The sequence below is a fragment of the Nocardia sp. NPDC059236 genome (assembly GCF_042754085.1).
In the GTDB taxonomy this organism is placed as follows: Bacteria; Actinomycetota; Actinomycetes; order Mycobacteriales; family Mycobacteriaceae; genus Nocardia.
In genome coordinates this window covers 1-229657 of record NZ_JBHZAF010000005.1, presented here as the reverse complement: position 1 = coordinate 229657, position 229657 = coordinate 1, and the positions used below count along the sequence as shown (strand labels likewise).

At 68.9% G+C, this 229657-nt stretch carries 209 protein-coding genes and 3 pseudogenes; 107 read left to right on the top strand and 105 right to left on the bottom strand.

Going from position 1 to position 229657, the window contains the following annotated elements:
• Positions 1–25: 25 nt before the first annotated feature.
• Positions 26–733, top strand: a complete 708-nt coding sequence (locus tag ACFXIV_RS15610) for a TetR/AcrR family transcriptional regulator (protein ID WP_379396821.1) — start codon at positions 26–28, stop codon at positions 731–733.
• Between the two features lie 117 nt (positions 734–850).
• On the opposite strand, the gene ACFXIV_RS15605 is transcribed toward ACFXIV_RS15610, so the two are convergent.
• On the bottom strand, positions 851–1165 hold the full coding sequence (locus tag ACFXIV_RS15605; protein WP_379396819.1) for an NADPH-dependent FMN reductase: 315 nt from the start codon (positions 1163–1165) through the stop codon (positions 851–853).
• Positions 1166–1620: 455 nt separating this feature from the next.
• On the opposite strand from ACFXIV_RS15605, the gene ACFXIV_RS15600 reads away from it, so the two are divergent.
• From ACFXIV_RS15600 to ACFXIV_RS15590, 3 genes are read left to right on the top strand one after another with little or no spacing between them, the layout of a single operon-like run.
• Positions 1621–2934: a hypothetical protein gene (locus ACFXIV_RS15600; RefSeq protein WP_379396817.1), complete on the top strand. Its 1314-nt coding sequence runs from the start codon at positions 1621–1623 to the stop codon at positions 2932–2934.
• Between the two features lie 18 nt (positions 2935–2952).
• Positions 2953–3147 (top strand): ferredoxin, encoded by a 195-nt coding sequence (locus tag ACFXIV_RS15595; RefSeq protein ID WP_354832567.1) that lies wholly within the window; start codon positions 2953–2955, stop codon positions 3145–3147.
• Positions 3143–4387: a cytochrome P450 gene (locus ACFXIV_RS15590; RefSeq protein ID WP_379397181.1), complete on the top strand. Its 1245-nt coding sequence runs from the start codon at positions 3143–3145 to the stop codon at positions 4385–4387. Before ACFXIV_RS15595 ends, ACFXIV_RS15590 begins: the two co-directional genes overlap by 5 nt.
• Before the next feature lie 22 nt (positions 4388–4409).
• Here ACFXIV_RS15590 and ACFXIV_RS15585 read toward each other — a convergent pair whose 3' ends face one another.
• Entirely contained in the window at positions 4410–5474 is a 1065-nt protein-coding gene (locus ACFXIV_RS15585) for a hypothetical protein (protein ID WP_379396815.1), read from the bottom strand.
• A gap of 140 nt (positions 5475–5614) precedes the next feature.
• Here ACFXIV_RS15585 and ACFXIV_RS15580 point away from each other — a divergent pair, with 140 nt between their 5' ends.
• Both ACFXIV_RS15580 and ACFXIV_RS15575 read left to right on the top strand, forming a co-directional pair.
• On the top strand, positions 5615–6847 hold the full coding sequence (locus ACFXIV_RS15580) for a lipase family protein (protein WP_379396813.1): 1233 nt from the start codon (positions 5615–5617) through the stop codon (positions 6845–6847).
• 152 nt (positions 6848–6999) lie between these two features.
• On the top strand, positions 7000–7683 hold the full coding sequence (locus ACFXIV_RS15575; protein WP_379396811.1) for an alpha/beta hydrolase: 684 nt from the start codon (positions 7000–7002) through the stop codon (positions 7681–7683).
• Positions 7684–7707: 24 nt separating this feature from the next.
• Here ACFXIV_RS15575 and ACFXIV_RS15570 read toward each other — a convergent pair whose 3' ends face one another.
• Positions 7708–9420 (bottom strand): PucR family transcriptional regulator, encoded by a 1713-nt coding sequence (locus ACFXIV_RS15570; protein WP_379396809.1) that lies wholly within the window; start codon positions 9418–9420, stop codon positions 7708–7710.
• A gap of 232 nt (positions 9421–9652) precedes the next feature.
• Here ACFXIV_RS15570 and pruA point away from each other — a divergent pair, with 232 nt between their 5' ends.
• From pruA to ACFXIV_RS15550, 4 genes are all read left to right on the top strand, one after another.
• Positions 9653–11311: an L-glutamate gamma-semialdehyde dehydrogenase gene (gene pruA / locus ACFXIV_RS15565; RefSeq protein ID WP_379396807.1), complete on the top strand. Its 1659-nt coding sequence runs from the start codon at positions 9653–9655 to the stop codon at positions 11309–11311.
• Positions 11308–12270 (top strand): proline dehydrogenase family protein, encoded by a 963-nt coding sequence (locus ACFXIV_RS15560; protein ID WP_379397179.1) that lies wholly within the window; start codon positions 11308–11310, stop codon positions 12268–12270. The genes pruA and ACFXIV_RS15560 overlap by 4 nt, the downstream gene beginning before the upstream one ends.
• 306 nt (positions 12271–12576) lie before the next feature.
• Positions 12577–13458: a class I SAM-dependent methyltransferase gene (locus tag ACFXIV_RS15555; RefSeq protein WP_379396805.1), complete on the top strand. Its 882-nt coding sequence runs from the start codon at positions 12577–12579 to the stop codon at positions 13456–13458.
• A 159-nt stretch (positions 13459–13617) separates the two neighbouring features.
• Positions 13618–14064 carry a GNAT family N-acetyltransferase gene (locus tag ACFXIV_RS15550; protein ID WP_379396803.1) on the top strand — a complete coding sequence of 149 codons (447 nt, stop codon included), beginning with the start codon at positions 13618–13620 and terminating at the stop codon, positions 14062–14064.
• A 55-nt stretch (positions 14065–14119) separates the two neighbouring features.
• Here ACFXIV_RS15550 and ACFXIV_RS15545 read toward each other — a convergent pair whose 3' ends face one another.
• Positions 14120–14260: an integrase core domain-containing protein gene (locus ACFXIV_RS15545; RefSeq protein ID WP_379396801.1), complete on the bottom strand. Its 141-nt coding sequence runs from the start codon at positions 14258–14260 to the stop codon at positions 14120–14122.
• Between the two features lie 289 nt (positions 14261–14549).
• Here ACFXIV_RS15545 and ACFXIV_RS15540 point away from each other — a divergent pair, with 289 nt between their 5' ends.
• The gene (locus tag ACFXIV_RS15540) at positions 14550–15977 is read left to right on the top strand and encodes an amino acid permease (protein ID WP_379396799.1); all 1428 of its coding nucleotides are present in this window, start codon (positions 14550–14552) and stop codon (positions 15975–15977) included.
• 357 nt (positions 15978–16334) lie between these two features.
• Complete coding sequence (locus tag ACFXIV_RS15535; RefSeq protein ID WP_379396797.1) at positions 16335–16658, top strand: hypothetical protein; 324 nt, start codon at positions 16335–16337, stop codon at positions 16656–16658.
• A 21-nt stretch (positions 16659–16679) separates the two neighbouring features.
• On the opposite strand, the gene ACFXIV_RS15530 is transcribed toward ACFXIV_RS15535, so the two are convergent.
• Positions 16680–17882: an IS110 family transposase gene (locus ACFXIV_RS15530; RefSeq protein WP_379396795.1), complete on the bottom strand. Its 1203-nt coding sequence runs from the start codon at positions 17880–17882 to the stop codon at positions 16680–16682.
• Between the two features lie 398 nt (positions 17883–18280).
• Here ACFXIV_RS15530 and ACFXIV_RS15525 point away from each other — a divergent pair, with 398 nt between their 5' ends.
• A complete protein-coding gene (locus ACFXIV_RS15525) occupies positions 18281–22648 on the top strand; it encodes a TIR domain-containing protein (RefSeq protein WP_379396793.1) in 4368 nt (1455 codons plus the stop codon).
• A 2-nt stretch (positions 22649–22650) separates the two neighbouring features.
• Here ACFXIV_RS15525 and ACFXIV_RS15520 read toward each other — a convergent pair whose 3' ends face one another.
• A complete protein-coding gene (locus ACFXIV_RS15520) occupies positions 22651–23328 on the bottom strand; it encodes an HAD-IA family hydrolase (RefSeq protein ID WP_379396791.1) in 678 nt (225 codons plus the stop codon).
• A 220-nt stretch (positions 23329–23548) separates the two neighbouring features.
• On the opposite strand from ACFXIV_RS15520, the gene ACFXIV_RS15515 reads away from it, so the two are divergent.
• The gene (locus ACFXIV_RS15515) at positions 23549–24376 is read left to right on the top strand and encodes an acyl-CoA thioesterase (protein ID WP_379396789.1); all 828 of its coding nucleotides are present in this window, start codon (positions 23549–23551) and stop codon (positions 24374–24376) included.
• A gap of 72 nt (positions 24377–24448) precedes the next feature.
• Here ACFXIV_RS15515 and ACFXIV_RS15510 read toward each other — a convergent pair whose 3' ends face one another.
• From ACFXIV_RS15510 to ACFXIV_RS15495, 4 genes are all read right to left on the bottom strand, one after another.
• Complete coding sequence (locus ACFXIV_RS15510; RefSeq protein WP_379396787.1) at positions 24449–25360, bottom strand: DMT family transporter; 912 nt, start codon at positions 25358–25360, stop codon at positions 24449–24451.
• A gap of 209 nt (positions 25361–25569) precedes the next feature.
• Positions 25570–26208 carry a class I SAM-dependent methyltransferase gene (locus tag ACFXIV_RS15505; RefSeq protein WP_379421270.1) on the bottom strand — a complete coding sequence of 213 codons (639 nt, stop codon included), beginning with the start codon at positions 26206–26208 and terminating at the stop codon, positions 25570–25572.
• Between the two features lie 137 nt (positions 26209–26345).
• The gene (locus ACFXIV_RS15500; RefSeq protein ID WP_379396783.1) at positions 26346–26555 is read right to left on the bottom strand and encodes a DUF397 domain-containing protein; all 210 of its coding nucleotides are present in this window, start codon (positions 26553–26555) and stop codon (positions 26346–26348) included.
• Entirely contained in the window at positions 26552–27427 is an 876-nt protein-coding gene (locus tag ACFXIV_RS15495; RefSeq protein ID WP_379396781.1) for a helix-turn-helix domain-containing protein, read from the bottom strand. Before ACFXIV_RS15495 ends, ACFXIV_RS15500 begins: the two co-directional genes overlap by 4 nt.
• Positions 27428–27743: 316 nt before the next feature.
• On the opposite strand from ACFXIV_RS15495, the gene ACFXIV_RS15490 reads away from it, so the two are divergent.
• Complete coding sequence (locus ACFXIV_RS15490) at positions 27744–27944, top strand: hypothetical protein (RefSeq protein WP_379396779.1); 201 nt, start codon at positions 27744–27746, stop codon at positions 27942–27944.
• A gap of 66 nt (positions 27945–28010) precedes the next feature.
• Complete coding sequence (locus ACFXIV_RS15485) at positions 28011–28511, top strand: Lrp/AsnC family transcriptional regulator (protein WP_379396777.1); 501 nt, start codon at positions 28011–28013, stop codon at positions 28509–28511.
• Between the two features lie 58 nt (positions 28512–28569).
• Here ACFXIV_RS15485 and ACFXIV_RS15480 read toward each other — a convergent pair whose 3' ends face one another.
• The 6 genes from ACFXIV_RS15480 to ACFXIV_RS15455 all read right to left on the bottom strand — a co-directional run bounded on the left by ACFXIV_RS15480 (position 28570) and on the right by ACFXIV_RS15455 (position 32275).
• Positions 28570–28791: a hypothetical protein gene (locus tag ACFXIV_RS15480; protein WP_379396775.1), complete on the bottom strand. Its 222-nt coding sequence runs from the start codon at positions 28789–28791 to the stop codon at positions 28570–28572.
• Between the two features lie 51 nt (positions 28792–28842).
• The gene (ald, locus tag ACFXIV_RS15475; protein ID WP_379396773.1) at positions 28843–29949 is read right to left on the bottom strand and encodes an alanine dehydrogenase; all 1107 of its coding nucleotides are present in this window, start codon (positions 29947–29949) and stop codon (positions 28843–28845) included.
• A gap of 186 nt (positions 29950–30135) precedes the next feature.
• Entirely contained in the window at positions 30136–30447 is a 312-nt protein-coding gene (locus tag ACFXIV_RS15470) for a DUF3349 domain-containing protein (RefSeq protein ID WP_379396771.1), read from the bottom strand.
• 32 nt (positions 30448–30479) lie between these two features.
• On the bottom strand, positions 30480–30782 hold the full coding sequence (locus ACFXIV_RS15465; protein ID WP_379396769.1) for a DUF3349 domain-containing protein: 303 nt from the start codon (positions 30780–30782) through the stop codon (positions 30480–30482).
• Between the two features lie 3 nt (positions 30783–30785).
• Positions 30786–31079: a hypothetical protein gene (locus tag ACFXIV_RS15460; RefSeq protein WP_379396767.1), complete on the bottom strand. Its 294-nt coding sequence runs from the start codon at positions 31077–31079 to the stop codon at positions 30786–30788.
• Between the two features lie 11 nt (positions 31080–31090).
• Entirely contained in the window at positions 31091–32275 is a 1185-nt protein-coding gene (locus ACFXIV_RS15455) for an anion permease (RefSeq protein ID WP_379396765.1), read from the bottom strand.
• Positions 32276–32522: 247 nt separating this feature from the next.
• On the opposite strand from ACFXIV_RS15455, the gene ACFXIV_RS15450 reads away from it, so the two are divergent.
• Positions 32523–33638: a hypothetical protein gene (locus ACFXIV_RS15450; protein WP_379396763.1), complete on the top strand. Its 1116-nt coding sequence runs from the start codon at positions 32523–32525 to the stop codon at positions 33636–33638.
• Positions 33639–33774: 136 nt separating this feature from the next.
• Here ACFXIV_RS15450 and ACFXIV_RS15445 read toward each other — a convergent pair whose 3' ends face one another.
• Entirely contained in the window at positions 33775–34905 is a 1131-nt protein-coding gene (locus ACFXIV_RS15445; RefSeq protein WP_379396761.1) for a glycosyltransferase, read from the bottom strand.
• A gap of 809 nt (positions 34906–35714) precedes the next feature.
• Positions 35715–36713 (bottom strand): hypothetical protein, encoded by a 999-nt coding sequence (locus ACFXIV_RS15440; RefSeq protein WP_379396759.1) that lies wholly within the window; start codon positions 36711–36713, stop codon positions 35715–35717.
• Positions 36714–36838: 125 nt separating this feature from the next.
• Between ACFXIV_RS15440 and ACFXIV_RS15435 the strand changes: the two genes are divergently transcribed.
• From ACFXIV_RS15435 to ACFXIV_RS15390, 10 genes are all read left to right on the top strand, one after another.
• Positions 36839–37138, top strand: a complete 300-nt coding sequence (locus ACFXIV_RS15435) for a PadR family transcriptional regulator (RefSeq protein WP_379396757.1) — start codon at positions 36839–36841, stop codon at positions 37136–37138.
• Positions 37139–37158: 20 nt separating this feature from the next.
• Positions 37159–37908 carry a hypothetical protein gene (locus tag ACFXIV_RS15430; protein WP_379421269.1) on the top strand — a complete coding sequence of 250 codons (750 nt, stop codon included), beginning with the start codon at positions 37159–37161 and terminating at the stop codon, positions 37906–37908.
• Between the two features lie 56 nt (positions 37909–37964).
• Entirely contained in the window at positions 37965–38741 is a 777-nt protein-coding gene (gene uppS, locus ACFXIV_RS15425; RefSeq protein WP_379396753.1) for a polyprenyl diphosphate synthase, read from the top strand.
• A complete protein-coding gene (locus ACFXIV_RS15420; protein WP_379396751.1) occupies positions 38731–39042 on the top strand; it encodes a hypothetical protein in 312 nt (103 codons plus the stop codon). The genes uppS and ACFXIV_RS15420 overlap by 11 nt, the downstream gene beginning before the upstream one ends.
• A gap of 159 nt (positions 39043–39201) precedes the next feature.
• Complete coding sequence (locus tag ACFXIV_RS15415; RefSeq protein ID WP_379396749.1) at positions 39202–39924, top strand: FadR/GntR family transcriptional regulator; 723 nt, start codon at positions 39202–39204, stop codon at positions 39922–39924.
• 253 nt (positions 39925–40177) lie between these two features.
• Complete coding sequence (locus ACFXIV_RS15410) at positions 40178–41701, top strand: aldehyde dehydrogenase family protein (RefSeq protein ID WP_379396747.1); 1524 nt, start codon at positions 40178–40180, stop codon at positions 41699–41701.
• A gap of 13 nt (positions 41702–41714) precedes the next feature.
• The gene (locus tag ACFXIV_RS15405; protein ID WP_379396745.1) at positions 41715–42743 is read left to right on the top strand and encodes a hypothetical protein; all 1029 of its coding nucleotides are present in this window, start codon (positions 41715–41717) and stop codon (positions 42741–42743) included.
• 11 nt (positions 42744–42754) lie between these two features.
• Positions 42755–45121 carry a GMC family oxidoreductase N-terminal domain-containing protein gene (locus ACFXIV_RS15400; RefSeq protein ID WP_379396743.1) on the top strand — a complete coding sequence of 789 codons (2367 nt, stop codon included), beginning with the start codon at positions 42755–42757 and terminating at the stop codon, positions 45119–45121.
• A gap of 108 nt (positions 45122–45229) precedes the next feature.
• A complete protein-coding gene (locus ACFXIV_RS15395) occupies positions 45230–45451 on the top strand; it encodes a hypothetical protein (protein WP_357005732.1) in 222 nt (73 codons plus the stop codon).
• A gap of 5 nt (positions 45452–45456) precedes the next feature.
• Positions 45457–46680 (top strand): hypothetical protein, encoded by a 1224-nt coding sequence (locus tag ACFXIV_RS15390; RefSeq protein WP_379396741.1) that lies wholly within the window; start codon positions 45457–45459, stop codon positions 46678–46680.
• A gap of 101 nt (positions 46681–46781) precedes the next feature.
• On the opposite strand, the gene ACFXIV_RS15385 is transcribed toward ACFXIV_RS15390, so the two are convergent.
• The 4 genes from ACFXIV_RS15385 to ACFXIV_RS15370 all read right to left on the bottom strand — a co-directional run bounded on the left by ACFXIV_RS15385 (position 46782) and on the right by ACFXIV_RS15370 (position 52157).
• Complete coding sequence (locus ACFXIV_RS15385; RefSeq protein WP_379396739.1) at positions 46782–47660, bottom strand: NAD(P)-dependent oxidoreductase; 879 nt, start codon at positions 47658–47660, stop codon at positions 46782–46784.
• A gap of 193 nt (positions 47661–47853) precedes the next feature.
• Complete coding sequence (locus tag ACFXIV_RS15380; RefSeq protein ID WP_379396737.1) at positions 47854–49305, bottom strand: FAD-dependent oxidoreductase; 1452 nt, start codon at positions 49303–49305, stop codon at positions 47854–47856.
• A gap of 169 nt (positions 49306–49474) precedes the next feature.
• Positions 49475–50992, bottom strand: coding sequence for an FAD-dependent monooxygenase (locus tag ACFXIV_RS15375; RefSeq protein WP_379396735.1), 1518 nt, complete (start codon positions 50990–50992; stop codon positions 49475–49477).
• Between the two features lie 64 nt (positions 50993–51056).
• Entirely contained in the window at positions 51057–52157 is a 1101-nt protein-coding gene (locus ACFXIV_RS15370; RefSeq protein WP_379396733.1) for a phospholipid scramblase-related protein, read from the bottom strand.
• A 180-nt stretch (positions 52158–52337) separates the two neighbouring features.
• Between ACFXIV_RS15370 and ACFXIV_RS15365 the strand changes: the two genes are divergently transcribed.
• The 3 genes from ACFXIV_RS15365 (at position 52338) to ACFXIV_RS15355 (ending at position 55630) form a co-directional block, all read left to right on the top strand.
• On the top strand, positions 52338–53555 hold the full coding sequence (locus tag ACFXIV_RS15365) for a hypothetical protein (protein WP_379396732.1): 1218 nt from the start codon (positions 52338–52340) through the stop codon (positions 53553–53555).
• Positions 53556–53724: 169 nt separating this feature from the next.
• Entirely contained in the window at positions 53725–55074 is a 1350-nt protein-coding gene (locus tag ACFXIV_RS15360; RefSeq protein ID WP_379396730.1) for a M20/M25/M40 family metallo-hydrolase, read from the top strand.
• 19 nt (positions 55075–55093) lie between these two features.
• A complete protein-coding gene (locus ACFXIV_RS15355) occupies positions 55094–55630 on the top strand; it encodes a YbhB/YbcL family Raf kinase inhibitor-like protein (RefSeq protein WP_379396728.1) in 537 nt (178 codons plus the stop codon).
• Positions 55631–55854: 224 nt separating this feature from the next.
• On the opposite strand, the gene ACFXIV_RS15350 is transcribed toward ACFXIV_RS15355, so the two are convergent.
• Complete coding sequence (locus ACFXIV_RS15350) at positions 55855–56406, bottom strand: TetR/AcrR family transcriptional regulator (protein WP_379380818.1); 552 nt, start codon at positions 56404–56406, stop codon at positions 55855–55857.
• A 133-nt stretch (positions 56407–56539) separates the two neighbouring features.
• Here ACFXIV_RS15350 and ACFXIV_RS15345 point away from each other — a divergent pair, with 133 nt between their 5' ends.
• A complete protein-coding gene (locus ACFXIV_RS15345) occupies positions 56540–57847 on the top strand; it encodes a hypothetical protein (protein WP_379396726.1) in 1308 nt (435 codons plus the stop codon).
• Between the two features lie 114 nt (positions 57848–57961).
• Here ACFXIV_RS15345 and ACFXIV_RS15340 read toward each other — a convergent pair whose 3' ends face one another.
• From ACFXIV_RS15340 to ACFXIV_RS15325, 4 genes are all read right to left on the bottom strand, one after another.
• Positions 57962–59791 carry an AMP-dependent synthetase/ligase gene (locus ACFXIV_RS15340; protein ID WP_379396724.1) on the bottom strand — a complete coding sequence of 610 codons (1830 nt, stop codon included), beginning with the start codon at positions 59789–59791 and terminating at the stop codon, positions 57962–57964.
• 187 nt (positions 59792–59978) lie between these two features.
• Positions 59979–60644 (bottom strand): GTP cyclohydrolase, encoded by a 666-nt coding sequence (locus ACFXIV_RS15335; protein ID WP_379396722.1) that lies wholly within the window; start codon positions 60642–60644, stop codon positions 59979–59981.
• 77 nt (positions 60645–60721) lie between these two features.
• Positions 60722–61567 (bottom strand): GTP cyclohydrolase II, encoded by an 846-nt coding sequence (locus ACFXIV_RS15330; protein ID WP_379396720.1) that lies wholly within the window; start codon positions 61565–61567, stop codon positions 60722–60724.
• A 119-nt stretch (positions 61568–61686) separates the two neighbouring features.
• Entirely contained in the window at positions 61687–63216 is a 1530-nt protein-coding gene (locus tag ACFXIV_RS15325) for a carbohydrate kinase family protein (RefSeq protein WP_379396718.1), read from the bottom strand.
• Between the two features lie 442 nt (positions 63217–63658).
• Between ACFXIV_RS15325 and ACFXIV_RS15320 the strand changes: the two genes are divergently transcribed.
• The 3 genes from ACFXIV_RS15320 to ACFXIV_RS15310 all read left to right on the top strand — a co-directional run bounded on the left by ACFXIV_RS15320 (position 63659) and on the right by ACFXIV_RS15310 (position 64896).
• On the top strand, positions 63659–63952 hold the full coding sequence (locus ACFXIV_RS15320; RefSeq protein ID WP_379396716.1) for a hypothetical protein: 294 nt from the start codon (positions 63659–63661) through the stop codon (positions 63950–63952).
• Complete coding sequence (locus tag ACFXIV_RS15315; protein ID WP_379380806.1) at positions 63949–64233, top strand: hypothetical protein; 285 nt, start codon at positions 63949–63951, stop codon at positions 64231–64233. The genes ACFXIV_RS15320 and ACFXIV_RS15315 overlap by 4 nt, the downstream gene beginning before the upstream one ends.
• A 249-nt stretch (positions 64234–64482) precedes the next feature.
• On the top strand, positions 64483–64896 hold the full coding sequence (locus ACFXIV_RS15310; protein ID WP_379396714.1) for a hypothetical protein: 414 nt from the start codon (positions 64483–64485) through the stop codon (positions 64894–64896).
• Positions 64897–64989: 93 nt separating this feature from the next.
• On the opposite strand, the gene ACFXIV_RS15305 is transcribed toward ACFXIV_RS15310, so the two are convergent.
• Genes ACFXIV_RS15305 through ACFXIV_RS15295 form a run of 3 tightly spaced genes read right to left on the bottom strand, consistent with a single transcriptional unit; the run spans position 64990 to position 67379 of the window.
• On the bottom strand, positions 64990–66069 hold the full coding sequence (locus ACFXIV_RS15305) for a quinone-dependent dihydroorotate dehydrogenase (RefSeq protein WP_379397177.1): 1080 nt from the start codon (positions 66067–66069) through the stop codon (positions 64990–64992).
• An 18-nt stretch (positions 66070–66087) separates the two neighbouring features.
• Positions 66088–66354, bottom strand: coding sequence for a DUF5703 family protein (locus ACFXIV_RS15300; RefSeq protein ID WP_040857817.1), 267 nt, complete (start codon positions 66352–66354; stop codon positions 66088–66090).
• Positions 66354–67379 (bottom strand): hypothetical protein, encoded by a 1026-nt coding sequence (locus tag ACFXIV_RS15295; protein ID WP_379396712.1) that lies wholly within the window; start codon positions 67377–67379, stop codon positions 66354–66356. Before ACFXIV_RS15295 ends, ACFXIV_RS15300 begins: the two co-directional genes overlap by 1 nt.
• Before the next feature lie 217 nt (positions 67380–67596).
• Here ACFXIV_RS15295 and ACFXIV_RS15290 point away from each other — a divergent pair, with 217 nt between their 5' ends.
• The 4 genes from ACFXIV_RS15290 to ACFXIV_RS15275 all read left to right on the top strand — a co-directional run bounded on the left by ACFXIV_RS15290 (position 67597) and on the right by ACFXIV_RS15275 (position 71044).
• On the top strand, positions 67597–67953 hold the full coding sequence (locus ACFXIV_RS15290; protein ID WP_379421268.1) for a hypothetical protein: 357 nt from the start codon (positions 67597–67599) through the stop codon (positions 67951–67953).
• 105 nt (positions 67954–68058) lie between these two features.
• Positions 68059–68595, top strand: a complete 537-nt coding sequence (locus tag ACFXIV_RS15285) for a hypothetical protein (RefSeq protein ID WP_379396709.1) — start codon at positions 68059–68061, stop codon at positions 68593–68595.
• The gene (locus ACFXIV_RS15280; RefSeq protein ID WP_379396707.1) at positions 68595–70697 is read left to right on the top strand and encodes an MMPL family transporter; all 2103 of its coding nucleotides are present in this window, start codon (positions 68595–68597) and stop codon (positions 70695–70697) included. The genes ACFXIV_RS15285 and ACFXIV_RS15280 overlap by 1 nt, the downstream gene beginning before the upstream one ends.
• Positions 70694–71044 carry a YrdB family protein gene (locus tag ACFXIV_RS15275; RefSeq protein ID WP_379396705.1) on the top strand — a complete coding sequence of 117 codons (351 nt, stop codon included), beginning with the start codon at positions 70694–70696 and terminating at the stop codon, positions 71042–71044. Before ACFXIV_RS15280 ends, ACFXIV_RS15275 begins: the two co-directional genes overlap by 4 nt.
• A gap of 60 nt (positions 71045–71104) precedes the next feature.
• Here the strand turns inward: ACFXIV_RS15275 and ACFXIV_RS15270 are convergent, their stop codons facing one another.
• The 4 genes from ACFXIV_RS15270 to ACFXIV_RS15255 all read right to left on the bottom strand — a co-directional run bounded on the left by ACFXIV_RS15270 (position 71105) and on the right by ACFXIV_RS15255 (position 75307).
• The gene (locus ACFXIV_RS15270; protein ID WP_379396703.1) at positions 71105–71947 is read right to left on the bottom strand and encodes a heme ABC transporter ATP-binding protein; all 843 of its coding nucleotides are present in this window, start codon (positions 71945–71947) and stop codon (positions 71105–71107) included.
• Positions 71944–72963 carry a FecCD family ABC transporter permease gene (locus tag ACFXIV_RS15265; RefSeq protein WP_379397175.1) on the bottom strand — a complete coding sequence of 340 codons (1020 nt, stop codon included), beginning with the start codon at positions 72961–72963 and terminating at the stop codon, positions 71944–71946. The genes ACFXIV_RS15270 and ACFXIV_RS15265 overlap by 4 nt, the downstream gene beginning before the upstream one ends.
• 326 nt (positions 72964–73289) lie before the next feature.
• Positions 73290–74327: a hemin ABC transporter substrate-binding protein gene (locus ACFXIV_RS15260; protein ID WP_379380790.1), complete on the bottom strand. Its 1038-nt coding sequence runs from the start codon at positions 74325–74327 to the stop codon at positions 73290–73292.
• A gap of 20 nt (positions 74328–74347) precedes the next feature.
• Positions 74348–75307 carry an aldo/keto reductase gene (locus ACFXIV_RS15255; protein WP_354832450.1) on the bottom strand — a complete coding sequence of 320 codons (960 nt, stop codon included), beginning with the start codon at positions 75305–75307 and terminating at the stop codon, positions 74348–74350.
• A 127-nt stretch (positions 75308–75434) separates the two neighbouring features.
• Here ACFXIV_RS15255 and ACFXIV_RS15250 point away from each other — a divergent pair, with 127 nt between their 5' ends.
• The 6 genes from ACFXIV_RS15250 to ACFXIV_RS15225 all read left to right on the top strand — a co-directional run bounded on the left by ACFXIV_RS15250 (position 75435) and on the right by ACFXIV_RS15225 (position 81150).
• A complete protein-coding gene (locus tag ACFXIV_RS15250) occupies positions 75435–76532 on the top strand; it encodes an undecaprenyl-diphosphate phosphatase (protein ID WP_379396701.1) in 1098 nt (365 codons plus the stop codon).
• A gap of 16 nt (positions 76533–76548) precedes the next feature.
• Positions 76549–77283: a histidine phosphatase family protein gene (locus ACFXIV_RS15245; protein WP_354832446.1), complete on the top strand. Its 735-nt coding sequence runs from the start codon at positions 76549–76551 to the stop codon at positions 77281–77283.
• 26 nt (positions 77284–77309) lie between these two features.
• Positions 77310–77894: a DUF3090 domain-containing protein gene (locus ACFXIV_RS15240; protein ID WP_379380784.1), complete on the top strand. Its 585-nt coding sequence runs from the start codon at positions 77310–77312 to the stop codon at positions 77892–77894.
• Complete coding sequence (locus ACFXIV_RS15235) at positions 77878–78675, top strand: SCO1664 family protein (protein ID WP_379396699.1); 798 nt, start codon at positions 77878–77880, stop codon at positions 78673–78675. The genes ACFXIV_RS15240 and ACFXIV_RS15235 overlap by 17 nt, the downstream gene beginning before the upstream one ends.
• Before the next feature lie 158 nt (positions 78676–78833).
• Positions 78834–80072: a cysteine--1-D-myo-inosityl 2-amino-2-deoxy-alpha-D-glucopyranoside ligase gene (gene mshC / locus ACFXIV_RS15230; RefSeq protein WP_379396697.1), complete on the top strand. Its 1239-nt coding sequence runs from the start codon at positions 78834–78836 to the stop codon at positions 80070–80072.
• A gap of 196 nt (positions 80073–80268) precedes the next feature.
• Complete coding sequence (locus ACFXIV_RS15225) at positions 80269–81150, top strand: GNAT family N-acetyltransferase (RefSeq protein ID WP_379396695.1); 882 nt, start codon at positions 80269–80271, stop codon at positions 81148–81150.
• A 10-nt stretch (positions 81151–81160) separates the two neighbouring features.
• Here the strand turns inward: ACFXIV_RS15225 and ACFXIV_RS15220 are convergent, their stop codons facing one another.
• On the bottom strand, positions 81161–81634 hold the full coding sequence (locus ACFXIV_RS15220; protein ID WP_379396693.1) for an SRPBCC family protein: 474 nt from the start codon (positions 81632–81634) through the stop codon (positions 81161–81163).
• Complete coding sequence (locus tag ACFXIV_RS15215) at positions 81631–81966, bottom strand: ArsR/SmtB family transcription factor (protein WP_379396691.1); 336 nt, start codon at positions 81964–81966, stop codon at positions 81631–81633. Before ACFXIV_RS15215 ends, ACFXIV_RS15220 begins: the two co-directional genes overlap by 4 nt.
• A gap of 65 nt (positions 81967–82031) precedes the next feature.
• On the opposite strand from ACFXIV_RS15215, the pseudogene ACFXIV_RS15210 reads away from it, so the two are divergent.
• The 3 genes and pseudogenes from ACFXIV_RS15210 to ACFXIV_RS15200 form a co-directional block, all read left to right on the top strand.
• A pseudogene (locus ACFXIV_RS15210) lies at positions 82032–84296 on the top strand (SRPBCC family protein); the annotation flags it as partial.
• Positions 84297–84539: 243 nt separating this feature from the next.
• Positions 84540–85292, top strand: coding sequence for a crotonase/enoyl-CoA hydratase family protein (locus ACFXIV_RS15205; protein WP_379397173.1), 753 nt, complete (start codon positions 84540–84542; stop codon positions 85290–85292).
• Between the two features lie 127 nt (positions 85293–85419).
• Complete coding sequence (locus tag ACFXIV_RS15200; RefSeq protein WP_379396689.1) at positions 85420–86328, top strand: alpha/beta fold hydrolase; 909 nt, start codon at positions 85420–85422, stop codon at positions 86326–86328.
• 129 nt (positions 86329–86457) lie between these two features.
• On the opposite strand, the gene ACFXIV_RS15195 is transcribed toward ACFXIV_RS15200, so the two are convergent.
• From ACFXIV_RS15195 to ACFXIV_RS15175, 5 genes are all read right to left on the bottom strand, one after another.
• On the bottom strand, positions 86458–87111 hold the full coding sequence (locus tag ACFXIV_RS15195; RefSeq protein ID WP_379396687.1) for an enoyl-CoA hydratase-related protein: 654 nt from the start codon (positions 87109–87111) through the stop codon (positions 86458–86460).
• Positions 87112–87124: 13 nt separating this feature from the next.
• Positions 87125–87736 (bottom strand): TetR/AcrR family transcriptional regulator, encoded by a 612-nt coding sequence (locus ACFXIV_RS15190; RefSeq protein WP_379380766.1) that lies wholly within the window; start codon positions 87734–87736, stop codon positions 87125–87127.
• A gap of 138 nt (positions 87737–87874) precedes the next feature.
• Positions 87875–89674 (bottom strand): fatty acid--CoA ligase FadD11, encoded by a 1800-nt coding sequence (fadD11, locus tag ACFXIV_RS15185; RefSeq protein WP_379396685.1) that lies wholly within the window; start codon positions 89672–89674, stop codon positions 87875–87877.
• Positions 89675–89756: 82 nt separating this feature from the next.
• Positions 89757–91139: an SPFH domain-containing protein gene (locus ACFXIV_RS15180; protein ID WP_379396683.1), complete on the bottom strand. Its 1383-nt coding sequence runs from the start codon at positions 91137–91139 to the stop codon at positions 89757–89759.
• A 277-nt stretch (positions 91140–91416) separates the two neighbouring features.
• On the bottom strand, positions 91417–91998 hold the full coding sequence (locus ACFXIV_RS15175; protein WP_379380760.1) for a TetR/AcrR family transcriptional regulator: 582 nt from the start codon (positions 91996–91998) through the stop codon (positions 91417–91419).
• Positions 91999–92093: 95 nt separating this feature from the next.
• On the opposite strand from ACFXIV_RS15175, the gene ACFXIV_RS15170 reads away from it, so the two are divergent.
• The 5 genes from ACFXIV_RS15170 to ACFXIV_RS15150 all read left to right on the top strand — a co-directional run bounded on the left by ACFXIV_RS15170 (position 92094) and on the right by ACFXIV_RS15150 (position 97087).
• Positions 92094–92918, top strand: a complete 825-nt coding sequence (locus ACFXIV_RS15170; protein WP_379396681.1) for an SDR family oxidoreductase — start codon at positions 92094–92096, stop codon at positions 92916–92918.
• Positions 92915–94003 (top strand): dihydrodipicolinate reductase, encoded by a 1089-nt coding sequence (locus ACFXIV_RS15165; RefSeq protein ID WP_379396679.1) that lies wholly within the window; start codon positions 92915–92917, stop codon positions 94001–94003. Before ACFXIV_RS15170 ends, ACFXIV_RS15165 begins: the two co-directional genes overlap by 4 nt.
• Before the next feature lie 161 nt (positions 94004–94164).
• Positions 94165–94755 (top strand): TetR/AcrR family transcriptional regulator, encoded by a 591-nt coding sequence (locus tag ACFXIV_RS15160; RefSeq protein ID WP_379396677.1) that lies wholly within the window; start codon positions 94165–94167, stop codon positions 94753–94755.
• Positions 94756–94779: 24 nt separating this feature from the next.
• On the top strand, positions 94780–95373 hold the full coding sequence (locus ACFXIV_RS15155) for a TetR/AcrR family transcriptional regulator (protein ID WP_379396675.1): 594 nt from the start codon (positions 94780–94782) through the stop codon (positions 95371–95373).
• A 115-nt stretch (positions 95374–95488) separates the two neighbouring features.
• Positions 95489–97087, top strand: coding sequence for an FAD-binding oxidoreductase (locus ACFXIV_RS15150; protein ID WP_379396673.1), 1599 nt, complete (start codon positions 95489–95491; stop codon positions 97085–97087).
• Between the two features lie 78 nt (positions 97088–97165).
• Here ACFXIV_RS15150 and ACFXIV_RS15145 read toward each other — a convergent pair whose 3' ends face one another.
• A complete protein-coding gene (locus ACFXIV_RS15145; RefSeq protein ID WP_379396671.1) occupies positions 97166–97834 on the bottom strand; it encodes a hypothetical protein in 669 nt (222 codons plus the stop codon).
• 399 nt (positions 97835–98233) lie between these two features.
• On the opposite strand from ACFXIV_RS15145, the gene ACFXIV_RS15140 reads away from it, so the two are divergent.
• Positions 98234–98992, top strand: a complete 759-nt coding sequence (locus ACFXIV_RS15140; protein ID WP_379396669.1) for a class I SAM-dependent methyltransferase — start codon at positions 98234–98236, stop codon at positions 98990–98992.
• Between the two features lie 46 nt (positions 98993–99038).
• On the opposite strand, the gene ACFXIV_RS15135 is transcribed toward ACFXIV_RS15140, so the two are convergent.
• On the bottom strand, positions 99039–99716 hold the full coding sequence (locus ACFXIV_RS15135; protein WP_379396667.1) for a TetR/AcrR family transcriptional regulator: 678 nt from the start codon (positions 99714–99716) through the stop codon (positions 99039–99041).
• Positions 99717–99993: 277 nt separating this feature from the next.
• Here ACFXIV_RS15135 and ACFXIV_RS15130 point away from each other — a divergent pair, with 277 nt between their 5' ends.
• Both ACFXIV_RS15130 and ACFXIV_RS15125 read left to right on the top strand, forming a co-directional pair.
• Positions 99994–100512, top strand: a complete 519-nt coding sequence (locus ACFXIV_RS15130) for a hypothetical protein (protein WP_379396665.1) — start codon at positions 99994–99996, stop codon at positions 100510–100512.
• 431 nt (positions 100513–100943) lie between these two features.
• Positions 100944–102026 (top strand): NmrA family NAD(P)-binding protein, encoded by a 1083-nt coding sequence (locus ACFXIV_RS15125; protein ID WP_379396663.1) that lies wholly within the window; start codon positions 100944–100946, stop codon positions 102024–102026.
• Between the two features lie 421 nt (positions 102027–102447).
• Here ACFXIV_RS15125 and ACFXIV_RS15120 read toward each other — a convergent pair whose 3' ends face one another.
• The 7 genes from ACFXIV_RS15120 to ACFXIV_RS15090 form a co-directional block, all read right to left on the bottom strand.
• A complete protein-coding gene (locus ACFXIV_RS15120) occupies positions 102448–103812 on the bottom strand; it encodes a flavin monoamine oxidase family protein (protein ID WP_379396661.1) in 1365 nt (454 codons plus the stop codon).
• A 147-nt stretch (positions 103813–103959) separates the two neighbouring features.
• Positions 103960–104985: an agmatine/peptidylarginine deiminase gene (locus tag ACFXIV_RS15115; protein WP_379396659.1), complete on the bottom strand. Its 1026-nt coding sequence runs from the start codon at positions 104983–104985 to the stop codon at positions 103960–103962.
• On the bottom strand, positions 104985–105950 hold the full coding sequence (locus tag ACFXIV_RS15110) for a nitrilase-related carbon-nitrogen hydrolase (protein WP_379396657.1): 966 nt from the start codon (positions 105948–105950) through the stop codon (positions 104985–104987). Before ACFXIV_RS15110 ends, ACFXIV_RS15115 begins: the two co-directional genes overlap by 1 nt.
• Positions 105951–105995: 45 nt before the next feature.
• On the bottom strand, positions 105996–107549 hold the full coding sequence (locus tag ACFXIV_RS15105; RefSeq protein ID WP_379396655.1) for an APC family permease: 1554 nt from the start codon (positions 107547–107549) through the stop codon (positions 105996–105998).
• Between the two features lie 143 nt (positions 107550–107692).
• Entirely contained in the window at positions 107693–109150 is a 1458-nt protein-coding gene (locus ACFXIV_RS15100) for an NAD-dependent succinate-semialdehyde dehydrogenase (RefSeq protein WP_379396653.1), read from the bottom strand.
• A 20-nt stretch (positions 109151–109170) separates the two neighbouring features.
• Positions 109171–110511 carry a 4-aminobutyrate--2-oxoglutarate transaminase gene (gene gabT, locus ACFXIV_RS15095; RefSeq protein ID WP_379396651.1) on the bottom strand — a complete coding sequence of 447 codons (1341 nt, stop codon included), beginning with the start codon at positions 110509–110511 and terminating at the stop codon, positions 109171–109173.
• A 46-nt stretch (positions 110512–110557) separates the two neighbouring features.
• Positions 110558–111988: an aminobutyraldehyde dehydrogenase gene (locus ACFXIV_RS15090; protein WP_379396649.1), complete on the bottom strand. Its 1431-nt coding sequence runs from the start codon at positions 111986–111988 to the stop codon at positions 110558–110560.
• Between the two features lie 141 nt (positions 111989–112129).
• Here ACFXIV_RS15090 and ACFXIV_RS15085 point away from each other — a divergent pair, with 141 nt between their 5' ends.
• Complete coding sequence (locus ACFXIV_RS15085) at positions 112130–113656, top strand: PucR family transcriptional regulator (protein WP_379396647.1); 1527 nt, start codon at positions 112130–112132, stop codon at positions 113654–113656.
• Here ACFXIV_RS15085 and ACFXIV_RS15080 read toward each other — a convergent pair.
• Positions 113640–116744, bottom strand: a complete 3105-nt coding sequence (locus ACFXIV_RS15080) for an NAD-glutamate dehydrogenase domain-containing protein (protein WP_379396645.1) — start codon at positions 116742–116744, stop codon at positions 113640–113642. The two genes, ACFXIV_RS15085 and ACFXIV_RS15080, sit on opposite strands and share 17 nt — an antisense overlap.
• Positions 116745–117232: 488 nt before the next feature.
• Between ACFXIV_RS15080 and ACFXIV_RS15075 the strand changes: the two genes are divergently transcribed.
• Positions 117233–120478 carry a protein kinase gene (locus tag ACFXIV_RS15075; protein ID WP_379421267.1) on the top strand — a complete coding sequence of 1082 codons (3246 nt, stop codon included), beginning with the start codon at positions 117233–117235 and terminating at the stop codon, positions 120476–120478.
• Between the two features lie 73 nt (positions 120479–120551).
• On the opposite strand, the gene ACFXIV_RS15070 is transcribed toward ACFXIV_RS15075, so the two are convergent.
• The 12 genes from ACFXIV_RS15070 to ACFXIV_RS15015 all read right to left on the bottom strand — a co-directional run bounded on the left by ACFXIV_RS15070 (position 120552) and on the right by ACFXIV_RS15015 (position 132396).
• On the bottom strand, positions 120552–122054 hold the full coding sequence (locus tag ACFXIV_RS15070) for an aldehyde dehydrogenase family protein (protein ID WP_379396641.1): 1503 nt from the start codon (positions 122052–122054) through the stop codon (positions 120552–120554).
• Positions 122041–123540 carry a purine-cytosine permease family protein gene (locus tag ACFXIV_RS15065; RefSeq protein ID WP_379396639.1) on the bottom strand — a complete coding sequence of 500 codons (1500 nt, stop codon included), beginning with the start codon at positions 123538–123540 and terminating at the stop codon, positions 122041–122043. Before ACFXIV_RS15065 ends, ACFXIV_RS15070 begins: the two co-directional genes overlap by 14 nt.
• 66 nt (positions 123541–123606) lie before the next feature.
• Positions 123607–123999 (bottom strand): hypothetical protein, encoded by a 393-nt coding sequence (locus ACFXIV_RS15060; RefSeq protein ID WP_379396637.1) that lies wholly within the window; start codon positions 123997–123999, stop codon positions 123607–123609.
• 10 nt (positions 124000–124009) lie between these two features.
• A complete protein-coding gene (locus ACFXIV_RS15055; RefSeq protein WP_379396635.1) occupies positions 124010–125650 on the bottom strand; it encodes a GMC family oxidoreductase in 1641 nt (546 codons plus the stop codon).
• Between the two features lie 273 nt (positions 125651–125923).
• Positions 125924–127063 (bottom strand): lipase family protein, encoded by a 1140-nt coding sequence (locus tag ACFXIV_RS15050; RefSeq protein ID WP_379396633.1) that lies wholly within the window; start codon positions 127061–127063, stop codon positions 125924–125926.
• Positions 127064–127122: 59 nt separating this feature from the next.
• Positions 127123–128055: an alpha/beta fold hydrolase gene (locus ACFXIV_RS15045; protein ID WP_379396631.1), complete on the bottom strand. Its 933-nt coding sequence runs from the start codon at positions 128053–128055 to the stop codon at positions 127123–127125.
• A gap of 66 nt (positions 128056–128121) precedes the next feature.
• Positions 128122–128820 carry a DUF3159 domain-containing protein gene (locus ACFXIV_RS15040; protein WP_379396629.1) on the bottom strand — a complete coding sequence of 233 codons (699 nt, stop codon included), beginning with the start codon at positions 128818–128820 and terminating at the stop codon, positions 128122–128124.
• Between the two features lie 53 nt (positions 128821–128873).
• On the bottom strand, positions 128874–129125 hold the full coding sequence (locus ACFXIV_RS15035; RefSeq protein ID WP_379396627.1) for a hypothetical protein: 252 nt from the start codon (positions 129123–129125) through the stop codon (positions 128874–128876).
• A 49-nt stretch (positions 129126–129174) separates the two neighbouring features.
• Positions 129175–130623, bottom strand: coding sequence for a sulfatase-like hydrolase/transferase (locus ACFXIV_RS15030; protein WP_379396625.1), 1449 nt, complete (start codon positions 130621–130623; stop codon positions 129175–129177).
• 68 nt (positions 130624–130691) lie between these two features.
• The gene (locus ACFXIV_RS15025; protein WP_379396623.1) at positions 130692–131663 is read right to left on the bottom strand and encodes a formylglycine-generating enzyme family protein; all 972 of its coding nucleotides are present in this window, start codon (positions 131661–131663) and stop codon (positions 130692–130694) included.
• A 26-nt stretch (positions 131664–131689) separates the two neighbouring features.
• The gene (locus tag ACFXIV_RS15020; RefSeq protein WP_379396621.1) at positions 131690–132004 is read right to left on the bottom strand and encodes a DUF202 domain-containing protein; all 315 of its coding nucleotides are present in this window, start codon (positions 132002–132004) and stop codon (positions 131690–131692) included.
• Positions 132001–132396 (bottom strand): YidH family protein, encoded by a 396-nt coding sequence (locus tag ACFXIV_RS15015; RefSeq protein WP_379396619.1) that lies wholly within the window; start codon positions 132394–132396, stop codon positions 132001–132003. Before ACFXIV_RS15015 ends, ACFXIV_RS15020 begins: the two co-directional genes overlap by 4 nt.
• Positions 132397–132469: 73 nt before the next feature.
• Here ACFXIV_RS15015 and ACFXIV_RS15010 point away from each other — a divergent pair, with 73 nt between their 5' ends.
• On the top strand, positions 132470–132772 hold the full coding sequence (locus ACFXIV_RS15010; RefSeq protein ID WP_379396617.1) for a hypothetical protein: 303 nt from the start codon (positions 132470–132472) through the stop codon (positions 132770–132772).
• 174 nt (positions 132773–132946) lie between these two features.
• Here ACFXIV_RS15010 and ACFXIV_RS15005 read toward each other — a convergent pair whose 3' ends face one another.
• The 3 genes from ACFXIV_RS15005 to ACFXIV_RS14995 all read right to left on the bottom strand — a co-directional run bounded on the left by ACFXIV_RS15005 (position 132947) and on the right by ACFXIV_RS14995 (position 136034).
• On the bottom strand, positions 132947–133558 hold the full coding sequence (locus ACFXIV_RS15005) for a TetR/AcrR family transcriptional regulator (protein ID WP_379396615.1): 612 nt from the start codon (positions 133556–133558) through the stop codon (positions 132947–132949).
• A 175-nt stretch (positions 133559–133733) separates the two neighbouring features.
• Positions 133734–135263, bottom strand: coding sequence for a glycoside hydrolase family 30 beta sandwich domain-containing protein (locus ACFXIV_RS15000; protein WP_379396613.1), 1530 nt, complete (start codon positions 135261–135263; stop codon positions 133734–133736).
• Between the two features lie 159 nt (positions 135264–135422).
• Positions 135423–136034: a TetR/AcrR family transcriptional regulator gene (locus ACFXIV_RS14995; protein WP_379396611.1), complete on the bottom strand. Its 612-nt coding sequence runs from the start codon at positions 136032–136034 to the stop codon at positions 135423–135425.
• 445 nt (positions 136035–136479) lie between these two features.
• On the opposite strand from ACFXIV_RS14995, the gene ACFXIV_RS14990 reads away from it, so the two are divergent.
• From ACFXIV_RS14990 to ACFXIV_RS14975, 4 genes are all read left to right on the top strand, one after another.
• Positions 136480–137211, top strand: coding sequence for a hypothetical protein (locus ACFXIV_RS14990; RefSeq protein ID WP_379396609.1), 732 nt, complete (start codon positions 136480–136482; stop codon positions 137209–137211).
• A gap of 27 nt (positions 137212–137238) precedes the next feature.
• Positions 137239–137991 (top strand): hypothetical protein, encoded by a 753-nt coding sequence (locus tag ACFXIV_RS14985; protein ID WP_379396608.1) that lies wholly within the window; start codon positions 137239–137241, stop codon positions 137989–137991.
• Between the two features lie 106 nt (positions 137992–138097).
• Positions 138098–138349, top strand: coding sequence for a hypothetical protein (locus ACFXIV_RS14980; protein ID WP_379396606.1), 252 nt, complete (start codon positions 138098–138100; stop codon positions 138347–138349).
• Positions 138350–138583: 234 nt separating this feature from the next.
• Positions 138584–139624, top strand: coding sequence for an alpha/beta hydrolase (locus ACFXIV_RS14975; protein ID WP_379421266.1), 1041 nt, complete (start codon positions 138584–138586; stop codon positions 139622–139624).
• Here ACFXIV_RS14975 and ACFXIV_RS14970 read toward each other — a convergent pair.
• Positions 139621–140085, bottom strand: coding sequence for an SRPBCC family protein (locus tag ACFXIV_RS14970; protein ID WP_379396602.1), 465 nt, complete (start codon positions 140083–140085; stop codon positions 139621–139623). The genes ACFXIV_RS14975 and ACFXIV_RS14970 overlap by 4 nt on opposite strands.
• Positions 140082–140630 carry an RNA polymerase sigma factor gene (locus ACFXIV_RS14965; protein ID WP_379396600.1) on the bottom strand — a complete coding sequence of 183 codons (549 nt, stop codon included), beginning with the start codon at positions 140628–140630 and terminating at the stop codon, positions 140082–140084. Before ACFXIV_RS14965 ends, ACFXIV_RS14970 begins: the two co-directional genes overlap by 4 nt.
• Positions 140631–140912: 282 nt before the next feature.
• Here ACFXIV_RS14965 and ACFXIV_RS14960 point away from each other — a divergent pair, with 282 nt between their 5' ends.
• A complete protein-coding gene (locus tag ACFXIV_RS14960; RefSeq protein ID WP_379396599.1) occupies positions 140913–141884 on the top strand; it encodes an alpha/beta fold hydrolase in 972 nt (323 codons plus the stop codon).
• Positions 141885–141891: 7 nt separating this feature from the next.
• Here ACFXIV_RS14960 and ACFXIV_RS14955 read toward each other — a convergent pair whose 3' ends face one another.
• On the bottom strand, positions 141892–142419 hold the full coding sequence (locus ACFXIV_RS14955) for an RNA polymerase sigma factor (protein WP_379396597.1): 528 nt from the start codon (positions 142417–142419) through the stop codon (positions 141892–141894).
• Positions 142420–142791: 372 nt separating this feature from the next.
• Between ACFXIV_RS14955 and ACFXIV_RS14950 the strand changes: the two genes are divergently transcribed.
• From ACFXIV_RS14950 to ACFXIV_RS14890, 13 genes and pseudogenes are all read left to right on the top strand, one after another.
• Entirely contained in the window at positions 142792–143808 is a 1017-nt protein-coding gene (locus tag ACFXIV_RS14950) for a hypothetical protein (protein ID WP_379396595.1), read from the top strand.
• Entirely contained in the window at positions 143805–144044 is a 240-nt protein-coding gene (locus ACFXIV_RS14945; RefSeq protein WP_379396593.1) for an acyl carrier protein, read from the top strand. The genes ACFXIV_RS14950 and ACFXIV_RS14945 overlap by 4 nt, the downstream gene beginning before the upstream one ends.
• Positions 144032–145564: a class I adenylate-forming enzyme family protein gene (locus tag ACFXIV_RS14940; protein ID WP_379396591.1), complete on the top strand. Its 1533-nt coding sequence runs from the start codon at positions 144032–144034 to the stop codon at positions 145562–145564. Before ACFXIV_RS14945 ends, ACFXIV_RS14940 begins: the two co-directional genes overlap by 13 nt.
• Before the next feature lie 38 nt (positions 145565–145602).
• Complete coding sequence (locus tag ACFXIV_RS14935) at positions 145603–146472, top strand: alpha/beta fold hydrolase (protein ID WP_379396589.1); 870 nt, start codon at positions 145603–145605, stop codon at positions 146470–146472.
• On the top strand, positions 146469–146741 hold the full coding sequence (locus ACFXIV_RS14930) for a phosphopantetheine-binding protein (RefSeq protein WP_379396587.1): 273 nt from the start codon (positions 146469–146471) through the stop codon (positions 146739–146741). Before ACFXIV_RS14935 ends, ACFXIV_RS14930 begins: the two co-directional genes overlap by 4 nt.
• Positions 146738–147904, top strand: coding sequence for an SDR family oxidoreductase (locus ACFXIV_RS14925; RefSeq protein WP_379396586.1), 1167 nt, complete (start codon positions 146738–146740; stop codon positions 147902–147904). Before ACFXIV_RS14930 ends, ACFXIV_RS14925 begins: the two co-directional genes overlap by 4 nt.
• A gap of 25 nt (positions 147905–147929) precedes the next feature.
• A pseudogene (locus tag ACFXIV_RS14920) lies at positions 147930–149618 on the top strand (MMPL family transporter); the annotation flags it as partial.
• Positions 149563–150060: an MMPL family transporter gene (locus tag ACFXIV_RS14915; RefSeq protein ID WP_379397171.1), complete on the top strand. Its 498-nt coding sequence runs from the start codon at positions 149563–149565 to the stop codon at positions 150058–150060. The pseudogene ACFXIV_RS14920 and the gene ACFXIV_RS14915, both read left to right, overlap by 56 nt.
• Entirely contained in the window at positions 150057–151292 is a 1236-nt protein-coding gene (locus ACFXIV_RS14910; protein ID WP_379396585.1) for a 3-deoxy-7-phosphoheptulonate synthase, read from the top strand. The genes ACFXIV_RS14915 and ACFXIV_RS14910 overlap by 4 nt, the downstream gene beginning before the upstream one ends.
• A gap of 36 nt (positions 151293–151328) precedes the next feature.
• Positions 151329–152891 (top strand): AMP-binding protein, encoded by a 1563-nt coding sequence (locus ACFXIV_RS14905; RefSeq protein ID WP_379396583.1) that lies wholly within the window; start codon positions 151329–151331, stop codon positions 152889–152891.
• Between the two features lie 9 nt (positions 152892–152900).
• Entirely contained in the window at positions 152901–155105 is a 2205-nt protein-coding gene (locus tag ACFXIV_RS14900; protein WP_379396581.1) for an anthranilate synthase component I, read from the top strand.
• Between the two features lie 4 nt (positions 155106–155109).
• Positions 155110–156286: pseudogene (gene aroC / locus ACFXIV_RS14895) on the top strand (chorismate synthase); the annotation flags it as partial.
• Between the two features lie 15 nt (positions 156287–156301).
• Positions 156302–156829: a shikimate kinase gene (locus tag ACFXIV_RS14890; protein ID WP_379397169.1), complete on the top strand. Its 528-nt coding sequence runs from the start codon at positions 156302–156304 to the stop codon at positions 156827–156829.
• Positions 156830–158272: 1443 nt separating this feature from the next.
• Here ACFXIV_RS14890 and ACFXIV_RS14885 read toward each other — a convergent pair.
• Positions 158273–158497 carry a hypothetical protein gene (locus tag ACFXIV_RS14885; protein ID WP_379396579.1) on the bottom strand — a complete coding sequence of 75 codons (225 nt, stop codon included), beginning with the start codon at positions 158495–158497 and terminating at the stop codon, positions 158273–158275.
• 331 nt (positions 158498–158828) lie between these two features.
• Between ACFXIV_RS14885 and ACFXIV_RS14880 the strand changes: the two genes are divergently transcribed.
• Both ACFXIV_RS14880 and katG read left to right on the top strand, forming a co-directional pair.
• Positions 158829–159242: a Fur family transcriptional regulator gene (locus ACFXIV_RS14880; protein ID WP_379381392.1), complete on the top strand. Its 414-nt coding sequence runs from the start codon at positions 158829–158831 to the stop codon at positions 159240–159242.
• 64 nt (positions 159243–159306) lie between these two features.
• Positions 159307–161514 carry a catalase/peroxidase HPI gene (gene katG / locus ACFXIV_RS14875; protein WP_379396577.1) on the top strand — a complete coding sequence of 736 codons (2208 nt, stop codon included), beginning with the start codon at positions 159307–159309 and terminating at the stop codon, positions 161512–161514.
• Positions 161515–161586: 72 nt separating this feature from the next.
• Here katG and ACFXIV_RS14870 read toward each other — a convergent pair whose 3' ends face one another.
• From ACFXIV_RS14870 to mmuM, 7 genes are all read right to left on the bottom strand, one after another.
• Positions 161587–162114, bottom strand: coding sequence for a hypothetical protein (locus tag ACFXIV_RS14870; protein WP_379396575.1), 528 nt, complete (start codon positions 162112–162114; stop codon positions 161587–161589).
• A 32-nt stretch (positions 162115–162146) separates the two neighbouring features.
• Entirely contained in the window at positions 162147–162365 is a 219-nt protein-coding gene (locus ACFXIV_RS14865; RefSeq protein WP_379396573.1) for a ferredoxin, read from the bottom strand.
• Positions 162362–163594, bottom strand: a complete 1233-nt coding sequence (locus ACFXIV_RS14860) for an NADH-ubiquinone oxidoreductase-F iron-sulfur binding region domain-containing protein (protein WP_379396571.1) — start codon at positions 163592–163594, stop codon at positions 162362–162364. The genes ACFXIV_RS14865 and ACFXIV_RS14860 overlap by 4 nt, the downstream gene beginning before the upstream one ends.
• Complete coding sequence (locus tag ACFXIV_RS14855) at positions 163591–164160, bottom strand: ferric reductase-like transmembrane domain-containing protein (RefSeq protein ID WP_379396569.1); 570 nt, start codon at positions 164158–164160, stop codon at positions 163591–163593. The genes ACFXIV_RS14860 and ACFXIV_RS14855 overlap by 4 nt, the downstream gene beginning before the upstream one ends.
• 58 nt (positions 164161–164218) lie before the next feature.
• Positions 164219–165472: an FAD:protein FMN transferase gene (locus ACFXIV_RS14850; RefSeq protein WP_379396567.1), complete on the bottom strand. Its 1254-nt coding sequence runs from the start codon at positions 165470–165472 to the stop codon at positions 164219–164221.
• Positions 165469–165732, bottom strand: a complete 264-nt coding sequence (locus ACFXIV_RS14845) for a hypothetical protein (RefSeq protein ID WP_379396565.1) — start codon at positions 165730–165732, stop codon at positions 165469–165471. The genes ACFXIV_RS14850 and ACFXIV_RS14845 overlap by 4 nt, the downstream gene beginning before the upstream one ends.
• A 246-nt stretch (positions 165733–165978) precedes the next feature.
• Positions 165979–166878, bottom strand: coding sequence for a homocysteine S-methyltransferase (gene mmuM, locus ACFXIV_RS14840; protein ID WP_379396563.1), 900 nt, complete (start codon positions 166876–166878; stop codon positions 165979–165981).
• Between the two features lie 37 nt (positions 166879–166915).
• On the opposite strand from mmuM, the gene ACFXIV_RS14835 reads away from it, so the two are divergent.
• Complete coding sequence (locus ACFXIV_RS14835) at positions 166916–167767, top strand: alpha/beta fold hydrolase (protein ID WP_379396561.1); 852 nt, start codon at positions 166916–166918, stop codon at positions 167765–167767.
• A 43-nt stretch (positions 167768–167810) separates the two neighbouring features.
• On the opposite strand, the gene ACFXIV_RS14830 is transcribed toward ACFXIV_RS14835, so the two are convergent.
• Positions 167811–168557: a hypothetical protein gene (locus tag ACFXIV_RS14830; RefSeq protein WP_379396559.1), complete on the bottom strand. Its 747-nt coding sequence runs from the start codon at positions 168555–168557 to the stop codon at positions 167811–167813.
• 225 nt (positions 168558–168782) lie between these two features.
• Here ACFXIV_RS14830 and ACFXIV_RS14825 point away from each other — a divergent pair, with 225 nt between their 5' ends.
• Positions 168783–169493, top strand: coding sequence for a metal-dependent hydrolase (locus ACFXIV_RS14825; RefSeq protein ID WP_379396557.1), 711 nt, complete (start codon positions 168783–168785; stop codon positions 169491–169493).
• Positions 169494–169578: 85 nt separating this feature from the next.
• On the top strand, positions 169579–170073 hold the full coding sequence (locus ACFXIV_RS14820) for a phosphoribosyltransferase (protein WP_364610181.1): 495 nt from the start codon (positions 169579–169581) through the stop codon (positions 170071–170073).
• 81 nt (positions 170074–170154) lie between these two features.
• Here ACFXIV_RS14820 and ACFXIV_RS14815 read toward each other — a convergent pair whose 3' ends face one another.
• From ACFXIV_RS14815 to ACFXIV_RS14780, 8 genes are all read right to left on the bottom strand, one after another.
• Positions 170155–170646, bottom strand: coding sequence for a peptidylprolyl isomerase (locus tag ACFXIV_RS14815; protein WP_379396555.1), 492 nt, complete (start codon positions 170644–170646; stop codon positions 170155–170157).
• 210 nt (positions 170647–170856) lie between these two features.
• Positions 170857–171243 (bottom strand): VOC family protein, encoded by a 387-nt coding sequence (locus ACFXIV_RS14810; RefSeq protein WP_379396553.1) that lies wholly within the window; start codon positions 171241–171243, stop codon positions 170857–170859.
• Complete coding sequence (locus ACFXIV_RS14805; RefSeq protein ID WP_379397167.1) at positions 171150–171464, bottom strand: NUDIX hydrolase; 315 nt, start codon at positions 171462–171464, stop codon at positions 171150–171152. The genes ACFXIV_RS14810 and ACFXIV_RS14805 overlap by 94 nt, the downstream gene beginning before the upstream one ends.
• A 302-nt stretch (positions 171465–171766) precedes the next feature.
• Positions 171767–172246: a DUF5994 family protein gene (locus ACFXIV_RS14800; RefSeq protein WP_379396551.1), complete on the bottom strand. Its 480-nt coding sequence runs from the start codon at positions 172244–172246 to the stop codon at positions 171767–171769.
• A complete protein-coding gene (locus tag ACFXIV_RS14795) occupies positions 172243–172836 on the bottom strand; it encodes a DUF5994 family protein (protein WP_379396549.1) in 594 nt (197 codons plus the stop codon). The genes ACFXIV_RS14800 and ACFXIV_RS14795 overlap by 4 nt, the downstream gene beginning before the upstream one ends.
• A gap of 453 nt (positions 172837–173289) precedes the next feature.
• Positions 173290–173697, bottom strand: coding sequence for a VOC family protein (locus tag ACFXIV_RS14790; protein WP_379421265.1), 408 nt, complete (start codon positions 173695–173697; stop codon positions 173290–173292).
• A 525-nt stretch (positions 173698–174222) separates the two neighbouring features.
• Positions 174223–175074: a fructosamine kinase family protein gene (locus ACFXIV_RS14785; RefSeq protein ID WP_379396545.1), complete on the bottom strand. Its 852-nt coding sequence runs from the start codon at positions 175072–175074 to the stop codon at positions 174223–174225.
• A gap of 63 nt (positions 175075–175137) precedes the next feature.
• Positions 175138–175929, bottom strand: coding sequence for a helix-turn-helix domain-containing protein (locus ACFXIV_RS14780; RefSeq protein ID WP_379396543.1), 792 nt, complete (start codon positions 175927–175929; stop codon positions 175138–175140).
• A gap of 118 nt (positions 175930–176047) precedes the next feature.
• Here ACFXIV_RS14780 and ACFXIV_RS14775 point away from each other — a divergent pair, with 118 nt between their 5' ends.
• From ACFXIV_RS14775 to ACFXIV_RS14765, 3 genes are all read left to right on the top strand, one after another.
• Complete coding sequence (locus tag ACFXIV_RS14775; RefSeq protein ID WP_379396541.1) at positions 176048–176833, top strand: DeoR/GlpR family DNA-binding transcription regulator; 786 nt, start codon at positions 176048–176050, stop codon at positions 176831–176833.
• Positions 176834–176872: 39 nt separating this feature from the next.
• Complete coding sequence (locus ACFXIV_RS14770; RefSeq protein WP_379396540.1) at positions 176873–177241, top strand: hypothetical protein; 369 nt, start codon at positions 176873–176875, stop codon at positions 177239–177241.
• A gap of 117 nt (positions 177242–177358) precedes the next feature.
• Complete coding sequence (locus tag ACFXIV_RS14765; RefSeq protein WP_379396538.1) at positions 177359–178195, top strand: SDR family NAD(P)-dependent oxidoreductase; 837 nt, start codon at positions 177359–177361, stop codon at positions 178193–178195.
• 76 nt (positions 178196–178271) lie between these two features.
• On the opposite strand, the gene ACFXIV_RS14760 is transcribed toward ACFXIV_RS14765, so the two are convergent.
• Positions 178272–178829, bottom strand: coding sequence for a sugar O-acetyltransferase (locus tag ACFXIV_RS14760; RefSeq protein WP_379396536.1), 558 nt, complete (start codon positions 178827–178829; stop codon positions 178272–178274).
• A 42-nt stretch (positions 178830–178871) separates the two neighbouring features.
• Here ACFXIV_RS14760 and ACFXIV_RS14755 point away from each other — a divergent pair, with 42 nt between their 5' ends.
• Positions 178872–179792: a TIGR03619 family F420-dependent LLM class oxidoreductase gene (locus ACFXIV_RS14755; RefSeq protein ID WP_379421264.1), complete on the top strand. Its 921-nt coding sequence runs from the start codon at positions 178872–178874 to the stop codon at positions 179790–179792.
• Positions 179793–180078: 286 nt separating this feature from the next.
• On the top strand, positions 180079–181287 hold the full coding sequence (locus ACFXIV_RS14750) for a hypothetical protein (RefSeq protein WP_379396533.1): 1209 nt from the start codon (positions 180079–180081) through the stop codon (positions 181285–181287).
• On the opposite strand, the gene ACFXIV_RS14745 is transcribed toward ACFXIV_RS14750, so the two are convergent.
• The 3 genes from ACFXIV_RS14745 to ACFXIV_RS14735 form a co-directional block, all read right to left on the bottom strand.
• Positions 181288–182925, bottom strand: coding sequence for a DUF4153 domain-containing protein (locus ACFXIV_RS14745; RefSeq protein WP_379396531.1), 1638 nt, complete (start codon positions 182923–182925; stop codon positions 181288–181290). It lies immediately after the preceding gene.
• A gap of 546 nt (positions 182926–183471) precedes the next feature.
• Positions 183472–184500: an ATP-binding protein gene (locus tag ACFXIV_RS14740; protein WP_379396529.1), complete on the bottom strand. Its 1029-nt coding sequence runs from the start codon at positions 184498–184500 to the stop codon at positions 183472–183474.
• A 37-nt stretch (positions 184501–184537) separates the two neighbouring features.
• Positions 184538–185215 carry a response regulator gene (locus tag ACFXIV_RS14735; protein ID WP_379380639.1) on the bottom strand — a complete coding sequence of 226 codons (678 nt, stop codon included), beginning with the start codon at positions 185213–185215 and terminating at the stop codon, positions 184538–184540.
• Positions 185216–185334: 119 nt separating this feature from the next.
• Between ACFXIV_RS14735 and ACFXIV_RS14730 the strand changes: the two genes are divergently transcribed.
• The 4 genes from ACFXIV_RS14730 (at position 185335) to ACFXIV_RS14715 (ending at position 188211) form a co-directional block, all read left to right on the top strand.
• Complete coding sequence (locus ACFXIV_RS14730; protein WP_379396527.1) at positions 185335–185886, top strand: hypothetical protein; 552 nt, start codon at positions 185335–185337, stop codon at positions 185884–185886.
• 124 nt (positions 185887–186010) lie between these two features.
• A complete protein-coding gene (locus tag ACFXIV_RS14725) occupies positions 186011–186571 on the top strand; it encodes a copper chaperone PCu(A)C (RefSeq protein WP_379397165.1) in 561 nt (186 codons plus the stop codon).
• The gene (locus ACFXIV_RS14720) at positions 186564–187805 is read left to right on the top strand and encodes a Dyp-type peroxidase (RefSeq protein ID WP_379396525.1); all 1242 of its coding nucleotides are present in this window, start codon (positions 186564–186566) and stop codon (positions 187803–187805) included. The genes ACFXIV_RS14725 and ACFXIV_RS14720 overlap by 8 nt, the downstream gene beginning before the upstream one ends.
• A 70-nt stretch (positions 187806–187875) precedes the next feature.
• Complete coding sequence (locus ACFXIV_RS14715; RefSeq protein WP_356996771.1) at positions 187876–188211, top strand: YnfA family protein; 336 nt, start codon at positions 187876–187878, stop codon at positions 188209–188211.
• A gap of 159 nt (positions 188212–188370) precedes the next feature.
• Here the strand turns inward: ACFXIV_RS14715 and ACFXIV_RS14710 are convergent, their stop codons facing one another.
• On the bottom strand, positions 188371–189000 hold the full coding sequence (locus ACFXIV_RS14710) for a TetR/AcrR family transcriptional regulator (RefSeq protein ID WP_379396523.1): 630 nt from the start codon (positions 188998–189000) through the stop codon (positions 188371–188373).
• A 122-nt stretch (positions 189001–189122) separates the two neighbouring features.
• On the opposite strand from ACFXIV_RS14710, the gene ACFXIV_RS14705 reads away from it, so the two are divergent.
• Both ACFXIV_RS14705 and ACFXIV_RS14700 read left to right on the top strand, forming a co-directional pair.
• The gene (locus ACFXIV_RS14705) at positions 189123–190583 is read left to right on the top strand and encodes an MFS transporter (RefSeq protein ID WP_379396521.1); all 1461 of its coding nucleotides are present in this window, start codon (positions 189123–189125) and stop codon (positions 190581–190583) included.
• Positions 190580–191266: an SGNH/GDSL hydrolase family protein gene (locus ACFXIV_RS14700; RefSeq protein WP_379396519.1), complete on the top strand. Its 687-nt coding sequence runs from the start codon at positions 190580–190582 to the stop codon at positions 191264–191266. The genes ACFXIV_RS14705 and ACFXIV_RS14700 overlap by 4 nt, the downstream gene beginning before the upstream one ends.
• Before the next feature lie 114 nt (positions 191267–191380).
• On the opposite strand, the gene ACFXIV_RS14695 is transcribed toward ACFXIV_RS14700, so the two are convergent.
• Positions 191381–191731, bottom strand: a complete 351-nt coding sequence (locus ACFXIV_RS14695) for a hypothetical protein (protein WP_379380628.1) — start codon at positions 191729–191731, stop codon at positions 191381–191383.
• Between the two features lie 189 nt (positions 191732–191920).
• Here ACFXIV_RS14695 and ACFXIV_RS14690 point away from each other — a divergent pair, with 189 nt between their 5' ends.
• Positions 191921–192904: a glycosyltransferase family 9 protein gene (locus ACFXIV_RS14690; protein ID WP_379396517.1), complete on the top strand. Its 984-nt coding sequence runs from the start codon at positions 191921–191923 to the stop codon at positions 192902–192904.
• Positions 192905–192964: 60 nt separating this feature from the next.
• Here ACFXIV_RS14690 and ACFXIV_RS14685 read toward each other — a convergent pair whose 3' ends face one another.
• Together ACFXIV_RS14685 and ACFXIV_RS14680 are read right to left on the bottom strand one after the other, a co-directional pair.
• The gene (locus ACFXIV_RS14685) at positions 192965–193894 is read right to left on the bottom strand and encodes a DMT family transporter (RefSeq protein ID WP_379396515.1); all 930 of its coding nucleotides are present in this window, start codon (positions 193892–193894) and stop codon (positions 192965–192967) included.
• Between the two features lie 145 nt (positions 193895–194039).
• Positions 194040–194366, bottom strand: coding sequence for an ArsR/SmtB family transcription factor (locus tag ACFXIV_RS14680; protein ID WP_379396513.1), 327 nt, complete (start codon positions 194364–194366; stop codon positions 194040–194042).
• A gap of 183 nt (positions 194367–194549) precedes the next feature.
• Between ACFXIV_RS14680 and ACFXIV_RS14675 the strand changes: the two genes are divergently transcribed.
• Both ACFXIV_RS14675 and ACFXIV_RS14670 read left to right on the top strand, forming a co-directional pair.
• Positions 194550–195233: a M23 family metallopeptidase gene (locus tag ACFXIV_RS14675; protein ID WP_379396511.1), complete on the top strand. Its 684-nt coding sequence runs from the start codon at positions 194550–194552 to the stop codon at positions 195231–195233.
• A gap of 184 nt (positions 195234–195417) precedes the next feature.
• On the top strand, positions 195418–196476 hold the full coding sequence (locus ACFXIV_RS14670) for a hypothetical protein (RefSeq protein WP_379396509.1): 1059 nt from the start codon (positions 195418–195420) through the stop codon (positions 196474–196476).
• Here ACFXIV_RS14670 and ACFXIV_RS14665 read toward each other — a convergent pair.
• Positions 196427–196753 carry a hypothetical protein gene (locus ACFXIV_RS14665; protein ID WP_040857932.1) on the bottom strand — a complete coding sequence of 109 codons (327 nt, stop codon included), beginning with the start codon at positions 196751–196753 and terminating at the stop codon, positions 196427–196429. The two genes, ACFXIV_RS14670 and ACFXIV_RS14665, sit on opposite strands and share 50 nt — an antisense overlap.
• A gap of 195 nt (positions 196754–196948) precedes the next feature.
• Between ACFXIV_RS14665 and ACFXIV_RS14660 the strand changes: the two genes are divergently transcribed.
• Complete coding sequence (locus ACFXIV_RS14660; RefSeq protein ID WP_379396508.1) at positions 196949–197284, top strand: RNA polymerase-binding protein RbpA; 336 nt, start codon at positions 196949–196951, stop codon at positions 197282–197284.
• 163 nt (positions 197285–197447) lie between these two features.
• Here the strand turns inward: ACFXIV_RS14660 and ACFXIV_RS14655 are convergent, their stop codons facing one another.
• The 5 genes from ACFXIV_RS14655 to ACFXIV_RS14635 form a co-directional block, all read right to left on the bottom strand.
• On the bottom strand, positions 197448–198230 hold the full coding sequence (locus ACFXIV_RS14655; protein ID WP_379381389.1) for an ABC transporter permease: 783 nt from the start codon (positions 198228–198230) through the stop codon (positions 197448–197450).
• A 92-nt stretch (positions 198231–198322) separates the two neighbouring features.
• A complete protein-coding gene (locus tag ACFXIV_RS14650) occupies positions 198323–199315 on the bottom strand; it encodes an ATP-binding cassette domain-containing protein (RefSeq protein WP_379396506.1) in 993 nt (330 codons plus the stop codon).
• A complete protein-coding gene (locus tag ACFXIV_RS14645; protein ID WP_379396505.1) occupies positions 199312–212964 on the bottom strand; it encodes an amino acid adenylation domain-containing protein in 13653 nt (4550 codons plus the stop codon). Before ACFXIV_RS14645 ends, ACFXIV_RS14650 begins: the two co-directional genes overlap by 4 nt.
• 405 nt (positions 212965–213369) lie before the next feature.
• Entirely contained in the window at positions 213370–215316 is a 1947-nt protein-coding gene (gene lnt / locus ACFXIV_RS14640; protein ID WP_379396504.1) for an apolipoprotein N-acyltransferase, read from the bottom strand.
• Positions 215306–216901: an amidohydrolase gene (locus tag ACFXIV_RS14635; protein ID WP_379396503.1), complete on the bottom strand. Its 1596-nt coding sequence runs from the start codon at positions 216899–216901 to the stop codon at positions 215306–215308. Before ACFXIV_RS14635 ends, lnt begins: the two co-directional genes overlap by 11 nt.
• 96 nt (positions 216902–216997) lie before the next feature.
• On the opposite strand from ACFXIV_RS14635, the gene ACFXIV_RS14630 reads away from it, so the two are divergent.
• The 3 genes from ACFXIV_RS14630 to ACFXIV_RS14620 all read left to right on the top strand — a co-directional run bounded on the left by ACFXIV_RS14630 (position 216998) and on the right by ACFXIV_RS14620 (position 217798).
• Entirely contained in the window at positions 216998–217195 is a 198-nt protein-coding gene (locus ACFXIV_RS14630; protein WP_379396502.1) for a hypothetical protein, read from the top strand.
• Complete coding sequence (locus ACFXIV_RS14625; RefSeq protein ID WP_379396501.1) at positions 217188–217508, top strand: hypothetical protein; 321 nt, start codon at positions 217188–217190, stop codon at positions 217506–217508. The genes ACFXIV_RS14630 and ACFXIV_RS14625 overlap by 8 nt, the downstream gene beginning before the upstream one ends.
• A gap of 119 nt (positions 217509–217627) precedes the next feature.
• Positions 217628–217798 (top strand): hypothetical protein, encoded by a 171-nt coding sequence (locus ACFXIV_RS14620; RefSeq protein WP_379396500.1) that lies wholly within the window; start codon positions 217628–217630, stop codon positions 217796–217798.
• Between the two features lie 37 nt (positions 217799–217835).
• On the opposite strand, the gene ACFXIV_RS14615 is transcribed toward ACFXIV_RS14620, so the two are convergent.
• The 3 genes from ACFXIV_RS14615 to ACFXIV_RS14605 form a co-directional block, all read right to left on the bottom strand.
• Positions 217836–218330: an FxsA family protein gene (locus ACFXIV_RS14615; RefSeq protein ID WP_354832291.1), complete on the bottom strand. Its 495-nt coding sequence runs from the start codon at positions 218328–218330 to the stop codon at positions 217836–217838.
• 81 nt (positions 218331–218411) lie between these two features.
• A complete protein-coding gene (locus tag ACFXIV_RS14610; RefSeq protein ID WP_354832289.1) occupies positions 218412–219074 on the bottom strand; it encodes a response regulator transcription factor in 663 nt (220 codons plus the stop codon).
• Between the two features lie 89 nt (positions 219075–219163).
• A complete protein-coding gene (locus tag ACFXIV_RS14605) occupies positions 219164–220396 on the bottom strand; it encodes a sensor histidine kinase (RefSeq protein ID WP_379396498.1) in 1233 nt (410 codons plus the stop codon).
• Between the two features lie 100 nt (positions 220397–220496).
• Here ACFXIV_RS14605 and ACFXIV_RS14600 point away from each other — a divergent pair, with 100 nt between their 5' ends.
• Complete coding sequence (locus ACFXIV_RS14600; RefSeq protein WP_379396496.1) at positions 220497–221267, top strand: TSUP family transporter; 771 nt, start codon at positions 220497–220499, stop codon at positions 221265–221267.
• Between the two features lie 17 nt (positions 221268–221284).
• On the opposite strand, the gene ACFXIV_RS14595 is transcribed toward ACFXIV_RS14600, so the two are convergent.
• A complete protein-coding gene (locus tag ACFXIV_RS14595) occupies positions 221285–222109 on the bottom strand; it encodes a TetR/AcrR family transcriptional regulator (RefSeq protein ID WP_379396494.1) in 825 nt (274 codons plus the stop codon).
• A gap of 187 nt (positions 222110–222296) precedes the next feature.
• On the opposite strand from ACFXIV_RS14595, the gene ACFXIV_RS14590 reads away from it, so the two are divergent.
• The 4 genes from ACFXIV_RS14590 to ACFXIV_RS14575 all read left to right on the top strand — a co-directional run bounded on the left by ACFXIV_RS14590 (position 222297) and on the right by ACFXIV_RS14575 (position 227214).
• Positions 222297–223823 (top strand): TldD/PmbA family protein, encoded by a 1527-nt coding sequence (locus tag ACFXIV_RS14590; RefSeq protein WP_379396492.1) that lies wholly within the window; start codon positions 222297–222299, stop codon positions 223821–223823.
• A gap of 21 nt (positions 223824–223844) precedes the next feature.
• Positions 223845–225242: a metallopeptidase TldD-related protein gene (locus ACFXIV_RS14585; RefSeq protein ID WP_379397163.1), complete on the top strand. Its 1398-nt coding sequence runs from the start codon at positions 223845–223847 to the stop codon at positions 225240–225242.
• Positions 225243–225496: 254 nt separating this feature from the next.
• Positions 225497–226093: a dihydrofolate reductase family protein gene (locus ACFXIV_RS14580; RefSeq protein ID WP_379396490.1), complete on the top strand. Its 597-nt coding sequence runs from the start codon at positions 225497–225499 to the stop codon at positions 226091–226093.
• Positions 226094–226311: 218 nt separating this feature from the next.
• Positions 226312–227214, top strand: a complete 903-nt coding sequence (locus ACFXIV_RS14575) for a S1C family serine protease (protein WP_379397161.1) — start codon at positions 226312–226314, stop codon at positions 227212–227214.
• A gap of 40 nt (positions 227215–227254) precedes the next feature.
• Here ACFXIV_RS14575 and ACFXIV_RS14570 read toward each other — a convergent pair whose 3' ends face one another.
• Complete coding sequence (locus ACFXIV_RS14570; RefSeq protein ID WP_379396488.1) at positions 227255–227524, bottom strand: helix-turn-helix transcriptional regulator; 270 nt, start codon at positions 227522–227524, stop codon at positions 227255–227257.
• Positions 227525–227603: 79 nt separating this feature from the next.
• Here ACFXIV_RS14570 and map point away from each other — a divergent pair, with 79 nt between their 5' ends.
• From map to ACFXIV_RS14555, 3 genes are all read left to right on the top strand, one after another.
• Entirely contained in the window at positions 227604–228371 is a 768-nt protein-coding gene (gene map, locus ACFXIV_RS14565) for a type I methionyl aminopeptidase (RefSeq protein WP_379396486.1), read from the top strand.
• A 267-nt stretch (positions 228372–228638) separates the two neighbouring features.
• A complete protein-coding gene (locus ACFXIV_RS14560) occupies positions 228639–228857 on the top strand; it encodes a hypothetical protein (RefSeq protein ID WP_379396484.1) in 219 nt (72 codons plus the stop codon).
• 26 nt (positions 228858–228883) lie between these two features.
• Entirely contained in the window at positions 228884–229570 is a 687-nt protein-coding gene (locus ACFXIV_RS14555) for a TetR/AcrR family transcriptional regulator (protein ID WP_379396482.1), read from the top strand.
• Positions 229571–229657 lie beyond the last annotated feature (87 nt).

Below are 229657 nucleotides of genomic sequence, written 5' to 3'. Positions count from 1 at the left end.
GGGATCGGATCACTACGATGTCGGAGTGTCAGACGGCCCATCCACCAGGCAGATCCTGGCTTCGACCGCATTGCGCATGTTCGCCGAGCGCGGCATCGACGCGGTGTCGCTGCGTGAGCTCACCGCGGCCGCCGGTCAGCGCAACAAGACTGCCGCGCAATACCATTTCGGTACCAAGGAACAGCTGGTCCGGGAGATCTTCGAACAGCACACCGGGCAGGTGAATCTGCGCCGCTGGGAGCTGCTCGCCGAACTCGGCCACGACAGCCGCCGCCTCGGCGTCGCCGAACTCGCCGACGCTCTGATCCGCCCGCTCGCCGAGCAGGCCATCCGCCCGGACGGCCACTATCTGCGTTTTCTCGCCCAGGTCTCCACGCCCCCGTGGGTTTACGCTCTGACCCAGGCCGATCCCGCCGTCACCGACAGCGTCCGGGCCGTCCTGGCTGCCCTGGCCGAGCGGCTCACCCGCATTCCGGCCCCGGTGTTGCGCACCCGCCTGTCGTTCAGCATGATGCTCGCCGTCCGTGCCCTCGCCGGTCTCGAACACGCCGCCCCGGCCTCCGACGATCCGCGCACTGCGTTGTTCACCACCAACATCGTCGACGCCACCGTCGGCATGCTCACCGCCCCCGTCTCGGGCACCGCCGCCGACCTCCTCACCGAGCTGCCCGATAACCCGTCGGACCCGGCGTGGCCGTGGGAGATTCTGATCGGCGCGGCCAGCGGCGACTAGCTGATCGTGGTTCCGCGCCGGATCCACCGGATCCCGGTGGGGTAGCGCCCGCGGTTTATGACGCGGTCGGCCATCGGCTCCGAACATGCTGGGGCGCAGGATGTCTGCCCGCTCTGGTCAGGCGATGGTGGCGGGTTCGCGGAGTGGGGTCAGGGCGTGGGTCCAGGCCAGGAGTTCGCCGGTCACGAAGATGAAGGCGTCGCAGGAGCCGACGTGCTCGGCGAAGCGGCGGGTGTGCGGGTGCCGTCCGGGGGTGCGGGCCGCCGGGACGGGTTCGTCCAGCAGCGGGAGCTGGTGATCCTGCAGATCGATCAGCTCGAATTCGGCTGTCTCGCCTGCATGTTCGGTGGCGATGGCCTGCACCCAGCGGGCCACTTTCTCGCCGTTGCGGCCGGGCCGGGTGCTGCCGATGATGATGCCGATTCTGGTCATGTCGATTACTCCTCGGGTGGTGACGACTCGACGACCCAAGGTGCCGCCGAGCCCACGCGTTGTGACATCCCGGCGCAGTGATGTGCGTCACTCGCCTGGGGTGCGGGGCCGTGCGGGCTGCCGGACGGTTTCCCCGCGAGAGCGGTTCAGCTCACCCAGCCCTCGAATCGGCACGTGCCCTGGGATTTCGACGATCGAGCGGATGGCGATCGTTCCGAAAGATCTGCGCTTCAGTTCAGTGCCGCAACCCGAAAGCGCTGGCACTCTTGCCTTCAGCGCGCGGGCCGGTCATCTCGTCCGCCCGTAGCATCAGGGCAGGCCAGGCAACATTCTTGTGCCGGAAGGCATTCGGGCACTCGGAGCCGCAACCGGTTACTGACAACAGTCCTGACGATTGTCCCAGTCGTGTGTATGGTCGGAAGGGCATGTTTCACAATGGGGAGTGCCAGGGCTTCATGAGTAGTCAACGACCGCTATCGTCCTTCGAGTTCAAGCATTTCGACCCCGACGCCCGCTGGGGCGACGTGCCGAAAGCCGGTGTGCCGCTGTTCGTCGCGACCACGGTGCGCGGTGAGATCGATCCCGACGTCATGCGCAGGGTGCTGGCGGAATTGGCCGCCGACCACGCGCTGCTGCGCGCGGTAATGGTCAACGAGCCCGGCAGTGAGCCGGTCTTCCGGGTTCGCGAGGAGTACCAGCCCCCGCTCGAGGTCACCGAGTGGGGACCCGACGGCTACCAGCGGCTTGTCAACATCGAACAGGACTGGAGCACCGGCCTTTTCAAGGCTCACGTGCTGCGTGAGGGCGGTCTCGACCAGATCGTCCTGATCATGCACCACGGCATGTGCGATGGACGGTCGGCGCTGGCGCTGCGCGACGACATGTGGCAGCGCTACGGCACCCAGCTGGCGGGTTCGCCACTGCCGCCGTCGAATTCGGACAACGAGCTGGTCGACGGTATCGATACGTTGCTGGCGGGCAGTGTCACCGAGGCCGAGGTCGACGAGTTGGTCGCGATGCTGCGCGGTATCGCGGCTGCCGGTGACGCGGTGCCCGCGCCACTCGAGCTGCCCCGTGACGGCGACGGCGTCGGCGACCCGGTGGGCCGGTTCGCCACCCAGCGCATCGAGGTGGACCCCGAGCAGAGCGCGGCCTTCTTCGGTGTCGCACGCGCGCAGGGGGTTTCGGTCAACAGCCTGGTCACCGGCATGGCCATGGTCGCGGTGCGCAGCCAGCTCGAGGCGGATTCCGGGCCGGTACCGATGGTGTTCGGGCACGCGGTGGATCTGCGCGCCTCGCTCGCCGAGCCGATCCCGCAGTCGACGCTGCTCAATTGCGCGGGTGGGGTGGCCACCCCGGTCTTCGCCGCCGCCGACACCGATCCGATCGAGTTGGCCAAGGCGACGGAGGTGGCCATGCGCGCCGCCCTCGACGCCCGGTTCCCGGCCCTGTTCATGCGGGCCTCGCAGCGCGCGTTCGACCCGGAGACCGCCGCGATCTTCGGTGCGCAGCCCACGCTGGGTATGGCGAATCTCGGTGTGGAACAGACGCCTTCGATCCCCGGCGGGCTCGAATTCGTCTCCGATGAGGCGTTCGGCATGGCCAAGGGCATGCCGCCGAAGCTGACCGTGTGGACCGTCGCCGAGCGGCTCGTCATTCACGTCAACTACGACACCACCCGCAACAGTCACGCCCTGATGGGCCGCGTGACCGAGGCGATCCGGGACCAGGTCCGTCGCATCTGCGACGCCGACGCGGATCGTGGCTGACTCGCGGCCGGACGCGCCATGAGAGTTGCTGTCAGTCAAGAGAAGTGCATCGCAGCCGGTCACTGTGTGCTGCGTGCCGACCAAGTCTTCGACCAGCGCGACGACGACGGTGTCGTCGTGCTGCTCGACGAGAATCCGGCGCCGGAGCAGGCCCCGGCCGTGCGAACGGCCGCCGAATTCTGCCCAGCGCAAGCCATCCAGATCGAGGATTGACCCGAACATGCCTGAGTCCAGCACCGAGGCCCCCGCCGAGCCGACCTTCTATCCCGGTCGCCGCGCCGCGAGCTGCCCGTTCGCGCCCGCCGCGGAGATCCGCGAACTCGCCGCCGCCGGCCCGATCTCCAAGGTCCGGACCTGGGAGGGCAAGCAGCCGTGGCTGATCACGGGCTACACCGAGGCGCGCGAGCTGTTCGCCGACGCCCGCGTCAGCGCCGACAACCACCACCCCTCCTACCCGCACATCCACGAGGGGATGAAGACGGTCGCGGAGATGAGCCCGCGCACCATGTTCAACACCGACGGCCAGGAGCACGCCCGCTACCGGCGCATGCTGGCCAAGCCGTTCACCCCCAAGCGGCTCGAGGCCATGCGGCCCAATATCCAGAAGCACATCGACGAGACCATCGACGCCATGCTGGCGCAGGGCAACTCGGCGGACCTGATGAGGGCGCTGGCGCTGCCGGTGCCGTCGCTGATGATCTGCGAACTGCTCGGTGTCCCCTATGAGGACCATGCGTTCTTCCAGGAGGCCACCGAACTCGGCTTCGGCGGCAATGCCACCGCCGAGGAGCAGCAGCAGTCGACGCTGGAGATGCTCGGCTACCTCAACAAGCTGGTCGAGGCCAAGACCGAGAACCAGGCCGAGGATCTGCTCTCCGATGTCGCCGAACTGGTGCGCGACGGTGAGCTGCAGGTGTGGGAGGCCGCGCTGCAGACGGTCGGCATTCTGGTCGCCGGGCACGAGACCACCGCGAACATGATCTCGCTGGCCGTCATCGCACTGCTCGACCGGCCCGAGCAGCTGGCGATCATTCGCGACACCGACGACCCGCAGGTGCTCGGCAATGCGGTCGACGAGCTGATCCGCTACATGACCATTGTCGACACCGGGCTGCGGCGGGTCGCCATCGAGGACATCGAGGTCGGTGGTGAGGTGATCCGCGCGGGCGACCCGATCGTGTTCGACCTGGCCACCGCGAACTGGAACCCGGAGGTCTTCGCCGAGCCGGGCACCCTGGACCTGGCGCGCTCGAATGCCGCGCAGCACTTGGCCTTCGGCTCGGGCCGACACCAGTGCATCGGTCTGCAGCTGGCGCGCATCGAGCTCGGCATGGTGCTGCAGACGCTGTTCCGGCGGGTGCCGGGGCTGCGCCTGACCGTGCCGACCGAGGAGATCGATTTCAAGTACGACGCGATGGTGTACGGGGTGCGGTCGCTGCCCGTCGCATGGTGATGCGGTGACCAGTGCCCTGCCATCAGGGCAGGGCATGCAGCCAGAGTCTGCTGCGGTCGGCCTCGGTGGTGGCCAGCAGCAGGGCGGCGGGCAACGCGATCATGCGAGCCCCAGGGGCGCTCACCGGCAGGGAAATCTGGTGCCATTCAGTGCAATTCGGCGTCATCGACGCCAGCTGCACCACGTGGTCGAGCGCCACGAGACCCAGGACGCGCGACGCGGTCGGCAGGACCTGCAGCACGTCGACCGTTGACGCGCCCGGACCGGGCACGGCGTCGGCCTCGGCCGACGGCCAGCACAGCACGTGTGGTGTGGCGCCGATGGATTGGCCGAGCACCGTGCAGCCGGCACTGCCGCAGCCGACGCGCGCGGCGACGGCATTCGCCCCGGGCAGCTCGTGACGCTGCCATCCGAGGCCGTCGGGCGAGGTCCACACCAGTGGCCGAAGGATGTTGTCGCGCAAGGTCTCCCCGACGATGACGAAGCCCTGCGCGCCGGTGCCGACCCCGGCCGCGCCGGTCTGTTCGCCGGGTGCGGACGACAGCGCCGGATCGTCCGCGTGGCGTTGCCAGTCGGCGCCGTCGGCGGAGGTCCAGAACGCGGCGCCGTAGCGGCCGTTGTCGCCGTCCCAGCCGCCCACCAGCAGATCGGTGCCGCCGCGCGCGGCCGCCGCCGTCACCGCAATGGCGTGCGGACCGCCGAACATCTCCATGGCCTGGGTGTGTTCGGTGAGGCCCCGGCCGTCGCCGCTCCAGATGGTCATGCGCGGATTGCTGTGCGCGCCACCGAAAGCCTGACCCAGCACCACGGTGTGCGTGCCGGTGCCCGCCGAAATCAGTTCCGCCAGTGCGCCGTACGGGCTGTCGGGCCGGACGGGGACAGATGTCCAGCGCGTGCCGTCGGGGGAGGACCAGGCGGCCGGGGCGCGTCCGTCGCCGGCCGGGATCGAGCCCAGTGCCAGCACGCCGCCCGCGATCGGCGCGAACTCCAGCACCCGCGCCCCGTGCTGCGGCAGTGATACCTCGCGCCAGGGCGAATCCGATGGCCGCGCAGCACACCCGGCCGCCAGCACGAGAACAGCGACCAAGACGATTGACCACCTCATTGGGACAGGGTGTCAGACCGATCCGGCGATTTGTCGGTTGTGCGCGTTTCCCGCGGGACTCGAACCGCCGCGCCGAGGCAAATCCGGGCCGCACACCGGACGGCGTGTGACGATCTCTCCTCGTGGCTGCTGTCCGGTTCACACGGATATGGATGCTGGTGGCGCTGGTGACGGCGCTGCTCCCACTGCATGCGCACGCCGATCCCATCTCGGATCTGCTGAATCCGGCACACGATCCGGCCAGCGTGCTGCCGTCGCCACCGACCGACCCCTTCTTCACGCCCGGGCCCGGTTTCGAGGCCCGCCCGCCGGGCAGCGTGCTCTCGGCCCGTACCACCGACAGCCTGTTTCCCGCCGCCCGCGCCTACCAGCTGCTGGTGCGCTCCACCGACTCCCACAATCAGCCGGTCGCCATCGTGACCACCCTGCTGCTGCCGAACGAGGCGTGGAAGGGATCAGGCCCGAGACCGCTGGTGTCGTACAACCTTCCGATCTCCTCGCTGGGGCAGTCCTGTGCGCCTTCCACGGAACTCAAGCGGGCTGTGTCGGCCGATGTCGTGGCGATCCGGTTGATTCTGGCCAAGGGCTATTCGGTGGTCGTTCCCGACCACCAGGGCCCGCGGCAGGCATACGCGGCGGGTCTGATGGGCGGGCATGCCGTGCTCGATTCCATCCGGGGCGTGACCCGCGCGAACATGCCGGAGCTCGGGCCGGCGACGCCGGTGGTGATGACGAGTTATTCCGGCGGTTCGATCGCCACCAGCTGGGCGGCGCAGATCGCGCCGACCTACGCGCCGGAGATCCGGTTGGCGGGCGTGATAATCGGGGGGACTCCGGCGGATTATCAGATGCTGCTGCCCGCCATGAACGGCAACTGGAGTACCGGGGTCCTGCTGGCGGCCGTGCTCGGGCTGGCGCGCGAGTACCCGGAACTGATGGGCCTGTTCAACGACAACGGGTGGCGGTTGGCGCGGATGTTCCGCGATATCTGCATTTCGCAGGAGACGGCGCTCGGGCTGATCGCGCCGCTGCAGGTGGACCAGCTCTCGGTCGTGCAGGATCCGTTGAAACTGCCTGCGGTGCAGCGGATTCTGGAAGAGAACCGCCCCGGCCGCAGCGCGCCGGCCGCGCCGGTGTTCCTCTTCCACGGCGTCAATGAGATCTTCGTTCCCTTCGCGGGCGCGCAGCATCTGTTCGACGACTGGTGCGCGCGAGGCGCCCGGGTGCGGTTGCAGCCGTTCCCGGGAGAGCACTTCATCGTTGGCGCGCTGTCCATTCCACTGACCACCGGGTGGATCGAGGATCTGCTGGCCGGTCGGCTGGTGCCGCCGGGGTGCACCGGTCCGGGTCGCTGACCATCCGCGGAAATTTCGCTGACATCGAGCAAAATATCTTCGGTATCGCTGCCATTGAGTCATCGGCATTTAACTCAATATCCGAATTATCCACCACGGTGCTCGTTTCCACTCTTACTCGAACCGTCGCAACCTGATGAATGGATCATCGAATGACCGCCAACATAAGTACGGCCGTGACCGCGGCATTGACCATGGTGGTGCTGCTGATATCCGGCGCAGGTATGGTGCGCGCCGATTCGCAGACGGAATCTGCCATTTCCAGCGTGCGTGATATCGATCCGGCGCGGACGCGAATATCGGTGTATTCGGCCGCCATGGACCGCACCGTCACCGTCGATGTACTGTCCATGGGCGCGCTCTCGGCGGTCACGCAGACCATCCGGCATCCGGAGCTGTATCGCGGCGTGGTGGCCTTCAGTGGTTGTCTCGACACCGTGAGCGCGAGTGCCAGGCTCGTCATCCGGAATTCGGTGAGGTGGATGGGCGGCAATCCGGAGAATATGTGGGGAACCGATGCCGATCCGGCGTGGCGGGCGCACGATCCGCTCACCAATGCGCCCGCACTGCGCGGGAAGGCGGTGTATGTCTCGGCGGGAAGTGGGATTCCGGGACCGGAATCACTGACCGACCAGCTCATGCCGCAGGCGGTGACGTTCGGTGCGGTGCTGGAATATCTGGTGCACGGTTGTACCGAATCGTTCCAGCGGCGATTGCAGGACCTCGGTGTACCGGCCACCGTCGTATTCCATCCGCTGGGCACGCATTCCTGGCCGTATTGGCAAGAGGATCTCCATGAATCGTGGCCGATTCTGGATGCGGCGCTGACGGAATAGGCCGATACCACGCTGGGTGGCTGCTCAGCGCTGCGTCGGCCGGCGCCGAGTCCGGTCCACGCCGCGGCGGTGGTGAGCCAGTTGCAGTTCGAGCAGTAGGCGATCGGCCGGGTCGTCGAGGTCGATGCCGGTGATGTCCTGGGCGCGGCGCAGGCGGTAGCGCAGCGTGTTGGGGTGAATACGCAACGCGGTGGCCGCGGCCCGCACATCGCCGTGATGCCGCAGGTAGTGGTCGACGCTGGCCTCGAGTTGCGCGGCGTGGCCGCGATCGTAGTCGAACAGAGCGGTCAGGCGCGGGTCCTCGAGTTCGGGGCGGGCGGCGATGAGATCTAGGATCTCGCCCAGCAGGACGGCCGTACGGGATTCGGCGAGGGTGGTGACCCGATCCTTCGGGAAGCCCGCCGCGGTGCTGTCCAGGACGCGGTCCACCTCGAGGCGGGCACGGGCGACGTCGGTCAGCTCGGCGACAGGAACGGCGACGGCGGCGCGCAGGATCGGGGCTCCAGTGGATTCCAGCTGGTCGACCAGCTGCCGGGTCCAGGCGGTGACCGCGCGGGCCGAATGGTAGCGCGGGAGCAGGATGTAGGCGCGGTCACCGATGAGGGTCGCCAGCGAGTCGCGGCGGAAGGCGCTCGCGCGCAGGCGAAGTGTGCTGCCCAGCGCCGACAGTTCCGCGGCGGCGGGGGTCGCGCCGGTGGATGCGAAACCGATGAGCGCGGCCGGGCCGGTCACCGGGATACCCAGCGCACTCGCCACCGACGGCACATCGACACCCCCGCCGCGCGCGCCGAACAGGCGCTGGATCAGCAGGGCCTCGGTGGAGGGTGCGTCCAGGCTGCGCGAGATGATGCGCGCGGCAATGGCCGACGCGCCCCGCAGCACTTCGGCCGCATCGGACTTGAACGGCCGCTCGCCCTCCTGCAGCCAGATCGATCCGAGCACGGTGGCGGCGCTGCCCTCACCCGGCCGCCGAATCCCCACGGCCAGACGGTGTTTGATGTCGATCTCGGCGTGCGCGGGCAGGTCGACCACCTCGTCGGTGTGCCGCAGCCGGTCGAAGACACCCCACTGCTGCAGGATCCGCAGATACTCGCGCGGCCCCTCCCGGCCCAGGATGGATTGGATCCGCAGCCGGTCCGCGGCATCGTTGGAGGCCGAGTAGGCGAGCACGTGCGAGTGCGCATCCTCGATGGTGACCATGCCGCCCGCGTTCTGCGCGATGATCTGCGCCAGCCCGAAAAGGTCGGTGTCCGCGGCCAGCAGATCCTGGTCCGCGCTGTCGCGGGCCGGACCCGTGCGATCCAGCATCCGCCGGATCAGCGGGTACACGTGATCCCAGCGGGCCTGCGGGTGCACCCCGACCACCGCCACCCCCGCCCGCAGCGCGGCCCGCCGCAACCCGCCCGCCGCGGCCGCGGACTTCGACAGCACCGCGCGGGGTCGCTGCGCCGGTGCCCGCTGGGCGACCTCCTCGAGCCACCGCACGGCCTCGGCCTCGGCGATCCCCACGTGCAGGTACATGTCCGACATGGGTGCGTGCGCAACGGTTTCCGAGCTCAGGTCCGAACTGTCGACCAGTGCCACCGACCGGATGGCCACCTCGTCCCCGAGCGGTGCGCCGACCAGTTCGACGAGCGTCGTGCCCAGTGCTCCCAGCAGTTCCCGCAGCGCTACTCGGGTTCGATCGAGCTCGGCGGCCCGCAGACCGGTGGAGGTGTGGCGTTCATCTGCGGTCATGCTGTCTCCGGTGTTCAAAGCCTGGGTACTGCCGCGCCGACGCGCTCGGCCCTGCGGGTCGTGGCCGGAACAGCGCCATCGATCCGGGCACGAGCGCGTCAGCGATGTTCAGCCGAACGTACAACAGGTTCGGTGGTTCTTTGGCTGATCGGCTCAATATCCGTGGGGCGATTCGGGGTTGACTCGGCGTACTCGCCCGGTGACACGGGCCACAATCCGCCAGGAGGTTGTCATGGACGCCGTCACAGTCACTCCACCGCCGGTGAACGAACCGGTGGGGACCTTCGCGCCCGGCACCCCGGAGCGCGCGCGACTGCAGGCCGAGCTCACCGAACTCGCCGCGACGCCGCTCGAGATTCCGCATGTGATCGGTGGACGCGAGCGGCGGAGTGCGGGGGAGGTGGTGGATGTCGTGCAGCCGCACCGGCATTCGGCGGTGCTCGGGACCATCACGGTGGCCGAGGCGCGGGATGCGGCCGATGCGATCGAGGCGGCGGCTGCCGCGGCGCCGGGGTGGCGGGCGCTGTCGTTCGACGAGCGGGCGGCGGTCTTCCTGCGGGCCGCGGATCTGCTGGCGGGGCCGTGGCGGGAGACGGTGGCGGCGGCAACCATGCTGGGGCAGTCGAAGACCGCGTATCAGGCCGAGATCGACGCGCCATGTGAGCTGGTGGATTTCTGGCGGTTCAATGTGCACTTCGCGCGCGGGATCCTCGCCGGGCAGCCGATCTCCACGCCGGGGGTGTGGAATCGGGTGGAATACCGGCCGCTGGAAGGGTTCGTGTACGCGGTCACGCCGTTCAACTTCACCGCCATCGCGGCCAATCTGCCGACCGCGCCGGCACTGATGGGCAATACCGTGGTGTGGAAACCCTCACCCACACAGGCGTTTTCGGCCTATTGGACGATGCGGCTGCTGGAGGCGGCGGGGCTGCCGCCGGGCGTGATCAATCTGGTGCACGGCCACGGTCCCGAGGTGTCGGCCGTGGCGCTGGCCGATCGGCGGCTGGCGGGCATTCACTTCACGGGTTCGACGGGGACGTTCCAGCGGCTGTGGCGCACGGTCGGCGAGAACATCGCCGGCTACGACACCTATCCGCGGCTGGTCGGCGAGACCGGCGGCAAGGATTTCGTGGTCGCGCACAGTTCGGCGGATCCGGACGTGTTGAGCACGGCGCTGATTCGCGGGGCGTTCGATTACCAGGGGCAGAAGTGTTCGGCGGCGTCGCGGGCGTTCATTCCGAAATCGGTGTGGTCGCGCATGTCGGGGGACTTCCTGGGCAAGGTGTCGGAGCTGACCTACGGCGACGTCACCGATTTCACGAATTTCGGTGGGGCGCTGATCGATCGGCGCGCCTTCGACCGCAATGCCGACGCCCTCGCGCGGGCCAAGGCGACACCCGGTCTGACCGTGCTCACCGGCGGGCGCGCCGACGACAGTGTGGGTTACTTCGTCGAGCCGACCGTCCTGCTGGGCGAGGATCCCGGTGACGAGGCGTTCCGGACCGAGTACTTCGGGCCGATTCTGGCCGTGCACGTCTACGACGACGCGACGCCGGGCGGGTTCGACGCGGTGCTGGATCTGGTCGATCGCGGGTCGTCGTACGGGCTCACCGGCGCGGTGATCGCCGACGACCGGACGGCGGTCGCGACGGCGTCCGAGCGACTTCGGTACGCGGCGGGCAATTTCTACATCAATGACAAGCCGACCGGCGCGGTGGTCGGACAGCAGCCGTTCGGCGGATCGCGGGGCTCCGGCACCAACGACAAGGCCGGGTCGGCGCAGAACCTGCTGCGCTGGACCTCGGCGCGCACCATCAAGGAGACCTTCGTGCCGCCGACCGATCACCGGTATCCGCACCAGGCCGTCGCGACGGAAGCGGGGGAGCGCTGATGTTCACGACCGTGCTGCGTCCGGCGCTGCTGGCGGCCTCGCGGTCGTCGCGGGTGGAACGGATGGTGACCGGGCTGGCATCGACCCGGAAGATGGTGCGGCGCTTCGTCGCCGGGGAATCCGAGGCGGATGCCGCGGTGGCCACGGGGACGCTGCTCGACTCCTGGCGGTACGTCAGCCTCGACTATCTGGGCGAGGACACCACCGATCTCGCGCAGGCGCGCGCCACCGTCGCCCACTACCTCGCCCTGCTCGAAACTCTGGGTGATCTGCCCGGATCCACGAAGGAGGTGCGGCCACTGGAGGTTTCGCTCAAGCTCTCCGCGCTCGGCCAGGCGCTGCCCCGGGACGGCCACGCCATCGCACTGGAACACGCCCACAAGATCTGCACGGCCGCCGCGACGGCGGGGGTCTGGGTCACCGTGGACGCCGAGGACCACACCACCACCGATTCGACCCTGTCCATCGTGCACGCGCTGCGGACGGACTTCCCCTGGGTGGGCACGGTGTTGCAGGCGTACCTGCTGCGTACCGAGGGCGACTGCCGCGACCTGTCCGGTCCCGGATCGCGAATCCGCCTGTGCAAGGGCGCCTATCGCGAACCGGCCGGGGTCGCGTACCAGGGCCGCGACGAGGTGGACGCGTCCTATCTGCGCTGCCTCGACATCCTCATGCGCGGCCTGGGCTATCCCATGGTGGCCACCCATGACCCGGTGATGCTCGACGCCGCCGCCCACTACGTGCGGGCGGCGCGGCGGTCGCCGGACCGCTTCGAATTCCAGATGCTCTACGGCATCTGCGACGACGAGCAGCAGCGGCTGGTCGCCACGGGCGCGCACCTGCGCACCTATGTGCCCTACGGCGACCAGTGGTACGGCTACTTCATGCGCCGACTGGCCGAGCGCCCGGCCAATCTCGCGTTCTTCCTGCGCTCGTTCGGACCGGGCGCGAGCCGCTGAGGATTTGCAGCCGACCGGTTGGACAAGGATGTTCACCCTCGAAGTCGGCGACACCGACACCCCATCGGGTTGAGACCCCGCCCCGTCCGGGCTCCGCTGGGCCAAGCGCAGGGCACCGGCCGAGCCCAGGTGCGCACCGGCGCACGTTACCTGCGGGTGAACTCCTGCTCACAAGGCTTCAGTCCGGTATGTGAGGTCGCCTAGGCTCGGCAGGGTGCTCGACCTCCCAGATGGAGGTGACGAGGGGAGCGGGCTACCTCGGCTGCCGTCCACGGCAGTGCTCGATCGCACGAAGGATCCGCCATCATGACTGTCGATATACCCGTGCTTGGTGAGGTCCGATCTCGCGACGAACTCCCGGATGAATTCTTCGCCCTGTTCCTCGACCCGACCCGCACCTACAGTTGCGCGCTGTGGACTCGCCCGGACGACACCCTGGAACGAGCCCAGTCGGCGAAGATCGACCTCGCGTTGGCCAAGTGCGATCTGCAGGCGGGGATGACCTTGTTGGATGTCGGCTGCGGCTGGGGTTCGACCATGCTGCGGGCCATGGACGCCTATGGGGTGAACGCGATCGGGTTGACCGGCAACCGCCACCAGTACCGGTATGTGCGGGACCGGCTCGTCGACCGGCTGATCCGCGGCCGCCCCTACGGCGGGGTCCGGCGGCAGGATTGGGAGGAATTCGACCGCCGCGTGGACCGCATCGTGTGTATCGGGACGCTGGAACACCTCCACCCGCAGCGCTACGCCGATTTCTTCGATTTCGCCTACCGGATCCTGCCCGATAACGGGGTGCTGTTGGTGCAGACCGTCGTCGCACCGGGCCGCGACCCCTCCGATGCCCACCAGACGCGTTTCGCGAGTAACGATTCCGTGTTCACGCCCGGGACTATCCTGCCCTTCGACCGAGTTCCGCCACCGACCGGCCGCAACCCCAAGGGGGTCACCGAGTACGCGGAAGATGCCGGATTCACCATCGCCGGAATCGGGAAACTGGGACCGCACTACACCACCACACTGCAGAACTGGGCCACCGCGCTGCACGAGCACCGCGACCGGGCGATCGAACTGGCCGGGCGCGACACCTACAACGCCTACATCAGCCATATGACCGCGTGCGCCGACTACTTCCGTCACGGCCACCTCGACGTCATGCAGTTCACCTGCATCAAGATCGGGTTGTGAGGACGGTTCGGCGCCGTCGTGGCCGAGGCCGATGCGCGCCGCCGGGGCGCCGGGGGTGATGTTGGCCGACACCACCACCCCGGTCCAGTCTCGAGTAGCCGAATGCCGCGCATTCGGTCGGGCAGCCAGGGTCAGCCTCGTCGGATTAGCGTTCGGGCCATGGATCTGCTGTTTCGGCGTGCCGAGAACACCGATGCTGCCGACATCGCTGGTGTGTGGCTGCGATCGTATGCCGCAGCGCTGCCGATGGTCAGACGTGGGCACACCGATGCTGCCGTTCGGCGCTGGTTCTCCGATGTGGTTGTGCCCCAGCAGGAGACATGGGTTGCAGTTGCCGACGGTGTGGTCCGCGGGCTCTTGGTTCTCGATGCCGGCGAACTGGAACAGCTTTATCTGGAACCGTCATGGCGCGGTAGTGGCCTCGGGGACCGGTTTGTGGACTTGGCCAAGCGGTTGAGACCGAACGGGCTGGGATTGTGGACATTCCAGGTCAACGAACCCGCGCGGCGATTCTATGAGCGGCACGGATTCGTCGAGGTCGACCGAACGGACGGCTCGCGGAACGAGGAGCGCGAGCCGGATATCCGCTTCGTATGGCGGCCATGAACTACGTCGCGAACGCCCCCGCCGTCTTCGGGCTGCGAACACACTCATCTGCCGCTTATCGAGCGGTATTCCGCTGGTCACCGATGTAGGCCGTGCTGGGTGTCCGATCGTCGAGCGCCTGATGCGGCCTGATCGTGTTGTAGAGGATCCGGAACCGATGGACCTCCATGTCCAGAGCGTCGCCGTTGGAGATCACACCGCGGAACGTGTAGGTATGGGCCGATCAACTCGGCGACCTCGACTACCGAAACCCCCGAGCCACAGGGCGTTCCGCGCGATAGCGGCTCTGACGACGCGGCGGGTAGGCGCACTGCACAACACACACGCCGAACACGAGAGCTTTGGCCGATAAGACGACGATTCTGAACTTTATTTAACCAACCGCCCGATCACAGCATCGGCCATGGTCCGATTAGCTGAGCTAGCTCGAGTGTGACCTGCGTTACCGCAGAGTGGCGGTGCGCAGCGGAACGAAAGGATCCCGCATGTCTTTTGCGGAGTTGCGCGGCCAGATCCTGCGCCGCAAGCCGATCTCGGAGGTAGACGACGACACGCCTGCGGACGAGCGGCTGTCGAAACACCTCGGTCTGTGGCAGCTGACGGCCATCGGGGTGGGCGGCATCATCGGCGCGGGCATCTTCGCCCTGGCCGGGTCGGTCGCACACAATACGACCGGGCCCTCGGTCCTCATCTCGTTCCTGATCGCGGGTGTGGCCAGTGCGTGTGCGGCACTCTGCTACGCGGAATTCGCGGGCATGGTGCCCAGAGCGGGGTCTGCCTACACCTACGGGTATGTGTCGCTGGGTGAGCTGGCGGGCTGGTTCATCGGGTGGGATCTGCTGCTCGAGTACGTGGCGGTGGCGGCGGTGGTCGCCATCGGCGTGTCCGGGTACTTCAATTTCCTGCTCGATCAGATCGGAATCACCTTGCCGCACTGGATGCTCGGGGCCTCCGGCACCGGGGACGGGCATGTGGTGGATGTGTTCGCAATCCTGTTCTGTCTGGGCAGCGCGTGGGTGCTGTCGCGCGGTATCAAGAGCGTGGGACGGTTCGAGACCGTCGCGGTGGGGATCAAGGTGGCGATCGTGCTGCTGATCATCGTGCTCGGCCTGTTCAAGATCGACAGCGCGAACTACCACCCGTACTTCCCGTTCGGCACCGGCGCGGTGTGGACGGGCGCGGCCACGGTGTTCTTCGCCGTCTTCGGCTATGACGCCATGAGCACCGCGGCCGAGGAGTCCACCGAGGCGAAAAAGCATCTGCCCAAGGCGATCATCTACTCGCTGGCCATCGCCATGGTGCTGTACGTGCTGGCCACGCTGGTGCTCACCGGCATGCAAAAGTACACCGAGATCAGCCCGACCTCCGGGTTCTCCACCGCGTTCAAATCCGTGGGGATGCCGGGCATCGCGAACATCATCGCGATCGGCGCCATCGTCGGCATCATCACCGTGGTGCTCACCTTCATGCTGGGCGTGACCCGCGTCTGGTACGCCATGAGCCGCGACGGGTTGCTGCCGGAATGGTTCGCCAAAACCCATCCCACCCGCAAGGTTCCCACCCGGGTGACCTGGATCGTGGGCGCCGGCTCGGCGATCCTGGCCGGGCTGCTGCCCATCAATACCGTTGCGGAGCTGACCAATATCGGCATCCTGATGGCGTTCATCGTGGTCAGCGTGTCGGTGATCGTGCTCCGCTACACCCGCCCCGACGAGCCGCGCGAATTCCGGCTGCCGCTCATGCCGGTGGTGCCTGTGGTGGGCATCGGCTTCTCCATCTACCTGATCTGGTCGCTGCCGTGGGAAACCTGGGTGCGCTTCGTGGCCTGGCTGATCGTCGGCCTCATCGTGTACTTCGGCTACTCCCGCTTCAACTCCCGCTTGGGTCATCCGGCGATCGAAGGGCACCGATAAGGATCGGTCGGTGCGGAACGTTCCTGAATTGCCCAGGGCGTCAAATGGTTTGCGTACCTCGTTCACCATGGAGTCCGGTGGGCAGTCAGTCTGGACACTTTGGAACACCTCGGCGAGGCCGGTGATGATGTAGTCGCGAATGCCGTGCTTGCTACGCAATTCTATGCGCTGCTCGAGAGTCAGTTTGGGTTCGCGGCCATCAAGCTCGAACATCAGTAATGAGCACACCTTCACTCACGTACGCCGCGCTGATTTTTTTTGGGGGGGGGTGTCCCTATGTTCATTGTCAAGTCGCGGGCTCGGTGTTGTGGTTGATGGCTGTGTTGGATGAAGTCGGTTGTCGGTAGCGTGATTTGGGTGGCGACGAAGGCTGAACGGCAGGCTGCCCGTGGCGTGGTGTCCGCGTATCACGAGGCGCAGCTCGGTGTGCTGATTGAGCACGTCGGTGGGGCGGTGGACCGGTTCCGTGCAAGCGAACGGGATGCATTCGAGGTTGACGCCGTGATCCACCAGTTCCATCGGGCAGCCCGGCAGCTGTGGTCGTTCTGCGCCCAGTCCGGCGCGCAGGTGGAATACACCGCGCACTTGATTCAGCGCATGGCCGATGAAGGCGATGCCATCGACTGGTGGCAGCGCGGCGCGTCAGCCAGAGCCTCGAGGGTTGAGGATTCGGACGGCTGATCCGGACGGTGGTGTGGTAGCTCAGGCGGCTGCAGGGCCGTTGTAGGGCTGTTTGGTTTTCAGCATGGCGTAGAGGACGTCGCAGCGGCGTCTGGCCAGACAGATGAAGGCGGCGTTGTGTTTCTTGCCTTCGGCTCTGTTCCTGTCGTAGTAGCGGCGACTGGCCGGGTCGTGCAGCGCGGCGAAGGCCGACAGGAACAGGGCGCGTTCGAGTTTGTGGTTGCCTGATCGGGCCGGGTGTTCGCCGCGGATCGAGCTGCCGCAGCGGTGGGTGATCGGGGCGATGCCCGCGTAGGAGGCGAGGTGGCCGGCGGTGGCGAAGGCGGTGCCCTCGCCGACTTCGAGCAGGATGCGGGCTCCGGTCCTGACGCCGACGCCGGGCATCGAGGTCAGGACCTTGGCGAGAGGGTGATCATCGAACATCCTCTCGATGTCCTCGGCGATTTGTTTTCGTTGCAGCAGAACAGCTTTCAGCGAGTCGGCGAGTTTCGGCAGCACGGTCTCGGCGGCTTTCGTCCCGGGAACGGTGACCGTTTGCGTGGGCAACGCGGCCAGGATCTCCTCGACCAGGCGGGCGCCCATGCGGGGCGCGTGCTTGGTCGCGATGGCGGTGAGTTTGCGCCTGCCCGCGGCGCGGATTCCCTCGGGTCCGCCGCAACGCGAAAGGATTTCCAGGACCGCCGGGTGCGCGACGCGCGGCCCCAGAACGCGTTCGAGAGCGGGATGGACGCTGGTCAGCAGGCCGCGGATGCGGTTGCTGGTGCGGGTCGCTTCCCCGGCGAGGTCGTCATCGAATCCGACGAGAACGCCGAGCTCGGTGAGGGTTTCGTCGCCGACGTCGACCCGGCGCAGTGTGTGCGGCATGGTGTGGGCCGCGTCGGCGATGATGTGGGCGTCGCGAGCGTCGGTTTTGGCTTGGCCCGGATAGAGGTCGGCGATGCGGCGCATCGACAGCCCGGGCAGATAGGCCACATCATGGCCGCAGGCGCGAGCGACGGTGACCGGTAGCGCGCCGATGGTGTTGGGTTGATCGACCACGATCAGCAACGGCCCTCGGGCCGCGAGTTGGTCGAACACCGCCCGCAGCCGGGCCTCGTCATTGGGTAGCGCCTTGCCGAACAACCGATTGCCGCTCGGGTCGAGACCGACCGCGTGGTGCTCGCCTTTTCCCACATCAATGCCGCAGAACACGGCATACGCCTGTGTCACTTGCCATTTCCTCATCGCATCGGCACACTCCGGACGGCCGCCGATCCAGCGTCAACGCCCGGCACCCACGCTACGAAGAGACCTACCAGCGGCCCTGTCCCCATCAGCGGTCCGTCGACGCCACCAGGCCGCGGCGACACCACCCCCCCGGATCATGCGTGAGACAGGGGCAAGAAGTCATGCCGGGCCTGGCGACCGTAGCCCCGTTCAGGAGCCATGAATAAGGTAACGGGGCGGGTGGTAGCTTTAGACCTCGGCGATCTTGCTGTTCACGTCTAGCCGAAGCAGTGGTCTCGTTGTAGCAGGTGCGGGTTTCCAGCGGGCACTCGTGGTGGAGAATTCCGACGAAACCGGTTGGCGAGCTGCGATAAAGGCGCAGCACCAGTGACGATCGATATACGCGAGGCAGGCCTATGTATCGCGTCTTCTTGAGCCACTCCAGTGCAGACCGCGCTGCGGCCATTGCACTGCAACGATGGCTCATCGGCCAACTCCCGTCTCTGAGAGGCGACATATTCCTCGATGTGGATGTCGAAACGGGAATCGCAGCGGGCACCCGGTGGCGGGACGAACTGACGAAAGCTGTCGCACGCTGCGAGGCGGTGCTGTGCCTGATTTCGGTGTCGTGGGAGGGCTCACACGAGTGCCTCGCCGAATTGCGACACGCAGAGACGTTGAACAAGCGGATCTTCGGCGCGCGGCTGCACGCCGAAGCCAAGGGGCAAATAGCCCGCGAGTGGCAGTTGTGCGACCTATTCGACGACGGGCCGACGGTCTCTGTCCAAGCCGACGGTGCCGAGCCTGTCACCTTCGCCCGCGATGGCCTGCAACGGCTGCTCCGCGGCCTGCGCGAGGCAGGAATCGGCGCCGAGGTATCCCCGTGGCCACCGCCGGATGACCCGGACAGGATTCCCTACCGCGGCTGGCAACCGATGGAAGAGGTGGATGCCGCTGTGTTCTTCGGCCGTGACGGCCAGATCGTGCGTGCATTGGATGCGCTTCGGGGCATGCGCAATTCAGCTATAGGCGACATTTTCGTCGTGCTCGGTCCCTCCGGTGCTGGCAAGTCGTCCTTCCTGCGTGCCGGACTGCTGCCACGGTTGCGCCAAGACCGGCGAAACTACATTCTCAGCGACATCGTGCGACCGCAACGCGCCGCAGTTACCGGTGACCACGGTTTGGCTGTCGCCGTACACCGACTCAGAATCGCAGCCGGCTTCAGCCACCCGACGCTGGGTGAGATCAAGGCGATAGCAGCCGGCGACAGCGATCGACTGGCCGGACTGCTTCGAGATGTGTGCTGTGCCGACCATGACAACACAGATGATCAACCGACGCTCGTTCTGCCGATCGATCAGGCTGAAGAGCTATTCGTGAGCGACGGTGCAGAGGAGTCCGGCCGCTTCCGAGCCGTGCTCGGCGACGTGTTGCGTACCTCGGACCTGCCCATGATCGTTGTGGTCACGATCCGTGCCGACCGGTACGAGGTAATGCAGACTGCGGCCGAATTCGCCGAGTTGCGCAGCGTGGTATTCGACGAACTCAAGCCGATGCCGAGAACGCAGTTCCGGGAAGTCATTCTCGGGCCGATCGCCCGCGCTGCCGACGCCGGAACGCGCATCACGATCGAGTCGGCCCTGGTGGATCGGATGCTCGCCGATTGCGCCGAGGGTGCGGACACGCTTCCGCTGCTCGCATTGACCTTGTACCGGATGTACCTCGACTACGCCGGCGACGGCGACATGACACTCGCCGAATATGAGGCGATGGGCGGGATGCGCCACATCGTGCGCACCGAGGTCGACACGCTCCTCGCCACAGATCCCGCGGAACGACGAGCACAGCTCGAGCTGCTGCACACCGCTTTCATTCCGTGGCTCGCAACCGTCGATCAACACACAGATCAGCCGATCCGACGCGTTGCGCGGTGGAGCGAACTACCAGAAGCCTCCCATCGGTTGATTGACAGGTTCGTCGGGCGGAGGCTGCTCGTCAAGGGCGAACAGCACGGTGAGGCCGTCATCGAGGTCGCGTTGGAAAGTCTGTTCCGGCAGTGGGACGATCTCGAGCGCTGGCTCACCGACGAGCGCGACGAGCTGCGGACCATCGACACGGTCGATCGTGCAGCTTCTGGATGGGAACGCAGCGGCCGCGACGATTCATGGCTCTTGACCTCGACCCGGTTGGCGGACGCGGAAGCTGTTGCCGCCAAACCCCATTACGGGCGAAGGCTTGCCAGTGCCAATGAGTTTCTGGTGGCCTCACGGCGTCGCGAGGGCGAGATGGCCGACGCCGAAAACCGGCGGAAGGCGGCCGAACTGCGGACCGCGAAGTCGCATGCCAGGGTGCTGCGAGCCGTTGCGGCGATCACGTTCGTCGTGGCCCTCGTTGCGGTGTTCGGATTGGTCAAGTTCTACTTCGCGCAGCGCGAGGCCGACACGCAATTCCACGAGTCGACCGCGTCGCGGCTCCTGGCCGAATCGCAGGCGATGATCGCAGGAGTCCGTCCGCGAGACGATGAGCGCGCGATCCAGCAGCTGCTCGTTGCCCAGCGGATCGGAACGAGCGGCGACGACGGCGCACTTGTCGACGCAATCAACGGTCTCTCAGATACACGCAAGATCATCAGAGTCGGTGCGCCGACCCCCGGCACACTGCCGGATTCCGCGCAGGCGGTAGCCAACGGTGCCGCGTTAAGCATTGCGATCAGCCCGGACGCACGCACGATCGTCACAGGCGGTAGGCATTTGCGGCTCTGGAATGCCGACACTGGCGAACAGATCGACCCGAAGCGGTTCCCCGACTCGGTTCTGGCTCTCCGCGTGGCATTCAGTCCCGACGGCCATCGGATCGCCTCGATCGGTCCCGTTTTTCATGTCTGGGACGCGGACTCCGGAAGGAGCATCGCAGCATTCAAACCTGACGGCGACCTGACGAGCATCGCATTCAGCCCAGACGGTCACCGCATAGTCTCAGGGGGTTCCGATAAGAGTGTTCGACTGTGGGACGCCGATACGCTCGCTCCGATCGGCGCCCCGATGATGGGACACGGCGGCGCCGTCACCAGCGTGGCATTCAGCCCCGACGGGCGGTGGATCATTTCGGGCAGCGAAGACAAGACGGTCCGGCTGTGGGATGCGGATTCGCGACTGCAGATCGGCGAGCCGATCGCACAGACACAAAAGGTGGTATCGATCGCAGTGAGCCCCGACGGGCACCGGATCGTGGTCGGCAGCGCGGGAACCGCGCCCGCCCCCGGTGCCCCTCCGGATATGACCGACTCGCTCCGCATGTGGGACGTCGAGACCCATGTGCCGTTCGGAAACGCCATGCAAGGACACGAAGGCGTCGTCACGGGCGTTGCGTTCAGCCCCAACGGCGATCGCATCGTGTCATGTGGCACCGATGGGACCGTACGACTCTGGGACGGCAACACCGGGCAGCCAATCCGAACGCTTGCTGGGCACACAGGCTGGGTCGAGGCAGTGGCCTTCGCTGGCTATGACCGAATTGTGTCGACAAGCGTCGACGGGACTTTGCGTGTGTGGAATGGCAGGAATCAGCGGTCCGCCGGCCACATTCTTCGCGGGCAAGGAATTCTGCACGGTGCGAGCATCGATCCAGGAACATTCAGTTTCGCACCCGACAGCAAACAAATGGCGGTGGGCACTGACGACGGCAAGGTCGTGGTGTTCAACACGGACACCGGCGAACCTCTCGGCGAACTGACGACCGGTCACAACGCCGCGATCCATGCGCTCGCGTACAGCCCGGACGGGCACGGTCTCGTCTCCGGTGGCGACGACGGGACCTTGTACTTCTGGAATGCCGACACGCACGAACCGGCCGGAACGGCGACAGTCGACGGCACAGTGACCAACGTGACCTACAGCCCGAACGGACACAGCGTCATCACATCCAGCCTCCTCCACGGCCACCGAACGCTGCGGATATGGGACGCCGACACCGCACGTCCGCGGGGGCCAGTGCTGGACACCGGCTCGGGCGAGGCGCACTTCCTGTCGTTCAGTCCCGATTCCCGGCTTGTCGTCCTCGGTGATACCGACCAGACCGTCCGGGTCTTCGCCGTCGACACTGGATCCGCAATCGGTCCGACAATGGACGAGAAGGACGACATCGGCGCAGTCCACTTCAGCGCCGACGGACACCGCATTTTCGTGGTGGGAGGCTTCTCGTTGCGTGTGTGGGATGCTGATGATCACCATCCCATCGGCGGACCTCAACCGATTCTCTCGGACGACCACGAGAAGTTCCGCGCAGCATTTGTCGACGCGTTCTACAGTCTCGCCGTCAGTCCCACAGGCGGCTACATCGTGACTGGTGGCGCGACAGTCGTTCACCGCTGGAATGCCGCCACCGGCGAGCCGATCGGCGCGTCCATGGAAGGCCATCAGAACATTGTCCGCAGCGTTGCAGTCAGTCACGACGGCCGCTATATCGTCTCGGTCGGCGACGACCGAACCCTCCGATACTGGGATGGCGCCACTGGCCGACCGGTCGGCGCACCCCTCGCCGGGCCCGACGGCTGGATCCTGGAAATGACGCTGAGTGCGGACAATAAGCGGATCGTGACCCTCGACGTCACCTTCGACAAGCGAGCAGCCGTTTGGTTATGGCCCGGACCGGCGGCCTGGTCCGACGAACTGTGCGCAAAACTGACTGCGAACATGAGTCGCCAGGAGTGGAATCAGTGGATCTCACCGAAGATTCCCTACACCAAATCGTGTCCCGGTCTCCCGATTCATCCAGACCGCAACTGACGTCAATCTTTTGACTCGAGACCAGCGATGTGGACTGCGATCGAGCCGCCGGGGAGCGGCTCGATTCGAATATGAGTCAGGTCGGGGACGTGGGCGGTCGGGTTGAGGGTGGCGGCGCGGGGGCCGACGCCGATGACGCGCATGCCTGCTGCCTTGGCGGCGGTGATGCCTGCTTGTGAGTCCTCGAAGACCAGGCAGTCGTCGGCTGAAAGGCCCAGTTCGGCGGCGGCTTTCAGGAAGCCTTCCGGGTCGGGTTTGCTCACCGTCACCGATTCGGCGGTGATGCGGATCCGGGGGATGGGGAGGCCGGCGGCGGTCATCCGGGTTTCGGTGAGGACGTGGTTGGCGGAGGTGACCAGGGCGTGGGGGAGGTCGGCGAGGGCGGCCATGAACTCCGGGGCGCCGGCGATGGGTATGACGCCGTCGACGATGGTGGCTTCCTCGGCGAGCATGCGGTCGTTGTCGGCGCGGTTGAGCTCGGCGGGGCGGTCCGGAAGCAGTTCGGCCATGGTCGCCCAGCCCTGGCGGCCGTGGGCGACGGCCAGCACATCGGCTGCTGCCAGGCCGTGCTCGGTGGCCCAGCGTCGCCACAGCAACTCCACTACGGCTTCGGAATTCACGAGTGTGCTGTCCATGTCGAGCAGGAGGCCGCGGGCGGCAAGCGTGGCATCAACCGTCATAAGCTGGTTATAACCACAAGATACCGGGCATGCAATATGTCTCGAATCCGTGTCGCGGGCAACGAATCCTCGCTCATCGCACCTCGGAGCCACACAGCTGCAGGCCCGTGCCGGACCGGTCTATAACGGTCGTTATGGTCGACGGAGGCTAGTCTCCGACGAGACGGAGGGCCACGCGCTCGCGCGCACGAATCTGCACCTGTTCGAAGGAGAATTCGTCTTGGGGTCGACCACAACCCTCGAGCACCCGTTCGATACCGCCACGGCGCTGACGCCGGATGGGGAGGGCCGCTTTCTCGGCCACACCGCCGCCGAGTACTCGAACATGGTGGGTCCCTTCGGCGGGATCACGGCCGCCACCATGCTGCGGGCCGTCCTCGACGACCCGCGCTGCGCGGGTAGTCCACTGTCGCTCACGGTCAACTACGCCGGGCCCATCGCCACGGGAGCGTTCACCATCGACGCCGAGCCTGTGCGGACCAATCGCACCACCCAGCACTGGGTCGTGACCATGCGGCAGGACGACACCGTGGCCACCACCGCGACCGTGGTGTGCGCGCTGCGTCGCTCGACCTGGTCCGACACCGAGATCAGCCCGCCCGCCGCGCCCGCACCGTACTCCCTCGAGGTGGCGGAACTGCCCGAATCGCCTGCGTGGCTGCGGAATTACGAGATGCGGTTCGTGGCGGGCCGCGGGCCGTTCGCCGGGGGCGATGGCGGCGCACCGGCCCCGACGTCCACTTCCACCCTGTGGGTTCGGGACACACCTGCGCGCTCGCTGGACTTTCCGGCCGTGGCGGCGATGAGCGATATCTTCTTCCCGCGCGTCATGCTGCGCCTGGGCCGGATGGTCCCCGCGGGCACCGTCTCGCTCACCACCTACTTCCACGCCGAGCTCGACCCGCTCACGGATCCGGGACAGTTCGTTCTCGCGACCGCCCGGGCACAGCACTTCGGCAATGGCTTCTTCGATCAGTCGGCCCACCTGTGGACCGAAGAAGGCACCGCGCTGGCCACGAGTCACCAGCTCGTGTACTTCAAGGACTGACTCACCACACCGCGGGCAGCAGTCGGCGCGCCCCGACTACGGACAACGGAAGTGGTTGGGGAACAGCGGCGTTCACCGCTCGGCCGGGAATGTCAGGACGGCCAGACCCGCACCGAGGACGACCAGGCCGCACCAGGACAGCACGGGTAGGCGTTCGCCGACAACGGTGACGCCGAGCAGAGCGGCGACCGCAGGCTCGGCGAGCGTCAGGGTGGTGGCGGACGCCACCGTGGTGTGGCGCAGGCCGTAACCGAACAGGCGGTAGGCGAGAAAGGTCGTGAAGAACGCGAGGTGCAGGGCGACCGCCAGGCCCCGCGGCGTGGTCAGCCAGATCGGGCCGGAGGTTGCGACCACGGGCAGGACCAGGACGGCGGCGAGACCGAACATGATGCCCATGACCGAGCCGGAGGCGTGGCCGCGGGTAATGAGGGTGCCGCCGATCAGGGAGTAGACGGCGTAGGTGAGGCCCGCGCAGGCTGCGAGCAGAATGCCCAGCAGGTCGATCGGGGTCGCATTCCCGAATCGCGGCCCCATAACCAGTACGGCGCAACCGATTACGGCCAGCCCGGTGGCGGCACACCATCTCGCGGACGGTCGTCCCCGGCCGGTGAGCCAGGCCAGCAGGCCCGCGAAGACCGGTGCGCTTCCGAGGGCGATGACCGTGGCCACGGCCACGCCGGTGCGGGCCACGGCCGGATAGAAGGTGACCGGATACCCCGCCACGGCACACGCGCCGAGCAGCAGCAGCCACCGTTCCGACACGGCGGCGCGCATCCGATGCCCGCGGCCGGTGACGAACAGCAGCAGTCCGCCGAGGGCCAAGCCGGCCGAACCGATTGCGGCAGAGGATGTTCCGGCTGGAGCCAGCGTTGCCGCGGTACCGGTGCTGCCCCACAGCACCGACGCGGCGAGGATCGGCGCACTACCGCGCCAAGAGGTCGAAGGGGTCTGATCAGGGGTCAGCGTGGACGTGCGTTCGGACACTGTCGAGTACTCCGTCGTCGAATTCCGAAGGGGGAAGGAATCGGAACGGGCGCACGACGGATCCGGGCTGCCGTCGGAGGTCAGCCGGAACGCGAAACGAGAGTCTGCCGCTGCGCCCGATCAGGCGGCCGGCGGCGGCGTGACGGAATGCCAGAACGTACCCATGGGCCGAGACTACCCAACAGCCTCGCGCCCGGTCCGCCCGGTGGTCAGGTGGTGGCGGTTCCGGCGCGTTTCAGAATGATCAGCGGGGTGAGGTAGTGCTCGAGTACGTACCCGCCGAGGGCGTGTGCCGCGCCGGCGGCCTCGTCGACTTCGGCGGCCGTCCAGTCGCTGAAGGTGGTGAACAGATCGTGGATCTGGTCGGCGCTCAGTTCGATTGTCCAGGAGAACCGTTCGACATGGGCGGCGACAAAGTGCCCACTGCCGGTCAGGCGGCGCACCCATGCCTCGGTGTCGAAGTCCGCCGGTCTGCGCGACGGGGAATGGTCGCCGCGACGCGCGACGATCTCGGCTATTCGCTGCCGGAATGGGGTGGTGGCGGCCGACGGGTCGCCGAAGACGTGACGCCACACCGCGAAATGACCATCAGTGACCAGCGCGCGGTGAATTCTCGGCAGCACCACGTCGAGATCGAACCAGTGGACGGCAGTCGCCGCGACGGCCAGATCGAAGGCCGCGGACGGCAAGGGCGCTGCTTCGGCGCTGTCGATGAGCACGGACGCTGCCGGCCATCGACGGTACAGTCGGGCGGCGAGGCCCTGCCCCGGCTCGATAGCGGTGACAGCGGCACCGGCCTGCAGCATCGGCCCGGTCGCCAATCCGGTGCCGGCGCCGAGCTCGACCACCTGGACGCCGGACCGTAGTAACCCGAACTCCCGCAACCGTTTCCACAGTGCGGCCGGGTAATCAGGTCGAGCCCGATCGTAGATCTCTGCATGGGCATCGAAATGCCACGGACCAGGCCCTCGACCGTCCCCGGACATCAGCCGAGATCGAACTTCCCGGCCCGCACGGCAGCGTTGAACACGGCCCAGTCCGCCGGGGCGAACACGAGCACCGGGCTCGAGTCTCCCAGTTTCGAATCCCGTACTCCGACCCTGCCGCGGCTGAGGTGGGCGGCTTCCAGGCATTCTCCGCCCGAATGGCTGTAGCTGGATTTGAACCAATCGGCTTCGGACAGTTCGATGTTCATTCGCCGCACTCCTTGGCTCTCGACAACATGACCTGCCTGGTTGTGACCGGATCCAATGCTACTCGGCTGATCTCGCCGAACGCATGTCGATACCGCCGCACCTCTGGCTCTCGTTCCAGGTAGAGGTCTCCCACAAAACCTTCGATGTAGACCACCGGCGGCTCGACCATCCCGGTTGCCGGAAGTTTGGGAAACTCCAGTAGGACAAAGGATTCCACCACCGAACCGAGATGACTCGGAGCATCGTGGGGAACATACCGAATCGACACGTTCGGCAGCTGGCTCAGATCGGCCAAGTATCGAAGCTGCTCGGCCAGAACTGCTGGTCCGCCGATCTGACCGCGCAGGGCAGCTTCCGACAAAACGACATCGATCTCGAACCCTTTGTCTTCCAATCGGTTCTTTCGCCTCATGGCCATTTCAACGCGCCTCTCCACCTGCTCTGGTGGCATCGTCGGATGCTCGGTCCATTCGATCGCGCGACGATACGCAGGCGTCTGGAACAGTCCGGGTACGTCCGCCTGTCGCCAGAAGGACACGTGGCGGGCGGAAGCTTCCAACCCGAGGTAGTAATCGAAACGAGGCTTCATCGCATCCTCGTACGCCCGCCACCAGTTCTGCTGCGCCGAGGCCATTTCCTGGGTGAGGCCGAGCAATAGGCGGCGCTCGTCGTCGGTGCACTTGTACGCGTCGGCGAGCGCATTGATCCAGACCCGCGACACTTTGGTCTTGAGACCGTCTTCCAGGCGGCCGATGGTCTGTATCGAGGTGTCCACGACCCGCGCCGCGGCGGATCTGGTCAGCTGCGCGCGTTGACGGTATTCGGCCAAGAGTCGACCGAGGGCGCGGGCGGCGAGGGTGGAGCCAGACATTTTCCTAGCCTTTCTATCGAAGGCACTGAAATTTGGAACCCCCCGTAGTGGAAGTCCGGCGCAATAGCCGCGACCGGCCACCCATGGCGGCCCCAAATCTCTTGGCATCGGAGTAAATCTGAGTTCGTGTCCAACCCATCCATCACCGACCATAGCGAATTGCCAACGATGACAATCGAATACGCGCATCTGACCATGCAGACACACCGGAATTGTCCGGTTTCGGTATGTCCGGTGAAGAACCGGGCCAAGCGTCGGCTCATCGCGTGCGGGGCGTCGGCACCCGCCGACGCTCGACACGTAGGGAGTTGATCTGGTGAATCGACCTGTTACGCACAGCATGCCGGACCACCCGGTGCTGAACCTGGAAGTCGCACAACGAGCCTTGGCTCAGCACGCACAGTGCGGTGAGGAGTGCGAGGCAAAGCGGTATTTCAGCCGTCAGGTGCCCTACCTGGAGCGCAGCGGGTACCGGGAGCGCGGCGCCACCAGCTGGAACATCTGGGCCGGTGAGTGACCGCTCGGGACGAATATTCCGTTGATCCGCCCCTCCCGCACGAAGGAAGTTCGATACAGTGCCTCCATGAAGAAGGTTTCTTCAGGATCGAATGTGTCGGGCGGGGCGGTTCCGCTGGATGCCATCGACCGGCTGCTGCTCGACGAGCTCGCCCGCGACGGGCGGATGACCAACAATGCGCTGGCCGCGGCGGCGGGGATCGCACCCTCGACCTGCCTGGGCCGGGTGCGGGCGCTGGTGGAGCACGGGGTGATCCGCGGGTTCCACGCCGATATCGACCCGGCCGCGCTGGGTCGCGATCTGCAGGCCATGATCGCGGTGCGGGTGCATGCGGCGGCGCGCGGCCAGCTGGCCGAATTCGGTGAGCAGATGGCCGCGCTGCCGGAGGTCGAGAACGTGTATTTCATTGCCGGGGCCGACGATTACCTGATCCATGTCGCCACCGCCGACTCCGGCGAGCTGCGCACCTTCGTGCTGGAGCATCTGAGCGCGCATCCCGCCGTCGCGTCCACGGAGACGATCCTCATCTTCGAGCACGTGCGCCCGGGGCATCGCCCCGCGACCTGATCGGCGGCACGGGGGCTGGTGCCATGTCCGGAAAGGTTGGTTCAGCAGGCGGGAACCCTCACGGTCCGACGAACAGTCGTTCGCACGGCAGGCGCGGCAGCAGCCGACAGTCGTCGAAGGTGTTGCGTATGAATTCGATTGTGAACCAATGCTTTTGCCTCCAATCGTGGATCAAGTTGCGTACCGCCACCGCGGTGACCGTGTAGTCGAAGCCCACGTCGGCCAGCCAGATTCGCACGTGGACATCACCTTCGGGCGGGAACCATCCTTCGATGTTCATGGCCGATCGCCATCCCCGGGCATTACCGTGTCGACCTTTCCGGATGTGGCCTCAGGCAGCCAGGGAGTGTGCGGCGTAACCGTGCGCTGCCGCAACCGATTCCGCGAGCAGTTCACCCTTGTGGGTGCTCAGGCCCGCGGCCAGGCCCCGGTCGGCGGCGACGGCGGCGCGCCAGCCCTTGTCGGCCAGAGCTACCGCATAGGGGAGGGTGGCGTTGGTGAGGGCCACCGTCGAGGTGTGCGGCACCGCGCCGGGCATATTGGCCACGCAGTAGAAGATCGAGTCGTGCACCTGGTAGGTGGGCTCGGCGTGCGTGGTGGGGCGGGAATCGGCGAAGCAGCCGCCCTGGTCGATGGCGATGTCGACCAGCACCGAACCCGGCTTCATCTGGGCGACAAGGTCGTTCGAGACCAAGGTCGGCGCCTTCGCGCCGGGCACCAGCACCGCGCCGATGACCAGGTCGGCCTCGCGCACCAGGTTCTCGACCTCGAGCCGGTTGGACATGACGGTGCGCACCTGGCCGTGGTACAGGTCGTCGATCTCGCGCAGGCGCTGAATGTTCAAGTCGAGCACCGTGACCTCGGCGTGCATGCCGTGCGCGACGGCGATGGCATTGCGCCCGGACACACCCGCACCGATCACCACCACGCGGGCCGGGCGCACACCCGGCACACCGCCCATGAGCACGCCGCGGCCGCCACCGCTGCGCATCAGGTGATACGCGCCCGCCTGCGGCGCCAACCGGCCCGCGACCTCGCTCATCGGGGCCAGCAAGGGCAGGGAACCGTCGGGGGCGGTGACGGTTTCGTAGGCGAGGGAGGTGATGCCCGAGGACAGCAGGGCGTCGGTGCACTCCCGGGAGGCGGCCAGGTGCAGGTAGGTGAACAGCATCTGGTCCTCACGCAAGCGCGAATACTCTTCGGCGACGGGCTCTTTCACCTTGAGCACCAGATCGGCGACGCCCCAGACCTCGTCGGCGGTGTCGAGCACCTGCGCACCGGCGAAGCGGTAGGCGTCGTCCTCGAACGTCGAGCCGGCACCCGCACCGGCCTCGACGACCACCTCGTGGCCGCGGGCCACCAGCTCGTGCACGCCGGCGGGCGTGCAGGCCACCCGGTACTCGTGGTTCTTGACCTCGCGGGGAATTCCGATCTTCATCCGCACTCCTGACTCTCTCGACTGGGGTTTCGGCGGGATCGCCGCCAGAGAGTCAGTATGAATATTGTGCGAGATCAGTGCCAGAGGGGTGAATATGATTCTCCGAATTCGCGCTCGACTATCGGAATACTCGAAATCCGCGAGTGCGAGCTGGGTCACACCGAAGCATCTTCGGCGTTTGCGGCGCTACTGCAACGGCTCCGGCCAGCTGTCGTCGATCGGCCAGCCGCCCGCCCGCAAATGGGCGCGGACCCGATCCAGATCGGCGGTGCGCGGCATCTCGTCGGTGAGTTTGGTGATGATCACCCCGACGTCGGCCCGGTCGGCAGGCAGCGCGCCGAGCAGCACCAGCTCGGCGGCCACCTGCCGCACCTCGTCCTCGGACAGCCGCCGGGCCAGCACGGCCAGCAGCGGCAGATAGTCGGTGTCGGGAACACCGTGCGGGTACCCGGCGCGCAGCCAGCCGACAATTCTGGCCAGTAGCTCGGACAACTCCATCGGTGCTCGGTTCCACTCTGCCGGCACGGAATTCACGCCTCGGACGGGTCGCCCAGCGGCCACCCGCCGGCCGCCAGCCGGGCCGCGACCCGGTTCACGTCGTCGGCGCCGGGCTTCTCGTGGGCGAGCTGCGCGATGGCGGTTTCGATGGCGGCCCGGTCCAGCACGCCGCCGGAGGCGAGCAATCCCTCGATGACCTCGTCGACTTCGCGGTCGGTGAGCTTGCGGTGCAGCACCGCGAACAGGGCCACGTAGTCCTCACGCGGGACGCCGTGCGGGTAGCCCGCACGCAGCCAGGCCAGGACGGTGGCGAGGATCGAACGATTGGTCGTCATGGCTCACTTCTTCGGGGGTTTCGCGCCGAACAACTGGATGTCGAAGGTGTGGCTGATGAAATCCTTTGCGATATAGAGGATTCCGGCGGCGACCACGATCAGGGCGGCCGCGAAGCAGAGGTAGGCGATGGCGGAGACGACCACGTTGCGGTTGGCGGTGGCCGGGCCGTCGGCGGCCGGTTCCAGGGCCCAGAGCCGGACGCCGATCCCGAAGATCACCGGCACCCCGACCCCGAGCACCAGCGCGATCAGCGTGACCTCGCCCAGGGACTTGGCGATGGCGTTGAAGGTGTGCATGCTCGCTCTCCTCAGGCCGCGGCGGTCTCGCGCGGCGGGGCCGACGGGGTGCGGCCGTCCGCCCAGTCGTCGTTGACATTGCTGGTGTCGATCGGATTGCGGCGCGAGCGCAGGTACATGGAGACCGACAGGGCGATCAGCACGGCCAGCACGATCAGCACACCGAGCAGGCCACCGCCGAGATCGGCGACCCACCAGCAGGCCGCGCCGACCAGACCGGCCAGCGGCAGGGTCAGCACCCACGCCACGGCCATGCGGCCCATGACACCCCAGCGCACCTCCGCGCCCGGCCTGCCCAGGCCCGTGCCCAGGATGGATCCGGTCGCGGTCTGGGTGGTCGAGAGCGGCAGGCCGAACTGGGCCGAGGTGAGAATGATGGCCGCCGAGGAGGTTTCGGCCGCGAAGCCCTGCGGCGAATCGATCTCCACCAAGCCCGTGCCCAGGGTGCGGATGATGCGCCAGCCGCCCAGATAGGTACCCGCGGCGATCGCCAGGGCGCAACACACCTTCACCCACAGCGGAATGTCGTCGGCATTGGTGTAGGTGCCGCGGGCGACCAGGGCCATGAAGATGACGCCCATGGTCTTCTGGGCGTCATTGGTGCCGTGGGCCAGCGAGACCAGGGACGCGGAACCGATTTGGCCCCAGCGGAATGCGGTGCTCACCCGGTCCTTGCGGGAGTGGCGGGTCAGCCAGTAAACCGCGTAGGTGCCCAGTCCGGCCACCAGTGCGGCGACGAAGGGGGCCAGCAGGGCCGGAAGGATGATCTTGTTGATCAGGCCGGTCTTCTGATCCCCGGTCCAGATCACGCCGCTCGCGCCCAGCGCGGCGACCGCGGCCCCGATCAGGCCACCGAAGAGGGCATGGGAGGAACTCGACGGAATTCCGACCAGCCAGGTGAACAGATTCCACAGAATTCCGCCGACCAGGCCCGCGAAAACTATGTGCAGCAAGGCCATACCGTGGATACCGCCGATATTCAGCAGCCCACCCGAGACCGTCTTGGCGACCTCCACCGACAGAAACGCTCCGACCAGGTTGAGCACGGCCGAAAGGGCCACTGCCACCCGGGGAGCGAGCGCGCCGGTTGCGATGGAGGTCGCCATCGCATTCGCCGTGTCGTGAAACCCGTTGGTGAAATCGAACGCCAACGCGGTAACCACCACGATCAAGAGAACCAGTAGCTCAGCGCTCACAACTCCAGTGTCACAACGGAATACCGCGCGCATCATGGCTACACGCCGGTGTTCACTCGAAATTCAATCGGATAACCCCGGGACGGTCGCCCGGGGTTGTCCCGATCACCTCCTCCCGCAGGATTCGGAGTCGAGCAGGGGCCGGAGGTGGGCGGACTACGCCGTCAGTGAAATGAGCGCGCAGCGGCGGTGTTTCGCGGTGAGAATGAGGCGGGCCGCTGGGGCCCCGAGGTTCGGGAGGGTGTTGATGGACGAGGTGCTGCTCACGCCGCCGGATGCCGCCGAGGTGCGGTTCCTGGCGCGGGGTGTGGTCAGTGCGGCGGCAGGAGAGGCGGGGTTGACGCCGCTGCAGGAGTTGCTGGTTCCGGCCTTGTTCCTGTCGATGACCGGGCATCCGGTGGAACTGGCCGAGGTGCGCCCGATCGGGGCGGCGGAGTTCGCGGACGGCCTGGCGCGGCGCAATCGGGTGTTCCGGGAACGGATCGTGCAGACCATGCTGCTCGCGGCACTGGTGGTGCGGCCGCTGCCCGCGGAAGTGGGAAACCGGCTGCGGGAGTTCGCCGATGCGCTGGGCGTCGACGACGACATGATCGCTGTTGCGCAGCGCTACGCCGAGGGCGCGGTGGATCTGGCCGCGGTCGACTTCACCCGCAATGGCTATCTGGGCAATACGAATACGCTGCGGCTGGACGCGCTGCACACCGAGGGCCTGGACAGCTCGTGGAGCGCGGTCACCGACGATCCGGTGCTGGCCGGGCGCTGGGCCGAACTGTGGGACCTGCCCGTCGGCACGCTGGGACGCGGTGTCGCCGACTTCTACCGTGACCGGGGCTTCGTCACCCCCGGTCTGCCCGGTTCCGCGCCGCCGCTGCTGGCCCAGCACGACTGGGTGCACGTGCTCGCCGGGTACGGGACCACCCTCGAGAACGAGATCGAGGTCTTCGCCTTCATGGCCCGCGCCAATGACGACCCGCGCGCGTTCAGCCTGCTGGCCATGGTGATTTCGCTGTTCGAGACCGGGTACCTGCGCGCGGGCGCGGGCCTGTTCGAGGCCGACGAGGGCCACCTCAGCACCCGGGGCATGGCCGAACGGCTCGGCGATGCCATGCGGCGCGGCGCGCTCACCCAGGGCAGCCACGACTTCCTCGACCTGGACTGGTTCTCGCTGGCCGACCGCCCGATCACGGTGGTGCGCAACGAGATCGGCCTGGTCCCCAAGGCCGGGTCGGCGCTCGCGGCGGGCTCGGCCGGACCGTGGCAGCCCGGCGGGATCACGCCGTACCAGCTGAACTCCTCGAAAAATGCCGCGGAGGCGTCGGGACGGCCCTACGTGCCCTGGCAGCCCGACCCGTCGCGCGACTGACCGGCTTCAGCGACAGTCAGGTCTGAGAGTCAGGTTTGCTGTACGAGGGTCGTCCCCGGTAGCCCGGGTGAGCGGTGCGAGCGCCTCGCGCACTGCTCACCCGGCATGCTGATCCGTCGCTCCCCGAGGCGAGCGGTCAGCCCTGCCCGAGCAGGCCGAGCATGCCGGAAACGGCTGCGGGCCAGGTGAATTCCTCGGCGCGGCTGCGGGCGGCCCGGCGGCGTTCGGCGGCCGGGCGGGACAGCACGTCGGTGACGGCTTCGGCGAACGCCCGGGGGTGGTCTGCGGCCACCGCGCCGGCTTCGGCGGTGATGATGTCGGCCAGCGCCGAGGAGCGGCTGACCACGACCGGGGTGCCGGCGGCGAGGGCTTCGAGTGCGGCCAGGCCGAAGGTCTCGTGCGGGCCGGGGGCCAGCGAGACGTCGGCGGTGGCCAGCAGGGTGGCCAAAGCGGTTCTGTCGTCGATGAATCCGGCGAAGTGGACGGTGGGGCGGCCGTCCGGGAGCGGTGGGATGGTGCGGGCGCGGCGCTCGAGGGCGTCGCGGCGGGGGCCGTCGCCCGCGACGACCAGACGGGCGTCGAGGCCGCGGCGACGCAGTGCGCTCACCGCGGCGATGCTGCGGTCGACCCGTTTCTCGACCGAGAGGCGACCGCAATGCACCAGCAACGGGTAGTCGTCGGCGCCGAGATCGGTGCGCAGGCGATGGTCGTGGCGGTCCGGCCGGAACATGTCCAGATCGACGCCGAGCGGGACGAGTTCGACGTTCTCGACGTCGATGCGGTGGAACTCCTCGCGCGCGAACTGGGTGGTGCAGACGACGACGTCGTAGTCCTCGGCGGTGCGGCGGTTGGCGGCGTCGGCGGCCCGGCGGGCGATCGGACCAGGCAGGATCTGGCCCAGCAACCGGTCGAGACGCTCATGGGAGATCATCACGCCCGCGATGTCGCGGCGGCGCGCCCACCGGCCGAAGCCACGCAGTGTCAACCGGTCCGACACCTCCAGCACATCGGGCCGCAGCCCGGCCAGGGTGTCGGCGACCCGGCGCGGATCCGCTGCCCGGTAACCGCCGGTCCACGGAATCTGCGGGGCGGGCACCGTGATCCGCAGTACCCCGGTCGGCAGCAGCTCCTCGGCCCGCTTCGGCCCCGGCACGACCAGCACCACCTCGTGCCCGGCGGCGGCATATCCCTCACCCAGGTGATGCAACGCGGTGCGCAACCCACCCGACCGCGGACCATAGAAGTTCGCCAGCTGAACGATGCGCACGTGGCCGATCGTGCAGGGCAACGGGTTACCGTCGGCACCCCCGGCGCCAACACCACATGAACACCCGCGAAAGACCCAGCGAACCCGGCGTAGTCGGCACCCCGCACCCGCCCACGTGAACCTCACACCCCGAACCCCGCACGGCCCAGACCACCAAGATCGGGAAGCCCGCAGCACGCAATTCCGGGCAAATCTCCAATACGCCGCGCACCCGTGCTCGGTCGTCATGCACCAGTGCGCGGCACTGCCGCTCGGCGACAGCGGCCTGTGCGCGGCGATCCTCCGTCGCCATGCTGCGCGGCTGCGCGACGCTGTAACGGCCCGGGCGCCGCAGCGGCAGCCGCGGGGCATCGATACGCGTCCGAGTGAGGGTTGACTGGTAAGGGCTCGTATTCAAGTGGTCTGAATTCGTCTGCGGGGTGAGCCCGATGCAATCGCCGCTAGTAGGTGCGCCACCGATGGGGCTGTGGCTACGTCGGCTGCCACGCCGCCGGCTGCCGCTTGGGCCGGCTGCGTCATCCTGCTGCACTGATACGAGATGCCTTATGTGGGCACCTTGGATCCGGTCGAATTCGACGTAACACATTGCGCTGCTGGGTAACTGCCGAGACAGGCCGGCGTGTTCGAGGGGAAATGCAACTGGTCGGCGGAGTGGGATAGTGGTCATGACCCCCGCCCGTGCAACGTCTGATGAGCCGTCCGGGCGCCGGGGCAAGAGGTGGCCATCGTGATCATCATGACGGCCCTTCTGTCTGAACGTCCTTGGACCGTCATGGGCACAACGCCATTGGTATCCGGGTCAGAAGCAGTTATGAGTGGATGCGCGTCGCGACTACGGTGAAGGTCACACTTCCGACGATGACTGCGCCGCCGGTCGCCAGGAGGAGCAGCCCCAGGGGCGAGTGTCCGGTGACATCGCCGAGCAGAGACCAGATCGCGGCGCGCAGGGCCACCGTGGCCGGAATTCCTAGTGCGGCGGCCATGGCGGCAGCGCGGACTGCGCGATGTATCCGGTTCGGCCGCGGGACCGGGGCTATGAAAACGAGGACGTGGTTGCCGAGCATTGCCATTCCGAAGAACCCGCTGGTGGCGACGACGATTGCGAAGACGATCAGCAGCGGGTCGGTCCACCGCTCACCGATGGCTTGCGCGGCTGTGACCGCTGCCCCTGCAGACACGGCCGCCGCCGCTAGGACGGCGATGTCGTGACGGCGGGTGAACGCTGCGGCTGACCTGTAGCGGGAGGGACGGACAATGGCCCGGCCACCGGTGAGCAATGCGGCCAGAGGTTCGATGTCGTCGACCCAATCACCATCGTGCCCTCGCTCGGATACTAACAGTCGCAGCGCTTTTCGCTGCAGCATCAGCCCAGCGGCGGTGACGCCCGTGAGGACACTGAGTGCGGCGATCAGCACCGGCGTGGTCGTCGCGGTCCAAGCCGTGCGCTCGGCGTCGACCGCGACCGCGATCCAGTCCGTCGTCGCAGTCATTGCCACGAGCCCCGTACTCGCGGCTGCGGTCCGTGCCAGCTGTGCGACGCGGAAGGCTGGTTGTGGTTGACCGTTGCGCCACAACAGCATTCGCAGTGCCATCAGCAACAGCACTGCTGGTACCACGAATTCGGTGAACGACACCACCACGTCATACGGGTCGGCTTGCCACGGGCTGGCCGCCCGCACGGTCTTGGCCTGCGTCGTGGTCCATGCGAAGGCGACGAACCCGGCTCCTGCCACGAAAGAGGCCATCAGCGCCGCACCCGTGACACCCCGGACCTGGCTGCCGACCGATACCACCTGTTCATCCGTCACCGCTACCGCTCCCTTCTGACCTGACGAGCCGATCAATCACTGCATAGTACGCACTGCGTACTACGTGGCGCGAGCTACGCAATGTGTACTAGTCTGCCGGGAAGGGGTCGAACGAGGAGGTTCTGATGCTCGCCAACGACGCACAGGTACTGGTGTTGTGCGCGCTTGCCGAGGGGCCGTTGCACGGCTACGCGATCAATGCCGCGATCGAGCACTTGGTCGGTGAGCGGCTGGCGGCCGGCAGCCTGTACGGCGCGCTGGCACGGCTCGAAGCCAAAGGATTGATCGAAGCGGTGGATGGTGTCGGGCGGCAGCGCCCGGTTCGCCTGACCCCGCAGGGCACCGCGTTGCTGGAACGGGAACTGCGTGCCATGGCCGAGGTGTCGAGGACCGGATTGCGGCGTCTGGGGGTGAGCCCGGCGTGACCAGCTGTACGCAAATCCTTGTGCGGTTGTTGTATCCGCGGCCCTACCTCGACCGGTGGGGTGAGGACCTGTGCGACGCCGCGCGTTCCGAAGGGTGGCGGTCCTGGCCGAATCTGGTGGCGAGCGCGGCCGCAATCTGGCTGCAACCGGCGATCTGGCCGCCTCGTCACCGCGGGCAGCGCACCGCCCGCGCGTCCGCGATGGTCCTCGCGGTCGCGGGCTGCGGATGGTTCATCGCGAATCTCATTACCGAGGACGCCGACCCCGTCCTCAGGCAGGTGCTGCGGGGCTGCGCAGCGGCCCTGCTGGTGGGGTGCGGGCTGGTGACACCGTTGCCACACCCGAACCGGACCGGGCTGGCTGCGGTGGTACGGCGGTCCATGCGATATTTCGCTGTTCCGGTGGTCCTGGTCGCCACCGTGGTGATCACCGTGCATGGCGGTGTGCTGCCCCGGATTCCGCCGGTGCCGATCCGGCTGGCTGTCGTGTCGTTGTGGTGGATCGGTTGGCTGCTGGCCGTCGGCGCAGGTTCACGAGTCCTGGCCAACCTCGGCCCGGACACCGTCATCGCACCGAGTCGTCGGCGAGCCGGTGCCGGCGGCGTGGTCCTGGCCGCGGTCGCCGTGATCACCGGCGCGGTCTTGCTGATCTTCGCTTTCTCCGGTGCCCGATTCGATCCGTTCGCAGCCATCTGCGGTGCACTCACGCTGGTGTTCGGGGTCGCGGGAACCGCAGCGCTCTGCGAGCTCCCATCTCTCGCAGACGACTAGCCACAGCCCTCACGCACACGAAATCCCGCTTCCCGCAACCGAACAGAAAGCTCAGGATGCGACTCGCCGATCCCCTCTATGCGCTTTACACCCGCCGGCTGCGCCGCCGACTCGATGGCGCATCATTGCCGCGCCACATCGGGCTGATCATGGACGGCAACCGCCGCTGGGCCCGCAAACAAGGGCTGCCCGATGCCCGGATGGGGCACCGCTATGGCGCCGAGCACGCCGAGAACGTGCTGCGCTGGTGCGAAAACCTCGACATCCGCCACGTCACCGTCTTCCTGTGCTCCACCGAGAATCTGCAGAGCCGACGCAACGATGAGATCGAATTCCTCATGCGTGTGGTCGAGGACCTGGTCACCGACCGGCTCGGACGTCCGGATTCCCGGTGGCGACTGCATATTGCCGGATCGCTCGACCTGCTGCCCGATACCACGGCCGCAGCGCTGAAACAGGCGATCGAGACCACCCGCGCCTGCGACACCGGCGCGCACGTCACGCTCGCGATCGGTTACGGCGGCCGTCAGGAAATCATCGACGCGTTCCGCGATCTGCTCTACGAAGGTGTCAGCCACGGCAAGACGACCGGCGAGATTGCCGACAACCTGACCGCCGACGACCTCGCCGCACACCTCTACACCGCTGATCAACCCGATCCGGACCTGGTCATCCGCACCAGCGGCGAACAACGCCTATCCAACTTCCTGCTGTGGCAAACCGCTTACGCGGAACTGTATTTCTGCGAAGCATATTGGCCCGCCTTCCGCGAGATCGATTTCCTGCGCGCGCTACGCAACTACGCCGACCGCCACCGCAGATATGGCGCCTGAGTACCTCGCCGACCGTGACGTGTGCCCCGACACCGGGCGGGCCCGGTTGTCCTACGACCAGGCCCGCGACCTGATCGCTGCCGCCACCGCCGTCGATGGGCCCGGGACCGGATGGGACCTGCACGAACTTCGGCACTCGGGTCTTACCCATCTCGGCGAGGCCGGCGCGAGCCTGTTGGAGTTGATGGCAAAGTCCAGGCACCGCAAGCCGGAAAACCTGCGCCGCTACTTCAAGCCGTCACCCCAGGCCATGCGCGACCTCACCAGCTTCATCGGCCCAGGTGCAGATCGCCGCCGGTGACCTGACCAGCGATTACGCCATATCCGCCCGAAATTCGGCGATTGCTACAGAACCCCTGTAGTCGCCGATGTTGCCGCGCGGGCGGCCTGGGTATGAGGTAGTTGGCCGCGACTGGTCTGGCCGCTTGACCTGCTGGGTGGGCGGATCTAGCGTTCGGGGATGGCGTTCAAGCGGATCGATCGGCGGACGGTGCCGGACACTGTATTCGAGCAGCTCGTGGGCGAGGTGCTGGATGGAGAGTTGGCGCCGGGGGCGGCCTTGCCGGCCGAGCGGGCGCTGGCGGAGACGTTGGGGGTGTCGCGGCCGACGGTGCGGGAGGCGCTGCAGCGGTTGGCGCACACGGGGCTGGTCGAGGTGCGGCAGGGTGGGTCGACGACGGTACAGGACTTTCGGCGGCACGCGGGGCTGGAGATGTTGCCGCGGTTGCTGATCCGGCAGGGGGAGCTGGACCACGCGGTGGTGCGGTCGATCCTGGAGACGCGGCGGGTGCTCGGGCGGGAGGTGGCGGGGCTGGCCGCCGAGCGCGCCGGAGCCGGGCTGGCCCAGGCGCTGCACGCGGCGGTGGAAGCGCTTGCGGCGGAACGCAATCCGGTGACACAGCAGATGTCGGCGGTCACCTTCTGGGATCACCTGGTGGATGGTGCGGATTCGATCGTGTACCGGCTGCTCTACAACGATCTGCGCGCGGTGTACGAACCCGCGGTGGAGGCGCTGGCGGGGGTGATGGCGGGTGAGGTGGGCAGCATCGATCGCTACCGCGGGCTGGCCGAGGCGGTCATCGCGGGCGACGCCCAGGAGGCGCGGGCGGCGGCCGATGCCCTCCTGGCGATCGCGGCGGAGTCGTTCGACTCATTTCTGCGGCAGGCTCGACCCGGCGTGTAGGAAGCCCGCTTGCGCCGGGACGGCCCACGCGTAGGAACCTGCTCGCGCCGGCCCGGCCCACGCGTAGGAACCCGCCCGCACTTGCCCGGCTGCCGCGTGTAGATCGTCGCGCGTACCGAGCCCTACCCGGCGACCGTTGGGCACAGCTGACAGATCCGGACGACGGTCTTGTGTTTCGACACTGGATCGATATATTGGTCTGACCACTTGGCCATCAGGCCAAGATCATCTGTCTGGACAAGGCGGTACCTCTATGACGCCCCCTCTGCAATCGGAACGCGAGGATCGCGCCGAGCGCCTGGCGGTGGTTGCCCCGGCCGTGCTGCTCGAGCAGGCGCGGGAAGTGCAGCCGGAGTGGGCTGCGCTGACGGTCGCCCAACGGGTCCAGGCGCTCGGGTCGCTGCCGCAGCTGCTGTTCGACCGGATGGACCGGATCGCGGAGGAGATCGTCGCCGAGAACGGCAAGCCACTGGCCGAGGCGCTGGCGCACGAGGTCGTCCCGGCGATCGCCCTGGCTCGCCATCACCTCGACAGTGCCGTCGCCACCCTGGACGCGACCCGCATCAGCTCGGCGACCGTGCCGCATCGGAAGGCGCTGCGCACCCATCGGCCCTACGGGGTCGTGGTCGCCATCGCGCCCTGGAACTTGCCGTTCCTGATTCCGTTCAGTCAGGTGCTGCCCGCATTGATCGCGGGGAATGCGGTGGTGCTCAAGCCTTCCGAGCTCACGCCGCGGGTCACCGAGGCGCTCGTCGAGCTGATCTCCGACTGCGGTTTGCCCGCGGGGGTGCTGCGACTGGCGGTCGGAGACGGGGCGGTCGGTGCCGAGTTGATCGCCGGGCGGCCGGACAAGGTGCTGTTCACCGGTTCGGTGGCCACCGGGCGGACGGTGATGGCGGCGGCCGCGCGCTTCCCGATTCCGGTCGGGCTGGAGCTGGGCGGGATCGACGCCGCGATCGTGCTCGACGATGCCGACCTGGAGTTCACCACCTCGGCGGTGGCCTGGGGCGCGAATTTCAATGGGGGACAGGCCTGTTGCTCGATCGAGCGAGTGCTGGTGCACGACTCGCTGCACGACGCGTTCCTGGTCCGGCTCGAGGACAAGGTGCGGCGCATCGACACCGGACGGGATCTGGCGCCGGCCATCGATGAGCGCCAGCAGCGGGTGTGGGAGCGTCATCTCGCGGCGGCGCGGCAGGGCGGCGTGCAGGTGCGCGGCGGAGAACCGTTGCGGGATCGCCAAATCTCGCCCGCGCTGGTGAGCGGTGCAGGTGTCACGACGGCCGAGGTGTGGCGGGAGGAGACGTTCGGGCCGGTGGCGGCGATCGCCCGGTTCGGGTCCGACGACGAGGCCGTGGCGCTGCACAATGCGACCGAGTACGGGCTCACCGCCAGTGTGTTCTCCGCCGATGTCGGGCGCGCCCGCGCGCTGGCGCAGCGGCTGCGGGCGGGCGCGGTGTCGATCAATGATGTTGCGGCGACCATGTATTCGACACCGGAGCTGCCGTGGGGCGGGGTCGGCGGGTCGGGCTTCGGCCGCTCGCACGGGGTCGACGCGCTGCTGGATGCGAGCTGGGTGCAGGTGGTGGAGCTGCCGCGCGGCCCGGCGTTCGGGCCGAAGCGGCCCTGGTGGTATCCGTACGGGCCCGAACTCGAGGACGCCATGCGGGCGCTGGCCTCCGGCGCGGTCACGCCGCGGGCAGCGGCTCGGCTGCGAGGATACGGGCGGGCCGGTCACCTGCTGCTGGGCATGCTCAGCCGGCAGCCGAAACTCTGAAGGACGGGAATCGGTGAACAACCAAGTCATGACCGCGATCGCCCAGAACGTGCCGCGGCTGCGGGCGGGGGCCGATCACGTCGAATCGTGGTTCGTGCGCGCCAATGACCCGCATTCGCCGCGCGCGGTGTGGATCAAGGCGACCGTGCTCACCGCGCGCGACGGGACCGCGGTGGCGCAGGCGTGGTGCAGCGTCTTCGACGGGCAGCGCACGCACGCGTGGTGTCTCGATATTCCCTTGGCGGCGGCGCGATTCGAGGCGCACGCGATCGGGCAGGACGTCACCGTGGGTCCGTTGACCCTGTCGTTGACCGGGAACGGCGGTACGACCGGCGGCACATTGTCCGATGCCGCGCAGACCGTCGCCTGGGATCTGGGGTTCAGCAAGGTGGCCGGCCTGGGTGAGCCGATGTCGCTGCTGCCCAGCGACCGGTTGCTCGATACTCCGGTGCCGAACAACAAACTGGTGACCCCGTTTCCAGTGCTGACCTGCACGGGCCGGCTGGAGTGGCAGGGCAAGCGCTGGGACCTGAGCGGCTGGCACGGGATGCAGGGCCACAACTGGGGCCGCGAACACAGCCCCGAATACGCCTGGGGCCAGTGCGTTTTCACCGATGCCGGGGGCGGCGAGCCCTTCGCCGTGATGGAGGCCGCCTCGGGCCGCACCCGTATCGCGGGCCGCACCTCGCCGCTGCTGTCCATGCTGGTCATCCGCCGCGGCGACGAGGAATTCCGGTTCGACCGGATCGTCGACCTGTGGCGGCAGCGCCCCCGGCTCGACTTCCCCGCATGGACCCTGCGCATGCGCGGCCGCCACGGCACCGCGGACCTGCGCATGCACGCCGAGCCCGAGCAGATGGTGTGCCTGGCCTACCGGAACCCGGCGCGCGACACCAGCTACTGCCTCAATTCCAAGACCGCCGCCGTCTCCGTGCATGTCGCCCCGATCAACGGCAATGCCTTCGAGCTGCGCAGCCCGCACGGCGGTGCGCTGGAATTCCTTGTCCCGCACCCGGTTGCGTCGGTGTCCCCGATCGTCTGAGAGAGCTCGCTATGCCTTTGACCTTCTTCGAGACCATGCGCGGCGAGCTCTACGATGCCGACGGGCTGGCTCATCACGTGGCCATGGATCTGCGCTGCGAATCCGGGCACGCGCGCGGATTCGTCACCAATGGGCGCGCCCGCATCACCGGCACCATCCGGGCGCTGCCGTGGGCCGACGGCGCGGCGGTGCTCGGCACCCTCATCGCGCTACCGGTGACCAAGCGGCTGATGAGCTATGAACTCGAGTTCCGCGACGACGACGGCCGCGCCTGGCAGCTGAGCGGTCGCAAGGATGTGCGCTGGCTGCGCGGCGCGCACGCCGGCCTGACCAACCTCGCTACCACCCTGTCGTGCGAGGGCGAACAGGTCGCGCAGGGGCGAATGCAGTTCTTCGCCAACGACTATCCGAGTTTTCTGCGCTCGTTCCAGCCATGGGTGTCGCTGCGCGCCGACCTACCCGAGGGTCGCCATCCGGAGGGGATACTCGGCCCGGGCCATCGCGAGACTCTCGCAGCGCTGGCCGAGGTGCTGATCGAACCGGGCGGGTCGGTGCCACCCGTCGGCACCGCCACCATCGACAGGGTCGACACCTATATCGGCAATATGACCCCGCTCATGCAATCCGGGCTGCGGGCGGCACTGCGCGGCCTCGATGCGGCGGCGCGCGCCAGGCACGGCAAACGCGCTGCGACGCTGACGGTTCCGCAACGCCGGGCCCTCGTGGAGGAGGCCCGGCGCGCCGGCGCCCTACGGCACGCGGTCGATGCCGTCGAGACTCCGTTGCGGATCGCGCATTTCGGTGACCGCCGCTATCTGGATGCGATCGGCGCGCCACGTTATGACGAGCCCGTGCTCGAGCAGCGGCCGGGCTGGATGGCCAACGTCACCACCCCGACCGAGCTGTCGCAGCGGGAGACGATCGACTGCGATGTCGTGGTGATCGGCACCGGCGCGGGCGGTGCGGCCGCGGCCGCCCGGCTCACCGAGCACGGCCTCGGAGTGGTGATGGTCGAGGAGGGCGACTACGCCGGTCGCGCACAGTTCCGCGGGGATCTGGGAGAGCGCACCCAGAAGTATTGGCGCGATGGCGGATACAACCTGGCACTCGGCAATACGGTGCTCGGCGTCAGCACGGGCCGGCTGGTGGGCGGGACGACCGCCATCAATTCCGGCACCGCCTTCCGCACCCCGGACGCGGTGCTGCGGGAATGGCTGGATCTCGGCTTCCCCGGCGACTTCACCCCCGAGGCGTTCGCGCCGTACCTGGACGAGGTCGCCGCCGAACTGGGTATCGGCCCCGCCGATCCCCGCTATCTGGGCCGGGTCGCGGAGATCATCGGCGCGGGGGCGGACACCCTCGGCGCGGCGCACGGTCCGCTGCCGCGCAATGCGGTGGGCTGCGACGGGCAGGGCCAGTGCGTGCACGGCTGCCCGACCGAGGCCAAACGCTCGAGCAATGTCAGCTGGGTGCCGCGGGCGTTGAAGGACGGTGCGCAGCTGTTCACGAATCTGACCGTCACCCGAATCCTGTTGTCGGGCAGCCATGCCGCCGGTGTGCTGGCCGAGGGCCAGGACGCGCACGGCGCGCCGCGGACGGTGGAGATCCGCGCCCGCGCGGTGGTGATCGCGGCCGGCGCGCTCATGACGCCGCTGCTGCTGCGCCGCAACGGCCTGACCCTGCCCGCGCTGGGACGCCACCTGTCGGTGCATCCGTCCCTGGGCGCGGTGGCCATGATGCCGACGCCCGGAACGCCGTGGTCGGGGATCCCGCAGGGCTATCAGGTGGAAGGACTGGGCGATCCGCTGGTCACCTTCGAAGGCGTGGCCATCCCACCGCAATTCGCGGCCGGCACGCTGCCGTTCCACGGTGCGCGGCTCACCGAATGGATGAACCGCTGGACCCACACCGAGCAGTTCGGCGCAATGGTGCGTGACACCGGCACCGGCAGCGTGCATCACGGTCCGGGCGGGCGGACCCTGATCCGCTATCACCTGACCCCGCGCGTCCAGGCCGCGTTGCAGCACGCCTGCGCGAGCCTGGCCGAGCTGTTCCTGCGCGGCGGGGCGGAGGCGGTGGCGTTGCCGATCGCGGGGACCCCGCCGATCCGCACCCTCGATCAGGCCCGCACGGTCGCCGAGATCCGGGTGAGTCCGCGGCAATTCCGCATGATGGGCCCGCACCCGCTGGGCACCGCCCGGATGGGTCGTGATGCCCGGACGGCGGTGGTGGATTTCGGCCATCGGGTATTCGGCACAACCGGTCTGTATGTCGCCGACGGTTCGGTCGTCCCGACGTCACTGGGGGTCAATCCGCAGGTCACCATCATGGCCTTCGCGCTGCGCGCCGCCGATCTGATTGCAGCCGACCTCAATTGACCGGATTCGCCTCGTCACCCCTCTGGCGCACCACCTGTGATCTTGGTAGAGATTGGTGTAAGCACAAAAGGGGTGATCCGGATCATTCCGGAGGATGGGGACGAATCAATGGGTGCCAGAGCCGAACTGGAACGGGAACTGGGTGGGTCGCTGGCCGCGCTGGATCTGCTGACCGAGGCCGAGACCGCCGATCTGCTGGCGATCTTCCAGCAGGCGCAGCGCACCGAGAACATCGCCATGGTCGAGGCCGTCGACAAGACCGTCGGCGCGCTGCCGTGGCCGTTGCGCACGGCCGCCAAGAAGATCATGTTCGGCAACAAGCTCGGGTAGGGGCGATGAGCGACCTGGTCACCCGCGCGCAGATCACCCTGCTGTCGCGGACGCTGCACGTCTCCGAGGACAAGCTCGCCCATCTCGAGAAGCTCGGCGCCGCCAACCTGCACGAACTGCAGGAACGCATGGCGCAGGTGATGTTCGCCGAGCACAATGCGATCTTCTCGCGGTTGTCGCTGCTGGTGCCGATCATCCCGCTGAGTATTTCGCTGCCGCTGGTGCAGAAGTTGGTGCCGCCGGTGATGGCCGGTCGCGCCGCGGGTGCGATCGGGGTGGATCACCCCCGGAAGGCAGCCGAAGCGGTCGGCATGCTCGATCCGGGCTATGCGGCCGAGGCCGCGCCCTACATGGATCCGCACAGCGTCGGACAGCTGGCCGATATCGCGCCGGCCGGGCCGGTCATGCAGATCATCAACGAGCTGCTGCGGCGCGGGGACTACATCACGGCGGGACCGTTCCTGGCCTATGCGACACCGGATCTGGTACACGCGGTCGAGCGCGACGTGCACGACGACGAGGGCCTGATCCGGTCGGCGTCCTACTCGTTCTCGGGCGAGAACATCAGCGTGATCATCCGGCACCTGCTGACCGGCGAGGGGCGGCGGGTTCCGAAACTGGCCCGCACTATCCTGCAGGGCTCCAAGGAGTTGCGGCTGGCGGCGCTGTCGGTGTTCGCGCGCTGCGACACCGATGTGATCGTGGCGATCGGCGACATCCTCTTCGATGTGGGCTCGGCCGACGAGATCGCCGATCTGATCGAGACCTTCATTTCCGCCGGGGCGGTCCCGGAGACGCTGCGCTTCGCCGGGCAGCTGAGTCCTGCGGCGCTGGACCTGCTCGCGGCCAATCCGATTCTGGCCGAACCGGAGTCCATCGACGCCGTCGCGGGCGCGGCCGACGGCAGCAGCGAGGCCGCGGTCTGGCGGGGTCTGCTGGAGCTGGCCGAGCGCACCGAGCCGGGCATCGCGCGCCGGATCGGCGGGGCCATCTCGCATTTCGACACCGCGACGCTGACCGGGCTCCCGGGGCTGGCGGCGACCGCGCACCTGTGGCCGCCGCTGCTGAAGGTCCTCGCCACCGCCGAGCCGGACGCGCAGTCGCGGATCGGGGAACTGTGGTCGCCGCTGCCGGCTTTGGAGCGCAACGAGATCGAGCAGCGCATCGCCGATCTCGGCCTGGGCGAGCAGTTGACGACACTGATCGCAACATTGCAGCTCACGCAATAATGTCGCCGACGCTGTGGCCCCGGCGACATTCGAGTCGCTGGGGGCCGCAGCGGCTTTCGGTACTGACGGACGACGCGGTCACCGCCCGGGCGCGCGGTCCGTCACTGCCCGCGCAGGGCCTCGATGCTGCGTTCGAACGCGGCCGCACCATGTCCATCGGTGACCTGACGGTCCACCAGGGAGGCGATCCCGTCGAGCGGTTCGGCGGTGATTCCGGCATCGAATGCGGCTTGACGCAACGTGTCCAGGGCGGTCTTCGTGAAGACCAGGTCCTGGAAGACGTCGCTGGTGTAGTCGCCGGTGTCGATGATGCGGCCGTAGGCGGGCAGCGTCCGGAACATGGCGGTCACCCATGCCGCCGCGCGAGTCGCGAACTCCGAGGCCGGAACTCCGGCCGAGCCGACCAGGGCCGCGCCCTGGAAGAACCCGCCGAACATGGCGTACATGGTCGACAGCAGCGCGAAATCCCAGAGCGCGGCCAGGCCCGCGTCGGTGCCGAAATATTCGGCCGAGCCCAGTAATTCGAGGGTGGGGCGGTGGGCGTCGAAGATCGTCTGCGACCCGCTGTAGAGAATGCTCGAGCCCTCCGCCCCGATCATGTCCGGGACCGCCATGATCCCGCCGTCGAGGAAATCGATGCCGTGCCCGGCCGCCCAGGCCGCCAGTTCCCGCGACTGTTCGGGTGAGGTGCTGGTGAGATTGAGCCAGTGTCTGCCGCGGAGCTCCGCCGCGATCGGATCGAGCGTCTCGTGCACGGACGCGTGATCGAGCAGCACCGTGACGACCAGCTCACCGCCGCCCACCGCCTGCCCGGCCGTCTGAGCGGAAACCGCGCCCGCGGCAACCAGTTCGGCATCCTTCCCGGGCGTCCGATTCCACACCGTGGTCGCCACGCCGGCCTTCAGGAACGCGGCCGCCAGCGCCCGCCCCATCGCACCGAGGCCGAGTACGGTCACCGGGCTGTGCTGGATGTTCGTCATTACAGGGCAACTCCTTGTCGCTCGTTGGCGAGTGGTTCCGGCGCGCGCTGAATTCGAGGCTGCCGGTTAGGGAGTCGTCCCACAAGTACGCACAAATAGCTCAGCTACTTACGAAAAGGTTCGTCTCGGAGGTCAGATCTCGGGGTTGCTGAATATTGGCCAGTTTGCCAGTCCCGCCTCCCGGCGCTCGGCGCTACGCGCTCCCGCCGCGTTCGGCTGCGTGCCGCCCGGCGACGCGGCCGAAGGCGAGGGCGTCGGCGATGTGGAAACCGCCGTCCTTGCACCAGGAGTAGGTGGAGCTGACATTGCCCGCTGCGTAGAGGCCGGGGATGACCGCGCCGAAAGGATCGAGGACTTCGGCGTTCTCGTTGCGGCGGGGGCCGCCGTTGCTCCAGGCCAGGATGGGGGCGGCGGTGAAGGCGTAGTAGGGCGGCTCGGACAGGGGTGCGAGAGTCTTTGCGGGGCGGCCGAACTGGTCGTCGTTCCCGGCGGCGCAGGCGGCGTTGTAGCGGTCGACGGTCTGCTGCAGGACGTCGGCGTCCACGTGCAGGATGGCGGCGAGTTCGGTGAGGGTGCCGGCGCGGTGGATCCAGCCCTTGCCGATCTCGGCGCTGTTGTCGGCGCTCCAGTCGTAGCCTTCGATCAGACTGGCCCAGCCGACGGCGAGGCGCTCGCGTCCGGGCACGATCGGGCCTGCGCGGCGGGCGGATTCGTCGAAGACGATGTGCATCGGGGTGGTGGGGAACAGCTGGTAGCTGCCGTTGATGCGGGCATGGCCGTGGCCCAGGGCCACCCGTTCGTTGCAGTAGCGGCGACCGTCGAGGCCGAGGTAGACGAAGCTGTTGGTGTTGGGGAACGCCGTGTAGAACCCGGCTTCGTAACCGGGAGCACGCAATCCGGGCAGGGTCATCATGTTGGACATGTGCCACAGGTCGGCTCCGGCCTTGACCGCCATGCGCAGGCCGTCGCCGGTGGCGGCGGGCGTGCCCCAGACCACCGGGTCGGTCAGGCGCAGGTGATCGCGCACCATCTCCGGGTTCGCCTCGAATCCGCCGGTGGCCAGCACGACTCCGCGGTCGGCGCGGATCCGCAGGGCGCTCCCGTCCGGTGCGGTGGCCAGGACGCCGAGCACCGTGCCGTCGCCGGTGATCAATTCACGTGCGGGCGTCTGCAACCGGACCTCGATGCCGCGGGCGCGGACCGCCTCCGACAGGGCCGCCCACAGCAGTCCGTCACCCATGCGGCCATCGACGCCGATCCAGCCGCACATGACGTCGCTGCCGTCGAGGTCGGGGAATTCCGGTGGCGCGGGCACCGCCAGACCGACCGGGATGCCGAGGCTTTCCATCCACTCGCTGTTGCGGGCGGTCTCCTGCGCCCACACCCGCACCACCGGTTCCGGGATCGGCCGTCCGGCGCTGAGGCTGCGCAGGTAGACCGCGGCCCGCTCGGGATCCCGGTTGTCGAACCAGACCGCGCCCGACACTCGGGTGCTGCCACCGGCCCGGCCACCGGATTCCTTGTCCAGCACCAGCACTCGCGCCCCGGCATCGTGGGCCGCGGCGGCGGCCGCGCAGCCCGCCCCGCCGAATCCCACGACCACCACATCGGCCTCGACATCCCACACCACACCCGAGTCGGCCATGACCGCACCGTCCTTCCATCTCGTCCACCGCGAACGGTCCCAGCCCGTCGCGCCGACCGAAAAGGCCTGTCTCACTCACCGGATACCACCGACGCAGCCACGGGAACTGCCGCCGTCGGCCGCGGTGGTGAAGTGAGCTGCCCACCGCGGGCCGGCGCCGCGGGGCCGGTCACGCCGGGCTGCCGAACCAGGTGCTCGAGGCCTGTTCGAGTCCCTGCGGCTCGGCGGAGGTCCAGGCGACGATGCCGTCGGGGCGGATCAGCAGCGACAGCGGCTCGCGCGGCTGGGCGGGCTTGGCGGTGACGATCCGGATGCGATCCGCCCACGGCTCGACCCGGGCGCGCAGTGCGGGAGAGTCGCTCGGATCCAGCAGCAGGCCACGGCCGTCGGCGAAGTGACCGGACACGCTCGTGCCGTCGGACAGCTCGAAATCGGGTGTGGCCGCACCGACCAGCGGGTCACCGCTGCCCAGGTCGTAGCGGTGCAGCACGCCGGAGAGCTTCTTCACCACCTGCGTGGTGGCCGCCGGGGTATCGAGCAGGTCGGTGGTGACCGCGCGCAGCGCGCGGCTGCGCGGATCGGTGCGCATGAGCGCGATCTGCGCGCGTGTCCAGTCCAGCACCCAGGCGCCGATCGGGTGGCGTTCGCGAGTGTAGGTGTCCAGCAACGCCTCCGGGGATCGGCCGCGGATCACGGCGGCCAGCTTCCAGCCCAGGTTGACCGCATCGCCGATACCCAGGTTCAGGCCCTGACCGCCGAACGGCGAGTGGACGTGGGCGGCGTCGCCGGACAGCAGGACCCGTCCCCTGCGGTAGTCGGGGACCTGACGGGTGTTGTCGGTGAAGCGGGTGGCCGAAACCACCCTGGAGATCTGCACTTTCACCCCGGTGACGCGTTCGAAGCTGTCCTCGAGCTCCCCGGCGGTGACCGGGTTGGTGCGGTCGGCGGGCGGGCCGTCGAGTTCCACGGTCAGGATGCGGCCGGATTGGGGGCCGTTGACGAAGATGCCGGTGGGAGTGGTGTGCCAGCCCAGGGGCACGTTTTCCGCGCCGGTCATCTCGACCAGGGCCTGGCGGCCGGTGATTTCGGGGTCCAGGCCGGGGAATTCGAATCCGGCCAGTTTGCGCACGGTGCTGCGGCCGCCGTCGCAGCCGACCAGCCAGCCGGCGCGCACGGTGTGCCCGCCGCAGTCGACGGTGACACCGACGCCGTCGTCGTCGAATCCGGTCAGCTCGACCCCGCGCCGCACCGGTACTCCGAGGTCGGCGGCGCGGCGGGCCAGGACGGCCTCGATGGTCTGCTGATCGAGAAAGCGGTATTCGGCCGCCGGGCCCAGATCGGCGAAGGCCGGATCCGCGCCGTCGACATTGTCGGCCCACAGCATGATCCCGGCGAAGTGCGCGCCGGCCGGTGTACGCCGCGGCGCGGTGGGAACCGCTGCGCCCGCGAACATCCGGCCCATGCGGGCCAGCGCCGCCTCGTGGGCCGCACGCAGCTCCGGCACCAGACCGCGCCGGCCCAGCGCCTGGGCGGTGGGCACATTGATCGCGCCCGCCTTGATCGTCGTATCCGGTTCGGCGAGGCGCTCGACGACCAGCACGTCGACTCCCGCCACCCGCAGCTCGCAGGCCAGCATCAGCCCGACCGGTCCGGCCCCGGCCACCACGACATCTCGCGTCTCGTTCATGAGAATCACTGTGGTGGTGGCCGATCACCGGGCGCTTGCGTCGGCTTGCGCGCCGCTTGCGCGGTCAGTTCCAGCCGCGCGAATCCTGTTTCAGGGCGGTGTCGATGGCCAGGCCGGAGGCCACCACCATGGACAGCAGCGGCTGGGGGAGCTGGCGGTGGATCTGCACGACATAGTTGTCGGCGGTGGTGAACATGGTCTTGAGCAGGCCCTCCCACGTCTTGGTGATGCGGGCGACCTCCTGACCGGTGTGGTCGTGGATGGCGAAGTTCCAGGCCCGCCAGTTCTCGGCGCGGATACCGCCGATCTGCTGACCGTTGACCACGAAGGCGAAGTTGATCTTGCCGATCATGTTCTCCTGGATGATCTCACCGATCGGCGCGCCATTGCCGTGCTCGAGCAGGAACTTCGACTTGAAGACCTTGGCCGGGCGGGTGATTCGCATGAGGCACTGGCCGTGTGCGTCGCGGATCTCCAGTTTGTGGGTCATGAACTGGTCGTAGCTGGACAGGAAGCGCACGGCCTTCTTCAGCGCACTCTGCCCGACCTCGGCGACCGCGCCGATCTGGCGGCCGTGCTGGTCGAAGACGCTGTACTCGTTGACCATTTCGATCAACTTGACCTTCTGGTTCACCACCAGCACGGGTTCGGTGAACACGGTGCCGCCACCGGCCTGGGCGGGGGCGATCCCGGCCTGCTGCTGCACCTGGCGCTGGATGTCGCCGGGGTTGTTGGCGCTGCCGACCTCGAGCTCCCAGGGGCTGGCCTCACTGCGACCACCGAACTGCTGCGGTTGCGCGCCATAGGGCTGGCCCGGCTGCTGCGGGTGTGGCGGGCGCTGACCGTATTGCTGTTGCGGCTGTTGGGCAAACTGCTGTTGCGGCTGTTGGCCGTATTGCTGTTGGGGCTGTTGGCCGTACTGCTGCTGTTGCGGCGCGGACTGCTGCTGGACCTGGTGCGGCTGCGACTGCTGCGCGGGCGGCTGGTTCGGGTGCTGCGGGCGGGGCTGCTGCGCGAGCTGGTCGGACCGGGGTCGATCCGGTTGCTGCGGCGCCGGCGCCGGTTGCTGCTGGGGCTGAGTGTGATTCGTCCATTGGCTGCCGTCCCACCACCGGAGCACTGGAGATCCGGGACGCTCGGGGTACCACCCCGCGGGTTGACTCATGGCCGCATCCTAACGGTGTACAGGGACTCTGCACTTTTTGCACTTTTCGCCCCGCGGTCACCTCTATGATGGGCGGTCGACATCCGGAGGCCCAGCTCGGGTCACCCGGGGGAACGGGGAAAGTATGTCCGCCACAGTCGAATTCGCGGGTTGCCACGCGTACACGGTGCGGCCGGGCTTATGACCGAACTGGTGACGCGAGCCCAGCTCGTCCTCCTGGCCCGGACCCTGCACGTGCCGGTGGAACGGCTCGCCCACCTCGAACGGCTCGGCCCGCATCGCCTGCACGAGCTGCAACAACGCATGGCGGGCAACCTCTTAGACCAGCATGCGCCGGTGTTCGAGCGCATCGCCAGGCTGGTCCCCGTCATCCCGCTGAGCATCTCGCTGCCGATCGTGCAGCGGCTGGTGCCGCCCACCATGACCGGGCGCGCGGCCGGCGCGATCGGGGTGAAGTATCCGGCCAAGGCGATCGAGGCGCTGCTGCGGCTCGATGTCGGATACGCCGCGGACTGTGCGCCGTATCTGGATCCGCGCACGGTCGGCCAGCTCGCCTACGACGCGCCGCCCGCGCCGGTGGTGGCGATCCTGAACGAGCTGCTGGCCCGGCGCGACTACATCACCGCGGGGCCGTTCCTGGCCTATGCGACACCGGAATTGATCCAGGCGGTCGAGGAGGGGGTACCCGATGACGAGGGCCTCATCCGCTCGGCCGCCTACGCGTATTCGGGGGAATCGCTCAGTGCGGTGATGCGCCAGTTGCTCGCGGGCAGCGGTCAGCGGGTGCCACGGCTGCTGGGCACGGTCATCAATGGTTCCAAGGAGTTACGGCTCGCGGCGCTGTCGGTGTTCGCGCGCTGCGGCCCCGATGTGATCGCCGCGGTGGGCGACATCCTCTTCGAGGTGGCCCCGCCCTCGGCGGTGGCGGACCTGATCGCCACGTATATCGCCGCCGACGCCACCGACGACATGCTGCGCTTCTTCGGCCGGCTGAGCCCGAACGCCCTGACCCGGCTGGCCCTCAACCCGGTGCTGCCGGAGATCGCCGAGACGCTCGTCGACGCCGTCGACGGCAGCAGCGACCTGGCGGTGTGGCGCGGGGTCCTCGAACCCCTGGCGCGCACTCCCTCCGAGGTGCGCCGCCGGGCGGGCCTGCGCCTGGCCACCCTCGACGCCCCCACGTTGCTCATGCTGCCCGCGCTGGCCCAGGCCGCCCGGTTGTGGCCGCCGCTGCTGTGGGTGCTGTCCGCGACCGATGTCGCGGTCCAGGCCCGGGTGGGCGAGCTGTGGGCCACCGCCACCCGCCTGGACCTCGAGGTCCTCGAACGCCGCATCGCCGACCAGCACCTGGATTCGCTGCTGGCCACGCTGACCAACACGATTCGTTTCCTGCGCTGAGCGCGCCGCCGTCGTCGATCGGGTGTGCGCGGGGTGCTTTCCCGCCGGGTACGGGAACCCTTGTGCCACGGATGATTCCAACTCCCGGTCGTCGGTCGACCTGCGGCGGGGCGGGTCGTGCGGGCGGCGGTGGGCGACGGGGTGCCGGGGAGGTGGTAGGAAAGGTGACGTGTCCGAAACCGCCGAAACCCGCACCCCTCGCGCCGTGTCGGAAGTGGTGGACCTGGTCAGCACGCTGATCCGGTTCGACACCTCCAATACCGGCGAACTGGAAACCACCAAGGGCGAGCGCGAATGCGCGCAGTGGGTGGCCGCACAGCTCGAGGAGGCCGGGTACACCACTGAATACGTCGAATCGGGTGCGCCGGGGCGCGGCAATGTGTTCGCGCGGCTGCAGGGCGCGGACTCCTCGCGCGGGGCCCTGATGATGCACGGGCATCTGGACGTGGTGCCCGCCGAGGCCGCCGACTGGAGTGTGCACCCGTTCTCCGGCGCGGTGCGCGACGGCTACGTGTGGGGCCGCGGGGCCATCGACATGAAGGACATGGTCGGCATGATGCTGGCGGTGGCCCGCCAGTTCAAGATCGAGGGCACGGTGCCGCCGCGCGACATCGTGTGGGCGTTCGTGGCCGACGAGGAGAACGGCGGGCGCTGGGGCTGCCAGTGGCTGGTCGAGCATCGGCCCGACCTGTTCGAGGGCGTCACCGAGGCGGTCGGCGAGGTCGGCGGATTCTCGCTGACCGTGCCGCGGCCCGACGGCAGCGACCGGCGGCTGTATCTGGTCGAGACCGCGGAGAAGGGCCTGGGCTGGATGCGGTTGCGCGCCAAGGCCCGTGCCGGGCACGGCTCGTTCCTGCACGAGGACAACGCGGTGACGATCCTGTCGCAGGCCGTAGCGCGGCTGGGAACCCACACCTTCCCGCTGGTGGTCTCCGATTCGGTCGCGGAGTTCCTGGCCGCCGTCGCCGAGGAGTCCGGGCTCGAATTCGATCCCGGCTCACCGGATATCGAGGGTCAGCTGGCCAAACTGGGCACCATCTCCCGCATCATCGGCGCGACCCTGCGCGACACCGCCAACCCGACCATGCTGCGGGCGGGCTACAAGGCCAATGTGATTCCGCAGACCGCCGAGGCCGTCGTCGACTGCCGGGTGGTGCCGGGACGGCAGGCCGAATTCGAGCGGGAGGTGGACGCGCTCATCGGACCGGATGTGGAACGAGAGTGGATCACCAAGCTCGACTCCTACGAGACCACCTTCGACGGGCACCTCGTGGACGCCATGAACGACGCCATCCTGGCCCACGATCCGAACGGGCGCACCGTGCCCTACATGCTCTCCGGCGGCACCGACGCGAAAGCCTTCGCCAAGTTGGGGATTCGCTGCTTCGGCTTTGCACCGCTACGGCTGCCGCCCGAACTGGACTTCTCTGCCCTGTTCCACGGGGTCGACGAGCGGGTTCCGGTGGAATCGCTCGAATTCGGTACCCGCGTACTGGAACACTTCCTGTTGCACAGCTGACGATTCGAAAGGACTGCTCGTGCCCGACTACTCCTACAATCCCTACGCGCCGCTGCCGCAGCTGCCCGAGTTCACCCTGACCTCCACCGATATCAGCGACGGCAAGCCCCTGCACCTGGATCAGGTCAGCGCGCTGGGCGGCGCGGGCGGACAGGACATCTCCCCGCAGCTGAGCTGGTCGGGCTTCCCGGCCGAGACCAAGAGTTTCGCCGTCACCATGTACGACCCGGATGCGCCGACCGCCTCGGGCTTCTGGCACTGGGTCCTCGCCAATGTCCCCATCACCACCACCAGCCTCACCAGCGGGCAGGCCAGCAAGGGCGGCACCCTGCCGGCCGGCGCCATCCACCTGCGCAATGACGCGGGCCTGCACGAGTACACCGGCGCGTTCCCGCCCGCCGGGCACGGCGCGCACCGCTACTTCGTGGTCGTGCATGCCGTCGGCGTCGAGCGCCTCGAGGTCGACGAGAACGCCTCGCCCGCCTACCTGGGCTTCAACCTGTTCATGAACGCCATCGGCCGCGCCACCATCATCGGCACTCACGAGCAGAAGTAGGCGTCCACGCCGAAACGACTGTGGCCCCGGGCGAATTCGCTCGGGGCCACAGTCATGTCCGGGCAACACGACCCCTGTCCCGACCGCGGAGACATCCGACAGCACCCGGACGGCGCTGGGGTCCAACGAGACTGGGCCGGTCGCCCGACTCGGACACCCGAGGTTCGTCGCGGTGTGGCAGCGGCGCGGCTCGGCCGGCCGTGCCCACCGCCGGGTGCAGGTGGCTAGTCGGGGGTCGAGAGCTGGGCCAAGCCGCGTAGACCTGCGGCGAGATCCTCGGGAGTGGGGGAGTGGTCGGGGTCGATGAGGTATTGGACCAGCAGGCCGCCGATGAGGGTCTGCAGGAGTGCGCCGATGGCGGGGTCGCCGGCGCCGAGGGCTTCGGTGAGGCCGGCGCGGGCTTGTTGCTGTGCGGCACCGGTTTCCGCGCGCAGGGTGGGGGAGTGCAGGGCCTGGGCGGTGGATTCGATATTGGCGGTCCAGATCACCCGGTCGGTGGTGAACGAGTCGATCAGTTTGTGCCAGAAGGTGTTCAGGCGGGCGGCCGGGTCGCCGGCCCGATCGGCGGGCAGGGAGTCGAGGATCTGCTGGACTGCGGCGGCGGTGGCCTCGAGCATGGCCTGGTTCAGCAGCTTGTCGCGGGTGCCGAAGTGGTAGTTGATGGCCGCGAGGTTGGCGCCGGAGGCGGCGACGATGTCGCGCACGGTGGTGCGGGCGTAGCCGCGGTCGGCCAGGCACTGCTTGGTCGCGGCGAGGAGATCTTCTCGGGTTCCCACGGCGGTAGAGCCTAGCACCGGGTGAAACGGTCGTTTGTAACAGCCGTTTAAAACAGATGTTTTGTACGTATGTTTGAAACGTGTGTATGGTCGAGTTCGGCACGATCCATCACACGGAAGTACGAGCCTGGATATGACTCAGCAGAGACTGTTGTCCCCCTTCGAAACCAGTTACTTCGCCACCGACACCCGCCTCGGCAGCGTGCCGATCGGCGGGATGCCGCTGTTCATCGGCACCACCGTGCGCGGTGCGATCGATCCCGCCGTGCTGCGGCGGGTGCTCGGCGAGCTCGCGGCCGGGCATGTGCTGCTGCGCAGCCGGGCCGTCACCGTGGCGGGGGTGTCGCGGTTCGATGTGGACGAGGCCTATGTGCCGCCGCTGGAGGTGCGCGACGGCGAGGTCGACGAGTACTGGGAACTGGTCAACACCCGCCCGGACTGGAGTGCGGGGTTGTTCCGGGCGGTGCTGCTGCGCGGGCCCGTGGACAACCACATCGTGCTGGTCATCCATCACGGGATCAGCGATGGGCGTTCGGCTTTCGCGCTGCTGGACGAGATGTGGCGGCGCTACAGCGCGCACTTCGCGGGAACGGTACTGCCGCTGGAGGATTCGGATCGGGACCTGCTCGACGGGGTCGATCGACTGCTGGCGCGGGTCACCACCGACGCCGAGGTCGACGGATTCCTCGCGCAGGTACGGGAGATGGCGGCGACCGTGGGGCCCGAGGGCGCGCCGCGGACCTTGCCGCACGACGGCGACGGGTCGGGCGATCCCGGCGGGCGATTGGCGTTGCGCCGCATCGAATTGTCGCCCCGGCACACCGGCGAGCTGATGGAGGTGGCGCGCGGACAGGGGATCTCGGTCAACAGCTTGCTCGCCGGTGCCGCCCTGGCGGCGGTGCGCGCCGAGCTCGCCGAGGACGGGCCGCTGCCGTTGATGTGCGGGCATGCCGCAGATCTGCGGCCGGAACTGTCGCCGCGACTGCCGGTCTCGACGATGCTCAATTGCGCCTCGGGGGCGGGAACCCCGGCGCTGGTGGATCGGGATGCCGATCCGCGGGCGCTGGGCGCGGTGGTCGACGCGACCATGCGGCAGATGCTGGACACACGGTTCCCGGCGCTGTTCATGCGGGCCTCGCAGCGGGCGCTGACGCCGGAGGTGGCGGCGATACTGTCGGGTGCGCCGGCGATCGCACTGTCGAATATGGGCCGGCTGCCCGCGCATCCGATGCCGGCGGGCCTGGAGTTCGTGCGGGACGAGGTGTTCGCGATGGCGGCCGGCATGCCGCCGAAGATGACGATCTTCACTGTCGGAGATCGGCTGACGATTCAGGTGGAGTACGACACCGCCGAGCACAGTCACCGCCAGATGGGGCGGATCGCCGAGTCGATGAGCGATCTGCTGGCCCGGGTGACCCGGACGGCCGCTGCGCGCGGGTGACGCCACCGGCGATGCGGCGCCCGTAGCAGCGGACGCGAAAACGGCTGTGGGCCTGGACGAGTCGTCCAGGCCCACCTCTGTTCCAGTGGCGTGCGGTGGCCGCGCGCCCCCGGATCAGCTCATGTTGATCACGCCCTCCGGCGGCGGGGTCAGATACAGCGCGGCGATCTCGGTGGCGTACTTGGCCGCGATCGGGTTGCGCTTGAGCTTGAGGGTCGGGGTGAGTTCGTCACCGCCGGGCTCCCAGCCCAGATCCAGGATGGTGAAGCGCTTGATCTGCTCCACCCGCGAGAGCTTGGCATTGGCTTCGGCGACCGCAGCCTTGATCTCGGCGACGATCTCCGGGTGCGCGGCCAGGGTCTTCAACTCGGCGTCGGGGGTGCCCAGGGCCTTGGCCCGCACCACCGCGGTGTCGGGGTCGAGCACGATGAGTGCGGAGATGAACGGCTTGGCGTCACCGATCGCCACCACCTGGCCGACCAGCGAGGACACCGCCTTGACGGTGTTCTCGATATTGGTGGGAGACAGGTTCTTTCCCGCCTCGTTGATGATGAGTTCCTTCTTGCGGTCCACGATGCTGACGTAGCCGTCACCGTCGATGGTGGCGACGTCACCGGTGTGCAGCCAGCCGTCGCCGTCGATGGCCTCGGCGGTCTTGTCGGGCATCTTGCGGTAGCCGTGGGTGACGATACCGCCGCGGACGAGCAGCTCCCCATCCTCGCCCAGGCGAATCTCCAGCCCGCGCAACGGAACACCGACGGTGCCCGGCTTCGGCTTGGCCAGCGGGGTGTAGGTGCCGACGCCGGAGGTCTCCGACATGCCCCACACCTCGGTCACCGTGAAGCCCAGGCCCAGCAGGTATTCCAGGGTCTCCGGCGGGATCGCGGCCGCGCCGGAGGCGGCGACGCGCAACTCGTCGAAGCCCAGGGCGTGACGCAGCTTCGACAGCACCAGCGCCTCGGCCAGCTTGTGCTGCACATCCAGCAGCGGGCCGCGGCCGTTGCCGGCCAGATCCGCACGGGCGGCCTGCGCGCCGACCCCGAGCGCCCAGTTGGCCAGGGCCTTCTTCACCGGGCTGGCCTCGGTGGCGAGCTTGGCGTCGATGCCGGCCTTGATCTTCTGCCACACGCGCGGCACGCCGAAGAACGCGGTCGGGCGGGCGTCGGGCAGGGCGGCGGCGATCTCGCGCGGGTCGGGCACGCAGGTCATCTGGACGCCGGTGAACAGGTTGGCGCAGTGGCCCGAAATGCGGTCGGCCACATGGGCGGCCGGCAGATAGGACACCGAGCGGTCGTCGAGGCCGACGGTCAGCGGGCCCTCGACCAGGCCCACGATCTGGGCCACCACATTGGCGTGGGTGAGCTCCACGCCCTTGGAGGGGCCGGTGGTGCCCGAGGTGTAGATCAGCGTCGCGACATCGTCGGGCTGCACCGCCTGCCAGGCGGCATCGAAGTCGAAGTCCGCCTTCGGCGCGGCCTCCACCTCGGCCAGGGTCAGCGTGCCCGCCGCCGAACCCTCCACCAGCACAATGTGTTCCAGCTCGACGCCCGCCCCGCGCACCACGTCCAGGAACGCGGGCTCGGTGATCACGACCTTGTTCTCGGCATTGGTGAACAGGTGCGCGATCTGCTCGGCGGAGCTGGTGTTGTAGATCGAGAACGGCGTCGCCCCAACGTGCAACGCCGCCGTGTCGACCAGATTGAATTCCGGCCGGTTGGTCAGCATGATCCCCACGGTGTCCCCGCGCCCCACCCCCAATCCGGCCAGACCCGCCGCGATGGCGCGCACCCGTTCCCCGTACTCGCGCCAGGTGATCTGCTGTGTCCCCCCGACGGTCCGCAACGCCACCTGCCCCGGCCGCAGCGTCAATGTCTCCTGGAACGCCTGCGGAATCGTGTGAACGGTTTTCCCAGATGCGTGCGCATACCCGATGTCAGTCGTCATAACCCTTTTCCCGATTGCCTCTCGCTTCACCCGCCACACGCGCACCCACCTGCGCGAACTCCGACGTCCGAGAGAACGACCAACCCGATCACGCGATGGCCACGCGCCGTCTGTGGCGCGGCTCACTCATCGTAACCAGATCATCACAGTTGTGTCGTGGGCTACACGGCCACGTCGGTGGCCGAATTTACCGATCCTGGTGGCGGGCGGCGGAATCGAAGGTGCGCCCACACGGCGCGATCGCCGCGTCACGCACGATCCCGGGGTGACCCGGATACGCGCTGCGGCGCTTGGCTTTCGCCGCCATGTACAGCGCCGCCTGCGGACTGCGCGGCTCGGTCTCGAGCGGCACCGCCGTCACGATCAGCCCCGCATCGCGTACCGCGGCAACCTTGTCCGGGTTGTTGGTCATCAGGCGCACCGACCGCAGGCCCAGCGCGGCCAGCGCGTAGGCGGCATGGTCGTAGGTGCGCGAGTCATCGGGATGCCCCAGGCGGCGATAGGCATCGAAGGTGTCGGCCCCGGTCTCCTCGCCGAGATGCAATCCCATCGCCTTGACCTCGAGGCCCGCGCCGCGGCCCTCCTGCTCGAGATAGATGAGCACGCCCTGCCCGGCTTCGCCCTGGATGAGGTCCATGGCCAGCTCGAGCTCGGGCCCGCAGTCACAGTCCTGGGAGCCGAGCACATCGCCGTAGAGACACCGGGAATGAATGCGTACCAGGCAGTCATCCGCCGGCTCCCCGAAGATCAGCATGTGCCCGACACCGGTTTCGTCGTGCACTTCCTTCACCCGCACCCGCAACTCACGCCCCTTCCGGAGCAACGAATGTGCGGTTGCCTGAAGCTCTTTCACGCCTGCTCCACCTGCCGCCCTGCCTCTGGCAATTATGGCCGAGCGGTCGATTTCAGGACATGAGTTGTCCGAAGAGCTCAGAACCCGGAGAGGCGACTCCGTATCAGGCGGGCCCGGGCACGCAGCAGCCGAGTGCGTTGGGGAGCCCAGTAGCCCACCGCCAGTCCGGCGATGGCCGCAGAGGCAGCCACCACCGGCACGATCCACTCGACTCCGGTGCCGTGCCCGACAACACCGGCCACGGCCGCGCAGGTGGCGCCGAACGCCGTGGCGAATGCCGCGTTCGACAATGCGCGCAGAGTACGGAGGACGCCCCAGCCCTGGGGCAGCTTGTGCCCGCGGTATTCGCGCTTGGCCTGAAGGTACTGATACACCCAGGGATTGCGGGGCAGGATGAGCAGCGGCACCGGCTGCACCTTCACGCCGACGGCACGCAATTGCTCGACCTTGTCGGGATTGTTGGTCAGCAAGCGCACCGAGGCGAGTCCCAGGTTCAGCAGCATCTTCGCGGCGACGGTGTAGGTGCGTGAGTCCGGGGACAGCCCGAGCCGCGCATAGCTGGCGAACGTGTTCAGCTGCTCGCGCTGACTCAGCGAATATCCGCGAGCCTTGCCGACCAGGCCCGCTCCACGGCCCTCCTGTTCGAGGTAGAGCAGCACCCCTCGGCCCTCGGCCTGGATCATGTCCATGGCCAGGTCGAGCTCGGGGCCGCAATCGCAGTCGTCCGAATGCAGGGCGTCACCGTATAGACAACGCGAATGAATACGAACCAGACAGTCCGGTTCGATTCGACCGAAAACCAGCGCGTGACCGAGACTTTCGTCGGAATCGAGCGGAATCACCCGCAAGGTGATGGTGCGGCCGTAGCGGGTGAAGACATGCTCGGTCTCGTCATGCAGCGACTGCACGTTCGCTGTCGTCAAGCGATCCTCCGGTCAGGGATGAGATGCACAGTGGTGAGGCGATCACGAATCACAGGCACACGACGAGCCGCGAGCGATCGTATATCGGCCGCGGGGACCGCGCCCTGTTTCACGCGGGATCATTCCGGTGTCGACGCGTCGGCGTCCGGTTCGCCTGCGACGACGGCGTCGATGGCGTCCGCGGACGGCATGGCGGCCGGGGCGGGACGACCGGCCGGCACGCGCGCGGCGCGCCGGATGAGGTCCGCCATGGCCGCTGTTGCCCAGACGAAATCGGCGGTCTCCGCGGAGCGGTCATGAGTGACCAGCCGATAGGTCAGAGCGGCGGAGAAGGCCGAGGCCGCACCGGTGACACCCGGCATGGGGTTGTCGAAGCGCGACACCTCCACGGTCCGTGCGCCCGGGTGGTGGATGGTGCATCGCGATCGCTCGATGACGACGACCGCACCCACACCACGCTTCAGCAACCAGGCCGCGACGGTCTCCGGCGGCTCGTCGGGCCGCAGTGCCGCGAGTTCCTCGGGTGAACCCACCAGATAGTCGATCGCGGACAGATTGACGCTCATCGCGTGCGTGAGTGGGCGCTTGGGAGTCGCGTTCACGATCAGCCAGGGCGAGCTCGCCGCATCGACAGCGTTGTTCTGCGCGCTGACCGCTTCCAGGGCCCGCTCGATGACCGCCACCGACTGTTCGAAGGTCAGTACGACCGCGGTGACGTCGGTGATCGCCTGCAGATTCGACGCGACCTCGAGGTCCGCGGAGGCGAGCTGGGTGCGACCGGCCTTGGCCGCGATATTCGTGTAGTCCTCGCCGTCCTGAGGAGTGATCACGACCGTCACCGGGGTGCTGGCGCCCGGGACGACCTTGATCAGACTCGTATCGACGCCCTCCTGGGCGAGGTATTCGAGAATCTCGGCGCCTTCGCTGTCCTGACCGATCGCGGTGAGCAGGCGGGTATCGAGCCCGAGTCGGGAGAGCGCGACCGCTCGCGTGAGCCCCTTCCCGCCCGGGCGCCGTCGGAAGTCTCCCCACATATCGATGCCCGGCTCGGGGAAGTGGTCCGTTTCGACGGCCATGTCCATGACCGCGTCACCGATGATCGTCACCGTTTGCCGTTCCGCCGCTTCGGGATCGGATTCCGAGGTCAGCAGCGTCGCCAGCGCCGTGAACGCCCTCTCCTCCGGGGCATCGCGGATGGTGCGGACGCTCGGCGCGGCGGGAATGGATGTCGCACCCACCGCCTCGTGCAGCAGGCGCCAGTGCAGGGTGAGGTAGCGGCGGCGGTCCATGAGTTTCTCGCCGTACAACTTGGTGAGATCGATGCCCCGCGGCCGATTGGCCTCACCGAACAACCCCAGGCACAGCTCGGCGTCGACGATCAATCGGTCGGTGCTGTCCAGTTTGCATGCCGCGTGCCGAAGCGCCTCGGTCAGCGCACCCTCGGAGGTGGTTCCACCCAGATGGGCGTAGCGACGAACCACGCTGAGCCGCAGCAGACTCCGGGTGTCGACCTGAGTCTTCTGGATCCGCCCGGAGCGCAGGCCCGCCCGCGTGCGCAGGCTCTTCAGTACCGCGACGACGGCGAAGACAGCGTTGTCCGGCGCCACGATGGCGGCTCCCGGGCCGTGAGGAATATTGTCGGTGGCCATCAGACCCCAAGAATACCGCCGAACATGTTTAGTGAACAGCCAAAACGTCAATTCGGTTGTCGCAGCGGCAAATGCCGGGTACCAGCGGCAAAAACCACAGAGCCCGGGCAAATGCCATACTGATGGTGGCGAAGTACCGTGCCCACCAGGCAGGTTCGGGAGGTCCGGTGTCCGGAGTGCTTCTACTGATTCGACACATCCGCCGGCACAGACGCGGGGCGACCAGCGAGTGCGATGCGGAGCCGGAGATCGATGTCGCGGTGGGCTAGGACGGAATCCGTCCGCGCCGCGACCGACACCATCCATCCACGTCGCCAATCGCTCTGGCCGACACCATCATTCGCAGGCGACGGCCCACCGGCCGGTCGCCTTTCGAGGGTCGGCCGGTACCGGCATCCAGCGGCCGCGCGAGGGCGACACACTTTCCGCCCCGGGGGCCACCGTGATCTATCCCAGTGTCAACTCGATCACCAGCAGCATCGCAGTCTTCGAATGGGCGCAGCGACGCCCGGACTGCCCGGAACCGGCATGGGAGCTCAGCTGGCGGTCTCGGCCGTTGCTGACTCGCGAACAAGCGCTGGCGGCAATGGAACTCACCGAAATCCTGTGCACCCCGCTCGTCGGCTCCGACACGGTGTGGCAGCGCGTGCAGAGCATCGCCGCCGAACTCGGCATCGATATCGAAGCGGCCTGCGACATCCTGCGCAGGCGCCGGCAGGAACGGGGGGACTCGTGACCATCTACGCTACCGACGACTGGACGATGACCAGCGACGTCACCGGAGAGAACGCCGTGCGGGTCGCCGACAGGTGGACCCTGGCGTGGCGGTGCAGCTGGCTGCCGGATCGGCTGCTGACCCGCGCCCAGGCGCTGGCGGCCATGGTGCTGGCCGAAATCGTCGCCGTCGATCCGTATCCGCGGGACGAAATCGTCCAAGGCCGCCTGATCGCCAGCGCGGGCGAACTGGGGATTCCGGTGGAGCAGGCGATGTTTCTGCTGCGCCGGCGGTCGGCATGAGCACAACCGACGCCGGAAACGGGGTCGTGACGATCTTCGACTGCGGTACCGCCCGTGGGTCGACAACGGGAAGGGAGTTGGCACAGCCGACATTCAGGGCGGGAGCAGGAGACTCGATGACATTGCGACCGACCAGCATTCGATGAGGGAGCAAACAGCCCGGCGCGGGACATCGACCGCGACCGAGCGCACCACAGCGCGAACGGGCAGCGATCCTGCCGCTCGCGTGCACGGCCGAGGGAGGGCCCCATGATCGACATCACCACCACCGCCATGACCAGCACCATCAGCCCCGAGTATGCGATCCGCGAGCGCCGGGGCAGCGAAGCGGTCTGGCGCCTGAGCTGGCTTCCGACCCACCGGCTCACCCACGAACAGGCCCGCGCCGGAATGGAATTGGACGAAATCCTGTCCGATCCGGCCGTCGTCTACGACGAAGCCGCCCACCTGTGGGCCGCCGACCTGGCCACCCGAGTCGGCATCTGCGTCGAACGCGCGGTACTCCTGCTCGCGCAACGCCTGGCCGAACGGATGTACCGCCAGGACACTCCCCGAGAGACCGACGAGGAGGACGAACGACCCGAATCGATCCTCGCAGGATGGGCAGCCACCACCCACCGTCCCTCGACGACAGGCGCTCGCTCCCGCCACCTGTGGGCCTGAACGACCTGACCCGCACGACGATTCGCCGCACCCGATCGGTCCTGTGACGCGTGGGGCCGCCGCCCATGCGAGGTCAGTGGCCGGGATCGGTTGTCAGGCGCGGGTTTTGTGTTCGGCGCCGACCGCGTCGGCCAGGGTGGTGTAGCCGTGGGCGCGGAGTTTGGCGGCCAGGCCGCGGTGGATGTGTTTGGCCCACAACGGACCGCCGTAGATGAAGCCGGTGTAGCCCTGGAGGAGGGAGGCGCCGGCGAGGATGCGTTCCCAGGCCTGGTCGGCGGTTTCGATGCCGCCGACGGAGATGAGGTTGAGCTTGTCGCCCACTCGGCTGTAGAGGCGGCGCAGGACTTCGAGGGAGCGGTCGGCGACGGGGGCGCCCGAGAGGCCGCCTGCGCCGATCGGTTCCACGTCGGCGGCGGGGGTGCGCAGGCCGTCGCGGCGGATGGTGGTGTTGGTGGCGACGATGCCGGCCAGGCCGAGTTCGACGGCGAGGTCGGCGACGGCGTCGATGTCCTCGTCGGACAGGTCGGGGGCGATCTTGACCAGGACGGGGACCGAGACGGTGTCGAGGACCGCCTGCAGGATCGGGCGCAGCGAGGTCACCGCCTGCAGGTCGCGCAGGCCGGGGGTGTTGGGAGAGCTGACGTTGACGACCATGAAGTCGGCCAGCGGGCCCAGCAGTTCGGCGGAGATGGCGTAATCGCCTGCGGCGTCCTCGGGTTCGACGATCTTGGTCTTGCCGATGTTGGCGCCGATGGGGACGCCGCCGGGCAGGCGGTGGGCCAGGTGTTCGGCGGCGGCGGCCGCGCCGAAGTTGTTGAAGCCCATGCGGTTGATGAGCGCCCGGTCCGCGGGCAGGCGGAACAGCCGGGGGGCCGGGTTGCCGGGCTGGGCCTGGGCGGTGACGGTGCCGATCTCGGCGTAGCCGAAACCGAGCGGGCCCCACGCGTCGACGCCGTCGGCGTTCTTGTCGAAGCCGGCGGCCAGACCCAGGGGCGCGGGGAAGTCCACGCCGAACACGCGGGTGCGCAGGATCGGATCGTCGGCCACCAGCAGCCTGCCGGTCAGCGCGCGGCCCGGGGCGAAGCGGGTCGCGAGCCGCATGGCGGCGAAGGCCAGGTGGTGGATGCGTTCCGGCGACAGCAGGAACATCACCTTCAGCAACAGGCTGTACAGGCGCTCGTACATGGGGGGTTACATCACCGCCTCGGGTGTCGGGGATAGCAGGGGGGTCGTCTTGCGGCGGCGCAGTAACACCCGACGGCTGCCGTCGGTGTAGGCGCGCACCCGCGACAACTCCCAGCCACCGTATTCGGCGTGGATGGACAGTCGCATGGAGGCGGTGACCCTGCTGATGCCGGGCGGCAGCCGCAGGGGCACGTATTCCCATTCGTCGCTGGATTCCTCCCAGCCCTCCGGCAATGTGCGCGATTGGTGCGCCGATCGTGAGGCCCGAGCCATCACTGCCCTCTCTTCCGCTGGTCCGCGCCGATCCGTTGCAGACCGTCACCGGTCGCGGATCCCACGAACATGTCACCGGTGCGGCCGTCGATGGTCACCGCGTTGGGCTGGCGCACCGTCGGGTAGCGCCCCACCTCTACCGGTATACCCGTCGACAGGTCGTAGCCGACGACTTCGTTGCTGCCTGTCAGCGTCACCCACACGGTCTCGGACCGCTGATCGTAGGCGAGTGCGTAGGGCGAAGAGCCTACCGGGAAACGCTGGTGCAGGACCAAGGGATCGGCGGTGTAGACCAGCAGTTCCTGCCCGGCGGTGTCGGTGACGATGCGGCGGCCGAAGTGGTCGCCGATCATGTTCGACGCCCCGTCTCCCGCGCGCAGCGACAGCCCGAGCTTGCTGGTGCCGTCGAGTTGGACGATGGCGGTCTGGCGGCGATCGAGCACGACCACCGCGCCGTCGCCGGCTTCGACGGCATCGGCGGAGGACAGACCCGAAATGGTATGGCGCACAGTGCCGTCCGCGTCCAGCAGCAGCACCTTGCCGTTGGCCAGGCCCGCGACCAGCGAGCCGTCGGGGCGGAGTGCCACCGCGTGCACGTCACCGTCGATCGCGATCTCGGTGACCTTGGCCGAGGCGGCGTCGACGCGAAGGATCCTGCCGGGCACCGCGACGAGGATCTCGCCGGGCTTGCCGAGGGCCAGCGTGGCGGCCTTGCCGGGCAGCGGGACATCGGTGGTCCGGTGGTTGCCGGGCGTGGCGGTGTCGGTGAGCCGCAGCACGGGTTTGTCGCCGACGGTGGTCGCGGCGGCCAGGATTCCGGTGGCCGGTTCGGAGACCAGCAGCGAGATCGGGGTGCTGGGGGTCACCTCCCCGGCGGGGGCCGCCGTGGCCGCGGGCGCGGCGGCGGGGGTGGCCGGGTCGCGAGTGGCGTTGTCGGCGTTGTTCTCCTGGGAGGAACAGCCCGCCAGCAGGGTCACCACGGTCACACCCGCGAGGGCTGAACCGATCCAGCCGCGACGGCGCATGCAGCGAACTCCTTACTGACCGAACTGACCGACGAAATCATGCGTGCTCTCTTATCTGACCATGATCCGTCACCACACCCGACAAGCGGGGGTCTTCGCGGCGGCGTGCCGCCCGCCTCCCGGGCCGATTTGCATGATGTGACATGGGCTTTCGGTGGCGCTGTTGGCCGGTGCGGTTACCGTGGAAGGCAAAAGCGTGCTGTATCAGGGAGATTTGTTGGTAGCCGATCGCACTTCGGGCTTCACCGTCGAAGACGTGACGGTGGGTCGTTACGCGCACGGGTTCGGGGTCACCGCGGACGGGCGGTCCTTCGCCTTCCGCACCCACCGCGCGACCCTCACCCTCGAGATCTACCGGCTCGGGCTGGCCACCGCCGTACCCGGCCCCGAGGACGTCGAAGCGGTGGCGCTGGCGCCGGTGACCGATATCGATCTCGACGACGAGCGCAGCGTGGTGGCGCTGGTGCGCGATCTGATTCCGCAGGCCACGCCGGTGCCGGCCGCGCAGCTGCGGGAGGCCATCACGGTGCGGGCGCTGCTGGGCCGGCTCAGCGCGGTCATCGACGGCATGTGAGCCGCTCGCGCGGAACCGGGTGTCTGTGACACAGGAATCACCCTCGGGCGCGGCGCGTGACAAACTAACGGCACACAACCGCAGTTCGAGCTGACGAGGATGTTGATGCGACTTCGACGACCGGCCGCCGCCGCGCTCCTGTTGACCGTGCTCGGCGCGTCGATCGCCGCGTGCGGCGGGGGCGACGACGAGTCCAAGGTGGCCCAGGCACGGTCCTCGGCGTACGCGGCACTGAGTTCGTCCTCGGCGGTCGCGGCCGCGCAGAGCAGCGCCAACAAGCCGACGATCCCGACCGCGCAGGAGCTGGACGCGCAGATCAAGAGCGCGCTGGATCCGAATCTGCCCGACAGTGACCGGACCGCGCTGATCGAGGACGGGCAGGCGTTCAAGGACGCGATCCCGGACATGTACAAGGCGCTGGCCGATCATCCGCGCGCGGTGTACGGGGTCAAGGATCCGGTGTTCGACAATCACGACGGCACCCTGACCGCGACGTTGAGCCTGGACAAGGACGGCACCGGCACCGATGTGCGCACCACGGTGGTGCATTTCGTGTACAAGGACGGGCGCTGGAAGATCTCGCGCACCGACCTGTGCGGCATTCTGCGTTCGGCCGACTACAAGACCGCGGCCTGCGGCTGATGCTCGAGGCCGGATCCCTGCGGTGGGGGCGGCTGATCCACCGTTTCCGGTTCGTGGTGTTCGCCGTGTTCGGGCTGGTGGTGCTGGCGTCGGGGTTCTACGGGCGGGACCTGGCCGATCACCTCACCCAGGAGGGCTGGTTCGACGAATCCAGTCAGTCCGTGGCGGCGTCGAAGCTGGCCGATGCCACCTTCGGGCGCGACACCGACGCGGATCTGATCGCGATCTACACCGCCCCGCCCGGGCTGACCGTCGACGACGAGCCGGTGCGTTCGGCGGTGGCGGCGGAGTTGACCCGGCTGCGCACCGAGCATCCCGATCGGATCCTGAAGATCGACTCGTATTGGGACGGCGCGCTGATGGGGCAGTTCGCCGACGCCTCGCGCACCCACGCCTTCGCCAGCATCGGGCTGCGCGGGGCCGGCGGCACCGACACGGTGAACAACTATCTGGCCATCAAGAGCGAATTCCACGCGGGCGCAACCGGTTCCGGGCCCGGCGGGACGACGGTGCAGCTGGCCGGATTGCAGCCGGTGGTGGAGGGCATCAACACCGGCATGCAGGACGACATCCACCGGGCGGAGCTGATCGCGCTGCCGCTGGTGGCGATCCTGCTGTATTTCGTGTTCGGCGGGGTGCTGGGGGCGCTGCTGCCGGTGCTGATCGGCGGCATGACGATCCTGGGCAGTCAGGGCATCATGCGGCTGCTGACGAATCATCTGCAGGTCAACGTGTTCGCCTCGGCGGTGGTCACGCTCGTGAGCCTGGGGCTGGCGATCGACTACGGGCTGTTCGCGGTGACCCGGTTCCGGGAGGAGCTGGCGGCCGGCCGCAGTGTCGAGGAGGCGACGGCGCGGACGGTGGCGACGGCCGGGCGGACGGTGTTGTTCTCGGCGGCGATCATCGCGGTGAGCCTGGGCGCGTTGTTCATCTACCCCAATGGTGTGCTGCGGTCGGTGCCGCTGGGCGGTATCTCTTCGGTGCTGCTGGCGGCGGTGCTCTCGGTGACGGCACTGCCGGCGGTGTTGTCGATCGTGGGGCGGCGCATCGATCTGTGGGGATGGCACGGGCTGGCCAGTGTCCGCACCGCCGAGCAGATCGATGCCGGATTCTTCTCGCGGCTGGCGGTTTTCGCGATGCGCAAGCCGTGGCGGGTGATCGTGCCGGTGGTGCTGATGCTGCTGGTGCTGATCCTGCCGTTCCGCAGTATCGAGTTCGGGGGGCTGAGCGAGCGATATCTGGCCTCGGACAATCCGGCGCGGGTGGCGCAGCAGGACTTCGACCGCATGTTCCCGCAGTTCCGGACCGAGCCGTTGAAGCTGGTGGTGGTGGGCGCGAATCCGCAGCAGCTCTCGGATATCCGCTACGCCGCCAATCAGATGGTCGGCCCGGAGATGACGGGGCCGTTCGATCCGGCCGCGCCGACCAAGGATCGGGTGACGGTGCTGGCCAGCGGGCTGCGCGACAAACGCGACGCCGACAGCGTGATCGCGGCGCTGCGCTCGATCCCGCAACCGGACGGGGTGCAGGTGATGGTCGCGGGTGTGCCCGCGCTGGAACGGGATTCGATCCAGGGATTGATCAGGGGGCTGCCGCTGCTGGCGGCGATCCTGGTCGTGGCGGCGATCGCGTTGATGTACGCGGCGTTCCGGTCGCTGGTGCTGGCGATCAAGGCGGTGGTGATGAGCGCGCTCAGCCTCGGCGCCACCCTGGGTGTGCTGACCTGGATCTTCGTGCAGGGCCACGGCGCGGGCCTGTTCGATTTCACGCCGGGCCCGCTCATGTTCGCGGTGCTGGTGCTGATCGTGACGGTGCTGTTCGGCCTGTCGACCGACTACGAGGTGTTCCTGCAGTCGCGGATGGCCGAGGCGCGCGCGGCGGGAGCCGATGCGCCCGAGGCGATCCGCTACGGCATCGCCCACACCGGCGGTGTGATCACCTCGGCCGCGGCGATTCTGATCGTGGTGACCGGGGCGTTCGGCTTCTCGGATCTGGTGCTGATGAAATACATTGCCTACGGCATGATCGCGGCACTGGTGTTGGACGCCACCGTGATCCGCATGCTGTTGACTCCTGCGGTATTGAAGTTGGTCTGGCGATGAGCGTGCTCAAAGGCGCGAACCTGTTGGTGATGTTCCTGCTGGAACTGTTGGTGCTGGGTGCGGCCGCGTGGTGGGGGTTCACGGTGTCGGCGCCGCTCGCGGCGCGGATCGTGCTGGGGCTGGCGGCCCCGGCGGTGTTCATCGTGGTGTGGGCGCTGTTCGGTGCGGCCAAGGATCCCCGGTTCCCGCAAACCGGTTGGCGGCGCGTGGTTTTGGAGGTGGTGTGGTTCGGAGCGGCGTCGGTGCTGCTGGGCCTGGCCTGGACTCCGGTCGCGGGTGTGGCGATGTTCGCGGTGTGGCTGGGCAACGGCGCACTGCGGCTGCTGTGGGGTCAGCAGCAGCTCTGATCGGCGCTGCCGCCGTGCGGGGCGGGGCGAATGTGCCTGGCCCGCACGGCTTTCGGCGAATCAGCCGCGGACGGGCAGCACCAGTTGCGCGCCGGTCACCGGGTGGTCGAAGACGTCGACCGGGTGCTGGTAGACGCGGGAGAGCAGTTCCGGGGTGAGGATCTGGCGGGGCGGGCCGTCGGCGGCGATGCGCCCGGCTTCCAGGACGGCGACCCGGTCGGCGTAGGCGGCGGCGACACCGAGGTCGTGCAGCACGACCACGACGGCCGCGCCCGCGGCGGCCCGCTCGCGCGCCAGGTGCAGCACCTGCTCCTGGTGGCCGAGATCGAGTGCGGCGGTGGGCTCGTCGAGCAGCAGGGTCGCGGTGTCCTGGGCCAGTACCCGGGCCAGGGCGACGCGGGCGCGTTCACCGCCGGATAGGGCCGGGAAGGGGCGGGCGGCGAAGCGTTCGACGTCGGTGGCGGCCATGGCGGCGGCGATCGCCTCGTCGTCGTCGTCCTGGCGGCCGGTGCGTGCCCACGGGGAACGGCCCATGGCCACCACTTCACGTGCGCGGAACGGGAATCCGACGGTGTGCGATTGCGGCAGCACCGCGCGGCGGCGCGCCATGTCCAGGTGGGTCCAGTGGGTCAGGGCGTGCCCGTCGAGTTCGACGCTGCCGCCGGAGAGTTCGAGTTCCCCGGCGAGGGCGGCCAGCAGTGTGGACTTCCCGGCGCCGTTGGGGCCGACCAGCGCCACGATCTGCCCGGCGATCACCGGGAAGTCGACGCCCTCGAGGACCGTGCGGTCGCCGCGCTTGGCACTGACGTTGCGGGCGCGCAAGGTGACCGTGCCCGGTTCGGGTGTCTCCGGCAGTGCGGGGGAACGTCCGAAAATCGTTGCCAGCTCGCGCAGGCCGCTCATGCCCAGCCTCCCGATCGTGCGCGGGTGCGGCGCAGCAGCCAGAAGAAGAACGGCCCGCCGACCAGCGAGGTGATCATGCCCAGCGGCAGGTCCGCGTTGTGGACCAGGGCACGGGCGCCGATGTCGGCGGCGACGAGCACCGCCGCGCCGAGGATCGCCGACAGCGGAATCAGCACCCGGTGTCCGGGCCCGACGAGCATGCGCACCAGGTGCGGCACGATCAATCCGACGAACAGGATGATGCCGGTGAAGGCGACACCGGCGGTGGCGAGCACCGCGACGACGATGATGATGTTGCGCCGCAACCGTTCCACGTCGACCCCGAGGTGGCGGGCCGCGGATTCACCGAGGGCGAGCAGGTCCAGGCGCGGGGCCATCCAGATCGCGGCCGCGATGCCCAGCAGGGTCAGCGGCCACACCACATTGACCGCCTGCCAGCTGGCACCGTTGAGACTGCCCATCTGCCAGAACACCAGCTGATCGCGGGCCGCCGGGGATGCCTTGAACAGCAGGAACGAGATGACGCCGCCGGCGAAGGCGTTGATGGCGACGCCGGTGAGAATCAAGGTCACCACCTCGGTGCGCCCGCCCGAGCGCGAGAGCAGATACACCAGCAGGGTGGTGCCCAGCCCGGCGACGAACGCGCCCGCCGCCACCGACCAGGCTGCGGTGAACGCGCCGCCGACCACGATGACCGCACCCGCCCCGACGGCCGCGCCTGCGGACACGCCGATGACGCCGGGTTCGGCGAGCGGGTTGGCGAACACGCCCTGCAGCAGCGCGCCCGCGGTGGCCAAGGCGGCGCCCACGAGCACCGCGAGCACGACGCGCGGGAACCGTACCTCCCACAACGTCACGTAGCCGGCGGGATGGTGGGGCAGCGGCCCCCAGTCGAGCCCGATGCGGTGGAACACGCTGCCCGCGACCTCGGCGGGGCTGGTCGGCACCTGCCCGATGGCCGCGGAGACCAGGGCCAGCACCACCAGCCCGGCCAGGCCCGCGGCGAAGATCAGCATGGTGCGCGGCCGGCTGCGCCGACCGGCCGGAGCCGGGTCCACACTCGCCGGCAAACGGTGTGCGGCAACCGATTCCATCTCCGATTCGGCGACCTCGACTGCCCCGCGACCGGTGGCCGGGCTGCCGGACTCCGCGGCGGCAGCCGGGTTCGCCCGCTCGGCCATCGCCCGATCGGCCTCGTCGCGCTTGCCCGTGGGCGAGGTCGTCTCGTGTGCCCTGGGACGGTTCGCCGCGCGGTCGACGGCCGGGTTCGTCCCGTCGCCGTCCGGTGTGGCGGCAGCGCCGGGCGGGCCGGCCGAATCGGGTTGCGGGTTTTGGGGGTCGGTCATGCGTTGCTCGTGCCGTAGACGGCCTTGACGAGCGCGGCCAGGACGCGGCCGGTGTCGGGGCCGAAGGACAGCAGGACGGCGTCGGACATGTCGACGACGCGGCGGTCGCGTCCGGCGGGGGTCTGGGCGACGCCGGGGATCTTCTCGAGGCCGTCGATGCCGCCGACGGAGGCCAGGCCGTCGCTCATGAGCAGGAAGACGTCCGGGGCGGCGGCGATCATGGCTTCGCTGGTGATGGGCAGGAAGTCCTGGGTGATGCCCGAGGCGGTGCCGGCGTCGATGCCGCCGAGGGCGGTGATGAGGGAGTCGGCGCCCGAGCCGGGTCCGGCGATCATGGTGATGGCGGTGCTGCGCAGGTACAGGAACGCGATCTTGGGCTTCGAATCCTGGTGCGGCACCGAGGCGGTGGCCGCGGAGATCTCGTCGCGGGTGCGCTGGGCCAGGGCCTTGCCGGCGTCGGGGACGCCGAGGGCGGCGGCGACGGCCTGGATCTGGGGCACGACGCCGTCCATGGTGCGTTGCGGGTCGAAGTAGACCACGGTGATGCCGAGGGCCTTGAGCTGTTCGCGCAGGGCGGGGGTGACGGCGGTGGTGTCGGTGAGGAACACCGTGGGCCGCAGTGCCGCAACCGATTCCACGCTCAGGGTGCCCGCGCCGCTGGAGACGGTGGGCAGGTCCTCGACGGCGGGGAACGCCGCAGAGTTGGAGCGGCCGACCAGTTTTGATCGGAGGCCGAGCGCCACGACGGTCTGGGCGAGGGTGCCGTAGCGGTCGGCGGCGATGATGCGGCTGGCGTCGGTGACGGTGACGTCGCTGCCGTCGAAGGACTTCACGGTCGCGGGCAGCACCGGGGTGGGTTCGGGTCCGATCGCCACCGGGTTCAGGTCGCCGACGCTGGCGGTCACCGGGCCGTGGGTGCCACCGGTGCCGGAGGTGCCGCTGCTGCAGGCGGTGACGCCCGCGACCAGGCCGATGCCGAGCAGCATGATCAGCAGCGTGCGTGCGGCCGAGCGGGCATTCACGAGACACCTCATGCAGGTAAGGTTAGCCTTGCTCATTCTGTGCGTGCGCTCACGTCTCCCAGTGCCGCGGTGATGGCACGCGGCAGCTCGAGGGTTTCGGCGGCCAGAATCCCGGTGAGCTGCCCGATATCCCGCGCCCCGACCAGCATCGTCGCCACCGCGGGCTGATCGCGGATCCAGGCCAGCGCCACCGCCAGCGGTGAGGTGCCCAGCCCGTCGGCGGCGGTGACCACCGCGTCCACCACCCGCACCGCGCGATCGTCGAGGTGGGCGGTGATCTCGGCGGCCGTGGCCTCGTCGGCGCCGCGCGAGTCGGCGGGCACGCCGTCGCGGTATTTGCCGGTGAGAATGCCCCCGGCCAGTGGCGCGGTGGCGATCAGGCCGATGCCGTGATGCTGTGCGGCGGGCACGAATTCGTGCTCGACCCCGCGCGCGAGCAGCGAGTACTGGGTGGTCGCGGCGGTGATGGGCGCCGCGGCCGCCAGGGTGGCCAGCTGCCAGCCGTCGTAGCCGCGCGCGCCCGCGTAGCGCACCCGCCCCGAGCGCACTGCCCACGACAGGGTGTCGGCGATCTCCTCGAGGGGGGTGTGCGGGTCCCAGGCCGCGACGGTCCACAGGTCGAGGTGGTCGGTGCCGAGCTGGCGCAGGGTGTGGTCGAGCTGGCGCCGCATGGTGCGCCGGGAGGCGTCGACGGTCCAGCGCACGGCGGCGGGCGCTTCGGCGGCGGCATCGCTGAGTATCGGTGTGTATCCGGCACTTCCGGACAGCACGAGGTCCTCGCGCCCGATCTCGGAGAGCAGTTCGCCGAGAATGTGTTGCGCGGCGCCGTCCCCGTAGGCGGGGGACGTGTCGACCAGGGTGCCGCCCGCTTCGACGAACGCCATCAGCTGGGCGGCCGCGTCCTCGGCGTCGGTTTCCCTGCCCCAGGTGTGGGTGGCCAGCCCGAGCCTCGAGACCCGCAGTCCGCTGCGGCCGACCGTCCGTTGTTCCATCACCGCGCTTGCACTTTCGTCACACGCGTCAGCCTAGGCCCACCTGTCGCATCTGCCGGGCTACGGCCCGCAGCGAGTGCGGCGGGTCGACGTCCGTAGCGGGCAACTCCGCCCATTTCGCGCATGCATGTCCGAATTCGGACACTCGCCCGGTAGGGTCGCTGCGGTGTTGCGGCGCGGATGCGCCAGGGCGGTGGCGGTTCGGGCGCGATGTGGCGCCGAAATCCGCACCGGGAGCCGACGATTCGGGACTGGAGGGTGTGTGGGCGAGTCGATGACGTGGGTGCAGGCGCTGGTGCTGGGCCTGGTGCAGGGGCTGACGGAGTTTCTGCCGATCTCCTCCTCGGCGCATCTGCGGATCACCTCGGCGGTGTTCTTCGGTGACGATGCGGGCGCCTCGTTCACCGCGGTCACCCAGCTGGGCACCGAGGCGGCGGTGCTGGTGTACTTCGCCAAGGACATCTGGCGCATCCTGGTCGCCTGGTGCACCACGATGTGGTCGAAGGTGGCCGCGCCGCAACGGGTTTCGGTGCCGGTGTCCGAGCGTGCGACCACCCGGCTGCCGGTGCTGACCGAGGACGGGCGCTTCTCCTTCGGCCCCGATCCCGACGTCCAGCGCGAGCTGGACTATCGGATCGGCTGGTATGTGATCATCGCCACCGTCCCGATCGGGATGCTGGGTCTGCTGCTGAAGGACCAGATCCGTACCGGCGCACGGAATCTGTGGCTGGTGTCGATCATGCTGATCGTGTTCGCTCTGGTGATCGCGGCCGCGGAGTACTACTCGGGTAAGGCCTACGGTCGCCGGCGCCGCCCGATCGAGCTGCTGACCACCCGCGACGGCCTGATCATGGGGCTGGCGCAGTGCCTGGCCCTCATTCCGGGCGTGTCGCGTTCGGGCGCGACCTCGTCGGCGGGCCTGTTCTGCGGGCTGACCCGGGAGGCGTCGGTGCGGTTCTCGTTCCTGCTGGCGATCCCGGCGGTGCTGGCCTCGGGCCTGTTCAGTCTCCCCGACGCGTTCGAACCCGCCGGTGAGGGCCTCAATGCGTCGGGTCCGCAGCTGCTGGTGGCGACCATTGTGTCCTTCGCGGTGGGGTATGCGTCGGTGGCGTGGCTGCTGAAGTTCGTGGCGCGGCACTCGCTGGACTGGTTCGTCGGTTACCGCATCCTGCTGGGGTTGACGGTGATGGTGCTGCTGACGACCGGCGTCGTGTCGGCGACGTAGCCAGTAGGCTGTCCCGGTGACGGTGATCCTGTTGCGGCACGGCGTGTCCACGTCGAATACCGCTCGCACCCTGGCCGGCCGCAGTGCGGGCGTCGATCTGACCGATCGTGGACGCGAACAGGCGCAGAGCCTGATGGAGCGGCTGGGATCACTGCCCATCGAACACATCGTGTGCTCGCCGCTGCTGCGCTGCCAGCGCACCGTCGCCCCCCTGGCCGACAAGCTCGGGCTCGAACCCGAACCCGACGAACGCCTGCTCGAGGTCGACTACGGCGACTGGACCGGCAAGGCCCTGGCGGACCTGATGAGCGAGCCGTTGTGGAAGGTGGTGCAGCGCCACGCCTCGGCCGCGACCTTCCCCTCCGGAGAGTCCTTGGCACAGGTGCAGTTTCGGGCCGTGTCCGCTGTCCGCGAACGGGATCGGCAGTTCGCGGCCCGGCATGGTAGCGATGTGTTGTGGATTGCGTGCACGCACGGCGACGTCATCAAATCGGTGCTGGCCGACGCGTTCGGCATTCACCTCGACGGGTTCCAGCGCATCGTGGTGGAGCCGGCGTCGATCAGCGTCATCCGCTACACCCCGACCGCCCCGTACGTGTGGCGGGTCAACGACACCGGGACGGACCTGTCCGCGTTGGCGGCGATTTCACCGCGAACCGGCGGCGAATCGCGCTCGGGGCCGGTTCCCGGCGGAGAAACGGGTACCACCATCAGTACGGATAATGGGGTAGCGGAACGCCCCGATTCATAAGTGTGAGTGAACCGAATGGAGGTGCAATGGGCCGGGCAATCCATATCTTCCGCACCCCCGATCGTTTCGTCGCCGGCACCGTCGGCGAGCCGGGCGACCGCGCGTTCTACCTGCAGGCCGTGCAGGACCCGCGGGTGATCAGCGTGCTGCTGGAGAAGCAGCAGGTGAAGGTGCTGGCCGATCGGATGGGTCTGCTGCTGGACGAGGTGCAACGACGCTTCGGCACCACCGTGCCGCCGCAGGCCTCCGATGTGGCCGACACCGCGCCGTTGATCACCCCGATCGATGCCGAATTCCGGGTCGGCACCATGGGTTTGGGCTGGGACGCCGACGCGGGCGCGGTGGTGGTGGAGCTGCTGGCGATCACCGAGACCGAGGTGGACGAATCGGTGGTGCTCGACGACACCGAGGAGGGTCCCGACGCGGTGCGGGTGTTCCTGACCCCGGTGCAGGCACGCGAGTTCGCGCTGCGCTCGGCGCGCGTGATCGCCGCCGGACGCCCGCCGTGCCCGCTGTGCGGGGAGCCGCTGTCGTCCAAGGGGCACATGTGCGTGCGCACCAACGGCTACAAGCGCGGCGACATCTTCGGCGCCAATGAACTCGAGGAATGACGGCGTGAGCGAGGACGGGCTGCGCACCGCCGAGCTGACGGTGATCGGGCAGGTCACCACCGCCTCCAATGTCACGCTCGTCTGCGAGATCGACGGCGCGGGGCTGCGGGTGGTGTACAAGCCGGTGCGCGGGGAGCGGCCGCTGTGGGATTTCCCCGACGGCACGCTGGCCGGGCGGGAGGTGGCCTCGTATCTGGTGTCGGAGGCGATCGGCTGGGGCGTGATCCCTGAAACCGTGTTGCGGGAGGGTCCTTTCGGGCCGGGTATGGTGCAGCGCTGGATCGAGACCGCCGAGGATGCCCCGGGCCCGGATCTGGTGGATCTGTGCCCGGTGGATGCGGTGCCCGAGGGGTATCGGGAGGTGTTGCGGGCGCTGGATCCGGGTGGCCATCCGGTGTCGCTGGTGCACGCCGATGATCCGCGGCTGTTTCGGATGGCGGTGCTGGATGTGCTGCTCAACAATGCCGACCGCAAGGGCGGTCATGCTCTCGTCGGGCTCGACGGGCGGGTCTACGGTGTCGATCACGGCATCTGCCTGCACCGCGAGCCGAAGTTGCGCACGGTGTTGTGGGGCTGGGCCGGTGAGCCGATCGGTGACGAATTGCTCACCGACATCACGGTTTTCGTCAAGGCGCTGCCCGGTGAGCTGGGTGAGCGGCTGGCGGAGTTCCTCACCGACGCCGAGATCGAGGCGCTCGAGGCGCGCGGGCGGGCCCTGTTGGAGGAGCCGGTGATGCCGATGCCGGTGAGTCAGCGCCCGATTCCCTGGCCCGCGTTCTGACCCGGTCGGCGGCGACGTTTACCTCGTCGTGATTGCAACTCTTGACACCCTCGCGCTCGCGACTAGGGTGCTGGTCGGCCAGGGCGGGTGGGTGTCGCGCGGCACACCGGTGCGGGGGCGGCGGGGATGGCGCGCGATCACAGCGTTAACCTCGATTCATGCAGTCCTGGTCCGATATCGCTGTCCCGACCGTCCCCGGATCCGGACCGGCGTTGCGGTTGTTCGACACCGCCGACAAGCAGGTGCGCCCGGTGACCCCCGGCGCCACCGCGACGATGTACGTGTGCGGCATCACCCCCTATGACGCGACCCATCTCGGGCACGCGGCCACCTATCTGACCTTCGATCTGGTCAACCGGCTGTGGCGCGACGGCGGGCACGAGGTGCACTACGTGCAGAACACCACCGATGTCGACGATCCGCTGTTCGAGCGCGCGCAGCGCGACGGCATCGACTGGCGCGAGCTCGGTACCCGGGAGATCGACCTGTTCCGTGAGGACATGGCCGCGTTGCGGGTGATCCCGCCGCGCGACTACATCGGGGCGATCGAGTCGGTGCAGGAGGTGGTGGAGCTGGTCGACAAGCTGCTCGCCTCCGGTGCGGCGTATGTGGTCGACGATCCGGAGTACGCCGACATCTACTTCCGTTACGACGCGACCGAGCAGTTCGGGTACGAGTCCGGCTACGACCGGGCGACGATGGAGCGACTGTTCGCCGAGCGCGGCGGGGATCCGCAGCGGCCGGGCAAACGGGATCCGATCGACGCGCTGCTGTGGCGTGCGGAGCGGCCGGGTGAGCCGTCGTGGCCGGCGCCGTTCGGGGCGGGCCGTCCCGGCTGGCACATCGAGTGTGCGGCGATCGCGCTCAACCGCATCGGCACCGAGTTCGATGTGCAGGGCGGCGGCAGCGATCTGATCTATCCGCACCACGAGTATTCGGCCGCGCACGCCGAGGCGCTGGTGAAGGGACGCCGTTTCGCCCGCCACTACGTGCACGCGGGCCTGATCGGGCTCGACGGCGAGAAGATGTCGAAGTCGCGCGGCAATCTGGTGTTCGTGTCGAAGCTGCGCCGCGCGGGCACCGATCCGGCCGCGATCCGGCTGGGGCTGTTCGCGGGCCACTATCGCGCCGACCGGGAGTGGTCGGATGCGGTACTGGCCGAGGCGCTTTCGCGGCTGGAGCGGTGGCGGGCGGCGGTGGCGCTGCAGTCGGGTCCCGAGGCCGGTGACACGGTGGCGCGGGTGCGGCGGCATCTGGCCGACGATCTGGACACGCCGAAGGCGATCGCGGCGATCGACGCGTGGGCACAGCAGGCGCTGGCCTACGGCGGACCCGACACCGTGGCGCCGGGTCTGATCAAGGACACCGTCGACGCCCTGCTGGGTGTCGCGCTCTGAGCCGCACGAGGGCGTGAGTCGAACGCGCGAGCCCGGATCCGGGCTCGCGCGTTCGTGTTTCGAGCGGTCGGTGTTCGGCGACGGTGTGCAGCCTCGCGGGGCCGGGCGGGCGGTTGGAGAGAAATGGGTCGACTGCTCGGTGCCGGGCCGAGCATGCTGGCGTGCGGGTGTCGTTGTCTGTGAGGAGGATGTGCCTGTGGTTGCCTCGGAGTCCGGTCGCGGCGAGTGGTCGCTGGCCGCGGCGCGTTTCGCGCGGGAGACCGATCGGCTGGTGGAGTGTGCGGCGTTCTATCGGGAGATCGTCGGTCTGACCGAACTTTTCGTGTTCGAGGATCATGCCGGCTACAGCGGGTTCGTGTTCGGGCTGCCGGACGCGTCGGCGCAGCTGGAGCTGGTGCGCCGCGCGGGCGCGCCGCCACCCGCACCGCCGGGTCCCGAGCATGCGGTGGTGCTGTATCTGCGGTCGGGGTTCGCGCGGTTGCGGGCGCGGCTGGCCGATCATGGTGTGGCCGAGGTGGTTCCGGACAATCCGTATTGGGTGGCGGCGGGGGCGTTCGCGGTGCTGGATCCGGAGGGGTGGATGCTGATCGTGGTGCCGGAGGTGGCGGGTGGGGTGCGGATCGAGGAGTTCCTCGGTGATCGCGCCGAGATCGCGTGGTCGTTCCGGATGGCCGAGGATTCCGAGCAGGCGCTGGCCGGGTATATCGGCCGGGGGCGGGTGTGGGTGGCGCGCAACGACTCCGGTGCGGTGGTCGGCCATATCCAGGCTGCGCCGGGGGCCGGGGAATCGACCTGGGAGATCGTCAATACCGCTGTGGCGGAACCGGTGCGGGGCACCGGGGTGGGCAGGCGGCTGATCGATCGGGTGGTGGCGGTGGCCACCGATGCCGGGGTGCGCCGGCTGGAGGTGGCCACCGCCACCGCCGATGTGGGGAATCTGCGGTTCTATCAGCGGTGCGGGTTCCGGATGACGCGGGTGGTGCCCGATGTGTTCACCGCCGCGGCCGGGTATGCGCAGGAGATCGTGGTGGACGGGATCCGGTTGCGGGATCAGGTGTGGTTCACCCGCCTGCTGTGAGGGTGCCTGCTCAGGCGGCGACGACCTTGGCGTAGTTGTCGCGCAGTGCGGGCCAGCCGCCCGCGGAGCCGACGGCGTCGCGCATGGATTCCCAGCCGGGGCCGTGGTTTTCGAAGCCGGAGTGCACCAGGGTGACGGCGGTGCGGCCGGGATCGAGGGCGGTGAAGGTGACATCGACACGGCTGGTGCGGGCCGGGTCGGATTCGGGTTTCCAGCTCAGGTCGATGTCCCAGGAGAAGGCGAAGTGGGTGTCGGGTGACCACTCCAGCACCCGGCCCCACGGGCATTCGGTGCCGTCGGCTTCGCGGCCGTAGAGGCGGCCGCCGACGTGGGGTTCGACGACGACTTCGGCCAGCGGGCCGGAGCCGATGTGGTGCTCGCGCGGCCACCAGGTGTCCATGCCGGTGGTGAAGACGCGGTAGGCCTTGTCGATGGGCGCTTCGACGGTGAGTTCGACGGTGACGGTGTCGGTGTGCTGGGTCATGACTGCTCCTGGGTGTGGTCCTGCTGGGCTTGGCGGTTCACTTCGTCGCGAAAGGCCGACAGCGCGGTCGACCAGAAGTGGGTGAAGTACGCGCGCAGCGCGTCGATGCCGCTGGGGTCGAGCCGGTAGACGCGCCGGGTGCCGACGGCTTCGTCGCGGACCAGGCCGGCCTGTTTGAGCACCTTGAGGTGCTGGGAGACGGCGGGCCGGGACACGGGAAGCTCCTGGGCGAGTTCGCCGACCGCGCACGGGCCTCGGCCGAGGCGTTCGAAGATGGCTCGCCGGGTCGGGTCACCGAGGGCGTCGAGAGCGGCGCTTTGGTAAGTACCCACGAACCGTAAGTCTACGCTTACGCACAGGGCAGCGGAAGGGGTGGTGGCGAATCCGGTTGGCGGGGGTGCGAAGTCGCCGTCGCCCTTCCCGCGGCCGGTGGGCGGCCGATACCGTGAGGGCCGGATGGTGTGGACCCTCAGTGAGGAGGTGGGCCGTGAGTGCGGTGCCGGGTTTCGAGCGTTTGCGTGCGGTGGTCGGGCAGGGGCTCGATCGGAGTGCGTCGGTGCGCAAACAGTTGCGGGCGGGTGGGCAGCTGGTCGACAGCGTGCGCCGCGATCCGCGCATCGTGCGGGAGCTGATCGCCGAGTTGACCGGTCACGGCGGTACCGGCGCGGCGGCGGTCCCGGCCGAGCACGCGGTGCCGGCGGGGCTGGCGGACTACCCGCGCACCGCGCACGCCCATCACGATCTCGAGACCGGTCCGGCCGCGACGCTGGCGTATCTGGCACAGCTGCAACGGCTTCCGGAGTGGGTGGTGTTCCATGCGGGCTGGCGCGGGGAGGCGCCGGGGGCGGCCGCGGTGGGCGTAGAGTACACGCAGGTGGCCAGGTTCATGGGGATCCCGGCGGATGTGGCGTGGACGGTGACCGAGGTCGGCGACAGCGGGCTGGCGATGCGCGGGCGCGGGCCGCAGGGGCTGGGTCTGGGGTTGTGGATCACGGTGGCGCCCAACGAATCCGGGTCGAGTGTGTACCTCGACGCGGGTCTGTCGGGGCAGCCGGTCGACGGGCCGCTGGGCGCGACGGTGGCGCGGGCCCTCGGTGACGCGCTGCGCGATTCCCTGGCGGCGCTGCCCGCGGCCGTGGCGGCGGCCAAGTCGAGCTCGACGGAGCGGGCGGCGCACAAGGCGGTGCGGCACCGGGCATCCGGGACGCTGCTGGCGCCGGGCACGCCGGTGCTGGTGGGCGTCGGGCAGGTGGTGCAGCGCACCCCCGACCGGTCCTACGGTGATCCCGCGCAGCTGGCGGTGCGGGCGTTGCGCGCGGCGGCCGCCGATGCCGGGGCGGGGGAAGCGCTGCTGGCGCAGGCGAATGCGGTGTTCGCGGTGTCGCCGACGTCGTGGCAGTACCGGGATCTGGGTGCGCTGGTGGCGCGCGCGGTGGGCGCGGGCGCCGCGGAGACGGTGCAGTCGAGCCCGTTCGGGGGTGACGGCGGGCAGCTGGTGCTCAACGAGGCGGCCGCGGCGATCGCGGCCGGCGATTACGACCTGGTGCTGGTGACCGGTGCCGAGGCCGGGGCCACGCAGGCGGCGGCGCAGCGCGCGGGGATCGAATTGGATTGGCCGGTGCAGGATCCGGCGGTGGCGCCGACGCGCACGGTGGGGATCGACAAGGCGGCCAACAATGCGGCCGAGTCGGCGGCCGGGCTGCAGGCGCCGATCAATATGTACGCGCTGCTGGAGTCGGCCAATCGGGGGCGGCTGGGCCGTACTCCGGCCGAGCATGCGGCGGCGGTGGCCGAATTGTGGTCGCGGTTCTCGACGGTGGCGGCGGCCAATCCGAATGCCTGGCAGCCGCAGGAGTTCCCGGCCCCCGAGATCGCGACGGTGACCGAGGCCAATCGCATGATCTCGGCGCCCTACACCAAACTCGAGTGCGCGAACCTGACGGTGGACATGGCTTCGGGCATCATCGTGGCCAGCGCGGCGGCCGCCGAGGCGGCGGGTATCCCGCAGGACAGGTGGGTGTTCCTGCACGCGGGCGCCTCGGGCACCGACGAGTGGTTCGTCAGTGAGCGCAGCGATTTGGCGGCGTCTCCCGCGATCCGCACGCTGGGTGCGGCGGTGCTCGACCATGCCGGCATCACCGCCGATGCGCTGGCCCATGTCGATCTGTATGCGTGTTTCCCGGTGGCGGTGCAGATCGCGGCCCGTGAGCTGGGACTGCCGGTGGAGGATCCGAAGCGGCCGCTGTCGGTGACCGGGGGCCTGACCTTCGGTGGCGGGCCGGGCAACAACTACGGCGGTCACGCGGTGGCGACGCTGGTGCAGCGGTTGCGCGCCGAGCCGGAATCCTTCGGTCTGGCAACGTCTCTGGGCTGGTATCTGACCAAGCACGCTCTCGGGGTGTACTCGGCGACCCCGCCGCGGCAGAGCTATCGGCATCTGACCCCGGTCATCGAGCATCCCCCGGCCCGCCCGGCCCGCACCGGCTACACCGGCGAGGCCGTGGTGGAGGCCTACACGCTGCCCTACGGCCGCGACGGCCGTCCCGAGGCCGCGATCGTGAGCGTGCTGACCCCGCAGGGTGAGCGGGTCCTGGTGCGCTCCACCGATTCCGCCCTGCTGACCGCCCTCACCGAGGACGACTGGCTGGGCCTGCCGGTGACCGTGGACGGGGACGTGATCGCCCCGAGGCCCGCGCAGGTCACCGAATCCGAGTCCAGCACAGGGGAATCCGATACCGGTCCGGTGACCTCCGAGTCCGGCGCGGTGGAATCCGAGGCGATCGCCACCGATACCGGTGTATCCACCGACACGGCTCCGGATACGACGGTGGCGGCGACGCCTGGTCATGGGTTGAGCACGGCGGGTCTGCCCCGGGTCGCGCTGCCGCCTCCGCCGCCCGCGCCGGTGCTCATCGAGCGTCGCGGCCACGTCATGATCATCACCATCAACCGGCCTCAGGTGCGCAATGCGATCAACCTGGCCACCGCGCTGGGATTGGAACGCGCGATCGACGCCTACGAGGGCGACTCGAATGCGCGCATCGCGATTCTCACCGGCGCGGGCGGATATTTCAGTGCCGGTATGGATCTCAAGGCGGCCGCTCGTGGCGAGGTGCCGGTCACCGAGAAGCGCGGCATCCTCGGCATCGTCTCCCAGCCCCCGCGCAAACCTCTCATCGCGGCCGTGGAGGGTCCCGCGCTGGCCGGCGGCTGCGAACTGGCGCTGGCCGCCGATCTCATTGTCGCGGCGAGCGATTCGACGTTCGGCATCCCGGAGGTCAAACGCGGCCTGGTCGCCGTCGGGGGTGGCGTGCTGCGCCTGTCCCAGCGCCTACCCCGGGCGATCGCCATGGAGCTGGCGCTGACCGGTGACCCGATCACCGCGGCCCGGGCCGCCGAGCTCGGTTTGATCAACGAGGTCGCCGCGCCGGGCAAGGCGCTCGAGGCGGCGCTGGCGCTGGCCGAGCGGATCGCGGTGAACGCTCCGCTGAGTATCGATGCGAGCAAGCAGATCATCGAGCAGGCCCCGGACTGGTCGGTGGCCGAGGCGTTCGGCAAGCAGGGTCAGGTCGCCGCGGCCGCCCTGTCGTCGCAGGACGCCGGGGAGGGTATGCGCGCGTTCGTGGAGAAGCGTCCGCCGGTCTGGCAGGGCCGCTGACCGCGGTGGCGGGTTCGGCTGGTGGCCGCCGGCGCACCCGCCACCGGGTCGAGCCTTCGTGCCGTGGGGCCGAATATGTTCAGGTGTCGAGGAATTCGACGATCGACATTAGTGAGAGGGTGTGTGCATGCCGTTCGATCATCCTGTTGCGCGCACGCTGACATTGCGCCGTGACGGCCTGGAACTGTCCGCTCGTCATTTCGGTCCGGACGACGCGCCGCTGGTGATCCTGCTGCACGGGTTTCCGGATACGCCGCACACGTGGGACGGGTTGATCCCGCTGCTGGTCGAGGCCGGGTATCGGGTGCTGGCGCCGTGGTTGCGCGGGTATACGCCGGGGTCGGCGTCGCGGGCGGCGCGCTATGACCTGATGGCGGTGAGTGCGGATGTGGCGGCCTGGCATGCGGAGCTGGGTGAGCCGCGCGCGCATCTGGTGGGGCACGACTGGGGTGCGTTCGTGGCGATGATTCTGGCCAAGCAGGATCCGCGGCGGTGGGAGTCGTTGACGCTGCTGGCGATTCCGCCGTTCGGGGGCGGGGTGGCGCCGGGCATGTGGCGGTATCTGCCGCGGCAGCTGGTGTTGTCGTCGTACATTCCGGTCATGCAGTCGGGGCTGTCGCCGCGGTTACTGACCCGCCGGGGTGCAGGGTTCGTGCAAGCGCTGTGGCGGCGATGGTCGCCGGGGTGGGCGTTCACCGACGACGAGTTCGCGCCGGTGGCAGCCGTTTTCACCGATCCGGTGATGGCGTGGGCGGCGACGCGGTATTACCGGTCGCTGTTCACGGTGCAGCGCAGGGCGACTCGCGAGTTCAGCGACATCCTGATGGCCGAGGCCGCTCCGCTGCCGACGCTCGCGCTGGCCGGGCTGCGCGATGGCTGCATGTCGCCGGATCTGCAGCGGGTACTGGCAGAGCACGCACAGGTCCAGCATGCGCAATTACCCGGCTGTGGGCATTTCCTGCAGGCCGAACGCCCGGATGCGGTCGCGGAGTTGCTGTTGCCGCATCTACGGGCAGCCGGCGCGCACACCGGATAGGCCAGTGGCCGCCGTGGGGCCGGATCCTGTGTCCCCGTGGGCACGTCGCCCATCGGAATGGAGTGCTCGTCGTGCGACAACCGGATGCGGCCTGCGGTGGTGGTGGCCGGTCGCATCCGGTGAGCCGGGTCAGGCGTTGTTCAGGGCGGCGACGGCGTCGGCGAACATGGTGGCCTTGATGGCGCCGAGGGTGGCCGGGTCCTTGGCCCCGAGCGGGGCGAGCATCCCGAGCGCGGTGTCGGTGAGGGTGTCGAGGTCGGTGGTGGCGTCGACGAGGTCGCAGGCGAGGGCGTCGGGGCCGCCGAAGCGGCGTCCGGTGGTCATGGACGCGACCGCGGTCTTGGGGGTGAGTTTGGCTTGGATGAGCGCGGCCATGCCGCGGCTGAAGGGGATGCGGATGTCGGCTTCGGGGAAGCAGAAGTAGCCGCGGTCGGCGCGCATGACCCGGAAGTCGTGGGCGAGGGCGAGCATGGCGCCGGCGCCGAAGGCGTGCCCGGGCAGGGCGGCGGCGGTGGGCAGCTCGAAGGTGAGCACGCGGGCCAGCAGCGACTGCACCTGCGCCACATACCATTCGGCGCGTTCACCGTTGGCCGAGAGCCAGTCCAGGTCCAGGCCGTTGGAGTAGAACTTGCCGGAGGCGGTGGTGAGCAGGGCGTGCGCGCCGTCGGCGACGGCGGTGTCGAGGTGCGCACCGATCTGGTCGAGGAATTCGGGTGAGAAGCGATTCTCGTCGCCGCCGAGGTCCAGGACGGCGATCTTGTCGTGGTAGGTGAGTGTGGGCATGGGGTGTCCTTCCTCAGGAGGTTTTCGGTCGCGCGGGTGCGGGCCCGAGGTCGAGGACCGCGCGGACGGCGGCCCGGAGTTGCCCGCGGGCAAGGGGATTGGCGAGGCGGTCACGGTCGAGCAGGATCGCTGTCGGCAGGTCGACCAGGCACAGGGTGAGGGTGTCGACGGCGGCGGCGTCGGCGCGGTCCCAGAGTCGGCGGGCGAGGGTTTTCATCAGCTCGACGAGGGTGGCCTGGGTGGCGGCGAGTTCGGCGCGGACGGGTTCGGGCAGGTCGTCGCCGAGCAGGTCGTCGCGGCGGACGGTGAAGAACAGCCGGGTCGACATGGGGTGGCGGGCGGCGAATTCCGCGGGCGCCTCGGCGGCGGCGATGACCGCTGCCACGCCGTCGCCGGCCTCGGCGACCATGGCGGCCTGGAGTGCGAGAAACCGGTGGGCGGCCCGGATCCAGGTGCGCCCCACCAGTTCCGCCCGTGACCCGAAGGTGTGGTACAGCGCTCCGTTGGAGACGCCGGTGGCGGCGGCGACCGCGCGGATGGTGACCGCGGCGGGCCCGGATCGCACGGCCAGGGCCTCGGCGGCGTCGAGCACGAGGTCGGGGTCGTGGGTGCGGGGGCGGGGCATGGCACCGACCATAACAGAGCAAGTGCTCTGTTATGAAGGGGTCAGTTCCCCCGGTCACGAATCGAGCCCGGCGCGAACACGATCCGGCCGTCTCCGCGACGGGGTGCGGAGACGGCTGGATCGGATGCCCGATGTGGGTCAGGGTGTGGTGGGTTCGTGGACGCCGTCGGTGAGGGCGGGTGTGTACATGCGGTCGATGTCGGCGGCGTATTTGCGGGCGATGGGTGTGCGGCGCAGTTTCATGGTGAGGGTGATCTCGTCGCCGCCGGGTTCCCAGAAGGTGGGCAGGATGGTGAAGCGTTTGATCTGTTCGACGCGTGAGAGTTTGGCGTTGCCGGCGGCGACGCCGCGCGCGATCTCGGCGATGACGCCGGGGTCGGTGGCGAGGACGGCCGCGGAGGCGTCGGGTAGCCGGTGCTGGGCGGCGTAGGGCGCGGCGGATTCGGCGTCGAGGACGATGAGGGCGGTGTTGTAGGCGCGGTTGTCGCCGATGGTGGCCAGGGCGCCGATGAGCGGGGTGGCGGCCTTGACGGTGTTCTCGATGTTGGCCGGAGACATGTTCTTTCCGGCGGAGTTGATGATGAGTTCCTTCTTGCGGTCGACCACGCGCAGGTAGCCGTCGGCGTCGCAGGTGATGATGTCGCCGGTGGCCAGCCAGCCGTCCGGGTCGAGGGCGTCGGCGGTCTTCTGGGGTTCGTGCCGGTATTCGCGCATGACCAGGGGCCCGCGGACCAGGAACTCGCCGTCGTCGGCGATCTTGGATTCCAGTCCGGGCAGCAGCCGCCCGACCGTGCCCAGGCGGGCTTCGGCGGGCGGGGAGACGCTTGCGATGCAGGTCAGTTCGGACATGCCCCACACCTCGGAGATGGGGATGCCCAGGCCGAAGAAGAATCCGAGGGTTTCCGGCGGGATGGGCGCGGCCCCCGACAGTGCCCATTTCAGTTGGTCCAGGCCGAGTTTGGCGCGCAGCGGCCGCAGCACCGCGGCGTCGGCCTTGTCCCATTCGGCGGCCAGGTCGGTGTCGATCGGCTGCCCGGCCAGCTGGGTGGCGGCCTTGCGGGCGGCGACGTCGAGCCCCCAGACGAGGGCGGCGCGGCGGGTGGGGTCGGTTTCGGCGGTGACCGAATATTCCACGGCCGCTTTGAGTTTCTCCCACACGCGCGGGACCGCGCCCCAGATGGTGGGGTGCACGTCGGCCAGGGCGGCGGGCAGCTGGGTGCGGTCGGGGACGGCGGTGATCTGGGTGCCGAAGTATTCGTGCAGGTACAGGTTGGTGACCCGGTCGGCCATGTGCGCGGTCGGCAGGAACGAGGTGATGCGGTCGCCGAACTCGACGGGCATGACCGAGGCATAGGCGCGGCATTCGAAGGCGAGGTTGGCGTGGGAGATCTCCACGCCCTTGGGGTTGCCGGTGGTGCCGGAGGTGTAGCAGAGGGTGACGATGTCGTCGGGCCGGATCGCCTGCCAGGTGGCGTCGAAGTCGAAATCGGTGCGCCCCAACTGTTTGAGCTGCGCGACCGTCAGCGTGCCGGGGGCGGGCTCATCGACGCACACGATGGTCTGCATGGGCACCCCGCAGGCGCGGATGCGGTCGACGTACTGGGCCTCGCACAGCACGATCCGGTTGCCGGCGTTGCTGAACACGTAGTGCAGCTGTTCGGCCGAGAGCGTGTTGTACACCGAGAACGAGGTGGCGCCGGTGTGCTGGGCGCCGACCTCGAGGGGGTAGAACTCGACGCGGTTGGCCATCATGAACGCCACCGTGTCCCCGCGCCCCACCCCCAGCGCGGCCAGCCCGGCGGCGACCTCACGCACCTGGGTGACGTAGTCGGCCCAGGTCAGGGCGTGGGTGCCGCCGATATCGCGGACCGCGACCGCGCCGGGGTCGATCGCGGCGGTCGCCTGGAATGCGGCGGGGGACGTATTCGGTTCGCTCATCACAATTCTCGTTCCACTCACCATCGAAGCCTTCTCAGACGGTAAGGGGCGGAGTCGGTGTCGCGGGCCCGAATGCGGCAGGTCAGGAGTCCCGGGCGGGCCGCAGGGCGGCCACGATCTCGCCGACCTGCGCGACCACGCCCGCCAATCCGGTGGTGTCGCCGCCGATCTGCACCGATTTCAGCTCGGCGGGAGCGGGCAGGCCCGCGACGATGGCGGGCAGGGTCTCGATCAGTTGTGCGTGCACGGTGGTGTCGGTGCGGGCGTTGGCGTTGTCGATGCCGGCGCGTTCGCGGTCGAGGTCGAGCAGCGCCGCCTCGTGCGCGGCGCGTGTCCTGGCCTGTGCCAGTGCCAGTTCCGCCTCGAGTTGCAGGCGGGACAGCTCCTGCTGCAGCCGAACGTTCTCGAGTTGTTCGGCGTGCTTGTCGCGTTCCAGGCGCAGCGCGTGCAGGGCGGTCTGCTGGGCCAGGTCGGCGACCTCGCGGTCGACGTCGTGCTCGCGGGCGGTGCGGCGCAGCCGTTCGGCAGATTCGCGGTCGAAGCGGGCGGCGTCGTTGCGGGCGCGCAGTTCGGCCAGTTCGCGCTCGTTCTCGATGCGGCGTTCCTCCCCGGCGCGGCCGGCGGCGGCCTCGCGGGCCGAAACCGCTTCCTGGGCATCGAGTTCGGCCAGGCGCGCGACCCGGTTCTGTTCGCTGCGGTAGGGCTTCTGCAGGTTCTCCCACAGCGTGTTGGAGGAGACGACCGCCTCCTTGATCTGCACGGTCACGATGGACAGGCCGAGCCCGTGGCCGCCGCGCGCCCCGGCCTCGCCCGCGCCTTCGGCGACGGTGCGCAGCCGGGCGGTGAGTTCCTCGATGATGGGCTGCTTGTCGGAGAGTACGTCGCGCACCGCCATGGTGGACACCTTGTCCTTGATCGCGGCCTCGGCCTGCTCGCGCAGCTGCACATTGACCAGCCGCATCGGGTCCTGCGGGTCGGAGAAGTCGAGTTTGCGGTAGGCGGTGGCGAAATCGTCGATGATCCACTGCACGTAGCCCTGCACGAGGACGCCCTGGAGTTCGCGGCAGATGCAGTAGGCGTTGATGAGGATCGTCTGGATCGCGCCCGGCACCACCAGATACGAGTCGGTGGCCGGGTTGAACCGGAACGAGACACCCAGCCCGATGTGCAGCGGCTCGGCCGCGCCACGGCGGGTGTGCACGACGAACGCGTTGGGCGGCACGAGAACCGTTTGCCAGCGCCAGAATCCGGTGACTCGCACCTCCACCGGGCCCTGCGGGGTGTGCTCGCGGGTGGCGCCGACCCGTCCCGCGCGTTTGGCCAGCGCACCGGATGGGCTCGGCGCGCTCGGCGCCGGCGGGGTGGCGCTGTGCTTCCGCCGCATGAACGCTGGTTGCAGATCCTCCTCCAACTCGGCCTGCTGTGCCACGACCTGATCCAGATAGCTGTTGCTCTTCGCCGCCATGGCGGGCACGCTACCGCCGAAAGACCTTTCCGCCCACCGAAATTCGCTCCGGCGGACGGCATCCGGGAAGGATTGGCGGGTCGGCGGTGCGGGGGCGGGAGAGTTCCGGTGCTGCGGCGATGGGGAGGGCCATGGTCGGACCATGGCTGCTGATCCGAAAACTGTTGTGCGTAAGTTCTATTCGACGACCGACGCCATTTCGGCGGGCGGTGTGCCCGCCTCGGCGCTCGACGAGGTGGCGGCGGACAGTCTCGCCGAGATGTGTGGCCGCACTTGGTCATTCGGTGTCGGGGCGGGTGCCCAGGATGCCGTAGAGCAGCAGGTCCTCGAGGGAGGTAGCGAATCCGTCCAGGTCGTCGATGTCGCGGATGCACATGGCGAACAGGGCGGCTCCGGCGATGGTGTCGAGCACGGTGTTCGGGTCCAGGCCCGGGCGTTCGGCGTCGCCGGGCAGGTAGTCGGCGAGTTCGTCGCGGGTGGGGGTGTCCAGGCGGGCGGACAGTTTCTCGTACAGGCCCGAGTCCTGGCGCATCTCGGCCATGAGTCCCGGCATGGCGGCGCGGGTTTCGGCCGATCCGAACAGCTGGATGGTGCCGCGGATGACCTTGCGGATCTCGGCGAGCAGATCGGGGGCGACGACCGCGGAGCCGACGTCGGGGAACACGGCTTGGGCGATGAGGTGGGCCTTGGAGGGCCAGCGCCGGTAGATGGCGGGGCGGCTGACACCGGCGCGGGCGGCGATGGCGTCGATGGAGGTGGCGCCGTAGCCCTGTTCGACGACGAGGGCGCGGGTGGCGTCGAGGACCGCGGCGTCCACCGCGGGGTCGCGGTGCGGGCCCAGTCGATGGCGGGTGGTCACGGAAATCCGTCCTTGTCGCTGCGGGCAGGAGTCGATACAGTCTGTCACATCAAAGTCGTTACATTCTGTAACCGCTGAGGACTCGAGGAGGAGTCGTGTCAGCTGCCCCGCAGGTCACCCCCGCCGACACCTACCAGCCGGTGCCGCTGCTGGCCGGCAAGGTCATCGTGGTCTCCGGTGTCGGACCGGGCCTGGGCCATTCGCTCACCATCGAAGCCGCCCGCATGGGCGCGGATCTGGTGCTGGCCGGACGCACCGAGAAACGCCTGCACGAATACGCCGACGAGGTCCGCGCCCTGGGCCGCGCCGCGGTGGTCGCCAAGACCGACATCACCGACGAATCCCAGCGCGCCGCGCTCGTCGAGACCACGCTGGCCGAGATGGGCCGGGTCGACTGCCTGATCAACAACGCCTTCGCCATCCCGCCCATGTACCCGATCACCCAGATCGAGGTGGAGGCGCTGCGCCACGCCAACGAAACGAATGTGTTCGCGCCGCTGCGACTGTCGGCGTTGTTCGCCGACGCGCTGGAACGCTCGCGCGGGTCGGTCATCATGCTCAACTCGTGCGTGTCCTACAGCTCGCAACCTGAGTACTCGGGCTACAAACTGTCCAAAGGCGCACTCGCGCACCTGGCTTCGTCGCTGGCCACCGAGCTCGGGCCGCGCGGCATCCGTGTCAATTCCGTTGCACCGTCGTATGTGTACGAGGACATCAACAAGGCCTACTTCGATTGGCTGGCCAGCCAGGCCGGGGTCACCCACGACGACATCTACCGGCAGAAGGCCGCACCCACCGATCTGGGCCGCCTCGCCGGACCCGAGGAGGTCGCGCGCGCGGCCCTGTTCCTGGCCAGTGATCTCGCCACCGCCGTCACCGGCCAGATGCTCACCGTCGACTGCGGCGAGTTCCACCGATGAGTACAGGAGCAACCGTGAGCAAGCGCATCGTGCTGTGGGGTACCGGCGTGGTCGGGTCCATGGTGCTGGCCGAGATCCTGCGCCACCCGCGCTTCGAGCTGGTCGGGGTCGGCGTCAGCAATCCCGACAAGGTCGGCAAGGACGCGGGGGACCTGTGCGGGGCCGCGAAAACCGGTGTGCTCGCGACCGATTCGGTCGAGGAGCTGATCGCGCTGCGCCCGGACGCGGTTGTGCACTACGGGCCCACGGCGGCGTTCGCCGAGGAGAACATGCGCGTCATCGGGTCGTTCCTGCGTGCGGGCATCGACGTGTGCTCGACCGCGATGACCCCGTGGGTGTGGCCGCACATGGACAAGCTGCCCGCGTTCTGGCGTGACCCGATCACCGAGGCGTGCGCGGCCGGCGGGGCGTCGTGCTTCACCACCGGCATCGACCCGGGCTTCGCCAACGACCTGTTCCCCATGACCCTGATGGGGCTGTGCGGTGAGGTCGAATCCGTGCGCGCCTCCGAACTGCTCGACTACACCGACTACGAGGGCGACTACGAATTCGAGATGGGCATCGGCCACCCGCCCGAGTTCACGGCCCTGCTCGAACACCCCGACATGCTCGTGATGGCCTGGGGTGCAACGGTTCCCATGATCGCCACCGCCGCCGGGATCGAACTCGAGGCCATCACCACCACCTGGGACAAGTGGGTGACGCCCGAGGACCGGCCCTCGGCCAAGGGCATCATCAAGGCCGGCACGGTCGCCGCGATCCGCTTCACCATCAACGGCGTGTATCGCGGCCGCGAGGTCATCACCCTCGAACACGTCAACCGCATCGGCCTCGACGCCGCCCCCGACTGGCCCGCGGGCACCAAGGACGACGTCTACCGGGTCGACATTCTCGGCAGCCCGTCGATCTCGCAGGAGACCTCGTTCCGTTTCACCGACGGTTCCGGCCGCACCCCCGCCGTCGCCGGGTGCCTGGCCACCGGCATGCGCGCCCTCAACGCCGTGCCCGCGGTCAACGCCCTGCCGCCGGGCTGGGTCACCCCGCTGGATCTGCCACTGATCCCGGGCGTCGGCACCATCCGCTGACGAGACGGAGTGTGTGAGCTCCTCCGGCACCTGTCCGGAGGGGCCCTCTCGTGTCCGGTCGCGCTGGATCACCGCCCGGGCGGCGCGGCTGCGGGTGGGCCGGGCGTGGTCTCCGGTTCGGTAAGTTTCTGGTGACAGGGTGTGTGACCGAGGACGGTGGAATGGGGACGGCGGGAACCAAGGGTGTGCCGCGCGCCGAGCGGGAGAACCAGATCCTGGAGATCGCCGCCGAACGTATCGCCGCGGTCGGGTATGCCGGGTTGAATCCCGGTGAGATCGCCGCCCGGGCCGGGGTGTCGAAACCGTTGGTGTACACCTACTTCGGCACGAAGGACCAGTTGTACGCGGCGTGCGTGGAGCGGGCCGCCGCGGCGATCGGTGACGCGATCGACACCGTCATCGCCGGTCCGGCCGAGCTGGAGATGGCGGCGAACACCCTCGCGGCGATCTTCGGGGTCCTCGAGCATCGCCCGTACTACTGGAATGTGCTCTTCGATCGCAGTCATCCCGCCGACGGTCCGGCCGCGGACGCCGCCCGGGCGGCGCGCCGGCGGATCGCCGCGCAGGCCGCGCACGGGGCGAGCGCGGTGATGCGGGCGCGCGGGGTCGGCGATCCGCAGGATCTGTCGGTGGTCACCGATATCTGGATGGGTTCGGTCACCGCGCTGGTGTCGTGGTGGATCCGCCATCCCGAACAATCCGCCGCGGCGATGATCGCGCGCAGCCGCCGCCTGATCACGGCACTGTCGTGACCGCCGCATCCGGGAAGGGCTGAGATGGCACGCACCGCGGGCAGCAGGAATGTGCCGCGCGCCCAACGCGAGGAGCAGATCCTCGACGCCGCCGCCGCGCAGATCGCGCGGGTCGGCTACGCGGGTCTGTCGATGGCGGCCGTCGCCAAGCAGGCGGGGGTGTCGAAGACGTTGGTGCACACCTGTTTCGACACCAGGGACGGGCTCTATGCCGCGTGTGTGGACCGGGCCGCCCGGGCCGTCACCGAGGCGGTCGAGCCGGTGCTGTCGGGGACCGCGGATCTGACCATGGCCGAGCAGACCCTGCGGGCGATCTTCGGCGCGCTCGAGCACCGCCCGCACGACTGGAATGTGCTGCTGGATCGCAGCCATCCCGCCGACGGCCCGGCTGCCGAGGCCGCGAACGCGGCGCGCACGCGGATCGAGGAGCAGGCCGCGCGCGGGATGTCGGCGTTCATGGCCGCGCGTGCGATCACCGATCCGGTGGATCTGGCGGCGTTCACCGAGGTGTGGATCGGTGCGGTGACCGCATTGATCCACTGGTGGCAGCGGCATCCGCAGGTGCCGGGGCCGGAGATGGCGGCCCGGACCCGCCGGCTCATCGCCGCGTTCGCCTGACCCGAAACCGGTGTCCGCGCAGCGGTGTCCGCGATGTTGCCTCTTGCCGCCACCGTTATTGACCATGTAGTAATTTACCCATCGGTCATTAATGTGGCGAGTGGAGGATACGACCATGGCAACCAGATCGTGGTGGGGATGGGGCACCGTCGAGGACGCCGTTACCGGCGCCGAACGCACCGCACTCACCCAGCGGATCGCGGCCCTGCTGCCCGACGCCGACCTCACCATCCACCAGCCACCCGAGCTGACCGCACTCCCGATCCCGCAACCTCGCACCCGCGCCCCGCAGGCCCTGGCCGGGATCGCCTCCTACGACACCGCCGACCGCGTGCTGCACGGCCACGGCCAGGCCTTCCGCGACATCGTGCGCAACCTGCTCGGCCGCATCGGCGATGTCCCCGACCTGGTCGTGCGGCCGCGCACCGAGCAGGACGTGGTCGACGTCCTCGACTGGTGCGCCGGCGCGGGACTCGCGGTCATCCCGTTCGGCGGCGGCACCTCGGTCGTGGGCGGCGTCGAACCCCGCGACTGCCACGACTATCCCGGCAGCGTCGCCCTCGATCTCACCGCGCTCGACCAGGTCCTCGAGATCGACCGCACCAGCCGCGCGGCCCGCATCCAGGCCGGAATCCTCGGGCCCGCACTGGAATCCGCGCTGCGACCCCACGACCTGACCCTGCGGCACTTCCCGCAATCGTTCGAGTTCTCCACCCTCGGCGGCTGGCTCGCCACCCGCGCCGGCGGACACTACGCCACCCTCTACACCCACATCGACGACCTGCTCGAATCGATGCGCGTCGTCACCCCCGTCGGGGTCGGTGAATCGCGGCGGCTACCCGCCTCCGGTGCCGGACCCGCCCCCGACCGGCTGTTCCTCGGCTCGGAGGGCACCCTCGGTGTCATCACCGAAGCGTGGATGCGGCTGCAGGATCGGCCCCGCTGGCGCGCGAAGGCCTCGGTCCTGTTCGACGACTACCGGGCCGCCGTCGACGCCACCCGCACCCTGGCCCAATCCGGGCTGAACCCGGCCAACTGCCGGCTGCTCGACCCCGCCGAAGCGTTCCTCAACGCCGGAGTCCTCGCCGCCGGGGGAGTCCTGGTCCTCGGATTCGAATCCGCCGACCACCCCGTCGATGAATCCCTGCGCCGCGCCGTCGAGATCTGCGCCGGGTTCGGCGGCCGCACCCGCGACGAGGCACCCGCCACCGCATCCGAGGCCGACCCCTCCGACACCTGGCGCTCGTCGTTCCTGCGCATGCCCTATCAGCGCGACGCCCTCGCCGCCCAGTCGATGATCACCGAAACCTTCGAAACCGCCTGCACCTGGGACCGATTCGACCAGCTGCGCGCCGCCATCGAGACCGCGGCCGCCGACGCGTTCCGATCCACCGGTGTCACCGGCGTGCTGACCTGCCGGTTCACCCACGTCTATCCCGACGGGCCCGCACCCTACTTCGGCGTGTACGCCGCCGGCCGGTGGGGGAGCACCGCCGAACAGTGGGACGAGATCAAAACCGCTGTCTCCGAAGCCATTTCCGCCAACGGCGGCACCATCACCCACCATCACGCCGTCGGCCGCGACCACCGGCCCTGGTACGACCGGGAACGACCCGGCCCGTTCGCCACCGCCCTGCGCGCCACCAAACACGCCCTCGACCCCGCATGGATCCTCAACCCGGGCGTCCTCATCGACCGCGAGGGGCAGTCATGAACAACCACCTGCCCGACCGGTTCGGCCCCCTGCGTCGGCTCAGGCCTTCAAGGCGGCCGGGGCGGGTCGGCGGACCGGTCAGCGCAGCGAGTAGACGTAGCGGCTGGTCGGGATGACGTCGAGGTCGCGGTCGGCGCCGAATCGGGCGATGCTGTCGAGCATGCGGGTGCAGCGCCGCTCGAGTTCGGCGTCGTCACCACCACTTCCCCAGTAGGCGTGCGGATCCGACATCGCCGCCATCGGGAACAGTTCCTCGACGACGGCGTCGACCCGCCCGCCGGGGGTGATCGAGCCCAGCACGGGATTCTGGATGTAGCCCAGACTGGCCTGGTTGTCCAGCGCGACCTGGGTGTGGTCGCCGATCCAGTTCTCCAGCCACTGCGCCCGGGTCATTCCCGCCGGAATCCTCATCACCGCGATGCGCGCCAATGCGTCAGCGCGGACACCGCTGTCGGTGCACGGCGGGCGCAACGGGGTGAGCTCGTCGACGACGAACCCGTCGAGCCGATCGGCCAGCGGCCGCAGCAGCGCGGTGATCTGATCGGGATCCTCGACCCCGCGCAGCGTCACCACGGCGTCGACGGGCGTGTCATAGGTACACATCCACAGCTCGGCCGCAGCGACGTACTCGTCACGGATATTCACCTGCAGCTCGCTGACACCGCAGCAGGACAGCGCCCGCCGCAGTTCGCCATCATGCAGGCTCGTCTTCAATTCGGCCCCCCACAGCAAATACGTCAGTTTCATAGCCCTGCTACCCGGAATGTGATGCTGATCATCGAACCAACCGGACAGTAACCCAGCCTTCGGGACGGCAACCGGCCCGTGTCCCACTGAGCGGAACTGTTAGCAGCCCGAACCAACTCGCTCCGGTGGCAACAGTTTCCACACCATCCAGCATCGGCCATCGCCAATTTCGGTCGAATCAGACGTTTTCACCAAAAGCCAAATACACCAAAGGATTTCAATTCCTCAGATCAGCATGTTCGGCACCGGGCACGGAATGAACAACAGCACCGGGCAACCGTCGGTGGTGCAACAACTAAACTGATGATCCGAGAACCGACGCCCCATCATCGGAACAATTCGCCTCATCGCTTGGCACGACCCTTCATGTGTTGCCCATCCGCAATCGAAGGAGGAGTCATGGGCACGGAACCGAACCACGACGATCAGATGGACTTCGAAGCCCTGTACCACGACACGGCATCGGAACAGGGACCTCCCGCATTGATCCCCTGGGACATCGGCGGCCCACAGCCGGCGGTGCAGCAGTTGGTGGCCTACGGCGCCGTGCGGGGCGAGGTGCTCGACCCCGGAACCGGCCCGGGACATCACGCGATCTACTACGCATCCAAGGGCTACTCGGTCACCGGTATCGACTCGTCGCCGTCGGCCATCGAGCGGGCCAAGCGCAACGCGGAGCGCGCCGGGGTGACGGTGAACTTCGAGGTGGCCGATGCCACCAAACTCGAGGGCTTGGAGGATCGGTTCGACACCGTCATCGACAGCGCCTTCTACCACGTGTTCCTCGACGACGAAGAAACCCAGATCCGGTACGCGCAGGCCCTGCACCGCGCCACGAGACGGGGGGCGCGACTGTTCATGTTCGAATTCGGCCGCCACAACGTCAACGGCCTTCAGCTCGAAGGTTTGCCGGCGGAGAATTTCGACCGCGTGCTCTCCGCGGCCGGGTGGGTCATCGACCACCTGGGAACCACCACCTACCAGGCCAACTTCAGCGCGGAGACGTTCGCCTACATGACCAAGGAGATGAGCGACGACTCCGGATGGGCTGATCGGATGAAGCCGATGATGGAACAACTCCAGATCATCGGGCCGTTGCTGAAGAACAACCGGGTGCACGTGCCCGTGTGGGCCGTGGTCGCCACCCGCCTCGACTAGCCCCTTTCGAGCTGCCGCGCACCCGAATGGTTCAGGTCGGCGCCGGTCATTCCCCCAACGCTGCTCGAGACGCCGGAGCAGTGGAGATGATGCCGATCACCGTTGCGACGATTTGGCCTTCGGGATCGCGGAGGCGCGACAACGATGCCCTGTCCACCAACAGAGATCCGAGAGCGAGATCGACCAGTTCGGCACCGACCTCTTCGGCAGATCTGCGCCCGTCCGGCTCGAACCACGTCCACGCCCATTGCGCGGCACCGAAAATGAGCAGGCTCCGGATGCTGGTATCGACGGGCCGGAAGTCACCGGACGCGATGCCCGCGTCGAGGACGCCGAGCAGGATTCCGATGTAATGCCTGCGCAGCTTGCGCCCTTCGGAATCCGCATCCTCCTGCGCGAGTCGTGCGACCTCGCGCTGGAATGCGACGGTCCCGTTTCGGTCGTGCACCTGATACAGCATGGCCGCGTGCAACAGCCCGGCCAGCTGCTCGGGCGGTGTGGCGAAGGTCGACACGATTCGCTCCGCCTCATCGACACGGCGCCGCATATAGGAAACGTGCAGAGCTTCCATCAAGCGCGCCTTCGTGCCGTAATGGTGCACGATCAAGCCCTGCGAGATGCCCAGTTCGCTGGCGACACCGCTGAAACTCGTTCCGTCATAGCCCTTCTCGGCGACATGGCGCGTGAAAATATCGAGAATCGCGCCCGACTTGCCCGGTCCCACCGCATGTTCACTCACTGATCCCGCCCCTCCTCGTCCAAATTTCCGGACACCCTCGCACCGACCGACTGCTCGACCAGTCGTTGACTGAGTGCGCAGTCAGTATTAGCATAATCCCCCGAGTCGCAGTGGCGCGTTCTCTACATCAACCATTCAGCGCGAAAAGTTGACTTACCGCCCATGTATCAGCACCTCCATTCCGCCGATGCCGTCATTGAGCGACGAGCCTTCGCACATATCGCATGACCGGCTTCACTGGCAGCACAACGTGTGGTCACCCATGAATGCGGATGTAGCCGCGTACGGGGATCAGGCGACGGATGCGGTATCCCTGCTGTCGCCGGACCAACTATTGGCCGCGATCGCCGGGCGGCTCACCGAGCCGTTCCCGCTCATCACGTGGGCGAGAGAACTCGGCGACCTGCATGCCGCGCTGATTTCGGCGGTTCTGAATCCGCGGAGGAATGCACCGGAGGTCACCGAGGCGGCGCTGTGCGCGGATATCGCGAAGGTCATCGACAAGATCAACTCTTGGGCCGCGTCCTATACACGCCACACCCGGTGCGCCCGCCGCCACACGCATACCTTCGGCGAGGTGATCAGTCACGTGGCGAAGACCTACGCCGAGGCGTGGTGGACGGTGCTGCACAGCGACTGCGAGGAGCTTCGGCACTCCGCGTGGGTCCATCTCGGCGAAGTTCGTGACGGCTACGCCCACCTCATCGGCGATATCCGGGCAGGCCGCGTCCAACTCCCATTGGGCTGGCGAGGCATCCGGCGCACCCAGCCCGCGGGCTGAGGCCCATCCCGGCGCTTACCGCAGGGCGAGGTCGGGATGCATGAAATCACCCCCGTCTCGCGACACCGGAGAGCTGATCCGGGCGCGAGTTCGCCACGATAGCAACAGATTCCACCATCCAACCAGCCCAGATCAATACGCCACTGTGACGAATTAACGACCAGGGGCGGGGTCGGGGGATGCCCGCCTCGATCAAGGCCGAGCGCAGCGCGCCGTGGCGGTAGGACTTCCGCCGCGGCGGCTCGCTGTCGCCCCCAGCGCGGCTCGGCGTCGACCCAGCGTAGGTGAGTGCTGCTCATGGCTTTCGGCTGCCACGCCACCCCAATGTTGACAATGGTCACATTTCGTCCCACACTCGGAGATGTGACCAGTGGCAACTTGTCGGAGCCGCAGGTCCGCGAACCGAGACGCAAACCTGGAAAGGAACTCCGATGACAACCACTCGTGTGCTGGTAACCGGCGCCACCGGAAAGATCGGCGGCGCCGTCGCCGCCCAATTATTGGAGAAGGGCGTGCCGACAAGGGCTTTGGTGCATCGCGACGATGCGCGCAGCGCACGGCTGAGGGCCCTGGGCGCCGAAACGGTCGTCGCCGACATTTTCGATATCCAGCAGGTACAGGCCGCGATGGACGGGGTCGACCGGCTGTTCTTCAACCCCCCGTACCACCCCTATGCACTCGACAGTGCGGTCTCCTTCGCCGTGGCCGCGCGGTGCTCGGGTGTCGAGGCGGTGGTGGCGCTGGGGCAGTGGCTGGCCAGCCCCGAGCATCCCTCGCTGATGACCCGCCAGCACTGGTTGATCGACAAGCTGTTCGAGCTGCTACCCGATACCGCCCACGTCGCGGTCGACCCCGGCTGGTTCGCCGACAACTACCTGCAGTTCATCGGTGTGGCCGCCCAGCTGGGCGTGCTGCCCGCGCCGACCGGGGGCCGACGCAATGCGCCCCCCTCCAACGAAGACATCGCCCGGGTTGCGGTGGGCGCGCTACTGGACCCGCACCGTCATGACGGTCGGGCCTACCGCCCGACCGGGCCCACGCTGCTGACCGGAGCAGAGATCGCCGACGCCGTGGGTGCGGCGTTGGGCCGACGGGTACGCCACCTCGAGGTTCCCCCGCGGATGCTGATGAAGGCCGTGCGCGTGAACGCGAAACGACTCGGTTTCGACCTGTACCTGGAGTCCGGCTTGCGCTACTACGCGCTCGAGGCCGCGCTGGGAACCTGGGAGGTGGGCGGCCCCACCACCCATGTCCGCGATGTCGCCGGCGTCGAACCCGAAGACTTCCTCACCATCGCCCGCCGTTACGCGACCCGCCCGGAAACCCGGCGTACCGCAGGGAATCTCATCCGCCAGATGTGGAACTTCACGGTGACCGGCCTGGTACCGATGCACGACCTGGACCGCTTCGATCGACTCCAGCAGCACCCGCAGCCCGCGCACCCCCGGCTTTCGGGCCAATCCGCAATCTGGCGCAGCGAACACACCACCTCAACCGCGAGCAGTCGGTCCTAGACCACCCTCCCCGGGGGTGGTGTTCGGAAGTGGTGATCGGTTCCGGCGAGGTTCCAGCGGCGCTACAGCCGGATGGCTGTGATTTTGCTGCCCATCCAGGCGGAGGTGAGGTCGTGGCCAATTCAGTCATGGGGGACATGGTCAGTCAGCTGCGGCTCGGGTTTCATCGGCTTCAGGACTGGGCTTATCCGGATGAGATCGACAGCGCCCGCTTCAGGAGGCTGCTCTGGCCGACCGCAGGAAGTCGTGCGGGCGAGGCTGGAAGGCGACGAGGGCTGAGCCTGCGCGATCGAGCACGCCGCCAACATCCGGCCGGCCGTCGGTGAGGGCGAAGTCCCCACCGTGTTCGGTCTCGGTGTGCGGCGGTCGGCCCGGAGCCGCCGCACACTCGAGAACAGACCGGTTGTGAGGGACGGTGTGGCTACACGAGGCTGCGTTCGGCCGCGATGGCGGCGGCCGCGCGGCGGCCCATCCGGATCGCGCCGTCCACGTGCTGGAAGCCGTGCCCTGCCAGGTCCGAGCAGCAGAAGTGGATCGGGCCGACCGGGTCGCGGTGGTCGCGGCCGTAGCGGGTCATGCCGCCCAGGTCGAAGCTGACGCCGTAGGCGCCGCGGGTCCATTCCTCCGCGCCCCAGTCGGATTCGTAGTAGACGACCGGGTCGGCGGCCTCGGGGCCGAGGTAGCGGACCAAGCAGTCGAGCACGGCCTGCTTGCGCTCGGCGGGGCTCATCTCGAACACGGCGTCGGCCTGCTCGTGGGCGATGAAGCCGACCATCGCGCCGTTGGTGGCGTCGTGGTTGGTGTTGTCGTAGACCTCCGACACGATGTCGGTATCACTGAAACCGGTGCCGGACAGGCCTTTCGCGCGCCAGAACGGGGTCGGGTACACCGCGTGCACCTTCACCACGAAACCGAACGACATGTGCTGGTACATCTGCTGGCGACGACGCGGCATGGGCGGATCGAAGCTGATGGCGGAGTACAGGTTCGGTGGCACCGCCAGCACCACGCGGTCGGCGCGCACCTCCAGATCGCTGTCGGCGAAGACGCTGACGCCGGTCTCGGACCATTGCACCTTCCGCACCGGCGAATTCAGGTGCACATCGTCGCCGATGGTGGCGGCCAGGCGTTGCGAAACCTGTTGCATGCCACCGATGACCCGCTTGTCCAGCATGAAGGTGTCGGTGGCCAGCGCGGTGTAGGACCCCTGCGCGGCGGCCATGTGCAGTGCCTGCAGTGTCGAGAAGGTGTGTGCGGGCTTGGTCAGCATGGCTCCGGAGACGAAGAACGCCACCGTCTCGCGGGCGTAGTCGTTGTCGGACTGCCGTTCCAGCCACAGGCTGAACGGGATCGAATCCAGTTCGGCCGCAAGCGGATGCGCCCACGGCTGCTCCGCGCCGACCTCGGCGGCCAGCCCGTCGAGCAGCCGAATGAGGCGGTCGATCTCGGCGGCGGTGTCGGCGGGCGCGGGGAAGACGTCGCCGGTGAACTGCTGGCGGGTGCCGTCGGCGGCGAGGTAGACCGATTCGCCGTCGCGGTAGCGGGAGAAGGTCTTCAGGCCGAGTTCCTCGACCAGCTCGAGGGCGGCGGTGTGATGCGGGGACAGCCACTGGCCGCCGATCTCGATCATCGCGTTCTCGATGTCGCCGGTCCAGGTGCGTCCGCCGACTCGATCACGAGCTTCCAGCACGGCTACGGTCAGACCGGCCTTGTGTAGTTCGGTGGCGGCGGTCAGGCCGGACGGCCCGGCGCCGACGATCACGACGTCGCGAGTGATGACAGGCACGAGAACTCCTTGCTGAACATCGAGTTTTCCTGAAGATAACCCGAGGGTTGCTGTTTCTAGTATGTGGGTGCGCTGACGGCCCCGCTCGCTCCACTGCGGCGACTCGGCCGGCCCCTCAATCGCCATTCCGGCGTGCCGGCCGAGTTGTCACCGGGCGGGCAGGGGCTCGTTCTGGGTGATGCAGTGGATGCCGCCCCCGCGCGCGAAGATCTCCCGCGCGTCGACCGTCACGATGACGCGGCCGGGATAGACATCGGCCAGCACGGCCGCGGCCTCGGCGTCGGTGCGGTCGTCGAATCCGCACAGGATGACCGCGCCGTTGCACACGTAGTGGTTGATGTAGCTGTAGTCGACGAAGCCCTCCTCGTCCCGCAGCGTTCGCGGGGCGGGCACCGGCACCACCTCGAAAGGCTTTCCGGCCGAATCGGTTTCGGCGGCCATCTGTGTCATGAGCTGCCGGCTGAGCGCATGGTCGGGATGCTCGGGATCACGCTGATCGTGCACCAGCACCACACCGGGTGCGGGCAGCGCGGCGACGATATCGGCATGCCCGCGGGTGCCGAATCGTTGCGAGTCCCGCCACAGCCCGCGCGGCAGCCAGATCACCGTGTCGACGCCGATCGTGCGGCGCAACTCGGCCTCGACCTCCGCCTTGGTCAGGCCCGGATTGCGGTAGGGGTCCAGGTGCACGGTCTCGGTGACGAGGACCGTCCCGGAGCCGTCGACCTGGATGCCGCCGCCCTCGTTGACCAGCGCCGAATCCACCACCGGCGTCCCGGCCGCCGCCGCGACCGCCCGGCCGATCTTCGCATCGTGTTCCCACCTGGCCCACTCCTGTTGGCCCCAGCCGTTGAACACCCAGTCCACCGCCGCGACCGACCCGTCCGCGGCGTGCACGAAGGTCGGCCCGATATCGCGCATCCAGGCATCGTCCAGGGGCGCTTCGACGATCTCGATGGCACTCGACAGGCAGGTCCGGGCCGCCGCCGCATCGGCCGGGTCCACGATCATGGTGACCGGTTCGAACTCGGCAACCGCGTGGGCCACCGCTGTCCACGCTATGCGGGCCTCGGTCACCGCCTGCGGGGTCGCGGTGATCTCCGACCCGGCGGGCGGGAACGCCATCCAGGTGCGCCGATGCGGTGCGTGCTCGGCGGGCATGTGCCAGGTCATCAGGGCCGCCCGAAGGGGTGCTGGTGATCCACCGGCGCGGTCAGGCGGGCGTAGGTGTCGGGCCGGCGGGTGTGCAGGAACGGGAACAGGGTCAGCCAGTCGCGGCGCTGATCCAGATCCAGATCGGCGACCAGCACCGCCGCCTCGTCGCGCGGGGCCTGTACCAGGATCCGGCCGTAGGGGTCGGAAATGAAGGACGAACCGTAGAAGGTGATCTCGCCCTCGTCGCCGAAACGGTTGGGCACCACCATGAATGTGCCGCTGGTGATGCCGTTGCCGACGATCACGTGCTGCCACAGCGGCTGGGTGTCGAAGGCCGGGAAGGACGGTTCGGAGCCGATGGCGGTCGGGTAGACGATCACCTCCGCTCCGGCCAGCGAGTACAGCCGCGCCACTTCGGGGAACCACTCGTCCCAGCAGGTCGGCATGCCGATGCGGACTTCACCGAGATCCGGATGCGTGTGCGGGCGGTAGGACTCCTCGGTCGCGGGGCCCGCGCGGAAGTAGGTGTCCTCGTAGTAGCCGGCGCTGATCGGAATGTGCAGCTTGCGGGTGCGACCGACGAGTTCGCCGCTGGGGGACACCAGGATCGCGGTATTGAAGCCCAGCCCGTCGCCCTGATCGGCGCGCTCGTACAGTGAGGCGTGCACGAACACGCCGTGCTCGAGGGCCGCCTTCGCCGCGAAGGTGACGGTGGGCCCGGTCGTCAGATCCTCGGCCTCGGCGCACGGGTTGTCGCCGCCGCGCACGAACGCCGGGTATTTGCTCAGCGTCAGTTCCGGCAGGAACACGGCCTTGGCTCCGAGCTCGGCCGCCCGGGCGATGCCCGCGCTCAGCTCGGCGTGCAGCGCATCGGCGTCGGCCTGCCAGCGGTGCTGTACCAGGGCCACCCGCAGCGGCGGGCGGACCGGCTCGCCGACCCGGGCGTGAGAGCGGGGCGGTTCGAAACAGGTGACGACGTGCATGATTCCTCCTGTAGTGGGAATAGGATTGCGGCGCAGTGGGATTCGCTAGACGGTGGGCGCCTGCACGGCGAGCATCGGATCGCCCGACACCGCGCGCGGCAAGGTCCGGCTCCGGAAGTAGGCCGGATCCCGCCAGCGCTGCACCAGCATCAGCGCCGCGCCCAGCACCAGAATCCCGAACCCCAGATAGAACACCAGCCCGATGCCGAAGATCTCGGCGCCGCTACCGGTTGCCGGGTCGAGGCTCTCCCGCACCGAGATGGCGAAGATGATCAGCAGCATGGTCCCGCCGAGCAGCGGGAACAGCAGCTTGAACAGGAAATCGCGGCCCGAGGCGAACCACCGCTTGCGGAAGTACCAGACACACGCGAACGCGGTCAGTCCGTAGTACCAGCAGATCATGATGCCCAGCGCGGCGATCGTGTCCTGCAGGACGTGCTGCGACAGCAGCGCGGTCAGCGCGTAGAAACCGCCCGCCACCACCGCGGCGACCGCGGTGGTGAACCGCGGCACCTGATAGCGCGGGTGCACCGAGGCGAACCGGCTGGGCAGCGCCCGGTAGGTGCCCATGGCGAGCATGGCGCGCGCCGCGGGCAGGAAGGTGGCCTGCAGGCTGGCGATGGTGGAGACCAGCACCGCGAGGTACAGCAGAATCTCGCCGTTGCCGCCGAGCACCGGTTGGGCCAGCGCGCCGAACACATTGTCCGAGGTCTGCGGATTGCCCAGTCCGATACCGGTTTCGCCGACTCCGGCGTACCACATGAGCGACACCGCCAGCAGCAGATACGTGCCGAGCACGGTCAGGATCGACAGCACTCCGGCCCGCCCGGGGGTGCGCTGCGGATCCTTGCACTCCTCGCCGAGGGTGAGCGCGGTATCCCAGCCCCAGTACAGGAACACCGACCCGATCAAGCCCATGGCGAACGCGCCCAGGGTGAGTCCGGTGAACGGATCGAACCAGTCGATATCGAAGCTCAGTCCGGACGGCGCGTCCTCGGCCAGTGCCTTCCACAGCGCCATACCGGCGAACACCAGCAGCACCGTCAGCTGAAAGCCGACCAGCACATACTGCAGGCGCTCACTCGAGGTGATGCCGCGGCCGGCCGCCCACCCGGCCGCCGCCAGGAACGCCAGCGTGGTCACGATATTGATCGGCTTGTTGTCACCGAGGGTCGCGATGGTCTCCGACCCCACCAGCTTGCCCGCGAACAGGTACAGGAACTCCGCGCCGACCGCCGCGATGTTGGCCAACACGATCACCACGGCGATCACCGAACCCCACCCGGCCATCCAGCCGACGTAGGGGCCCAGCGATCGTGCCGACCAGGTGAACGAGGCTCCGCAGTCCGGAGTTTCGGCATTGAATTCGCGATAGGCGTACGCCGCCAGGAACATCGGAATGAATCCGGCGATCAGCAGCGCCGGCATCTTGAGGCCGACGGCGGCGACGATCAAACCCAGACTGGCCGTCGTCGTGTACGCGGGCGCGATGGACGCGATACTGAGCACGGCCCCGGCCAGTACGCCGACCTTGTTGGTGGCCAATCCTTTGCCGCCGGAGGCGGAGGATTCGATCCCCGGAGAATTCTGGATGAGCATGAGAGCTCCTCTTGCGAGGGTCTGGCGGCGGTGGGGGCGATCAGCGCGCTCCCACCGGCGCCGCGCCGCGGTGGAGACACCGGCCGGGAACGGCCGGTTCGGCACGAGATCCGGCGCAGGGGCCGGGGTGCCGGGAGGTGACGTCAGCGAGTGAGCGCGACGTATTTGGTGTCGAGGTATTCGTGGATCCCCTCGGATCCGCCCTCGCTGCCCAGGCCGGACTGTTTGACTCCGCCGAAGGGAGCGGCCGGGTCGGAGACGACGCCGCGATTGATGCCGACCATGCCGGCTTCCAGGGCGTCGCTCACGCGCAGAGCGCGATCGAGGTCTTTCGTGAAAATATAAGCCGCCAAACCGAATTCGGTGTCATTGGCGGCGGCCACCACGTCGGCTTCGGTGTCGAAACCGTAGATCGCGGCGACCGGGCCGAAGATTTCTTCCCGGTGCATCCGCGCGGTGCGCGCCACATTGTCGAGCACGGTGGGCTCGAAGAAGCAGCCCGGACCGTCGAGCGGTTTGCCGCCGGTGCGCAGCACAGCGCCGGAGGCGATCGCGTCGTCCACCAGTGCGGTCACGGTGGTGCGCTGCCGCTCGTTGATCAGCGGTCCGAGATCGACGTTGGGCTGGTAGCCGGGGCCGACGCGCAGCGCGGCCAGCCGCTCGGCGAAGCGGGAGGCGAACTGCTCGCGCAGCGAATCGTGCACGTAGAGACGGTTCGCCGCCGTGCACGCCTGACCGCCGTTGCGCATCTTCGCGGCCATCGCGCCATCGAGGGCCTGGTCCAGATCGGCGTCCTCGAACACGATGAACGGCGCATTGCCGCCCAGTTCCATGGACGTGCGCAGCACATTGCCGGCGGCCTGCCGCAGCAGCAGCGTGCCCACGCGGGTGGACCCGGTGAAGGTCAGCTTCCGCAACCGCGGATCCGCCAGCAGCGGCGCGGTGACGGCGGCGGCATCGCTGCCCGGCAGTACCGACAGCACGCCCGCGGGCAGACCGGCCTCGGCGAAGATCGCGGCCAGCGCCAGCATGGTGAGCGGGGTGTCCTCGGCGGGCTTGGCGATCACGGTGCACCCGGCCGCCAGGGCGGGGCCGATCTTGCGGGTGCCCATGGCCAGCGGGAAGTTCCACGGTGTGATGGCCAGCACCGGGCCGACCGGCTGCCGGGTGACCAGAATGCGGCCGGTGCCCGCGGGCGCGGTGGTGTAGCGGCCGCCGATCCGGACCGCCTCCTCGCTGAACCAGCGCAGGAACTCCGCGCCGTAGGCCACCTCGCCGCGCGACTCGGCGATGGTCTTGCCCATCTCCAGGGTCATCAGCAGCGCGATCTCCTCGGTGCGATCCACCAGCAGTTCCCAGGCCCGCCGCAGGATCGCGGAGCGCTCGCGGGGAGCCGTTGCGGCCCACTCGGATTGCATCCGGCAGGCCGAGTCGAGGGCCCGCAGGGCGTCCTCGCGGCCGGCGTCGGCGACCTCGGTGAGCAGGTCACCGGTGGCCGGATCGGTCACGGTGAAGGTGCCGCCGCCGGACGCGGGGGCCGCGACTCCGTCGATCCAGACACCGGTGGGAACGAGGGCGCGAACGAAGTCGAACTCGGACAACAGATTTCCTCACCAGTCGATTACGCGGACAGATCACCGATGGCGGTGCACAACACATCCAGGGCGTCGTTCAGCAGGTCCTCGCCGATCACCAGCGGCGGCAGCAGCCGGATCACATTGCCGAAGGTGCCGCAGGTCAAGGTGAGCACACCCTGCTCCAGGCAGCGGGCGGCGATGGCGGCGGTCAGGGCGGCATCGGGTTCGGTGCCGCCGGGGCGGACGAACTCCAGCGCCAGCATCGCGCCCCGGCCGCGCACCTCGCCGATCGCCGGAACCTGCTGCGCGAGTGCGCGCAAGCGGGTCGAGGCGATCTCGCCGATGCGGCGGGCACGGGCAGTGAGATCGTGCTCGCGGATGGCGTCGATGGCGGCCAGCGCGGCGGCGCAGGCGACCGGATTGCCGCCGTAGGTGCCGCCCAGGCCGCCCGGGTGTACCGCGTCCATGAGATCGGCGCGGCCGGTGATCGCCGAGAGCGGCATACCGCCCGCGATGCCCTTGGCCATGGTGATGATGTCGGGCACCACGCCCTCGTGCGCGCAGGCGAACCAGTCGCCGGTGCGGGCGAAACCGGTCTGCACCTCGTCGGCGATGAACACCACGCCGTTGGCACGGGCCCAATCGGCCAGCGCCGGAAGGAATCCCGGTGCGGGCACGATGAATCCGCCCTCGCCCTGGATCGGCTCGATGATGATGGCCGCCACCGAGGTCGCGCCGATCTGCTTCTCGATCCGGGTGATCGCCTCCCGCGCCGCCGCCGCGCCGTCCTGGCCGCCGTCGCGGAACGGATACGACATCGGCATCCGGTAGACCTCGGGCGCGAACGGGCCGAAATTCTGCTTGTACGGCATGGATTTCGCGGTCAGCGCCATGGTCAGGTTGGTGCGGCCGTGATAGGCGTGATCGAAGGCGACCACCGCGGGGCGGCCGGTGGCCAGACGCGCCACCTTGATGGCGTTCTCCACCGCTTCCGCGCCGGAATTGAACAGCACGCTGCGCTTCTCGTGATCGCCCGGAGTCAGCGCGGCCAGCTGCTCGGCCACCTCGATGTAGCCCTCGTACGGGGCCACCATGAAACAGGTGTGGGTGAACCGCTCGGCCTGATCCTTGATCGCCGCAACGACTTTCGGATGCGACGCCCCGACATTGGTGACCGCGATGCCCGCGGCCAGATCGATGAGCGCATTGCCGTCCACATCGACGATGACGCCACCATCGGCGTCGGCGGTGTACACCGGAGCGGTGGAACCGACGCCCGCGGCGACGGCGCCCTTGCGGCGCGCCGCCAGTTCCTGCGAGCGCGGGCCGGGCAGGGCGGTCCGGAGCACCCGCTGCTGCGGAATCCGGTAGCTGATCTCTGTCATGAAAGTCTTTCTGCGGAAGGGAATTCGGGGGCCGGTGCGGCCGGAATCAGTCGTGTGCGCTCATGACGTGCTTGATGCGCGTGTAGTCCTCGACGCCGTAGGCGGACAGATCCTTGCCGTGGCCGGAGCGCTTGAAACCGCCGTGCGGCATCTCGGCGACGAGCGGAATATGGCAGTTCACCCACACCGCGCCGAAGTCCAGCGCGGCCGAAACCCGCTGCACCACACCGTGGTCGCGGCTCCACACGCTCGAGGCCAGGCCGTAGACCACGTCATTGGCCAGGCGGACGGCCTCGGACTCGTCGGCGAAGGTCTGCACGGTGATCACCGGGGCGAAGATCTCCTCCTGCACGATCGGATCGTCCTGGCGCACACCGGTCACCACGGTCGGCGCGAAGAAGAAGCCGCGCTCGCCGATCCGCACACCGCCGGTGGCGATGGTGGCGTGCGCGGGCAGCGCCGCGATCTTGCCGGTGACCGACTCGAAGTGGCGGATGTTGTTGAGCGGGCCGTAGGCGGCATCCGGATTGTCGGGCAGGCCCGGCTGCACCGTGCGCGCCTTCTCGACCAGGGCCTGCACGAAGGCGTCGTGCACGGACTCGTGCACCAGCACGCGGGTGGCGGCCGTGCAGTCCTGACCGGCGTTGAAGTAGGCGGCATCACCGATGCGATCGGCGGCGAGCGCCAGATCCGCGTCGTCGAACACCAGGACCGGTGCATTGCCGCCCAATTCGAGATGCGCCCGCTTCACCTGATGGGCGGCGGCGGTGGCCACCGCGATGCCCGCGCGCACCGAACCGGTGATGGCCACCATGTCCAGGGCCGGATGCGCGACCAGCGCGGCCCCGGTGCCCGCGGTGCCGAGCACCACGTTCAGGACGCCGGCGGGCAGGATGTCGCGGGTCAGTTCGGCCAGCACCAGGGTGCTGCGGGGCGTGGTGTCACTGGGCTTGAGGACGACCGTATTGCCGGTCGCCAGCGCCGGGCCGATCTTCCAGATGGCCATCATGAGCGGGTAGTTCCACGGCGTCACCTGGCCGATCACGCCGACCGGCTCGCGGCGCACATAGGAGGTGAAGCCCTCCATGTACTCACCGGCCGACTTGCCCTCGAGCAGTCGCGCCGCCCCGGCGAAGAAGCGCAGGTGATCCGCGCCCGCGGCGACCTCCTCGGAGGCGATCAGATGCTTGGGCTGGCCGGTATCGAGGGACTGCGCCTCGACCAGGGCCTGCGCATTGGCTTCGATGGCGTCGGCCAGTTTCAGCAGGGCGGCCTGACGGCGGCGCGGAGTGGCGGTCTTCCAGGCCGGGAAGGCGCGGGCGGCGGCGGTCACCGCGGCATCCACATCGGCGGGCCCGGAGATCGGGCTGCGGCCGGTCACGGACTCGTCCACCGGGCTGATCAGCTCGAACGACTCCGCTGCGGTGGCGGCCGTAAACTGGCCGTCGATGTAGTTGCGAAGTATCTCCGTGGTCATGTCTGCCCGTTCTCGTGCGATGTGGGAGTGCTGCTCGATTGCCACCGAGTGTGCTGCGCGACACACCCCTGCGTCACCTGCCGGATCGGCGTGACTCGAGAGTGGGGTTTCACCATTGTGTCCAGTTGCTGTGGGAGAGCTATGAGTGTGGGAATTCCGGTCCGATGGATCCTGTCGCAGCCCGAGCTGGGATTGGTGCTCAAAGGCGGCGGTGCCGGACTGGGCCGGGAGATCGCGCTCGCGCTCACCTCCGAACTCACCGAACCGCAGCACTGGCTCTCCGGCGGGGAACTGGTGCTCACCACCGGCATGGGTTTGCCGCTCAGTCGCCCTGATCGACTGCGCTACCTGCGTGATCTCGACTCGGTGGGGGTGGTCGGCGTCGGATTCGGGGTCGGGCTCTCGCACCCGGCCGTGCCCGAGGACCTGGTCGAGGCCGCCGATGAGCTCGGGCTGCCGCTGTTCGAGGTGCCGCTTCCGACGCCGTTCGGCGCGATCACCAAGAAGGTCATGCAGCGGCTCGCCGAACAGGAGTACGAGAAGGTGCTGCGGGCCTCACGCAGCCAGCCGCGCATGACCCGCGCCGCGATCCAGGGCGTGCCCGCCGTCATCAAGGAATTGTCGGCGGCGCTGTCGGCGACCGCGATCGTCGTCGGAGCCGATGGCGTGGTGACCGACGCGCATCCGGGGCCGGCGCCCGCCGAGATCATCGACAAGATCACCGAATTTCTCGGGACCCGCGGCGACGGCGCGGCCAGCGGAGTGATCCACACGGCCCCGGACGTGTTCATCGCCGTGCAGGCCATCGCGGCCGGGCCCGCCGCGCACGGGCATCTCGCCGTCGTGACCACGACCGCGCTGAGCCCTGTCGACCAGGTGCTGCTCGGGCACGCCAGCTCACTGCTCGCCCTGGACTTCGAGAAACCCGCGCGACTGCGCATCGCGCAGAACCGCTTGAACACTCAGGCCATCGCCATGCTGCTCGAGGAACCGACCACGCTCGACACCGTGTGGGGGCATCTGACTCCGGCCGCCGACCGGGCCGGGCGCGTGCGGGCGCTGGTGCTGCGCTGTCCCTCGGCGGACACCGCCGACCAGGTCGTCGAGGCCGTCGACACGCGGCTGGCGGCGCTGAGCAGGCAGCTGTTCGCCCACCTTGCCGACGATCGGGCCGCCGTCCTGCTGGCCGGAACCGATACCGAGGAATCGGCGGAGCAGCTGCTGGGGTCCTTGCCCGCGAGCGTGCGCGCCACCGTGCGTGCCGGGATCAGCGCGCCACATCCCCTGCGCCGCTTCGCCTCCGCCATCGAACACGCGGAGCTGTCCGCGTCCGCGGCGCCGCCCGGGGCGAGCCCGCAGGAGCTCTCCGCGCTGGCCGGGCACTCCCTGCTGACCTTCCCGGAGGCGCGGCGGGTGCTCGGCGCGGTATCGGAGGCCATGCTCGCGCCGCTCGTCGGCTACGACGAGCGGCACGACACCAACCTGGTGGACTCGCTGCGCGCCTACCTCGAGGCGCACGGGCAATGGGAAGCCGCCGCCAACGCCCTCGGTGTGCACCGGCATACGCTGCGCAGCCGGATCGTCAAGGTCGAATCCGTGCTCGGCTGCCGGCTCGATACCGCACGGGTGCGCGCCGAGCTGCTGCTGGCCGTTATCGCCCGGCGCTGACCTTGGCCGCCTCCGCCAACCCGGCGTTGAGCACGCACAGGCGGGCGATATCGACGCCGCCGGAGCGGCGCAGACCACCGGCCAGTTCCCGCAGCCTGGCGGCGGAATCGGTGTCACCCCAGGCCGTCACGAGATCGCGGGCCGAGGCGGTGGGGCCGGCCCCGGCGAGGACCGCGACCGTGAGCGCGTGCCACCGCGACTGCAATTCGTCGACCAGCACGGCGGCAGCCAGGGTCTCCCAGCGGTCCGAGGCGGGCTTCGCGTCGAAAGCCGTTGCCAGCCAGTCCAAACCGATGAGATCGCCCAGCTCCCGGTAGGTCTGCGCAACCAGCGGCACCGGAAGCTGTGCGCGCCGGGCGATGTCGCTCAGCGGCAGCGCCTGCGCCAGCAGACGCAGGTTCGCCAGGTCGCGTCCGGTATGCCCGCAGGGTCGCGGCAGCACCGTGATCAATTCCGCGACCAGCGGTGCGTGGCGGTCGATCTCCTCGGACCAGGAGCCGGAGCCGGGCTGGGTCAGCAACCAGGCGGTGGCCTGTTCGACGGCCGCCTGGATACCGTTGAGGATGCTCATGCGCACCCGCGGCGAGACGCCGGGCAGGGCGAGGACGTCGCGCCACCAGCGGTCGATATCGAGCACGGTGTGCACAACGGTGCAGGCCAGCACGATGTGCGCGGTGCCCGCGCCGAGGCGCTCCTCCAGGCGGTGGATCATGCCGGGGCCGACCCGGTTGATCACCTGGTTCGCGACCGCCACGGCCACGATCTCCCGGGCCACCGGGTGCTTGCGCAGCACGTCCTCACCCAGCCGGGCGCGCGCCGAATCGGGGAAGTAGCCGAACACGGTCCCGGCCACCACCGGATCGTCGAGGATTCCGGCGGCGAGGAGTTCATCGCGGACCAGGTTCTTGGCCATGGCCAGCAGTACCGCGATCTCCGGGCGCACCAGGCCGGTTCCCGCGCGCCGGCGGGCGGTGAGCTCCGCCGGGGTGGGCAGGAATTCGGCGGCGCGGTCGAGACCGGTGGCCTGCTCCAGGTTCTCGATCAAACGGCCGTGCCGATCGATCAGGAAGGGGGCGTGCGCCTCGGCCAGGCTGATGGCCAGCGCCTGCCGATCGCAGTCGGCGAGCACGGCGGCGACCACCGCGCCGGCATTGTCGGCCAGCAGCCGATCGCGTTCGGCCGGGGTCAGCGAACCCGCGGTCACCGCGGCCGCGAGCGCGATCTTGAGATTCACCTCGCGATCCGAAATCGCCACGCCCGCCGCATTATCGATGAAATCGGCATTGACCCGGCCGCCCGCCACCGCGAACTCGATGCGGGCCCGCTGGGTGAGACCCAGATTGCCGCCCTCGCCGACCACCCGGCAGCGCAGCCGCGCCGCCGGAATCCGCACCTCGTCATTGGCCGGGTCGGCGACCGCGGTGTCCGGCTCGTCGCCGCCGCGCACATAGGTGCCGATGCCGCCGTTGAACAGCAGGTCCACCTCGGCGCTCAGAATCGCCCGGATCATCTCGGGTGCGGGCAGTTCCGTCGCGGTGACGCCCAGCCGATCACGCACCGCGGGGGAGAGCGGGATGGTTTTGGCGGTGCGCGGCCAGACGCCGCCGCCCTCCGAGATCAGGGCGCGGTCGTAGTCGGCCCAGCTGCTGCGCTCGAGACCGGCCAGGCGGCGGCGCTCGGCGTGCGACAGCAGCGGATCCGGGTCCGGGTCGAGGAAGATGTGGCGGTGGTCGAAGGCTGCCACCAGCAGAATCCGATCGGTTTCGAGCATGCCGTTGCCGAAGACGTCACCCGACATATCGCCGATGCCCGCCACCGTGAACGGCTGCGCGTCGGCGTCGATGCCCAGCTCGGCCAGATGCTGCCGGATCGAGCACCACACGCCACGCGCGGTAATGCCCAGCGCCTTGTGGTCGTAGCCGCTGGAACCGCCCGAGGCGAACGCGTCGCCGAGCCAGAAACCCCGCGATACCGCAATGCCATTGGCCAGATCGGAGAAGCGCGCGGTGCCCTTGTCCGCCGCGACCACCAGATACGGATCGTGGTCGTCGTACACCACGCAGTGCGGGGGCGGGATCGTCACGCCGTCGACAATATTGTCGGTGACATCGAGCAGGCCGCCGATGAACGCCGAGTACGCCGATTCGACGGTGGCGGGATCGCTTCCGCGCCGGGCCACGAACACGCCCTTCGCGCCGGTCGGCACGATGACCGCGTTCTTGACCGTCTGGGTCTTCATCAGCCCGAGCACCTCGGTGCGGAAATCGTCCCCGCGATCCGACCAGCGCAAGCCGCCGCGGGCGATCGCGCCGCCTCGCACGTGGCTGCCCTCCACATCGGCGGCGTGCACGAAGATCTCGCGATAGGGCGTGACCGGGGCCGAGATCGAGAGCCGGGCCGGATCGACCTTGAACGCGGCCACCACGCGACCCGGCAGGTACCAGTTGGTGCGCAGCACCGCGGTGCAGAAGGTGTACAGGCCGCGCAGCAGCTGATCCTCCGGCAGCGTGGCCGCGGCCTCCAGCCGTCGCTGCACCGCCGCATCGGCGGCGGCTACCGACCCGGCCCGCCCGGCAGTGCGCGCCGGATCGAACCTGGCGTGGAACAACTCCACGAACGCGCGCACGAATTCGGCATGGGCGGAAAGGATCTCGGTGACCGTGACCTCGCTCAGGCGCAGGCCCACCTGCCGTAGATAGCGGCACGAGGCACGCACCAGGACCACATCCTGCCACGCCAGCTCGGCCGTGCCGATCAACCCGATCAACCCGTCGACCTCCACGGCGGTGTCCACGGCCGCCAGGAATGCGTCCGCGATCAGCTCGGCGGTTCGCTCGTGCAGCGGAAAAGCGGTGGGGCGGAAGGTGAACCGATGCACGGCGCGCAGCTCATCGCCGCTCGCCTCATGGGTGATCACCTGCAATCCCAGCGCCGAGAAGACCTCGATCAGCGTGGTGAGATGCGGCGGCGTGCCATGCCAGACCAATCGCGCCGACGGCAGCTCACCTGCGATCCGCTCGAATTCCAGCCGGGGGACAGCATCGATCCGCTGTTCGTCCAGCGTGCCGGTGCCTGCTCCGCGATGCATCCGTTCAACTCCCTGTGCGCGATGGGTCCGTCCGCAGTCAATCTGCCGCATGGGAGACCCACGACACAGTGGACGAACCGGCACGCTCACCCCACCCCGATCCGCCGCCCTGTCCATTGCCGGCCGACCCCACTCGCCTGATGGGGAAGCGTCCATGCCACCCCGGACTGCACCCGGAGACGGAGCGGAACACGCATCCAGTGGCGACCGCGAGATGCAAGAAATCCGGCGACGTGGTCGGCGTACCGCCGGACGCTCGCAGCGCGTCGTTCACCGAGTCGTGCGCCTGAGTGATCGCCGGGACCGCCTGATCGCGACATGCGAGCAGGCCGGCTGCCGCTGGAGCAGGAGGAACCGCACCGCCTCTACTCCAGCGGCCCGATCATTTGCACACAACGCGCCTGAGCGCTTCACCTGATCGGGTCCTTCGGCAGCACAGCGGATTATCATGGGGGTTTCGGGGGGGGCGTGAATCGCAGGTGACCCACATGGTCGAGGACGACCCCCTCAGAACACACCGGGATATGGATATGGCGGCTCCACCAGTCGCGGAGCTGAGTTCGGTGGGGTTCGAGGATGCCGAGGAGATCGGGCGGGGCGGGTTCGGCGTGGTCTGCCGCTGCACCCAGCGCGACTTGGATCGCGTCGTCGCGGTGAAGGTGCTCACCACCGCTGAGCCGGACGAGGAAAGCAGAGCGCGATTTCTGCGGGAGCAACGCGCGATGGGGCGACTGACCGGCCACCCGAACATCGTCGGGGTTTTGCAGATCGGCGAGATCTCTTCTGGGAGACCATATTTGGTGATGCAGTGCCACGAGCGCGGATCCCTCGAGGACCGGATCCGCAGGGACGGTCCGCTTTCTGTGGACGAGGTGCTGCGGCTCGGGATCAAGGTGGCCGGGGCGCTCGAGACGGCGCACCGGCTCGGCATCGTGCATCGTGACGTCAAACCGGCGAATATCCTGTTCACCGAATACGGGGAGCCGGCGTTGTGCGATTTCGGCGTCGCCCGTATCGCCGGCGGATTCGAGACCACGGCTGGAACGGTGATGGCGTCGCCGGCTTTTGCTGCTCCCGAGGTTCTCGACGGCCATCCGCCCGGCCCAGCGTCGGACGTGTACGGGCTGGGAAGCACGTTGTTCTGTGCGCTCACCGGACATGCCGCTTTCGAACGCCGGAGTGGGGAACAGGTCGTTGCGCAGTTTCTCCGGATCACCACCGATCCGGTGCCGGATCTGCGCACGGGCGGGATCCCCGACGATGTGTGCGCGGCAATCGAGACCGCGATGCACCGCGATCCGTCGCAGCGCCCCTCCGCCATCGCCGTCGGTAAGCAGCTGCAACGCATCCAGCGCGACCATGGCTACTCCGTCGATGAGATGACCATCCGCGGTGAACCCGACAACGTGCAGGAAGCGCAGGTACCGGCGCGGGGACAGTGCCGTCGCAGCGGGGATACGGGTGCGCTTCGGTTGGAACTGACAAGCTTCGTCGGTCGGAAGGCACAACTGTCCGAGGTGAAGAAGGCGCTGTCGGAATCGCGTCTGGTGACGCTGACGGGCATCGGTGGGGTCGGCAAGACGCGGCTCGCGGCGCGGGCGGCGAGCAAGTTGCGCCGCAGTTACGCAGACGGGGTGAGATTGGTCGAGTTCGGCGACATCGACGACCCGAAGTTGGTGGACGACATTGTGGCTACTTCCGTCGGCGTGCGGAACCTGGCCGGCAGCCCGACGAGGGAGGTGCTGGTCGAGTTTCTGTCGACACGCAAACTTTTGCTGGTGCTCGACAACTGCGAGCACCTGGTGGAGGCGGTCGCGGTCCTCGCGGAGTCGCTACTGCGTGCCTGCGTGGACCTGTCGATCTTGGCCACCAGCCGCGAGGTCCTCGGAATCGGCGGCGAATCCGTGTTGCCGGTGACGCCACTGGGTTTTCCGGATCCGTCCAGCGTGCCCACACTGGGGGAAGCGTCCCGATACGATGCGGTGGAATTGTTCGTCGAACGAGCGGCGGCGGTGGTACCCGGGTTCGAGCTGACTCGAGACAACCGGCTTGCCGTAGCCCGGATTTGTGCCCGGCTGGACGGGTTGCCATTGGCGATCGAGCTGGCCACGGCCCGGCTGCGCGTGCTGTCCGCCGATCAGATCCTCCGACGGCTCGACGACCGGTACACCCTGCTCACAGCGGGCAATCGGGATGTCCCGACGCGCCAGCAGACTCTGTGGTGGTGCATCGGCTGGAGTTACGACCTGTGCACACCACGCGAACAGCAGCTGTGGTCGCGACTGTCGATCTTTGCTCACAGCTTCGACCTCGACGCAGCCGAACAGGTGTGCGGCACCGCCACACCCGACCCCGACCTGCTCGATGCATTGTTCGCGTTGGTGGACAAGTCGATCCTGATCCGGGAGGAATCCCGTGGCGCGGTCAGGTTTCGGATGCTCGACACAGTGCAGAACTACGGCAGGAGAAAGCTCGAGGAGTCAGGTGAGGACCGGGAGATCGGTCGCCGGCATCGGGATTGGTACGAGCGGTTGGCGTTCGACGCGGAGGCCGAGTGGATCAGTCCCCGCCAACTCGAGTGGGATTCTCGCCTCAAGCAGGAACTGCCGAATCTGCGCAGGGCAATGGAGTTCGACGAGGCCGGTGCCGGCGGCATGAGGATCGCGGCAGCTCTGTTCTCGTTCTGGTACATGGGTGGCCGAATCACCGAGGGCCGCAGCTGGCTCGACCGAACTCTGGCCCGCTCGGCCGTTGGACAAGGTCGAGATCGCGCCAAGGCGCTCTACTCGGCCGCGATGCTTGCCGCGGCTCAGGCGGACCTGGCGGCGGCGACAGCGCGGGTGGCAGAACTCAGGGGGCTGGCCGGGCAGATGGCCGGCCCGGAGATCGCCACGTGGGTGGCAGTTGCCGACGGTTACACCGCGCTTGTCAGCGACGATCTCGGCCATGCAGTCGCCCGCCTGGAGCAGGCCGCAGAACTGGTCACAGGCTGTAGTGATCCCGTATTGCGAATGGACTCTTCCCTATTGCTGGGGTGGGCATACCAACTCGGTGGGGATCTCCGGCGCGCGGTCGCCTGTCACGAGCAGACGCTGGCATTCGCGGACTCTCGCGGAGGAGAGACGTCCTTTCGCTCCTGGCTGTTGTGGGCAATGGGCACGGCCGTCTGGAGGCAGGGTGCGCTCGACCGAGCCACGGACCTGTTGCAGGAGAGCCTTCGTCATGCTCGCTCGGTAGATGATCCACTCATCGCTGCGACCAGTCTGGAAGCTCTCGCATGGATCGCTTCGGATCGCGACGATGTCCGCCGCGCCGCTGTGTTGATGGGTGCTGCCGAAGCACTGGGCCGGGCCGCAGGTAGCTCCTCGATCCTGTTCCCCAACCTGGCCACCTATCACCGGGCATGCGAGCGCTGCGCACAGGAGACTCTCGGAACACGAGAATTCGAAAAAGCCCGGGAGGAGGGTGGTGCGATGAGTTTCGCCGTGGCCGCTGCCTTCGGCCTCGGAGAAGACCCCCCATCGCTCGCCGACCGACCGGCGATCCTCACCAAACGTGAGCAGCAGATCGCCGAACTGGTAGCCGAAGGCCTCACCAACAGCGCAATCGCTGGTCGATTGATGATCTCACGGCGCACTGCGGAGGGGCACGTCGAGCACATCCTGACGAAGCTGGGTTTCACCTCGCGGGCTCAGATCGCGAGGTGGGTTGGGGCAGGTGCAGGACCACCCTGAGTTCACATGATCGATGTTCGGGCGTTCGTCTCGTCGGCCGGCGACGCATCGATTTCCCACCGCGTATCCGGGCTCATGCGCTGTGGTTGATCATGACGTGTTTGGTCCGGGAGAAGTCGTCGAGTGCGTAGAGCGAGAGGTCGCGCCCGTAGCCCGATCCCTTGAACCCGCCCCAGGGCACCTCGCATGCGAACACGAGGTGCGAGTTGACCCAGACAGTGCCGAAGTCGAGCCGCTTGGGCACGCTGAGAGCGAGGCCCACGTCCCGGGTCCATACCGACGCCGAGAGTCCATACGGTGTCTCGTTGGCCCTGGCAACCGCATCGTCGGTGGTGCTGAACGATTCGACCGTGACGACGGGGCCGAAGATTTCCTGCCGGGTGATCGGCGCCCCGGCCGGCACCCCGCTGAACACGGTCGGTTCGATGAAGTAGCCAGGGCCGTCCAGGACCGCGCCGCCGATGGCAGCGTGCAGGCCGGCCGCCGTCGCCTCGGCCAACGAGTTCCGTACGCGCTCGAAGTGTGGGCGGGAAACCATAGGACCGATTTCGACGTCGTCGCCGGCGGCCGGCGCGCCGACGACCAGGCTGCCGACTTCCCGAACCAGGAGTTGGGTGAACTCTTCCGCCACCGATTCGTGCACCAGCACCCGGCAGGCTGCGCCGCAGTCCTGGCCCGCATTGCAGAATCCGGCGTTGCGCACTCCGGCCGCGGCCGCACCGAGGTCGGCGTCGGCGAAGACGACGACGGGCGCTTTGCCGCCGAGTTCGAGGTGGACGCGTTTGACCGAACGTGAGGCGGTTTCTGCGACTGACCGGCCACTGAGAACGCTTCCCGTCACCGCGACAAGTGCGATGTCGGGGTGTTCGGCCAGGCGCTGTCCTACTGTTTGGCCAAGGCCGGTCACGATATTGACGGTTCCGGCGGGGATGTGTCCGGCGATGAGCTCGGCCAGTTTCAGTATCGACAGCGGCGTCTGTTCGGAGGGCTTGAGCACCACGCTGTTTCCGGCGGCAAGAATGGGGGCGATCTTCCAGGCGGCCATCAGCAGCGGATAGTTCCAGGGCGTGATCACCCCGACCACTCCCACCGGCTCGCGGAGAACGACCGAGGTGTGTCCCTGTACATAGTCTCCACCGGCCAGGGAAGTCATCGTCCGTCCCGCCCCCGCCATGAACCGGAACGTGTCGATGGTATTGGAGACATCGTCCTCGGCGATGCTGCGGGGCTTGCCGGTATTCGCGGACTCGAGCACTGTGAGTACTTCGCGGTTGGCTTCTACGATGTCCGCGATCCTGGAGAGCACCTCGGATCGTTCCTTCGGTGTGGTGCAGCCCCACGATCTCTGAGCCTCGACGGCCGCCTGGACAGCCGAATCGACATCGTCGATGGTTCCTGCCGGGACGGATCCGAGGATCTCTTCCGTGGTCGGATCGAGGATGTCGATGACTTCCGTGGACGAGCCCTGGACAAATGATCCGCCGATGAAGTGGCCTGCGGGCGGCACGTCAGCGACCGGGATCTGATCCGGAGAGGGACGCCGAACGGTGAATCGCCCAATTTCAGTTGATGCCATGATTATTCGCCTGTACTTTCTGCGCTCGGTCCGGCGCCTGTAGGCAGGTTCTTCGTTTCGGTCGCGTCGCCGAGGCGTCACGTGCGGCGGAACGATTCCTGCGGCGGGCAAGAGCTGTGGCGGTGAAGTAGTAGAGCAGTGAAACGACAGCCAATCCGACGATGAACGAGATGTCTGTGTTGCCGAGCATTTCGGCGATCGGTCCGATGAAGGCGGTTCCGATGATCATGAACGGGAGTTGTACGGCGACGCCGATGAGGTAGCAGCTGACCGCGGGCCAGTTGACCCGGCCGTAGCGGCCGCCGTCGCGCTGGTAAAAATCTTCGACGACGTAGTCCCCATGCCGGACCAGGTAGTAGTCCACCAGATTCACGGCCGTCCACGGGACCAGCGAACCCAGTAGCAGAACCAGGAAGTTCTTGTAGGTGGCGACGAAGTCGCTGCCCCCGGTGAGCGCGATACCCGAGGCCAGCGCGCACAGTCCGGTGGCGACCAGAGCACGTTCGCGGCCGCGTGCATTGAAGCGCGGAAAGATCGTCTGCGCAATCGTGATCGTGCACAGCGTGCCGCAGTACAGGTTCATCGCGTTCGTAGCGGCGACTCCGATGCTGAAGACCACAACCACCACGACGCTGATCCCGGCGGTGGCCTGGGTCAGGGCGACAACCGGGTCGGTGTGGGGGAGCAGCAATCCGATGCCTGCCCCGAGGAACATCGGCAGGATCGAGCCGATGCTGGTGCCCCAGTAGCACATCCAGAATGCCGGCCTCGGGCCCGTCTTCGCCGGCAGGTAGCGCGAATAGTCGGAAACGTATGGGGCATAGGCGATCTGCCACACCGCACACGCCCCGAAGGTGCTCAGGAAGCCGGCCGGCGTCGCGGTGCCCGTGCTGAAGAAGTGAGCGGGCACCGAGTGGACGATGAACGCCCAGACGAACGCCATCAGCAGAACCAGCCCCGACGCCCACGTCATGATGCGCGCGTAGGCGTGGATCAGGGTGTAACCCCAGATGGCCGCGCAGACGCTGATCGCCGCGAGCACCACGATGCCGGCCTTAGCGCTCAGGAACGGTACGGCTGACGCGAGGGACTCCCCGCCGAAGACAAGAATCGAGACGAAGAACCCGAGGTACATGCAGACGACGACTCCGACGATGAGAATCGATCCCAGCGAACCGAATTGGCCCTTGGTCTGCACCATCTGTGGAACACCCAGCCGCGGCCCCTGAGCAGAGTGCAGCGCCATGAAGATCGCACCGAAGAGATTTCCTGCGATGATCGCCAGCGCGGCCGACCAGGCGGGCTGCCCGAAGAGGGTCGTCGACAACGCCCCGGTGACGACCGCCAGGATCATGATGTTGGTTCCGAACCAGATCGTGAACATGTCCCGGTTGCGCCCGTGGCGCTGGTCGGCCGGGATCGGTTGGATGGTGGCCGATTCGATGAGGGTGACGGATCCTTCACGCCCGCTGTGATTTTCACTCACTGGTGTTGCCTTTCGCAGGCCCCGGGGCAGGTTGGGAGATGGTGGTTCCGGCAGCGACGGGCTCGATCAGCGGATGACGAAGCCGCGCTCGACAACGTCGGTGAGAAGATCGGCGTAGGAATCCATGTCGTCGCGGGCCGGACGCGGTGCCGCGGCATAGGGCATGGCGGCCTTCACGGCGGGACTGAGGAAGTACGCGCCTGCCGTCAGCACCGTCAGTGCCTCGAACTGGTCGGGCCGGTGCGCGGCGAGCTCATCGAGAGCGGCTTCGGGGTCCTTGCCGGTGCACGAGGCGACGGCGGCGGCGAAGGCCTCGGCGATATCGGGCCGGTAGCCGAGAACCTGGTCGAGCAACGCGTCGGGTACTCCGGCGGCGCTCGCCGAGGGCATGGAGCCGGACGCGGGAATCAGTGTGTCGGCGAGAAGCGCGAAGGTGCGGCGCTGGTCGGAATCGAGCATCATGCTGTCCTTAGAACGCGGTCTGGATGCTGTGGTGGGTTTCGGCGAGGTGCCGCATCGAGCGCAGAGCAATCGCCATGATGGTCGCGGTCGGGTTCACGCCCGTGGAGGTGACGAAGACGCTGCCGTCGATGATGAACAAGTTGGGTACGTCGTGTGCCCGACCCCACTGATCGACGACGGAGGTGGCGGGGTCGGTGCCCATGGTGGCGGTGCCGAGCAGATGCCAGCCGCTGTGGCGTACCACTGGAATCGGGTGGACTTCGACAGCCCCGGCGGCCTGATGCGCCTCGATCGCCCGCTCCACGTTGAATTTGAGCATTCGCTCACAGTTCTCACCGATGGTGTAGCGGATTTTCGCGGCCGGGATCCCGTCGGAGTCTGTGACGTGCGGGGCGAGCACGACCGCGTTGTGCTCGTCGGGCAGGTCTTCAGTGGTGATCCCCCATTCGGTGTAGCGCCCGAACGTGCGCTCGAGGCGCCTGTGGAAGGCGGGTCCGAAACTCCGACGCCAGTCCTGGCCCCGCTCCCACAGGGCGTGGGCGAGCGGGCCACCGGTCGGCATCAGGTTCCACTTCGCTCCCCGCACGAAACCGCGGTCGGTGTCGGTCTCGTAGAACTGCATCGACTGCAGCGCCTGTCCTGCCGGGCCGAGCCAGGTTTCGAGCTCTTCGTCGTAGGCGCCGAATACCGAGGCGTACGGGTGCGTCATCAGACGCTTGCCCACCAGCCCGGAGGAGTTGGCCAGGCCGTCGGGGAAGAGTGACGAGGTCGAGTTCAGCAGCAGGCGCGGTGTGCCCACACCGTTCGCGGCCATCACGGTCACCCGGGCCGCCAGGTGGTGCAGGTTCCCGTCGCGGTCGATGTACTCGGCGCCGGTGACAAGGCCGCGGTCGTTCACGGTGAGCCGGCTGACCCGGGCACCGGTGATCAGCACCGCACCCAGCGCGATCGCGTCACGCCAGTGTGTGAGGTCGGTGCTGGCCTTGGCTCCGGTTGGACATCCGGATTCACACGCGCCGTAGCGCAGACAGGCCGGGCGGTTCTTGAAGTCGCGCGAGGCGATGGCATTCGGTGCCGGCCACCAGTGCCAGCCCAGCTTGTCCATCCCTTTGGCCGCGACCAGCCCGTACTTGCCGATCGGCAGCGGCGGCAGCGGAAAGGAGTGCGGATCCGGATAGGCGGGGTCGCCTTCCAGCCCGGACGCGCCGATATGGAAGGTGACCTCGTCGTAGAACGGTCGCAGATCCTCATAGGTGAACGGCCAGTCCTCGGCCACGCCGTCGAGTGTCCTGACCCGGAAGTCCGACGACATCGCGCGCACCCAGTGCCCGGAGAACAGGATCGTGCTGCCGCCGACCCCGTTGAACATCAGCGGTTCGACCGGGCTCTCGGTGGCATCGACCGGATAGTCGGCCGGGTTCTGACGCACATTCGGGCTGGAGTTCCACTGCTTGAGACGGGTGAGCTCCCACGACGGTTTGTCGCCGGTGAAGTCGTCGGGCAGGTTCCAGTCTCCCTGCTCCAGACACACGACCTCGAGGCCTCGGCCGGCCAACTCGAGTGCTGCCACCCCGCCGGATGCTCCGGCGCCCACGATGAGGACGTCGGCTCCTTCGGCGGTGTCATAGTCGAGGTGCTGTGTGTTCATCGGCTGTGCTCCTGGTCGGCTCGAGCCCGGCCGAAGCCGGTCGCGCCCATGTCCTTCCCTGGATCGGGGGAGTCACGAAGCAATGATGCGTGGGTCACACCTCGCCCGCCAGCATCGATCCGCAACAAACCGGCGAACCTGTGTTGTGCAAACGCACAAGCAGATGACATGCACACGTCACGCGACGTCGTGGGAGCAGCCGGCAGTGGGACTGAATATCCGGGCGAAGGCCGGCAGTGCGACTCGCGAGTCCGCGCGGGACAAGTCCTGGTATCAGGTGAAGGCCTTGGCGACGAAGGGGATCGAGTCGGCCTGGGAGGCGAGCACGGTGCCGTTGTGGTCGGTGGCGTAGGTGTGCAGGGTCAGGGGTTGGTGGTCGGCGGTGAGGGTGGCTGCGTAGCGCAGGGTGTTGGGCATGATGATGTTGGTGTCGCGCAGGCCCTGGCCGATGAATACCGGTTTGTCGAAACCTGTTTCGGGCAGGGCGAGGTCGTCGTGCAGCATCCCGGGCGGTAGTTCGCTCAGTGGACGGGCCAGCAGGTCTTTGAGCGAGACTCCGGCGGCGGTGAGTTCGGTGTACATGTCGTCTCCGCAGATCTGCTGGGCGCGGGTGAACCAGTAGCGGCCGGCGTCGGTGAGGTAGGAGTCGATGTCGAGGTCGGGGTGGCTGGTTTTCAGGCCGTTGAGGACGTAGAGGGTGGCGCGGGTGTTGTAGCCGCTGAGCTTCACCGGCGGGAATGCGGGTCCGGCCGCGCCGATGAGTTCTTCGTTGTAGGCGGGGACTCCGGTGCCGACCGCGCCGCGGTAGTCCAGTTCGCCGCCGCCGAATTCGGTGGCGTAGCGGGCGGTGAACATGGCGGCTTCGCCGCCTTGGGATTGACCGACGACGACCCATTTCCGCGACAGGCTGGGGTAGTGGCGGGTGGCGGCTCTGACGCCGTCGACGATGTTGGCGGCTTCGACCTTGCCGTTGAGGTAGGGCTGCTCGCCGGGGGTGCCGAGGCCGGCGTAGTCGGAGGCGACGACCGCGTAGCCCTGATCGAGCCAGGTGTCGAGGTAGGCCCAGTCCCGCTCGACTTCGGCGGGTCCGCGCACGGAGTAGGCGCATTGGTCGGCCAGGCCGAGGGTGCCGTGGGCCCAGGCGATGATCGGCCAGCCACCGGGCGGTGGCGGGCCGGGCGGGAAGTAGACCGCGCCGCTGGAGGTGGCCGGCGCCCCGCCCGCGGTGGTGGTCGTGTAGATGATGCGGGCGGAGTCGACCGAACCGGGCAGCGTTGCTGCCGGGGCGAGAGGTTCGACGGATTCGACGACGCCGGTTTCGGGTGCGGGGACGGGCGCGGCGGCGGCGGGCACGGCGGGCAGCGCGGCCAGGGTGGCGAGCACGGTCGCGGTGAGCGGCCAGGATGCGGACATCAGGATCGGGTCTCCGGGTGTCGGGGATCAGGCGTGGATCCGGTTGCGGGACAAGGTGTTCAGAGGTGGCGCGCGGTGGCGCCGGGTGGTCGGTGGCTGGTGGGTGTGAAGGCGGTGATGGCGGCGGCGACGCTGTGGGGGTCTTCGATGGGCAGGAAGTGGCCGATGTCGGGAATTTCGGTGAAGCGGGCGCGGGGGGCCAGTTCGGACAGGGCGATGCCCATGGCGATCACGGCGACCGGGTCGGCCGAGCCCCACACGAATTGCACGGGCGCGGACTCCGATTCGGTGATCAGGGCATCGAGCCAGCGTTGCTGGTGCAGGTAGCGTTCGCGCACGTAGGCGTAGACGTGCGGCAGCCGGTGGTGGCCGTGGCGGTAGGCGAGCAGTTCGGTCATGACCCGCGCGTCCTGGTCGGACAGGCGGTGCGGGCGGGCCATCAACTGCCGCAGCCCGGGCACGTAGCCGGGCAGCATGCCCGCGCACACGTGCACGGCTTCGGGCAGTCGTGAGGGTGTTTCGAGCATGCGCTGGAAGTCGGTGAGCTGGGCGTGGGTTTTGAGGATGCTGCCGTTGAGGAAGGTGGAGCCGGCCACGGTGAACGGCAGGTTCCCGGCGTGTTTGCGCGCGAGGAGTTCGGTGTGCAGGCTCGTGCCCATGTCGTGGGAGATCACGTGGGCTGTGGTGATGTCGAGGGCGGCGGTGACGGCTTCGACGACATCGGCCTGCTGGAACATCGAGTAGCTGTAGTCGAGGGGTTTGTCGGAGAGCCCGAACCCGGGCAGATCGACCGCGACACAGTGGAAGTCGTCGGCGAGCAGCTCCATGGTGTCGCGCCAGTCGAAGCTGGAGGTGGGAAACCCGTGGATGAACAGCAAGGTGGGTGCGCCGCGATGGCCGCGTTCGGTGACGAACACCTCCATGCCGAACGCGTCGACATGGCGGCCGCACGCGCTCCAGACCCGCGCGGCGGCAGACAGATTGGTCGACATTGGATCTCCTGGTCAGGTCGAGGGTTCGGAGAAGGAGCGTGGGTCTGCTGTGGTGTCGGGCAGGGTTCAGCTGTTGGGCCGCCCGCCGCCGCGGACCCACACCCAGGTGCCGGCGAACGCGGCGAGCAGGGCGGGTTTGTTGAGGATCAGCGCGAGGGTGCCCAGCAGCACGACGTTGTTGGCCAGATACACCGGGGCCATGATCAGCACGTGCACGGCACAGAACGCGGTCCACGCCGCAGTCAGGCGCCGGTGCAGCCGCACCCGCGCGGCCGGGTCGGGAACCTCGGCGGGCTCGAAGCGGATCTTGCGGCAGATCGGCAGGGTCAGCGGAGTGGCGGCGGCCAGGCTGAGCGCGAACGCGACCGCGAGGGCGGCGTAGAGGATCAGCGGCGGCAGGAAGAAGTCACGCCCCTCGCCGGTGGTGGCGGCCATGGCCGAGAACACCAGCACGATGGCGGTGGACACGGCCACGACTTTGGGGCGGTCGCCGTGCCGCAGCCGCACCACACCCACGGCCAGCGCGGTCAGGATCGCGGCGACGATACCGACGAGGATGCCGGCCAGCGAGAAGCCGACCACGTAACCCAGGATCGGGGCGGCACCGTCGACGAGGTGGCGGGCACCGCCCATCTCGCGGATCTTCGCCCACAACGCCCGCGCTCCCGGGACCGGAGCCGACGCGGAGCCGGGCGCGGGCGGAGTGTGGGGTGAGAGCGGGGTATTCGGTGCGGGCGGGGTGTCGGGTGCGGGGGGAATTGTCATGTGAGTCAACGCCTTCGATGCGCCGGGGCGGGGCCGGACGGGGTTGGGTGGTGTCAGAAGCCGGGCAGCACGCCGCCCTCGGGTGCGATCACGCGCGCATTGAGGTCGGTTTCGATGCCGCCGAGCGCCTTTCGGGTGAGCAGCCACACCGCGATCAGCAGGCCGGCGGCGGGGTCGAGCAGCCGGAGCGGGGCGGCGACGCGAATCATCTTGTCGGGCCAGTACTTCCGGGCCATATGGGCGGCCACCTCGGTCAGCATCTGCCCGGGCGGAGTGCCCAGCCGCTCGGGCCAGTACCGGCGCACCAGGACCAGGTTCCAGGACCGATCCGCGGGGCGGGCCGGCGCGGCGGGGTCAGTCGACCGCGGGGGGCGGGGTTTCGCCGGGGGTGCCCATCGCGGCGGCGGCTTCGGGTCCGCCGAAGCGGGCCACCAGCGCGGCCTGATCGGCCTTGGCGTGCTTGTCGACACCCTCGGTGGTCTCCGGGTCGAGCAAATGGACCAGTTCCGCGGTGAGTTCCGCGACCACCCCGGCGTGGGTGGGGTCGGCGGCCAGGTCCCGGGTCTGGTCGGGGTCGTCGACCACGTTGAACAGCTCGGGGTCGTAGCCGACGTAGTGGTGCAGCACATGGTCGCCCTTGCGCAGCAAGAACGCCGCGCTCGGTGCGCCCATGGCGTGGTATTCGCTGAACACCACCCGCTGCGGGTCGGTGGGGCCGGCGGCCAGCTCGCGCAGCGAGCGACCCGGACGCGCGGGCCCCGCCGGGATGACCCCGGCGGCGTCGAGGATCGTCGGGTACAGATCGACGAGGCTGGCGGGGGTGTCGCACACCTGCCCCGCCGAGACGCCGGGCCCGGCCACGATCAGGGGGACGCCGGAGGATTCGGTGTACATCAGCGATTTGCCCCACAGGCCGCGGCTGCCGACCATGTCGCCGTGGTCGCTGGTGTAGACGACCAGCGTGTTGTCGGCCTGGCCGGAGGCGTCGAGGGCGGCGAGAATGCGGCCCAGGTTGTGGTCGAGGTAGGACACCAGCCCGTAATAGGCGGCCGCGGCGCGGCGGCGTTCCTCCTCGGTGTTCGCGTTGTCCAGACCGGGCAGGACTCCGGCGAACGTTTCGACCCACGGGTGGCGGGTGTGGCCGTGTTCGGGGCGCATGGTCGGGACCGGCATCTGCGCCGGGTCGTACATCTCGAAGTACTCCGGCGGCGCGAGGTAGGGGAAGTGCGGGGCCAGCAGCCCGGTGTAGAGCACCCACGGCTCGCCGCTGTCACCGTTGCGGGTGAGCCAGTCGCAGGTGCGGTCGGTGACCGCGGCGTCGTAGCGGGTGTAATCCGATTCCGCGCCACCGGAGATCGACACCATCAGTGGGGCGTTGTCGCGGCGCGGCAGCGGATCGCGCACCGACCCCCACACCTGCCCGATCCCGTCCTTCAAGTGCATCGGCAGATGCTGGACGTCGAACCCGGTGGGATCGGAGGCGTTGCGGTAGTGCAGTTTCCCGATCGATTCGACGCGGCGGCCTGCGCGTTGGAGCTGGTGGCCCCAGCCCTCGACGGCGCCGTCGTAGCCCATCGCGTTGTCCCAGTACCCGGTCTGATGCGGGTACAGCCCGGTCGCGAACGACGCCCGCGACGGCACGCAGATCGGGCTGGGGCAGTAGGCGTTGGTGAAGCGGGTGCCGCGCGCGGCGAGCGCGTCCATGTTCGGGGTGTGGATGAGCGGATTGCCGGCGGCGCCGAGGATTTTCGGGTTGTGCTGGTCGGACATGACGACCAGCACGTTCATCGGCTGTTCGGACATGGTGTGTCCCCTTTCGGTGGGGTGGCCGGACGGGGTTGCCGCCGGGCGGGTGGATGTGGGTGGGGTGGTCAGGCGGCGACGCGGAAACCGGTGTTGCCGCTCGAGGAATCGGGGGAGTTGTGGATCCGCGCCGCGACCCGGTACCGGTTGCAGTAGCTGTCGTGGCACAGATACGACCCGCCGCGCAGCACATACGACTCGCCGGCGGCGGGCCCGTGCGGATCGACGACCAGACCGGCGGAGTGCTGGGCGGACCAGTGATCGGCGCACCATTCCCACACATTGCCGACCATCTGATACAGCCCGAAAGCGTTGGGCGCGAACGCCTCCACCGGTGCGGTCCCCGCATACCCGTCGGCGGCGGTGTTGTGGGTGGGGAAGCGGCCACGGAAGATGTTGGCGCGGTAGCGGCCCTCGTCCTCGGGTTCGTCGCCCCACGGGTAGCGGGCATGGTCGAGACCGCCGCGCGCGGCGTACTCCCATTCGGCCTCGGTCGGCAACCGCGCCCCGGCCCATGCGCAGTAGGCCTGCGCGTCGCGCCAGGACACGTGCACCACCGGATGATCGGCGCGGGCCTCGATATGACTGCCGGGGCCTTCCGGAGCCCACCAGGTCGCCCCCGGCACCGCACACCACCACGGTGTCGGCTCGGGGCGGTGGGCGTTGCGGCGCAACACCGCGGGCAGGAACCCGGCGAACACATACGACCAGCCGAACCGTTCGGCGTCGGTGAGATACCCCGTCGCCGTGGCGAATTGGGCGAACTCGGCGTTGGTGACGGTGTGGGCGGCGATCGCGAACCGCGACACCCGCACCGGCCGCACCGGCCCTTCCCCATCGGCCCGATAACAATCGCTGTCCTCGCTGCCCATCCAGAACTGCCCACCGGGCAGCCGGACCAGCGCCGACTCCACCCCGGCGACCTGCGCGGGCACGGTGAGCGGCGCAGCCGCGGGCAGGACGGTGTCGGGGCGAGACGGCGCGCAGCAGGATCCGCCAGTCTCGCGGTCGGGGTTGTGGTCGGGTGTGGGTGGGTGCATGGCGGGTTCTCCTTCCCGGAAGCGGTTCACAGGCCGAGGCTCAGGGTGGCGGTGGTCGCGGCGAGGGCGAGAGCGGTCGCGACGGCGGCGATCACCGGGCCGATCCGGTGCGGGCGCCGCGCCCGCAATGCGAGATTGCGGCGGTAGCAGCAGGTCGCGGTGACCGCGAGCGCGGCCACCGCCGCCACGGTCATGGTGAACGCGACCGTGGCCGCGGTCACCGCGGCGTGGGCCAGCACCGCCATCGCGAGCACCGACGAGAGCGCGGTGCGCCGCCACGCCAGCGCGGTCCGTTCGACCGCCAGCCCGGCGTCGGCCGGCCAAGACCCCGCCGTGCTCACGACACCAACACCGCGACGCCCGCGGCCAGCGCGACCACGCTGACCCCGACCGCGAGCACCGGCACCAGCGCCGACCCGGGTAGGTGCTCGCCGCGGGTCATGGCGGCTTCGACGCGTTTCCACTGCCGGTGCGCGTACGCCGCGATCGCCACCGCCAAACCGGCACACGCCGCGGCGACAGCGCGGCGGAACCCCGAGGTCGAGAACTGCTCGGCCAGGGTCTGCACCGCCACCCCGCCGGCCAGCAACCCCAGCGCCGTGCGGATCCATGCCAGGAAGGTGCGCTCGTTGGCCAGGCTGAACCGGTAGTCGATCGGCCCGGCGTGCTCGCCGGTCTCGGCCGGGTGGGGGCCACCGGTTTCGGTGGCCTGTTCGCTGGTGGGGCTGTGCACGTCGTTCGTTCCTCGCTCGGTCGCGATCCAACACTCAACCCCCTGTTAGACATCATGCCTAAAAGTCGACATCGTGTCTACTAACCTATGGAAGTTCACAGAATCGGCGGGTACTGCGGACCGAACAGAGAACCGCAAGCGGCGGCCCGGGCACCAGCTGACCCGCACAGGCGCGGGCGAAGAACTCCGGATCGATGCGCAGTTCGGTGGCGTGAGCCGCCGCGCGGGCGGCGAAGAATTCCCGGGCCCCGCCGCAGTGGCGGATCCGGCGGATGCGGTGAGCCAGGGTGCGGTGCGGTGGCGCCACTTCCAGTACCAGGTGTTGCCCGAACTCGACTCACACCCGGCGACATTGCGGATGACCGCACGCAACTGATGCGGTTCTCGGGGACGATTCGGGCCGCGAGCGTCACCCCACCTGGGGGCGTGGCGGTCAGGCCGAGGCAAAGGCGACTCGAACGCACCGATCACCTGGTCGGTCGACTCCGGGTTCGAGTCCGCTCCGCAGGCGGCGGTGCGGGTGGCCGGGGTGTCGGATGCCGCTTGCCGACTAGGGGGTCAGTGAGCGCCGCAGGTCGTTGCAGTAGTGGGCGAAGGTCGCGCTCATGTCGATGCTGGGGTCGATCAGCCATTGCGACTCGAGGCCGTCGATGACGGCGATGATCAGTCCGGCGATCTGGGGGACCTCGGCATCGGCGCGAACCTGGCCTTGTTCGATACCGCGCTGCACAGCGGATTCGATCACCGACCGCATGAACGCGAGCCGCAGCGTGACCCATTCGAAGGCGGGATGGTTCGGCCCGGTCGCTTCGGCCGCGGTCAGGTGTGCCAGACGGATCACATTGCGATTGTTCTCGTTGTTCGCGATCACCCGGGTCAGGAAGGTCAGCAGGTCCTCGAATGTCATCGATTGCAGGTCTTCCGGGCGTGTGGCGGTCGCCTGCAGATCCTGCAGGTCGCGTGCTCCCAGCACAGCCTGCAGGAGTGCGGCCTTGCTCGGGAAGTGGTGCAGCAGACCGGACTGGGATATGCCCGCCTCAGCGGCGATTTTGGCCAACGAGCCGCCCCGGAACCCGTGCTGGGCGAAATGCTCGAACGCCACCTCGACGATCCTGGTGCGTGCGGCCTCTCCGGAACGTTGCGCGAAATCGGTTGTCGCCATGAATCAAGACCCTAGGACACCCGTCGCGACGGGCCCGATCTCATTTTCCCGGCACCTTCGATGCGGTGCGTCCGATATATGAGCTCGGTGTCGATTCCGGCCGGTGCAACCTCTGAGTGACCTGTGCTCATTCCTGTCGTCCTCGCTCTGCCACGTTCCAGCGAACTTCACCTGGTCAGGATGTGGGTTGCCAGACCAATGTCGCGGTCGCTCCGGCCCGCAGCGTGTAGGTGACTCGGCGTCCGGACTCGGCGAGCGTGAACGTGTGGTCGGCGCCGTCGTTGGCGGTGACCACCAGCACGCGGCTGCGGTCGGGATTCTCGAATGCGACCCCCTCGAGTCCGCACATCGATCCCGACACCGGGGTGGTGAGACACGAGCTGGGGGAGGTCGAGGCAATCTGCTTGGCGCCGGGGCGGATGAACTTGCTGAAGTGCGCCAGGGCCCAGTAGTCGGAGGTGAAGCTGTACTCGTGGGTGTCGGTGTTCACGGTGACCGGCGCGATGCAGTCCTGCCCCGCATATTCTCCGACGATGCCGCGGCAGCCGTTGCCCATCTTGGGACCGTTGTTCTGATCCAGCACCGCATTCCACAGCTGTATGCCATTGGCTCCGGCGCGCAGCGCGCGGATCATCATCTGCTGTGGATCGACATTGCTGAGCTTGCTCGAGCATTCGGTCACCAGTTGGGTCATCTCTGGATAGGCCCGGTGCTGGATGCCGATGCTCGACGGATCGGTCAGGTAGCAGTGGTAGGCGAATCCGGCGGTCTGCGGCCTCGCCACCGACATGACTGCCGGAATGTAGACCTCTGAGCGTTGGAATCCGTCGTCGTAGGTGAGCACACTCGTCGACAACCCGGCCGCGGCCAGGGCGGGCGAGAGATGATCGCGAATCAGGATGCCCTGCTGGATGGGATCGAGGTAACTCTCGGGGATTCCCACGACGAAGGCCAATGGCGTCATCGGCTCGTTCTGCACGCCGAGGTAGCTGATCTCGATGCCTTGGTCGCGGTACGCCTGAATGAACTTGACCAGGTACCGGGCGTACGCGCCGTAGTATTCCGGTTTCAGATGGCCGAGCGGGCCGGAGGTGGTGACCAGAGCGTCATCGGTCTTCATCCACGCGGGTGGGGTCCACGGGTTGGCCATCACGGTCATGCCCGGATTCGCGGTGAGCGCTTCGCGGATCTCAGGGATCGCGTACTGCATGTCTCGGTCGATGGTGAAATCCCTCAACTCCGGGTCCGCGCCGCCGGGCGGCTGATCATCAGGAGTGGCGAGCTCGCCCACCACGTAATCCGTCGCGCCGATCGGAATCCGCAAGAACGACAGGCCGATTCCTTCGGTGGGGGAGAACAGCGCGCGAACGACTTTCTCGCGCAACGATTCCGGGAGTTCGTCCCGGAGCAGGTACGCCGAGGTCTCGGTCATTGCGACACCGAATCCGGCGGTCAGGGTCTGTCCCGTCACTGCCGGATCGACGTCTATCCGTTCACCGGTGGGGCCCGAGGCTTCGACGAACTCGAGCTCGGGCTGGGGCGCGAGGGTCGTGTCCAGGTTTCGGGTCGTCAGGTATACCGCGACCTTCGAACCGGCCTGCTCCGCCGTGGCGGTGCCGACCGGCATACCCGCGGCCATTGCGATCACCGACCCCAGCGTCATCGCGCGGATCCACGCCCACTGCGCGCGAGTCCCCCGGCTCATCCGACCGATCGATCCGGCTCTCATCCATTCCTCGCTCCGATCGCGTCGGTGCGGTTCGCGACCGACGCGCTGAGCATACCGATCACTCGGTCGGTCAGCTACGGTTCGGGCAGGTCGTCGTCCGCACTCCCGCGATGTGCAGGTCGGGTGGCAGGCTGGTCAGGAAGGGCGTACAGGGGGAAGATCGTCGAAGCCCGAGGCCCAGTAGCGGCCGCGCAGGGACAGTTTGAGCAGTTCGTCGGTGATCTCTTCGGCGGACTGGGGTATGCCTTGCTCGAGCCACCAGGCCATCACCTGAATCATTTCCCCGACCCAGGCGCGGGCGAGCATGTCGGCGGGGATGCGCAGCTCGACGCCCGCGGCGGCGGCGCGGGCGGCGAACACGGTGGCGGTGGTGGTGGCGCGGTCCTCGACGAAGCGGCGCAGCGCGCGCCCGTCGCCTTCCCCACGGAGCACCACCCGGTAGGCATCGCGTTCCTCGGCGGCGTGACGGAACAGCTCCAGCACCGGTTTGCCGGTGAACCCCTTCACCGAGTTCGCCACCAGCGGCTGCAACCGCCGCTGCATTTCCTCGATCAGCTCGGTAACCACCGCGTCGAGCAGGGCGTCCTTGTCGGTGTAGTGGCCGTAGAAGGTGGCCCGGCTCAAATCGGCGCGTTCGGTGATGTCTTCCACGGTCACCGCCGCGAAGCCGTGCTCGAGAACCAGCGCCACGAACGCCTCCCGCAACAGGCGGCGACTGCGACGGCTGCGGCGATCTTCGGATACCACCAGGACCCCTTCCGGCTGCCCAACAATGATTGACATCATATCGGAAATGGACACCAAGGATGAAGACAGACGATGTGTCCAATAGCAGCCCCGGTGACAGCCAACATGGACGGAAAGGGGGCGGACCGCCTTGGCGCGCACCGGATGCTCGCGCGGGGTCGCGCACCCAACTCCAGATCTAGTCGTTATGTGCGTTAGTAGATCTGAAATCTACTAGTAGACATGGTGTAGGAGAACGTGTAGTTTCGAGTCCGTTCTGAGACCCACGTCACTCCCTCACGTGGTTGTGGCTCAGGGCATCCAGTGGGGCAGGAGATGCGCACGCTGTGCTCGGGCAGCTCACAGACCGCTTCCTCCGCCGCCCCTGGCGGGCCCCGACGGCCCTCGTCGCTTCCCTCGCGAGTGACCGTCGGGCCCGCCCCGGCACCGTGATTGAGGAAAACCGATGAAACCCAGCCGATACGTCCTGACCGCGCTGATGGCCGCCGCGAGCATCGAACTCGCCACCGCCACCGTCGTCCACGCCGACCCCGCGCCCGCACCGGCGCCCGCGCCGGTGCACTACCGCGCGGGCGTGGACGGCACCGACATCGTTGCGACGTTGGATCAGGGCAGCTTCGCCGACTCCGGCGACGGGCACGCGGTGACGGTGCGCGACGCCGCTGCGCAGACCCTCGACACCATCCCGTTGTCCTACACCCTTGCCGATGCCGCGCACGCGATCCGCCGCCAGATCTCGCCGGACGGGCGCACCCTGCGCCTGACCCCGGACGCCAGCGGCATCGACGCGACCGCGCTCAAACCGGTCGCCTCGCCGGTCGAGAACCAGCTCGCGATGAACGACCTGATCAACAGCGTCAGCATCGGCACCTCCATCGGCAGCCTCGTCGGCACCGTCATCGGCGCCACCGTCGGTATCGGTATCGGCTTCGCGCTGGCCGGGGCGTCGTGCGTCGTGCTGTCGCTGGGCTGCGTCGTCGCGGTACTGCCCATCGTGGCCCTGGTCGGCGGCATCGGCGGCATCGCCGGGCTCGCGGTCGGTGGCGGTCCTACCGCCGCCTACTCCCTCTACCAGTACGTGCAGACCCTGCAGGCCGCGCCGGGCACCTCCCAGTACGGCGACTACTACCACAACCGCCAACAGCAGGCCCCCGCCCCCGCGGACGCACCCCGCTAGACCGCACCACCTTCCCAGGAGACCCTCGTGAAGATCGGCCCCCTCGGCCTCGCCGGCACCGCCGTGGCCTCCCTCGTGCTGACCAGCACCGCCACCGCGCACGCCCAACCCACCAACCCGACCTACAACGCCACCATCGCCGACGGCTCGGTCATCCTCACCGTCGACCAGGCCACCATCACTCCCGGTCCCGACCGGAACCTGCAGATCAGCGACCGCTCCGGCACCCCGCTGGCCGCCCTGCCGCTGGGGTTCCTCCTCGACGGCCGGCACGGCGACCTCGGCTACACCCTCTCCAGCGACGCGCGCACCGTCACCCTCACCCCGGACCTGACCAGCCTGCGCCCGGCCACCGCCACCGAGGTCGCCTCCCCGCTGGAAGAACAACGCGCCCTCGACGAGCTCGCCAGCGGCCTGACCCGCAACACCCTCGCCGGGCTGGTCATCGGCACCGCTGCCGGGGCCCTCGTCGGCGCAGCCATCGGCCTGGCCTCCTGCGTCGTCGTCGGGCCCGGCTGCCTGGCCACCGTGCCCGCCGCGGTCACCGCGTTCGCCGCCGGCGGCGGCATCACCGGCACCATCATCGGCGGCGGCACCGCCGCGGCCAGCGGACTGTGGAAGTACATCACCACCCGCAACGCCGCCCCCGGCCAAAGCCCCTACGCAGGCGGCGACCTCAACGACCCCAACAGCACGGGCATCCCCGACGCCCACCTGCGTCTACCCAGCGGATCGGCCTCCGGCCTCAAATCCGGATCCTCCGGCGGCTCCTCCCACTGAACCCGGCGCTGTCCGCGCGCGTGATCGATGGAGAGACACGGTCACGCTTCGCGGCGGCCGGGGCCGATCAAGCGGCCAGCCGGGCTCGTCGTTGCGGGACCCAGCCATGCGCAACTTCAGCGGCGACAACACCCCAGAATCCGCAGAGGAATGCCGACCACAACGCGGCAACCGGGGAAGAGTCGACGTTCTCGACGACCGCCGCGCCGAGTCGCTGACCGCGTGGCTACGCGCGCATCCTGGTGTCGAGATCGTCTGCCGCGATACCGAAGAGCCGATCCGGCAGCGAGTTCGCCCTGAAGGCAACAGATTCCACCATCCAGCCAGCCCAGATCAATACGTCACCGTGACGTATTGACGAGCTGGAGGCGGGGCCGGGGGAGCGATCAAAAAAACCAACTGGCCCAGCCATAGGCCACACTCGGCGATTTCGGCTCGATCCGGAAATTTTCCACCAAAGGGCAAATAGGCCAACATATTTCGTTCCGTCGATTCCGCGATAGCCAGTGCCCTGAGAGAGTTTCGCTGAAGCTTCTCAGCGTCTCGCTGCTGTGGCATTACTCACGAAAGAGGTGGGAACCGAGCAACCAGGATGCCGCCTCTACGCAATATGTTCGAGAGACTGCTGGTCCGTGCCGCTTCGCTCCCGATGTTCGGGTTCGCGCCTCGGCTTCCTTTGTGGCCACGGGCCGCCGATCAGCGGTTGACCGTTCGACTGAACATTTTCGCCCACTTGGCGAAACGACAGCTGTCCATCGATCGCATCCCGTCGGAGGCTGACCGTCGCCGCTTCGATCGGTCGATGGCCGCCGCATGCCCGGCACCCGGACTCGAGGTCGCCGATTCGACTGTTCGAGTGCCCGATGCGGTCGGCGCGCAGACATCACCAATCCTGCACCAGCCGCTGCGAGGCACGCGAACACTGTTGGTCTGGGTGCACGGCGGTGGCTGGTTCATCGGCAGCGTAGAGGGCTACCGAGGGACCACTCGGGTACTCGCGGACAGCGCGCGAATGAACGTGTTGTCGCTGGATTACCGTCTCGCGCCGCAACATCCGTTCCCGGCTGCCTTCGACGATGTGGCCGCTGGATACCGGTACGCAGTCGACCACGCCGGGGAGCTGGGCGCGGATCCAGGTCAGGTGGGAATCGCGGGTGACAGTGCGGGCGCGAATATTGCTGCCGCGGTAGCGCTGTCGATGGCCGACGATGCGCGATACCGCCCAGCCTTCCTGGGGCTGTGGTATCCGATCGTCGATTACCGATTGGACCGTTATCGCAGCACGGATCTGTTCTCGGCGCCGTTGGACCGCGCGATCGTCGAGAAGGCGGTTCGCTGGTACGCACCACGACTCGAGCAATGCGCCGACCCGCGCTGCTTCATCCTGACTGCGACTGTCCGCGAATTGTCCGCTCTGCCCCCCACATTGGTCGCGGCGGCAGGGGTGGATGTCTTGCGTGATCAGTCCGTTGCTCTCGCCGACCGGCTCGAAGCTGCCGGTGTCACGGTCGTATCGACGCGTGGCGAGAACCTGCCGCACGGGTATCTCGGGGCCTTGTTCGACTCGGACGCACGCGCCGAGACGACGCGGACTGCACAGATGCTCGCCGATCTCGCGCGATCGAGGGTCTAGCGAGGAAACGGCAGGTGTGCGACGCGTTTGGCTTCGGCGCGGATCGTATTGTCCGCGAGGGGCATCAATACCGCCGGGAACGGGCGGGGAAAGCGAAGCCCCTGCATGCGTGCGAATCTCGTGCCGTTTCCCTCGGGCGTGACGGCCATGCCGACGACGAGGTACCTGCTCTGCATGCAGCACAGGAAGGGCTGCATATCGATCGACATGCGGGCGCGCAGTCCTGCGTAGCCGCGTACGTCGGCGACCATGCGGCCGTGCTCTTCGCCGACAATCCGGAATTGCCGCACGTGCGGCTGGATCTGGGGCACCGTGCGTTCGAGATCGCTGAGCGTCTCCCACGCCTGATGCGGATCGGCGTCGAGGAACGTCTCGGTGACCACTGCGCCCGGAATTCCCGCCGCGAGTACCCGCAGCCGGCGCACCGGATCGAGATTGGCAATCGGCCAGTCGACAGTCATTGCTGCCACTCCCTTCGAAAATGTCGTCGTGCCCGGAACAATCGTGAACGGACCGTGCTTTCGGCGATACCGAGAGCGGCCGCGATCTCGCGGTCGGACAGTCCTTCGATATGCCGCAATACCAGCACCGCCCGTTGTTCCGGGACCAGGCGGCGCAGCACCGACAGGACGTCGGTGCGAAGTTCGGGATCGTCGCGGGCCGGCACCTGTTCGAGCCAGTCCGCTGGGGCCGGCTCAGCAGCGCTGCGTGCCCGCGCGATGCGGACCGCGGAGCGGATGGCGATGCGGCGCACCCATCCGTGCAGGCGCTCGGGATCACTGAGACCGCCGAGTTTCCGGAAGACGATCGTGAGGGTTTCTTGCGCGGCGTCCGCGGCATCGCTGAGGGCGATGGGCCCGCACCACGCACCTACCATCGGTTCCAATCGGTGCAGCAGTTCGTGCATGGCCATGGCGTCGCCGGTTTGGGCACTTCGGACCAGCACGTGCCAGGAGTCCTCGCGGGTGCTCATGGCTCGGGCGGACAGTGATTCGTTCAGGACCATCTTCTCCCCTCGCATGCTCGCCGGTGATTGACGGAACCCCCGTGCAGTAATAGAGCATTCGAGACCCACCATTCGCGCCATAGAGTGATGCAGATCACGGCTCTTGGCGGTAGCCGGTTCAGACGATCCAGGCGTACTGCCAACGATTCACACATCCGTGGGTCGAGCGGAACGTTTTCGTACGGGCAGGCCTCTATCTGATGAAAGCTGCTCAACACAGGGAGTTGATCCGAAGTGGCGAACTCATCAGTGGGACAACTGGAGTCCGGTGAAAATCAACGGTTGCCGAAGGCCCGCCCCCGCAGGCTGCGGCGCAGACTGAAATGGACGGCCGCCACCGTTTCCGGGCTGGTGGCGGTGCTGGTGGCGGCGGCCCTGGTATTGGCCTACCTCTATCATCCAGGCGGTGTAGAGAACCCGCGCTCGGCGTATCTGTCGACTGTCGACTCACAGTTCGTCGACACCGAACTGGCGCGCTTCCACTACGTGCAGGCCGGTTCGGGATCGCCGGTGGTCCTGGTCCATGGCGGTGGCGAGTGGGCGTATTCCTACCGCGACACGATTCAGACGCTGGCCCGATCGCATCGAGTGATCGCGGTCGATCTGCCCGGCCACGGCTATACGGAACTGCACCGCAAGGACTTCGCGTACACCGTCGACTCGATGGCCGGCAGCTTGGCGGCCTTCCTCGACGCCCTCGGCTTGACCAAGGTTTCACTGGCGGGTCATTCCTGGGGTGGTGGTTGGGCCTTGCGGTTCGCCGAGACTCGCCCGGACCGGGTCGAGCGGTTAGCGCTGATCGATTCCAACGGCGTCGAGTACTCCGATGTCTTCGACTGGCGCGTCCTCGAGTACCCCGTCGTCGGCGAGGTGATGATGAATCTGATGAGCAAGTCCAGCGCGAAATCGTTGCTACAGAAGTCCTTCTACGATCCCGCGCATGTCACCGACGACATGGCCGACGAGTACTGGGCGCCCAGCTCGCAGCCGACCGCCCGCACCGCGCTGCTGCGGTTGCAGCGAGAGCAGCGCTGGGCCGACACCGAACACGATCTCGGCAAGGTCATCGCGCCGACACTGGTGATCTGGGGGAGCGGGGACGCGTTCATCCCGCGCTCCGTCGGCGAACGGCTGTCGGCGGCACTGCCGGGGCACGACCTGCGGGTGCTCGACGGCTGCGGACACTCCTCGGTCGAGGAATGCCCGGCGCAGGGTAATCCCCTGCTGGATCGGTTCTTCTCCGCGGTGGGATAGCGACTCTTCAAGCCCGCCACTCGTTGCGAAACCTGGTGCGGGCCCGGTGGAGCCGGGATTTGACCGTCCCCCGGGACACGGACAGCTGCTGGGCGATGGCCGTCTCGTCGAGGTCGTCGAACGCGCTCAACATCAGAACGGCGCGATGTTCGGGTGAAAGCCTCTCGAGCGTGCGCCGCACGTCGATCCGCGTCTCGGGATCGGACAGGTCGGGAACGTCGGCGAGATCCAGCGGATCGGTGGTCAGTGGGCGGCGACGCGCGATGCGAATCGCTTCGCGGGTGGCGATCGTGCGCACCCAGCCGGCCAGCGCCTGCGGCTCCCGGACCGAGCGCACGTTCTTGAACACGATGATGAGCGTCTCCTGCGCGGCGTCCGCGCCCTCATCGAGAGCGATTGCCCCGCAAATCCTTCCGACGTACGGCTCCAATATCCGCAACAGCTCGTGCAGCGCCAACGCGTCCCCCCGTTGTGCCCGCGTGAGCACGTCGGTGTTCACCTCGATCGGCGAACGCCGAGCGATTTCGGCCGACATTCAATCTCCCCGTCAGTATTCCGTTCGAATCCCCGGACGCTCGGCCGCTCGCACTCCGCGCACCAACCCTCACGCGCGAGATGTTCCGACTGTGAGCCGTATATCCGAGTTGCGATACTCCCCCCGGACCAGCCGGATTTCGCAGTTCACATACCGAACCGCAAGATAGCACAAGGGCGAACCCTCGACATACCCGAAATAAGTTGGGGGTCGACGTCTTCCAGCAGCGCGGCCGATCGCAGCGCCGTCGACCCACTCCCCGGGGATATCCAGAAATTAACTCAAATTGTGGGAACCTGCGCTTCGGATCCTGCCCTCTTCCAAGTGTTCGTATTTCGAGAGCAGAACGCTCGGCTGGCAGGAGGACCTATCGTGGTTGACGCGGCAACGCAACAGACGGTGGAAACAGCTCCCGCGATTCCACAGCTGCTGACCGCACTGACACGACTGATTGCCGTACCCGTGGAATTCCATGAGCGGCGAATCGGCAGGAATCGCTTCGCGCAGATAATAGGCCAGGCCATCGATGTGGTGGACACCCTCGTCGAGCACGGCTTCCCACATGAAATCTGTGGCCGGTCCCAGACTTTCGAGTACTACGATGCCGTGAATCTGGCGCTGCACGCCCGCCTGGAGTGCAGCATCCCCGAGACCGCAGAGTCGGTCATGCTCCGCTACGCCGACGCGCCGCCGGACACCTGGGTCGGATCGGCGCGCTGGCATGTCGGATGGAAGATCGCCGCTGCGGCCGGTAGCGACGTGGAGATCCAGCTGCCGGACGCATCGGTGTGGGGTGGGGTGAATCGCAGCCTGGAGATCGACGGTGTCCCGGCGCCTCCCGGTGGCGTGGTCCGGGTGTCCGGTGGTGACGACGTGCTGGTCACAGCCGATGTGTCGACACTGGGCCAGGCGATGACCGTGCGGTCACCGCAGGTACGGGGCTGGTACGACCGAGTGTTCGGTGAGCTCGCCGACGGCGAGCTCACCTATCAGTGGATGCCCGGTCGCCTGCAGCGCGATCCAGAGTCGTTTTTGAGCCTCGGCACCCTCGACTGTGTAGCGGCCAGCCTGCTCATCGCGCGTTGGGCCGACGCCGCCGGCATGGAAGCGCGCACCCGCCGCGGCATCGTGCTGGGCCTGATGGGTGTCGAGCACACGTGGGTGGAAGTCAGGGATATCGACGGTCATTTCAAGCCGCTCGATCCGATCTTCGCCCATCTGGTTTCCCGGAAACGTTCGGATGCCAGAGAATTCACAGAATTCTGCGCAGGCTCGCTACCGAACCGGTTCCTGTCGTTTCGTATCGCGGCCGATAAATCGATTGTCAGATCATCCGACGAGTCCGTCACGGTCGCGGTGAGCGCTTCGCGGGTTCCGGAGGATCAATGAGTGTCATCCGCGAGCTGCTTGTGGAAATAACTCGCATGCCAGATTTCGTGTCGGAGCTGGACGACGGTGAAAATCTCGCCTTCGCCGGAGTGAACAGCGGTGACCTCATTCGACTGATTGCCGCTATCGAGAAGGCCTACAGCGCGCCGATACCGGCCCATCGCGTCGAAACGCTCACCACCATTTCCGATTTCGAATCTTTGATCGCATCTCTGGAGAAAGGATGTGGCTTGTAATGTGGCTGAGTCAGCTACTTGATCGCAACTGCCAATGCCGGGGCAATCGTACAGCGGTGATCGACGGTGAGATCGAACTGAATTGGAACCAGTTCGAGCGGCGTGTGCGCAATCTCGCGGGCGGGTTGCTGCACTGCGGTGTCGGCCGCGGCGACCGAGTCGGCGTGCTGTCCCGCGATCGACACGAGGTGCTGGTGAGCTACTTCGCGCTCGCCCGGATCGGGGCGGTGTTCGCGCCGATCAACCATGGATTGGTGAAATCGGAAGCAGCGCAGATCATTCGCGATGCCGGATTGTCGATGCTGCTGGGCGAGCCCGAGTTGGTGCACCGCCACAACGGGGAGCTGCCGCTGGTGATCGGCTTCGGTGAACCCGACTTCCGAGTCATGATTGAAACCGATTACACCGGACCGCTGCCCGACATCCGCATCGACGATATCGCCGCGATCCTGCACACCTCCGCCACCACGGGCAAACCCAAGGGCGTCGTTGTCGATCACCGCTCGTTCAAGGACATCTCGCTGGGCTGGCTGGCAGTCGCGCATCCCGGCGACGACGCCGTGCTGGTGAACTGCTGTCCGCTGTTCCATGGCAGCGTGGTGGTCTGCCTGGCATTCATGGCGGCAGGCGCGACGGTGGTGCTGCTGCCCGGATTCAAACCGCAGACCGCCCTCGCCGCCGCCGAACAGCACGGAGCGACGCACCTGTGGCTGGTGCCGCAGATGCTGCGCTATCTGATCGACACTCCGGCGGCCGAAACCACCAAGCTCGACGGGCTGCGCGAGATTCTCTACGGTGCCGCCCCGATGCCGCCGGAACTCTATGCCGCCGCGGCACGGCGTATTCGGTGCGGATACCGGCAGGTGTACGGCATGACCGAAGTCGGCGGCCCGTTCGTGACACTGGCGCCTGCCGAACACCCACAGCCGGAAATGGCCCAGGAGAACGGGATCCCGGCCGGACGCGCCATTCCCGGCATGTCGGTGCGCATCGCGGACGACTCCGGGGCCGATGTCCCCCTCGGCACGGTCGGCGAGGTACTCGTCCGAGGCGAGGGCCTGATGCGCGGTTACTGGCACAACCCGCAGGCGACGGCGGCCGTGATCGACAAGGGCTGGGCCCGCACCGGGGATCTCGGCTGGATCGACAACGACGGCTTCATCCACCTGGTCGACCGGATCAAGGACGTGATCATCCGCGGCGGGCAGAACGTCTATCCCGCCGAGATCGAACGCGCCCTGCGTACCCATCCGGCGGTCGGGGACGTCGGCGTGGTCGGCGTACCCGACCATGACTGGGGTGAGGTCCCTCTGGCCTTCGTGGTTCCCGCCGCGGAAGCCGAGGTCGCCGAACAGGATCTGCTGCGGCATCTCGTCACCACCCTGGCCAGCTACAAGCGGCCCCAGCGCGTGGTCTTCACCGATCGGATCCCGCGCAATCCGGCCGGAAAGATCCTCAAGAACGACCTGCGGGCTCGCGTCCGCACCCTCGACGAGCGCGCCGAGATCGCCGCCGTCTGATTCCCACCGTCCTGGCCAGCCCGAAGAGAGGGACAGCCGTGTCCGAAACCGCTACCGTCACCCTGGACGTCCGCTACCGCGATACCACGCCGCTGGACGCCGGGAACGGACTCGAGATCTACTACGAGACCGACGGGCAGTCCGGCCCGAATGTAGTGCTGCTCAACAACTTCTACCTCATCGCCCCGGTGTGGCGGACCTGGATGCCCACGTTGTCCAGCGACCACCGGGTAACCAGCTACGACCTGCGCAACCAAGGCGCCACCAGCGCCGGCTACTCGCACGTCGAGTGGCGCGATCACGTCGACGACCTGCTCGCGCTGCTGGACGGCCTCGGTATCGAGCAGACCTATCTCGTCGGCACTTCCGCCTCCACCCTGCTGGCTCGTGATTTCGCGCTGGCACACCCGGACCGGGTACGCGGGATCGTGTTGCAGGGACCCGCGTTCAACCCGGTGACCGGCCGGCGCCGCCGCGCGATCACGCGCTCGTGGATGCGCACGCTCGAGCACGGCGGTATCGCCGCGCTGTGGGATCACCTGTATTCGCAGGTGTTCGGGGATCAGGCGATGGAGGACGGCGGCAGCGCCCTGTATCTCGGGATGCGGGAGTTGTTCACATCGGTGCACTCCGCGACGCCGCTGATGATCAATCTGGCCTCGTCGCTCGCCGCGCCGGACGATCCGGCCCTGCTCTCGGCGCTGTCGTGCCCGACCCTGCTGGTGATCGGCGAGAACGACTTCGTCTGGACCCGCACCGCCGCCGAGGCGACCGCGGACCTGGTGCCCGATTCCGAACTGCTGTTCCTGCCCGCGGTCGGACATCTGCCGTTCATGGAGGCAACCGAGGCGGTGGAGACCGCGATTCGCGCCTTCACCGCCCGCGTGGAAGCCGCGGACGCTCGATGAACATCCCAGCGAACACCGACGCGGTCCGGGCCTACGAGCGGCTGCTGGTCGGCCTGGCCCGTGCCGCCGGACGACAGGAACAGGATCGAGTGCTGATCGAAACACCGTTGCGGGACTTGGGTTTCGAGTCGGTCTCGCTGGTCGCGCTCTACGGCGCGGTGGAACGCGCGCTGGGGATGGAGTGGAGCGAGACCGTCCCGCAGGAGGCACTGCGCAGCATCGCGGCCATGGCCGTGTATCTCGCCGAAACGGAAGGAATGCCGTCGTGAAAACTCATGGCACACACTTGATCACGGGCGCCACCGGCCTGGTCGGTGCCGCGCTGGCTTTGGAACTGCTGGCCGTTACCGGCGATGAGATCATCGCCGTCGTCCGCGGCGCCGACGCTGCCGAGGCCACCGCCCGGCTGCACTGTGCGCTGTCGAGCGCCGCGGAGGATTTCGGCGAGATCGACCTGCTCCCCGATATCGTGCACCGCACCCGCGCGGTGCCGGGCGACATCCTCGAGCCCGGGTGTGGCGTGGCCGCGGCGCAATGCGGCGCTGTCACCCACATCTGGCACTCGGCAGCCTCGCTGCGGTACGAGAACGAGCACGCCACCGAGATCCACGCCCTGAATGTCGCGGGCACCGAACACGTCCTGGAACTGGCGCGGGCGCTGGGCGGCGTGCCGGTGAACTACGTCAGCACGAGCTACGTCGCGGGCCGCCGCACCGGGGTTCAGTACGAGACTCTCGTGGACACCACCGAATTCGCGAACAACGTGTACGAGGAATCGAAGATCCTCGCCGAGCAGCGGGTGGCCGGCAGCGGACTGGAGTGGCGCATCCTGCGGCCTAGCATCGTGGTCGGCCACTCGCGCACCGGCGCGGTGACCACCTTCTCCGGTCTGTACGGGTTCGCCAGTGCTCTGCTCAAGTTCCGGCAGGGCACCGAGCCTGCGCTGGGGCATCTCATGCGGCACCGCCGGATCCCGGTGCGGTACGAGCCCGAGACCGAGACGAACTTCGTGCCGGTGGACCTGGTGGCCCGCAACGGGGTCGCGGTCGGTCTCAACGGTGAACCCTCGACTGTGTACCACCTCGCCAACGCGGAATCGCCGACCGTGCAACAGGTGCTCGAGATCGCCTTTCCGTGGGCTGGACTGCGGGTGCCTCGTCCGGTGGCGGATCTGCGCGAGCTGACCGCCGTCGACGAGATCCTCGACCACGCGATGGACTTCTACGGCAGCTACATGAAATACGGGAAGAGCTTCGACCTGTCGAACACCGAATCCGTTGTCGGCAAGCCCGATACGGGGTCGCGCATGAGGGGTGTGCAGGTCGCCGAACTGCTCGAGTGGTACCGGCTGCGGATCGCCGCCGACGGCCGCACGAGTTTCCCTGGCAAATCGGCCTTCGCCTACGCCGAACCGGCCGCCGCGCGGGCCTGACGCGCAGGCGGGAAAGGACCGGCTCATGTTCGATCGGATCACACGGTTTCTCCTCGGGCGGCGCGGCGTCGTGCTCGCCTTGACGGGACTCGTGCTCGTGCTGGGCGCCGCTTTCGGCGCGGACCTGCAATCGCAGCTCACCAGCGGCCTCACCGATTACGACGATCCGGCCGCGGCGAATGTGGCGGCCCGGCGAATCATCGAGCGCACCACCGGAATCGATACCCAGCAGGGTTACGCGCTGTTGGTGCGGACGAATGATCCGATCGATCCAGCAGGCACCTATCCGGAGCCGGTCGCGGCCGCGGTGCGGGTGCTGCACCAGCGCCCCGAGGTGGTCGATGTCTTGGACTATCGCGCGAACCCGGCACTGATCTCGGGTGATCACCACAGCACCGTGGTGTTCGCGCGGGTCGGGGCGGTTACCGAGAAGGACGTCCTGCCCGCGCTGGAACGCGACGTCGCCGCCGACCCCGCCCTGGCCGGTCATGTCGACATCGGCGGGCCCACCGCGGGCAACGTGCAGATCAGCACGGTGTCGCTGACAGACCTTTCCCTGGCCGAAATCGTGGTGTTCCCCGCGCTTTTCGTGCTGCTGGTGTGGGTGTTCCGCGGCGTGGTGGCGGCCTTGCTGCCGCTGGCCGGCGGCGCGGTGACGGTGGTGGCGACAATGGCGGCGCTGCGCATGCTGGTGGTCTTCCAGCCGCTGTCGGTCTTCGCGCTGAATCTGGTGCTGGGGCTGGGACTGGGGTTGTCCATCGACTTCAGTCTGCTGATCGTCAGCCGGTTCCGGGCCGAGCTGGCTGCCCGCGACGATGTGGGCACGGCACTGGCGGCCACCCTGCGCACGGCCGGGCATACGGTGTTGTTCAGTGGCTTGACTATCGCCTCCGCCTTGGTGGCACTGCTGTTGTTTCCGCAGCGGTTCCTCACTTCGATGGGCGCGGCCGGAATCATCGTGACGGTCGCGGCCGTCGGTTACGCCCTGCTCGTCCTGCCCGCGATCCTGGCGGTCGTCGGTGGCAGGGTCGAAAAATGGGCTCCGGCACGGTGGCAACGGTGCCACCGAGCCGGAGTCCTCGGCGCGGAGGATCCGGCCGAGCGGCGCTGGCGCGGTTTCGCACACCGGGTCATGCGACGGCCTGCGGTGTTCGCGGTGGCGGCGACCGCGGCGCTGTTGCTGCTGGCCGCGCCAGTGGCGGCCGATGTTCTGCCCGAGAGTGTTTCGGCGGGCAAGGTCGCCGCAGCGCTGGCCCAGGATTTCACCGCGCCGCTGGCGGATACCGAACACGTGGTCGTCACCGCCGGAGCCGGCCAGCGCGCGGAGGTCGAGCGGCTCTCCGAACGCATCCGGACCGTGCACGGTGTCGCCGCGGTCGCCGATCCCCGGGCGCTGGACCGATCCCATTGGCTGGTGGAGGTTTCCCTCACCGAGGAGCCGCTCACAGGGATGTCGCGCACCGCGGTGCGGCAGATCCAGGACCTGGACGCGGTGCCCGCGCACACCGCGACCGGTCCGACCGCCGATGTGCTGGCGCTGAACCACAGCCTGGCCCGTCACGCGGTACCGGCCGTGGCCTTGATCATCGCCATCACGCTGATTGTGCTGTTCGCCTTGACCAGATCGGTGGTGCTGCCGGTCAAGGCGGTCCTGATGAATGCGCTGTCGCTGGCCGCCGCGAACGGCCTGCTGGTGCTGGTCTTCCAGCACGGCGTCGGTGCCGGGCTGCTGGGAACGCACGGGCAGGGGGCGCTCGCCCATCATTCTTTTTACCCTCGCCTTCGGTCTCTCGACCGACTACGAGGTGTTCCTGCTCGGACGGATCCGCGAAGAACGAGCCTGCGGCAGCGACGACCGGGAGGCCGTGGCCGAGGGGCTGGCCCGCACCGGCCGCATCGTGACCTCGGCGGCCCTGCTGTTCTGCCTCGCCATGGCGGCCATGGTGCTCTCGCGGCTCACCTTCGTGAAAGAGCTCGGGTTCGGCACCGCGACGGCCGTACTGCTGGACGCCACCGTAGTGCGGGCAGTGCTGGTACCCGCGCTGATGATGCTGCTCGGCAGCGTCAACTGGTGGGCACCCCGAATCCTGCGTGCACGACCCACCGCGGCGGCAACGCCGTCCGCGGTCACGATCGATGAAGAGGTAACGCTGTGACCACAGTCGAATTGCTCACCACCACCCGAGACTGGACCCCTGCAGGCTGGCGGCGGCTCCAGGCGGCGCATCAGCCGCCGTGGCCGGATCCCATCGCACTCGCCGCAGCGTCCGAAGAGCTCAACCGCAGCGCCGAACTCGTTGCACCCCAGCAGATCATGTCCCTGCGCCGGCAGCTCGCCTTCGTCGCGCACGGCCGCGGTTTCGTCCTGCAGGGCGGCGACTGCGCCGAAACCTTCGACGAATCCTCCGCGCCCGCCATCGCCCGGCGGGTGGAGCTGTTCCGCCTGCTCGGCCGCGTGATCAGCGACCGCACCGGACTGCCGGTCGTGCAGATCGGCCGCATGGCCGGTCAGTTCGCCAAACCGCGTTCCAGCCAGACCGAGACAGTCGACGGTGCGACGCTGCACTCGTATTTCGGTCACTTGGTCAACGACCCGGCGCCAGACGCAGCGGCACGGATCCCGGACCCGCGCCGCCTGCTGCAGGGCTACCGGCACGCGGCTCGCACCATCGAGCTGCTGGACAAGACGCGACGCACAGCGGTTGCGGTACACGCCGGTCAGGACAGTCCGTCCTCAGCGTTCTGGACCAGCCACGAGGCTCTGATCCTCGATTACGAGGAGCCCTTCGCCCGCTTCGACGCCGAGGCGAACGACTGGTTTCTGACCTCCACCCATATGCCGTGGATCGGTGAGCGCACCCGACAGCCGGACGGCGCCCACGTCGAATTCCTCTCCGGCGTTGCCAATCCGGTCGGATGCAAGATCGGTCCGGCGGCGACGGCAGAGGAGGTATTGGGGCTGTGCACGCGGCTCGATCCGCGCCGGCAGCCCGGTCGACTGGTACTCATCGCCCGCATGGGGCCGGGCCAAGTGGCCCGGCGACTGCCCAGCCTGGTCCGGGCGGTCGCGATAGCCGGTCATCCGGCCATCTGGATCTGTGATCCCATGCACGCCAATACCTTCAGTGCTGCGGGACGAAAGACGCGCAGCGTCGACGACATCTGCTGCGAGATCGAGGGATTCGTCACCGCAGTGCGGTCGGCTGGGGGCTGGCCGGGTGGCCTGCATCTGGAGTGCACCCACGAGATGGTGACCGAATGCCTCGGCGGCAGCGCGGCTCTGTCTGCTGCCGATCTGGCCGAAAACTACACCACTGCCTGCGATCCCCGGCTCAACCACGACCAGACCCTCGATGTGGTCCGGTTCGCCGCCGAACTGCTCGCCTGACCCACCTCCCGAGTCCGTAACAGGAAGTGCTCCGTCATGAACAAACGCCAGCGACGAATTCACCTCGCCACCATGGTCCAGGCCGCAGCCGAACGGAATCCGGCCGGTCCGATCACCGTCGATCAGCCGCTCTCGGTGCGACCGGACCTCGGAACCCGTTTCACTGTCGCGGATCTCGCCGCGGTGGTGGAGATGCTGCGAGCCAAGCTGCACGCCTGCGATATCCGCGCCGGGGAGCGGGTCGCGGTCTACAAGACCAACAATGCCGACATTCTCGCCATCACCTGTGCGCTGGCCGGGCTCGGGGCAATTCCCGTGCTGATCTCGCCTGCGGTGCCGGGTCCCATTGCCGCGCAGCTGGTGCAACGCGCCCAGCCTCGCCATATCCTGACCGACGCCGGCAAGATCGCCTGCGGTGACGTCGACCCCGACGGCTACCGAGCGGTCACCCCCTCAGTGATGTTGACCAGTGGCAGCGTCGCGGATCTGCGCAGCCTCGACAGGCTCGTTGCGGAAGCCGCACCGCCGGCACCCGAAATCGACAATAACGGCCCGTGCATCATCACCCATACCTCGGGCACGACCGGTGTGCCGAAACTGGTCGAGCAGTCCGCGCGCGGCCTGGCCGCGCACATCCGTATTCAGCGGCGGATCGCGGGACTGTTCCAGATCCGCGAGCCGTGGGCGCTGTGCGTATCGTTCGTCCACGCTCGCACCTATTCGGCGTTGGCGGTCGGTCTGTTGCGGCGCATCCCCTTCGCGTTCCTCGCTGATCACGACACCGCGACGGTGCGCAGGGTTTTCCGGGAATTCCGGCCGGGGCTGGTCGAGACGCACCCGAACACGTTCGTCCAGTGGGAGCCGCTCGCCGAGGATCCCGACCGCCCGCTGAGCAACGTGCGCTACTACATCAGTACCTTCGATGCCATCCACCCGCGCACCGTGCGTATCCTGCTCGGGGCGTCGGATCGGCGCGCCGCCATCTACTTCCAGGCCTACGGCCAGACCGAGACCGGGCCGGTCACGGTGCGGGTGTACACGCGCCGTGGCGCGCGCCGGGCCCAGAGCCGCTGCGTCGGATACGGCATCCCGGGCCTGACCCGGGTGCGGCTGCGCAACGGCCGGCGTGCGCCCAGCCACATCGAGGTCCGGTCCAAGGGCCGCGGGTTGACCTATGTCGGCGAGGACGGCCGTTTCGCCGGTCAGCTCGACGGAACCTGGTGGAACATGGGTGATCTCGGCTATCGGGGCCGGTGGCAGTGTGTGCACCTGCTGGATCGGGAGATCGATCATATGGACGGGCTCGACAGTGTGCTCGAGGCCGAGGACGCGTTGATGACTCTGGTGCCCGAACTGACCGAGGTCGTGCTGGTCGAGGACGCCGAGGGCGGAATCCGGCCGGTGGTGTGCACTCGCGACGACCGGCCGCTGAACCTCGACACCTGGGCGGCTGCCTGCGCGAAGCTGCCCGCGATGCTCGCGCCGCTGCACACGACTTGGGATCGGTTGCCGCAGACCGCGACCTTCAAGGTCAAGCGGGTCGAACTGCAGCGGCTCGTCCAGGACGGGCGACTACCCGCACTCGCCGCGGAACGGTAGGAGACGGCGATGCTGCATTCGATTCCCCTGTTGCCCAGCGGCGTTCACCGCTGGACCACCACCGGTGGCGTCACCGTCACGCGGCGGGTTACCACCGTCGAGTCCGACCGGATTCTCGAGCGGCTCGGCGCCCGGCTGGATTCCCGCGCCGGGATGCTGATCGCCTCGGGCGTGACCTACCCGGGCCGATACGCTCGAGGCGCAGTCGGCTACGAGGCACCGCCGCTGCAACTCGCCGCGCGCGGCAATGTCATCGAAGTGCGGGCCCTCAATCAGCGTGGCCGCGTTCTCCTCGAGGCTGTGGCCGCTCCCGTCTGTGAGGTGCTGTGCGATGTCACCCGCGAACCCGACCAGCTGTCGGGCCTGCTGCCCGCCGCCGACGCCCGGCACAGTGAGGAGGAGCGGACCCGGCAGTCGAATGTGACCATAGTGCTGCGGGCGATCTGCTCGACCATGGCAGGTGGAGACGATCAATTGCTCGGGCTCTACGGCGCCTTCGGCTACGACCTGATCTTCCACATGGTTCGCGCGCAGCGGCGACACGAACGCGACCCCCGCTCGAGGGATCTGGTGCTGCATCTGCCCGACCAGTTCCTGGTCGTCGACGACCGCAGCGCGACACAGGTCAAATATGACTTCCTCTACGGCGGGCACGACACCGACGCGCTACCGCACGTGACACCGGTCGAAAGATATTGTGGTGGAAGAACTCCCGATCGCGAGCGCGACATGGCGGCCGGGGCCTACGCCGAGATCGTCGAGGAGGCCCGGACGGCTTTCCGCGACGGTGACCTGTTCGAGGTCGTTCCGGCCCAGTCGTTCTATCGCCGCTGCGACGATCTGCCCTCGCAGGTCTTCGAGCGGCTGTGGGCGAGCAATCCGGCGCCGTACGGGGTGTTCGCCAATCTCGGCGAGCAGGAGTATCTGGTCGGCGCATCCCCGGAGATGTTCGTCCGCGTGTCGAAGGAACCCGGCGGCGTGGCCGCCAGGCACATCGAATCGTGTCCCATCAGCGGCACCGCACCGCGCGGAGCCGACGCGCTCGCCGATGCGGAGAACACGCGCGCACTGCTCAACTCGCACAAGGAGGAATCCGAGCTGACCATGTGCACCGATGTCGACCGCAACGACAAGGCTCGGGTCTGCGTACCCGGCAGCGTCGAGGTGATCGGGCGCCGGCAGATCGAGACCTACGCGACGTTGATCCACACGGTCGACCATGTCGTGGGACGGCTCCGCGACGAATTCGATGCCCTCGACGCCTTTCTCACGCACGCCTGGGCGGTGACCGTGACGGGCGCACCCAAGGCCGCCGCAGTCGACTTCATCGAGGCGCACGAGCGCGCTGTCCGCCGCTGGTACGGCGGCGCGTTCGGCATGATCGGCTTCGATGGCACCCTCGACACTGCACTCACCCTGCGCACCATTCATATCGACGATGGAGTGGCCGGTGTGCGGGCGGGCGCGACGCTGCTGCACCTGTCGGTCCCCGAGGACGAGGAACGGGAGACCGAACTCAAGGCGCGGGCCCAGCTAGCGGCTTTGCGCGCGAACAACGCCCCAGTCGAGCGCGGCCCCGCCGCGGTGGCGATGGCGGATCGGGAGCGCCCGCGGGTGGTGCTCGTGGACCACAACGACAGTTTCGTGCAGACCCTCGCGGACTACTTCCGGGCCGCAGGCGCGGTCGTGGACACCTACCGCAGCGAGGTAGCGGGCGAGGCCATCGCCGAACAACGACCCGACCTGGTCGTGCTGTCGCCCGGACCCGGGCTGCCCGCCGACTTCGCTATGCCGGCGACGCTGGACAGCGCTCGGCAACTGCACATTCCGGTGTTCGGCGTCTGCCTGGGTCTCCAGGGCATCGTCGAATACTACGGCGGCGCGCTGACCCGGCTACCGGAACCGGCGCACGGCGAGGCCGCGGTGGTCAGCGTGCACGAGCCCAACGGGCTGTTCCGGGGCCTCCCAACGGAATTCGTGGCCGGACGCTACCACTCGTGGGCGGTCGCGGATATTCCGGAGGCGCTGGCTGTTACCGCGACGACCGGGAAAATCGTGATGGCCGTGGAACATCGCAGCGAACCGGTCGCCGCGGTGCAGTTCCACCCGGAGTCGATCATGACCGCCGCGGACGGTGTCGGATCGGCGATCGTGGTCAACGCGCTCGCCACGCTGGTGCGACGCGATTCGCTGCCTGCACGGGGCCGGATGTAAGCCCGTGTTGCGCTGGACAACTGCCGGGGAGTCGCATGGTCCCGTCCTGGTCGCCATCCTCGAGGGGATGGTGGCCGGTGTCGAGGTGACCTCCGCCGAGATCGGCGCGCAGCTGGCCCGGCGTCGGCTCGGGTACGGGCGCGGCGCGCGAATGAAGTTCGAGGCCGATGATGTGACCATGATCGGCGGCGTGCGCCACGGCCGCACCATGGGCGGTCCGGTCGCCATCGAGGTAGCGAATTCGGAGTGGCCCAAGTGGGCTCGGGTCATGTCCGCAGATCCGGTGGAGCAGACCGAGTTGGCTGGGTTGGCGCGCAATGCGCCGTTGACGCGTCCGCGCCCCGGGCACGCCGACTATCCGGGCATGCTCAAGTACGGATTCGATGACGCCCGGCCGGTTTTGGAGCGGGCCAGCGCGCGCGAGACCGCAGCGCGTGTCGTGGCGGGCACCGTCGCCCGCAACTTCCTGCGCCAGGCACTGGGCGTCGAGGTGATCTCGCACGTGGTGTCGATCGGCACCGCCGCCAACACCACCGGTGTCACGCCGACGGCCACGGATCTCGACGCCATCGACTCCTCTCCGGTGCGCTGCTTCGACGCCGCCGCCGAGACGGCGATGCTTGCCGAGATCGAGGCGGCGAAACGAGACGGTGACACTCTCGGCGGTGTAATCGAGGTCCATCGTCGAGGGACTTCCGGTCGGTTTGGGGTCGTTCACCTCCGGTGAGACGCGCCTGGACGCACGCCTGGCGGCCGCGCTCATGGGAATACAGGCCATCAAGGGAGTCGAGGTCGGCGACGGTTTCGCGACCGCGCGCCGTCGCGGCAGCCAGGCCCATGACGAAATAAGGCCGGGCACAGAGGGTGTGCGGCGTGCGACCAACCACGCGGGCGGTCTCGAAGGCGGCATGACCAATGGTCAAGCTCTGCGGGTGCGAGCGGCGATGAAGCCTATCTCGACCGTCCCGCGAGCATTGGCGACGATCGACATGGCCTGCGGCGCAGCGGCGGTCGCGATCCACCAGCGCTCGGACGTTTGCGCGGTCCCTGCCGCCGGTGTGGTCGCCGAGGCCATGGTGGCGCTGGTCATCGCGCAGGCCGTGTTGGAGAAGTTCGGCGGCGATTCATTGCCGGAGACCGTCGGCAATATCCAGGCGTATCGCGAACGCGTCCATGCCCGCCTGCATGTCCCGGAAGTGATCCTTGTCGGTCCGCCCGGCGCCGGGAAAACGACCGTTGGCCGCCTGCTCGCCGATCGAGTAGGGGTGAGCTTCCGTGATACCGACGACCTCATACGGGAAGCTACGGGTTGCAGCATTCCCGAGATCTTCGCCGAACGCGGCGAAGCGGAATTCCGGCGTATCGAAGAAGATATGGTCCGAGGCGCGCTGGCCACGCGCGGGGGAGTCCTCTCGCTCGGCGGCGGCGCTGTGCTGTCTGCGGCCACCCGTGCGCTACTCCGCGATAGGATCGTCGTCTGCCTGGATGTCGGTGCGGAGGAGGGACTTCGGCGCGTGGTCGTCGACTCCGACCGTCCGTTGTTCTCGAGCGCGGATCGATCTGCGCACTATGCGGACATGCTCAGGCGGCGGCAACCGCTCTACCGGGAGATCGCGCGGCTCGTGGTCGGCACCGATGGTCGTATCCCCGAAGAGGTGGTGCGGCGCGTGCTGGCCGAGCTCGGATCACGTTCTCCCTCGAACGGAGCCGCGAAAGCCGGATGACCGGACCGGCCGGGTGAATTCGGCTCCCGGCCGGGACAGGGTGTCATGGTTTGCCGCGCGCCGCGTACACCAGCGGCACGGCCGCCGCGTAGGTGGTGGCCACCTCGGCGAGGTGACCTGACAACAATCGCGCCTTACACGCCGCGGCAGCGCAACAGCGCGCTACCGTTTGCGATCTGAACAGCACAGGCCCTGAAAGTTGTTGCGGTGACCAACGATCAGATGCGTTGCTGAAGGGATCTACCGACTTTTCTCGGTGACCGCGGTATTGACCGAGCGGGCGGGCAGCGGGTGCGCCACCGTCGTCGGAGGACCGCTTACGAGCTCCCCCTGCGCGGCTGTCGAGTGCGGCCGACAGTGACCGCGTTGCAAGGCACCCCACCTCAGTACGTCACTGTGACGTTTCAATTGGATGCGCGGGGAGCCAGGGGAGTGACGCACAGCGGTCATCGCCCGTCAACCAAACGGCAGCCCACCACTCCGCAGGGTAAATCGAATCAATCAACCGAACCCAGACGCCGACGCCGACGCCGACGCCGCGAGGATCATGACGCCGTTCGACGCTCGCCGAGTAAGTCGATCCCACGTGGCCGCGCATCATCCAAATCGGCGCCGCCAGACGCGCAGTCGAAATCTGCCTACACCAACACAGGGGACGGGTCTGTCAATTCAACTTGACATAATTACCTATTAGGCCAAAACTGTTGCAACACACCACAACCCGGGGGAGAGGCCCTCCGGAGCCCCACCCAACCCCACCACAACGCAACACCCCATCGCCCGGCCCGAACCCGACAATCCGGGAAAGACTCGACAGCCGCACCCAGCGATCCGAGAAAAACCTGACAGCACAGGACAACTCCGGACAATCCGGGAAGAACTGACAGTAGTGCCGGTCCACTCCCACAACCAGCCCACCCACGTCCACAAAAAGCTGGCACTACACAACCAGACCAACAGCCCAAAACACCCCAGACGCAGCCTCACGAGACCGCCGATCCACAAAAACCTGACACCTGCGACGATCTACCAAACATCGCCACGCCAGTCACATCAGCCAAATACGTCACAGTGACGCAACGCGACATGCATGAATATGCAACCTGACGCCGAGAACATCCAACCCACCGCCAGTGCCTTACCGGATTTTCATGCACACCGCGACGCACTGCCATCATTCCCGGATTGCTGCCAACTCTTTCCGCACCTGACAACCGCAGTTGCACAGCATGTTTCAAGATCAACTCCAATGCCGTAATCGCGCCGATAATCAACATTATGTCAAGTTGCGCTGATCCGATGCCTCCCCAGCGCTGTCGGCGGCACCGCCGCGGGCACCGCTGGCCCCTAGGGGTTTCGAGCGTGCTCCACGATCTTCGAATGCGCCTGTACCGCTGATGAATTCAGCGATGTACCGGGAGGCCGCGCGGGGCGACGAGATGGTCAGTCCCAGACGAGGGTGAGGACGCGGTGACCATCGGGGATGGCGGGGATGTCGCAGTAGGCGGCCTCGTCGTAGGACCAGCCCTCCCACACCGGTTCCGCGTACAACTCCCCCACATCGAGTCGCTGATCGATGTCACTGGGCGGCAATGACGTACAGATCGCCACCGATTCCGCCGCGATGCCGTCATGATCATCGTCGAACATCTCCTCGTGCAGTTGCACGCGGATCCACGCGACGGCGGGGTCGGCCCCGAGGGTGGTGAGGCGCGCTGCGATCTCCGCGAGGCCGGGGCGGCCCTCGCCGTACTGGCTGGGGGCGATGGAGTCTTCGCGAGTGTTGCCCTCGCAAGAATTCCGCGATGGTCACCAGCGGGTACCGGTTGTCGTGGCCGGCGGAGCGGATGCGGATCTCGTCGCGGGTGATCATCGCCCGATGGTGGGAGCTGCCGCCGGGTGATCATTATTTTGGGCGCCGATCCGGCCCAAAGACTTGATTGATTCCAGAAAAAGGGGCAGACTTCGGGTTGTGCCCACGCCTACGGATTTCGAGCGCATGTTGCGCGGGGCCGCTTTGCGTGTGACCGCACCGCGGCTGGCGGTGCTGACCGCGGTGCACACTCACCCGCACTCGGATACGGACTCGATCCTGGGGTTCGTGCGCGAGACGCTGGGCGGGGTTTCACATCAGGCGGTGTACGACGTATTGAAGGCTCTGACCAGTGCGGGGCTGATTCGCCGCATTCAGCCGATGGGGTCCGTGGCGCTGTACGAGACGCGCGTCGGGGACAACCATCACCATGTGGTGTGCCGGTCGTGCGGCGTGATCGCCGATGTCGACTGCGCCGTCGGCGACGCGCCCTGCCTGACCGCGTCCGACGACAACGGTTTCGCGCTCGACGAGGCCGAGGTCATCTACTGGGGCCTGTGCCCCGAATGCTCGAAAACTACTGCGACACAAGACAAGTAGCGGTCACAATCGTGGCCGACAGCCAGCTGATCACGCAGATGATCACTCACTGAAAGGACACACCGTGCCTGAAGAACACCCGCCCATCGGTGAAGCCAATACCGAACCCGCCGGTGGCTGCCCCGTCGTACACGGCCGGCTCAATGACCCGGCCGAGGGCGGTAACGCCAACCGTCAGTGGTGGCCCAACCAGCTGAACCTGAGCATCCTGCAGAAGAACCCGGCCGTCGCCAACCCCATGGACGAGGGCTACGACTACGCCGCCGAGTTCAAGACCCTGGACCTGGCCGCGGTCAAGCAGGACATCGTCGAGGTCATGCGCACCTCGCAGGACTGGTGGCCGGCCGATTTCGGCCACTACGGCCCGTTCTTCATCCGCATGTCCTGGCACGCCGCGGGCACCTACCGCATCAACGACGGCCGCGGTGGAGCCGGTGCCGGCATGCAGCGTTTCGCTCCGCTGAACTCGTGGCCCGACAACGCCTCCCTCGACAAGGCGCGGCGTCTGCTGTGGCCGGTGAAGAAGAAGTACGGCAAGAAGCTGTCGTGGGCCGACCTCATCGTCTACGCCGGCAATGTCGCCCTCGAGGACATGGGCTTCAAGACGTTCGGCTTCGGAGGCGGCCGCGTCGACCAGTGGGAGCCCGAGCAGGACGTGTACTGGGGTCCGGAGACCGAGTGGCTCGGCGACGCCCGCTACACCGGCGAGCGTGACCTCGAGAACCCGCTGGCCGCGGTCCAGATGGGTCTGATCTACGTCAATCCCGAAGGCCCCAACGGCAACCCGGATCCGCTGGCCGCGGCCGTGGACATCCGCGAGACCTTCCGCCGGATGGCCATGAACGATGTCGAGACCGCGGCGCTGATCGTGGGTGGTCACACCTTCGGTAAGACCCACGGTGCGGGCCCGGCCGACAATGTCGGCCCCGAGCCCGAGGCCGCCCCGCTCGAGGAGCAGGGCCTGGGCTGGAAGTCCACCTTCGGCACCGGTGCCGGCAAGGACGCCATCACCTCCGGTATCGAGGTCACCTGGACCCCCACCCCGACCCAGTGGGACAACTCCTTCCTGGAGACCCTCTACGGCTACGAGTGGGAGCTGTCCAAGTCGCCCGCCGGTGCGCACCAGTATGTCGCCAAGAACGCCGAGGAGATCATCCCCGACGCGTTCGACGGGTCCAAGAAGCACCTGCCGACCATGCTGACCACCGACCTGTCGCTGCGGTTCGACCCGGTCTACGAGCCGATCACCCGCCGCTGGCTCGACCACCCCGAAGAGCTGGCCGAGGAGTTCGCCAAGGCCTGGTACAAGCTGATCCACCGCGACATGGGTCCCAAGGTCCGCTACCTGGGCCCCGAAGTGCCGGCCGAGACCCTGCTGTGGCAGGACCCGATCCCGGCCGTCGAGCACGAGCTCATTGACGCCGCCGATGTCGCGGCGCTGAAGGCCAAGATCGCGGAGTCGGGTCTGACCGTGGCGCAGCTGGTGTCGACCGCGTGGGCGGCGGCCTCGTCGTTCCGCGGCTCGGACATGCGCGGCGGCGTCAACGGCGGCCGCATCCGCCTGCAGCCGCAGGCCGGGTGGGAGGTCAACCAGCCCGACGAGCTGGCGCAGGTCATCCGGGTGCTCGAGGGCATCCAGGAGTCCTTCGGCAAGCCGGTCTCCTTCGCCGACCTGGTGGTGCTGGCCGGTAACGTCGGCGTCGAGCAGGGCGCCAAGGCCGCCGGCTTCGATGTCGAGGTGCCGTTCCGTGCGGGCCGCGGCGACGCCACCCAGGAGCTGACCGACGTGGAGTCCTTCTCCGCGCTCGAGCCGGCCGCCGATGGTTTCCGCAACTACGTCGGCAAGGGCACCCGCATCCCGGCGGAGTACCTGCTGCTGGACAAGGCCAACCTGCTGACCCTGTCGGCGCCGGAGATGACCGTGCTCGTCGGTGGTCTGCGCGTGCTGGGTGCGAACTACCAGGGTTCGCAGCTGGGCGTGTTCACCGACAAGCCGGGTGCGCTCACCGCGGACTTCTTCGTGAACCTGCTCGACATGTCCACCAAGTGGGGCCCGTCGTCCGCCGACGACGGCACCTACGAGGGCAAGGACCGCGCCACCGGCAAGACCGTGTGGACCGGTTCGCGTGTCGACCTGGTGTTCGGCTCCAACTCGCAGCTGCGGGCCCTGGCCGAGGTGTACGCCGAGGACGACTCCAAGCGGAAGTTCGTCGACGACTTCGTGGCCGCCTGGACCAAGGTCATGGAGCTCGACCGCTTCGACCTGGTGTGATGACAACCGTCTGAACCAGTAGGACGATGCCCCCGAACCGACCGGTTCGGGGGCATTGTGCGTGTCGGGATGCTAGCCGGTGGACGTCTCGGTGCGGACGCGGCCGAGGAAGCGGCGGGCGATGTCGGTGCCGTCGTGGTTGTAGGCGTTCATCAGCTCGGTCAGTTCCTCGACCAGCGCCCGCAACGCTGGAGTGTCGAAGCCGTCGGGGTCGGTGGCCCACCCGGGCGGGATGTTGCCGACCGTGATGAGAATGCCTGCGTCGTAAGGGGTTTCGACGGTATACGTGAGCTGGTCGGGGGCGTCGCGCAGGGCGCTGCGGGTGGCGAGGTCGCCGTCGCCGTCGGGGAGGGTGAGGATGCGGGCCAGGGCGATGTCCTCGCCGATCATGTCGGCGATGCGGGACAGGCTCGCGTGCCGGCCGGGACGATCGTGGCGCGCACCGTAGGTGCGGTCTCCGGTCCGGTGCGCTCCCCCGCCGGTCTTGCTCAGCAACCGGTCCAGCATGCGCTGCGCGGCCGCCCGCTCCGCCGGCCCGGTGCGCGGATGCTCGATGAGACTGCGCAGCCGCTGAATTCGGCCCATCGCCGCCGTCGCCATGCTTCTCCCCTTCCGACGCTGTCGACCCCCGATCATGCCAGCGGCAGCAGCCGTAAAGCGAGGCGCGGGCACAGCCGTACCGCATCCCGTGCGGCGGGCAGATCCGCGCGCTCCAGCACCGGGTCGCGGTGATCGCGGGTCAGCGGGAATCCCCAGTCGTCGCGGGCGAGGGTGCCGGGCAGCAGTTCACTGCACACGCCCCGGCCGTCGCAGCGGGTCCAATCGATGTGCAGGCGAAGCGGTTCGATCATCGCAGTGCTCCTGTCCGGGCCGGCGCAGCCGCTACACAGTGGCCGTGTTGATGCCGAGCCACCTCGTCGGCGAACACCTCCAGCGCGGACCGCACCATGCGAGCGGTCCCGTCGGGGTGGTGACAGGCTCCCCTGCCCTCGACCAGCCGGGCCACCCGGGCGATCTCGGCGGGGTCGCCGACTCCGTCGGCCAGCTGCTCGAATCGGGTTGCGAGGGTGGGCAACCCATTGCGGCACGGACCGCACTGCCCGGCGCTCTGTGCGGCGAGATAGGCGGTGATCTCGGCGGTGACCCGCAACCCGCACTGACCGTGAGGCAGCACCCGCACCACTCCGGCACCCGGGACGGCACGCAGATGCCGTAAACCCTGCGCCGACAACGCGGCTCCCGGCAGGGCCAACCCGGAAATCCAGGTGCCATGCCAGCCGCCGACCAGCACCGCGCGCACCCGGGCCGGGTCGGTGCCGCCGAGACCCGCGACCACCTCCGGCAGCTCGGCACCGGCCGCAACCTCGAAAACACCGGCGATTCTGGTGCCCGACAAGCTGATCAGCATCGTGCCAGGCTCATCCCACACCCCGACCGAACGGAACCACGACGGGCCGTGCCGGGCGATCAACGCCAGCTGGGCCAGCGTCTCGACATTGTGGACCAGCGTCGGGCGACCACCCACACCCGAGCGGGACGTGGAGACCACCTGATCGGCCGGGAGTGCCGCGCGTCCGGACAGACGATTCACCACCGCCGACTTCTCCCCCGCCAGGAAAGTCTCGGGGGCAGCGGTCAGTTCGATCACCGGTTCGCGGTACCCCGCCCGCCGCCGTTCCACCAGTGCCCGCCGCAGCGGTTCCAGCATCGCTTCCGAGGCATAGATCCGGCAGTCCCGGCTCCCGACCGCGGCCGCCGCGGCGACCAGGCCGTCCAGCACCAGATGCGGTGCGCGAGTGAGCAATACGGCATCCTTGTGACTGTCGGGCTCCCCCTCCGCACCATTGGCGACCACGATCGGACGACGCCCACCGGCCACCGCACCCAGCTTGCGCGCCACCGGGAACCCCGCCCCGCCACGCCCGCGCAGCCCCGAGGCCGCGACCGCATCGATCAACTCCCGCGTGACAGCGGGCAACCGGCCATGCGTGGCCTCGTGAGCGACCAGGTCAGCCGTCGGCGCGGCCAGCAGCCTGCGCACCGCCACCGCACGGCGACCCCCAGATTCGACGCCGGTCATCGGGCCACCTGCCCGGCCGGTACACCGATCTCGGTGAATCCCCGGCTGATCCGCCAGCCCACCGCGGCCACCACCGCGACCGCACAGGCCACCAGCACTGCCACCAGCCACGGCCGGAACGCGTCGGTCCCCGCCCCGAGCGCATGGATCGACACCATCGGCCACAGCACATACGTCGCCCAGTGCACGGCACGAAACGCATTCGGGCCGATCCGATGCCGCAGCAGACCCGACACCGTCACCGCGGCGAGCAGATCCACCGCCACCGTGCCGAACCCCACCCACACCGACCGATACGCCCCGCCGAACGGCACCACCACATCCACCAGCCGCAACTGCGCCCACGGATCGGCCAGCAGACTCGCCACATGCACGGCCACCAACCCGACCGCGGTCAACGCCGCGCCCCGATGAAACACCGCCATCCCGGCCCGCGGCAACACCACGACTCGCCCCGACCGCGCGACAACCCCGGCCACCACTGCCACCGTCAGCACCACCAGCGCCGTGACACCCGTCCCCCGCCCGAACGCCCACAACGCCTCGTCGAACCCCGCCTGCCCCATCAGCATTCACCGCCCCGGGACGCTTGCGCCGGCCAGTTCACGATTCGGTTCCCTCGGTTCATGATTCGGTTCCGTTCTCCCGAGTTCCGGGCTCGTCGTCACCGGACGCGGCCTGCGGCCACCCGCACAAGGTGATGACCTCACCGTCGCGACTCACCAGCCGCGACGGAAAACCCTGGCCACGCAAACCCGTCAGCGCGTCACGGCCACGAATGACGGCCGCCGTAGCGGCGGTATTGGCGGCCAGGCAGGACCCGGCGGCGACCGACACCGTCCGCCACACCGGATCCGCGGCGAGGCCGGTGCGCGGGTCGACGATGTGGTGCACCAGACTGCCGCCCCGCCACCAGCGGCGGCGCAGCGTGCTCGAGGTGGCCAGTGCCGCGCCTGCGGGAAGAGTTATGCGGGAACGAGGTTCACCGGGGCGATCCTCGACCAGCACCTGCCAGCCGCCCGCCGGGGCGGGGCCCGCAGTGGCGATGTCACCACCCAGGCTCACCAGCACACCACAGCCGAGACGATCGGCGACCATATGCGCGCAATGGTCGGCGGCAAGTGCTTTCGCCGTCGCGCCCAGATCGAGCAGCACCCCCGCGGGCACACTCAGCAGATCGCCATCCAACCTGACATGCGTCCAATCCGGGCGCACCGTGAGCGCCACGGGTACCCGCAGCCCAGCAGGCCCTTGGCCACGCCCGCCGACTCCGACGTCACCGCGGCGATCGACTCCGGTCTCACCCTTGGTGACCCGCTCCGCAGACGTCGCTTCCCTTGCCACACCACCTTCCTCATGGTGACTTTCCAGCGGCACGATTGCCGGTGCGGAAGGACTCTGGGTTTGGCTACCCCGTATGGAGTGACCTCCTTCGTTGCTGGTGACCGCGCCCTCGAGGTCACGGATCCCGGTGCGCGAGTCAGACTTCCGAGCTACCGCGTCCGGACGGTCCTCGACCACTCGCGCGGCCGAGCCCGGGAGCAGCAACGTGAAGTCGCGGTCGTAGCCCAGGGCGATGAGCGAGGTACCGATCGTGGGGTCGAGATCCCCGTCGGTGTCGCGGGCGGCCGCGAGGGCGGCATGGAGATGTCCGGCGAGCAGTGCACTGATGCGCACCGGTTGCCCGGCGGTCCGCGCCAGGCGGCTGATCTCGGAGTCGGGGCGGAATCGGCTGCAGGCGGCGTCGACCTCGGCGAGGTGGGCGCGGATCAGGGTGCGGGCCGGGCGCAGTGCCGCCGGGTCGGTGACGACCACGCGCGCGGTGGTGCTCCACACCGGCCATTCGGTCGAGGCCGTGTGGTCGGGGGCGGCGATCACGAGCCGCTCGATCGGGCGTGGACGCGACCGGTACCCGAGCGCAGCGCCGGGGTGGGGTCGGTGGCGGCGTTCGCCGGGGTGCCGTCGGAGGCCGCGGTGGCGTCGGGGGTGGCGGATTGGGTTGTGCTGCCGCCGCTCTGGAGACTGCCGTGGTTGTCGACGTAGGCCAGCGCGGTCGCGGTGAGCGTGCCCGCCGCGGTCACGGCGAGCAGGGTCGCGGTCGCGGTGCGCCCGGCCCGCAGACTCGGATGTGACGGCATGCTGAATTCCTGTTCGCTCGGATCACCCGGGGCGCGGCGCTCCCGGTATGGGCTCGAACCTCAGCATGCGAACCGGCACTGTGAGGGCGCTGTGAAGCAGGGTCCTGGATGCTGCGAATACGCCGGGAGCCGACACTGCCCTGTCCTGGCCGCTTTTGTGTTTGTTCGCAGTATCCAAGGAACGTTTGTACATGCACATGTCTGCATGCGAACATTCATCATCGGGCAGACCTGGGCGTCTGCCGCCTAGCCTGCGGCGACGACCGCGGCGAGCCGCTCGATATCGGCGGGCAGCACCCGGCAGCATCCACCGACGATGGCCGCACCCAGCCCCGCCCACTCCTCCGCCAGCCCGGCCGGGTACCGCGCCTCCCCCGTCCAGCACCGTTGCCCGGCGTCCCACTTCTCCCCGCTGTTCGGGTAGACGATCACCGGTTTCCCCGTCACCTCCCGAGCCAGGGCGATCGCCGCCGCGACATCGTCCGGCGCACAGCAGTTCACCCCTACGGCGACGATCTCCGGAACCGCGGCGGCGATCGCGAACGCGTCCCGCAGCGGCTGCCCGGCGCGGGTCCGGTCGCCGTCGATGGTGTAGCTGAGCCAGGCGGGCACGCCACTCCCGTCGAGCAGTCCGGCCAGCGCCTCCGCCTCGTCGATATCCGGAATCGTCTCCAGCGCAAGCACATCCGCCCCGGCTTCGGCGAGCACTTCCAGCCGCGGCAGGTGCCAGCGCTTCAACTCGGCCAGGGAAAGCCCGTAGCAGCCGCGGTATTCGGAACCGTCGGCCAGGGCCGCACCGTACGGGCCGATCGAGGCGGCGATCCAGCGCTCACGGCCGTCGTCGATCTCGTCTCGTGCCGTACGCGCGAGCGCGACACTGCGCCGCAGCAATCGGGCGGTCTGTTCTCGATCGATGCCGCGCGCCGCGAATCCCTCGAACGAGGCCTGGTAGCTCGCGGTGGTCGCGATGACCGCGCCCGCCCGGAAGAACGCGGTGTGCACGGCTCGGATCTCGTCGGGTGCGTCGACGAGCAGTCGCGCCGACCACAGCGCGTCGGACAGATCGTGTCCGCGCGCTTCGAGTGCGGTCGCCACGCCTCCGTCGGCGACGGTCACCTCGCCCACCGGGACTCCGAACTCGGCCATCGTCCTCCAAACTGCAACCTGTTCTACTGTGGGTGGCGTGGATGTCACCTATGAGAACACCCGACGCGAAATCGCCACCGACAAAGGCGTCCTGCGCTACCACGAGGCCGGCGACGGTCCTCCCCTGATTCTGCTGCACGGCTCCGGAATCGGCGTCAACGGCTGGCGCAACTTCCGCAGCAACCTCGGCTTCTACGCCGACCATTTCCACTGCTACGTCCTGGAATTCCCGGGCTTCGGCGTCAGCGACCCCGTCCCGGGACACCCGGTCCTCACCGCCGTCGACTCCGTCGTCCGGTTCATGGATGCGTTGAACATCGACTCCGCCGCCATGATCGGCAACTCCATGGGCGGCGTCGTCGCGGTGAATGTCGCCATGCACCACCCGCAGCGGGTCGAGAAGATCGTCGCCATCGGCGGTGTCGGCCACAGCTTGCTCGCCGCCAACCCCAGCGAAGGCACCCGGCTGCTGTCGGAATTCGCCGACCAACCCAGTCGCGAGGGCCTGGAGCGCTGGCTGCGCTGCATGATCTACGACCCCAAGATGATCACCGACGGCCTCATCGAGGAACGCTGGACCGCGGCCACCGAACCCGCCGCGCAGGCCAGTCTCGAGGCCATGTACGGGTCCGAAGCGCTTGCGCTGCAACAGCAATTCCTGGAGAACTCCCCCACCCCGCCCTACTGGTCCATGCTGCACAAGATCAAGAGCCCGGTGCTCATGACCTGGGGCGCCGACGACCGCCAATGCCCCACCGACATGGCGCTCATCCCGCTGCGGCAGATCCCCAACGCCGAACTGCACGTGTTCCCCAAGTGCGGGCACTGGGTCATGTACGAGGCCAAGGAGGCCTTCGAACGCGTCACCCTCGAATTCCTGCACCGCTGAACAGGATTCCCGGGTGGGCTCACCGGCCCACCCGGGCGGCGGGTCAGCGGTCGCCGAACACCGCCAACTGGCAGGCGTTCAGCAGCGTCACCAGCTCCTCGCCCTCCTTGTCGTCGAGGACCGCGAACGCGGGCGCGATCAGATCCTCGGTGATCGACTCCGCCTGCATCCAGCGGCCCTTCAGCTCCGCGGTGATCTCGTCGAACGGCTCCGGCCAGCCGAAATTGCGGGCCTGATCCGGACCCGGCTTCAGCGGGGAGCCCGCGATCAGCACCGCCTGCAACGGGGTCAGCCCACTACCCAGCACGCCGATCAGGTGCAGGCCGCCACGCAATTCCCGCAGCACATGGATCAGCTGCAGCACCAAGCCCGGCGCATCCTCGGCCTGCGGCAGAGCACGCCAGCCCGCGAACAGCGGCGCGCCCACCGGATTCGCGGCCGCCACCACCCGCTGTAGCAGCTCGGCCAGGCGTCCGGAGTCCTCGAAGGAGGCCAGCTTCCGGCGGCCGAAGTTCTGGCACGCCGTCAGATATCCCTCGGCGGCTGCCGCGGCCGGCATCGAGGCCGTGGCCTCCCACGCCTCCCGGATCGCCTCGGGACGGAAGAAACCGAAGGCCGCGGTCACCACATCGGCATCCACATCACCCAGGACGCCGGCGCGGCCGCGGGTGTAGCCGGGCATGAAGCCGGGGACACCGGTGCTGTCGGCGAAGGCTCGGGCTTCCCGGGAGAACATGAATCCCCCACCGATCGTCTGGATCTGATCCTTCACCGCGGACGCTACCGACATGTCCGTTCCTCTCTGAGCGGAAAGCGCAATCGATCCGAGACTATTTCAGACCGCCGACCGGCCGCACACGGGCCACCCGAATGTGACCGGGAGAGCACTCCCAACACCAAACCGACTGTCCTGAAACATATTTGCCTCGCACGACCGGAATCCGCTGCCCGGCAACGTCCCTCACCGCACCGCAGCCGGAAAGACCTGTCGGTTACATCCGCTAACCTTCAAGCGGTGCTAGGACATTCACATGCGACCAGCGGCGCGCTCGCCTGGTCGGCGGCGGCCGCGGCGCTACCGTTCACCGTCTTGACCTATCCCGCAGTGCAATCCGGGGCCATCGGCTCCGTCGATCTGGTGATGGGCACCTTCCTCACCGCGGGCGCCGCGCTGCTGCCCGACGCCGATCACCCTTCCGGCACCATTTCCCATGTGCTGGGGCCGATCTCGCACTACGCGTGCAAGTTCATCTCGTGGATCTCCGGCGGGCACCGCCACGGCACCCACTCCTTCGCCTTCGTTGCCGCCGTCACCTACGGCACCTGGGCCGGCGAACACCTGCTCGGCCGCTACTTCACGCTCTCGCTGGTGTTCTTCCTGCTCGCCCTCGCCATCAAGGCCCTCGGTCTCGCACCCACCGGCGACGGACCCAAATCCTGGGGCACCATCGTCATCCTCGCCGTCTGCGGCACCTTCGCCATCGACCACTGGATCAGCGACAAACCCGCCTGGCTGCCCTTCTCCGTCGGACTCGGCGCGCTCGCCCACCTCGTCGGCGACTGCCTCACCGACCGCGGCTGCCGGCTGCTGTGGCCACTCAAGATCCGCACCCGCATCCCGATCATCGACCACACCGGCAACAAGATGGAGACCATGGTGCTGGTCCCCCTCTTCGCCCTCGGCACCCTCGCCCTGCTCTGGTACACCCTCACCCACCATCCGTGAGCCGAACGGCGCCGGACCGGACAACGACCGGCAACCCGGCTCGTATGATCCGAAGACCACCGCAGCGGGCAGAACGGAGTCGGGCATGAGCGATCGCGAGGAACTGAGCTGGGAACTGTTCGGGGACGCCAGCCGCGAACTATCCCAGGCCATCGCCGACGACGGCTTCGAACCCGACCTCATCCTGTCGATCGCCCGCGGCGGGCTCTTCGTCGCCGGCGCCCTCGGCTACGCCCTCGACGTCAAGAACCTCCACGTCATGAACGTGGAGTTCTACACCGGCGTCGACCAGCGCCTCGACATGCCGGTCATGCTGCCGCCCGTCCCCAGCGCCGTCGACCTCACCGGCGCGACCGTCCTGGTCGCCGACGACGTCGCCGACACCGGCAAAACCCTGAAACTCGTGCGCGACTTCTGCTCCCACCACGTCGCCGAGGTGCGCTGCGCGGTCATCTACCAGAAGCCGCACTCCGAGGTCGACTGCGAATACGTGTGGAAACGCACCGACAAGTGGATCAACTTCCCCTGGTCCGTGCTCCCGCCCGTCGTCAAACGCGAGGCCCGCGTCCTCGACGCCTGACCCGAAACCCGCTACGCGCCAACGACAACGGCCCGGAACCATTCGGTTCCGGGCCGTTTGTCCAGTTGCCGCAGGGACTGATCAGACCAGTTCGACGGACAGAATGGTGATCGGCTCGACCGGCACATCCTGGTGGCCGGCCTTGTTGCCGGTGCGCACACCCTCGATGGCGTCCACGACGGCCGTGCCGTCGACGACCTTGCCGAACACGGCGTAGCCGAAGCCGTCCTGGCCCGGGTAGTTCAGGAAGGCGTTGTTGCTGGTGTTGATGAAGAACTGCGCGCTGGCCGAGTGCGGGGCCGAGGTGCGCGCCATGGCGACGGTGTACTTGTCGTTCTTGAGGCCGTTGGCGGCCTCGTTCTCGACCGTCTGCTTGGCAGCCTTCTGCTGCATGTCGGCGGTCAGGCCGCCGCCCTGGATCATGAAGTTCGGGATCACCCGGTGGAAGACGGTGTCCGCGTAGTGGCCCGCCTTGACGTAGTCGACGAAGTTGGCGACGGTCTTGGGTGCCTTGGCCTCGTCCAGTTCCAGGGTGATGTCCCCGGCGGAGGTCTTCAGGAGCACTTTGGTCATGCGGACCATCGTATGGGAGCCCCCAACCCAGCGACCGAGCGGCATCGAATAGCCGCTCCCCTCTTCGAGGTTGGGTGGTGATGGGTGTGGTCAGGCAGGTGTGGGCGGTGGTGAGTGCCGGAGTTTGTTTGAAATGGAGCAACATGCGTAGATGCGCATATTTCCATTTCTTGATGTTCAATTGGGAAAGCCTCGACAGAGGCCCTGACCTCAGGCTTCGTACAGCTCCAGCGGCAGACCATCCGGATCAGCGAAGAACACGAACCGCTTCCCCGTGTACTCATCAATTCGCACCTCCTCCACCGCCACTCCCCTACCCCGCAACTCGGCCACCGCCTCCCCCACATCCGCCACCAGGAATGCCAGATGCCGCAACCCAGCAGCCTCGGGCCTCGACAGCCGCGCCGGCGGCTCCGGAAACGAGAACAACTCCAGCTGCCCGCCGTCAGGCAACGCGAGATCCAGCTTGTACGAACATCTTTCGGCCCGATAGTTCTCCGCAATCACCCGCAACCCGAGAACCTCGGTATAAAACGCCTTCGACCTCTCATAGTCCGACGCAATGATCGCGACATGATGAATCCGCTGCAGCTCCACTCCCTCGACGCTAGTCCACGACTGCTCCCCCTTTGTGGCGCCAGCACGGTAGGAGCTACCGGATAGCCGTACCTCCCCTCGTCATAGGCGAAGACATGTCCGGGATTGGTGTAGGTGCCAACTATCCCGATGATCTCGACGTCAATCCCTGTCTCCTCCTTGGCTTCGCGGATCCCACATTCGGCGAGCGACTCGCCCAGCTCGATCTTTCCGCCGGGCAGAGCCCATATGCCGTTGTCGACTATCTGCTCCAGCAGCACTTGACCTCGGTCTCGCTGAATCGGTCGAAGCTTGTGGAGGTCGGCGACCGTGATGGCTACGTTGATTCATCGGATCATGTCGCCCGGCCACACACGATCGATCGCCGCCCGCTCTTCCCAACCGGCTGAACCAGCCGCCCGAGGCAGGAAACCGTTCTCTTGCTGGTTGTTTCAGCGCTTGTCGACTGCCGATGACTTCGCCCTGATCAGGGCGTATGCCGAATTTCATTGGATTTTCGGCGGCTTCTACCGGAACCCTTAGTTCATGATTCCGGCTGGTCAGCGATCGCGCTTACGGCCCTGCGCATCTGCGCGTCGGCGCGGTCTGCGGTGGTGGCGGGATCGATCACCAACAATCGAAGGCGCCGATCGTGCGGGCCGAAGACATACATCACCTGAGGCGGCTGGCCCGGAAGCGGTCCGGTGACCTCGATCCCGTCGGGAGCGTCGATGCGGCGTTGGGACAGGCTCAGCCAATTCCAGTCGAAGCTGATCCGGGCGGTCGCGCCGAGTCGCGCGGTGAGCGCGGTGACCAGGTCGTGCAGTTCGGTGGTGAGATTGTCGGTTCTGGGCCACCAGGCACCGTCGACGCCACCGGATTGCTCGTCACGGTCGCGCAGCAGCAGCCGCGGTGTGCGGGTCGGCGTGTCGAATGGTTGCCCACCGCCGGCGGTGGGCTGGAATCGGCCCAGACCGCGGTCGGCGGCGGCACCGCCCCTGTCCTGCGCCGGGTTCTGTGTCATACCAGGCCTCCCGTGGGGCCGGGGATACTGCGAGAGCGCAGGTCTGCCGGGTTCACCGGCGCGGTGTGACCGCCTTCGTCGTCCCAGCGGCGCAACGCGTCCTCGTTCTGGGCGTGATCGAGGGTGTGGCGGGTATCGGCGGCCATGAGTTCGGCGGCGGTGAGCTCATTGCCTGGTCGGGATGCGGCCGACAGCAACGCCTGGGCGGTGGCGGCCTCGGTGTCTGCGGGGATCACCAGCAGGACGAGGCGGGTGCGGTCGAGTCCCAGGACACAGAGTGTGTGGTCGGGCAGATGCCGGTATCCGTCCAAGCGAACCGAACGCCCGCCGATTACCGTGCGGCTCGGTGCCGGTTCCCAGGCGTCGATGTTGTACATGATTCGGTCGACACCGCCTGCCCGCCGGCCCAGTAGCGCCTCCAGATCGGACAGTTCGGCGACCAAGTCGGTCGTGCGGGGCCACCAGGCCCCATCCACCGTCCCGGGGCGGGGTGCTCGCGGCGTCGGTAACCGCCGTGACGACGGCAGAGCGGTGCGGAGGGCGAAGCGCGAAGGGCGGTCCAGCACGATCGACTTGTGTTGTAGCGTCATCAGGACGCTCCTGACCGGGACCGCATGGCGGTCCATATTCATTCGCCGGGCGACGACGAGACCACGAGTGATTTCGTACGAAAAGCCCCCGGTGCCCTGATCCTACCCGCGAGAAACACACCGGCCCCATGCGCGCGTACGCGCAATGGGCCTTCGGGGCATCGCAGGAAACCACCCCAACCCTGTGGGTGTCTGCCCGTCGGGTCGAACCCTTCCGACTCACCTCCTCTGCGTCCCCGGCAGCTGAGGGGGTCACGGTAGTAGCCGCACGGAAAACAACAATGCCTGGACCAGCAGCAATGGTGTGTAGTGCGTCGGCAGGTGCGGATGCGGGGCCCTCGACGTCACATCAGCAGGGCCGCCGGACCCTGTCAGAATAGGGCTTCCAACTGGGCTTTTCGTTCTACCGGAACCCCGGCAACTGGGACCTCGGTGGGCTATCGTCTGTGCCGGTCACCGGAATCGTCTGTCTATGACCTCGCACGGAAACTGTTCGGGAGTCGGGTAGGTGACCAGCACGCGAGTCCCGTCCGGGTCGACACCGTCGACGAAACTGACCCCGTTCAGTGTGTTCGAATATGTACTGGGATACCGGGTGCGCAGCCGCTGTTCGATGCGTTGCAGTTCTTCTTCGCTGTCGACGGACCAGATGATCTCCTCAACACCGACATCATTGATGCCGCGTGCCCGGCCCGCCTGGCGTGTGCGCAGGTATATCTGGAAGCCGCCCGGCGTCAAGAGAAGCGCCGCCTCCGGCTCGTGAATCGCAATGTGGCATTCGAACACATAGCAGTAGAAGTTCGCGGAACGATCCAGGTCGGATACGCGCATAAGGCAGGATGTAATCCTTGCAGCACCCATTTCCTCTCCCCTTTTCATCCGCCCGGCGAGAGTCCTCACGTTACCGCCGCAGCGTCTCCGGTGTGAGCCCTGCCGGCCGGCCGGAGGGTCGCGCACCGGACAGGTCCCGGATGACCGTGACAGGGCTTTCCCACCTGCCGCGCACGACTCCGGCAGTGGTGCGGATTTCAGGTCCGAGGTCCACGCGATGCTCGCTTTCCTGCGGTATCAGACGGTGATGACAGCCGAAACCGCAGGCTACCCAGAACGATTCGCGGGCTGCGACGCAATATCCGCCAGATCAGTCGTCTTCGGGAGCGTCCGGATTGGTGGTGGCTGCCGTCGGTGACCACCGGTCCGCCACCATTCGTTCCGGCCAACTGCGATACACGGGCGGATCATGCCCACCGACTTCACCGATTGCCGAGAAGGCTCGAGTGGCACAGGAACATCCGAGCATCGTTGTCGGGCCGGCCGTGCCGCTCGGCTGAAACTGCAGAAGGCTGTTGGCCCGACGAATTGTTCTGTTTCGGGCGGCGCGCACGGTTATGCGGCCAGGGCCGAGGCTGCGGCGGCGAGGAGCATGCCTCGGTAGGAGCCGCCGAAGAGGATTACGTGGACGAGGAGGGGGTGGAGCTGGTGAAGGGGGATGCGTTGGCGCCAGCCGGAACTCAGGGGGGTGGTTTCTTGGTAGGCGGCGAGGATGCGGTCGAGGTGGGGGGCGCCGAAGAGGGTGAGCATGGCGAGGTCGGTTTCGCGGTGGCCGCCGTGGGCGGCGGGGTCGATGAGGAGGGCGTGGCCGGTGGACCAGAGGATGTTGCCGGACCAGAGGTCGCCGTGGATGCGGGCGGGGGGTTCGGGTGGGCCGGCGAGGTGGTCGATGCGGTCGACGACGCGGTCGAGGAGGCGGGTGCCGTCGCGGCCGAGTTCGGGGGCGGCCGCGGAAAGGTAAGGGGCCAGGCGGTATTCGGCGTACCAGGGGCCCCAGTCGCCGGTGGTGGGGGTGTTGTCCAGAGGGAGGGTGGCGATGTAGCCGTCCCAGGGGGCGCCGTAGGTGTGCGGGGTGGCGGTGTGGAGGGTGGCGAGGTCGCGGCCGAGGTGTTCGGCGGCGGTGGGGGTGGCGGGTTCGGGTGGCTGCCAGGGCAGGACGAGCATGTGGGGGTCGGCGGCGACGACGGGTGGGACGAGGGTGGGGTGGCCGGTGGCCAGCCAGCGGAGGCCGGCGGCTTCGGCGGTGAGGACGGCGGACGGGGTGCCGTTCTGGACGGCTTTGACGAAGAGGGTGCGGCCGTCGGCGGTGTGGGCGCGGTGGAGGGTCCAGGCGTGGCTGTGGCCGAGGTGGTCGACGCGGGTGATGGGTGTGCCGGTGAGGTGGGTGAGGTGCGCGGGCACGTCCATGGAATCTCATTGTGGGGTATGGACCGGCCCGCGCGGACCGACTAGTCGGATCGGGTTGTGGGGTCAGGTTCCCGGGACGGTGAGGCGGTCGCGCAGGTGGGCGGCGGTGGCGGCATCGGCGGGGAGGAAGGCTTCGATGGCGAGTTCGGCGACGGTGACGTTCATGGGTGTGCCGAAAACCGTGGTGACGCTGAGGAAGGCGAGCTCGTGGCCGTCGAGACGCACGCGCAGTGGGACGACGGCCTGGTCGGGTTCGGGCAGGCCGGGTGATTCCTCGCCGCCGGGGTAGGCGCGCAATTCGTCGAGCAGCGCGGTGAGTTCGGGTGATCCGGTCACTTCGATCTGGCGTTGCAGGCGTTCGAAGAGGTGGCCGCGCCATTCGGCGAGGTTGATGATGCGGGCGGCGAAGCCGTCGGGGTGCAGGGTCAGGCGCAGGGCGTTGACGGGCGGCGTCAGCAGGGCGGGGTCGATGCCGTCGAGGAACAGTCCGATGCCGGCGTTGGCGTCGACCATGGTCCAGTTCGCGTCGATGGCGAGGGCGGGATGGGGTTCGAGGCCGGTGAGGATGCGACGGAGGGCGTCGCGGACGGATTGCATGGCGGGGGTGTCGAGTTCGGGTTCGGCGTAGACGGGCGCGTATCCGGCGGCCAGGAGCATCCGGTTGCGTTCCCGCAGCGGGATGTCGAGTTCGTCGGACAGGTGCAGCAGCATCTGGCGGCTGGGGGTGGCGCGACCGGTTTCGATGAAGCTGAGGTGGCGGGTGGAGGTTTCGGCGCGGCCGGCGAGTTCGAGCTGGCTGAGCCGCCGGGTGGTGCGCCAGTGCCGCAGGAGGTCGCCTGCCGTGTGAGTCGCCATCTGCCGATCGTACGAATGATCAACCACCACAGGCCATTACCCGGGAGGTAAGCGCCCGGCCTCGGGCAATACGAAACTAACTCTGTTCATTCGAACACGCCTCTGTTAGAAATGTGGGGTGGATGCCGGTGAACGGTTGGATGTGACGCTGCGCCTGGTGCAGGGCGCGGAGCGGGCCGCGGTGGCGGAATTGGCGCAGCGCCTGGGTGTTTCGGAGATGACCGTGCGCCGCGACCTCGATGCGCTCGAGCGGCGCGGCCTGGTGCGGCGGGTGCACGGCGGGGCGGTGGCGACCCGCGCGCGGACCGAGGCGGGCGGGTTCGCCGATCGCGCGGGCTGGTCGGCTGCCACCAAGGATCGGCTGGGCGCGGCCGTCGCGGCCCTCATCGCCCCCGGGTCGCGGGTGCTGCTGGATGCGGGCACGACGACCGTGCATGTGGCCCGGGCGCTGGCCGAGCGCGGCCCGTTGACGGTGACCGCGCTGAGTCTGCAGACCGCGGTGTGCCTGGCCGATCGTCCCGGGATCGAGTTGCTGGTGGCGGGTGGGCGTTCCCGGCCGGGTGAGCAATCCCTGGTCGGACCCTTGGCTCTGCGGGCGGTGGAGTCACTCGCGTTCGACGTGTTCGTGATGTCGATCGGCGGGGTGCACGCCGAGTACGGCTGGTCGGAGTTCTGTCTCGACGATGCCGCGGTCAAGCAGGCCGGGATCGCGCAGTCGGCGCGGGTGCTGGCGGTGGCGGATGCGACCAAGCTGGGGGTGCGGGCCTTCAGCCAGGTGGCCGGGCTGGGCGCGGCGCACGAGTTCGTCACCGACCGCTCCGCGTCCGACCCGGCGATCCATCCGGCCGGCCCGCGGACCCTCGATGCCCTGCGTGAGGCGGGCGTCGTCCTCCATACGGCGTGAACCGAATTGGCGTATGAACCGATGATCGAAGGAGTTACCGTGTCGAATTCTCAGATGATCCTGGTCGCGGGGCCGTACCGCTCGGGGACCGGTGACGATCCGGTCAAGCTGGCGGCGAATGTGCGCGCTATGAACGAGACGGCCCTGACCCTCTTCCGCGCCGGGCATCTCGCGGTCACCGGTGAGGCGCTGGCGTTGCCGCTGCTCGAGACCGCCGGCAGTACGCGCCCGGGTGATCCGCTCTACGACGAGATCTTCCATCCCGTTGCCGAGCAGCTGCTCTCCCGCTGTGATGCGGTGCTGCGCATCGGCGGTCCGTCCGAGGGCGCCGATCGGATGGTTGCGCAGGCGCGCGCGGAGGGCAAGCGAATCTATCTGAGCCTGAGCGAGATTCCCGTGGCCGTCTGACCGGCCCGGGCGCAGGGCGCGGGCCGGTGAACGGCGTAGTCGGACAGCGGTTCGGCGCCGGGTACGCGGTTCGGCGTACCGCGACAGTGCGCCCGGGGTGTGGCAGGCTGGCCGGGCATGAAGACCATGCTGATCACGGGGGCCACGTCGGGGATCGGATTGGCGGCGGCGGGGCAGCTCGCGGCGGCCGGGCACCGTGTCATCCTGGTCGGCCGCAATCCCGGAAAGCTCAGTGCCGCTGTCGAATTGGTGCGTGCGACCGCGACCGCTCCGGTCGATGCGATCGAATGCGACCTCGCCTCCCTGGATGCTGTCCGACAGCTTGCGGGCACCGTCGCCGCTCGATACGACCGGCTCGACGTGCTGGCCAACAATGCGGGCGCATTCCACATGTCGCGCACCGAAACCGGGGACGGTCTGGAAGCCACCTTCACGGTGAACCATCTCGCCGGATTCCTGCTCACCGAACTGCTGCTGGATCTGCTGCGCCACAGTGCCCCGGCGCGGATCGTGTTCACCTCGTCGGTCATGCACTACGGCAATGCCCTCGACTTCGAGGACCTGCAAATGCGGCACGGCTACAGCGGCGCCACCGCCTACGGCCGCGCCAAGCTCGCCAACATTCTGTACACACGCGACCTGGCCCGGCGGCTGGACGGAACCCGGGTGACCGCCAACGCCTTCCACCCGGGGGTCGTCGCCACCGGCATCTGGGACGCCGCTCCCTGGTTCGCCCGGCCCGCGCTGGCGCTAGGCAAACGCCTGTTCATGACAGACGCCGGCACGGCCGCGCGGGCCCTCACCTACCTGGCGACCGACCCCGACGTCTCCTCGGTGTCCGGCTGCTACTTCGAGCGCAACCGTGTCAAGGCGCCCTCCCCCACCGCCCAGGACGACGCGGCCGCCACCCGCCTGCACCGGTTGTGCGCCGACCTGGCGGGCCTGCCCGGCTGAGGCCGCGCCGAACCAGCTTCCGCACCGGTGAACACATTCGCACCAGATCCGGTCTCATGCCCGTTGCCGGTATCGGTCACAGCGGCCTGATCACCCGCGCGGGATTGCCTGCGGCGAACACCTTTTCGGGCAGCTCGCGGGTGACGACACTGCCCGCCCCGACCACCGTGTTCGCGCCGATGCTCACTCCCGGGCAGACGATCACCCCGCCGCCGAGCCACACATTGTCGCCGATGGTGATGGGCGCGGCCGTCTCCCAGCGGTCGCGGCGCAGCGCGTGATCGTCCATCGGGTGCAGGGCGGTGAGCAGCTGGGCGCGCGGGCCGATCGAGACGTCGTCGCCGATGGTGACCGGCGCACAATCCATGACGATGGCGTCGTAGTTGAGGAAACTGTTGCGGCCCAACCGGATCAGCTGCCCGTAGTCGCACTGGAAGCGCGGCATGATCCAGGACCCCTCGCCGATCTCGCCGAGCAGCTCGTCGAGGATGGTTCGACGCTCGATGTCCTGACCGGCGCGGGTGGCGTTGAACCGGTCGAGCAACCCCTGGCAGCGCAGACGTTCGGCGACCAGTTCGGGGTCGTTGTCGCGGTACGGCTCGCCGGCGAGCATGCGGTCCTTGTGTTCTCCCACCCGTCCATCCTGTCCGCGATCCCGCGGGCCGCGCACGATCGCGTGTCTGGTATCACCGGAAGGGTGAAAATCGGGTTCGCTCTTCCTCAGCATGGTTCACAGGCCCGCGAGGGCGCGCGGGTGGCGCATTATGCGACCGCGCTGGAGCAGGCGGGGGCCGACAGTCTCTGGGTGGGTGAGCGGCTCATCGCCGCCACCAATCCGAAGGTCGGTTACGCGGGCAAGGACACCATTCCCGACGAGTTCAACTCGGTGCTCGACCCGCTGCTGCTGCTCGGGATCGCGGCCGCGGTGACCGAGCGGGTCGCCCTCGGCGCGAATGTGCTGATCGCGCCGCTGTATCGGCCCGCGCAGCTGGCTCGCGCGCTGACCACGGTCGACGTGGTCAGCAACGGCCGGCTGATTCCCGGCTTCGGCATCGGGTGGTCGCCGGAGGAGTACGAGGCCGCCGGGGTCCCCTTCACCCATCGCGGCGCCCGGCTGGACGAGACCCTCGATGCGCTGGAAGCCATCTGGACCACCGACCCTGCCGGGTATCGCGGCCGCTACGTGTTGGTGCCCGAGCATCGCAGTGAGCTCAAGCCGGTGCAGTGGCCGCGGCCGCCGATCTATCTGGGCGCGTTCAGTCCGGCCGGTCTGGCCCGCATCGGCCGCCGCGCCGATGGCTGGCTGCCCGTGGTGCCGGTGCCGAGCCCGCCCGCCTGGGGTCAGCAGCTGTTGAAGCTGCGCGGCGTCATCGACGAGGCCGCGGTCGCCGCGGGCCGCGATCCGAAGGACATCGGCACCGTGCTGCGGGTGAACGTCGCCGCGGGCACCGACCTCGAACTGGTCGCCGCGACTATCGAGAGGGTCGCCGCGGACACCGGATTCGACGACTTCTTCGTCGATCTGCTCTATGTCACCGACTCCCTCGACGGCATGCTCGACGCCGCCCTGCAGCTGCTGGCCCGGCTGCGCGGCTGAACCGGCTGCGCGGTCCGGCCCGCCACCCATCCGCGCCGCCCTCCGGCAGCGGCGCGCCGCCATCCGCTCAGCACGGCCGGACGCGCCGGTCGCCTACCAGCTCATCGGCGATATCGCTGCCCGCAGGCCGCCCAGCGCGCCGGCGATTCGAGCCGGGTGGGCGAAACCCGAGCCGGGTGGGCAAATCGGGCGGCCACCGGGCATACTCGATCCCGTTGTGCCGCAGGGCCGCCGGGTGACCGCCCGGAACAAGGCCCCGGTGATGTGCTGAAGGGAGTCCGGGCCGGTGGGGTTGCGGAATCCGGTCGTGCTGGCCGGAGTCGTCGGAGTCGGAGTACCGGTCCTGGCGGCGGGGGTGGTCGCGGCGCTCACCATCAAAACCGGTGAGAGCGGCCCGGACTCGGCGACGACGGACACGACGACGGCCCCCGCGACAGCGGCCCCGACCACCGGGCCTGCCATGACGCCGACCGTCACCGAGGCCGCGGCGCCGGATCCGGTCGGCTTCCAACCCGATTCGATCACCTTCATCTCCGCCGACGAAGGCTGGGTGCTGGGCCGGACCTATCCGTGCGCGAGCGAGCCCTGCCTGGCGCTGCAGCACACCACCGACGGTGGGCAGACGTGGCAGCAGGCCCCGCTCCCGGCCCCGCTGCGCGATCCCGGGTCCAAGGGCCACTGGCTGAAGTTCGCCGATGCCCGCAATGGCTGGATCCGGGCCGGCGACAAGCTGTTCGCCACCCACGACGGCGGAAAGACCTGGCGCGAGATCGATCTCGACATCGATCCGGTCGTGAACGCCTGGTCGTTCACGATCTCCGACGACAGCGTGTACATCGCCACCGTGCAACCCGGTGAACGGACCGTGCTGTTCACCAGCCCCCTCACCCGCGATGCGTGGACCGGTCCCACCGAGGTCCCGGTACCCGGCAGTGGCGGCCCGGACCCCTCGGCCGCTGTCACCGTTCTCGGCAGCCGGGCCTGGATGGTCGTCACCAACCGGGGTGCGGACGGTGCCCGATCGGTCGACGGCACGTGGACACCGTGGAAACTGCCCTGCGGCGGCAATGGTCCCGCCGCCTGGCACCCCTTCTCCGAAAAGCGGCTCGTCGCCCTGTGCGGCCGATTCGGCCCGTACTCCGACGGCGGCACCACCACCACGCTCATGACCTCCACCGACGGCGGTGCCACCTTCACCGAGACCGGGCAGCTGTCGCCGACGCTGTCCGCAGCTGCCGCGCTCATCCCGGCCGACCCCACCCATCTGGTCGCGGCTCTCGACGACCACCTGCTCACCTCGGCCGACGGCGGCGCAACCTGGACGACGACCTACCGCGCACCCGCCCAGGGCTGGCGCGAGAGCTCGGGCCATTTCGTCACCGAGACAACCGGTTTCGTGATCATGACCCAGACCGGATCCAAGCACCTGGCCACCACGATGCTCGCCACCCAGGACGCGGGCCGCACCTGGACCCCGGTCGGCTTCGGCTCCTGATCACCGGCGGGCGGTGGCGCGCGCATAGTTCCAGCCCTGCCACGAATCACCGGACAGGCGTGCGCGAATGACGTCCGCAATGGCCGCGCGCTCGGCGTCGGGCAGCCGGTCGGCCACCGGCAGCACATCCGGCGACAGGGTGCTCAGATACCCGGTGTCGAGGGACTTGCCCGCCTGCCAGCGCTCCACATTGCGTTCGGCGACGAACCGTTCCGGGTTCGCCGCCGCCAGCGCCAGCAATGTCGCGAGCGCGGCGCCGACCGCCGCGCGCGGCACCCAGCCGCGCCGCAACCGCACCAGGCTCGCCGGCAGCAGCAGGTAGACGAGCGCGATCCAGCCTTCGAACACCTCCACGAGCAGCCGCATCACCGTGAACCCGTACGCCTGCTGATAGGTCCACATGCGATGCAGCGCGGACGCCACGATCACCAGCGACAACCCGATCACCACCGTGACCGCGCCCCGCAACCAGCGTCGCTCGATCACCGTGTCCTGCAGCGCGTGCCGCAGCACGATCCCGATCACCGCGAGGGTCAGCATGCTCACGATCGACAGCTGCCAGAACCCGGAGCGCGCGTACTCGGCATACGTCAGCCCGGCCGTGCGCTGCACATACCCGTCCCCGCCGAACAGCACCACCACCTGCGTACCCACGAACGCCGCGAACACGATCGTCAACGCGCCCACCGGAATTCCCCACTCGATCGGCGAGAACCTGCGCACCCCCAGCCAACCCAGCGGATCCATCCCCCGGCCCGGCCCCGCATCGTCGGCCACCGGCGGCGGCCCCGCCAGCAGATACAGGGCCCCGGCCGTCCCCGACCCGACCACCACGAACACGAAACCCCACCGCACCACCGCAGGCACATCGATGCGCGGCATCAGCCCGTCCACCAGCCCGGCGAACACCGCGTCCGCGCCCGCCAGCAGCGGCACCACCATCACCAGCAGCGCGGCGGTCACCGCCGCCGACCACCACACCCGCTGCGAACCCTTCCCGAAGCGGCCACGCGCCCGCGTCACCGCCCGATACAGCCACGGCAGCGAATTCAGTCCCGCGAACGGCACCGCAGGCAGGTCGAACCACAGCCCGTACACCGACCGCCGCACCACCGCCAAGGACCCGGCCATCGCGGCCCCGAGCACACAGAGCACGAAAAGCCAAGGGGCAGCGCGGAACACACCCACCCCCAGCAGCGCCAGCGCCACCCCGGCCCACCAGATCCGATCCCACGACACCCGGCCCGTCCGCCCCGATCCACCGGGACGCACCTGGCCCGCACTGCCGGTCCCGGCACCGTCCACGGGCCCACCGGGACCGGTGCCGGAGGGATCAGCAACTGGGCCGACATCAGCGGGACGGCGGGTGGCGATGCTGGACGCGGGCGGCGCGGAAGGGGGCTGTGCAGCGAGCGCAGTCCCGGAAGCAGCGGCGACCGCTGCATCCGCGTCACGCGCCGCCGAGACAACGCCCTGCTCGCTCGAAACCGTCCGCCGGGCCGACCGGTCGACCGCGTACACCGCGCCCGTGATCACCAGGCCCGCGAGCAGCCATCCGACACCGGGACGGTCGACGGGCACCAGGATCGCCCCGGCACCTCCCGCCGCGACGATGGCGGCCGGCAACCCGCTCGGCACGGGCACCCGCGCCGAGCGGGGCGGAATCAGCTGGGGTGGAACAGAATTCGTGGTGCCCGGGCGCACTGTCGACGAACCGGCCCGTTGTGCGGGCGGGGCGGGCACGGGCCACTGCCGGCCGGGAACGGTCGGGACTGCCGGCGGTGCGGGGGCGGACCACCGCCCGAGGGTCGCGATCACAGGGGCCGTCCCATCAGCGCTCGCCATGTCGGGAGTCGCCACAGCAGGGCCCGCCGCATCAGGGGTCGCCGCTCCGGTTGTCCACGGTTCGGGCGCTACCCGCTCTGGCTGCGGCGCTCCGGGCCGTGCCCATTCGGAGCCTCTCGGGCCGGTACTTCCTGGCCCGGGTTGGAGTTCTTCGGGTTCGCGCGGTTCCGAACCAGGTGTCGGCGGTTCGCTCGTTGTGCGTTCAGGTGCTGCGGGTGCGGGCGGGTGGTCGTCCGGAGAGGGTGCGGCGGAAGGGTTTTCGGGCATGGCAAGGCCTCCGATGGGTGTGCGGGAGCGACCCGGGAGCGCGGGGCGCTGCGGGTTGCGGATGGGGTGAGGTCAGGAAGCGGGGAGGGTGATGCGGATGCGGGAGCCGGGGTCGGCAACGGCGATGGTGCCGCCGTGCAGGTCGACGATCCAGCGGGCGATGGCCAGGCCGAGGCCGGTGCCGCCGCCGGTGGCGCGGCCGCCGCGGGTGAAGCGTTCGAAGACGCGGGCACGGTCGGCGATCGGGATGCCGGGGCCGTCGTCGGCGACATCGATGACGGTGCCGGTGCGGTCGGCGTGGGCGTGGATGCGGACCTCACCGCCGGCGGGTCCGTGGCGGGTGGCGTTGTCGAGCAGGTTGAGCAGGACCTGGTGCAGGCGGGCGCGATCGGCGTGCACGGTGAGATCGGGGGCGGCGACGATGGTGAAGCGGACGGGACGGTCGACCGCGGCCGCCATCACCTCCGCTTCGGCCACAACCTCTTTCAGCAGCGGCTCCACGGCGACGGGTTCGCGGTCCAGCGCCACCGCACCGGCCTCGACGCTCGACAGCGCCAGCAGCTCCGACACCAGCAGGCTCAGCCGCTCGGTCTGGGCGAGCGCGGTGCGCAGGGTCGCCGGATCCGGTTCGGCCACACCGTCGACCAGGTTCTCCAGCACCGCGCCGAGCGCCGTGATGGGGGTGCGCAGTTCGTGCGACACATTGGCGATGAACTCGCGCCGCTGCTGATCGGCGGCGGCCAGATCGGCGGCCATCTGATTGAACGCCGCCGCCAGCTGCCCCACCTCGTCCCGGGAGGTGGCGCGCACCCGCCGCGAATAATCCCCCTGCGCCATGCGTTTGGCGGCGGCGGTCATCTCCCGCAGCGGCAGGGTCATGCCGTGGGCGAGTACCTGTGAGAGGAGCAGCGCGAGCAGTGTGGCCGCGATGGTGGTGCGCGGCGGCAGCCATCCGATGCGTGAGGCGAAGAACCCGAACGCCACCGCCCCGGACCCGACCATGAGGATGGCCAGCTTCAGTTTGATCGACCGCACCCGGTCCAGCGGCCGCGGCATCCACCCCGCCGCCCGATTCCCGGCCGCCCGCAACCACTCTCGCATGCTCACCGCTCCCCCGCCGATCCGCGCCCACCGCCGTTCATCGAGCCTCCAGCGCGTACCCCACGCCGTGCACGGTGCGGATCAGGTCCGCGCCGAGCTTGCGGCGCAACGCCTTGACGTGACTGTCGACGGCGCGGGTGCCCGAGGCGTCCGCCCAGCCCCACACCTCGCTGAGCAGCCGCTCCCGGGCCAGCACGGTGCGCGGCCGGCGGGCCAGGTGCACCAGCAGCTCGAATTCCAGTGGGGTGAGCTGGGTTTCGGCGTCGCCGCGCCACACCCGCCGCTGATCGGTGTCGATGCGCAGATCACCGACCACGATGGCGGCGACCGGGGCGGCGGTGCGGTCCACGCGGCGCAGCAGGGCGTGCACGCGGGCGGTGAGCACGCGCATCGAGAACGGTTTCGTCAGATAGTCGTCCGCGCCGACCCCGAGGCCGACGAGCATGTCGGTTTCGTCGGTGCGGGCGGTCAGCATGAGCACCGGCACCGGCCGGCGGGCCTGGATGCGGCGGCAGACCTCGAGTCCGTCGAAGCCGGGCAGCATCACGTCCAGCACCACCAGATCCGGGTCCCCGGCCGCGTCGGCCGCCACGGCCGCCGGTCCGTCGTGCGCGATGTCGACCGCGTACCCCTCGGCGCGCAGGCGGGCGGCGAGGGATTCCGCGATGGTCGGCTCGTCCTCGACGACGAGGATCCGGCGCGCACTGGTTTCCATGCAGGTGACATTAGGCAACCGCCGTGGAGATGGTTCGCGTCGATTGTGAAGATCCTGTGGAGACGCCGGTCATACCACCTGGAAGCATCGTCTGCGACACGACGTCGTAGCATGGCCGGGTGCGCTCAACGACGGATCACACCGCGCGCCTGCGCGGCGCTGCCGTCGGCGCATCCTCCGGCGCGGTGGCGATTCTCGCGCACGGACTCGGCGGCGGCGCGCCCCTGCTCGACGGTTCCGCGCTCGCCCTGCTGTTCGCGGCGTGCACGCTGATCGGGGTCGTGGTGGCGACCCTGCGCCCCCGCTACGGGATCGCCGGAACCATGGCCATGTTGGCGGCCGGGCAGTCCATCGGCCATGCGGCACTGTCGATGTCGCCGGGCCACCACCATCACAGCTCCTCGCCGTCGATGCTGCTGGCCCACCTGGTCGCAATTCCGGTGGGCGCACTCGCGATTCGCGCCGCCGAGGCCGGCATGCGCCGGGCCGTCACCAGCGTGCGGCGATTCATCCTCGCACTGGGTTCGATCCTGCGGCCGCCCGCGCCGCGCCTACGCCCGTGCCGCGCCGACGATCGCGCCGAGGCGCGTCGCCTGCTCGTCAGTCCGGGGATCGGGCGTCGTGGCCCACCCCGGGCCGGCGCACCGTTCCCACACCTCGCTCCGGCATAGATCCGCGACGCTTCCTCCCCGCGCAGTGGCCGAATCAGGCCTGCGCCGAACGGGTGTCGCCGTGAACCGGTCCGGGGTGACCTCCCTTCCCCCTGACACACGGAGTCCATTTCCCATGTCCCAGATGCCCTCCTGCCACAGCTTCCGCCTGCGCACCGGCGGATTCGCGCGCCGGGTCGGCGCGGCCGCCGCCGTCGCGACCCTGGCGTTGCTGCCCGTCGCCTGCTCCTCGTCGCAGACCTCCTCGGACGCCACCGGCAAGGCCGCCGACCGGATCACCATGACCGATCAGTGGATCAAGGCCGCCGACAGCGGCATGTCCGCCGCCTTCGGCACCCTCTCCAACACCTCCGACCAGCCGATCAACCTGGTCGCGGCCACCAGCCCGGCCTCGGCCACCGTGGAGATCCACGAGATCGTCCCCGACGCGGCCGGAGAGAAGACCATGCGGCCCAAGGCCGGTGGCATCGTCATCCCCGCCCACGGCAGCGCGACCCTGAAGCCCGGCGGCGACCACCTCATGTTCATGGGGTTGAAGGCCCCGCTGCGGACCGGCGCGGACACCCCCATCACGCTCACCTTCTCCGACGGCTCCAGCACCACCGTCACCGCGCAGGTGCGCGACTTCGCGGGCGGCAAGGAGAACTACCAGCCCTCCGGCGACAACGCCGCCCACGGTGGCTGACCGGCCGCAACCGCACCCCCGCCTGTCCCGGCGGCGACTGCTCGGCGGCGGCGCCGCCGTGGCGGGCGCCGCGGTGACAGTTGCCGGCTCCGCAGGCGTCGGCTGGGGCGCGGCCACACTCACCCACCGCGACCACGATCGCGATCCCGGACTGGACACGGTCGCCTTCCACGGGCCGCATCAGGCGGGCATCGCGACCGATCCACCGCTGCACGCGGCCTTCGTCGCCTTCGACCTGGTGGCGGGTGCACAGCGCGAGGACATCATCGGGCTGCTGAAGATCTGGACCGACGACGCCTCGCGCCTGACCCAGGGCAGACCGGCGCTCGCCGACACCGAACCCGAACTGGCCGCCCGGCCCGCCCGGCTCACCGCCACCGTCGGATTCGGGCCGCGGTTGTTCACCATCGCCGGACTCGAGGATCAGCGGCCGCACTGGCTGAAACCGTTGCCGCCCTTCGGCATCGACAAGCTCGACGCCGCCTGGTGCGGCGGTGATCTGCTGCTGCAGATCTGCGCCGACGAGGCCACCACGGTCTCGCACGCGGTGCGGGTGCTGTCCAAGCATGTGAAATCGCTGGTCACGGTGAAATGGGTGCAGCGCGGGTTCCGCAATGCCGCCCGCGGCCGGACCATGCGCAATCTCATGGGCTCGGTGGACGGCACGGTCAACATCGCCCCCGGCACAACCGATTTCGATCGCCTCGTGTGGGACGACGGATCGGTGCGGCCGTGGCTGGCCGGGGGCACCTCGATGGTGTTGCGGCGCATCGCGATGAACCTCGAGACCTGGGACGAACTCGACGCCGACGGGCGCGCCATCACCGTCGGCCGCACCGTCGAGCACGGGGCGCCGCTGTCGGGCACCCGGGAATTCGACGAACCCGACTTCGCGGCCGTGGACCAGTACGGCATCCCGAAGATCCCGCCGTCCTCCCACATCGCCCGCGCCCACCACGCCCACGACGGGGAGCGGTTCCTGCGCCGCGGCTACAACTACGACGACGCGCCCGCCCCCGGGCACGTCTCCAACTCGGGCCTGCTGTTCGCGTCCTTCCAGCGCGACATCGACGCCCAGTACCTGCCGGTGCAGCAGCGACTGGCCGACTTCGACGCCCTCAACCAATGGACCACACCGGTCGGCTCGGCGGTCTTCGCCGTCCCGCCCGGCGTGCCCGGCCCGGGCGGCTACCTCGGACAGCAGCTGTTCGACCGCGCCGACACCCAACGATGATCCGGACCGGTCGGACCGCACACGGGGCGGTCCGACCGGACACCGGCCGCGGACTCTAGGGTGGGCTGCCATGACCGTCTTGCGATCGATCGTGCTCTTCGGGCTGGCCGCCGTCGCCGAAATCGGTGGCGCGTGGCTGATCTGGCAGGGAGTGCGCGAGCACCGCGGCTGGCTGTGGATGGGGGCGGGCGTGGTGGCGCTCGGCTGCTACGGGTTCGTCGCCACCCTGCAGCCCGACGCCCACTTCGGGCGCATCCTCGCCGCCTACGGTGGCGTCTTCGTGGCGGGGTCGCTGCTGTGGGGCATGGCGCTGGACGGCTTCCGGCCCGACCGCTGGGACGTGATCGGCGCACTGGTGTGCCTGGCCGGGGTCGGGCTCATCATGTACGCGCCACGCTCGGCGTGAGACATGCGGGTGCGAGACACGCGGCGGCATTGCTCCACGTGAAACCAGCTGCGCCCGAACTGCATTCACGCATGCCACCCCCGGATCTCGCCGACGTGCAGTCGATGCAGAATTGCCGGGCGCGAACGGATTACACATTCCCGCCGGTCACGGCGATGGTCAGCGGCCGGCCCCGAGCAGGCCGTCGATGATCGCGCGCGCGGTGGGCAGCGCGGTGTCGTCACCCATCCGCGCGGCCGTATTCGCCGCCGCCACCACCGCATCCAACTGGAACGCGACGGCGTGCGGGTCCAGCCCGGCCAGGTAGCCCTGCTCCTGAGCGCGGCCGATCTCCTTCTCCAGCACCGCGAACCAGTCGTCGCGGTCGGCCGCCAGGGCGTCGCGCACCGGGCCTGGGCGGCTGTCGAACTCGGGCACGCTCGCTCCCCGGAAGCAGCCGCCGGGCAGCAGCGGCTCACCCACGTAGTCGAACCAGTGGTCGATGATCGCCCGCAGTCGCGGCATGCCACGGTCCACGCTCAGGGCGGGGCGGACGACGTGCTCGATGAACACCTCGCGCGCCGACTGCACCGCGGCCAGCTGCAGGTTCTCCTTGGTGCCGAACAATGTCGCCACCCCCGACTTGCTGACCCCCAGATCCCCGGCGAGCCGGCCCAGACTCAGCCCGGTCAAGCCCTCGACCGAGGCCACATCGGCGGCGTGACGGGCGATGGTCGCGCGGGCACGCGCCCCCTTGAGCCGCCGCTGATCGGAAATCTCCTGCTCGGAAGGCTGCACCGGTTCATCCACCTCTTCATCTTCGCACCAACACTGTTGCTTTTACGCACGATCGGTCGTACTTTTCAGAAATACGAACGATCGTGCGTACTGTTTTGATCCCGCTCCGACACCCGTTCCGTGGAGAGCCCGTCATGACCGACATCAGCCGGCGTCAGCCCGCAGCACCCGATACCTCCCCGCCGAGCACCGAAGCTCGCGCCGGCCGATCCTCCTCGGCCACACCGTCCTCCGACCGCCCGGCCCGCCTCGCGCTGCTCGTCGCCTCCGGTGCGGCGTTCGTGTCCTTCCTGGACCTGTCCGTGGTCAACATCGCCTTCCCCGCCATCACCCGCGACTACCCCGGCACCGCCGCCACCACCCTGACCTGGGTGGTGAGCGGTTACGCCGTCGCCTTCGCCGCCCTGCTCACCCCCGCCGGACAGCTCGCCGACGCCCTCGGCCGCGGGCGCGTATTCCTCACCGCCCTGGCCGGATTCGCGCTCACCTCGATGCTGTGCGCGCTCGCGCCGGGGGCGGACTGGCTCATCGCCGGCCGCTTCCTGCAGGGCGCGACCGCGGCCTTCCTCATCCCGGCCGGACTCGGCCTGGTCCTGAGCGTCACCCCGCCGGCCCGCATCGGCGTCGCGATGGCCGCCTGGACCGCGGCCGGTGGATTCGCCGCCACCGTCGGCCCGGCCGTGGGCGGCGCGCTGGTCGACTGGTTCGGCTGGCGTTCGGTCTTCGTCATCAACGTGCCGATCGCGGCACTGCTCATCGCCACCGGGCTGCGGCTGACGCGCGGCGATCAGCGGCACGCGCAGGGGCTGCCCGATCCGATCGGCACCGTAGCCACCGGACTCGGCATCGGCGCGGTCGTCGCCGCGGTCACCCAGGGACAGCAATGGGGTTGGGGCGCTCGGCAAACCCTGCTCACCGGTCTCGGCGGGCTCGCACTGCTGGGCCTGGCACTGTGGCGGTCGTGGACGCATCCGCGCCCCGCCATCGCGGTCGGGCTGTGGCGCAGCCACTACTACGCGCTGGTCAATGCCGTCGCCTTCGTCTTCGGCGCGACCATGTTCGCGTGGCTGCTGGCCGGACCACTGTGGCTGGACACCATGTGGCACTACTCGGTGCTGCAGTCGGCGGCCGCCATGACCGTCGGCGCGATCGCCTCCATGGCCACCGCGGTGCCGGCCGGGCGCGCGCCGGTGCCGTGGCAGCGGTGGCTGGGCGTGCTCGGCGCCGTCATGTTCGCCGCGTCCACCCTCTACATGAGCACCGGCAGCTGGGACGCCACCCCGGCACTGTGGACGGCGTGGGTGCCGGCCGGACTGCTCGGTGGCGGCGGCATCGGCCTGCTCATCACCGTGCTCGGCACCGCCGCCGCACGCTCGCTGCCGCCGCACCGGTTCGCGGCCGGGGTCGGCATGAACCTCACCGCCCGCCAATCCGGCGGCGCGCTCGGGGTGGCCGTGCTCGCCGCGGTGTTCGCCGCCCACCCGGCCCAGCCGCTCACCGCCTTCCACACCCTGTTCGCCGTCTGCGCCGGAATCGCCGTCGCCGCAGCCGTTCTCGCCGCCCTGCCGATCCGAGCCGAGGAGCCCCAGCCATGACCGCCCGCACCGAAGCCACCGATCCGTTCACCCTCTCCGATCCGGCAGCCGCCGCAATCCTGCGCGACGTGCCGTTCCGGCGGTTCGCCGTCATCGGCGACTCCACCGCCGCCGGCACCGGCGACCCCTGGCCCGGCTACGACACCGTGCCCTGGGCCGACCGCGTGGCGCGCTGGCTGCTCGCCGCCCACCCGAGCACCGACTACCTCAACACCGGCGTCCTGGGCGCGGTCATCGCCGACGTCACCGCCGGGCAACTGCCCGCGCTCGAGGCATTCCGCCCGGACCTGGTGCACGTCACCTGCGGCGGCAACGACCTGTTCCTGCACAATGCCCGGCTGCCCGATGTGGAGGCCGCCCTCGACGAGCTGTGCACCCGGGTGGCCGCCACCGGCGCGCGGCTGTCCCTGTTCACCCTGGCCGACTCCTTCACCGGGCGCACGGCTCCCCTGCGCCCGCTGTTCGCCGGATTCGCCGACGCCGTGCGCCGCGTCGCCGAGCGCCACGACGCCATCCTCACCGAATTCTGGGACCACCCCGCACGACTGCGCCCGGACTGGCTCTCGGCCGATCTCATCCACCTGACCATGGCAGGGCACGCGGTGGTCGCCGCCGAGATCGCCGAGAACCTGGCCCGCCACACCACCCGCGAACTCCCGCCCGAGCTGGTCCGGCACCCCTGAACCCGGCCCGGAAACGCCCGATGCCGCACACGGTGCACTCGTGCACCCTGTGCGGCATCACCTTTCACGCAGGAAAACGCTATGCGGTTGTCGCGCTCACGGTTTCGCGCCCGCTCACTTCCACAGCGCCGCGATGAAGACGTTCAGGATCGCCAGCCCGCCGGCCGCATGGGTCATCCACGCCACCTCCTTGCCGCGCTTGGCGTCCGCGCGACCCATCTCGGCGAAGGCCGCAACCAGCACCGCCACCACGAGTTTGGTGATCATCTTCGCCATATCGGGGTCCTTGCCCAGCGAATGGATCGACTCGGCCATGCCGAGCAGGATCACCCCGGTGAGGATCTGCACACGCGCGCCCCACACCATCAGCTCCGACACCCGCGGCTGGGAGGCGACATACCCGCCGACCACCGCCGCCATACCGAGCAGATGAGCCGTGACCATGAGGTTGTAGACGACCGTCATGACTGCACACGGTAATCCATCCACCCGCGACAACGACAGCCGGTAGTAACAGCGGTTTTCCGCCATCGTGCGGACCGGTCCCCAGGGTTTCACCCCCGCGCGGGCCGGGTAGTCCTCACGCAATGGTCCCCGCACGTCCGGTGGCGGACCACAGCTTCGTGGGCAGCGTGGCCGGCTAGGAGAATTCAGGTGGCGGTTGTACTAGTGCTGCGAGCACGCGGATTGGGTGATCTGCTCACCGCCGTTCCCGCGCTGCGCGCCCTGCGCCGGGCCCGGCCCGGCGACCACATCGCACTGGCAGCACCCCATCGCCTGAAACCCATCGTCGACCTCATCGCCTCCGTCGACGAAATGGTCCCGGTCTACGACACCGTCGGACTGCGCTGGGACGGCGAGTCACCGGCCCTGGCCGTCAACCTCGACGGCGCCGAGGGCATCGCCGAACTCTCCCGCACCAAGCCCGAACGCATTCTCACCTACCGCAATCCGGCCTTCCCCGAGCTGCCCGGCCCGGAATGGCAGCCCGAGATGCACGACGTGGACCGCTGGTGCCATCTGCTCGAATTCGACGGCATCGCCGCCGACCGCCGCAACCTCGGCCTGGTGCCGCCGGTGGCCAGCACCAGCCACCGCAACGCCGTGGTCGTGCACATCGGGGCCGGCGCGACCGCCCGGCGCTGGCCGGCCGACCGGTTCGCCGCCGTGGTCCGGCATCTGCTGGTACAGGATCGCGATGTCGTAGTGACCGGTGACGAATCCGAACGCGAGACCGCGCTCGGCGTCGCCACCCGCGCAGGACTCTCATCGGCGCGAGTCCTCGCGGGCCAGCAGAACCTCATCGAACTGGCCGCCACCGTCGCCGAAGCCGCCCTCGTGGTGTGCGGCGACACCGGCGTCGCCCACCTGGCCACCGCCTTCGGCACCCGCACCGTGCTGCTATTCGGCCCCAACCCGCCCAGCCGCAGCGGCCCGCCCCCGCACCTGCTCGGCCGCCACGCCGTGCTCTGGGCCGGGCAGACCGGCGACCCGGACGCCGGCGACATCGACCCGGGGCTGCTGAAAATCGGGGTGCCCGAGGTCGTCAACGCCGTCGACAAGCAACTGCGCAAACGCCCCTGGCCCGGCACCGGATTGGACCGCCGCACCCAGCAGACCTTCCGGCGGGTGGGGTGAATCCCGCCTTCGGACTCTGCGGGGCTTCGCCCGGCGAACCCGCTGAGATCGCGCCCGCGGTCATTCCCGCGATTCGGACGGCCACGCGCTCGCGCGCAACCGCGGACGGCTATTGCGTTGTGTCGCACTGAGAGTCAGCGCCGCCATCACCAGCGCGATGCCCGCGAGTTCGGGGACAGCGGGCCGCTGGGCCAGCGCGACCGCGCCGATGACCGCCGCGGTGGCCGGGAGCAGCGCCAGCAGCAAGGCAAAACGGGCACGGCCGACCGTGCGCAGGACCACCTGGTCGAGGGCGTAGGGGACGGCACTGGACAGCGCGCCGACACCCACGCCCAGCAGCCAGGTGCCCGGGTCCGCGAAAGCGGCTGGGGCGAGCACACATTGGCGCGTCACCAGGATCGGGGCCAGCAGGAGCGCGGCGGCGGCCATACCGACGGCCAGGGCGTCCAGGCCCGAACCCGCGTCGGCGACCCGCTTGCCCAGCAGGATGTAGCCCGCCCACAGCGCGGCCGCCAGCAAGGCGAACGCGACACCGGCCGGCCGGGCATCCGAGGAGACGCCCGCCAGCAGGAAGACACCGGCGACCACCAGGGCGACCGCGAGGAGATCGCGGGGACGGCGCGACCCGAGAGTGGCCACCGCGACCGGTCCCAGGAATTCGATGGCGACCGCCGTGCCGAGCGGGATCCGCGCGATCGCCTCGTAGAAGGCGATATTCATGCCCAGGGTCACCACGCCGAACCCGGCGGCCACCCCGATCGAGCGGCGCGTCCAGCGCCCGTGCCAGGGCCGCCGCCACGCCAGCAGGGCGACACCCGCGGCCGCCGCACGCAGCCAGGCCACCGTCGCGGGTTCGACCGTGCCGAACAGATGAACGCCGATCGCCGCGCCGAGATACTGCGAGACGCCGCCCGCGATGAAGATCAGCGGCACCGACCAGCCGGGTAGCACTGTCCGGCGCGGACTCTCGACAACGACGGACGTACCCACCCCGCCACCGTAACGCCCGCTCGCCCGGGGCCTCGGCGATCCAGCCGTACGCGCCCTGCTGACTGCTCCCGACTCCGGTCCGCTCCCGCAGCCTCGCGTCTACTCGTGCGACCCCGGCCTGTTCCGGCCGCGTCCAGCCTGCCCGCTACGAGGAGGGGGGTTCGGTCTGCGCGCTGGACAAGGCCGCGGAGTAGGCGGCCAGGGCGCTGGGCCAGAACTGTTCGAGATAGTCACGCGCATCGGCCAGCCCGCGCGGGTCCAGGGAGTAGAGACGGCGGTTGCCCTGCGGCCGCATCATCACCAGGCGCGCCTCACGCAGCACCTTCAGATGCTGGGAGATTGCCGAACTGGTGACGCCCAGGGCCTCGGCGAGTTCGCCCACCGATTTCGGGCCCTGCGGAAGGGCTTCGAACACCGCTCGGCGAGTACCGTCGGCGAGCGCGCTCAACACCCGCACTCCATTAGCGACCACTTAAGCAGAGTGCCCGCACCGCCCTCCCGGGGTCAATTCGCCGGCAAACCCCGGAGGCCGACGTCATCCACGCATTACCCGCGTGTCGTTATCGTCTCGTAATACGCGAACTGGACTTTTGGCGCACTGTGACGGTCGCAACCCGGCTTCTGAACGACATCCGGGTTCTCGTACGGTCGATCAATGCCCGTAACCGTTCCGTTATCTCGTCTGCATGGAACCTGCCGGTACCGCTCGGTCGCGACCCGTGCCGCAGCCGTCACCGCCGTCGTCGGCGCCACCCTGACCGCGCCGGCCGCCACCGACCCGCACGCCACACACGAGCTCACGGGCGACTCCGTGGCAAACGCCGCCCAGATCGACGGCACCTTCACCGCCTTCACCCCGCGCGAAGCGCAGAAGCCGCAGGTGGTGCCGCAGCCGGTGCTCGACTTCCTCGACGGCCTGCACGCCGAGCAGGCCCGCCCCAGGACCGTGCGCCCGGTCGCCGGTCCGCTCACCTCCGGCTTCGGCATCCGCTGGGGCGCCATGCACGCCGGTATCGACTTCGGCGAGGGCTTCGGCGCGCCGATCCACGCCGTCACCGACGGCACCGTCATCGACGCGGGCCCCGCCTCCGGGTTCGGTCTCTGGGTGCGGGTGCTGCAGGACGACGGCACCATCGGCGTCTACGGCCACATGCAGGACATCCTGGTCCAGGTGGGCCAGCAGTTGCGCGCCGGCGACGTACTCGCCACCGTCGGCAGCCGCGGCTACTCCACCGGACCGCACCTGCACTACGAGGTGCACACCGGCGGCGGCGCGCCCGTCGACCCGCTGCCCTACCTGGCCGGGCGCGGCATGGATGTCGGCATCCCCGTCGACTGACCCCACCGCTCATCCGGGCGCCCGCTGCAGGGTGCACGGATCGGTTGCGCGACAACGGCGTTCGCAGCCCTCGCAGAACAGCCCCGGCTCATACCGCCGGGGCTGTTCTCATACCCGGGTACTACGGGCCGACCCCACCGCCGGGGGACGTGGCGGGCGGCCACACGGACCTAGCGTCACCGTCATGACCACGCTCGATCGTCCGCCGCTCGCGCCGTTCACCCCCGCCGTCCCCGCTCGCCGGCTGCACCGCCCCCTGCTCGTCACCACCGCGGCCATGGCGGCCCTGGCGGTGTTCTCCCTGGGCGCCATGGCCTTCGACGACCGCATGCTGCTGGGCGAATCGGTGTGGCTCAAACCGCTCAAGTTCGCCGTCGCCATGGTCCTCTACTGCGGCACCCTGGCCTGGCTGGTGTCGTTCCCGCACCGCGGGCAGCGGCTGACCTGGTGGATGGGCGCCGTCTTCGCCACCACCGCCATCGTGGACGTCGGATTCGTGGTGGTGCAGGCCGCGCGCGGCACCTTCAGCCACTTCAACACCCAGCACGACGCGGTCAACACCATCGGCCAGGGGGTGTTCATGACCGGCGTGCCCGGGCTGTTCCTCGCGAATCTGGTGATCGCGGTGACCCTTTCGTGGCAGCGCGTCACCGACCGGCCCACCTCGCTGGCCATCCGCACGGGCCTGGGCATCGCGGTGTTCGGCATGGCGCTGGGCTACACCATGGGCTTCAGCGGCGAGCAGCAGACCACCGACGCCTACGGGCACCCGGTCCGGCTGGGCGCGGGACACACCTTCGTCAGCGGGCAGCCCGCCGTCCGCGATGGTGTCGAGGGCATGCCGATCACGCACTGGAGCACCGCGGGCGGCGACATGCGGATCGCGCATTTCGCGGGTCTGCACGGCATTCAGCTGCTCATCGTGGCGGCCATCGTGCTGGCCCGCCTCGCCCCTGCGGTGGCATGGCTGCGCACCGACCGCACCCGCACCCGGCTGATCGGGGTGCTGGCGCTCGGTTACACCGCTCTGGTGGCGCTGCTGATGTGGCAGGCGCTGCGCGGGCAGCCGGTGACCCGGCCCGACGGTGAAACCCTCACCGCCCTCGGCCTTGTCGCCGCCGTCACCGCGCTCGGCATCGGCATCGTCTACGCACTGAGCGTGCGCGCCCTGCCCGCCGGCCGCCACGCCGCGGTCAGCGCAGCCGTTCCGCCTCGCGCGTCAACGCCACCAATGTCGCGGTGAGATCGGCGAGTTCGATCATCTCGGCGCCCTCCGCGACCGCTGTGGCCACGTCCTCGGCGGCGCAGCGGGCGGCGAACCAGCGATCGGACAGGTCCGAGACCTCCTGGGCACTGAGCACCACCGAATCCTCGGGAATGCCGGTGCCCTTCACGCTGTTTCGATGTTCGTACGCCCGCTGGCGACACGATTGCCGGCAGTACCGCCGGCGGCGTCCGATCTCCGATTCGGCGATCTCCCGCCCGCACCATTGGCAGCAGGACAGCACGCGTCGAGACATGGTCCGTCACATTAGCGGTTTGCGGCCGCGACCGGGCGGAAGGGCACGCCGCGACGGAGTGGGCGCGCCGGACGAGTAGGATGGCAGGGTTCTCCCACGGGAACCGACACGTGCGCGGCTGCGTTGACAGTAGGTAGCGCAGCTGCAGAAACACTGATGTAGAACATTGCCGACAGGCGAGAAGGGACCGCACTCATGGCAGATCGCGTACTCCGGGGGTCTCGGCTCGGAGCGGTGAGCTACGAGACCGACCGCGACCACGACCTGGCGCCGCGTCGGATGGCGCGGTACCGCACCGACAACGGCGAGGAATTCGACGTTCCCTTCGCCGACGACGCCGAAATCCCGCCGACCTGGCTGTGCCGCAACGGCCAGGAGGGCATCCTGCTCGAGGGCACCACTCAGGAGCCCAAGAAGGTCAAGCCGCCCCGCACCCACTGGGACATGCTGCTGGAGCGTCGCAGCAAGGAGGAGCTCGAAGAGCTCCTGCAGGAGCGCATGGACCTGCTCAAGACCCGCCGCCGCGGCTGAGCACAGCGACAAAACGGGAAGGGCCCCGCACCACACCGGTGCGGGGCCCTTCCCGTGCCTGGGGTCAGCCCGGCGAGCCGTAGTAGGCGGCAAGGAGATTGGCGGCAGGCACTGCCGTGGGTGGCGTCGAAGAGGGAGCGGTCGGCGCGCTGCCCGCGCCGGCTCAGTGGCTGGCCACCTTCCGGTACTGCAGCAGGGCGATCGGCACCGAGATGGCCAGGATGGCCAGCGAACAGTAGACGGAGTATTCGACGCAATGGTCGGCGGGCCAGCCGGTGGCCGGTTTGAACGACGGCGGGGAGCCGTTGTCGAAGAGCTTGCGCCCGGCCGCCGACACCGCGGTGATCGGATTCCACGCGGCGACGGTGCGCAGCGGGCCGGGCAGCGTCTCCCCGGAGATGAATGCCGAGGAGATGAAGGTCAGCGGGAACAGCCAGATGAGACCGGCACTCTGGGCCACCTCGACGCTGGGCGACATGAGCCCGGTGATCGCCCCGACCCACGACATGGCGAACGCGAACAGCAGGATCACCCCGAACGCCAGCACCGCGTCGATGATCGACCCGTTGATCCGCCAGCCGACGACGTACCCGCAGACCACCATGACCGCCAGCGCCAGAATGTTGACCACCAGGTCCGACAGGGTGCGGCCCATCAGCACCGCCAGCCGCGACATGGGCAGCGTGCGCATCCGGTCGATGATGCCCTTGTGCAGGTCGTTGGCCAGGCCGACGGTGGTGAACGCGGCATTGAAAGCGACTGTCTGCGTGAAGATTCCGGCGAGCAGGAACTCCCGGTACTGGCTGCCGCCCAGGGACGCGCCGAAGATGTAGGCGAACAGGAACACGAACATCAGCGGCTGGATGGTGGCCGTCACCAGCAGGGTGGGCACCCGCAGGATGGTCAGCAGGTTGCGGTAGGCCACGATCGCCGAGTCGCGCACCACCCGGGGTAGCAGCATGAGGGGTCCCTCGATGCGGGGGCGGCCCTGTTCCTCCTCGGGTGGCGCGGGAGCTTCCGGTTCGGCGGGGAGGGTCGTCACGACAGGATCTCCTCTTGGACAGACTCGGGGGCGGGGACATCCGGCTTGCGTTCGCCGGGTTTGCCGGTGAGGGAAAGGAATACGTCGTCGAGGGTGGGCCGGTCGACGACGGCGTCGACCACGTGCACCCCGGCATCGTCGAGGCGGCGCAGCGCCTCCACCATGGTGCGGCTGCCGTCGCCGACCACCACGGTGACCGTGTCGGCGCCCTCGTCGAATTCGGCTTCGCCGATGCCCACCTCACCCAGCACCTGCTGTGCGGGGGCGGGATCCTGGCCGGGCGCGAGGGTGACGGCGAGCTTGTCGCCGCCGATGGAGGTCTTCAGTTCGTCGGCCGACCCGCGGGCGATGACCCGCCCGCGGTCGATGACGGTGATCCGGTCGGCGAGGAGGTCGGCCTCCTCCAGGTACTGGGTGGTGAGCAGCACGGTGGTGCCGTCGTCGACCAGTTCGCCGATGACCCGCCACATGTCGAGGCGCCCGCGCGGATCCAGGCCGGTGGTCGGCTCGTCCAGCACGACCACCGGGGGCCGGCACACCAACGCCCCCGCCAGGTCCAGCCGGCGGGCCATACCGCCGGAATAGGTGCCCGCCCGCCGCCCGGCCGCGTGGTCGAGGCCGAGGGCGGTGAGCAGTTCGGTGGCGCGTTCGGCGGCCCGCTTGTGGTTCATGCCGTACAGCCGGGCCACCATGCGCAGGTTCTCGAATCCGGACAGGTTGGCGTCGATGGCCGCGTACTGGCCCGACAGGCCGATCCGGGTGCGAACGCGGGCCGGATGCTTCAGCACGTCCACTCCCGCGACGTGCACCGAGCCCGCGCTCGGGCGTAGCAGGGTGGTGACGATGCGGACCGTGGTGGTCTTGCCCGCGCCGTTGGGCCCGAGCAGGCCCATCACCGTGCCGGACGGGATCTCGAGATCGACACCGTCCAGCACCCGCACCTTGCCGTAATACTTCACCAGCCCTTGGACTTCCACGGCCAGACTCATCGCATACCCTCCCGCCGGGCTCGGATGGCTGCCAGCTGATCCCGCAACACCGGCCCGATGACGGCGAGGGATTCGGGCGTTGTCATGCCGGCGTGCGTGCAGCGCACCAGCTGGTCGTGCACCGTGCCGGTGACGTAGGGCTGCCAGGCCGCGGCACAGCGGTCCGGGTCGGCCCGGTTGATCTCGTCGTCGGCGGCGGTGAAGAACAGCAGATCACCGTCGAAGACGCGGGGCCGGAACCCGTGCGCCTGCGCCGCGCCGTTCTCGTATCCGGTGTAGAGCCGTTCCAGGTGCTCGACGGTGAGCGCCGCGAACGGCCCGGATCGCCCGCGGAGCAGTTCGGCCGCCTCGGTGAGCGTCATGCGCGAATCGATGTCGGCGTCACCGCCGAGCAGGTCGGAACCGAATTCGGCGACCACGGCCGCCACCGACGGCACCGCCTCCTCGAGCCACCGGTCCGACAGCTGGTAGCTGTCCATCATGGCCAGCAACGTGACCTCGTCACCGGCCTCCTGCAGCTGCACGGCTATCTCGTGGGCGATGAGCCCGCCCAGCGACCAGCCCAGCACCTGGTAGGGGCCGGTGGGCTGGACCGACTTCATGTGCGCCACATAGTGTTTCGCGGCCTCGACGATGGTGCGGTGACTGTCCTCCCCGGCCACGTGCGGGGCCTGCAGGCCGTACACGGGCCGCTCCTGCGGCAGATGCGACAGCAGCCCGGCGAAGCACCAGGACAGGCCGATGGCCGGATGCACGCAGAACAGCGGCGGCACACCGGAATCGGCGGCCGGACGCAGCGGCAGCACCGCGCCCAGGGCCGCGGTCAGCGCGGCGCCCGCGTCGCCCTCGGCGGCGGCGAGCCGCCCGGCGATGGCGGCCGGGGTGGATTCGCCGAACATGGCCTGCACCGGCAGGTCGATGCCGCCCGCCCGCAGCTGGGCCACCACCTTGGTGGCCAGCAGGGAGTTGCCGCCGAGTTCGAAGAACCCGTCGTCGGCGCCGACCTGTTCGACGCCCAGCACGTCGGCGAAGGCGGCACACAGTGCCTCCTCCAGCGGGGTGGCGGGGGCCCGGTAGCCCTCGCGGGCCGCGAACACCGGTTCCGGCAACGCCTTCCGGTCGAGCTTGCCGACCGGGGACAGCGGCACCCGGTCCAGCAGCATGATCGACTGCGGGACCATGTAGTTGGGCACCAGCTCGGCCACGTGCTCGGCCAGCTCGGCGGTGGTGGGCGCGGTTCCGGTGCGCGGCTTCACATACGACACCAGCGCGGTGGAGCCGGCCGGGGTGCGGTGCCCGATGGTGGTGGCGAACTCCACCTGCGGGTGCTTGGCCAGCGCCGCGTCGATCTCGCCGAGTTCGATGCGGAAGCCGCGGATCTTGACCTGGTGGTCGGTGCGGCCGACGTACTCCAGATCCCGTGCGCCGCCTTCGCTTTCGAGCCAGCGGACCAGGTCGCCGGTGCGGTACATGCGCTCACCGGGCTTGCCGAACGGGTTGGCCACGAAGCGCTGTGCGGTCAGGCCCGGGCGGCGCAGGTAGCCGCGCGCCAGCGCCGCGCCGGCCAGGTGAAGTTCACCGGTGACCCCGGCCGGGGCCGGGTGCAGGCGCGCGTCGAGCACGGTCGCGCCGACCCCGCGGATGGGCCCGCCGATGCTGATCTGCCCGCCGGGTGTCATGGGGTGCGAGATCACCGTGACGATGGTGGTCTCCGTCGGCCCGTACACGTTGTAGAGCCTGCGGCCCGGGGCCCACCGGCTGACCAGGTCCGGGGGCAGCGCCTCACCGCCGACCAGCACGTGCCGCAGTGCGGTCACGCCGGCCGGATCGACGGTGCCCAGCGCCGAGGTGGTGATGAAGGCGTGGGTGATGCCCTCCTCGATGAACACCTGCCCCAGTTCCTGCCCGCCGACCACACCCTGCGGGCTGATCACCAGGGTGGCGGCCCCGCCGAGAGCGAGCAGCAGGTCCAGCATGGCCGCGTCGAAACTCGGTGTGGCGAAGTGCAGGACCCGGCAATCGGGGCCGACGTCGAAGCGCTGCGCGGTCTCGGCGGCGAAGTTGGACAGGCCGCCGTGGGTGACGACCACGCCCTTGGGGATGCCGGTGGAGCCGGAGGTGTAGATGACGTAGGCCGGGTTGTGCATGCGCAGCGGCACGATCCGTTCGGCGTCGCGGATCGGCGCGTCGGAGGTGGCGAGCACCCGCCGCCGGAACGACGGCGCGTCCAGCATCGTCCAGTTGGCCCCGTCGGGCATGCGCTCCCGATAGCCGGACAGCGTGATGCCCACGGCCGCACCGGAATCCAGCAGCATGTGGCTGATGCGCTGCTCCGGATAGTTCGGGTCGACGGGCACGAACGCGCCACCGGCCTTGGCGATGGCCAGCATCACCGCCACCGATTCGGCCGAACGCGGAATCCCCATGGCGACCAGGGTTTCCGGGCCCACGCCGTAGCCGATGAGCACCCGGGCCAGCCGGTTGGTCCAGCGGTCCAGAGCGTCGTAGGAGATCTGGGTGCCACCCGAGCGGACCGCGATGCCCGACCGGTTGAGGTTGACCGCGGCCTCGAACACCTCCGGGAAGGTGATGGGCAGGCCGGGCTCGGTGCCGCGGACCGGCGCCAGCGCCGACCATTCGGCCGAGTCCAGCACGTCCAGATCGCCCACGGCGGTGGCCGGATGCGTGGCGGCCGCGGCCAGCAGCCGCACGAAACGCTGTGCCAGCCGCTGCGCCGTCACCGCCTCGAACAGGTCGGAGGCATAGTTCACCGACACCGTGATGCCGTCGGGTTCGCGGCGCGGCGTCCAGGATTCGGTGAGGGTGAACTGCAGGTCGAACTTGGCGATGCCCGGGTCGGCGTCGTCGGCCTCGATGCGCATGGCCGGCAGCTCCAGCACCCGCGCGGGCTGGTTCTGCACCGACAGCATGACCTGGAACATCGGGTGATGCGCCTGGGAGCGCACCGGATTCAGCACCTCGACCAGGCGCTCGAACGGCACGTCGGCGTGGGCGAAGGCCTCCAGATCGGTGTCGCGGACCGCGCGCAGCAGGTCGCCGAACGCGGCGCCGCCGTCGATGCGGGTGCGCAGCACCAGGGTGCCGACGAACATGCCTACCAGGCGGTCCAGCGCCGGATGTCCGCGTCCCGCAATGGGTGTGCCGACCGTGATGTCGTCGTCGTGCGTCAGCCGATGCAGCAGTGCGACGAGTGCCGCGTGCAGCACCATGAACATGGTGACGCCGTGTTCGGCTGCCAGCGCCTGCAATTCGCGGTGGGTGAAGGCGTCGAGCTTGCACTCCACCGTGCCGCCCCGGTAGGTCGGCACCGGCGGCCGCGGCCGGTCGGCGGGAACGGAGAGCCGTTCCGGGATGCCGTCGAGGGCGCGCCGCCAGTAGTCGAGCTGGCGGCTGATCACCGAGTCCGGATCGTCCTCGCGGCCCAGCACATCCTGCTGCCACAGCGTGTAATCGGCGTACTGGATGGGCAGTTCGGGCCACTCCGGGGTCTGCTTGCCGGTGTGCGCCCGGTAGGCGGCGGCCACATCGGCGGCCAGCGGCTGCAGCGACCAGCCGTCCATGGCGATGTGGTGCACGACCAACACCAGCACGTGTTCGGTCTTGCTGCCGGCCAGGCGCAGCAGGGCCGCGCGCACCGGCACGCTGGTGGCCAGGTCGAAACCGCCGGCGGTGACGCGGCGGATCTCGCCGGGCACCTCGTCCGCGGCGACCGTCCGCACCGGCAGGCCGACCGCCCCCTCGCCCGGCTCCAGGATCCGCTGGCAGGGTTCGCCGTCGATCTCCGGGAAGACGGTGCGCAGGGTCTCGTGACGGTCCTGTACGGCGTGCAGGGCCGCGCGCAGTGCCGGGATGTCCAGCTCACCGTGCAGGCGCAGGGCGACCGGAACGTTGTAGGCGCCCAGCGCTTCTCCGTGCTCGCCGGCGTTGAACTTCTCCAGGAACCACAGCCGCCGCTGGGCCGCGGAGAGCGGGATCCGCGCGGGCCGGGTGCGCCGGCGCGGTTCCGGCCGCAGATCCGCCGAGGAAGATCCGGCGTCCACGGCCGCGGCGAGTCCGGCCACGGTGGGCGCGGCGAAGACCGACCGCACCTCCAGCCGCACCCCGGTGACGGTGGCCAGCCGGGCCACCAATTGGGTGGCCAGCAGCGAGTTTCCGCCGACCTCGAAGAAGCTGTCGTCCGCGCCCAGGGTCTCGGCGCCGACCAGCTCCCCCATCACCTCGGCGACGAGGCGCTCGGTGTCGGTCTCCGGTTCCCGCGAGACCCCGGCGACGACGGCCGTGGGTTGCGGCAGCGCGCCGCGGTCGAGCTTGCCGACCGGGGTGAGCGGAATGTGGTCGAGCAGGGCGAGGGCGCTGGGCACCATGTGCGCCGGCAGGTGCTCGGCGCAGTGCGCGCGCAGCTCCTCGAGATCGGGTGCGGCGGCGTGGTCCATGGGCAGCACGAACGACACGATGCGGCGTGCGCCCGCGATCTCGCGAACCTCGGTGTGGGAGAAGCGGATTGCGCGGTGGGCGGTGAGCACGCCGTCGATCTCGCCCAGCTCGATACGGAAACCGCGCAGCTTCACCTGGTGGTCGCTGCGGCCCAGGTAGACGATGTCACCGTCGCCGGTCCAGCGCACCACATCGCCGGTGCGGTAGAGGCGCGAGCCCTCCGGGCCGTACGGGTCCGCGACGAACCGGGCGGCGGTGAGATCGAACCGCTCGAAATAGCCGCGCGCACAACCCTGTCCGCCGATGTACAGCTCGCCGGGCACGCCGACCGGGACCGGTCGCAGGCGCTCGTCCAGGACCACGGCGCGGGCGCCACGGACCAGGTTGCCGATGGTGACGGGCTCGCCGACCCGCAGCGGCGAGGAGATGGTGACGACGATGGTGGTCTCCGTCGGGCCGTACACGTTGAACATCAGGCGGCCGGGGGCCCAGCGCGCCACCAGTTCCGGTCCCAGGGCCTCGCCGCCGACCATGATCGCGCGCAGGTGCGGCAGCGGCCAGCGGTCCCGGTCCATGGTCGCCAGCGCGGCCGGGGTCATGAAGGTGTGGCTGACCTGTTCGCGTTCCATGAGCTCGGCCAGTTCGTCGCCGCCGTACACGTCGGGCGGGACGATGACCATGGTCGCGCCCGCGCAGATCGCGAACAGCAGGTCGTAGACGGAGGCGTCGAAGCTCGGGGACGAGAAGTGCATGATCCGCGAGTCCCGGTCGACCCGCGCGCGCTCACGGACCTCGTCGGCGAAATTGGACAGGCCGCCGTGGGTGACGGCCACGCCCTTGGGTTTCCCGGTCGAGCCGGAGGTGTAGATGAGGTACGCCAGATCCGTGGTCCACAGGGTGCCGGTGCGCTCGGCATCGGTGATCGGCCCGTCGTCGAGGATCTCGAGTTCGTCGAGCAGTACGGCGTCGTCGAGCAGCAGCCACTCCACGCTGTCGGCGACGCCGGCGGTGTGGAGCCGGTCGGCGTGCTCGGTCATGCTGACGCCCACCCGGCAGCCGGCGTCGGCGAGCATGTGCTGCACCCGGTCCGCGGGATAGTTGGGGTCCACCGGCACGAACGCCGCACCGCACTTGGTGACGGCCAGCGCCGTCAGCACCGACTCCACCGACCGGGTCAGGCCCAGCGCGACCCGGTCACCCGGGCCCAGGCCGCGGTGGATCAGGGCCCGCGCCAAGCGGTTCGAATACACGTCGGATTCCAGGTAGGTGAGCTCGGTGTCGTCGAGTCGCAGGAACACCCGGTCGGCATGGAGGTGCGCGGTGGCCGCGAAGTAGGCGGCCAGGCTGCACTGCGGCTCCGGCGCGGGGCCCCAGGCCGGGGTGAGCATGTCGTGCTCGAGTTCGGTGCGCGCGTCGATGTCACGCACGCGCATGTGCGCGTCGGTGGTGACGGCGCCGAACACCTTGACCAGGCGCTCGGCCAGGACACCGACCGTCGACTGGTCGAAAAGCTCGGCGGCGTAGACGAATTCGAAGGCCCGCTGGTCCTCGCCCGCGCCGGGCAGCACCCGCAGCTCCAGATCGAACTTGGCCAGCGCGATATCGAGTTCCTCGGCCTGCAGCGACAATCCGGGCAGCCGCAGCGCGGGCACCGGGGTGTCCTGCACGGTCAGCGCGACCTGCAGCAGCGGGCTCGCGCCGTAGCGGCGCTGCCCGGCGTCCGCGGACTGCAGTTCCTCCACGACCCGCTCGTAGGGCACCTCGGCGTGCGCCATGGCGGCCAGTTCGGTGTCGCGGTCGGCCTGCAGCAGTTCGGCGAAGCTGCGGTCGGGGTCCACATCCGAGCGCAGGATCAGCGTGTTGACGAACATGCCGACCAGATCATCGAGACGGGTGTCGGTGCGCCCCGCCACCGGCGTGCCGACGATCACGTCGCGGCCGCCGGTGACCACGCGCAGCAGCACGGCCAGTGTGGAGCGCAACACCATGAACAGGCTGACGCCGTGTGCCCGGGCGACCTCGGCGAGCCTGCGCTGCACGGCTTCGGGCACCTCGAACCGCACCGATCCGGCCCGCTGGGTGGGTTCGGCCGGGCGGGGCCGGTCGTAGGGCAGCGGTAGCTCCCCGGGCAGCTCGGCCAGCGCGGTACGCCAGTAGGCCAGCTGGGTGGCGGCGGCGCTCTCGGCGTCGTCCTCCGTGCCGAGAATCTCGCGCTGCCACAGGCTGAAGTCGGCGTACTGCACCGGCAGCGGCGTCCAGGTCGGCGCCGCGCCGCCGTGGCGGGCGGTGTAGGCGATGGCCAGGTCCCGGGTCAGCGGGCCCAGCGACCAGCCGTCGGCGGCGATGTGGTGCAGCGCGATGCCGAGCAGGTGCCGGCGGGTTCCGGTGCGCAGCAAGGTCATCCGCAGCGGGATCTCGCGGGTCAGGTCGAAGCCGCGGCGCGCCAGCGAGCGCAGGGCGTGGCGCGCGCCGACCTCGTCGGTCTCGACCACGTCCAGCACCGGCAGGCACCGTGCGGTGTCCAGCACAACCTGGTAGGCGCCCTGGGCGTCCTCCGGGAAGACGGTGCGCAGCACCTCGTGCCGCTCCGCCACGTCGGCCAGCGCCGCCCGCAACGCGTCGATGTCCGGATCGCCATCGATCCGCAGCACGAATGCGATGTTGTAAGCGCTGGATTCGGGGGAATATCTGTTGAGGAACCACAGTCGCTGCTGCGGCAACGACAGTGGCACGCGCTCCGGGCGCGGCGTATGCACAGCCAGCGCTACACGCTCGGCCCGGGGCGCTTCCGCCAGCCGTGCGGCCACCCCGGCCACCGTCGGCAGCTCGAAGATGTCGCGCACCGGCAGCTCCACCCCGAACTCGCTGTGCAGGGCCGAGGTCAGGCGGGTGGCCAGCAGCGAGTTGCCGCCGATCTCGAAGAAGTTGTCGTCCGCACCCGGCGTGAGGCCGCCCAGCACACTGCCGAAGACCAGCGCGACCTGTTGCTCCAGTTCGGTTTCCGGGGCGCGGGTGGGCGCGGCGGCCACGAACTCCGGTGCGGGTAGCGCCTTGCGGTCCAGCTTGCCGGTCGGGGAGACCGGTACGGCATCGAGCACGGCGAGCGCGGCGGGCACCATGTAACCCGGCAGCCGTCCGCGCGCGGTCTCGAGCACCGCGGCCGGGTCGATGTCGGTGTCGGCGGTGAGATAGGCCACCAGACGCGGGATTCCGCGCTCGTCGTGGTGAACAACGGTGAGCGCGAAGGTGACTCCGGGATGCGCGGCCAGCACGTGGTCGATCTCGCGCAGTTCGATGCGGAAGCCGCGGATCTTGATCTGGTCGTCGGCCCGGCCCAGGAAGCGCAGCTGTCCCGCCCGGTCGGCGACCACGAGATCGCCGGTGCGGTACATGCGTTCGCCGCGCCGCCCGTGCGGGTTGGCCGGGAATTGCTGCGCGGTCAGGCCGTGCCGGCCCAGGTAGCCGCGGGCCAGGCCCGGACCGGACAGGTACAGCTCGCCCGCCACGCCCGGCGGCACCGGGTGCAGGCGGCCGTCGAGCACGAACAACCGCATACCGCGCACGGGCCCGCCGATCGGCACCGGCTGCCCCGCGAGCATGGGCCCGGTGGCGGTGGCGGCGACGGTGGCCTCGGAGGGGCCGTACATGTTGTGCATGCGCCGCGCCGGGCGGCCGGGCCGGGAATCCGGTGCGGTCCAGACCTCGACGAGGTCCTCGGGGCAGGCCTCGCCGCCGACGATGACGGCCTCCAGCTCCGGTAGGTCGGCGGCGGGCACGGTGGCCAGGGCGGCGGGCGTGACGAAGGCGTGCGTCACGTGCTCCTCGCGCAGGATGCGCGCCAGCTCGGCGCCGCCGAAGACGCCCGCGGGCACCACCACGATGGTGGCCCCGGCCGCGAAACCGAGCAGCAGCTCCAGCACCGACGCATCGAAGCTGGGCGACGAGAAGTGCAGGGTGCGAGCCGAATCGGTGACCTTGAACAGGTGCATCTGCTCGTGCGCCAGCGAGGCGATGCCCGCATTGGTGACCACCACGGCCTTGGGCTTGCCGGTGGAACCGGAGGTGTAGATCAGGTAGGCCGGGCCGCCGATGCGCAGCGGGTGGTGCCGGTCCGCGTCGGTGACCGGGGTGTCGGGGAACTGCGCGCACTCCTGCGTGAGCTGCTCGGAGCCGAGCAGCAGCCAGTCGACGTAGCTCTTGCGGTGGCGGCCCCGATTGCCGGGCCAGGTGGTCGGCATGTTCTCGCGCCGTTCGGCATTGGTGAGGCCGAGCATGGCGCCGGAATCGGCGAGCATGTGGGCGATGCGGTCGGCCGGATAGTCGGGGTCGACGGGCACGTACGCGGCACCGGTCTTGGCCACCGCCCACACCGCGAGGATGCTCTCCAGGCTGCGCGGCAGCGCGATCGCCACCACCACCTCCGGGCCCGCGCCGTGCTCGATCAGCACCCGCGCCAGGCGGTTCGAGCGTTCGTCGAGCTCCCGGTAGGTGGTGTCGACGCCGAGGTAGCGGACCGCGACCGCGTCCGGCACCCGCTCGGCGGTGTCGCTGAGCAGCCGGGCCAGGGTGATGCTGGGCACGGCGGGGGAACCGACGATGGGCACCAGCTTCGCGATCTCCCGGACGTCCAGCAGCGGCAGGTCGCCGACCGGGGTGGACGGGTCGGCGACCGCGGCGGCCAGGAGCGCGCCGAAGCGCCGCGCGATGGCCTCCACCGTGACCCGGTCGAAAACGTCGGCGGCATAACCGAATTCGGCGGTGAATCCGGCGTCCTCGGCGGGGATGCCGGCGGGTTCCTGGACGGTCAGCTGCAGATCGAACTTGGCGATGTCGGTGGCCAGGGGCACCACCTCGGTCTCCACGCCGGGCAGGTCGACATCCAACTCGGGGTTGCTGTCGTAGGACAGCATCACCTGGAACAGGGGGTGGCGGGCGGCGGAGCGCTCGGGATTGACCACCTCGACGAGCCGCTCGAACGGCACGTCGGCATTGGCGAAGGCATTGAGGTCGGTTTCACGGACCTCGGCGAGCATGCGGTCGAAGCCGGCGGCCGGGTCCACCCGGGTGCGCAGCACGAGGGTGTTGACGAACATGCCGACCAGATCGTCGAGCGCCGGATCGCTGCGCCCGGCGATCGGCGTGCCGATCACGATGTCGGTGGTGTTGCACAGGCGCGCGAGCACCGCGGCCAGCGCGGCGTGCAGGACCATGAAGGTGCTGACCCCGCGTGCGGCGGCAACGCCGGCGAGGGCCCGGCGGGTCTGCGCGGAGATGTCGAACTCGACGGTGCCGCCGGCGGTGCTGCGGTGCCGCGGGCGGGGGCGGTCCAGCGGCAGGTCCAGCTGGTCGGGCAGGTCGGCGAGCGCGGCGCGCCAGAAGGCGAGCTGCCGGGCGAGGGCGCTGGCCGGGTCGGCCTCGTCGCCGAGCAGTTCCCGTTGCCACAGTGCGAAATCCGCGTACTGCACCGGCAGCGGCGTCCATCGCGGCGCCGCGCCCCGGGCGCGGGCCGCGACCGCGGTGATGATGTCGCGGCTCAGCGGGGCGGTGGACCAGCCGTCGCCGCTGATGTGGTGCAGCACCACCAGGAACAGGTGGGTGTCGGGCCCGATGGCGTACAGCGCCACCCGGACCGGGGCCTGGCTGCGCAGATCGAAGCCGTACCCGGCGAATTCGCTCGCCAGCGCGACCGCGTCCTCGCCGGTGGCGTCGATGGGGTCGAGGGTGAGCGGGATCTCCGAGGCCGGGTGCACCAGCTGGCAGGGCCCGTCGGGGGTGTCGGGGAAGGTGGTGCGCAGGCTCTCGTGCCGTTCCAGCACATCCACCAGGCCGGCCCGCAGCGCCGGAATATCCAGGGGCCCGGTCAGTTTCACCGCGAAGGCCATGTTGTAGGCCGCCGCGTGCTCGGCGAACCGGTTGAGGATCCACAGCCGCTGCTGGGCCAGCGACAGCGGAAGCTGTTGCGGCCGTTGCCCGGCCACCAGTTTCGGGGAGGTGTTCTCCGGCTCCTCGGCCGAGAGCCGGGTGGCCAGCGCGGTGACGGTGGACGTCTCGAACAGATCGCGGATGGTGAGCGACGCGCCGAGGGCCGCGTTCACGCGCGCGACCGCCCGGGCGGCGGTCAGCGAGTTGCCGCCCAGGTCGAAGAAGCTGTCCTCGACGTCGAATTCGTCGGTGCCGAGCACCTCGGCGAAGATGCCGGTGAGCTGGTGTTCCATGGCGGTGCGCGGGGCGGCGACGGGCCGGGCCGGGCGGCGGGCGCCCGCATCGGGTCCGGGCAGCGCCTTGCGGTCCACCTTGCCGTTGGCGCTGAGCGGTAGTTCGTCCAGCACCATGAGATACGACGGCACCATGTAGCTGGGCAGGGTCCGGCGCAACGTGGCGGTGAGGTCGGACGCGTCGAGGTCGCCGACGCCGGGGGCGGCCACGACGTAGGCGATGAGCTCGTCCCCGCTACGGCCGCGGCGGGCCACGCACACGGCGCGCGCGACGCGGGCGTCGGCCAGCAGGACGGCCTCGATCTCGCCGAGTTCGATGCGCAGGCCGCGCACCTTGATCTGGAAGTCGCTGCGCCCCAGGTATTCCAGGACGCCGGCGGTGCCGGTGCCACGCCAGCGCACCAGGTCACCGGTGCGGTACATGCGGGCACCGGGGGTGAACGGGTTGGCCACGAAACGGTCGGCCGTGAGGGCGCCACGGCCCACATAGCCCCGGGCCAGCTGCACGCCGGCCAGGTAGAGCTCGCCCACGACGCCCGGGGCGACCGGCTGGAGCCGGGCGTCGAGCACATAGGTGCGGGTGTTCCAGGTGGGCGAGCCGATCGGGACGTCGGTGCTGCCCGGAGTGCAGTGCCAGGCGGTGACGTCGACGGCGGCCTCGGTCGGGCCGTACAGGTTGTGTAGCTGCGGCGCATCGGGGCCGCTGCCGAGAGCGGCGTGGAAATCGGCGACGGTGGCGGCGGGCAGCGCCTCACCCGAGCAGAACACCCGCGACAGTCCGGTGCAGCCCCGCACATCGGTGTCGGTGAGGAACACCGACAGCATGGACGGCACGAAATGCGCTGTGGTGACTCCCTTCTCGGCGATGATGCGGGCCAGATACGCGGGATCGCGGTGCCCGTCGGGGGCGGCGATGACCAGGCGGGCCCCGATCTGCAAGGGCCAGAAGAACTCCCACACCGAGACGTCGAAGGTGGCGGGGGTCTTCTGCAGCACCACGTCGGAGGAGTCGAGCGGGTAGGCATCCTGCATCCAGCGCAGCCGGTTCACGATGGCGGCGTGGGTGACGCCGACGCCCTTGGGCGTGCCGGTGGAACCGGAGGTGAAGATGACGTACGCGAGGTGGTCGGAACGCAGCGGCGCGGTCCGATCGGTATCGGTGACCGGGCGGCCCGGGTGCCGCCACACATCCGCGCTGTCGATGTCGAATCGCGGTGCGGTGCCGGGCAGGTCGAGCCTGTCGCGCGACGCGGTGAGCACGCACAGCGGCCGGGCCTGGTCGAGGATGGCCCCGATGCGGTCGGCCGGGTGGTCCGGGTCGATGGGCAGGTAGGCGGCGCCCGCCTTGACGATGGCGTACATGCCGACCAGCAGGTCGAGGCTGCGCCGGACGGCCAGGCCGACCAGGGTGTCGGGTCCCGCGCCGCGCGCGATGAGTTCGCGGGCCAGCCGGTTGGTGCGCTCGTCGAAGGCGGCGTAGGTGAGGGTCTCGCCCTCGAACTCGAGCGCGACCTGATCGGCGGAGGCGGCGGCCCGGTCGGCGAACAGCCCGGCCAGGGTGCCCTCCTGGCGGGCCACCTGGGTCGAATTCCATTCGTGCAGCACGCGTTCGCGTTCCGGATCGGTGAGTACCGCCATGTCGGCGACCGGTGTCTCCGGGTCGGCGGACACGAAGCGGGCCAGGTAATCCAGCAGCCGGGCGTGGTGCGCGGCTAGTTCGGCATCGCTGTAGAGGCGCGGGTTGGCCTCGAAGTCGATGTGGATGCGATCGCCGAGACCGTTGTACAGGTTGATCGACAGGTCCTCGACCGGGCCGGTGGACAGCACGTTGATGGCACCCATCAGGCTGCCGAACTTCAGCTCGCTGTGGAAGAGCATGAGGTTGACCATGGGGCCGAAGAAGCCGCGGGCGTCGCGCGAATAGCCACAGTCCCGGCGGATGTCGTCGCTGCGATAGCGCTGGTGGCGCAGGGCGCCGGTGATCTGCAGCTCGACCGCGCGCACGGTGTCGGCGACGGTGTGGGTGTCGGTGAACTGCACGCGGATGGGCACCACGTTCGAGACCACACCGCTGGAGCGGCGCAGCGCCACGGTGGTGCGCGCGGACACCGGCAGGCTCAGCACCACGTCCTGGGTGCCGGTGACGGCCCGCACGTATCCGGCCAGGGCGGCCACGAACAGCGCGGAGCTGTTGGAGCCGAACGCGGTCGCGGCGGCCTCGACGGCGGCCTGGGCGTCATCGGCGAGCACGCCGGTCGCGCTGCGGCGGCCGGCGTCGGACACCGCGGGCAGCATTCCGTTGCTGGACAGGGTGATCGGCTCGCCGGCGCCGTCGAGCTGCTGGCGCCAGTAGTCGCTGTCGGTGACGAAGCGGCTGGTCTCCCGGTAGCGGTTCTCGTCGGAGTAGATGCTGGCCAGCGGGGTGGCCCGGGAGTCCGCCGGCTCGTCGTGGGCTTCGAGGGCCGTATAGATCTCCGCGGCGCGGGTGGTGGCGTTCATGGCGCCGTAGCCGTCGATGACGATGTGGTGGCCGCGGCTGTACCAGATCCAGTCCGAGTCGCCGACCCTCAGCACCACATTGGTGGTGAGCGGATCGCGTTCGATGTCGATGGGCGAGCTGGCGTGCTCGTTCATCCAGGCGAGGGCCGCGGCGCGCGGGTCGGTCTCGGCCCGCAGGTCGTAGCGGGCCCAGCCGGGCCGCCGGTGGTAGTCCACCAGCTGGTGCGGCACCCCGTCGATCTCGAGCAGGCGCACGTGGCCGACTTGGCTCTCGGCGCCGTAGCGCTCGATGGCGTACAGCAGGCGGCCGACGTCAAGGTCGCCGTGAATCTCGACGTATTGCGCGATGGTGAGGGGGATATCGGGCCGGATGCGCTGGGCGTACCAGAGAGCCGACTGCGCGGGAGAGAGCGTGAAAGGTTGAGCCGAGAATTCACCCGAAGAACATTGGTCGACACGGTCGGTGGCCAATGAACTCATCAAAAAACTCCGTTCTGCCGCTGTAGACGCAACTCCCCGAGCCCCGAAAATCGATCACGGTCCGCCCCGATGGCCCGGCGATCGCGCGCATGCGCGAGCCGTAGGACGTGATCCACGTCCTATGATTCGGAGCATCCCGCCGAGCGGATCGGTGGTGATCTCGAGTTGTCCGCAACGAACGGGCGTTGACGGCGCGAAGATTAAGTTCAGTTACCCCATAGCAAACCTCGCTAGGATCGCTTAACTCGCCTAAGGAAACCGCACGACCACAGACAGACCGGAGACTCCAACAAGCCATGGCAACGAACTGGCGAAAATGTCTCGCCGACGCGGGACGGCCCTCTCACACGTGCCCGCGGGTAATACGCCGGAAAAGCCTCCGGGATCAGATCCGGTCGATCGGAGTCACGCGCGCAGTGCCCGACGCCGGATCAGCGCTGCCGCAGTGGCAGCAGCGGCAAGGATACACACGATCGCCTCGGGCGCGGGCCCGAAACGAGTGGCAAATGTCGTATTGTTCCGCAACGGCAACGTCGCTACCAGCGCCGCAGGTTCGAATTGCGGTGTCTGCTGCCGGATCACGCCGTCGGCGGTGATCATGGCGCTGACACCGGTGGTCACCGAGACCACCACCGCGCGCCCGTGTTCCACCGCGCGCAGCCGCGACATGGCCAGCTGCTGATAGGTCATCTCGCTGCGGCCGAAGGTGGCGTTGTTGGACGGGACCGCGAGCAGCTGCGCGCCCGCGCGCACGGACTCCTCGAAGGCGCGGTCGAAGACCACCTCGTAACAGGTGGCCACGCCGATGGCGACCGGGGCGCCACCGGTGAACGGCTGGGCGTGCACCACGCCGTCGCCCGTGCCGGGGACGAAATAGCCTGCGCGGTCCGCGTATTCGGAGAAGTGCCGGAAGAAGTTGCGGTACGGGAGGTATTCGCCGAAGGGCTGGATGATCTTCTTGTCGTGCCGCTCCCCCGGTCCGGCGTCGCCGTTCCAGACGATGACCGAGTTGGTGGTGGTGCGGTCGTCGTTGACGAGCACCGCGCCGACCAGGATGGGGGCCTTCACATCCTTGGACGCCTGCGAGATCTCCTGGGCCGCATCGGCATTGCGCAGCGGATCGATATCGGAGGAGTTCTCCGGCCAGATCACCACGTCCGGTTGCGGGGCCCGGCCGGCCGCGATGTCGCGGGCCAGTTCCTCGGTGCGCTTGACGTGATTGTCGAGAACCGCGCGGCGCTGGGCATTGAAGTCCAGGCCCAGGCGCGGCACGCTGCCCTGGATGGCGGCGACCGTGATCGGCCGGTTGCCGTCCTCCGGGCCGGGCAGCGCGGTCCGGAGGATCACTCCGGTGAGGGGAACTATAGCCACAAGCATTGCCGCAGCAACAATCCGGTTCCAGGATGTGGGACGGATAGCCCCCGATCTGGGAGAATCCGAGGTGGCCGCGACCGGCTCACCGCTATCCTCCGCAGCCGATGCGAAACGGCGCAGCAAACTCACCGCGAACCACGCCAGCCCGGTGCCGGTGAGCGCCACCGCGAAGCTCACCAGCGGCGCGCCACCCACCATCGCGAAGGGCAGATACCACCCGTCGGCCTGACCGAAAGCCAGTTTCCCCCAAGGGAACCCGCCGAACGGGAAGCTGGCCCGCGCCCACTCGGTCAGTGACCACACCGTCGCCACCCACAGCGGCCATCCGGGCAGCGTCGCCACCCACCGCGTCAGCAGCCCGAACAATCCGACATACAGGGCGCACACGGTCGACAGGGCGAGCCACGGCACGGGACCGACATAGATCCCGGTCCACGGCAGCAGCGGCAGGAAGAACGCCAGCCCGGCCACGAACCCGAGTCCGAATCCTCCACGTGCCCGGCAGGTTCCGCGTACGGCGAGGGTCAGCACGGCGATCCCGACCGGAGCCAGGTACCACAGCGTCCGGGGCGGGAAGCTCGCGTACAGCAGCAGCCCGGCCACCGCCGCGGCCGGCAACCGCGTCAGCCGCGGGCGTGCCGTCGCTACCGCGATCGCTCGCGCCGCCACCCCCGGCCGGGACTCCGGCGCGGACGCGACCCCGGCCCGCGCGACCGTCGAAACGCTGCCGCCCTCATCGGCTTTCGATGCCGCGCCGACGGCGCGATCTCCGTCACACTCGGCCCCTGCGGTCGCCACGGGATCGGGGCCCTCGTCGGCGGTCCCAGAGGCAGTATCCGCATCGCCGGCCGATGGTCCCGATCCGGTCCGTGCTTCGGCGCCGGGACCGTCGGTCTCGGGAGGTCCGAAATCCGGCATGGCCGCTCCGGTGGAACCCTGTGCGGCGGTGCGGTTCTCGGAGTCGGGCTCAGGCTTCATGAATGGTGACTCCGCGGTGCACGGTGCGCAGGCAGCGCGGCAGGGTGGCGTCCGGGGTGAGGGGCGGGAGGCCGGGGACGCGGGAGCGGGGGTCGGTGGACCAGCGCTGCACGGTATCCGCGGCGGCCGCGACGACGAGCTCGCGGGCGTCCCAGATGGCATAGGAGGCAGGGGCGCCCGGGACGAGGGTGCCGGCGACACCGTCGCGGACGCCGCCCGCGCGCCAGGCGCCGCGGGTGGCCGCGGCGAAGGCGGCCCGTGGCGAGATCTGATGGCCCGGGGTGCGGTGGTTGACCGCGGCGCGGATGGCCTCCCACGGGTTCAGGGCGGTGACCGGCGCGTCGGAGCCGATGGCGAGGGAGATGCCCGCGGCGGCCATGGCGGCGAACGGGTTGAGGGTGGCGGCGCGTCCGGCGCCGAGGCGGGTGGCGTACATGCCGTCCGGGCCGCCCCAGGCGGCGTCGAATCCCGGTTGGACACTGGCGATCACGCCCCAGGCGGCGAGTTTCCCGATCTGGTCGGCGGTCATCATCTCGGCGTGTTCCAGGCGGTGCCCGCGGGAGGCGACGGCCGGGCCGCCGAGTTCGCCCACGACCCGCTCGAATCCGGCGACGACCGCGTCCATGGCGGCGTCGCCGATGACGTGGAAGCCGGTCTGGAGGCCGGCCTCGGTGCATGCGAGCACGTGCGCGGCGATGGCCTCGGTGTCGAGGTAGGAGGTGCCGGTGGTGTCGCGGTCGGCATAGGGTTCGCGCAGCCACGCGGTGTGCGAGCCGAGCGCCCCGTCCACGAACAGGTCGCCGCCGAGGGCGTGCACGCCGAGTTCCTTGACCAGGGTGCGGGCTTCGTCGGCGGTGCGCACGGCCTGTCCCCAGTAGACGCGCACCTCGACACCGTGCCCGAACTCGAGGAGTTCCCGCACGTCGTCGGCGCCGGAGATCTCGGGTCCCGCGCATTCGTGCACGGCCACAACGCCATTGGCGGCCGCCGCGTCCAGCGCGACCTGCCGGGCGGCATCCCGCTGTGCCCGGTCCAGTGCGCCCAGCGCGGCCCCGCGCACGCGATGGTGGGCGTCCGCGCGCAGCGGCTCACCGCGGGTGAACCCGGGCGCCTCGGTGATTCCGGGTACCGCGTCCAGCAGTGCGGTGGAGGCCACCGCCGAATGCGCGTCCACGCGAGCCAGATACACCTGGCGCCCCGGCGCGGCGGCGTCGATCTCCTCGCGTGCCGGCGGCCGTCCGCCGGCCCAGGTGGTCTCGTCCCAGCCCTCGCCCAGGATCACCCCGTCCGGGTGCACGGCGGCGAACTCCCGCACCAGCTGCAGGCATTCCTCCAACGAACGGGCCTGTGCCAGATCGAGTCCCGTCAGCGTCAGCCCCAGCCCGGTCACGTGCACGTGCGGATCCACGAACCCGGGCGCCACGAACGCCCCGTCCAGCTCGATGATCTCGGCGTCCGGATGCAATGCCCGCCCCGGCTTGTCCAGCCCCACCCACACCACGGTCCCGTCACTGACGGCCATGGCCGTCGCGTCAGGATTGCTCGAACTGTAGATACGACCGCCGACAAGCAACTGGGTACTCACGGGTCTCCAGTCTGCCCGACGCGCCTGCCACACTCACAACCGCACTGCGCACCAATGGCCGCCACTCTGGTAATACTCTAGTGCTACCGTGGTCGCATGAAGATCTCCGTCTCGCTTCCCGATGATCGCGTCACCGAGCTGATCAAGGAACAGCCGAACGTCTCCGATTTCCTCTATCGCGCGGCTCGCCGCATGCTCGTGGCCGAGGAACTGGCGGCGCTCACGCCCGATACCGACGCATTCGCCGAGGCGTCCGAAGCGGCGTCACTCGAGGCGTGGGCCGCCGATGAGTGAGGTCCCCGGCATCCAGGGTGAGATCTGGAAATTGAGGGGCGTCCGCGACATCGTGCATACGGTCGTCGTCCTCGACTCGGTGCCACATGTCGTCCGGGGCGGTCTCATCGCGGTGGCGATGGTGATACCCACGCGCGAGGCTCCCAATCCCCGTGCGCTTCTGACCGTTCCGATCGCAGGCACCGATCAGGCGGTAGCTGTTTTCCGGCTCGGCACGTTCAGCGCGTCCTTGTTCCTCGAAAAGATCGGGATGCTCGACTCTGCGACCCTCGAGAATGTGCGAATGGCGCTGCGGGCTCGGTTCGATCTCTAGCCGTTCGGCGACGAACTGCCGGAGATCGCGCACGCCTGGCTGCGGGATCACCTGCTGCCCGTGGCCGGGCCCGCGGACGGTCCGATCCTCGTCGGGATCCGGCGCAGCCCACCCGGTCGGTGCAGTACATCGTCGACTACGACGACCCGGCGGGTACCCGCGGCACGGTGCTGGATCTGATCGGCATGGGTTTCACCAACATCGTGCTCAGCCTGCGGACGCCCTATCCACACCAGGTGGCCACCTGGCTGGTCGAGAACGTCATCACCCCGGTGCGTGACCGGCTCTGAGGCCGGGACACACCGGGGTGAGGGACAGCGCCGTGGGTCAGCGGGGGTCGATCATCTTGTACCCGTTGCCCTGGCCGTCGTCGTAGTACTCGGTCACGACGGTGGCGTCGATGACTTCGCCGTCGGGGTCGATGACGACATTGCGGTAGCCGTAGGGGCCGACTGCGGTGGCGACGCGGCTCAGACGGCGGGCGGCGAAGGCGGCCACGACCGGGCGGAACAGGAAACGGGTGAAGGGCAGCAGGGCCAGCAGACCCAGCGCGGTGGTGAGCAGGCCGGGCACGAACATGAGGACCGCGCCGACCGCGACCAGGGCGCCGTCGGCGACGGCGGTGCTGGGTTCGAGTTCACCGCGGGCCGCGCGGCGGAAGCTCTGGAACACGCGCCGGCCCTGCGAGCGCACCAGCACCAGACCCACGGCCGACCCCGCCAAAAGCAGCAGGATGGTCGGGAACACGCCGATGAAGTGGCCGACCACGACGAGGGTGGCGATCTCGGCGACGAACCAGGCGAGGAACAACAGGGCAGGCATCGGGCGATCCTTTCGATCGATCTACCCGTGCAACGCGCGACGGCGCGGTTTTTCTCCCGGATGCGTCGCCGGTCACACCCGTTAGGCGCTGCCCGGCCGCACCAGCCCGGTCTCGTAGGCCAGTACCACGGCCTGAACCCGGTCGCGCAGGCCGAGTTTGGTGAGCACCCGGCCGACGTGGGTCTTCACCGTGGCCTCGGACAGGAACAGCGCGCCGGCGATCTCGGCGTTGGAGCGTCCGGCGGCGATGTGTTCGAGGACCTCGCGTTCGCGGGCGGTGAGCACGTCGAGGACGCGAGGATCGCGCCCGGCGGCCGGGTCCTCGGCGATGAGGCGGTCCAGCAGCCGCTTGGTCACCTTGGGCGAGACCACCGCATCCCCCGCGGCGACACTGCGAATCGCGGAGATCAGATCCTCCGGCGGCGTGTCCTTGAGCAGGAATCCGCTGGCCCCGGCGCGCAGCGCGCCCAGCGCGTGCTCGTCGAGATCGAAGGTGGTCATCACCAGAACCCGGCTCCCGCACCCGGATTCGATGATCCGCGCCGTCGCGGTCACCCCGTCGGTCACCGGCATCCGCACATCCATCAGCACCACATCGGGCCGCAGCTCCCCCGCCCGCGCGATGGCGGTGGCCCCGTTGTCGGCCTCCCCCACCACCTCGAGGTCGGGGTGCGCACCGAGCACCATCCGCAGTCCGGCCCGCATGAGCTCCTGGTCATCGACAACGAGAACGGTGATCGGCACCCCCACAACCTATCCGGCCGCCCGGTGCGGTGGTGTGCGCGGGCCGCGGCCGATCGTGGGACGCTCCGGTCGTCGCAGGTGGGAGGCGGTCAGTCGGGGGCGTCACGGTCCAGGGGGATGGTGGCGCGGACGGTCCAGCCGCCGTGGGGATTTCGGCCCGCGGTGAGGGTGCCGCCGAGGACGGCGATGCGTTCGCGCATGCCGACGAGGCCGAGGCCGCTGCCGGGGATGCGGGCCGGGGGTGGCAGGACGGTGAGTGCGGTTGGGGCGCTGGGGGATCCGCAGCCGCCGGGGGTGGTCGCGGGCTCGACGGGGGCGCCGGCGGAGTCGGTGATGTCGAGCAGGACGTCGGCGTCGCGGCGGGTGACGCGGACGCCGGCGTGCGGGTCGGGGCCGGCGTGACGGAGGGTGTTGGTGAGCGATTCCTGGACGATGCGGTGGATGCCGAGGCTGACCTCGGGGGTGACGGTGTCGAGTTCGCCGCTGAGTTCGAGGGAGACGTCCAGGCCCGCGCTGCGCATCATGTCGACGACCTTGGCGATGCCGGCGGTGCCGTGTTGCGGAAGTTGTTCGGGCGCATGCTCGGTGCGCAGCAGTTCGACGGTGCGGCGCAGCTCGCGCAGGGCGTCGCGGCCGGTGCCGGCGATGGTGGTGAGTGCCTGTTCGGCGGTGTCCGGGTCGTGGCGCAGGGCGTAGCGGGCGCCGTCGGCCTGCACGATGATGACGCTGACCGCGTGCGCGACCACGTCGTGCAGTTCGCGGGCGATGCGGGTGCGTTCGGCGGCGACGGCGTCGTGGGCGCGGCGTTCGCGGTCGTAGTCGGCGACGGCGAGGCGGGCGGCGACCTCGGCGTCGTAGGCGTGGCGGGCGCCGACGAATTCGGCCAGCGTCCAGCACAGTGCGTAATAGAGGGCGGTGAAGGCGATGTCGGTGCCCGACGGTTTGCCGATGGCGGCCGCCGAGATGAGGCTGTCGAGCAGCAGGATGCCCAGGTAGAGCAGACCTTGGCGGCGTCCGACATACGCGACCAGGGTGTAGAGCATGATGCCCAGCCCGAGCAGCGCCGGATGCACGGAGGTGTCGCCGACCGCCCCGTGCACCAGTGACGCCGCGATGGACAGCAGCACCACCGCGAGCGCCGCGGCGCGAGTGTGGGTGCGGCGGAACACGATCGGCAGCGGCAGCAGCACACTGAAGACCAGGTAGGTCGGCTTGTACTGACTGTTGCTCAGGGCGAGCACATCGATGGTGAGCAGCAGCAGCGCCACCACGGAATCGGTGATCAGCGGCTTGCCGCGCAGCCACAAACTGAACCGGCGCACCCGTCCACCCTACGGTCGTGCCCGCGGGTGGCCTCGGGTCGGCGTGCCCCGGGCACTCAACCGTTTGATCTTGCTCCGGGGTTTCTGGTTGGGTCGCCCTGTGAGTCTTGCGGACTGGGCGGTCTTGCTGACCGCGGCGACGGCGGCCGGATGGGTCGATGCGGTGGTCGGCGGCGGGGGCCTGATCGTGCTGCCCACCCTGTTCGTGGTGCTGCCCGGCCTGGCCCCGCAGACGGCCCTGGGCACCAACAAGATCGCCGCGTTCTCCGGCACCAGCGCCGCGGTCCTCACCTTCGCCCGCAGGGTCCCGATGCGCTGGAAGGTCCTGATCCCGGGCGCGGTCATCGCCGCGTTCGCGGCCGCCTGCGGTTCCGCGGCGGTGGCGCTGATCGACAAGAAATACTTCGTCCCGATCGTGATGGTCGTGCTGGTGGGCGTGGCGATCTTCGTGACCCTGCGCCCCTCGGTCGGCGTCACCATGGCCACCCATCCGCCGACCCGCCGCAAGACGATCCTGGTGGTCGCCCTGGCCGCGGGCCTGATCGGGCTCTACGACGGCATTCTCGGCCCCGGCACCGGGACCTTCCTGATCATCACCTTCGCCACCCTCCTCGGCACCGAGTTCGTTCGCGCCGCTGCCATGGCGAAGGTCATCAACTGCGGCTCCAACCTGGGCTCGCTGATCTTCCTGGCGAGCACCGGCCACGTGCTGTGGACACTGGCCCTGTCCATGGCGGTGGCGAATGTGGCCGGGTCCGTGGTCGGTTCACGCATGGCGCTGGCGAAGGGCGCGGGTTTCGTCCGCGCCGTCCTGCTGGTGGTGGTCGTCGCCATGGTGATCCGCCTGGGCTGGCAGCAGTTCGGCGGCTGACCCCGGACCCGCGACGGTCAGACGCGGGCGTCCTCGGCGGGCCGGTGACCGCCCGGCAGCGAGCGGGGGCTGCCGCCGTCGAAGGCGGAGCGCTGCAAGGACTCCGGGCCGAGCCGGTGCACGGTGGGCATCGGCCGGAAGGCGTCGGGCTCCTGGCGTAGTGGCCCGTCGGACAGCAATGCGGTCTGCTCCCCGGGCAATTCGCGCGGCGCGGCGGTCTCGGGCTGGGTCAGCCACGGCGCCAGCACCTTCGAGGTGGTCTCCTGGATCTTGCGTTGCAGCGCTTCGCCGTCCTCGAGGCCGGGCCGCTGGAACAGCACGGTGAGCGCGCCCGAGACGGCCCCGACCACCGCGCCCACCAGCGCGGCCGCGCCGACGTCGTCGAGTTCGTCGGGGAAGGCGGCGCGCAGCTGGCGCGCGATCTCCTGCTGGGAGGCGAGCTGGGCGTAGGCGGCGCGGCCCGAGACGGCGGGCACGGTGCGCGAAACCTGCGCGCGCAGCACGGCGATGCGGGCGGCGAGGGTGTCGCCGAGGTGGTCGCCGGGATTGTCACCGGCGGCGCGCAGGGCGCGCAGCAGCACCTCGACGGGGCGTTCCCCGGCACGGCGGGTGGCGATGGCGCGCACGGCGGCCTGCACACGTTCGTCCGGCTCGGGGAACAGTAGTTCCTCTTTGCTGGCGAAGTAGTTGAAGAACGTCCGGGTGCCGACTTCGGCGGCGGCCGCGATATCGGCGACGGTGGTCGCCTCATAACCTCGGCTCTCGAACTGTTCGACGGCGGCTTCGAGCAGGGCTCGGCGGGTGCGTTCCCGTTTGCGATCGCGGAGTGCGGATGGCGGCACGCGGGCAGACAGTACGGCATCCGGTCAGCAAAACGTGGCATGTCCAGCTGTCGTGCGCGCCGTTTCAGGCTGTGCTGCTTCACACTTCGTGCATCGTTGCAGCGTATGCACTTTTGCGTGGAGTGAATTCGGTTCGAGGTGAGTCGTTTCTTGAACGCCCGGCGTGTCGGCCTCTAGCGTGGTGCGGGTGAGCATCGCTACCAAGGTCGTGGACGAGCAGTTCCGCGCGCTGCCGCTGTCCGCGCTGGCCGACGCCGCGCTCGGCGCCGCCCGCGCGGCCGGGGCCGAGTACGCCGACCTGCGCGTGCATCGACTCGTGCAGCAGTCCATCCGATTGCGCGACGGACGCGTCGAATCGGTGTCCGACAGCACCGATCTCGGGTTCGCGGTGCGCGTGATCGTCGACGGCACCTGGGGTTTCGCCTCGCACGCCGACCTCACCACCGGCACTGCCGCCGAGGTGGCGCGCCGCGCGGTCACCGTGGCGCAGACCCTGCGCGCACTCAATCGCGAGCGCGTCGAGCTGGCCCCGGAGCCGCGCTACGACGGCGCGGAGTACGTCTCCGCCTACGAGGTGGACCCCTTCGAGGTGCCGACGCCGGAGAAAGTGGCGCTGCTGCTGGACTATTCGGGCCGGCTGCAGGCCGCCGACGGCGTGGATCACGTGACGGCATCGGTGCTGCAGGTCAAGGAGCAGACCTTCTACGCCGACAGCTTCGGCTCCCGCATCACCCAGCAGCGGGTCCGGCTGCACCCGCAGTTCGAGGCCATCACCGTCGACCCGTCGGCGGGCGTGTTCGAGACCATGCGCACCCTCGCCGCCCCGGCCGGGCGCGGCTGGGAGTACGTGACCGGCGCGGACGGAACCTGGGACTGGGCGGGCGAACTCGCGCGGATGCCGGAGTGGCTGGCCGAGAAGGTGAAGGCCCCGACCGTGCAGGCCGGGCCGGCCGATCTGGTCATCGACCCGACCAACCTGTGGCTGACCATTCACGAGTCCATCGGCCACGCCACCGAGTACGACCGCGCCATCGGCTACGAATCCGCCTACGCGGGTACCTCTTTCGCCACCCCTGATCTGCTGGGCACCCTGCAGTACGGCACCCCGATCATGCACGTGACCGGCGACCGCACCCAGCAGCACGGCCTGGCCACGGTCGGCTGGGACGACGAGGGCGTGGCCGGGCAGCGCTGGGACCTGGTGCGCGACGGCGTGCTCGTCGGCTACCAGCTCGATCGCGTGTTCGCGCCCCGCCTGGGTCTCGAGCGCTCCAACGGCTGCTCCTACGCCGATTCCGCACACCACGTGCCGATCCAGCGCATGGCCAATGTGTCGCTGCAACCCGATCCCGACCGCGACACCAGCACCGCCGAACTCATCTCCCGCGTGGAGAACGGCATCTACATCGTCGGCGACAAGTCGTGGTCGATCGATATGCAGCGCTACAACTTCCAGTTCACCGGTCAGCGCTTCTTCCGCATCCGCAACGGCGAACTGGCCGGGCAGCTGCGCGATGTCGCCTACCAGGCCACCACCACCGACTTCTGGGGTTCGATGGAGGCGGTCGGCGGGCCCTCGACTTGGACGCTGGGCGGGGCGTTCAACTGCGGTAAGGCGCAACCCGGTCAGGTGGCGGCGGTCTCGCACGGCTGCCCCTCGGTCCTGGTGCGCGGCATCAATATTCTCAATACCCGCGCCGAAGCCGGACAGTAGGAAAGGACCGACACGGTGAGTGTGCTCCCCGCCCCCGAGGTCGTCGACCACGCGCTGCGGGCCTCCCGCGCGGACGAGGCCATGGTGATCGTCACCGACGCCCACGAGGCGTCGCTGCGCTGGGCCGGAAATTCCATGACCACCAACGGTTCCTCGGTCTCGCGGGACTGGGCGGTCGTCTCGGTGTTCCGTGACGGCCCCAACACCGCCCGCGTCGGCAGCGTCAGCTCCACCAGCGTGGATCCCGCCGATATCGAAGCCGTGGTGCGCGCCAGCGAAACCGCCGCCCGCACCGCCGAACCCGCGCGCGACGCCATGCCGCTGCTGCACCCGGACGCCGTCGACGCCGACACCCTCGACAAGCTGCTCGACTGGGACGGCGACCCGGCCACCACCGACATCGGCGTCTTCACCACGCTGGCAACCGATCTCGCCGCCGGCTTCGACGGCGCCGACCGCCTCTACGGTTTCGCCCACCACCAGATGCACTCCACCTGGCTGGGCACTTCCACCGGTCTGCGCCGGCGCTGGGTGCAGCCCACCGGTTCGGTGGAGATCAATGGCAAGCGGGGCGCGGGCGCGGAGCTGGCCAGCGCCTGGGTCGGCACCGGCACCACCGATTTCGCCGATGTCGACACCCCCGGCCTGCTGGCCGAACTGGCGCGCCGTCTGGACTGGGGCAAGCGCCGCGTCGACCTGCCCGCGGGCCGCTACGAGACGCTGCTGCCGCCCTCGGCCGTCGCCGATCTGATGATCTACATGGCCTGGACCATGGAGGGCCGGGGCGCGCACGAGGGGCACACCGCGTTCTCGCGGGCGGGCGGCACCCGAATCGGGGAGCGGCTGACCGGGATTCCGCTCACCCTGTACTCGGATCCGAGCGCGGCGGGGCTCGAGTACCGGCCGTTCGTGGCGACACCGTCGTCGTCGGAGTCGCTGTCGGTGTTCGACAACGGCCTGACCGCGCAGCGCACCGACTGGGTCCGCGAGGGCGTGATCGAGTCGCTGGTCTACCCGCGCGCCACGGCCGCCGAATTCGACGCGCCCGTCACGGTGCCGGGCGAGAACCTGCTCATGACCGGCGGCGGCGAGGCCACCCTGCCGGACATGATCGCGCGCACCGAACGCGGGCTGCTGCTGACCTGCCTGTGGTACATCCGCGAGGTCGATCCGGCAACGTTGCTGCTCACCGGTCTTACCCGCGACGGCGTCTACCTGGTCGAGAACGGTGAGGTCACCGCGGCGGTCAACAACTTCCGGTTCAACGAAAGCCCCTTGGATCTGCTGCGCCGGGTCAGCGAGGCGGGCCGCACCGAGATCACCCTGCCGCGCGAGTGGAAGGACTGGTTCACCCGGACGGCCATGCCGCCCTTGCGGATTCCCGACTTCCACATGTCCTCGGTGAGCCAAGCGACCTAGTCCATCCCGGCACCCGTGCACCGAACACCTGAATCCGATTGCCGCCCATCCCGATCCGCGGCGCGCCGGGCGCCCTCCAGCCGCCTCGCACACTGAACCGCGTGGCGGTCGGCGTGTGAACCGGTTCGGTTTCGCGCCATGGTTTCCCGACAACTTCTCGGGGCATGAACGATGATTTGCCGATATCGGCTCCGACTTCATCGCAGAGACGGCAATCCCCCGCCGCTTCGTTCCACCTGTGAAGGAGTACCGCAATGAGCAAGGTAGTCACCGGCGCGAGCATGTCCCTCGACGGATACATCGCGGGCCCGGGCGAAACCGGATTCGAGCACCTGTTCGCCTGGTACCAGAGCGGCGATGTCCCGATCCCCAGCACCCACCCCGAGATCCCGTTCAATCTGACCCCCGAAGATGCCGCGTATCTGCGGGCCTGGCTCGACGGGGTCGGCGTCTACATCGTCGGCAAGCGCCTGTTCACCCTGACCGACGGCTGGGGCGGCGTGCACCCGGCGGACAAACCCATCGTGGTGGTCACCCACACCGTGCCCGACGAGTGGGTCGCCGACCATCCCGATGCGCCCTTCACCTTCGTCACCGGCGGCGTGAAGGCGGCCGTGGAGGTCGCGCGCGGCATCGCCGGCGCGAAGATGGTGGGCGTCAGCGGCGGCAATGTGGCCCGCCAATGCCTGGAACAGGGCCTGCTTGACGAGATCTGGGTCGATATCGTGCCGGTGCTGCTCGGCGGCGGCGTCCCGCTGCTGGGTGAACTCTCGAACGCGCCGGTCCTGTTGGAGGATCCCGAGATCGTCGCCGGCACCCGCGTCACCCACCTGAAGTACCGCCTCCGCTGAGGCGCTGACCTTGGCCTGCACGGGGCGTGGTTGCGCTGTCGGCGAACCGGTTGTCGTGACGGTGGTTTCGCGCGCATCCTGGGTTGAGGCAACGTAATCATGTAATCGGGATGGTGGTCCTCGTGGACGACGAAGCTGCCCTCTCGTCGATGGACGAGAACGCGAACTCAGCGGCATCGACCCCGCAGCCCGGCTTCGGAACCCCCGACGCCGCGGCGATGGACGCCTACTCGCGCACGGTGATCGCGGTCGCCAAATCGGTGACACCGCACGTCGCCAGCGTGCAGACCCGCCGCGGCGGGGGATCGGCGGTGGTCTTCACCGACGACGGCTTCCTGCTCACCAACGCGCACGTGGTGGGCGAGGCGAGCGAGGGAACCGTGGTGTTCGCCGACGGGCTGGAATCGAGATTCGATGTGGTGGGCGTGGACCCGCTCTCGGACCTGGCGGTGCTGCGCGCTCGCGGCGGCGCGCCGACCGCGGTGCGCCTCGGCGACGCCGACACCCTGGTGGTGGGCCAGCTGGTGGTCGCCGTCGGCAGTCCGCTCGGCCTGGCCGGATCGGTGACGGCGGGCGTGGTGAGCGCGCTGGGCCGGTCGGTGCCGGTGGGCAATCGCCGCGCCGCCCGCGTGATCGAGGACGTGATCCAGACCGACGCCGCCCTCAACCCCGGCAATTCCGGTGGGGCGCTGGCGGATTCGGCGGGCCGGGTGGTGGGGATCAATACCGCGGTCGCCGGCATCGGCCTGGGCCTGGCCATTCCGATCAATGCCACCACCCGCCGCATCATCAGCACCCTGCTCGCCGAGGGCCGGGTCCGGCGCGCCTACCTGGGCGTGGTCGGGGTGCCCGCACCGCTGCCCACCGCCGTGGCCGCCCGCACCGGGCAGGACGCCGGGCTGCGTATCGTCGAGGTGGTGCGCGGCGGCCCGGCCGAACGCGCCGGACTGCGGCGCGGGGATCTGATGCTCAGCATCGCGCGCACCGAAATCCGTGACGCACAGGGGATTCAGCGGCAGCTGTTCGCCGACGCCATCGGCCGCTCGCTGCCGGTGACGGTGCTGCGCAACGGCGCGATGGTGGATGTCATCGCGGTGCCGGTGGAACTGACCGCCGACTGAATCGGCGGCCCGGTGCCAGAAGGCCGGGCGCTGCCCGCTGTCAGGATGCCGAGCGCTGGTCCGCGGGGCCCGGCTGCCAGATCTCGGCGAGCTCGTCGAGCGGGATGTCCAGTGCGCGGCTCAGGGCCACCACGGTCCCGAACGCCGGGGTGGGCAGCCGGCCCGATTCGATCTTCCGCAGCGTCTCCGGCGAAATACCCGCGCTCCCAGCCACCTCCAGCAACTCCCGGCCGCCGCGGGCGGCACGCAGCGCGGTGCCCAGGCGCCGACCGGCTTCCAGCTGGGCGGGGGTGAGGGGCAGTCGGACCATGCCCGCCACCCTACGGTTGGTATTTAAATACCGCAACCCGCTATGGTCGGTATAAAAATACCGAAACCAGGAGGTTGTCATGGTGGAGCTCAAGAGCCCGGCCGAGATCGAACGCATGCGGGTGACCGGGCAGTTCGTGGCCGGAGTGCTGAGCGAACTGCGGGAGAAGGCGCAGATCGGAGTGAATCTGCTGGAACTGGAGGCCGTGGTGCGCGACCGCATCCGCGAGCGCGGCGCGGTCTCCTGCTACTGGGACTACTCCCCCTCGTTCGGGCGCGGCCCGTTCCGCAACACCGTCTGCCTCTCGGTCAATGACGCGGTGCTGCACGGACTTCCGTTCGACTACACGCTGTGCGACGGCGACGTGCTGAGCATGGATCTGGCGGTGAGCATCGACGGCTGGGTCGCCGACTCCGCGGTCACCACCATCGTCGGCACCCCCGATCCGGAGGACGCGCGCCTGGTCGGCGCCACCGAGCAGGCGCTCGACGCGGCCATCGCGGCGGCGCGGCCCGGCAACACCATCGGCGACATGTCCGCGGCCATCGCACAGGTCGCCCGCGCCGGCGGCTACCCGATCAACACCGAATTCGGCGGCCACGGCCTGGGCCGCACCATGCACGAGGACCCCCACGTACCCAACGACGGCCGCGCCGGGCGCGGCTTCCGGCTGCGCCCCGGCCTTACCCTCGCCATCGAGCCCTGGTTCGCGCGCGGCACCGACCGCATCGTCACCGATCCGGACGGCTGGACCCTGCGCTCGGCCGACGGTTCGCGCACCGCGCACTCCGAGCACACGATCGCCATCACCGACGCGGGCCCGCAGGTCCTCACCCGCGTGGCGTGACCGGTCCGGCCTGGGCACGGAAACCCGGACGGCACGTCGGGTTTCCGCGCCCGGCCGCGTGACGGGGATCGACGTCCGGGCTACGCGGATGCCCGGCGGATCCCGGCGTCACGGTCTCGGGGCCGCAAGGACGCCACCCATCACGGATGTCCGTCTGCTGATCGACACAGATCCCTTCCATGACTGCGGGCTGCGCGTTGTGCGCTTGACCACGTCGTTGTGATCCAGCTTTCGTCTCGCCGAACTAAGCGCCCGCTTAGTCTACATGTGACCGGAGCCACGGCACCCCCGCTGGCAATCCGGTCTCGGTTTGCCGAACATCTCGCCGCCGCGGTGCAGTACTTCACCACCAGCAACGCCCCGTTCACCCCGCCCGCCCCCAAACCGGCGAGCCGACCCGAGCCCGCACCGGGTCCGCCCCGCCATTACGGGCCCGTCGCTCCCCACCAGCCGGACGTCCCTCGCGCCCGGCCGGTGATCGAGTGAAACACTCTCTGGGAGATACTCATTCGATGGGTAACGACGACATCGCGCCGATCACCGGGGACGGCATCCGCGACACCGCCGCCGACGGCTCTCGTGACACCGCCGCGGTGGCGCATCTGGAGCTCACCCAGCGCCGCTTCCCCGAGGGCCAGCGCCGGATCTTCCTGGCCGCGATCGACGCCTTCGCCGAACGCGGTTTCCACGCCACCACCACCCGCGACATCGCCGCCCGCGCCGGGCTGAGCCCCGCGGGTCTGTATGTGCACTTCGGCTCCAAAGAGGAAGTGCTCTACCGCATCTCGCTGTCATCCATGCGCCTGACCCATCAGGTCGCGGTGGCCGCGTCCGCCGGCTCCGGCAGCGCCGCCGACCATCTCAGCGCCGTGGTGCGCGATCTGACCGTCTGGCATGCCGAGCACGCCGCCTCGGTGCGTGTGGTCCTGCACCACATGACCGATCTGACCCCCGAGCACCGCTCCGAGGTCGTCGACCTCCAGGTCGCCATTCACCGCCTGGTCCGCGATCTCGTGAGCCGGGGCCTCGCCGACGGCGTCTTCGACGTCTCCGACACCAATGCCGTCACGCTGGCGCTTATGTCGCTGTGTGTGGACACCGCGCGCTGGTACCAGAAGGACTACCGCCGCTCCCCCGAGGAGATCGGCGCCGACTATGCGGCGCTCGCGCTGCGGATGGTCGGGGCGAATCCCGCCTAATGGGAGTCGATCAGTTCATTCCGGCCCGGTAGCGATCGGGGTCGGGAAGGCTGGTCGCCGAGCCGCCGGCCGGTGAGCACCCTCCTC

Coding starts and splice junctions, on each gene's coding strand:
- gabT (WP_379396651.1), bottom strand. CDS start 110,511: ATGACAGAGATCAGCTACCGGATTCCGCAGCAGCGGGTGCTCCGGACC.
- ACFXIV_RS15555 (WP_379396805.1), top strand. CDS start 12,577: ATGACTGTCGATATACCCGTGCTTGGTGAGGTCCGATCTCGCGACGAA.
- ACFXIV_RS15325 (WP_379396718.1), bottom strand. CDS start 63,216: ATGGCCACCGACAATATTCCTCACGGCCCGGGAGCCGCCATCGTGGCG.
- ACFXIV_RS14975 (WP_379421266.1), top strand. CDS start 138,584: ATGCCGCCTCTACGCAATATGTTCGAGAGACTGCTGGTCCGTGCCGCT.
- ACFXIV_RS15090 (WP_379396649.1), bottom strand. CDS start 111,988: ATGACCACGGAGATACTTCGCAACTACATCGACGGCCAGTTTACGGCC.
- ACFXIV_RS15265 (WP_379397175.1), bottom strand. CDS start 72,963: ATGCTGATCTTCGCCGCGGGCCTGGCCGGGCTGGTGGTGCTGGCCCTG.
- ACFXIV_RS14780 (WP_379396543.1), bottom strand. CDS start 175,929: ATGGCGACTCACACGGCAGGCGACCTCCTGCGGCACTGGCGCACCACC.
- ACFXIV_RS15025 (WP_379396623.1), bottom strand. CDS start 131,663: ATGCACCCACCCACACCCGACCACAACCCCGACCGCGAGACTGGCGGA.
- ACFXIV_RS15480 (WP_379396775.1), bottom strand. CDS start 28,791: ATGAACATCGAAGGATGGTTCCCGCCCGAAGGTGATGTCCACGTGCGA.
- ACFXIV_RS15530 (WP_379396795.1), bottom strand. CDS start 17,882: ATGAGGAAATGGCAAGTGACACAGGCGTATGCCGTGTTCTGCGGCATT.
- ACFXIV_RS14790 (WP_379421265.1), bottom strand. CDS start 173,697: ATGGGTGCTGCAAGGATTACATCCTGCCTTATGCGCGTATCCGACCTG.
- ACFXIV_RS15000 (WP_379396613.1), bottom strand. CDS start 135,263: ATGAGCCGGGGGACTCGCGCGCAGTGGGCGTGGATCCGCGCGATGACG.
- ACFXIV_RS14625 (WP_379396501.1), top strand. CDS start 217,188: ATGAGTGAGGTCCCCGGCATCCAGGGTGAGATCTGGAAATTGAGGGGC.
- ACFXIV_RS14765 (WP_379396538.1), top strand. CDS start 177,359: ATGAAGACCATGCTGATCACGGGGGCCACGTCGGGGATCGGATTGGCG.
- ACFXIV_RS15045 (WP_379396631.1), bottom strand. CDS start 128,055: ATGTCGACCAATCTGTCTGCCGCCGCGCGGGTCTGGAGCGCGTGCGGC.
- ACFXIV_RS14660 (WP_379396508.1), top strand. CDS start 196,949: ATGGCAGATCGCGTACTCCGGGGGTCTCGGCTCGGAGCGGTGAGCTAC.
- ACFXIV_RS14715 (WP_356996771.1), top strand. CDS start 187,876: ATGACCGTCTTGCGATCGATCGTGCTCTTCGGGCTGGCCGCCGTCGCC.
- ACFXIV_RS15005 (WP_379396615.1), bottom strand. CDS start 133,558: ATGGCGACAACCGATTTCGCGCAACGTTCCGGAGAGGCCGCACGCACC.
- ACFXIV_RS15420 (WP_379396751.1), top strand. CDS start 38,731: ATGGCGCCTGAGTACCTCGCCGACCGTGACGTGTGCCCCGACACCGGG.
- ACFXIV_RS14965 (WP_379396600.1), bottom strand. CDS start 140,630: ATGGTCCTGAACGAATCACTGTCCGCCCGAGCCATGAGCACCCGCGAG.
- ACFXIV_RS14670 (WP_379396509.1), top strand. CDS start 195,418: ATGACCACGCTCGATCGTCCGCCGCTCGCGCCGTTCACCCCCGCCGTC.
- ald (WP_379396773.1), bottom strand. CDS start 29,949: ATGAAGATCGGAATTCCCCGCGAGGTCAAGAACCACGAGTACCGGGTG.
- ACFXIV_RS15380 (WP_379396737.1), bottom strand. CDS start 49,305: ATGGCCGACTCGGGTGTGGTGTGGGATGTCGAGGCCGATGTGGTGGTC.
- ACFXIV_RS15055 (WP_379396635.1), bottom strand. CDS start 125,650: ATGAACACACAGCACCTCGACTATGACACCGCCGAAGGAGCCGACGTC.
- ACFXIV_RS15085 (WP_379396647.1), top strand. CDS start 112,130: ATGAGTGTGGGAATTCCGGTCCGATGGATCCTGTCGCAGCCCGAGCTG.
- ACFXIV_RS15375 (WP_379396735.1), bottom strand. CDS start 50,992: ATGAACGAGACGCGAGATGTCGTGGTGGCCGGGGCCGGACCGGTCGGG.
- ACFXIV_RS14970 (WP_379396602.1), bottom strand. CDS start 140,085: ATGACTGTCGACTGGCCGATTGCCAATCTCGATCCGGTGCGCCGGCTG.
- ACFXIV_RS14580 (WP_379396490.1), top strand. CDS start 225,497: ATGAGCAAGGTAGTCACCGGCGCGAGCATGTCCCTCGACGGATACATC.
- ACFXIV_RS15195 (WP_379396687.1), bottom strand. CDS start 87,111: ATGCCCACACTCACCTACCACGACAAGATCGCCGTCCTGGACCTCGGC.
- ACFXIV_RS14645 (WP_379396505.1), bottom strand. CDS start 212,964: ATGAGTTCATTGGCCACCGACCGTGTCGACCAATGTTCTTCGGGTGAA.
- ACFXIV_RS15165 (WP_379396679.1), top strand. CDS start 92,915: ATGAGTACAGGAGCAACCGTGAGCAAGCGCATCGTGCTGTGGGGTACC.
- ACFXIV_RS15400 (WP_379396743.1), top strand. CDS start 42,755: ATGCCTTTGACCTTCTTCGAGACCATGCGCGGCGAGCTCTACGATGCC.
- ACFXIV_RS15495 (WP_379396781.1), bottom strand. CDS start 27,427: ATGTCTGGCTCCACCCTCGCCGCCCGCGCCCTCGGTCGACTCTTGGCC.
- ACFXIV_RS14740 (WP_379396529.1), bottom strand. CDS start 184,500: ATGCGAGAGTGGTTGCGGGCGGCCGGGAATCGGGCGGCGGGGTGGATG.
- ACFXIV_RS14900 (WP_379396581.1), top strand. CDS start 152,901: ATGCTGCATTCGATTCCCCTGTTGCCCAGCGGCGTTCACCGCTGGACC.
- ACFXIV_RS15550 (WP_379396803.1), top strand. CDS start 13,618: ATGGATCTGCTGTTTCGGCGTGCCGAGAACACCGATGCTGCCGACATC.
- ACFXIV_RS15150 (WP_379396673.1), top strand. CDS start 95,489: ATGGCAACCAGATCGTGGTGGGGATGGGGCACCGTCGAGGACGCCGTT.
- ACFXIV_RS14575 (WP_379397161.1), top strand. CDS start 226,312: ATGGACGCCTACTCGCGCACGGTGATCGCGGTCGCCAAATCGGTGACA.
- ACFXIV_RS14930 (WP_379396587.1), top strand. CDS start 146,469: ATGAACATCCCAGCGAACACCGACGCGGTCCGGGCCTACGAGCGGCTG.
- ACFXIV_RS15575 (WP_379396811.1), top strand. CDS start 7,000: ATGACCGCCAACATAAGTACGGCCGTGACCGCGGCATTGACCATGGTG.
- ACFXIV_RS15270 (WP_379396703.1), bottom strand. CDS start 71,947: ATGAGCGGCCTGCGCGAGCTGGCAACGATTTTCGGACGTTCCCCCGCA.
- ACFXIV_RS15500 (WP_379396783.1), bottom strand. CDS start 26,555: ATGAACATCGAACTGTCCGAAGCCGATTGGTTCAAATCCAGCTACAGC.
- mshC (WP_379396697.1), top strand. CDS start 78,834: ATGCAGTCCTGGTCCGATATCGCTGTCCCGACCGTCCCCGGATCCGGA.
- ACFXIV_RS14570 (WP_379396488.1), bottom strand. CDS start 227,524: ATGGTCCGACTGCCCCTCACCCCCGCCCAGCTGGAAGCCGGTCGGCGC.
- ACFXIV_RS14870 (WP_379396575.1), bottom strand. CDS start 162,114: ATGGCGACGGCGGCGATGGGCCGAATTCAGCGGCTGCGCAGTCTCATC.
- ACFXIV_RS14990 (WP_379396609.1), top strand. CDS start 136,480: ATGAAACCCAGCCGATACGTCCTGACCGCGCTGATGGCCGCCGCGAGC.
- ACFXIV_RS14675 (WP_379396511.1), top strand. CDS start 194,550: ATGCCCGTAACCGTTCCGTTATCTCGTCTGCATGGAACCTGCCGGTAC.
- ACFXIV_RS15200 (WP_379396689.1), top strand. CDS start 85,420: ATGCCGTTCGATCATCCTGTTGCGCGCACGCTGACATTGCGCCGTGAC.
- ACFXIV_RS15160 (WP_379396677.1), top strand. CDS start 94,165: ATGGGGACGGCGGGAACCAAGGGTGTGCCGCGCGCCGAGCGGGAGAAC.
- ACFXIV_RS14615 (WP_354832291.1), bottom strand. CDS start 218,330: ATGCCTGCCCTGTTGTTCCTCGCCTGGTTCGTCGCCGAGATCGCCACC.
- ACFXIV_RS15220 (WP_379396693.1), bottom strand. CDS start 81,634: ATGACCCAGCACACCGACACCGTCACCGTCGAACTCACCGTCGAAGCG.
- ACFXIV_RS15395 (WP_357005732.1), top strand. CDS start 45,230: ATGGGTGCCAGAGCCGAACTGGAACGGGAACTGGGTGGGTCGCTGGCC.
- ACFXIV_RS15140 (WP_379396669.1), top strand. CDS start 98,234: ATGGGCACGGAACCGAACCACGACGATCAGATGGACTTCGAAGCCCTG.
- ACFXIV_RS15105 (WP_379396655.1), bottom strand. CDS start 107,549: ATGCTCATCCAGAATTCTCCGGGGATCGAATCCTCCGCCTCCGGCGGC.
- ACFXIV_RS15390 (WP_379396741.1), top strand. CDS start 45,457: ATGAGCGACCTGGTCACCCGCGCGCAGATCACCCTGCTGTCGCGGACG.
- ACFXIV_RS15280 (WP_379396707.1), top strand. CDS start 68,595: ATGCTCGAGGCCGGATCCCTGCGGTGGGGGCGGCTGATCCACCGTTTC.
- ACFXIV_RS15345 (WP_379396726.1), top strand. CDS start 56,540: ATGACTCAGCAGAGACTGTTGTCCCCCTTCGAAACCAGTTACTTCGCC.
- ACFXIV_RS14665 (WP_040857932.1), bottom strand. CDS start 196,753: ATGTCTCGACGCGTGCTGTCCTGCTGCCAATGGTGCGGGCGGGAGATC.
- ACFXIV_RS14700 (WP_379396519.1), top strand. CDS start 190,580: ATGACCGCCCGCACCGAAGCCACCGATCCGTTCACCCTCTCCGATCCG.
- ACFXIV_RS15435 (WP_379396757.1), top strand. CDS start 36,839: ATGCTCGCCAACGACGCACAGGTACTGGTGTTGTGCGCGCTTGCCGAG.
- ACFXIV_RS15285 (WP_379396709.1), top strand. CDS start 68,059: ATGCGACTTCGACGACCGGCCGCCGCCGCGCTCCTGTTGACCGTGCTC.
- ACFXIV_RS15050 (WP_379396633.1), bottom strand. CDS start 127,063: ATGTCCGCATCCTGGCCGCTCACCGCGACCGTGCTCGCCACCCTGGCC.
- ACFXIV_RS14980 (WP_379396606.1), top strand. CDS start 138,098: ATGCGCAACTTCAGCGGCGACAACACCCCAGAATCCGCAGAGGAATGC.
- ACFXIV_RS14785 (WP_379396545.1), bottom strand. CDS start 175,074: ATGGACGTGCCCGCGCACCTCACCCACCTCACCGGCACACCCATCACC.
- ACFXIV_RS14815 (WP_379396555.1), bottom strand. CDS start 170,646: ATGACCAAAGTGCTCCTGAAGACCTCCGCCGGGGACATCACCCTGGAA.
- ACFXIV_RS15260 (WP_379380790.1), bottom strand. CDS start 74,327: ATGAGGTGTCTCGTGAATGCCCGCTCGGCCGCACGCACGCTGCTGATC.
- ACFXIV_RS15180 (WP_379396683.1), bottom strand. CDS start 91,139: ATGGCGGCGAAGAGCAACAGCTATCTGGATCAGGTCGTGGCACAGCAG.
- ACFXIV_RS15080 (WP_379396645.1), bottom strand. CDS start 116,744: ATGCATCGCGGAGCAGGCACCGGCACGCTGGACGAACAGCGGATCGAT.
- lnt (WP_379396504.1), bottom strand. CDS start 215,316: ATGAAGCCTGAGCCCGACTCCGAGAACCGCACCGCCGCACAGGGTTCC.
- ACFXIV_RS14705 (WP_379396521.1), top strand. CDS start 189,123: ATGACCGACATCAGCCGGCGTCAGCCCGCAGCACCCGATACCTCCCCG.
- ACFXIV_RS14955 (WP_379396597.1), bottom strand. CDS start 142,419: ATGTCGGCCGAAATCGCTCGGCGTTCGCCGATCGAGGTGAACACCGAC.
- map (WP_379396486.1), top strand. CDS start 227,604: ATGGTGGAGCTCAAGAGCCCGGCCGAGATCGAACGCATGCGGGTGACC.
- ACFXIV_RS15385 (WP_379396739.1), bottom strand. CDS start 47,660: ATGACGAACATCCAGCACAGCCCGGTGACCGTACTCGGCCTCGGTGCG.
- ACFXIV_RS15600 (WP_379396817.1), top strand. CDS start 1,621: ATGAGTAGTCAACGACCGCTATCGTCCTTCGAGTTCAAGCATTTCGAC.
- ACFXIV_RS14855 (WP_379396569.1), bottom strand. CDS start 164,160: ATGGGGCAGGCGGGGTTCGACGAGGCGTTGTGGGCGTTCGGGCGGGGG.
- ACFXIV_RS15525 (WP_379396793.1), top strand. CDS start 18,281: ATGTATCGCGTCTTCTTGAGCCACTCCAGTGCAGACCGCGCTGCGGCC.
- ACFXIV_RS14915 (WP_379397171.1), top strand. CDS start 149,563: ATGCGCTGTCGCTGGCCGCCGCGAACGGCCTGCTGGTGCTGGTCTTCC.
- ACFXIV_RS15470 (WP_379396771.1), bottom strand. CDS start 30,447: ATGGAGTTGTCCGAGCTACTGGCCAGAATTGTCGGCTGGCTGCGCGCC.
- ACFXIV_RS14650 (WP_379396506.1), bottom strand. CDS start 199,315: ATGAGTCTGGCCGTGGAAGTCCAAGGGCTGGTGAAGTATTACGGCAAG.
- ACFXIV_RS14830 (WP_379396559.1), bottom strand. CDS start 168,557: ATGTCGGTAGCGTCCGCGGTGAAGGATCAGATCCAGACGATCGGTGGG.
- uppS (WP_379396753.1), top strand. CDS start 37,965: ATGCGACTCGCCGATCCCCTCTATGCGCTTTACACCCGCCGGCTGCGC.
- ACFXIV_RS15415 (WP_379396749.1), top strand. CDS start 39,202: ATGGCGTTCAAGCGGATCGATCGGCGGACGGTGCCGGACACTGTATTC.
- ACFXIV_RS14735 (WP_379380639.1), bottom strand. CDS start 185,215: ATGGAAACCAGTGCGCGCCGGATCCTCGTCGTCGAGGACGAGCCGACC.
- ACFXIV_RS15125 (WP_379396663.1), top strand. CDS start 100,944: ATGACAACCACTCGTGTGCTGGTAACCGGCGCCACCGGAAAGATCGGC.
- ACFXIV_RS15450 (WP_379396763.1), top strand. CDS start 32,523: ATGGACGAGGTGCTGCTCACGCCGCCGGATGCCGCCGAGGTGCGGTTC.
- ACFXIV_RS15060 (WP_379396637.1), bottom strand. CDS start 123,999: ATGCTCGATTCCGACCAGCGCCGCACCTTCGCGCTTCTCGCCGACACA.
- ACFXIV_RS15155 (WP_379396675.1), top strand. CDS start 94,780: ATGGCACGCACCGCGGGCAGCAGGAATGTGCCGCGCGCCCAACGCGAG.
- ACFXIV_RS15365 (WP_379396732.1), top strand. CDS start 52,338: ATGACCGAACTGGTGACGCGAGCCCAGCTCGTCCTCCTGGCCCGGACC.
- ACFXIV_RS15130 (WP_379396665.1), top strand. CDS start 99,994: ATGAATGCGGATGTAGCCGCGTACGGGGATCAGGCGACGGATGCGGTA.
- ACFXIV_RS15075 (WP_379421267.1), top strand. CDS start 117,233: ATGGTCGAGGACGACCCCCTCAGAACACACCGGGATATGGATATGGCG.
- ACFXIV_RS15250 (WP_379396701.1), top strand. CDS start 75,435: ATGTCCGAATTCGGACACTCGCCCGGTAGGGTCGCTGCGGTGTTGCGG.
- ACFXIV_RS15340 (WP_379396724.1), bottom strand. CDS start 59,791: ATGACGACTGACATCGGGTATGCGCACGCATCTGGGAAAACCGTTCAC.
- ACFXIV_RS15040 (WP_379396629.1), bottom strand. CDS start 128,820: ATGACAATTCCCCCCGCACCCGACACCCCGCCCGCACCGAATACCCCG.
- ACFXIV_RS15520 (WP_379396791.1), bottom strand. CDS start 23,328: ATGACGGTTGATGCCACGCTTGCCGCCCGCGGCCTCCTGCTCGACATG.
- ACFXIV_RS14800 (WP_379396551.1), bottom strand. CDS start 172,246: ATGACACAGAACCCGGCGCAGGACAGGGGCGGTGCCGCCGCCGACCGC.
- ACFXIV_RS15300 (WP_040857817.1), bottom strand. CDS start 66,354: ATGGCTCGGGCCTCACGATCGGCGCACCAATCGCGCACATTGCCGGAG.
- ACFXIV_RS15030 (WP_379396625.1), bottom strand. CDS start 130,623: ATGTCCGAACAGCCGATGAACGTGCTGGTCGTCATGTCCGACCAGCAC.
- ACFXIV_RS14860 (WP_379396571.1), bottom strand. CDS start 163,594: ATGACCGGCGTCGAATCTGGGGGTCGCCGTGCGGTGGCGGTGCGCAGG.
- fadD11 (WP_379396685.1), bottom strand. CDS start 89,674: ATGAGCGAACCGAATACGTCCCCCGCCGCATTCCAGGCGACCGCCGCG.
- ACFXIV_RS15190 (WP_379380766.1), bottom strand. CDS start 87,736: ATGCCCCGCCCCCGCACCCACGACCCCGACCTCGTGCTCGACGCCGCC.
- ACFXIV_RS14820 (WP_364610181.1), top strand. CDS start 169,579: ATGAGCGATCGCGAGGAACTGAGCTGGGAACTGTTCGGGGACGCCAGC.
- ACFXIV_RS14865 (WP_379396573.1), bottom strand. CDS start 162,365: ATGATCGAACCGCTTCGCCTGCACATCGATTGGACCCGCTGCGACGGC.
- mmuM (WP_379396563.1), bottom strand. CDS start 166,878: ATGGCCGAGTTCGGAGTCCCGGTGGGCGAGGTGACCGTCGCCGACGGA.
- ACFXIV_RS15310 (WP_379396714.1), top strand. CDS start 64,483: ATGATCGACATCACCACCACCGCCATGACCAGCACCATCAGCCCCGAG.
- ACFXIV_RS15070 (WP_379396641.1), bottom strand. CDS start 122,054: ATGGCATCAACTGAAATTGGGCGATTCACCGTTCGGCGTCCCTCTCCG.
- ACFXIV_RS15255 (WP_354832450.1), bottom strand. CDS start 75,307: ATGGAACAACGGACGGTCGGCCGCAGCGGACTGCGGGTCTCGAGGCTC.
- ACFXIV_RS15240 (WP_379380784.1), top strand. CDS start 77,310: ATGGGCCGGGCAATCCATATCTTCCGCACCCCCGATCGTTTCGTCGCC.
- ACFXIV_RS15295 (WP_379396712.1), bottom strand. CDS start 67,379: ATGCGCCGTCGCGGCTGGATCGGTTCAGCCCTCGCGGGTGTGACCGTG.
- ACFXIV_RS15275 (WP_379396705.1), top strand. CDS start 70,694: ATGAGCGTGCTCAAAGGCGCGAACCTGTTGGTGATGTTCCTGCTGGAA.
- ACFXIV_RS15115 (WP_379396659.1), bottom strand. CDS start 104,985: ATGACCTGGCACATGCCCGCCGAGCACGCACCGCATCGGCGCACCTGG.
- ACFXIV_RS14555 (WP_379396482.1), top strand. CDS start 228,884: ATGGGTAACGACGACATCGCGCCGATCACCGGGGACGGCATCCGCGAC.
- ACFXIV_RS15570 (WP_379396809.1), bottom strand. CDS start 9,420: ATGACCGCAGATGAACGCCACACCTCCACCGGTCTGCGGGCCGCCGAG.
- ACFXIV_RS14695 (WP_379380628.1), bottom strand. CDS start 191,731: ATGACGGTCGTCTACAACCTCATGGTCACGGCTCATCTGCTCGGTATG.
- pruA (WP_379396807.1), top strand. CDS start 9,653: ATGGACGCCGTCACAGTCACTCCACCGCCGGTGAACGAACCGGTGGGG.
- ACFXIV_RS14945 (WP_379396593.1), top strand. CDS start 143,805: ATGAGTGTCATCCGCGAGCTGCTTGTGGAAATAACTCGCATGCCAGAT.
- ACFXIV_RS15410 (WP_379396747.1), top strand. CDS start 40,178: ATGACGCCCCCTCTGCAATCGGAACGCGAGGATCGCGCCGAGCGCCTG.
- ACFXIV_RS15460 (WP_379396767.1), bottom strand. CDS start 31,079: ATGCACACCTTCAACGCCATCGCCAAGTCCCTGGGCGAGGTCACGCTG.
- ACFXIV_RS14795 (WP_379396549.1), bottom strand. CDS start 172,836: ATGACGCTACAACACAAGTCGATCGTGCTGGACCGCCCTTCGCGCTTC.
- ACFXIV_RS15110 (WP_379396657.1), bottom strand. CDS start 105,950: ATGCACGTCGTCACCTGTTTCGAACCGCCCCGCTCTCACGCCCGGGTC.
- ACFXIV_RS15605 (WP_379396819.1), bottom strand. CDS start 1,165: ATGACCAGAATCGGCATCATCATCGGCAGCACCCGGCCCGGCCGCAAC.
- ACFXIV_RS15370 (WP_379396733.1), bottom strand. CDS start 52,157: ATGAGTCAACCCGCGGGGTGGTACCCCGAGCGTCCCGGATCTCCAGTG.
- ACFXIV_RS15145 (WP_379396671.1), bottom strand. CDS start 97,834: ATGAAACTGACGTATTTGCTGTGGGGGGCCGAATTGAAGACGAGCCTG.
- ACFXIV_RS15485 (WP_379396777.1), top strand. CDS start 28,011: ATGAAGAAGGTTTCTTCAGGATCGAATGTGTCGGGCGGGGCGGTTCCG.
- ACFXIV_RS14725 (WP_379397165.1), top strand. CDS start 186,011: ATGCCCTCCTGCCACAGCTTCCGCCTGCGCACCGGCGGATTCGCGCGC.
- ACFXIV_RS15595 (WP_354832567.1), top strand. CDS start 2,953: ATGAGAGTTGCTGTCAGTCAAGAGAAGTGCATCGCAGCCGGTCACTGT.
- ACFXIV_RS15465 (WP_379396769.1), bottom strand. CDS start 30,782: ATGACGACCAATCGTTCGATCCTCGCCACCGTCCTGGCCTGGCTGCGT.
- ACFXIV_RS15540 (WP_379396799.1), top strand. CDS start 14,550: ATGTCTTTTGCGGAGTTGCGCGGCCAGATCCTGCGCCGCAAGCCGATC.
- ACFXIV_RS14905 (WP_379396583.1), top strand. CDS start 151,329: ATGAACAAACGCCAGCGACGAATTCACCTCGCCACCATGGTCCAGGCC.
- ACFXIV_RS14845 (WP_379396565.1), bottom strand. CDS start 165,732: ATGCCGTCACATCCGAGTCTGCGGGCCGGGCGCACCGCGACCGCGACC.
- ACFXIV_RS14940 (WP_379396591.1), top strand. CDS start 144,032: ATGTGGCTTGTAATGTGGCTGAGTCAGCTACTTGATCGCAACTGCCAA.
- ACFXIV_RS14630 (WP_379396502.1), top strand. CDS start 216,998: ATGAAGATCTCCGTCTCGCTTCCCGATGATCGCGTCACCGAGCTGATC.
- ACFXIV_RS15235 (WP_379396699.1), top strand. CDS start 77,878: ATGAACTCGAGGAATGACGGCGTGAGCGAGGACGGGCTGCGCACCGCC.
- ACFXIV_RS14880 (WP_379381392.1), top strand. CDS start 158,829: ATGTTGCGCGGGGCCGCTTTGCGTGTGACCGCACCGCGGCTGGCGGTG.